At 38.1% G+C, this 230,686-nt stretch carries 209 protein-coding genes, 3 pseudogenes and 1 riboswitch (2 of these 213 only partly in view); of the genes and pseudogenes, 67 read left to right on the top strand and 145 right to left on the bottom strand.

The features are described from left to right. The 8 genes from F7731_RS10190 to F7731_RS10155 form a co-directional block, all read right to left on the bottom strand. A protein-coding gene (locus F7731_RS10190; RefSeq protein WP_151534670.1) for a hypothetical protein crosses the window boundary here: on the bottom strand, positions 1-442 show its beginning. The gene continues 956 nt to the left of window position 1, outside the view; 442 of the gene's 1,398 nt are visible here — the first part of the coding sequence; it begins with the start codon at positions 440-442; its stop codon lies off the left edge, out of view. A gap of 14 nt (positions 443-456) precedes the next feature. Beyond that, positions 457-1,602, bottom strand: a complete 1,146-nt coding sequence (locus tag F7731_RS10185) for an iron-containing alcohol dehydrogenase (RefSeq protein WP_151534669.1) — start codon at positions 1,600-1,602, stop codon at positions 457-459. Between the two features lie 191 nt (positions 1,603-1,793). Further along, positions 1,794-3,374, bottom strand: coding sequence for a sigma-54 interaction domain-containing protein (locus F7731_RS10180; RefSeq protein ID WP_151534668.1), 1,581 nt, complete (start codon positions 3,372-3,374; stop codon positions 1,794-1,796). Positions 3,375-3,628: 254 nt separating this feature from the next. Further along, the gene (locus F7731_RS10175) at positions 3,629-5,023 is read right to left on the bottom strand and encodes an amidohydrolase family protein (protein ID WP_246197177.1); all 1,395 of its coding nucleotides are present in this window, start codon (positions 5,021-5,023) and stop codon (positions 3,629-3,631) included. 1 nt (position 5,024) lies between these two features. Next, the gene (locus F7731_RS10170; protein WP_151534803.1) at positions 5,025-5,777 is read right to left on the bottom strand and encodes an amino acid ABC transporter ATP-binding protein; all 753 of its coding nucleotides are present in this window, start codon (positions 5,775-5,777) and stop codon (positions 5,025-5,027) included. Positions 5,778-5,799: 22 nt separating this feature from the next. Then, entirely contained in the window at positions 5,800-6,456 is a 657-nt protein-coding gene (locus tag F7731_RS10165) for an amino acid ABC transporter permease (RefSeq protein WP_151534667.1), read from the bottom strand. Between the two features lie 84 nt (positions 6,457-6,540). Continuing rightward, positions 6,541-7,695, bottom strand: a complete 1,155-nt coding sequence (locus F7731_RS10160) for a saccharopine dehydrogenase family protein (RefSeq protein WP_151534666.1) — start codon at positions 7,693-7,695, stop codon at positions 6,541-6,543. A 67-nt stretch (positions 7,696-7,762) separates the two neighbouring features. Next, a complete protein-coding gene (locus F7731_RS10155) occupies positions 7,763-8,557 on the bottom strand; it encodes an ABC transporter substrate-binding protein (RefSeq protein ID WP_151534665.1) in 795 nt (264 codons plus the stop codon). Between the two features lie 227 nt (positions 8,558-8,784). Here F7731_RS10155 and F7731_RS10150 point away from each other — a divergent pair, with 227 nt between their 5' ends. After that, on the top strand, positions 8,785-9,459 hold the full coding sequence (locus F7731_RS10150) for a GntR family transcriptional regulator (protein ID WP_151534664.1): 675 nt from the start codon (positions 8,785-8,787) through the stop codon (positions 9,457-9,459). Positions 9,460-9,900: 441 nt separating this feature from the next. On the opposite strand, the gene F7731_RS10145 is transcribed toward F7731_RS10150, so the two are convergent. Next, positions 9,901-11,475 carry an ABC transporter substrate-binding protein gene (locus tag F7731_RS10145; protein ID WP_151534663.1) on the bottom strand — a complete coding sequence of 525 codons (1,575 nt, stop codon included), beginning with the start codon at positions 11,473-11,475 and terminating at the stop codon, positions 9,901-9,903. Between the two features lie 441 nt (positions 11,476-11,916). On the opposite strand from F7731_RS10145, the gene F7731_RS10140 reads away from it, so the two are divergent. Beyond that, positions 11,917-12,723: an IclR family transcriptional regulator domain-containing protein gene (locus F7731_RS10140; RefSeq protein ID WP_151534662.1), complete on the top strand. Its 807-nt coding sequence runs from the start codon at positions 11,917-11,919 to the stop codon at positions 12,721-12,723. Between the two features lie 357 nt (positions 12,724-13,080). Continuing rightward, entirely contained in the window at positions 13,081-13,689 is a 609-nt protein-coding gene (locus F7731_RS10135) for a copper amine oxidase N-terminal domain-containing protein (protein ID WP_212031169.1), read from the top strand. Between the two features lie 165 nt (positions 13,690-13,854). Here F7731_RS10135 and F7731_RS10130 read toward each other — a convergent pair whose 3' ends face one another. From F7731_RS10130 to F7731_RS10110, 5 genes are all read right to left on the bottom strand, one after another. After that, entirely contained in the window at positions 13,855-14,946 is a 1,092-nt protein-coding gene (locus tag F7731_RS10130; RefSeq protein ID WP_151534661.1) for a tartrate dehydrogenase, read from the bottom strand. Positions 14,947-15,000: 54 nt separating this feature from the next. Then, entirely contained in the window at positions 15,001-15,975 is a 975-nt protein-coding gene (locus F7731_RS10125; protein ID WP_151534660.1) for an asparaginase, read from the bottom strand. A gap of 154 nt (positions 15,976-16,129) precedes the next feature. After that, the gene (locus tag F7731_RS10120; RefSeq protein ID WP_151534659.1) at positions 16,130-17,446 is read right to left on the bottom strand and encodes an MFS transporter; all 1,317 of its coding nucleotides are present in this window, start codon (positions 17,444-17,446) and stop codon (positions 16,130-16,132) included. A gap of 113 nt (positions 17,447-17,559) precedes the next feature. After that, the gene (locus F7731_RS10115; RefSeq protein ID WP_151534658.1) at positions 17,560-18,210 is read right to left on the bottom strand and encodes a GntR family transcriptional regulator; all 651 of its coding nucleotides are present in this window, start codon (positions 18,208-18,210) and stop codon (positions 17,560-17,562) included. Positions 18,211-18,559: 349 nt separating this feature from the next. Beyond that, complete coding sequence (locus F7731_RS10110) at positions 18,560-19,432, bottom strand: LysR family transcriptional regulator (RefSeq protein ID WP_151534657.1); 873 nt, start codon at positions 19,430-19,432, stop codon at positions 18,560-18,562. Between the two features lie 130 nt (positions 19,433-19,562). Between F7731_RS10110 and F7731_RS10105 the strand changes: the two genes are divergently transcribed. From F7731_RS10105 to F7731_RS10095, 3 genes are all read left to right on the top strand, one after another. Then, positions 19,563-20,246 (top strand): CoA transferase subunit A, encoded by a 684-nt coding sequence (locus F7731_RS10105; protein ID WP_151534801.1) that lies wholly within the window; start codon positions 19,563-19,565, stop codon positions 20,244-20,246. 78 nt (positions 20,247-20,324) lie between these two features. Continuing rightward, positions 20,325-20,978, top strand: coding sequence for a CoA transferase subunit B (locus tag F7731_RS10100; RefSeq protein ID WP_151534656.1), 654 nt, complete (start codon positions 20,325-20,327; stop codon positions 20,976-20,978). 28 nt (positions 20,979-21,006) lie between these two features. Continuing rightward, complete coding sequence (locus F7731_RS10095; RefSeq protein WP_151534655.1) at positions 21,007-22,422, top strand: short-chain fatty acid transporter; 1,416 nt, start codon at positions 21,007-21,009, stop codon at positions 22,420-22,422. Between the two features lie 275 nt (positions 22,423-22,697). Here the strand turns inward: F7731_RS10095 and F7731_RS10090 are convergent, their stop codons facing one another. Further along, positions 22,698-23,219 carry a hypothetical protein gene (locus F7731_RS10090; protein ID WP_246197176.1) on the bottom strand — a complete coding sequence of 174 codons (522 nt, stop codon included), beginning with the start codon at positions 23,217-23,219 and terminating at the stop codon, positions 22,698-22,700. Positions 23,220-23,255: 36 nt separating this feature from the next. After that, positions 23,256-23,531: a hypothetical protein gene (locus F7731_RS10085; RefSeq protein ID WP_151534653.1), complete on the bottom strand. Its 276-nt coding sequence runs from the start codon at positions 23,529-23,531 to the stop codon at positions 23,256-23,258. A 256-nt stretch (positions 23,532-23,787) separates the two neighbouring features. Here F7731_RS10085 and F7731_RS10080 point away from each other — a divergent pair, with 256 nt between their 5' ends. Then, the gene (locus F7731_RS10080) at positions 23,788-24,693 is read left to right on the top strand and encodes a LysR family transcriptional regulator (RefSeq protein ID WP_151534652.1); all 906 of its coding nucleotides are present in this window, start codon (positions 23,788-23,790) and stop codon (positions 24,691-24,693) included. Here the strand turns inward: F7731_RS10080 and F7731_RS10075 are convergent. The 6 genes from F7731_RS10075 to F7731_RS10050 all read right to left on the bottom strand — a co-directional run bounded on the left by F7731_RS10075 (position 24,690) and on the right by F7731_RS10050 (position 31,421). Beyond that, positions 24,690-25,703: an ABC transporter ATP-binding protein gene (locus tag F7731_RS10075; protein WP_151534651.1), complete on the bottom strand. Its 1,014-nt coding sequence runs from the start codon at positions 25,701-25,703 to the stop codon at positions 24,690-24,692. The genes F7731_RS10080 and F7731_RS10075 overlap by 4 nt on opposite strands. Before the next feature lie 23 nt (positions 25,704-25,726). Continuing rightward, complete coding sequence (locus tag F7731_RS10070; RefSeq protein WP_151534650.1) at positions 25,727-26,683, bottom strand: ABC transporter ATP-binding protein; 957 nt, start codon at positions 26,681-26,683, stop codon at positions 25,727-25,729. A 19-nt stretch (positions 26,684-26,702) separates the two neighbouring features. Next, positions 26,703-27,638 (bottom strand): ABC transporter permease, encoded by a 936-nt coding sequence (locus F7731_RS10065; RefSeq protein ID WP_151534649.1) that lies wholly within the window; start codon positions 27,636-27,638, stop codon positions 26,703-26,705. 17 nt (positions 27,639-27,655) lie between these two features. Then, positions 27,656-28,573, bottom strand: coding sequence for an ABC transporter permease (locus F7731_RS10060; RefSeq protein WP_151534648.1), 918 nt, complete (start codon positions 28,571-28,573; stop codon positions 27,656-27,658). Between the two features lie 86 nt (positions 28,574-28,659). Further along, entirely contained in the window at positions 28,660-30,195 is a 1,536-nt protein-coding gene (locus F7731_RS10055) for an ABC transporter substrate-binding protein (protein ID WP_151534647.1), read from the bottom strand. Between the two features lie 32 nt (positions 30,196-30,227). Next, the gene (locus F7731_RS10050) at positions 30,228-31,421 is read right to left on the bottom strand and encodes a M20 family metallopeptidase (protein ID WP_246197175.1); all 1,194 of its coding nucleotides are present in this window, start codon (positions 31,419-31,421) and stop codon (positions 30,228-30,230) included. Positions 31,422-32,138: 717 nt separating this feature from the next. Here F7731_RS10050 and F7731_RS26825 point away from each other — a divergent pair. Both F7731_RS26825 and F7731_RS10045 read left to right on the top strand, forming a co-directional pair. Continuing rightward, positions 32,139-32,285, top strand: coding sequence for a hypothetical protein (locus F7731_RS26825; protein WP_246197174.1), 147 nt, complete (start codon positions 32,139-32,141; stop codon positions 32,283-32,285). Positions 32,286-32,454: 169 nt separating this feature from the next. After that, positions 32,455-33,345 carry a homoserine dehydrogenase gene (locus F7731_RS10045; protein ID WP_246197173.1) on the top strand — a complete coding sequence of 297 codons (891 nt, stop codon included), beginning with the start codon at positions 32,455-32,457 and terminating at the stop codon, positions 33,343-33,345. 247 nt (positions 33,346-33,592) lie between these two features. Here the strand turns inward: F7731_RS10045 and F7731_RS10040 are convergent, their stop codons facing one another. Next, positions 33,593-35,998, bottom strand: a complete 2,406-nt coding sequence (locus F7731_RS10040; protein ID WP_151534646.1) for a penicillin acylase family protein — start codon at positions 35,996-35,998, stop codon at positions 33,593-33,595. 767 nt (positions 35,999-36,765) lie between these two features. On the opposite strand from F7731_RS10040, the gene F7731_RS10035 reads away from it, so the two are divergent. Continuing rightward, positions 36,766-37,521, top strand: a complete 756-nt coding sequence (locus F7731_RS10035; protein ID WP_151534645.1) for an IclR family transcriptional regulator — start codon at positions 36,766-36,768, stop codon at positions 37,519-37,521. A gap of 40 nt (positions 37,522-37,561) precedes the next feature. Here the strand turns inward: F7731_RS10035 and F7731_RS10030 are convergent, their stop codons facing one another. Beyond that, positions 37,562-38,548 (bottom strand): 5-oxoprolinase subunit C family protein, encoded by a 987-nt coding sequence (locus F7731_RS10030; RefSeq protein WP_151534644.1) that lies wholly within the window; start codon positions 38,546-38,548, stop codon positions 37,562-37,564. Further along, positions 38,545-39,267, bottom strand: a complete 723-nt coding sequence (gene pxpB / locus F7731_RS10025) for a 5-oxoprolinase subunit PxpB (RefSeq protein WP_151534643.1) — start codon at positions 39,265-39,267, stop codon at positions 38,545-38,547. The genes F7731_RS10030 and pxpB overlap by 4 nt, the downstream gene beginning before the upstream one ends. A gap of 267 nt (positions 39,268-39,534) precedes the next feature. On the opposite strand from pxpB, the gene F7731_RS10020 reads away from it, so the two are divergent. The 5 genes from F7731_RS10020 to F7731_RS10000 all read left to right on the top strand — a co-directional run bounded on the left by F7731_RS10020 (position 39,535) and on the right by F7731_RS10000 (position 44,920). After that, on the top strand, positions 39,535-40,305 hold the full coding sequence (locus F7731_RS10020; protein WP_151534642.1) for a LamB/YcsF family protein: 771 nt from the start codon (positions 39,535-39,537) through the stop codon (positions 40,303-40,305). A 1-nt stretch (position 40,306) separates the two neighbouring features. Beyond that, positions 40,307-41,545: an NRAMP family divalent metal transporter gene (locus F7731_RS10015; RefSeq protein ID WP_151534641.1), complete on the top strand. Its 1,239-nt coding sequence runs from the start codon at positions 40,307-40,309 to the stop codon at positions 41,543-41,545. 129 nt (positions 41,546-41,674) lie between these two features. Next, a complete protein-coding gene (locus tag F7731_RS10010; protein ID WP_425481993.1) occupies positions 41,675-42,448 on the top strand; it encodes a putative hydro-lyase in 774 nt (257 codons plus the stop codon). A gap of 263 nt (positions 42,449-42,711) precedes the next feature. Then, positions 42,712-43,626, top strand: coding sequence for a DMT family transporter (locus F7731_RS10005; RefSeq protein WP_151534798.1), 915 nt, complete (start codon positions 42,712-42,714; stop codon positions 43,624-43,626). 442 nt (positions 43,627-44,068) lie between these two features. Continuing rightward, positions 44,069-44,152, bottom strand: a riboswitch (cyclic di-GMP riboswitch). Positions 44,153-44,455: 303 nt separating this feature from the next. Next, positions 44,456-44,920 carry a hypothetical protein gene (locus F7731_RS10000; protein WP_151534640.1) on the top strand — a complete coding sequence of 155 codons (465 nt, stop codon included), beginning with the start codon at positions 44,456-44,458 and terminating at the stop codon, positions 44,918-44,920. 295 nt (positions 44,921-45,215) lie between these two features. Here F7731_RS10000 and F7731_RS09995 read toward each other — a convergent pair whose 3' ends face one another. After that, positions 45,216-46,064: a L,D-transpeptidase family protein gene (locus tag F7731_RS09995; protein ID WP_151534639.1), complete on the bottom strand. Its 849-nt coding sequence runs from the start codon at positions 46,062-46,064 to the stop codon at positions 45,216-45,218. Between the two features lie 187 nt (positions 46,065-46,251). Here F7731_RS09995 and F7731_RS09990 point away from each other — a divergent pair, with 187 nt between their 5' ends. Further along, a complete protein-coding gene (locus F7731_RS09990) occupies positions 46,252-47,883 on the top strand; it encodes a stalk domain-containing protein (protein WP_151534638.1) in 1,632 nt (543 codons plus the stop codon). A 348-nt stretch (positions 47,884-48,231) separates the two neighbouring features. Here F7731_RS09990 and F7731_RS09985 read toward each other — a convergent pair whose 3' ends face one another. After that, on the bottom strand, positions 48,232-49,596 hold the full coding sequence (locus F7731_RS09985; protein WP_151534637.1) for a TraB/GumN family protein: 1,365 nt from the start codon (positions 49,594-49,596) through the stop codon (positions 48,232-48,234). A 639-nt stretch (positions 49,597-50,235) separates the two neighbouring features. Here F7731_RS09985 and F7731_RS09980 point away from each other — a divergent pair. The 4 genes from F7731_RS09980 to F7731_RS09965 all read left to right on the top strand — a co-directional run bounded on the left by F7731_RS09980 (position 50,236) and on the right by F7731_RS09965 (position 55,400). Continuing rightward, the gene (locus F7731_RS09980; protein WP_151534636.1) at positions 50,236-50,772 is read left to right on the top strand and encodes a peroxiredoxin; all 537 of its coding nucleotides are present in this window, start codon (positions 50,236-50,238) and stop codon (positions 50,770-50,772) included. A gap of 368 nt (positions 50,773-51,140) precedes the next feature. Then, entirely contained in the window at positions 51,141-53,369 is a 2,229-nt protein-coding gene (locus F7731_RS09975; protein WP_151534635.1) for an EAL domain-containing protein, read from the top strand. Positions 53,370-53,389: 20 nt separating this feature from the next. After that, a complete protein-coding gene (locus tag F7731_RS09970; protein ID WP_151534634.1) occupies positions 53,390-55,024 on the top strand; it encodes a thiamine pyrophosphate-binding protein in 1,635 nt (544 codons plus the stop codon). A gap of 1 nt (position 55,025) precedes the next feature. Then, entirely contained in the window at positions 55,026-55,400 is a 375-nt protein-coding gene (locus F7731_RS09965; protein ID WP_151534633.1) for a carboxymuconolactone decarboxylase family protein, read from the top strand. 640 nt (positions 55,401-56,040) lie between these two features. Here the strand turns inward: F7731_RS09965 and F7731_RS09960 are convergent. The 4 genes from F7731_RS09960 to F7731_RS09945 form a co-directional block, all read right to left on the bottom strand. Continuing rightward, positions 56,041-56,565, bottom strand: a complete 525-nt coding sequence (locus F7731_RS09960) for an ECF transporter S component (protein WP_151534632.1) — start codon at positions 56,563-56,565, stop codon at positions 56,041-56,043. Positions 56,566-56,754: 189 nt separating this feature from the next. After that, entirely contained in the window at positions 56,755-57,312 is a 558-nt protein-coding gene (locus F7731_RS09955; protein WP_151534631.1) for an HXXEE domain-containing protein, read from the bottom strand. Positions 57,313-57,698: 386 nt separating this feature from the next. Continuing rightward, positions 57,699-61,100: a hypothetical protein gene (locus F7731_RS09950; RefSeq protein ID WP_151534630.1), complete on the bottom strand. Its 3,402-nt coding sequence runs from the start codon at positions 61,098-61,100 to the stop codon at positions 57,699-57,701. Positions 61,101-61,413: 313 nt separating this feature from the next. Then, positions 61,414-62,301, bottom strand: a complete 888-nt coding sequence (locus F7731_RS09945) for a copper amine oxidase N-terminal domain-containing protein (RefSeq protein WP_151534629.1) — start codon at positions 62,299-62,301, stop codon at positions 61,414-61,416. A gap of 322 nt (positions 62,302-62,623) precedes the next feature. Between F7731_RS09945 and F7731_RS09940 the strand changes: the two genes are divergently transcribed. Next, the gene (locus F7731_RS09940; RefSeq protein ID WP_151534628.1) at positions 62,624-63,463 is read left to right on the top strand and encodes a nuclease-related domain-containing protein; all 840 of its coding nucleotides are present in this window, start codon (positions 62,624-62,626) and stop codon (positions 63,461-63,463) included. A 342-nt stretch (positions 63,464-63,805) separates the two neighbouring features. On the opposite strand, the gene F7731_RS09935 is transcribed toward F7731_RS09940, so the two are convergent. Continuing rightward, a complete protein-coding gene (locus F7731_RS09935; RefSeq protein ID WP_151534627.1) occupies positions 63,806-64,225 on the bottom strand; it encodes a hypothetical protein in 420 nt (139 codons plus the stop codon). A gap of 208 nt (positions 64,226-64,433) precedes the next feature. Continuing rightward, on the bottom strand, positions 64,434-65,648 hold the full coding sequence (locus tag F7731_RS09930; RefSeq protein ID WP_151534626.1) for an amidohydrolase: 1,215 nt from the start codon (positions 65,646-65,648) through the stop codon (positions 64,434-64,436). Between the two features lie 406 nt (positions 65,649-66,054). On the opposite strand from F7731_RS09930, the gene F7731_RS09925 reads away from it, so the two are divergent. Beyond that, positions 66,055-67,437, top strand: a complete 1,383-nt coding sequence (locus tag F7731_RS09925) for a M20/M25/M40 family metallo-hydrolase (protein WP_151534625.1) — start codon at positions 66,055-66,057, stop codon at positions 67,435-67,437. Positions 67,438-67,594: 157 nt separating this feature from the next. Here the strand turns inward: F7731_RS09925 and F7731_RS09920 are convergent, their stop codons facing one another. From F7731_RS09920 to F7731_RS09890, 7 genes are all read right to left on the bottom strand, one after another. Beyond that, on the bottom strand, positions 67,595-68,236 hold the full coding sequence (locus tag F7731_RS09920; protein ID WP_151534624.1) for a malonate decarboxylase holo-ACP synthase: 642 nt from the start codon (positions 68,234-68,236) through the stop codon (positions 67,595-67,597). Beyond that, the gene (gene mdcD, locus F7731_RS09915) at positions 68,227-69,918 is read right to left on the bottom strand and encodes a biotin-independent malonate decarboxylase subunit beta (protein ID WP_151534623.1); all 1,692 of its coding nucleotides are present in this window, start codon (positions 69,916-69,918) and stop codon (positions 68,227-68,229) included. Before mdcD ends, F7731_RS09920 begins: the two co-directional genes overlap by 10 nt. Then, on the bottom strand, positions 69,896-70,207 hold the full coding sequence (locus F7731_RS09910) for a malonate decarboxylase subunit delta (RefSeq protein WP_151534622.1): 312 nt from the start codon (positions 70,205-70,207) through the stop codon (positions 69,896-69,898). Before F7731_RS09910 ends, mdcD begins: the two co-directional genes overlap by 23 nt. Positions 70,208-70,226: 19 nt before the next feature. After that, a complete protein-coding gene (locus tag F7731_RS09905) occupies positions 70,227-71,099 on the bottom strand; it encodes a triphosphoribosyl-dephospho-CoA synthase (RefSeq protein WP_151534621.1) in 873 nt (290 codons plus the stop codon). Positions 71,100-71,112: 13 nt separating this feature from the next. Then, positions 71,113-72,759, bottom strand: coding sequence for a malonate decarboxylase subunit alpha (gene mdcA / locus F7731_RS09900; protein WP_151534620.1), 1,647 nt, complete (start codon positions 72,757-72,759; stop codon positions 71,113-71,115). Positions 72,760-72,872: 113 nt separating this feature from the next. After that, positions 72,873-73,805, bottom strand: a complete 933-nt coding sequence (locus F7731_RS09895) for an ACP S-malonyltransferase (protein WP_151534619.1) — start codon at positions 73,803-73,805, stop codon at positions 72,873-72,875. A 54-nt stretch (positions 73,806-73,859) separates the two neighbouring features. Further along, on the bottom strand, positions 73,860-74,519 hold the full coding sequence (locus F7731_RS09890) for a GntR family transcriptional regulator (RefSeq protein WP_151534618.1): 660 nt from the start codon (positions 74,517-74,519) through the stop codon (positions 73,860-73,862). 280 nt (positions 74,520-74,799) lie between these two features. On the opposite strand from F7731_RS09890, the gene madL reads away from it, so the two are divergent. Further along, the gene (madL, locus tag F7731_RS09885; RefSeq protein ID WP_151534617.1) at positions 74,800-75,231 is read left to right on the top strand and encodes a malonate transporter subunit MadL; all 432 of its coding nucleotides are present in this window, start codon (positions 74,800-74,802) and stop codon (positions 75,229-75,231) included. After that, complete coding sequence (gene madM, locus F7731_RS09880) at positions 75,212-75,976, top strand: malonate transporter subunit MadM (RefSeq protein WP_151534616.1); 765 nt, start codon at positions 75,212-75,214, stop codon at positions 75,974-75,976. Before madL ends, madM begins: the two co-directional genes overlap by 20 nt. Before the next feature lie 163 nt (positions 75,977-76,139). On the opposite strand, the gene F7731_RS09875 is transcribed toward madM, so the two are convergent. From F7731_RS09875 to F7731_RS09840, 8 genes are all read right to left on the bottom strand, one after another. Beyond that, the gene (locus tag F7731_RS09875; RefSeq protein ID WP_151534615.1) at positions 76,140-76,517 is read right to left on the bottom strand and encodes a DUF3899 domain-containing protein; all 378 of its coding nucleotides are present in this window, start codon (positions 76,515-76,517) and stop codon (positions 76,140-76,142) included. Between the two features lie 58 nt (positions 76,518-76,575). Beyond that, positions 76,576-78,201 carry a peptide ABC transporter substrate-binding protein gene (locus tag F7731_RS09870; RefSeq protein ID WP_151534614.1) on the bottom strand — a complete coding sequence of 542 codons (1,626 nt, stop codon included), beginning with the start codon at positions 78,199-78,201 and terminating at the stop codon, positions 76,576-76,578. A 29-nt stretch (positions 78,202-78,230) separates the two neighbouring features. Then, a complete protein-coding gene (locus F7731_RS09865; RefSeq protein ID WP_151534613.1) occupies positions 78,231-79,181 on the bottom strand; it encodes an ABC transporter ATP-binding protein in 951 nt (316 codons plus the stop codon). Beyond that, the gene (locus tag F7731_RS09860; RefSeq protein ID WP_151534612.1) at positions 79,181-80,200 is read right to left on the bottom strand and encodes an ABC transporter ATP-binding protein; all 1,020 of its coding nucleotides are present in this window, start codon (positions 80,198-80,200) and stop codon (positions 79,181-79,183) included. Before F7731_RS09860 ends, F7731_RS09865 begins: the two co-directional genes overlap by 1 nt. Before the next feature lie 11 nt (positions 80,201-80,211). Further along, a complete protein-coding gene (locus F7731_RS09855) occupies positions 80,212-81,156 on the bottom strand; it encodes an ABC transporter permease (RefSeq protein ID WP_151534611.1) in 945 nt (314 codons plus the stop codon). Between the two features lies 1 nt (position 81,157). Continuing rightward, positions 81,158-82,084: an ABC transporter permease gene (locus tag F7731_RS09850; RefSeq protein ID WP_151534610.1), complete on the bottom strand. Its 927-nt coding sequence runs from the start codon at positions 82,082-82,084 to the stop codon at positions 81,158-81,160. A gap of 80 nt (positions 82,085-82,164) precedes the next feature. Beyond that, the gene (locus F7731_RS09845; protein ID WP_151534609.1) at positions 82,165-83,013 is read right to left on the bottom strand and encodes a M55 family metallopeptidase; all 849 of its coding nucleotides are present in this window, start codon (positions 83,011-83,013) and stop codon (positions 82,165-82,167) included. 51 nt (positions 83,014-83,064) lie between these two features. Then, entirely contained in the window at positions 83,065-83,511 is a 447-nt protein-coding gene (locus F7731_RS09840; RefSeq protein WP_151534608.1) for an Lrp/AsnC family transcriptional regulator, read from the bottom strand. Between the two features lie 181 nt (positions 83,512-83,692). Here F7731_RS09840 and F7731_RS09835 point away from each other — a divergent pair, with 181 nt between their 5' ends. Beyond that, positions 83,693-84,838: an amidohydrolase gene (locus F7731_RS09835; RefSeq protein WP_212031167.1), complete on the top strand. Its 1,146-nt coding sequence runs from the start codon at positions 83,693-83,695 to the stop codon at positions 84,836-84,838. Between the two features lie 62 nt (positions 84,839-84,900). Here F7731_RS09835 and F7731_RS09830 read toward each other — a convergent pair whose 3' ends face one another. The 6 genes from F7731_RS09830 to F7731_RS09805 all read right to left on the bottom strand — a co-directional run bounded on the left by F7731_RS09830 (position 84,901) and on the right by F7731_RS09805 (position 92,148). Beyond that, positions 84,901-86,697 carry a S9 family peptidase gene (locus F7731_RS09830; protein WP_151534606.1) on the bottom strand — a complete coding sequence of 599 codons (1,797 nt, stop codon included), beginning with the start codon at positions 86,695-86,697 and terminating at the stop codon, positions 84,901-84,903. 59 nt (positions 86,698-86,756) lie between these two features. Further along, entirely contained in the window at positions 86,757-88,073 is a 1,317-nt protein-coding gene (locus F7731_RS09825; protein ID WP_151534605.1) for a helix-turn-helix domain-containing protein, read from the bottom strand. A 56-nt stretch (positions 88,074-88,129) separates the two neighbouring features. After that, a complete protein-coding gene (locus tag F7731_RS09820) occupies positions 88,130-89,422 on the bottom strand; it encodes an amidohydrolase (protein WP_151534604.1) in 1,293 nt (430 codons plus the stop codon). Between the two features lie 382 nt (positions 89,423-89,804). Beyond that, positions 89,805-90,527: an amino acid ABC transporter ATP-binding protein gene (locus tag F7731_RS09815; RefSeq protein WP_151534603.1), complete on the bottom strand. Its 723-nt coding sequence runs from the start codon at positions 90,525-90,527 to the stop codon at positions 89,805-89,807. Then, positions 90,514-91,176, bottom strand: coding sequence for an amino acid ABC transporter permease (locus F7731_RS09810; RefSeq protein WP_246197186.1), 663 nt, complete (start codon positions 91,174-91,176; stop codon positions 90,514-90,516). The genes F7731_RS09815 and F7731_RS09810 overlap by 14 nt, the downstream gene beginning before the upstream one ends. A gap of 153 nt (positions 91,177-91,329) precedes the next feature. Beyond that, a complete protein-coding gene (locus F7731_RS09805) occupies positions 91,330-92,148 on the bottom strand; it encodes a basic amino acid ABC transporter substrate-binding protein (RefSeq protein WP_170289673.1) in 819 nt (272 codons plus the stop codon). Between the two features lie 843 nt (positions 92,149-92,991). On the opposite strand from F7731_RS09805, the gene F7731_RS09800 reads away from it, so the two are divergent. Further along, positions 92,992-93,981: an LCP family protein gene (locus F7731_RS09800; RefSeq protein ID WP_151534600.1), complete on the top strand. Its 990-nt coding sequence runs from the start codon at positions 92,992-92,994 to the stop codon at positions 93,979-93,981. A 280-nt stretch (positions 93,982-94,261) separates the two neighbouring features. On the opposite strand, the gene F7731_RS27065 is transcribed toward F7731_RS09800, so the two are convergent. Then, a complete protein-coding gene (locus tag F7731_RS27065) occupies positions 94,262-94,390 on the bottom strand; it encodes a hypothetical protein (protein WP_281352257.1) in 129 nt (42 codons plus the stop codon). 348 nt (positions 94,391-94,738) lie between these two features. Here F7731_RS27065 and fmdA point away from each other — a divergent pair, with 348 nt between their 5' ends. Together fmdA and F7731_RS09790 are read left to right on the top strand one after the other, a co-directional pair. After that, complete coding sequence (gene fmdA / locus F7731_RS09795) at positions 94,739-95,917, top strand: formamidase (protein ID WP_151534599.1); 1,179 nt, start codon at positions 94,739-94,741, stop codon at positions 95,915-95,917. 19 nt (positions 95,918-95,936) lie between these two features. After that, a complete protein-coding gene (locus F7731_RS09790) occupies positions 95,937-96,215 on the top strand; it encodes an FmdB family zinc ribbon protein (RefSeq protein ID WP_151534598.1) in 279 nt (92 codons plus the stop codon). 699 nt (positions 96,216-96,914) lie between these two features. On the opposite strand, the gene F7731_RS09785 is transcribed toward F7731_RS09790, so the two are convergent. The 7 genes from F7731_RS09785 to F7731_RS09755 form a co-directional block, all read right to left on the bottom strand. After that, positions 96,915-97,676, bottom strand: coding sequence for a dimethylarginine dimethylaminohydrolase family protein (locus F7731_RS09785; protein WP_151534597.1), 762 nt, complete (start codon positions 97,674-97,676; stop codon positions 96,915-96,917). A gap of 146 nt (positions 97,677-97,822) precedes the next feature. Continuing rightward, positions 97,823-98,788 (bottom strand): L-lactate dehydrogenase, encoded by a 966-nt coding sequence (locus tag F7731_RS09780; protein ID WP_151534596.1) that lies wholly within the window; start codon positions 98,786-98,788, stop codon positions 97,823-97,825. 309 nt (positions 98,789-99,097) lie between these two features. Next, positions 99,098-99,877, bottom strand: a complete 780-nt coding sequence (locus tag F7731_RS09775; protein WP_151534595.1) for an ABC transporter permease — start codon at positions 99,875-99,877, stop codon at positions 99,098-99,100. A 1-nt stretch (position 99,878) separates the two neighbouring features. Further along, positions 99,879-100,781: an ABC transporter permease gene (locus F7731_RS09770; RefSeq protein WP_151534594.1), complete on the bottom strand. Its 903-nt coding sequence runs from the start codon at positions 100,779-100,781 to the stop codon at positions 99,879-99,881. Between the two features lie 14 nt (positions 100,782-100,795). Next, positions 100,796-101,851 carry an ABC transporter substrate-binding protein gene (locus tag F7731_RS09765; RefSeq protein ID WP_151534593.1) on the bottom strand — a complete coding sequence of 352 codons (1,056 nt, stop codon included), beginning with the start codon at positions 101,849-101,851 and terminating at the stop codon, positions 100,796-100,798. 38 nt (positions 101,852-101,889) lie between these two features. Further along, on the bottom strand, positions 101,890-102,984 hold the full coding sequence (locus tag F7731_RS09760) for an ABC transporter ATP-binding protein (RefSeq protein ID WP_151534592.1): 1,095 nt from the start codon (positions 102,982-102,984) through the stop codon (positions 101,890-101,892). Positions 102,985-103,062: 78 nt separating this feature from the next. Next, entirely contained in the window at positions 103,063-103,947 is an 885-nt protein-coding gene (locus F7731_RS09755; RefSeq protein ID WP_246197172.1) for a dimethylarginine dimethylaminohydrolase family protein, read from the bottom strand. Positions 103,948-104,127: 180 nt separating this feature from the next. Here F7731_RS09755 and F7731_RS09750 point away from each other — a divergent pair, with 180 nt between their 5' ends. From F7731_RS09750 to F7731_RS09740, 3 genes are all read left to right on the top strand, one after another. After that, entirely contained in the window at positions 104,128-104,862 is a 735-nt protein-coding gene (locus F7731_RS09750; protein WP_151534591.1) for an IclR family transcriptional regulator, read from the top strand. A gap of 138 nt (positions 104,863-105,000) precedes the next feature. Next, positions 105,001-106,173 carry an aminotransferase A gene (locus F7731_RS09745; RefSeq protein WP_151534590.1) on the top strand — a complete coding sequence of 391 codons (1,173 nt, stop codon included), beginning with the start codon at positions 105,001-105,003 and terminating at the stop codon, positions 106,171-106,173. A 55-nt stretch (positions 106,174-106,228) separates the two neighbouring features. Further along, positions 106,229-107,590: an FAD-binding oxidoreductase gene (locus tag F7731_RS09740; RefSeq protein ID WP_151534589.1), complete on the top strand. Its 1,362-nt coding sequence runs from the start codon at positions 106,229-106,231 to the stop codon at positions 107,588-107,590. Positions 107,591-107,711: 121 nt separating this feature from the next. Here the strand turns inward: F7731_RS09740 and F7731_RS27060 are convergent, their stop codons facing one another. Together F7731_RS27060 and F7731_RS09735 are read right to left on the bottom strand one after the other, a co-directional pair. Continuing rightward, complete coding sequence (locus F7731_RS27060; RefSeq protein WP_281352255.1) at positions 107,712-107,843, bottom strand: hypothetical protein; 132 nt, start codon at positions 107,841-107,843, stop codon at positions 107,712-107,714. Between the two features lie 143 nt (positions 107,844-107,986). Beyond that, complete coding sequence (locus F7731_RS09735) at positions 107,987-109,360, bottom strand: sigma-54 interaction domain-containing protein (protein WP_151534588.1); 1,374 nt, start codon at positions 109,358-109,360, stop codon at positions 107,987-107,989. A gap of 199 nt (positions 109,361-109,559) precedes the next feature. Here F7731_RS09735 and F7731_RS09730 point away from each other — a divergent pair, with 199 nt between their 5' ends. The 3 genes from F7731_RS09730 to brnQ all read left to right on the top strand — a co-directional run bounded on the left by F7731_RS09730 (position 109,560) and on the right by brnQ (position 113,040). Continuing rightward, positions 109,560-110,543: a proline racemase family protein gene (locus F7731_RS09730; protein ID WP_151534587.1), complete on the top strand. Its 984-nt coding sequence runs from the start codon at positions 109,560-109,562 to the stop codon at positions 110,541-110,543. A 53-nt stretch (positions 110,544-110,596) separates the two neighbouring features. After that, the gene (locus F7731_RS09725) at positions 110,597-111,568 is read left to right on the top strand and encodes a proline dehydrogenase family protein (protein ID WP_151534586.1); all 972 of its coding nucleotides are present in this window, start codon (positions 110,597-110,599) and stop codon (positions 111,566-111,568) included. Between the two features lie 125 nt (positions 111,569-111,693). Next, the gene (gene brnQ / locus F7731_RS09720) at positions 111,694-113,040 is read left to right on the top strand and encodes a branched-chain amino acid transport system II carrier protein (RefSeq protein ID WP_151534585.1); all 1,347 of its coding nucleotides are present in this window, start codon (positions 111,694-111,696) and stop codon (positions 113,038-113,040) included. 482 nt (positions 113,041-113,522) lie between these two features. Here the strand turns inward: brnQ and F7731_RS09715 are convergent, their stop codons facing one another. Next, positions 113,523-115,154, bottom strand: coding sequence for a copper amine oxidase N-terminal domain-containing protein (locus F7731_RS09715; RefSeq protein ID WP_170289672.1), 1,632 nt, complete (start codon positions 115,152-115,154; stop codon positions 113,523-113,525). Between the two features lie 231 nt (positions 115,155-115,385). Here F7731_RS09715 and F7731_RS09710 point away from each other — a divergent pair, with 231 nt between their 5' ends. Both F7731_RS09710 and F7731_RS09705 read left to right on the top strand, forming a co-directional pair. After that, positions 115,386-116,294, top strand: coding sequence for a copper amine oxidase N-terminal domain-containing protein (locus F7731_RS09710; RefSeq protein ID WP_151534583.1), 909 nt, complete (start codon positions 115,386-115,388; stop codon positions 116,292-116,294). Between the two features lie 484 nt (positions 116,295-116,778). Then, complete coding sequence (locus F7731_RS09705) at positions 116,779-117,975, top strand: M20 metallopeptidase family protein (protein ID WP_151534582.1); 1,197 nt, start codon at positions 116,779-116,781, stop codon at positions 117,973-117,975. A gap of 127 nt (positions 117,976-118,102) precedes the next feature. On the opposite strand, the gene F7731_RS09700 is transcribed toward F7731_RS09705, so the two are convergent. The 9 genes from F7731_RS09700 to F7731_RS09660 all read right to left on the bottom strand — a co-directional run bounded on the left by F7731_RS09700 (position 118,103) and on the right by F7731_RS09660 (position 128,646). Then, positions 118,103-119,170 (bottom strand): DmpA family aminopeptidase, encoded by a 1,068-nt coding sequence (locus F7731_RS09700; protein WP_151534796.1) that lies wholly within the window; start codon positions 119,168-119,170, stop codon positions 118,103-118,105. Positions 119,171-119,267: 97 nt separating this feature from the next. Continuing rightward, on the bottom strand, positions 119,268-120,077 hold the full coding sequence (locus tag F7731_RS09695; protein ID WP_151534581.1) for a M55 family metallopeptidase: 810 nt from the start codon (positions 120,075-120,077) through the stop codon (positions 119,268-119,270). Positions 120,078-120,098: 21 nt separating this feature from the next. Beyond that, complete coding sequence (locus F7731_RS09690; RefSeq protein WP_151534580.1) at positions 120,099-121,835, bottom strand: sigma 54-interacting transcriptional regulator; 1,737 nt, start codon at positions 121,833-121,835, stop codon at positions 120,099-120,101. 227 nt (positions 121,836-122,062) lie between these two features. Then, entirely contained in the window at positions 122,063-123,025 is a 963-nt protein-coding gene (locus F7731_RS09685) for an ABC transporter ATP-binding protein (protein WP_151534579.1), read from the bottom strand. Between the two features lie 3 nt (positions 123,026-123,028). After that, complete coding sequence (locus F7731_RS09680) at positions 123,029-124,018, bottom strand: ABC transporter ATP-binding protein (RefSeq protein WP_151534578.1); 990 nt, start codon at positions 124,016-124,018, stop codon at positions 123,029-123,031. A gap of 23 nt (positions 124,019-124,041) precedes the next feature. After that, a complete protein-coding gene (locus F7731_RS09675) occupies positions 124,042-124,944 on the bottom strand; it encodes an ABC transporter permease subunit (protein WP_151534577.1) in 903 nt (300 codons plus the stop codon). Positions 124,945-124,967: 23 nt separating this feature from the next. After that, complete coding sequence (gene gsiC / locus F7731_RS09670; protein ID WP_151534576.1) at positions 124,968-125,888, bottom strand: glutathione ABC transporter permease GsiC; 921 nt, start codon at positions 125,886-125,888, stop codon at positions 124,968-124,970. 64 nt (positions 125,889-125,952) lie between these two features. Continuing rightward, a complete protein-coding gene (locus F7731_RS09665) occupies positions 125,953-127,548 on the bottom strand; it encodes a glutathione ABC transporter substrate-binding protein (RefSeq protein ID WP_151534575.1) in 1,596 nt (531 codons plus the stop codon). Between the two features lie 90 nt (positions 127,549-127,638). Beyond that, on the bottom strand, positions 127,639-128,646 hold the full coding sequence (locus tag F7731_RS09660; RefSeq protein WP_151534574.1) for an asparaginase: 1,008 nt from the start codon (positions 128,644-128,646) through the stop codon (positions 127,639-127,641). Positions 128,647-129,710: 1,064 nt separating this feature from the next. On the opposite strand from F7731_RS09660, the gene map reads away from it, so the two are divergent. After that, on the top strand, positions 129,711-130,463 hold the full coding sequence (gene map, locus F7731_RS09650; protein ID WP_151534573.1) for a type I methionyl aminopeptidase: 753 nt from the start codon (positions 129,711-129,713) through the stop codon (positions 130,461-130,463). 397 nt (positions 130,464-130,860) lie between these two features. Here map and F7731_RS09645 read toward each other — a convergent pair whose 3' ends face one another. Together F7731_RS09645 and F7731_RS09640 are read right to left on the bottom strand one after the other, a co-directional pair. Next, positions 130,861-131,106 (bottom strand): cold-shock protein, encoded by a 246-nt coding sequence (locus tag F7731_RS09645; protein ID WP_151534572.1) that lies wholly within the window; start codon positions 131,104-131,106, stop codon positions 130,861-130,863. 156 nt (positions 131,107-131,262) lie between these two features. Next, on the bottom strand, positions 131,263-131,613 hold the full coding sequence (locus F7731_RS09640) for a hypothetical protein (protein WP_151534571.1): 351 nt from the start codon (positions 131,611-131,613) through the stop codon (positions 131,263-131,265). A gap of 169 nt (positions 131,614-131,782) precedes the next feature. Between F7731_RS09640 and F7731_RS09635 the strand changes: the two genes are divergently transcribed. From F7731_RS09635 to F7731_RS09625, 3 genes are read left to right on the top strand one after another with little or no spacing between them, the layout of a single operon-like run. Then, positions 131,783-133,249 (top strand): sugar phosphate nucleotidyltransferase, encoded by a 1,467-nt coding sequence (locus F7731_RS09635; protein WP_151534570.1) that lies wholly within the window; start codon positions 131,783-131,785, stop codon positions 133,247-133,249. Then, complete coding sequence (locus tag F7731_RS09630; protein WP_151534569.1) at positions 133,156-133,869, top strand: glycosyltransferase family 2 protein; 714 nt, start codon at positions 133,156-133,158, stop codon at positions 133,867-133,869. Before F7731_RS09635 ends, F7731_RS09630 begins: the two co-directional genes overlap by 94 nt. Next, positions 133,866-135,023 (top strand): glycosyltransferase, encoded by a 1,158-nt coding sequence (locus tag F7731_RS09625; protein ID WP_151534568.1) that lies wholly within the window; start codon positions 133,866-133,868, stop codon positions 135,021-135,023. Before F7731_RS09630 ends, F7731_RS09625 begins: the two co-directional genes overlap by 4 nt. On the opposite strand, the gene F7731_RS09620 is transcribed toward F7731_RS09625, so the two are convergent. Both F7731_RS09620 and F7731_RS09615 read right to left on the bottom strand, forming a co-directional pair. Further along, complete coding sequence (locus F7731_RS09620; RefSeq protein WP_170289671.1) at positions 135,020-136,192, bottom strand: glycosyltransferase family 4 protein; 1,173 nt, start codon at positions 136,190-136,192, stop codon at positions 135,020-135,022. The two genes, F7731_RS09625 and F7731_RS09620, sit on opposite strands and share 4 nt — an antisense overlap. A gap of 18 nt (positions 136,193-136,210) precedes the next feature. Beyond that, positions 136,211-137,320, bottom strand: a complete 1,110-nt coding sequence (locus F7731_RS09615) for a glycosyltransferase family 4 protein (RefSeq protein WP_151534566.1) — start codon at positions 137,318-137,320, stop codon at positions 136,211-136,213. Positions 137,321-137,518: 198 nt separating this feature from the next. On the opposite strand from F7731_RS09615, the gene F7731_RS09610 reads away from it, so the two are divergent. Next, on the top strand, positions 137,519-137,812 hold the full coding sequence (locus tag F7731_RS09610) for a hypothetical protein (RefSeq protein WP_151534565.1): 294 nt from the start codon (positions 137,519-137,521) through the stop codon (positions 137,810-137,812). Between the two features lie 192 nt (positions 137,813-138,004). On the opposite strand, the gene F7731_RS09605 is transcribed toward F7731_RS09610, so the two are convergent. Continuing rightward, a complete protein-coding gene (locus F7731_RS09605; protein WP_151534564.1) occupies positions 138,005-138,631 on the bottom strand; it encodes a cysteine hydrolase family protein in 627 nt (208 codons plus the stop codon). Positions 138,632-139,035: 404 nt separating this feature from the next. Between F7731_RS09605 and F7731_RS09600 the strand changes: the two genes are divergently transcribed. Beyond that, a complete protein-coding gene (locus tag F7731_RS09600; protein ID WP_151534563.1) occupies positions 139,036-139,557 on the top strand; it encodes a DIP1984 family protein in 522 nt (173 codons plus the stop codon). Between the two features lie 415 nt (positions 139,558-139,972). Here F7731_RS09600 and F7731_RS09595 read toward each other — a convergent pair whose 3' ends face one another. Beyond that, positions 139,973-140,191 carry a hypothetical protein gene (locus F7731_RS09595; RefSeq protein ID WP_151534562.1) on the bottom strand — a complete coding sequence of 73 codons (219 nt, stop codon included), beginning with the start codon at positions 140,189-140,191 and terminating at the stop codon, positions 139,973-139,975. Positions 140,192-140,464: 273 nt separating this feature from the next. Here F7731_RS09595 and F7731_RS09590 point away from each other — a divergent pair, with 273 nt between their 5' ends. From F7731_RS09590 to F7731_RS09575, 3 genes are all read left to right on the top strand, one after another. Then, the gene (locus F7731_RS09590) at positions 140,465-140,914 is read left to right on the top strand and encodes a hypothetical protein (protein WP_151534561.1); all 450 of its coding nucleotides are present in this window, start codon (positions 140,465-140,467) and stop codon (positions 140,912-140,914) included. Positions 140,915-141,617: 703 nt separating this feature from the next. Continuing rightward, positions 141,618-141,929: an ArsR/SmtB family transcription factor gene (locus F7731_RS09580; protein ID WP_246197171.1), complete on the top strand. Its 312-nt coding sequence runs from the start codon at positions 141,618-141,620 to the stop codon at positions 141,927-141,929. 49 nt (positions 141,930-141,978) lie between these two features. Continuing rightward, positions 141,979-142,230, top strand: a complete 252-nt coding sequence (locus tag F7731_RS09575) for a hypothetical protein (protein WP_151534558.1) — start codon at positions 141,979-141,981, stop codon at positions 142,228-142,230. Positions 142,231-142,412: 182 nt separating this feature from the next. Here the strand turns inward: F7731_RS09575 and F7731_RS09570 are convergent, their stop codons facing one another. The 9 genes from F7731_RS09570 to dcd form a co-directional block, all read right to left on the bottom strand. Further along, entirely contained in the window at positions 142,413-142,853 is a 441-nt protein-coding gene (locus F7731_RS09570; RefSeq protein WP_151534557.1) for a pyridoxamine 5'-phosphate oxidase family protein, read from the bottom strand. Between the two features lie 292 nt (positions 142,854-143,145). After that, entirely contained in the window at positions 143,146-143,535 is a 390-nt protein-coding gene (locus tag F7731_RS09565) for a hypothetical protein (protein ID WP_151534556.1), read from the bottom strand. An 84-nt stretch (positions 143,536-143,619) separates the two neighbouring features. Then, positions 143,620-143,844 (bottom strand): hypothetical protein, encoded by a 225-nt coding sequence (locus F7731_RS09560; protein ID WP_151534555.1) that lies wholly within the window; start codon positions 143,842-143,844, stop codon positions 143,620-143,622. A 168-nt stretch (positions 143,845-144,012) separates the two neighbouring features. Then, the gene (locus F7731_RS09555) at positions 144,013-145,020 is read right to left on the bottom strand and encodes a DUF4179 domain-containing protein (protein ID WP_170289670.1); all 1,008 of its coding nucleotides are present in this window, start codon (positions 145,018-145,020) and stop codon (positions 144,013-144,015) included. Further along, on the bottom strand, positions 144,995-145,540 hold the full coding sequence (locus F7731_RS09550; protein ID WP_246197170.1) for a sigma-70 family RNA polymerase sigma factor: 546 nt from the start codon (positions 145,538-145,540) through the stop codon (positions 144,995-144,997). The genes F7731_RS09555 and F7731_RS09550 overlap by 26 nt, the downstream gene beginning before the upstream one ends. A 164-nt stretch (positions 145,541-145,704) precedes the next feature. After that, on the bottom strand, positions 145,705-146,145 hold the full coding sequence (locus F7731_RS09545) for an ASCH domain-containing protein (protein ID WP_151534553.1): 441 nt from the start codon (positions 146,143-146,145) through the stop codon (positions 145,705-145,707). A gap of 51 nt (positions 146,146-146,196) precedes the next feature. Beyond that, positions 146,197-147,231, bottom strand: coding sequence for a CobW family GTP-binding protein (locus tag F7731_RS09540; protein WP_151534552.1), 1,035 nt, complete (start codon positions 147,229-147,231; stop codon positions 146,197-146,199). Between the two features lie 31 nt (positions 147,232-147,262). Then, the gene (folE2, locus tag F7731_RS09535; protein WP_151534551.1) at positions 147,263-148,189 is read right to left on the bottom strand and encodes a GTP cyclohydrolase FolE2; all 927 of its coding nucleotides are present in this window, start codon (positions 148,187-148,189) and stop codon (positions 147,263-147,265) included. 71 nt (positions 148,190-148,260) lie between these two features. Continuing rightward, a complete protein-coding gene (gene dcd, locus F7731_RS09530; protein ID WP_151534793.1) occupies positions 148,261-148,836 on the bottom strand; it encodes a dCTP deaminase in 576 nt (191 codons plus the stop codon). A gap of 304 nt (positions 148,837-149,140) precedes the next feature. Here dcd and F7731_RS09525 point away from each other — a divergent pair, with 304 nt between their 5' ends. Together F7731_RS09525 and F7731_RS09520 are read left to right on the top strand one after the other, a co-directional pair. Continuing rightward, positions 149,141-149,533, top strand: a complete 393-nt coding sequence (locus F7731_RS09525; protein WP_151534550.1) for a (2Fe-2S) ferredoxin domain-containing protein — start codon at positions 149,141-149,143, stop codon at positions 149,531-149,533. Between the two features lie 12 nt (positions 149,534-149,545). Beyond that, positions 149,546-150,535: a CobW family GTP-binding protein gene (locus F7731_RS09520; protein ID WP_151534549.1), complete on the top strand. Its 990-nt coding sequence runs from the start codon at positions 149,546-149,548 to the stop codon at positions 150,533-150,535. A 298-nt stretch (positions 150,536-150,833) separates the two neighbouring features. On the opposite strand, the gene F7731_RS09515 is transcribed toward F7731_RS09520, so the two are convergent. The 13 genes and pseudogenes from F7731_RS09515 to F7731_RS09455 all read right to left on the bottom strand — a co-directional run bounded on the left by F7731_RS09515 (position 150,834) and on the right by F7731_RS09455 (position 163,739). Beyond that, on the bottom strand, positions 150,834-151,295 hold the full coding sequence (locus F7731_RS09515) for a hypothetical protein (RefSeq protein ID WP_151534548.1): 462 nt from the start codon (positions 151,293-151,295) through the stop codon (positions 150,834-150,836). 401 nt (positions 151,296-151,696) lie between these two features. Continuing rightward, complete coding sequence (locus F7731_RS09510) at positions 151,697-152,206, bottom strand: DinB family protein (RefSeq protein ID WP_009708953.1); 510 nt, start codon at positions 152,204-152,206, stop codon at positions 151,697-151,699. Positions 152,207-152,554: 348 nt separating this feature from the next. Beyond that, a complete protein-coding gene (locus F7731_RS09505) occupies positions 152,555-152,842 on the bottom strand; it encodes a hypothetical protein (RefSeq protein ID WP_151534547.1) in 288 nt (95 codons plus the stop codon). A gap of 14 nt (positions 152,843-152,856) precedes the next feature. Continuing rightward, positions 152,857-153,561 carry a hypothetical protein gene (locus F7731_RS09500; RefSeq protein ID WP_151534546.1) on the bottom strand — a complete coding sequence of 235 codons (705 nt, stop codon included), beginning with the start codon at positions 153,559-153,561 and terminating at the stop codon, positions 152,857-152,859. 254 nt (positions 153,562-153,815) lie between these two features. Beyond that, positions 153,816-154,442 carry a hypothetical protein gene (locus F7731_RS09495; protein ID WP_151534545.1) on the bottom strand — a complete coding sequence of 209 codons (627 nt, stop codon included), beginning with the start codon at positions 154,440-154,442 and terminating at the stop codon, positions 153,816-153,818. Between the two features lie 3 nt (positions 154,443-154,445). Next, on the bottom strand, positions 154,446-154,943 hold the full coding sequence (locus tag F7731_RS09490) for an NUDIX hydrolase (RefSeq protein ID WP_151534544.1): 498 nt from the start codon (positions 154,941-154,943) through the stop codon (positions 154,446-154,448). A 274-nt stretch (positions 154,944-155,217) separates the two neighbouring features. Continuing rightward, positions 155,218-155,661 carry a hypothetical protein gene (locus tag F7731_RS09485; RefSeq protein WP_151534543.1) on the bottom strand — a complete coding sequence of 148 codons (444 nt, stop codon included), beginning with the start codon at positions 155,659-155,661 and terminating at the stop codon, positions 155,218-155,220. A gap of 1,696 nt (positions 155,662-157,357) precedes the next feature. Further along, positions 157,358-158,218 carry an alpha/beta fold hydrolase gene (locus tag F7731_RS09480; RefSeq protein WP_151534542.1) on the bottom strand — a complete coding sequence of 287 codons (861 nt, stop codon included), beginning with the start codon at positions 158,216-158,218 and terminating at the stop codon, positions 157,358-157,360. A 724-nt stretch (positions 158,219-158,942) separates the two neighbouring features. Further along, positions 158,943-160,598, bottom strand: a complete 1,656-nt coding sequence (locus F7731_RS09475) for a DUF4179 domain-containing protein (protein WP_151534541.1) — start codon at positions 160,596-160,598, stop codon at positions 158,943-158,945. Further along, a complete protein-coding gene (locus F7731_RS09470; RefSeq protein ID WP_151534540.1) occupies positions 160,585-161,118 on the bottom strand; it encodes an RNA polymerase sigma factor in 534 nt (177 codons plus the stop codon). Before F7731_RS09470 ends, F7731_RS09475 begins: the two co-directional genes overlap by 14 nt. 286 nt (positions 161,119-161,404) lie before the next feature. After that, the gene (locus tag F7731_RS09465; RefSeq protein ID WP_151534539.1) at positions 161,405-161,659 is read right to left on the bottom strand and encodes a colicin immunity domain-containing protein; all 255 of its coding nucleotides are present in this window, start codon (positions 161,657-161,659) and stop codon (positions 161,405-161,407) included. Between the two features lie 218 nt (positions 161,660-161,877). Continuing rightward, entirely contained in the window at positions 161,878-162,624 is a 747-nt protein-coding gene (locus F7731_RS09460) for an alpha/beta fold hydrolase (protein ID WP_151534538.1), read from the bottom strand. Positions 162,625-163,264: 640 nt separating this feature from the next. Then, positions 163,265-163,739: pseudogene (locus F7731_RS09455) on the bottom strand (recombinase family protein). A gap of 882 nt (positions 163,740-164,621) precedes the next feature. Between F7731_RS09455 and F7731_RS09450 the strand changes: the two are divergent. The 3 genes from F7731_RS09450 (at position 164,622) to tatC (ending at position 167,378) form a co-directional block, all read left to right on the top strand. After that, on the top strand, positions 164,622-166,331 hold the full coding sequence (locus tag F7731_RS09450) for a metallophosphoesterase family protein (RefSeq protein ID WP_151534537.1): 1,710 nt from the start codon (positions 164,622-164,624) through the stop codon (positions 166,329-166,331). A 49-nt stretch (positions 166,332-166,380) separates the two neighbouring features. After that, positions 166,381-166,581: a twin-arginine translocase TatA/TatE family subunit gene (locus tag F7731_RS09445; protein ID WP_151534536.1), complete on the top strand. Its 201-nt coding sequence runs from the start codon at positions 166,381-166,383 to the stop codon at positions 166,579-166,581. Between the two features lie 71 nt (positions 166,582-166,652). Then, positions 166,653-167,378: a twin-arginine translocase subunit TatC gene (gene tatC, locus F7731_RS09440; protein WP_151534535.1), complete on the top strand. Its 726-nt coding sequence runs from the start codon at positions 166,653-166,655 to the stop codon at positions 167,376-167,378. 298 nt (positions 167,379-167,676) lie between these two features. Here the strand turns inward: tatC and F7731_RS09435 are convergent, their stop codons facing one another. Continuing rightward, complete coding sequence (locus tag F7731_RS09435) at positions 167,677-168,003, bottom strand: hypothetical protein (RefSeq protein ID WP_151534534.1); 327 nt, start codon at positions 168,001-168,003, stop codon at positions 167,677-167,679. Here F7731_RS09435 and F7731_RS09430 point away from each other — a divergent pair. Then, positions 167,997-168,281, top strand: a pseudogene (locus F7731_RS09430) (tyrosine-type recombinase/integrase); the annotation flags it as partial. The gene F7731_RS09435 and the pseudogene F7731_RS09430 sit on opposite strands and share 7 nt — an antisense overlap. A gap of 781 nt (positions 168,282-169,062) precedes the next feature. On the opposite strand, the gene F7731_RS09425 reads toward F7731_RS09430, so the two are convergent. The 7 genes from F7731_RS09425 to F7731_RS09400 all read right to left on the bottom strand — a co-directional run bounded on the left by F7731_RS09425 (position 169,063) and on the right by F7731_RS09400 (position 173,485). Further along, positions 169,063-169,551, bottom strand: coding sequence for a DinB family protein (locus F7731_RS09425; protein WP_151534533.1), 489 nt, complete (start codon positions 169,549-169,551; stop codon positions 169,063-169,065). A 221-nt stretch (positions 169,552-169,772) separates the two neighbouring features. After that, a complete protein-coding gene (locus tag F7731_RS26435) occupies positions 169,773-169,949 on the bottom strand; it encodes a hypothetical protein (protein ID WP_170289669.1) in 177 nt (58 codons plus the stop codon). 173 nt (positions 169,950-170,122) lie between these two features. Beyond that, entirely contained in the window at positions 170,123-170,887 is a 765-nt protein-coding gene (locus F7731_RS09420) for a hypothetical protein (RefSeq protein ID WP_151534532.1), read from the bottom strand. Between the two features lie 330 nt (positions 170,888-171,217). Continuing rightward, positions 171,218-171,991, bottom strand: a complete 774-nt coding sequence (locus F7731_RS09415; protein WP_151534531.1) for a TraX family protein — start codon at positions 171,989-171,991, stop codon at positions 171,218-171,220. A 73-nt stretch (positions 171,992-172,064) separates the two neighbouring features. Continuing rightward, positions 172,065-172,280 carry a hypothetical protein gene (locus F7731_RS09410; RefSeq protein ID WP_151534530.1) on the bottom strand — a complete coding sequence of 72 codons (216 nt, stop codon included), beginning with the start codon at positions 172,278-172,280 and terminating at the stop codon, positions 172,065-172,067. A gap of 166 nt (positions 172,281-172,446) precedes the next feature. Beyond that, entirely contained in the window at positions 172,447-172,758 is a 312-nt protein-coding gene (locus F7731_RS09405) for a hypothetical protein (protein WP_151534529.1), read from the bottom strand. Positions 172,759-173,242: 484 nt separating this feature from the next. Beyond that, entirely contained in the window at positions 173,243-173,485 is a 243-nt protein-coding gene (locus F7731_RS09400) for a hypothetical protein (RefSeq protein ID WP_151534528.1), read from the bottom strand. Positions 173,486-174,062: 577 nt separating this feature from the next. Here F7731_RS09400 and F7731_RS09395 point away from each other — a divergent pair. From F7731_RS09395 to F7731_RS27265, 3 genes are all read left to right on the top strand, one after another. Continuing rightward, entirely contained in the window at positions 174,063-174,941 is an 879-nt protein-coding gene (locus F7731_RS09395; protein WP_246197169.1) for a hypothetical protein, read from the top strand. 248 nt (positions 174,942-175,189) lie between these two features. Then, entirely contained in the window at positions 175,190-175,690 is a 501-nt protein-coding gene (locus tag F7731_RS09390) for a sigma-70 family RNA polymerase sigma factor (RefSeq protein WP_151534527.1), read from the top strand. Between the two features lie 587 nt (positions 175,691-176,277). Further along, positions 176,278-176,739: a competence protein ComK gene (locus F7731_RS27265; protein ID WP_425481992.1), complete on the top strand. Its 462-nt coding sequence runs from the start codon at positions 176,278-176,280 to the stop codon at positions 176,737-176,739. A gap of 300 nt (positions 176,740-177,039) precedes the next feature. On the opposite strand, the gene speB is transcribed toward F7731_RS27265, so the two are convergent. From speB to F7731_RS09370, 3 genes are all read right to left on the bottom strand, one after another. After that, positions 177,040-178,029, bottom strand: a complete 990-nt coding sequence (speB, locus tag F7731_RS09380) for an agmatinase (RefSeq protein ID WP_151534525.1) — start codon at positions 178,027-178,029, stop codon at positions 177,040-177,042. A gap of 158 nt (positions 178,030-178,187) precedes the next feature. Then, positions 178,188-179,615, bottom strand: coding sequence for an MFS transporter (locus F7731_RS09375; RefSeq protein ID WP_151534524.1), 1,428 nt, complete (start codon positions 179,613-179,615; stop codon positions 178,188-178,190). Positions 179,616-179,956: 341 nt separating this feature from the next. Continuing rightward, the gene (locus tag F7731_RS09370; protein WP_151534523.1) at positions 179,957-181,324 is read right to left on the bottom strand and encodes a sigma-54 interaction domain-containing protein; all 1,368 of its coding nucleotides are present in this window, start codon (positions 181,322-181,324) and stop codon (positions 179,957-179,959) included. A 432-nt stretch (positions 181,325-181,756) separates the two neighbouring features. Here F7731_RS09370 and F7731_RS09365 point away from each other — a divergent pair, with 432 nt between their 5' ends. The 4 genes and pseudogenes from F7731_RS09365 (at position 181,757) to F7731_RS09350 (ending at position 184,354) form a co-directional block, all read left to right on the top strand. After that, the gene (locus F7731_RS09365) at positions 181,757-182,098 is read left to right on the top strand and encodes a hypothetical protein (RefSeq protein WP_151534522.1); all 342 of its coding nucleotides are present in this window, start codon (positions 181,757-181,759) and stop codon (positions 182,096-182,098) included. Between the two features lie 204 nt (positions 182,099-182,302). Continuing rightward, complete coding sequence (locus F7731_RS09360) at positions 182,303-183,061, top strand: FRG domain-containing protein (RefSeq protein ID WP_151534521.1); 759 nt, start codon at positions 182,303-182,305, stop codon at positions 183,059-183,061. 46 nt (positions 183,062-183,107) lie between these two features. Beyond that, entirely contained in the window at positions 183,108-183,581 is a 474-nt protein-coding gene (locus F7731_RS09355) for a phage holin family protein (RefSeq protein WP_151534520.1), read from the top strand. A gap of 6 nt (positions 183,582-183,587) precedes the next feature. Beyond that, positions 183,588-184,354 (top strand): annotated as a pseudogene (locus tag F7731_RS09350) (N-acetylmuramoyl-L-alanine amidase). Here the strand turns inward: F7731_RS09350 and F7731_RS09345 are convergent. Next, entirely contained in the window at positions 184,318-184,560 is a 243-nt protein-coding gene (locus F7731_RS09345; protein ID WP_151534519.1) for a hypothetical protein, read from the bottom strand. The pseudogene F7731_RS09350 and the gene F7731_RS09345 sit on opposite strands and share 37 nt — an antisense overlap. Before the next feature lie 55 nt (positions 184,561-184,615). On the opposite strand from F7731_RS09345, the gene F7731_RS27260 reads away from it, so the two are divergent. Beyond that, positions 184,616-184,924 carry a competence protein ComK gene (locus F7731_RS27260; RefSeq protein WP_151534792.1) on the top strand — a complete coding sequence of 103 codons (309 nt, stop codon included), beginning with the start codon at positions 184,616-184,618 and terminating at the stop codon, positions 184,922-184,924. Between the two features lie 409 nt (positions 184,925-185,333). Here F7731_RS27260 and F7731_RS09335 read toward each other — a convergent pair whose 3' ends face one another. The 15 genes from F7731_RS09335 to F7731_RS09265 all read right to left on the bottom strand — a co-directional run bounded on the left by F7731_RS09335 (position 185,334) and on the right by F7731_RS09265 (position 207,427). Further along, the gene (locus F7731_RS09335) at positions 185,334-185,795 is read right to left on the bottom strand and encodes a hypothetical protein (protein WP_151534518.1); all 462 of its coding nucleotides are present in this window, start codon (positions 185,793-185,795) and stop codon (positions 185,334-185,336) included. A gap of 576 nt (positions 185,796-186,371) precedes the next feature. Next, a complete protein-coding gene (galE, locus tag F7731_RS09330; protein WP_151534517.1) occupies positions 186,372-187,397 on the bottom strand; it encodes a UDP-glucose 4-epimerase GalE in 1,026 nt (341 codons plus the stop codon). 542 nt (positions 187,398-187,939) lie between these two features. Further along, positions 187,940-189,097 carry a glycosyltransferase family 4 protein gene (locus F7731_RS09325; protein WP_151534516.1) on the bottom strand — a complete coding sequence of 386 codons (1,158 nt, stop codon included), beginning with the start codon at positions 189,095-189,097 and terminating at the stop codon, positions 187,940-187,942. Continuing rightward, entirely contained in the window at positions 189,090-190,280 is a 1,191-nt protein-coding gene (locus F7731_RS09320; protein ID WP_151534515.1) for a glycosyltransferase family 4 protein, read from the bottom strand. The genes F7731_RS09325 and F7731_RS09320 overlap by 8 nt, the downstream gene beginning before the upstream one ends. Before the next feature lie 467 nt (positions 190,281-190,747). Further along, complete coding sequence (locus F7731_RS09315) at positions 190,748-191,986, bottom strand: O-antigen ligase family protein (protein WP_151534514.1); 1,239 nt, start codon at positions 191,984-191,986, stop codon at positions 190,748-190,750. A gap of 71 nt (positions 191,987-192,057) precedes the next feature. Then, positions 192,058-193,281 carry an oligosaccharide flippase family protein gene (locus F7731_RS09310; protein ID WP_151534513.1) on the bottom strand — a complete coding sequence of 408 codons (1,224 nt, stop codon included), beginning with the start codon at positions 193,279-193,281 and terminating at the stop codon, positions 192,058-192,060. A 456-nt stretch (positions 193,282-193,737) separates the two neighbouring features. Then, a complete protein-coding gene (locus F7731_RS09305; RefSeq protein WP_151534512.1) occupies positions 193,738-195,024 on the bottom strand; it encodes a phenylacetate--CoA ligase family protein in 1,287 nt (428 codons plus the stop codon). A gap of 108 nt (positions 195,025-195,132) precedes the next feature. Further along, positions 195,133-195,768 carry an acetyltransferase gene (locus F7731_RS09300; RefSeq protein ID WP_170289668.1) on the bottom strand — a complete coding sequence of 212 codons (636 nt, stop codon included), beginning with the start codon at positions 195,766-195,768 and terminating at the stop codon, positions 195,133-195,135. Positions 195,769-195,784: 16 nt separating this feature from the next. Next, positions 195,785-196,420: a sugar transferase gene (locus F7731_RS09295; protein ID WP_151534510.1), complete on the bottom strand. Its 636-nt coding sequence runs from the start codon at positions 196,418-196,420 to the stop codon at positions 195,785-195,787. Beyond that, positions 196,420-197,550: a DegT/DnrJ/EryC1/StrS family aminotransferase gene (locus F7731_RS09290; RefSeq protein ID WP_151534509.1), complete on the bottom strand. Its 1,131-nt coding sequence runs from the start codon at positions 197,548-197,550 to the stop codon at positions 196,420-196,422. The genes F7731_RS09295 and F7731_RS09290 overlap by 1 nt, the downstream gene beginning before the upstream one ends. A 171-nt stretch (positions 197,551-197,721) precedes the next feature. After that, positions 197,722-199,542 carry a polysaccharide biosynthesis protein gene (locus F7731_RS09285; RefSeq protein WP_151534508.1) on the bottom strand — a complete coding sequence of 607 codons (1,821 nt, stop codon included), beginning with the start codon at positions 199,540-199,542 and terminating at the stop codon, positions 197,722-197,724. A 287-nt stretch (positions 199,543-199,829) separates the two neighbouring features. Beyond that, positions 199,830-200,597 (bottom strand): tyrosine-protein phosphatase, encoded by a 768-nt coding sequence (locus F7731_RS09280; protein WP_151534507.1) that lies wholly within the window; start codon positions 200,595-200,597, stop codon positions 199,830-199,832. 102 nt (positions 200,598-200,699) lie between these two features. Further along, positions 200,700-201,401: a CpsD/CapB family tyrosine-protein kinase gene (locus F7731_RS09275; RefSeq protein WP_281352242.1), complete on the bottom strand. Its 702-nt coding sequence runs from the start codon at positions 201,399-201,401 to the stop codon at positions 200,700-200,702. After that, positions 201,385-202,131: a YveK family protein gene (locus F7731_RS09270; RefSeq protein ID WP_151534506.1), complete on the bottom strand. Its 747-nt coding sequence runs from the start codon at positions 202,129-202,131 to the stop codon at positions 201,385-201,387. Before F7731_RS09270 ends, F7731_RS09275 begins: the two co-directional genes overlap by 17 nt. A 544-nt stretch (positions 202,132-202,675) precedes the next feature. After that, a complete protein-coding gene (locus tag F7731_RS09265; protein WP_151534505.1) occupies positions 202,676-207,427 on the bottom strand; it encodes a S8 family serine peptidase in 4,752 nt (1,583 codons plus the stop codon). Between the two features lie 982 nt (positions 207,428-208,409). Between F7731_RS09265 and F7731_RS09260 the strand changes: the two genes are divergently transcribed. The 4 genes from F7731_RS09260 to F7731_RS09245 all read left to right on the top strand — a co-directional run bounded on the left by F7731_RS09260 (position 208,410) and on the right by F7731_RS09245 (position 210,715). After that, positions 208,410-209,294: a helix-turn-helix domain-containing protein gene (locus tag F7731_RS09260; RefSeq protein ID WP_151534504.1), complete on the top strand. Its 885-nt coding sequence runs from the start codon at positions 208,410-208,412 to the stop codon at positions 209,292-209,294. A gap of 48 nt (positions 209,295-209,342) precedes the next feature. Next, a complete protein-coding gene (locus F7731_RS09255) occupies positions 209,343-209,879 on the top strand; it encodes a hypothetical protein (RefSeq protein WP_151534503.1) in 537 nt (178 codons plus the stop codon). Positions 209,880-210,077: 198 nt separating this feature from the next. Continuing rightward, the gene (locus tag F7731_RS09250; RefSeq protein WP_151534502.1) at positions 210,078-210,296 is read left to right on the top strand and encodes a DUF1659 domain-containing protein; all 219 of its coding nucleotides are present in this window, start codon (positions 210,078-210,080) and stop codon (positions 210,294-210,296) included. Positions 210,297-210,496: 200 nt separating this feature from the next. Then, a complete protein-coding gene (locus F7731_RS09245) occupies positions 210,497-210,715 on the top strand; it encodes a DUF2922 domain-containing protein (RefSeq protein WP_151534501.1) in 219 nt (72 codons plus the stop codon). A 203-nt stretch (positions 210,716-210,918) separates the two neighbouring features. Here F7731_RS09245 and F7731_RS09240 read toward each other — a convergent pair whose 3' ends face one another. Further along, positions 210,919-212,907, bottom strand: coding sequence for a methyl-accepting chemotaxis protein (locus F7731_RS09240; protein ID WP_246197168.1), 1,989 nt, complete (start codon positions 212,905-212,907; stop codon positions 210,919-210,921). A 337-nt stretch (positions 212,908-213,244) separates the two neighbouring features. Between F7731_RS09240 and F7731_RS09235 the strand changes: the two genes are divergently transcribed. Next, the gene (locus F7731_RS09235; RefSeq protein ID WP_151534500.1) at positions 213,245-213,799 is read left to right on the top strand and encodes a 3D domain-containing protein; all 555 of its coding nucleotides are present in this window, start codon (positions 213,245-213,247) and stop codon (positions 213,797-213,799) included. Between the two features lie 118 nt (positions 213,800-213,917). Here the strand turns inward: F7731_RS09235 and F7731_RS09230 are convergent, their stop codons facing one another. Further along, complete coding sequence (locus tag F7731_RS09230; protein WP_151534499.1) at positions 213,918-214,391, bottom strand: CarD family transcriptional regulator; 474 nt, start codon at positions 214,389-214,391, stop codon at positions 213,918-213,920. Positions 214,392-215,184: 793 nt separating this feature from the next. Here F7731_RS09230 and F7731_RS09225 point away from each other — a divergent pair. Together F7731_RS09225 and F7731_RS09220 are read left to right on the top strand one after the other, a co-directional pair. Then, a complete protein-coding gene (locus F7731_RS09225; RefSeq protein ID WP_151534498.1) occupies positions 215,185-216,801 on the top strand; it encodes an SWIM zinc finger family protein in 1,617 nt (538 codons plus the stop codon). Then, positions 216,794-219,616 (top strand): DEAD/DEAH box helicase, encoded by a 2,823-nt coding sequence (locus F7731_RS09220; RefSeq protein WP_151534497.1) that lies wholly within the window; start codon positions 216,794-216,796, stop codon positions 219,614-219,616. Before F7731_RS09225 ends, F7731_RS09220 begins: the two co-directional genes overlap by 8 nt. A gap of 591 nt (positions 219,617-220,207) precedes the next feature. Here the strand turns inward: F7731_RS09220 and F7731_RS09215 are convergent. The 3 genes from F7731_RS09215 to ssb form a co-directional block, all read right to left on the bottom strand. Further along, a complete protein-coding gene (locus F7731_RS09215) occupies positions 220,208-220,642 on the bottom strand; it encodes a hypothetical protein (RefSeq protein ID WP_246197167.1) in 435 nt (144 codons plus the stop codon). A gap of 432 nt (positions 220,643-221,074) precedes the next feature. After that, entirely contained in the window at positions 221,075-221,284 is a 210-nt protein-coding gene (locus F7731_RS09210; RefSeq protein WP_151534496.1) for a hypothetical protein, read from the bottom strand. Further along, the gene (gene ssb / locus F7731_RS09205) at positions 221,281-221,640 is read right to left on the bottom strand and encodes a single-stranded DNA-binding protein (protein WP_151534495.1); all 360 of its coding nucleotides are present in this window, start codon (positions 221,638-221,640) and stop codon (positions 221,281-221,283) included. The genes F7731_RS09210 and ssb overlap by 4 nt, the downstream gene beginning before the upstream one ends. Before the next feature lie 571 nt (positions 221,641-222,211). Here ssb and F7731_RS09200 point away from each other — a divergent pair. After that, positions 222,212-222,646 (top strand): YwpF-like family protein, encoded by a 435-nt coding sequence (locus tag F7731_RS09200; protein ID WP_151534494.1) that lies wholly within the window; start codon positions 222,212-222,214, stop codon positions 222,644-222,646. Positions 222,647-222,702: 56 nt separating this feature from the next. Here F7731_RS09200 and F7731_RS26430 read toward each other — a convergent pair whose 3' ends face one another. The 11 genes from F7731_RS26430 to spoIID all read right to left on the bottom strand — a co-directional run. Then, positions 222,703-222,849, bottom strand: coding sequence for a hypothetical protein (locus F7731_RS26430; RefSeq protein WP_170289667.1), 147 nt, complete (start codon positions 222,847-222,849; stop codon positions 222,703-222,705). A gap of 26 nt (positions 222,850-222,875) precedes the next feature. Further along, on the bottom strand, positions 222,876-223,277 hold the full coding sequence (locus F7731_RS09195; RefSeq protein WP_343032853.1) for a hypothetical protein: 402 nt from the start codon (positions 223,275-223,277) through the stop codon (positions 222,876-222,878). Positions 223,278-223,480: 203 nt separating this feature from the next. Continuing rightward, on the bottom strand, positions 223,481-223,693 hold the full coding sequence (locus F7731_RS09190; protein ID WP_151534493.1) for a YajG family lipoprotein: 213 nt from the start codon (positions 223,691-223,693) through the stop codon (positions 223,481-223,483). Positions 223,694-223,856: 163 nt separating this feature from the next. After that, positions 223,857-224,279, bottom strand: a complete 423-nt coding sequence (gene fabZ / locus F7731_RS09185; protein ID WP_151534492.1) for a 3-hydroxyacyl-ACP dehydratase FabZ — start codon at positions 224,277-224,279, stop codon at positions 223,857-223,859. Between the two features lie 101 nt (positions 224,280-224,380). Then, positions 224,381-224,653, bottom strand: a complete 273-nt coding sequence (locus tag F7731_RS09180; protein WP_151534491.1) for a DNA-directed RNA polymerase subunit beta — start codon at positions 224,651-224,653, stop codon at positions 224,381-224,383. Between the two features lie 177 nt (positions 224,654-224,830). Continuing rightward, complete coding sequence (locus tag F7731_RS09175; protein ID WP_151534490.1) at positions 224,831-225,673, bottom strand: flagellar hook-basal body protein; 843 nt, start codon at positions 225,671-225,673, stop codon at positions 224,831-224,833. A 78-nt stretch (positions 225,674-225,751) separates the two neighbouring features. Then, complete coding sequence (locus F7731_RS09170; RefSeq protein ID WP_151534489.1) at positions 225,752-226,573, bottom strand: flagellar hook-basal body protein; 822 nt, start codon at positions 226,571-226,573, stop codon at positions 225,752-225,754. Positions 226,574-226,859: 286 nt separating this feature from the next. Next, positions 226,860-227,861, bottom strand: coding sequence for a rod shape-determining protein (gene mreB / locus F7731_RS09165; protein ID WP_151534488.1), 1,002 nt, complete (start codon positions 227,859-227,861; stop codon positions 226,860-226,862). Between the two features lie 752 nt (positions 227,862-228,613). Next, positions 228,614-228,892, bottom strand: coding sequence for a sporulation transcriptional regulator SpoIIID (spoIIID, locus tag F7731_RS09160; RefSeq protein WP_151534487.1), 279 nt, complete (start codon positions 228,890-228,892; stop codon positions 228,614-228,616). Positions 228,893-229,477: 585 nt separating this feature from the next. Further along, entirely contained in the window at positions 229,478-230,353 is an 876-nt protein-coding gene (gene spoIIQ, locus F7731_RS09155) for a stage II sporulation protein SpoIIQ (protein ID WP_151534486.1), read from the bottom strand. Between the two features lie 302 nt (positions 230,354-230,655). Further along, a protein-coding gene (spoIID, locus tag F7731_RS09150) for a stage II sporulation protein D (RefSeq protein WP_151534485.1) crosses the window boundary here: on the bottom strand, positions 230,656-230,686 show its 3' portion. 1,001 nt of this gene lie beyond the right edge of the window; only the last 31 of its 1,032 coding nucleotides appear in the window; its start codon lies beyond the right edge, outside the window — the gene reads right to left on this strand; it ends in the stop codon at positions 230,656-230,658.

Genomic DNA, 230,686 nt, shown 5'->3' with positions numbered 1-230,686 from the left:
CTGACTTAATGGCATTTGGCACCATATGAACAACTTTACTAGCTAAGCCGGTAAGACCAAGAATAATAGACAAAATACCTAATGTTAACTGAAAAGCAATCAGCGCATAAACTCGATCAGGTCCCTCCTCAAATTGCTTAACAAACAAGACGATGAGTGGAATAGCCGGTGTAACCCAGCCTGGAATGACAGGATCACCTAATATATGATGCAGTAAATAGAGCAAGCCATTTAATATAACAACCGCTAAGGCAACTTCAAATGGCATCCCTAGATAGTCGGCTAATAGAGTAATAGCCCCTAAATCAACCGCACACATTAATAGACCTTGAACGTAGTCAGGCCATTCGAACCGGTAATGGACAAATGGAATACGAATTTTAAAAGGACCTGCAGGAATATAAGGTGCTTCAGAGCCATGCGGGCGATTTTTCCACTTCATATGCTTTTTCCTCCTTAATATGCGGCGTGATAAATGCTTTCAATATCTTTAAGACTTAAGCTTCGCGGGTTATTTTTCAAAAGCCTTGTTTGTTTAAAAGCTTCCTGTGCCAATTCTGGTAGGGCCGTTTCTGGAATATCAAACTCTCTAAGCGATTGCGGGATTTCTACATACCGGCAAATCCGAATCATCGCCTGAATTGCTGCCTCTGCCGCTTCATCATCGTTTAAGGAATCTGTTTTTTCACCAAGCGCTTCAGCGATATCCCGGAATCTTTCTAAGCAGGCGATTTTATTCCATTTCATTACATACGGCAGCAATAAGGAATTACTAACCCCATGAGCCATATGGAAACGGCCTCCAAGCGGATAGGCTAAGGCATGAACAGCACCAACGCCAGCATTTCCGAAAGCAAGCCCCGCCATTAAACTTCCCGTAATCATCGCTTCTCGCGCTTCGATATGTTCTGGATTAGCAAATGCTTTTGGCAAATTTTTAGCAATCAGCTTCATTGCCCCAATCGCAAGGGCATCAGTAACAGGTGAAGCAAATTTTGAAATATAAGCTTCAACCGCATGAACTAACGCGTCGACCCCGCTGGCTGCTGTCACCTTTGGAGGACAAGTCAGAGTCATCATCGGTGAAACAATCGCCACATTCGGCAATAAGTAAGGGCTTACAATTCCCTTTTTCACTTGCTCTTTTAAATCGGATAAGATTGATATATTGGTAACTTCAGAGCCTGTCCCTGCCGTAGTTGGAATGGCTATTAAAGGCAGACCCGCTTCTTGGACCAAATTCGTACCAAAATATTGATCGATTGTGCCACTGTTTGTCGCCATGACCGCAGATGCTTTCGCAATATCAATAGCACTTCCTCCACCCACAGCGATTAAACCATCATAATTTCCATTATTGATAACGGTTACACAATGCTCAACAATTTCCACTTCCGGTTCTGGATTCACATCTGAAAAAATCCCAGCCTCTATCGAAAGTAAATCTTGAACTTGTTTCACTACCCCTGCTTCTATAAGGACTTTATCCGTTACGATAAGCGGTTTTTTCATCCCTAATCGTGCAACTTCCTCTGGTAATTGGATTAATGAATCACGACCCGTAATTAATTTGTTGGCCATTGAAAAATTCGAAATGTTCATTTTGTTCTCCCCTTTCTATCATGAAATATTGTTGCAAGTATCATGCCAAAACTTAATAGAAAGAGTAAATATTGTGTGAAGGACTGACTTTTTACGAGATAATTCATTTTTTTCACTCTATTATGTAAGATTCCAATAAATGAAAATGAGTAGAAAACGAATCAAACGTCTGTATTTGATTCGTTTTCTACTCACAATTGGTATTTTTTCATTTTTTGCACGATACTGCTTTGGCTAATTCCCAATGCTTCAGCAGCCACTCTCGTCGTTCCATATTTTTGCATCGCTTTACTTATAAGAGACTTCTCAACTTGAGCAACTGTTTCTTTTAATGTGACCGGCTCTTTATTAGGAAAAACCGGTTGGATAAAAGAAGGGAGATCGGAAACGTCAATCTCATCATGGAAAGTAGTCACAACCAATCTTTCCACTAAATTAGCCAGCTCACGAATATTACCTGGCCAAGAATAATTCGTTAACCATTCATAGCATTCGGGAGTCATTTTTTTATTCTCATGATATTTGTCATTGAATTGCTTCAAATACACCTCTAATAATGAAATGATTTCTTCCTTTCGTTCCCTTAAAGGCGGTACATTTAAAGTAACAATATTTAGTCGGTAATAAAGGTCTTCACGGAATTCTCCTTTTCGCACTATTTCTGCGAGATCTCTATGTGTGGCTGAAATGATTCGAACATCGACTTGCCTCATTTCAGTTGAACCAACACGCATAAATCGATTTTCTTCTACTACCTTTAATAGTTTGACTTGCAGCTCAAGAGGCAAGTCCCCAATTTCATCGAGAAACAAAGTACCTCCATGAGATTTTTCAAGAATGCCAATTTTCCCTTGTTTTAATGCTCCAGTGAAGGACCCGGGCTCATATCCAAATAACTCTGACTCTACTAAATGATTGGGTATTGCGCTGCAATTCAATTCCATAAAAATCTCATTGCTGCGGTTACTTCTAGTGTGAATATATTTGGCAATCATACTTTTACCAACCCCGGTTTCACCTTGCAGCAATATTTTCGCATCGCTTTTCGCTACTTTATCTGCAAGCTGAAATAGCGAAGTTGTAGAAGGACCAATTACTAGATTATGAAAGCTAGAATGCTCAAGTGCAGGCATGGTTTGAGGGAGCCGTTGAAACATAAGCTTCTGCTTATCTAACTCGTGCTTTAATTTAATCAACTCCGTAATATCCCTTACACTGCTAACCACATACATGATTTCGTTCGAGGAAGACATGATAGGAGTAGCAGAAACGATCGTTTGCCGCCCATTTCGTATCGTTTGGATGACAGTGACAGGTTTTTTCTTCAGGATCGTTTCTAAAGAAGCTGATGCGGAAATAATCCCTCGTTCTACCAAATGACTCATATGCTGTCCTATTACTTCTTCATCCTTAATACCTGTTATTCTTTGATAGGCTTCATTCACAAACAGAGTGACACCTGAACCATCTGTTATATAGACACCATCGTATAAGGAATTAAACGCAATATGGCAAAGCTCACTTGTAAAAAAAGTATGAAAATCAGAATCGGGAATGGAATGGTGAGCAAAACTTTGAACGGGTGCTTGCAAAAGAACAAAATCAATAATAGGCCGTATTAATTCTCCCTGATGGATGGCTACCGAAAGGGATTCTAAAGTAAGATATCCAACAAATTCCTCTAAATGATTATAAACTTCCACTTCATTATGATCGATAGGATAATGCGAGATGGCCTCCTCAACCGTCATTGTGGAGTAAAAACGAAACATTGCTATTCCCCTTTCAAGGACAGGGAGTCTGGTCCGTTGCCCCTCTTCTTGAAATACGTTACACTTTTACTATATTTTAAACTATCAAATCACATAATATAAGGTTTGTACACCTTGTCTGGGAGTTCAAAAGGTTTGAAATCCTGTTTTGGCAGGTTATCTGCCAATTGTTCGAAGCAAAATTAAAGGACCCCTATAAAAATAGAGATCCTTCATTGCGTCATAGTAATCTTCCATTCACCATTGTTAAAATATCACTTTAAGTTTTGTAAAATATCCTTTTCAACCCTTACTGCAATTTGTTCCGCCGCTTTTTGTGCTTCGGTAATAGCAGCAGTTTCGTCAATCGTAAGGATTTTTCTATTTTCCATAATCACTTGTCCATCAATAATGGATGTCTCTACTTCATGTCCTCGTGCTGAATAGACTAGGTTGGGAACAATATTTCTAATTGGTTTCGTATAGAGAGGGAAGAAGGATGGATCTTGTAAATTAATAATGACCAGATCCGCCTTTTTTCCTTTTCGGATGGAGCCAACTTCATGATCAATTCCCATTACTTTTGCTGCTTCGATGGTTGCCATTCTTAAGGCGATCGTAGCATTAAACACTCTTGGGTCAGCTAGTTTAACTTTGTTTAAGATCGCAGCAAATTTCATTTCATTAAACATATTATTGCAATTATTGCCTGGAGCTTGATCGGAACCTAAGCAAGCCACTCCGCCTGACTGTAAAAAATGGTAAACAGGAGGTACGAGACCGTCGATGATTCCAATACTGCCGGAACAGTAAATCATGCCAGCACCGCTTTTAGCCACCTTTTCCGTTTCCTCATTTGTAGCTTCCGTTAAATGGACGGCAATCAATCTTTCATTTAAAAATCCATGCTCTTCGAGGAAATCAATTGATCTTTTGCCATACCGTTTGTTCATCTGATCAATTTCTCGATCTCCTTGGGCAACATGCATATGAAGTTTAGTATCGAATTTTTCTCCATACTCTTTGATTTCATTCAATAATTCCAAACTCATCATATCAGGACCATGCGGACCTAAAATCGCTGTAATCCTGCCATTTTCACTCTCGTGATGCTTTTCAAATAATTCGAGGTTTCTTTTCAGCTTTGTATTTCCGATAGATGGATTGAAAGGGTATAGCTCCCCAACAGGTAAATCTCCAACGTTATCCGGGATTTCATTGACGAGTTCCGCAAGTCGCGCTCTAGCGCCTATTTTTTTGTAATTATTAACAATTAAGTCCATTCTTCCATCGAAATCGCAAAAGGTTGTTGTTCCAGCCTTAATCCCTTCAATTATATTGACCATGGAACCTTTCACGCTTTCTTCAGGCTTCATATGCTTCATAAACGGCCAAAGACCCTTTTGCATCCAGTTTGACATATCCTGAGCGACGCCTCGAAATATCGCAAGACCAGTATGGATATGAGCATCAATTAAACCAGGTATCACTAGTTTATTAGTTGCATCTATGATTCTTTCAGCTTGATAGTTTCTTTTGATTTCATCGGCATGTCCAACTTCTTGAATCAAGTTCCCTTCTACTGCAATGGAACCATTTTCTATAAATCCTACACCTTTTCCTTCCATCGTGAGTATATATGCATTTTGAACAATAAGATCAACTTTCAATCTATTCCTCCCCTTTACTTACACTCCAAAGAAACCTCTTTGTTCTTTCTTCCTTAGGATGATCGAAAATTTCCTCCGACGTTCCTTGTTCGACGATGACGCCACCGTCCATAAAAATAACGCGATCCGCCACTTCTTTTGCAAAGTTCATCTCATGGGTGACGACGATCATCGTCATCCCTTCTTGCGCTAGGTCCTTCATTACTTGGAGTACTTCCCGAACGAGTTCTGGATCCAGCGCAGAGGTCGGTTCATCGTAAAGCATGACCTCCGGCTTCATAGAAAGTGCCCGGGCAATGGCTATTCTTTGCTGCTGGCCTCCCGAAAGCTGGGATGGATAATGATCACAGCGTTCTCCAAGCCCTACTTTTTCAATAAGGGTTTTAGCTATTTGACTTGCCTCTTCCTTGCTTTTTCCTTGGACAACAATTGGACCCTCCATTACATTTTCAATGGCTGTTTTATGAGGGAATAAATTAAAATTTTGAAAAACAAAGCCTGTCGTTTTCCTTAATTCTCGTATATCATTCTTTCGTTTCCGATTTAATTCTCCAGCAGTGACTTCATGATTTCCTATTTGAATGACGCCTTCGGTTGGTTCTTCTAAAAATGTTAAGCAACGCAATAATGTCGACTTTCCAGATCCGCTCGGCCCCATAATAACGACGACTTCACTTTTATTGACAGAAAGATTAATTCCCCGAAGAACGTCATTCGTTCCAAATGTCTTTTTAAGGTTTTTCAACTGAATGATGCTCATACCCATCTCCCTTTTTCTAAAGTGTTATATGTTGAGACGTGCGCTTTTCCATCTTGTCCAACAAAGCTGTTAAAAAAGTAATAAGAACCCAATAAATGGCGGCAGCTACTAAATAAATCGTTAATGGTTCGAATGTCTTAGCAATGATTAGGGAGGACATTTGCAATAATTCTGTCACCGTAATGACCGAAATAAGGGAAGTATCTTTAATTAGGATAATAAAGGAATTGGACAAAGTTGGAATAGCAATCCGAAGACTTTGTGGAAGAATAATCCTGCGCAACGCTTGCACGTAAGTCATACCAAGCGAGACAGCAGCCTCCATCTGCCCTTTATCAATGGATAGAATCGCAGCCCGAAAGGACTCTGATAAATAGGCGCCCGCATTTAAGCTTAAAGCGAGAATGCCTGAAGGGATGGGATCCAGCTCGATGTTTATTTGCGGCAATCCGTAATAAATAACAAAAACCTGTACTAAAAGTGGAGTTCCACGAATAATAGACACATACGTCCTTGCGATGATCTCCAAAGGCTTAATTTTAGATATTCTTGCTAATGCCGTGAAAAACCCTAGAAAGAGTGCGATAATAATAGAAACAATCGCTAAAAAAATAGTCATTAAAGTTGCATTTAGTAAAGTTGGCAAGGACTCAACAATAATGGATACATTCATTAAGCTTCCTCCAATCTTGCAATCATCAAATATAGCTAGTAATTAGGCTTTGTTAAATTAGTTAACAAAGCCTAAATTAGATCCTTAAACTAAAACTTCTTCTTTAAATCCTATTTCAATCCCTAGCGCTTTTAACTCTTCCATAAACGGATCAAAATGTTCATTAATAATGACCTTTTCAATTGGCACAATGCCAGCAGCGTCTATCTTTCCTAGTGCAATCCAATTGGCCAGCAGCATAGCTGGCAATGCCGTAGTTTTTGCCATGGAAGTAATATTTCTTTCATGGTCATATAAATCTACCATTTCCCATGTGTACTTTGTCGGGTTGCCATTTTTCACGCCGCTAACCTCAACTCGGACAACTGTAATATCCTCTTTGGAAGTTCCCTGTAACTTTGGTGTTAGCACTTTTTCGGCAAAAGCTCTTGGAGTGATGGAATGCCCATCAATTTCTAAAGGTTCGTCATCTAGAAATCCCAGCTCGGCTAAAACCCCCATCTTATCCCAGTGGCCTTCATACCGAACCGTTTTTTCATATAATTTTTTCACTTTATCTTTAAGTGTGTAGGCTGTGCTGTGAGCGTCCGTGATAACCGCTTCACAATGGCCAACAGGTTCGGGGAATGTTAGTTTTTCTAAGCCTGAAAGTGGAGGCAACTTTACAAGCTCGCCATTTTCTGCAGCTAACGCCGGCCGTTTATATAGACCTAATACACTTTCCAATCGGAAAACAACCTGGTACCAAAGTGGAGGGGCCGGAAACCTAGGGATTCCGCCACAAATCATGACCGCTTCATCCGCCTCATCCAATAATTCAATTCCTTGAGCCGCTAAAAAATTCGTGATTCCCGGCGCCACACCGCATCCGGGCATGATAATAATGCCGGCTTCTTTTGCCGCCTCATCCAGTTCCATCTTCTCTTCGAACTTTGATCCAACTAAATCGATAAGGTGGCATTTGACTGAAATCGCTGCCTTAATAGCTGGCAAGCTTAAGGAGTGTGGCAAACATGCTACTGCAACGTCTGCATCTTTTAACACCTTTGCAATATCGTCTTCGTTTTTTAGTGAAGCCACTTGGCCAATAACCTTTGGATTTGCGGCAATTTCTAAGCATTTCTCGATACTAGCCTCGATTCCATCGACCGCTGTTACGGATTTAATATTTGGAAATTTTGCTAACTCACTCACTACTGTCGTTCCAATCATTCCGGTTCCTAAAACGACTGCCCGCATATCGGATTCCTCCTTTTCACTTTTCCGTAGATTCTGAGACTTCATTTCAGTCTAGAAAACTCTTTTTCTATAATTTGTTATCCCCAAACCATTTTTTATAAATCTCGTCATAGGTACCATCTTCCTTCATAGCAGCCAGCGTTTCATTTATTTTTTTCACAAAATCTTCATTGTCCTTTTTGATTGCCATCCCAATTTCGTCTTTATTTAAAATTTCGCTCGTAATTTTGATGGGTAATTTATTTTCCTTAATGTTGTAGCCCATCAATAATTGATCATTGATAATCACATCTAGTCTTTTGTTCTGCAGGTCTTGGATATAATCACCTACGGATTTATATAATTTAACATTTGCTCCGTCCACACTTTTGGCCACTTCCTCAAATGTCGTTCCGCCGCCTACCCCAACATTTTTCCCTTTAATATCTTCGAGCTTAGTTATATCATTTGTACCCTCTCTCGTGACCAAAACCGATCCAGTCACAACATATGGATCAGTGAAATCTACACTCTTTTTCCTTTCATCTGTTACCGTCATTTGGGCGATGATAATATCAAATTTATCAGCCTTTACTCCGCCAATCAGGCTGTCCCACTTTGTTGCGATAAACTCAGCCTCGACTCCCAATCGTTTCGCAAGTTCATTCGAAACATCCACATCAAATCCGATATAATTTTGCTTATCATCTATGAAGTTAAATGGAGGGTAGGTCCCTTCAAAGCCCACCTTTAAAACTTTCGATTTTTCAACTCTTTCTAAAACCGTTTGTTTTTTTCCTCCCGCTCCTTGGCTGCCACTGCAACCGACCATCGTTCCGATTAATAAAATGACCATTAAAGATATAAACAATTTCTTCATCATAACAACCCCTTTAAATTCCGATGATAACGTTTTCATTTACCTTAAGTGTTAATCTCCTTCCGTTTTATTTTAAAAAGGCTATGAAGAATATTCATTGTTGTCCCAAATTGTACTACAATTTATTTTAGTGTATATTAAGGTAAATACCATTGTCAATTTATTTAGAAAATTTAAAATAAACATATAAACCATTTTTTACAATAGAAATGCGAAAAGGTGGAGAACGTATGAAAAAAAACTCAGTCGAACATCATGTTTACACCCATATTAAAACAGCCATTTTAGCGCGGAAGTTAGCACCTGGTAAACAGCTCATTGAAAATAGAATTTCTGACACATTGAAGGTCAGCCGAACCCCGATTCGCAATGCGTTGAAAAATTTAGCAGCTAAAGGATTAGTAGATATCGTACCGAATAAAGGAGCCTTCGTGACGAGTCCCACATTAGACGAAATCACCCAAGCATATGAACTCCGAGGAAAATTAGAATTTATTGCAGCTCAGCAATCAATGGAGTATTTTACGGAAAAAGACTTTTCTGCCATTAAGGAAATCATCGAGGAGGAAAAGCAGGCTCTAGCCGATAAAAATTCGGAAACCTTTGTTAAGGCAAATAAAGACTTTCATGTTGCCATAACCGAAAAATGCAACAATAAATTCTTAAACGAATTTATCGAACGACTCATCATTCAAACCAATATTTATCTCATTCTGTATGATGAATTTTTTAATAATAAGGAACAACAACCCTACAGCCCTAGCGAACACAGTTATATACTAAGCTTGCTGGAGCAAAAAAAGGAAGCGGAATTAAAAATAGCCTTAGAAAACCACTTCAAGCATTCTATTAAAAGTATAGAGAATGGCTATAACGAATATAAGGAATTGGATGAGATTTTTTAGAGAAAAGAAACATGTGGACAGTTCTCTCGCTTCACAAAACAGGAGAACCGTCCATGTGCTTTCTTTTCTTTACCAAGCGAAAGTATAATTTAATTGAAAATTTTTCCTCCCCTTCAATCATTTCCAATCCGTGCTTAAAGGCATTTTTAACAATGTTTGCAACAAAAAAGAATCACTGTGCTGGAACACGGTGATTCTTTTTTCCTTATATAGAATCCTTTACAGAACTAATAAATAACTAGATTCCTGTTTATCGCAGATTAACGGGCAGTAAGACCCCCACTTCAAGGATTCGGGTATAGACAATGAAGAATAAGTGGGGATCAACTGCCCGTAAAGGCCCGATTGAAAGAACGCAGACTAAGAGCGCCACGTCCTGTGGCAACGTCGGCACTAGTAAGTCCTGTGCGTCGGAAGACCCCCACTGAATGAAGTTTCACTTTATCTCACCAATTTAGTATTCCAAAATAAAGGACCTGCGAATATCCCTACCCCTTCCACGTTATTACTTGCCCCATACAACGTATTGTAGCTTGCTAATATTGTTACGGGAACATGCTCCTCCCATACATAACCTTGCAATTCATCCCATAATTGCGTTGCTTCCTCTTCAGAATTTGATGTCACAATGGACTTTAACATCTCTGCCGTCGTTGAATCATTAATTCCCCCTGCAAAAGTAGAACTAATATATAAAAGTTGGGGTGGCGTAGAGACGTATGCGGATCCTGCAACTAATAAGTCCCAATCCCCTGAAGTACTTTGTTTGTCCATAATGGTTGGCCAATCATAGACTTCCAACTTCACATTCATACCAAGCTGTGATAATTGTTCTTGTACAATAACAGCCGCATTATAAAAATGAGGGTAGTCGCGTGTTGTCATAATCTTGAGCTCTTCTTTATCATAATCTATTTCAGCTAATATTTTTTTTGCTTTCTCAGGATTATTCTGATTATAAAATTCACTTCCCGCATTACTGTCCCACTTCTTCATATTCATTGACATGTATCCGGAATTCAATGTGTATAAATCTCTATCCGTAAAAGTCGGAAACATGACTTCGTCGATATTCAAAGCAGTGTTAATAGCTTGTCGCATTTTGACATCAGATGCTGGGCCATTTTTTTCATTATAATAGATAAGAAGTTGGCCATAAGGATCAAAAACAGGATACAAATTCGAATCGGTTTTCAATTGATCGTAGTTATCATATTGAATGGTATAAGCAAAGTCATAGGCTCCCGTCTGCAAGCCTACCAATCGAGAAGTAGCGTCCTTGACGATTTCGAAGTGAATATCTTTTATCAATGCTTCTTTCTTCCCAGACAATCCATCCGGTTTTCCATCTAGAGATTGGTACTCATCGTATTTAGTAAAATGAATGTACTGATCCTGCTTCCATTCCGCAAATTTGTATGGACCCGTTCCGATATATTCAGATACCCCTTTATCACCCGCCGCCTCAATGACCTCTTTTGGCATGATAGCAGCAGCCATATTGGTAGAAGCCATTGTATCTAAAGTAAGCGCAGAGGGCTTGGCTAACTGCAGGACTACAGTATAATCGTCTTCCGCCTCAAATGTAGCACCATCAAAAATACCTTTCGTTGCCGAAGACTTCTCTACCCATCGGTTCATAGAAGCAACGGCATCTTCAGCAGTCATCTCTTTCCCATTATGGAACTTTACCCCTTTTCGCAAATGAAATATGTACCTTTTACTGTCTTCTTCGCTTACACTGAATGATTCAGCCAAACTAGGCACAACTTGATAAGTTGAATCTACAGTGACAAGGGTTTCAAAAATTAATCTCGATAGATCACGCGCAACAGCAACGGAAGTAGCTGGCTGATCAAGTGAGGGCGGCTGGACAGATAAAGCTATCCGTAATTCTCCCTCTTCATTGTTGTTATTCTCTTTTGTTTTTTTCGATGTTTCCGAACTACATCCTACAATCACAAGCATCAATACTAGTAGAATAAAAGAAAGTATTTTATTTTTACTCACTCTCATTTTGGATCGTCCTCCAGTTCTAATATTTATTTAAAAAATGTAAGGATAAGTCTTTGTTCATTTCACCAGTGGCCCTGCTTCGCTACTCCATCGGCATTTTGTACAACACGTAAGATTCCTTTTCCTACTCCATTCAAACTCACACCTTCACCCTCTTTTTAGTAGTATGACAGCGCTTACTCTCCTTTTAAATTGGCGCTGTTAAAAATTAATGTTGATCTTATACCACCAGATGCGTACACGTTCACGATTGTTTTCATATCGAATAAAATCGTTTACGTATACACATCAGGCTAAAAATCAACATCATAGATTAACATTTTTTTAAATTAGAAATATCTTATGTAACTAAAGTTGCATAACTCAATTTAATATTGTACGATATACGTACAAATAGTTCATTCATCGTACAATACTATTATATCCATGGAGGAAGGCTTAATGTCAATAGAATATTCCGATAATTCAATAAAGAATGAAGATTTTATACAATCATTAGCGAGGGGATTATCTGTTATCCAGGCTTTCTCGAATGAACATCCAACACTTTCCGTGAGTGAAGCTAGCAAAATTACTAACCTCAGTCGGCCGGCGATACGCCGAATCCTTCTTACGTTAGAAAAGTTAGGTTATGTAAAATCAAAAAAGGGACACTTTTCATTAACCGCCCGCGTCCTATCTCTTGGTTATGCGTATATTTCGTCAAAGAACATTTGGGAAATTGCCCATCCTCACATGAAAAGTTTAGTTGATATAACAGGCGAATCTACTTCAATATCGGTTTTAGACGGTACGGAAATTGTATATGTTGCGAGAATCCCAACGAAAAGAATAATGACGATTACTTTAGGTATTGGATCTCGATTACCCGCGTATGCTACTTCGATGGGACAAGTATTACTTGCACATCTTTCCACTCTTGAACTGGAACATTATTTTTCCGATGTAAGTTTAGAGTCTTTCACAAGGAAAACTATAGTTGATAAATCGGACCTGATAGAGAAATTTAATCAAATCCGTGAAAGTGGATGGGTTCTCGTGGAACAACAGCTAGAAGAAGGGCTTAGTTCAATCGCAGCCCCAATAAGGAATGCAGAAGGTAAAGTTATTGCAGCAATTAACATTTCAGCCCACGCTAGTCGAATTCGAGATAAAGTAAAAAAAGAACGCTTTATACCGCTACTCTTAAAAACGGCTGAGCAAATTAGTATAGATATTTCTAAATCCAACCAAATATCTTATTTGTAAAGTGATATTTTTCGCTTCAGACTTGAATTTAGAATAAGTTTCCAACTTTCCTTGACTCAAACTTTCAAATGCCTAGCTCCACATTGCATTAGGAGCAAACACCAATAATATCGGGTTATTTTGGTATACCCTTTTTTAGTAACTTTTTGTTTAATGGAAAGGTCAGTTAATTCGACAATTCTTTCAATATTTATTCCTTTTTTTAGAATTATCCGATCGCCGCTTTTATTTTCCACTGGTAGTCTCTGACACCCAATGTCCAAAAATTGTGTAATGAAATTTCCATTTATCACCGGTATAATATGAAGGTTATTAGGAGGAGTATTGAAATTATCTAGGAAAAATTGATTATGGAGAGTGCATGAATTGAAGAAGAAAATTATTATTATTTTAGCAGTTTTGATGTCGTTTTCAGCGGGAGTCTATGCTGCGCCATCTATTAAACTCATTGTAAATGGAAGCCAAGTAAAAAATGCTGAAGCGAAAATTATTAATAGCACTACATATGTACCATTAAGAGCTATCTCTGAAATGTTAGGTGCCACAGTTAATTGGGATAATAATACAAAAACAGTTACAATTGTTGATAAAAAGAACAATAATACTGCTCCAACTAATATGTCCCAAACAATTAATGGTGTTACAGTCACAATTGATAGAGTAGTTCAAGACTCCGATTCATTAAAGATTTACGTTACATATGTAAATAGAACGAATAAAGAAGTCATGACTGGCGACAGTTTAGCGAAAATTGTATCAAATGGAAAGCAATATTCTTTTGATTCTGATTTTAACTTTGAACGCTGGTATGAAAAAGATGTTCCACATGCTGACTATTTTATCGAGCCAGGCGTTAGCGAACAATCTGTTATTTTCTTTAAGCCTGTGTCTTCTGATACAATTAATATCGTATTAAGCGCTGACTTTGAAAATTATCGATTTAATAATGTAAAAGTTAATAAGTAAACAGCTTAAAGCCCTTCTCTTGTGAGTTGGGGTTTTTTTAAGCTGTTTAAAAGGGAATAGTAGAGCGGAATTGATCTTTTAAAAGTAAAAAATATACTAGTGTCTTCCCAAAATGATGTTATTCGAATTGCTCCAAGATGTGTCCACCCTCCATGGATAAATCCCTCATTTGTCCACGGATGGTGCCTGACACCAGCTATGCCCGCAATTTAATTTATTGAAAATATGATCCGTTACCTCTATTGTCGAAGCAGTACCACCTATATCTGGGGTCTTGATTCCGTCTTGCAATACTTCCTCAATAGTATCTAGTAATAGCGTACCGAGCTCTCTTTCACCTAAGTGATCAAGCATCATTTTCCCTGTCCAAATTTGTCCGATTGGATTAGCGATTCCTTGGCCGACAATATCTGGTGCTGAGCCATGTACAGGTTCGAACATGGATGGGTATTTCCCATTAATATTAATGTTGGCTGCAGGGGCAATCCCGATGCTTCCCATTATGGATGCTCCTATATCGGTTAAAATATCGCCAAACAGATTACTCGCTACAATGACATCAAAAGTATGAGGCTTTGAAACGAGGAAGGCACTTAAGGCGTCAATATGTACGGATTGGGTTTGAATATCTTCATACCTTTTCGATACATCTTGAAATACTTCATCCCAGAATGGCATCGAGTGGACGATTCCATTCGACTTGGTCGCACTCGTCACATGGCCTCTTCTTGTTTTAGCTAGTTCAAATGCATAGTCCATCGCACGAGTAATCCCTTTTCTTGTGAACACGGCGTTTTGAATCGCCATTTCATCCTCACCGGAATGAATTCTCCCTCCGACTTCACTATATTCACCTTCACTGTTTTCCCTTACCACAATGAAATCAAATTCTTTTGGATTAACAAGCGGGGAGGCAATTCCCTTCATTTGTTTTGCAGGACGAACGTTAATGACTTGTTCGAACCCCCTTCGAATATTAACAAGCAGGCCCCAAAGAGAGATATGATCCGCAACGAGCTTTGGATTTCCAACTGCCCCTAGAAAAACTGCGTCACTCTGCTCTAATTGCTTTAGCCCATCTTCTGGCATCATCACACCATGTTCAAGGTAATACTCACAGCTCCACGGATATTCCCTATACGAAAAAGCAATACCGCCATGAATCTCAGCAAGTCTATCTAACACCCTGGTGGCTTCTGGCATGACTTCAATCCCGATCCCATCCCCCGGAATAACGGATATCTCCCATTTTTTCATGTTTTAATCCTCCTAAAAATGATAGAAAACTAGTTCTCGTATCTTCTCTTTCAATTATTTTAAAAATACACGTTGAATCTCTTCTTTAGACGCACCATCTGCCAATAAGACAGCTAATTTGATTCTAGCCTTTTTGCTGTCATAATCTTTTCCTATTAATACACCCTTGTTGGTTAAATCGAAAACACTGCCAGGGAAGTCATATACATGACGTACTTCTCCTTCGCCCGCTTTAGTTGTTAATACGACGATGATGCCTTGATTGCAAGCTTCCTCAATCGCTGCAGACATTTCAGGTGCCATATGGCCTCTTCCGGAGCCTTCCAGAATCATCCCTTTTGCCCCAGTTGAAATGGATGTTCTTATAAATCGATCATCAACCCCTAAGTAGAATGGGATAATATCAACAACTGGAAAATCGTGTTTCAGAGAATAAACCTCTCGAGTAAGAGGCTTTTGGTACACTGTCACGATATCCTGATCCACCGTTCCCAAATATCCGTATCCTTCAGAAGTAAATCCAGCCACATTAGAAGCATGAACTTTCTTGACATATCTGGCTGAAAAAAGTCGTTCGTTAAACAGGACGACTGTTCCAAAGCCTTTCAGCTCATCACTTGCAGCAGCCAATATAGACTGGCGAATATTGATCATTGCATCGGTACCAAGCTCAAACGGTCCTCTTTGCGATCCCGTTATGACAATTGGTTTCTCATTAGCGATTGTCAAATCTAAGTAATAGGCAGTCTCCTCTAACGTATCGGTACCGTGGGTGACCACCACTCCATCCACTTGCGGGTCAGATAATAAAACTCCGATTCTTTCTCTCAACTGAGATAATCTTTCAGCATTCATTTGATTACTAGGAATTTGAAAAACAGATTCAACTTCCACGCCGATTTTACTTGGCAGTTTGCACATGCTTGCAAGCTCATCCCCTGTTAAGGCTCCTGAGGAAAGTAAACCTGTATCAGGATTCACCTTGCTTGCAATCGTTCCACCAGTCGTTAATAAAATAATTTTTTTCATATCCAATCCCTCTTTTCAAAAAAGCATGAGGAGAAATCTTAATTTGTCCTCCTCTAAAAATAATAGTTTTAATTTGAAAATAACCTTTATATTATCACTGATAGAATACATAATAATCCCTATTTTCAGTATTTAATATTTATAGTTCTATCTATTAAGCACTCACTCTTTTAAACTTATTTGCTTGTCTTTGACCTGGTTTAACAAAGAGCATAGCTATCATTCCAAAGGCCGCCGCAATACCTGCTGCGACAAACATAGAAGAGTAACCAAAGCTCACAACTAAGAATCCAGTTAATATTGGGGCGATAATGGTTGCTGTATTCGTGATAAAATGCGTAATGCCGCCAAATGTGCCTGCACGACTTGGTTCTGTATCTATAATCACTGACCAATAAACAGAGTTTGGAAGAGAATTAAAGGCATTCCCAATACACATTAAGACCATGACTCCGACAATAGTGTCTGCAGTAGGAATCAGCATAAAGCATGTGGCAGTCAATAATAATGAAACAACAGCTAGCCCTGATCTTGCGATACGTAGATTTCCTGTTTTCATTCGTAAATAGTCCGAAATTTTCCCGCCAAGCAATACGGTAAAACAAGCGCCAATCCAAGGAATCATTCCTAAATACCAGAGAGAAGATAATTGAAAGCCAAATTGATCTTGTAAGTATTTTGGTGTCCACGTAAGTAATAAGAAGTTGATATATTGGAAAGCAAAATAGCCTAAAGCATTAAATACAAGTGTTGGATTTTTAAAGAAATGATACCACTTAATCGAATCATCATGTTCACCAACTACTTTTTCATTTGGCAATAAATCCTTTACAGAACGAATTTTTTCAAGCTCTTCCTTCGATACCTTTGGATTTTGCTCCGGTAAATCGGTAAACATTTTTGCCCATATGAAAACCCATACGATTCCCAAACTCCCAAGAATAATAAACATCACTTTCCAGTTAGTTACGGATAAAAGTGCGACCGCCGCTGGAGCTGTTAACATGGCTCCAAGTGGCGTTCCTAATAGACCCATAGATACAGCAAAGCCGCGTTCTTTTGGTGTAGCCCAGTTTGCATTTGTTTTATTAATGGTTGAAAATGTCGGCCCCTCAGCAAAGCCAAATAAGATACGGATGACGGCAAATCCAGTAAGAGCAGAACCGCCGAATAATGCCAATCCGATATCACCTGCAAAAGCAGTGGCAATAACAAAAACAGACCAACCAATTCCAATAATGATCCAAACAAATTTCGGTCCCTCTTTATCAGCTAGCATTCCTCCAAAAAGAGAGCCAAATAAATAACCAAATCCAAAATAACCAAGGACAGCTCCCCAAGAAATAGGGTCAAAACCGTACTCGCCAATAATGTCTTTTTGTGCGTACGAAATGGCGCCTCTATCTATATAGTTGATGATTACCATCAGCACCATCATTAACATAATTTGATAACGGTAATTTTGCTTCATCTGAACACCTAACCTTTCTTTTAGAGTTGTTCAAAAAGTCCGGGAAAAATAGCGGTCGAATTTCTGCCAATCTCTCTCTTTGTCCTCCTTTTTGAACACACATTTTTACTTTTTTATAAAGCTGAAAAATACTTTTGTGCTTCAAATTTCACACGATCATAATGATGAACCAATGTTTTTTCCACATTATTTGTTTTTAATCCTTCTAACACTTTCAAATGCTCATCGATTACTTCTTTTCTTCTAATCGGGCTTTTTAAGACGGTCATCGCAATTCTTCGCATCATATCGTAAACTTGGTCACTCATCGTTATAAGTCTCCGATTGCCGCCAAACTGATTAATTGTTTTATGAAATTCTTGATCGATTAAAGTAAACTCATAATCTGATTGAATCGATGAGATCGTTTTCATTTTATCTATGATGTTTTCAAGTTTTTCTACTTTGTCGCTTGTCATATTTTCCGCTGCACTTTTAGCTGTGGCGGTTTCAATAATTAAGCGAATTTGAAAGATTTCTTCTACATCTTTCATCGTTAAAGGGCTTACATAAGTCCCCTTATACGGAATGGCAATCACCCATTCCTCAGCCTCTAATCTTTGAATTGCTTCCCTAAATGGGGTTCTACTAATGCCAAATAACTCCATCGCTTTAACCTCAGTCAGAGCTTCATTATCAGATAACACCCCCTTAATAATGGCTTCTTTAATGACTTCATAAGACTGTACTTTTAATGATTTTGGGCTTACAAAATATTTCTTCAAATTGGGTCCCCCTCGGGAATTGATTTTACAATAATGAAAATTATCTGTAAATATATTATATATAATAAAGAATATTCAGAATTTATTTTAGGTGCGGTTCCTATGTTTCCTGTTGCCTTAAAAAGACAAGGAAAACAGAAGAAGCAATAATTTATATAATAAAAGAGTCAGTTAACGCAGTTACACGCCGCATGAAGAGCGGCTGATCATTTTAAGAAAGTTTTATACAATGAGAAGAGTAACTACTCAATTAAAACGAACATCAGTTAGCTACTCTTATCCTCTGTGAATCGATTTTGTACCTGATTATTTACGTACTCATATAAAGCAAGAGAACTATCCCCTTGCTTCACCCTGTAAACATCTCCAGAAATTTTTTCAATGCAAATGAATGATACGCGTCTTTTTTCGTTACGAAGCCTAGCTTCCATTTAAGAGATGGTGTTTGCAGCGGGATGGTTTTGACGCTTGAGTTGCTTTGCTTTTCTATTAGTATTTTGGGTAATAAAGTGATTCCTAGTTTGGAAGCAACTAGCTCTAAAATTAAGTCCCATTGTGAGCTTTCATAGGAAATCGTCGGGTTAAAACCCGCTTCTTTGCATGCATTAATCATATAGTCATGCAAGGTAAAGCTTTTTGAAAAAATGATAAATTGCTCATCTCTTAATTCTGATAAATCGACAGATTCTCGGTTGGCCAGCGGGTGCTCATGATGAATATAGAGAACAAATTCGTCAGTAAAAAATGGATAAATATTAAATATGGATTCATCCCCCCTCAGCACAATTAAACCGAGGTCAATCTGGCTTTCTTCAACAAGCTGTTCAATCACTTTTGCCCCTAACTCTACAAGCTCTAGTTTCACATTTGGATACTGTTCGTGAAATTTACGAGCAAGATGGGGAAAAAATAGTGTCCCGATTAGTGGAGGGATCCCGAATTTAATTTCCCCAGTTGCCATGTTCATTAGCTCCTTAAGTAAGGCTGGGAGCTCATCCAGCGAATCAAGGGCTTGCTGACCTTGCCTGTAGACAATTTTTCCCGCGTCAGTCAAACGAAGATGCCGTGTTGAACGATCAAAAAGTTCAACATGTAGCTCTTCTTCTAATTTTTTGACCGCTTTACTTAATGAAGGCTGAGAGAGATATGACTGCTCTGCTGCTTTCGTAAAACTACTATGATTCGCTACTTCTATAAAAGACTTGATGTCACGAAGCTCCATAATAATTAAACTCCTTATTTATTCTAAACTGGAATAATCTTCATTCTATTTATGAATTTTACTAATTTTCAATCTAAATGTAAAATTTTTATGTGAGAATGTATGAGGGGGTAATGATGTGAATAAAGTAATGAACTCATTCTTGGAAGCGGTTTCAGATATAAAAGACGGTGCCTCACTGATCGTTGGCGGATTTGGATTATGTGGGATTCCAGAGAAGGCGATTGAAGCCCTTCGTGAACAAGGAACGAAGGATCTTACGGTTTACAGCAATAACTGTGGAGTCGATGATTGGGGACTCGGCCTTCTGTTAGCGAATAAACAGATTAAGAAGATGGTGTCCTCCTATGTTGGTGAAAATAAAATTTTTGAACAGCAATTTTTAAGTGGCGAGCTAGAAGTAGAGTTGACACCTCAAGGAACACTTGCTGAGCGCATGAGAGCGGGAGGAGCAGGAATTCCAGGCTTTTATACAGCAACAGGTGTTGGGACACCAATTGCTGAAGGCAAAGAAACGAAAGTATTTAATGGCAAAACATATTTATTAGAAGAAGGAATCATTGGTGATTTTGCCCTTGTAAAAGCATGGAAAGCTGATACTCTTGGCAATCTTGTTTACCGGAAAACATCTCGCAACTTTAATCCGCTTGCAGCTATGGCAGGGAAAATCACGATTGCAGAAGTAGAAGAAATTGTCGAGCCAGGCGAGCTGAATCCAGATGAAATCCATACACCTGGCATTTATGTACAGCGGCTATTGCTTGGAACAGATTATCAGAAACGAATTGAACGCCGGACAGTGGCTAAGGCATAAGGACGAGAACGAAAATTTTAAGAAATAAAAACTGAAATACGCTTATCGGCAACAACAAATGAAAAGGAGCGAATCATAATGGGAGATACACGTTTAACCATTGTAAAACGAGCTGTAAAAGAAATTGAAGATGGCATGAATGTGAATTTAGGCATTGGAATGCCTACACTTGTCGCTAATGAAATTCCGGCTGATTTTAACGTCTTATTACAATCTGAAAACGGCTTGCTCGGCATTGGGCCATACCCGGTGGAGGGTGAAGAGGATCCAGATTTAATCAATGCGGGCAAAGAAACCATTACAACCGTGCCTGGTTCCTCATTTTTTGACAGTGCTGAGTCGTTTGCGATGATTCGTGGCGGGCACATCGATCTGGCCATTCTTGGCGGCATGGAGGTTGCCGAAAATGGGGATCTCGCTAACTGGATGATTCCAGGGAAAATGGTCAAAGGAATGGGCGGCGCGATGGATCTTGTGAATGGAGCGAAACGGGTCGTTGTCGTGATGGAGCATGTGAATAAATACGGCGAATCAAAAATTAAGACAGAATGTACACTGCCTCTCACAGGGAAAGGTGTCGTCCACCGTTTAATTACTGATTTGGCTGTGTTTGATTTCACAGAAAATGGCATGGTCCTCATTGAAACGATGGATGGCGTCACTGTTGATGAAGTGAGAGAAAAGACAGAAGCGCGGTTTACAGTTTTACCCGAGCTGGAAAAGGTAAATTAATAAGTTTTTTATGAAAGGTGTAGATTAAATGAAGAAAGATAAAGTAAATACAGAGCAAGAAGGCCTCTTAGCCCGCATGGGTTTTTCGCTCGCGAATTGGAGTGAAAGATGGTTCCCTGATGCCTATATTTTCGCTGCGGTTGCAGTCGTTTTAATAGCAATTATTGCTTTATTAATGGGACGGACTCCTGTCGAAATTGGAGTTGATTTCGGGACTCACTATTGGGATTTAATCCCTTTCACCATGCAAATGGCCTTTATCATCATTACAGGTTATGTAGTCGCTTCTTCTAGACCTGTTCATAAACTCATTGCTAAGCTTTCTGAAATCCCTAAATCGCCTAAAGGAGCCGTAGCTTTCGTCGCTTTCTTCTCCATGGCTACCTCTCTCCTAAGCTGGGGTTTTAGCTTGATTTTTAGCGGAATTCTTATTAAAGAAATTAGCAAACGGGTGAAAGGTGTCGATTACCGGGCCATGGGCGCCGCGGGATTCCTAGGGCTTGGAAGTGTTTGGGCTTTAGGACTTTCCTCTTCAGCAGCTCTATTGATGGCAACGAAGGCATCGATTCCTCCCGCTTTATATGAAATTAGTGGGACGATTTCCATGTCAGAGACCATTTTCACATGGCAAAATTTGACCATGATCGTTGTTCTTATTGTTTTATCTGTTTGGATTGCGTTTGTTTCTGCCCCGGGAAAAGACAAAGCGAAAACTGCCGAAATGGCTGGAATTGATTATGGAAGAATAGGAAATCTTGATGAGACGAAGAAGAAGGCAGAGCGCCCTGGTGAGTGGCTAGAGTACAGCCCTATTTTAAATCTATTATTAGTTGCGATCGGATCCGTTTATATTATTAACGTTATTTCAAAAACAGGACCGATTGCTGCACTTAATCTTAATAACTATAACTTTATGCTTTTAATGATCGGTTTGCTTTTGCATTGGACACCCAGAAACTTCTTGAACTCAGTTGCAAATTCGGTACCTGCTATTGGCGGTGTGCTCATTCAATTCCCTCTGTATGCAGGGATTTTCGGGATCTTAATGAACTCTGGACTGAATGATAAATTAGTGGAGTTCTTCCTTTCCATTTCTACAGAAAATTCATTTCCGTTCATTGCCGGAGTTTACTCGGCTATCTTAGGACTCTTTCTCCCTTCAGGCGGCGGAAAATGGATTGTAGAAGCGCCATACTTGCTTGAAGCCGCAAAAGAATTAAATGTCAGCATGGCCTGGATTGTGCAAGTTTATAATGCGTCGGAAGCACTTCCGAACATGGTCAACCCATTCTTTATGCTGCCTTTATTAGGCGTTTTGGGAGTCAAAGCAAAAGATCTTGCTGGATATTCTATTTTACAATTAATCTTCCACGCACCCGTTGTCCTTATACTCGTTTGGCTTTTGGCAAAAACAATGCCGTATGTGGCCCCGGTGTTTGGGTAATTAGGTTTAAGAAACGGATTTCTTTGGAGTTTTTAATAACCTTGAAAAAGGTATTCTTGTCCCCCTCTGTTTTGATTTTGCAGAGGGGGTTTTTTTTCCCTATTGTAGTCAGACACAATAACCTCAATGGGTTGTTAATATTTATTTATCAGCCAATTTAATAGGTTGTTAGCCAGTTACCGGGTTTGTCAGCCAATTTCAAGTTATACTGAGCAAACTCATTCGAATTTCAAAATCGAGCGGAAATTGAAGCAAGAGAAACGTCCCCTTGCTTCTTATTGAATAACCAACACTTCCTTTTTAACAACCTTCCCTAGAATTTGATAGATATGAACATTTGGGAAGTGAACCGCATAAATTGTCTCTTCTGGGGCTTGAACGATTAGCACATTCGGGTGAATTCTTTCAATCACCTGAATGGGTGTAGGTAAAGTGGATGCATATACACCCCCTCCAATTGCCCAATAAGACAATACTGCTTGATCGTCCGGGCTTGCTTTGTTTGCCAAGTGTGCACGTTTGATTTCCATTGTATTTATATGAACCAAGTCCTCGATGATTGCGCTTGCGGTTGGAAACATGCCCGCTCCAGGGCCTTGAAGACTAATATTGCCGACAATATCCCTATCAATGGATGCCGCATTTTGCACATCTTCAATCTGGTAAAATGGATGTGACTCATTGACTAGGACAGGCTTGACAGAACATGTAATGCCGTTCTCTGTTTTATGAATGGAAGCAACATGCTTAAATCGGAAGCCTAATGCGTAAGCACAGGGACGGTTCTGCTCCTGCAAAAGTAAGAAAAACAGCCTTATGCTTCATAGGTTTATTCATTTCTTCTTCATTATATTTGTATTTTTAGATTGTAATAGCTTTTGTATCGGAGGCCACATGCCAATTAGCAGAAAGATGATCCCTGCAAGAAATGAAGTGAATATCCAAAATGTCATGCCAAAGCCAATTAATTTGTGTGCACCTTCATAATAAGTTACTTCTGAGGTATTGATGTATGAAGACATAATAGCTGCAGTAAGTTTTTTAAAAGCGTACAAAAAAGCAGATATGGCTATAAAAAAGCAACCGACAGCTGTGTATTCCTTTTTCATTAGCTCACCTCAATTAAATGATTTCTTCTACTCATTAGTGTACCCTCTTATCGAATGATAGGAAAATAAAAAAAATTAGGAAACCTTTGTAAACTAGAAAATTGACCGCGTCTTTAGTGTTATTTTCATCATAGAGAGTTTTATACTTGGTAGTAGGCCCTCTCCATTAAATCGACTTACCACGAAGGGTGTCTAACACCCCTAATATGGTATATTCATAAGTAGAATTAATCTTCAGTAAAGGGGATTCTGAAGTATGCAAAAGCAAGATTATATTATTTTAGTGACGGTGCATGAGGAGAAGAATATAACGAAGGCTGCTCAAAAGCTTTTTAGTTCACAGCCTGCTGTGACTTATAGACTGCAAAAGATTGAAGAAGAATACAATATTAAGATTTTCCACCGAGAGGGGAATAAGCTATTTTTCACCTCGGAAGGCGAATACCTGGTTGAGTTCTCGAAGAAGATGCTGTTTGATTTGAGTAAAATGGAGGATTATATTAAAACGTTAAAAAAAGATTCGAAAGGGACGATCCACCTTGGCGTCTCCAGTAATTTTGCCCTATACAAATTGCCGCCGCTCATTAAAAGATTTCTTGAAATCCATTCGCAAACACAAGTGAACGTTTATACAGGCTGGAGTTCAGAAATCATTCAATTAATCAAAAAAAATGAGATTCAAATTGGCATTGTAACAGGGAATTACAATTGGTATGACGAGAAGATATTGTTGACTGAGGATCCGATTACAATTATTTCCAAAAAGCCCCTTGATATAAAGGAGCTTCCTTATTTACCTATGATTTATTATCAGCCGAACAGAGTTATTGGTCAGACTCCAGAACCTACCAATCCTCTAGCTCGAACAATAGAGAACTGGTGGCAAGAGAATTATAAAATTGCTCCACTCATTAGAATGAGATTGGATAAGGTTGAAACTTGTAAAGCTATGGTTGAAAATGGCTTGGGTTTTTCCATTATTCCAAAATCCTGTCTAACAGAAGATGATTTCTTTTATACTTACGATTTAAAAAATGATAAAAATAAATTAATTAACAGAAAGACATGGCTAATATTCCGTAAATCTACTTTGGAATTATCATCAGTTAACAACTTTGTAACCTTTATGAAAATGAAGGCGAGTGAAGAAAATCATTTCTAACCCATTAAAGGAAAATGGCAAGCAACGAAATGAGAGTCTGCTTTTTCCTCAAATTCAGGAACGGCGGTTTTACACTTTTCTTGCGCATATGGACAACGTGTGTGAAACTTACAGCCACTAGGCGGATTAACGGGACTAGGCATATCCCCTTCCAAAATGATTTCATTTTCCGGATTTCGTCTTAAGCGGGGATTGGAAATCGGCAGGGAAGCTAGCAGCCCATTCGTGTATGGATGCATCGGGCGTCTGAATAGTTCTTCTTTATCTGCTAATTCAACCACATTTCCTAAGTACATCACGCCGATTCGATTGCTAATATGTTTCACAGCGGGCAGTCCATGTGCAATAAAAATATAGGTTAGATTGTACTTTTCTTGTAGCTCGCTTAGTAAATTTAATATTTGTGCCTGAATGGAAACATCTAGCGCTGAAACAGGTTCATCACAAATAATGAGTTTTGGCTTTAGCGCTAATGCTCTTGCAATTCCAATTCTTTGCCTTTGCCCACCGCTAAATTCATGCGGGAAGCGTTGAGAATAGGAAGGATCTAAGCCTACATCTTGCATTAATTCATAAACTTTATCTTCCAATTCCTGTTTTGACAGTTTTTCGTGCGTAATGATTGGTTCAGCAATTAAATCGAATAGTCGCATTCTCGGATTTAATGAAGAAAAAGGATCTTGGAAAATCATTTGGTAATTAGGCCGGATTTTTTTCAGATGCTTTTCTTTCATATTTGAAATTTCCGTTCCATCAAAAAAAACTTCACCTTCTGTAGGCTGTAATAATCCGATGATTAAGTTGCCAAGCGTTGATTTCCCACAGCCTGACTCCCCCACAATGCCTAATGTTTCTCCTCTTTTAACCGTTAAATTGATCCCATCTACTGCTTTTAAATAATCTTTTTTCTTCTTAAATAATTGACTATTAACTTCAAAATGCTTCTTTAAATTTTTTATTACTAAAAGATCATCGTTTGTTATTTCTGTAGTTGAAGCAAGTTTAATCATTTGGCATTAGACCTCCTTTCACACTAATACAACCAGCATCTTACTTGGCCATCTTCAAACCCTTTTAATTCCGGCATGGAAGATTTACAAATATCCTTTGCCTTTGGGCATCTAGGGTGAAAATAGCATCCCGAAGGACGATTATTTGGAGCTGGAACATTCCCTTTAATAGACATTAACTCATCTTCCTGACTCTCAATTTTTGGAGTACTACTAATAAGTCCTTGGGTATACGGGTGCTTCGGATCATCAAAAAGAGAAAAAACATCGCGTTCCTCTATAACTTGTCCTGCATACATAACAATCACTCGGTCAGCCAACTCTGCTACAACGCCAAGATCGTGTGTAATTAATAGTATTGAGGTATCGAATTCACTTTTTAAGTTTCGCATTAGCTTTAGGATTTGAGCTTGAATTGTTACATCGAGTGCGGTCGTTGGCTCATCTGCGATTAATAGACTAGGGCTACACGAAAGCGCCATCGCTATCATCACTCGCTGCCTCATTCCACCGCTCAATTCGTGTGGAAATGAATCATAAATTTTCTCAGGTCTAGGAATACCCACCTTACCTAACATTTTAATACTTTCCGCTTTAGCTTCCTTTTTAGAAAGCTTTTGATGGAGCAATAACACTTCATCAAGTTGATCGCCTATTCTTAATACGGGATTTAGGGACGTCAGCGGCTCCTGGAAGATCATCGATATTTCATTCCCGCGTAATTTTTCCATTTTTTTCTCACTATATTGTGCAATGTTTTGCCCTTTAAAGTGGATTTCTCCGGCCACAATTTTGCCCGGAGCACCGACAAGTTGCATGATGGAAAACGATGTCACACTTTTCCCGCATCCAGATTCCCCAACGAGGGCAGTAGTTTGACCTTTTTCCATTGAAAAAGAAACACCATCAACTGATGGCACAATTCCATTTTGTGTGTAAAAATATGTCTTTAAGTCCTTGACTTCAAGTAATTTTGCCATCTCTTTAATTCTCCAATCATCAAGAATTTGTCCCTTGCGAGCGTGGGTCTAGTAAATCCCGTAACCACTCACCTAAGAATATAATTCCCAGTACTGTAATCGTAATGGCAATCCCAGGGAAAGTCGCGAGCCACCAGCTAGTAGCGACATACTCTTTCCCCTCACTAAGCATAATGCCCCATGATGTTGTAGGCGGTTGAATTCCTAAGCCTAAAAAGCTTAATGAGGATTCTGTAATGATTGTTCCAGCAACACTTAAAGTTGAAATGACAATCACTGATGACATAACATTTGGCAGAATATGGCGTGAGATGATTTTCATATTCGAAACACCCATCGTTCTTGCCGCTTTCACATATTCTCGTTCTCTTAAGCTAAGAGTCTCACTTCTAATCATTCTTGCATATAGAACCCAGCTTGTTACGCCAATAACCAAAATTAGTGTCGGCAACCCTGGTTCCAAAACCGTTAAAAACACAATACAAAACAAAATAGTTGGCACTGATAAAAATGCATCCACCAATCGCATGATAATATTATCAACCATTCCGCCATAATAGCCCGCAATTAAGCCAAAGAATACACCAATCGCTCCAGCAACGATTACGGACAATACACCAACAACTAATGAAATTCTTGAGCCGTAGATCAATCGGCTTAAAATATCCCTACCTAAGTTATCGGTCCCTAATATGTGGCTAATCTCTCCTCCTTCTAACCAAAAGGGAGGGAGCAGAATTTTAGATGTATCGATTTTTATCGGATCATAAGGGGCAATGAATGGTGAAAAAACAGCGACAATGATTAAAGATAAAACGGTGATCAGACCGACCAATCCTGTTTTGCTCCTAGAGATTTTCGTAAGCAAAATGATCAATTTATTATTACTTTTAATACTTCTATCATATTTATCTGCTTTATAGATAGCAGGCTCCGTTTGAGCATTGGATTCCATATTACACAAATCCTTTCTTAGTTAAATTTAATTCTAGGGTCTAAGAAACGATATAGAATATCCGAAAATAAATTCATAAACAAAATAATAACGGCAGTTACGAATACAGCAGCTTGAATGATTGGTAGATCTTTATCATAAACAGCTTGAATAATGAGCTGGCCAACCCCAGGCCAAGCAAAGATCATTTCTGTAATTAAAGCGCCCCCAACCAATGATGCCAATTGAAGTAATGTAATCGTGATTACAGGAACTAATGAATTCCTAAATGCATGTTTAAAAATAATTACTGATTTTTTCTGTCCCTTACTTTTAGCCGTTCGGATATAATCCTGCTGAAGAATTTCCAACATATTGGAACGTACTAATCGCGTAATTTGTGCGGATACCGCAGTTCCCAATGTAATGGCTGGAAGGATAATGTGTTTCCAACTTCCTGTACCAGAAACCGGCATAATTTTTAAATTCACCGCAAAGACAAGTATTAACATAATACCAAGCCAAAAGTTTGGAATGGCCTTTCCTAGCACAGATAAACTTGTTGCGAACAAATCGATAATACTATTTGGCTTAATCGCTGAAATAATCCCAAGAGGGACCGCAATAACAACTGCAATAATCATAGAAGCGGTAGCTAATTCAAAAGTAGCAGGCATTCTCTCCAATACTAAAGATAAAGCTCCCACACCGTATTTATAAGATTCGCCAAAATCACCCTTAATCAGATCAATCATGTAATTCCAAAACTGAATATAAAAAGGCTGATCAAATCCCAATGCAGCTCTAAGCTGCTGAACTTCTTGCTGGGTAGCCTCCGCTGGCAGCATTAACGCAACAGGGTCCCCCGCAATATACACTAAAACGAAGATCATTAGGGAAATGATGAGCAAAACTAATGGAATCTGTAATAACCTGTATGAAAAATATCTCCACAATGGTATCCTCTCCGTTTAAATAAAATGAAATTTGGGTAAGAGTTAGAGGAGATCTCGTCTCCTCTAATTCTAAAAATACTATTTGACTACTTCTTTTTAATATCTGGAACGTAGATTAACTCATCTAGTCTTGGCTGATACTCAATTTTCTTACTCGCTCCAAAGAACTGATCGATTTGGAACAATGGAATAATTGGCAGTTCTTGACTTGCAATTTTTTGTACTTCCTGGTATTTTTGTGTTCTTTCATTTTCATCAAGAGATACTTTAGCTTCTTTCAGTAGTTGATCAACTGTTTCATTGCTATAGCCATTAATTGTGGAGGCTCTCTCCGATCCATAATAATCTAGAGATTGACCAGAATCGAAAAACGACGAACCTAGTGCAATTAAATAGCCGTCTTTAAACTTCTGTTGATCAATCGCCTCAGAGAAAGTGCTCCATTTTTGAATGTTCATTTCAGTTTTAATTCCAACTGCCTCAAGCATGCCTGCAACCATTTGTAAAATTTCTCTATCCTTAATATATCTGCCAGTCGGACCTGATAACTCAATAGTTAAACCATCTTTAAACCCTGATTCTGCCAATAGTTCTTTAGAACGCTCGACATCATAGTTATATTTATTATATAAACTTTCTTCAAACCCTAAATTTCCAGGGTTGATTCTCGTTAAAGTTGGCGTTCCCTTCCCGTCTAATAAACTATCAATTAATGCCTGATCATCAATTGCGTAATCAATAGCTTGTCGTACTTTTAAATCTGATGTTGGCCAATCTTTTTGTGTTCTAATGAACAACATATACGTTCTATTAGAAGGACCAGTAACGATGGTATTATTTTCTGAGTCATTCACTCGCTTCCAATCACTTGGAGGTACATTGGCGATTAGATCAATATTATCCGTTAGGAGTTCCGCAACTCTTGTTGAGTCTTCGGGAATTGCTCTAAATACGACTTCATCCCAATCGCTAGATTTCCCAAAATAATCTTCATTTTTCTCTAAAACAATTTGATTGTCTTTCTTCCATTCTTTGAATTTATAAGGTCCTGATCCAATTGGCGACTTTAAAAATTCATCCCATCCTTTTTCTTCTATGTACTTTTTCGGTAAAATACCTGATGCCTGTCTTGAAATTCTGCTTAAAAACATTGGATCTGGCTCGTTTGTTACAATTTGAAAATTATAGTCATCAATTATTTTTACTTCCTTAATGCTTTTAAAATCTCCATAGCTTCTAAGTGTCTCATCTTTTGCCACTCTTTCAAGCGTGAATTTAACATCTTCAGACGTGAGTTCATCCCCATTATGAAACTTTACACCGTTATTTAATTCAAATTGATAAGTGGTGTCGTCAACTTTTTCCCAGCTCTTGGCTAGATGTGGTTTAATTTCACCTTCAGTATCTCTCATGAGTAAATAATCGAAGACGTTCACGTGAATGACTTCTGTTGACGTATTCGTATGGTTATGAATGTCCCAAGTCAACATGTCTGGACCAACAGAAATATTTAAAATATTTTTTTCCTCTTTTGAACCTTCACTTTTACTTGTTGTTGTTGTACATCCTGTAATGATCAACATGATTGATAGCATAATAGCGTAAAAAAAATTCCTTTTCACCCTTCGTCCCCCATTTTCTATTTAATATTTTTTTAGTTCACAACAAGATTTTTTTGGTTTTCTTTTTCCACTAAATAATCTTGCTTAATTTTTTCTAACAATTCTTTTGAATAGATAATGTCTAAACAAGTTGATCCAATAATTTTAGCGGCTGTCATGATAGCCTTATTGCCTTCAGGACTATTGGATGCTTGAACCCATTCCTTTGTATGATTCGACGTGCCTATTGGAACAAAAGCAGTTCTTATACAAGCTCCAGGTACGCGATGCGTGACAATACTAAAGTCTGTTGAACCTGTTCTTTCCCTTGGCGGTGTAATATTATCTGCCCCAATTAGCTTAGCGTTTTCTAATAAAGTATCATTTAAAGTTTGGACATTTAACTTGTTTTCCAATGATTTATGTCTAATAATCTCGACCTTTGTACCTGTAGCTAACGCAGCACCTCTTGCTACATTTAATACTCTTTCTGATACGTGGTTCAAATAAGGTCTGTCCGAAGCACGAACTGCGAATTTCGCTGCTGATCTTCCAGGTACAATATTGGGAGCAATTCCGCCGTCTGTAATGATTCCGTGAATGCGGACATCAGAACGGACATGTTCTCTTAAATATTCAATCCCATTAAAGGTCATGAGCACTCCATCCAACGCGCTAATTCCATTTTCTGGCGCAACAGCAGCATGAGACTCTTTTCCCTCAAAAACAAATTCAAAGCTATCAAGAGCTAACGATCTTCCATCAACAGTTGTCCGATCTCCTGCATGCATCATTAGAGCAATATCCAAATGGTCAAAATAACCCCGTTCCGTTAAAGGAATCTTCCCACTAGTTGTCTCTTCAGCAGGTGTACCAAAGACTTCAATAGTAAAAGGGGGAGTCTCCTCGAGCTTCGATAGGGAAATGGCTGCCCCTAAAGCGACAGAAGGCTGAAGATTATGCCCACATCCATGACCTAAGTTTTTCAGGGCATCATATTCACAGAGGATCCCGATCGTAGGACCGCCTGTTCCTTTTGTAAACCTGGCTTTAAAAGCTGTTTCCAGACCAGCTATACCTGATTCTACTTCAAAGCCATTCGAACTTAATATTGCTGTAATTGCTTCAACCGCTTTATATTCTTGGTTTCCCAACTCAGGGTTGGAATGAATGTAAGAGCTTAGACTAAACAACTCCTCCTTCATATCTTCGATTAAATGAAATAACAATTCTTTTTTTATACTCACTTCTGCACTCCCTTTCCGCTAAATGTAACCGGTTTCCAAATTCATAATTAACAATTAACGAGAATACTCTGTGAATTCATAATAAGGGAATGTGGATCTAATGAGAAATTAAAAATATTTTATGGTGACTAAAAAAAATTTTATGACTTTCGCAAAAAGCAAAGTTTTTTGCTATGGAATGTTTAATTAGTATTGCTTAATTTCCTAATTTTTAAATAAATATATATAGAGCAAGATTATACTAGAATACTATTTTTGTAAACAAAGCGGTGTAGGACACCATCCGTGGACAAATTGATTATGTTTCTGCCCTGGCGGACAATGATTGATTTAAGGAAGGTCTATGGGGTACGGAGGAAGCCTCTTAACCTCCACCAAAATCTCCAATATATGACACTAATATGGGATATTTCATGAATCATTGTATTAATTTAGGATAATGGAAAATAGAAAAATCCTTACTATTGATGAAACCAGCTGTTATTACTTAAGCACAAAAGACAGCCGAACAAATCGTTATTCGGGTTGAAAGGGATATTTTGTAAGCGGAAAGTGATATTTTGACAATGGTAAATGAGAAGCTGGAACGGATAATGTTATGTTATTCTTGCTCCCCTTCTGTCTTTGTATGCAGAAGGGGTTTTTTATTTTTTCACCTTTGACCATATCCTTGTTCAAAGCAAATTGACCAACAAAAATAAGTGGAGGAGTAAATACATGTCAGCCATTCACATTGCATTATTGGGATACGGAACCGTTGGGAAGGGTGTATATAAGACCATTCAATCACATCAGAAGAAGCTTCAGGCTCTTCTTGGAAAAGAAGATAAAAATCGTTGGAATTCTTGTGAGAAATATAAATAAGCACACCAAGCCGGATGAAGATATTCTTTTAACAAATGACTTCGAAAAAATAATTACTCTTGACCAATTGGATGTTGTGATTGATGCCATCGTTGGAAAAGACCCATGCTTTACCTATTTGTAGCAGGCGATTAAACTCGGCTGTCATGTTATAACGGCTAACAAGGAAATGTTTGCCCATCATGGGGGGAAATTAAAACAGTTGGCAAGTGAAAATGGTGTTTCGCTTGGCTTTGAGGCAACGGTTGCTGGCGGAATTCCCGTGATCCAAACACTAAAACAATTGTTAAATGTAAACAATGTAGACAAATTCCAAGGCATTCTTAACGGAACCTCAAATTTTATTTTGACAAAAATGAGAGAAGAAAACTTGCCATTTGCATCAGCATTGAAGCTCGCTCAGGAAAAAGGCTATGCCGAAGCCGATCCGACGAATGATGTAGACGGCTATGATGCCTTCTACAAGGCAGTGATCTTAAGCGAGCTTGCATTTTGGGAGGCCCCGAACTGGGATGAGCCGATTAGAGAGGGCATTCGTGGAATCACCCCCGAACAAGTCGAAATCTTTTCATCATTAGGGTTTCGATTTAAGCACGTCGCTTTGATTGAACGAAATATTTGTGGAATTCAATGCACCGTAAAGCCTGTGCTTGTGAATGAACAGCATCTTTTCTACCATGTAGAAGGTGTCCAAAATGCTGTTTCCATTAACGGGGATATTGTTGGAAATATTAGCCTTCAAGGTCCAGGTGCAGGCATGCTTCTGACAGCAACCGCGATAATAGAGGACTTGGCAAATATTAATAAAAATAATTTAGCTCGTGGATATTCCGAACAAAAGCCAGAAGAAAATGATGCTCCTACTCTTTCCTTTTGGGCAATTAGCGGTGATGTGAATGTCTCGATTCTCCCTTCCCCTATTGAAGTGATTGAAAGAATTGATCCGAATGTGTTAATTGTTCGAGCACCAGAAGAGACCATATTTGCGATCCTCTTGCCAAATGTTCATGTCTATCAAATTCTTGGGGATGTGGCGTTTAGGGGAGTGGTTTTAATTTAAGAAAAGCACATGGACGGTTCTTCTACTTTAGAAGTAGAGGGACCGTCCATGCGCTTCTATTTCATTTCTTTTTTCGGATAAACATTTTATTCGTTCTCGTTAGATTGATGACAGCATTTAACCATCCTTGGGTAATCAGATAATTATTAAGAACAAAAAACGAAGAGCAGTTTCGCTACTCTCCGTTCAATCAATCTTATTATTAAAATCTTTTACGCTTGCAGCTTTATAAATCCATCTTTTCACCTTATTTGCCCGGCAGCAAAATAATACGCTCTTTCGTTGCACCTTCAATTTTTTTACGGCTGTATAATAACGGAATGGCTTCATCGTTAGCCCATTTGTTGAATAGATCGGCATAATGTTCGCTTCTCGGATCGCCAGACTGTCCTGGACTGTTCACAGCAATTGAATTATCCCAATTACCTACATCTAAGACCATTCTGTAGGTAGCTCCGCTCGTTTGCCGGAAGTTAGTTGTATTATACGTCGCAGCTCCGACAGTGTCTCCGCTCCCACCGCGAGGAACTGGACCAACATTAAGTTTTTTCCTTAGCTTGTCATCGACTAAATTGGATAGCTGATGCTCCAAATAAACATGGTGCAAATCTCCCCATTTCCAGCGATTCATATTCGGACCAAGAAGCTCTTCCACATGCTTGATAGCATCCTTTAGGCTGTTTAACAGGATTTCATCTCGCGTTTTTTTCGGTTCATTTCCAAAACGCTGATCGGGATTTTCCAAAAGATTCAGCAGGACAACAGGGTCCCCGGAGCCAACCTTTTTTGCTGCCTCTTTAGATAATATTTGACCGACAACAGCTTGACGCAAATGGTGCTGATACCATACTTCGAACAAGGCACCCGCAGAAGAATCCACGTCTAAATTCCCATCCCATTTTCTCAGCATTTTCAAGGCCTCTTTTAACTTTTTATCATTCGATTCAAGATTACTCACTAGGCTTGTAACACGGCGGCCCGGAATGGATAAATAGTCAGTTTGCAGGCGAAGCGAATCATCTATCCCAACTTTTTTCTTGCTGCTTAAAACTTCAGCAATTCGCTGTGAGCGGAATGGAAAACTCCATTCAAACCCCAGCTTGTATTTTTCATAAGCATAATCTTCCGGTAAGTTCATTTCGTTTGCAGATGCCACCCAACCTCGTTCAGGATTAAATTCGAATGGCAGGTTTTCTTGATTTAAAAAACCATCCCATTCATAGCTTCCATCGCCCGGCACAGGCAGTAGTCCATCCCAATTATCACGGACTGGTGTCAACCCTCCTGGTTTCCATCCTATGTTTCCGTTCGTATCGGCATAAACCTGATTTTCAGAAGGAGATCCCCAGTTATTCATCGCCTTGCTGAAATCTTCCCAGTTCTCGGCTCCCATGTATGACAAACTTCCTAAGTAAGGGGCCATTCCCGGCTCCAGCCATGCTGCTCTTACAGCAAATGCACGATTTTTTTCCTCATCTTTATAAATAATTGGTCCATGACGAGTGAACTGCAGTTCCGTTAACTGGTCATGTTTACCTTTTACTGCAATTTTCTCTGATATAGTCTTCATAGACTCCCATTGTCCTTTGTATAAGTATTGGGAAGGATTCTCGGGATTGGTTTCATAAACATAAAGATCTTCTTGGTCGATTGCAAATATAGTTAGGCCAAAAGCGGCTGTTCCATTATGTCCAATCGAAATTCCCGGTAAAACAGGCTCACCGCCCCCAATCACATTTAATCCAGGTGCAGACAAATGGGCAATATAACGGAGCGAAGGCACCGCTAAAGTCCGGTGCGGATCATTAGCCAAAATGGGCCGTCCCGTTTTCGACTTTTCAGGAGCGATTACCCAATTGTTACTTCCTAGTCCCGATTCAAATTCAATTTGCTCATTCAAGGATTCAGACTTTACCGTTAATTCAGCTTTATCAAAATAGACCTCTTTCGTCGCTAGATTGTAAGTATCGAGTACATCCTCAGGAATATCGAATAAATCGAGTCCTTTCGGTATGTTTATTTTCCAATCTGGTTCAAGCCTCTGGCGGATGCTTTCGGCTTCTTCCCCAAATTGGCGCAATGTAATAGCACGTGCAACTTCACTTTTTATGTTTCGGGTTAAGCCATGGCTGCGAATTCGAACAATATCCTCAGGCTCCCATTTGGTAGGCTTGTATCCCAGTAGCTTAAATTCTTCTGGAAGAATATCTGGATTTTCTTCTGTCATTTCAACATAGGCATTAATTCCATTCACAAACGAAGCAACAACCCTTTCTGTATCTGGCCCATATGCTTTCCATTCCTTTTCCATATCCCCGCGATATAAAAATAGCCTTGTCGCTCGATCTTGTTCCTCATAGGATGGACCAAGCACTTCCGACAGCTGTCCCAGTCCACGCTTTCGCCATAAATCTATCTGCCACAAGCGGTCACGAGCGGCATTAAACCCTTGCACGAAAAATGCATCGTCTTTTGAAGATGCATAAATATGCGGGATTCCCCAGCGGTCAATCAGTATTTCAGCTGATTTTTCAAGACCAGATACCTTAATCTCCTGTGAAGGCTCCGGTTTTCCAGCGGCATTGCCCGTGTAGACTAAGGGCGTTGTAAGCAATAGCAAACAGGCAATCACCAGCACTAAACTCTTTTTCATCATTTGTCACTCCTTATGAAAAATTATTTGATTGGGTTGGATCTAAACTGTTTGACTAATTGTTAAATAGACACCATCTCCTCTTTAATTTGTCTTAATTCTGCAACTACAATAATACGGAAGATTCGAAATTTTCACATCGCACCTTTGTACTTTCTTTGATACTACTTATATCCCAACCAAAGCATAAAGACGCTACAAGCGAAGAATGAAGCATGAGGACCCTCCCTTTGCTTCTATTCTTCAAAAAAACACGCCTTATTTCAGCTTGTTCAAGAATTCTTATCTTTATCTCTAAACTACAGAACGGCGATTATCAATATCCCAAAGCTAATCAGTGAGGGGGGAAATGGACACTAGAAATTTTGCTTCATATAAAGGAAATGTCTCCACTCTCACTTTTGAAGCATTATTCATTTTCCATAATTATTGAGAACTTCAATAATCAATCCGTTTGGAGCTGTGTCACGTCCAAGAAGTAAAATCACGTCTTTACGAAACCGTTCCCTTTGTCGATAATTTTTCATTCAAATGAGTGAAATTATTAAAATACTCTTGAAAGATAACAAATGAAAAAAGGTTTAAGTTTTTTTATGATTTGATAGTGAGTTTGATAGGTTTAACAGCTGGGTTGGCAGGTTGTCAGCCAATTAGAAATCCACCTCCTCCACTTCCACAATATACAAAACGCTCAAAGTAAATTATGATAGAGTTAAGAACTTAGCAATAGGATTGTGAAGTGGTAACACAAAGGAGGCTACAATAATATGAATAACAAGAACAAAACAGTTGTGCGTTCGATGGATATATTGAATCTATTTATTGAGCATCCCGAATTATCATTTCAGGAGATTATTGATTTGTCAGGGATTCCGAAGACTTCGGTTTATCGAATGCTCCAGTCGTTAGAGGAAATGGAGTTTTTGGAAAAAGGGAGAGATTTGAAGTACCGATTGGGACTTTTGTTTCTTAAATTTGGCCATCTTGTTTCATCTCGGCTGGATATACGTCAGATTGCGTATCCGTTGATGAATGATTTACACAATGATGTAAAAGAAGCAATTAACTTAATTGTTCGAGATGGCAATGAGGCCATCTATATTGAGAAAATTGATACGAAACAAAAGGTTCGTTTGTATACAGCTATTGGAAGGAAAAGTCCGCTTTATGCCGGGGCCTGTTCACGAGCGATTTTGTCATTTTTGCCTGATGCAGAAATACAAGATTATCTTGAGTCAACGGAACTCAAGTCGTTTGCGCTCGGTACAATAACGAATAAAGAAAAACTTTATGAATCTATTAAACAGGCGCGAATAGACGGATTCACCATTAGCCACTCCGAACTAGAAAACCATACTTCTGCCGTTGCAATCCCTATTTTTAATCATAAGAGTGAAGTCGTTGCAGGCATTAGTATCGCGGGGATTGAAGCAAATTATCAGGGCGAAAATATTGGAATCTTTGCGGAAAAGGCAAAAAAAGTGGCTGAGGAAATTTCCATGAGATTAGGCTATACAAAATAAAACGGGGAGTTCTCTTCAAAGAGACCTTCCCGTTCTTTTATTACACTTTCAAACGAATACTCGCTGCCAATTTACGAAGCATCTCCTCTTGTCTTATCAATTCCGACTCTGCTTGCTCAAGAGAAGTCTCTTCGAACTGGATGCTAGCGTTCGGCTGCAGCTGTGCCAAACGAGGTAAATCTACGGAAATGACTTGACCGATCTTCGGATATCCGCCTGTCGTTTGCCGGTCCACCATCAAAATGATGGGCTGCCCATTTGAAGGAACTTGAATCGTGCCATACGTAACCCCTTCTGACAGCAGCTCAAACTTTTCCGCTAAGCTGAGCGCTTCCCCTTCCAATCGATAGCCCATCCGATCTGCTTGCGTTGTTAATTTATAGGGCTTTGAAAAAAATGTCTGTTGACTAGCCGAATCGAATCGCTTAAATTCAGCCCCCTGCAATACTCGAATCGTTTGTTTTTTACCAAATGTAAGAAACTCCGTATAGTTAACGGACCATGTAAAATGTGTAGTCATTTTTTCCAACCGCTGGACGATTGCCTGACTGAAGGAATTTAAGCTCCTACACTCAAACACATCCCCTTTTTGCAGCGCTCGTCCGTGAAACCCGCCAATCGCCGCACGAAGATATGTACTCTTACTTCCCATGACTTCGGGCACCTCAATTCCGCCCGCGAAAGCGACATATGCCCGGCACCCATTAATAGCGGATTTAAATTTTAAAATCGATCCTTTCCGCATAAGGACTGGCCGCCACATCGGGGCTTCTTCCCCATCAATCGTTGGCTGTAAATCACCACCTGTTATGGCAATTAACTGATCACTGTCAAATCGGAGAGTGGTCCCGAGAAGGGTAATTTCAAGCGTCCCCTCCCCTTCATCATTGCCGACGAGTAAATTGGCAATCCGAAGGGAAAGAGGATCCATCGCCCCACTTACGAGTACTCCAAATTTCTGTGATCCGAATCTCCCTAAATCTTGAATCGTCGTCATTAATCCAGGGTGAAGCACGTGAACACTCATCGTTTCATCTCCTTATACGTCTCATACTCTTCAAGAGAAATCGGCTCAAAGCGGATTCGATCTCCAGACTGTAACAATGTTGGCGGTGAAACCTCGGGTAAAAATAAATCAAGCGGGGTGCGTCCGATAATTTGCCAGCCTCCTGGCGTTTCCAGTGGGTATATGCCCGTCTGTTTCCCAGCAATCCCAACAGATCCAGGCGTAATAGCGAGGCGTGGAGACTCCTTTCTTGGAGTGGCAATTCTTTCGTCCATTCCCCCCATGAAAGGAAACCCCGGCGCAAAGCCTATCATATACACTAAATAATCGTTTGCCGAATGTATTTCAATAACATCTTCAACAGAAAGTCCGTTATATTCTGCTACATTCTCCAGATCTGGGCCGAACTCTCCCCCATATACAACTGGGATCGTGACGAGCCGCGGTTCTGATTGTTCATCAACTGCTAATTCCGCCATTAATTCTAAAATGAAAGCGCTCACTTTTTTAAAAGGACTTTGATTCCCTTCCATATAAATAGCAACAGGGTTGTAGTAAACGGTCAAACTATTATAAGACGGCACGGATTCTATTAACCCTGTAAACGGATTTTTTTCTAACACGTTAGATAGACTTTTCACTTTTTCATGAATGGCCGGACAGATTCCTTCGCCTAATTGGACCACTAGCGCAGAATCCCCTAGAGGTCTAATCTGTACACTTTTTTTAACATGTGGCATCGTAAACAGCTCCTCAAAGTTTCGAATTTCGGTAATCCTGTTCTATTAAGCGGATAATATACACATTATAATTTGTTTAAGCCGAAAAATAAATGGGAATATAGAGAAAACGACAATATATTACACTCTTCATACAATTTCGTAAAATATCTTTTCAAGAAAAAATAATTATGCTAGAATTGGTTTACGTTTCAAAACTGAAGTTCCGTTTATCGAAACAACGACAGTGTAAACGCTTACTAAGAATATAATATTGGAGGGGAGAACATGTTTCAAGTCGATATAAATTGTGATTTAGGAGAAAGCTTTGGCCGGTACAAGCTCGGCGAACAGGAAGAAATATTGAAATACGTGACATCAGCCAATATTGCTTGCGGTTTTCATAGCGGGGATCCAACTGTGATGAGAGAAACCGTGAAGATGGCCATTGCCAATGGGGTCAAAATTGGCGCCCATCCCGGATTGCCAGATTTAAACGGATTCGGGCGCAGAGAAATGGCGATTACCCCGCAGCAAGGCTATGACATGGTCGTGTACCAAATCGGAGCATTGCAAGGATTTTTATCAACATTTAATGAAAAAATGCAGCACGTAAAACCCCACGGCGCCCTGTACAATATGGCTGCCAAAGACCCGAAGCTTGCTGAAGCGATTGCGCAAGCCGTTTATGATGTCTCACCTTCATTAATTTTATTTGGACTTTCCGGCAGTGAATTGACGAAAGCAGGAGAAAAGCTCGGTCTTCAAACAGCACATGAAGTATTTGCTGATCGTACGTATCAAGCGGACGGCTCTTTGACTTCTCGCTCACAGTCTGATGCATTGATTACTGATCAAGAACAATCGGTTGCACAAGTAGTGAAAATGGTAGCAGAAGGAAAAGTAGTGTCCCAGCAAAATACAGAAGTTTCGTTACGTGCAGATACGATTTGTATTCACGGAGACGGTGAACACGCACTAGACTTTGCTAAGTATATTAATGAAAGATTAGCAAAAAACAATATTAAAGTATCAGCAATCTGCAACTGGGAGGCGTAATATGGGAGTACCTAAATTGGAAGCAACACAAGAAAACAACAAAACTTCTGGGAAAAAGAAAGCAACTAGAAGTGTCCTGCTCGGCGCCGCCTTTTTAATGGCGACCTCATCGATTGGCCCTGGATTTTTAACACAAACGACTGTCTTTACACAGCAGTTGGCAGCAAGCTTCGCTTTTGTTATTTTAATTTCATTATTATTAGACGTTGTTGCGCAAATAAACATTTGGCGAATCATTGCGGTTTCAGGATTGCGCGGACAAGAAATTGCCAACAAAGTGTTGCCTGGCCTCGGTGTAGTTCTAGCCATCCTGATCGTCATGGGTGGATTAGCTTTTAATATCGGAAACGTAGCGGGTGCAGGATTGGGTCTGAACGCGATGCTTGGCTTGGACCCCATCGTAGGTGCTATTATCAGTGCTGTGGTTGCGATTTTTATTTTTGTCGTAAAAGAAGCGGGTAAAGCGATGGATAAATTCGCCCAAATTGCAGGAGGAGTCATGATCCTTCTCATGCTGTACGTGGCCTTCACGACATCCCCGCCTGTTGGAGAAGCGATTAAGAATACGATTATGCCAGAAAAGATTAGCATCTTCGCTATTGTTACTCTCGTTGGAGGAACAGTAGGCGGTTATATTACATTTGCCGGGGGACACCGACTATTAGATGCAGGAATCAAAGGCGTTGAGTCATTGCCAGAAGTGACGAAAAGCTCTGTTACAGGGATTGCTGTTACAGGCATTATGCGTGTCGCTCTTTTCTTAGCTGCTCTTGGAGTTGTAGCAAAAGGTTTAGCGATTGATCCAGCGAATCCGCCAGCTTCCGTTTTCAAACTAGCAGCAGGTGATATTGGATTTCGTATGTTTGGTGTGATCATGTGGGCGGCAGCCATTACATCTGTTGTCGGAGCAGCGTATACGTCTGTTTCATTTATCCGCTCGTTTCACCCAGCGATCGAGAAACACAAAAACTGGATCATTATTGGATTTATCGTTGTTTCAACAGTGACATTCGCCCTTGTCGGAAGACCAGTTACAATCTTGCTTCTAGTTGGTGCGTTAAATGCACTTATTTTGCCGTTAGCTTTAGGGACACTTTTAGTTGCCGTCTACAAGAAAAATATTGTTGGCGAGTATAAGCATCCTCTATGGTTGACGATTACAGGTGGAATTGTTGTTGTGATCATGGGGTATTTGAGTATCCAAACTTTGATCGAACAACTACCTCAGCTTTTTAAATAATCGATTTCGGGGGATTTGTCGGGGTATTCGTGCGAATTGACATGGACTTGGCAACTCCCCCAGCTTTTTTAGTCATTTCTTTAAAAATTGGACAAGTTGGAGTGATGAATGTTGGGAAACTATGAAAATATGGGGCCTAGTAAAATAAGAGAGTTAATTCGCCATCAAGAGATTACAGGACCGACAGCAGGCATGTCCAAAGGCTATACACAAGCGAATTTAGTCATCTTAAAAAAAGAGCACGCCTTTGACTTTTTGCTATTTTGCCAACGGAATCCGAAGCCATGTCCATTATTGGACGTGACGGAGCCTGGCTCTCCTGTTCCTGCTATGATTGCAAGTGATGCGGATATCCGTAAAGACATTCCGAAATATCGGATTTACAGAGACGGAGTTTTCACAGAAGAAGTCACAGATATTACGGATTATTGGGAAGATGATATGGTTGGCTTCCTGCTTGGCTGTAGCTTTACCTTTGAAACGCCACTCCTTGAAAGTGGTATCCCAATTCGCCATATCGAAGAAAACTGTAACGTTCCAATGTACAAAACAAATATCCAATGTAACAAAGCTGGGATTTTTGAGGGACCGACAGTCGTCAGCATGCGACCAATGTCACCAGAGGACGCCATCCGCGCCGTTCAGATTACGTCGCGCTTCCCTGCCGTCCACGGTGCGCCTATCCATATCGGAGACCCAAGCCAAATCGGCATTGCCGATATTTCTAAACCCGACTTCGGAGACGCGGTCACATTAAAAGACGGAGAAGTTCCCGTATTTTGGGCTTGCGGTGTCACCCCTCAAGCCGTCGCCATGGAAAGCAAACCCGCCATCATGATTACACATGCACCAGGGTGTATGTTTATCAGTGACATAAAGGATGAAAAATTAAGCGTGTTATAAGGTAGGCATACAATATGGTGTCTGCTATATGGTGTCAGACACCTCTCGTAGACAAATCATTACTTTTTCCGCGGAGGGTGGACACTTCTGTCACACTGGAGATAGTTCAAAGGGACAGCCCTTGTGCTGTTACTCAAATTTTAAAAAAATCTATAAGCAGAGTGTGGAAATTATTTTACTTTCATGAGACGATGGATCCGTACATCGTCTTTTTGAAATTTTCGGAATTAATTTTGACACGCCTGTTAGTCGTTAAAAAGGGGATGGAGAACGTGTTTACAAAATCAACTGCTATGCTTCTCGTGCTCATTTTGATTTGGGGAGCAAGCTGGCCCATCAATAAAATAGCAGTACCGCATTCACCGCCACTGCTTTATGCAGGACTGCGTGCACTTTTAGGCGGAATTTTGTTGACTCTAATTATTTGGAAAACACGGAAGGCGATCAATTGGCGGAACAACTGGAAAAAATACTTCATAGCGACTTTCTTCAATTCTATCCTTTTTTTCGGGCTTCAAACGGCAGGATTGCTCTATTTACCGGGTGGATTGTTTTCAGTTCTTGTCTATTTTCAACCAATTTTACTTGGCCTTTTCGCTTGGCTCCTACTTGGTGAATCTTTATCACCCATCCGAATAATTGGGTTGCTGCTTGGATTTGCAGGAATCGTGGTCGTCAGTGTGGATGGATTGACCGTCCATATTTCAGCAATCGGAGTGACGCTCGGGTTACTTACTGCGATTAGCTGGGCGTTCGGTGTCATCTACGTAAAGAAAATAAGCAAAGAAGTGGATGCGTTTTGGATGGTGGCGATGCAATGCATCATCGGAGGGATTTCCCTCTTAGGGCTCGGATCCATGTTCGAAGATTGGTCTGCGATCGAATGGGGTCGACCACAATATCAACTTGGACTTGTGTTCGGTGCCACCATTGGCATCCCGCTCGCCTACATCCTATATTACAAACTGGTCAGTGCTGGTGAAGCAAGCAAAGTCGGATCCTCTACATTTCTCATCCCAATAGTGGCAGTTCTCCTCGGAGTTATTTTCCTACGAGAAACTGTGACTTATAGACTCATTGTTGGGCTTGTACTCGTAGGTTTAAGTATTCGATTCGTAAACTTGCAGAAAAAACCGCAGAAAAAGCAAAAACAGGGAGACGGCCCCGTTGCCTCCTAAAAGTTGCCTCCAATAGGTGTCAGACACCATCCGTGGGCAAGTTGGTTGTTTTTCCACAAGAGGTGGACACTTCTTCCAATTGGAGTTTTTTCATAAAAAATTAAAAGGCCCAACCAGCAATACTCTGCTAGTTGTGCCTTTTTCTTCGTGTAAATCTATTTTTCCCTCTAAAAGCCGTCCCATTCGTCCCTTGCTCAGTTGCTAGAACACGCTTCCTGTCTTCTTATCTCACACTTTAGTTTCATATTTTCAAAATAAAGAGCTTTATACTCATGGTAGTAAGCCTTCTCCAATAGTTGGACTTTCAATTTCTCACAAAGGCAGTCCTCAATCAATAATTCGTTATATCGTTGTTGAAATACATGCCATTTATGAACTGCATAATAAAAAAACTTAAACACGCTGGCTCCTCCTCTTTCACCGATAAATCGTAGGAGTTGTATTCGGAATCTGGCTGGCATGGTTTTACACTTTAGCCCCTGTAGCTTTGCGTCATCACCTTTCGATGATTTTGCCCTTTTCGTACGATTTACGTGCTATTATCAGAATATTTATACCACAAAAACATTATTCGGTAAATAATTCCTATATAAAATCAAACTTAAGGCCTATTATCAGTATCTCACTTCCCAATAAAACAGGTTATCCGATTCACTAAGTAGTGTTTTTCCCTAGGAGTGTCCACCCTCAACGGATAAATTATCCGTTTGTCTACGGACGGTGTCTGACACCTTGTTTTGTACAATCCACCGTCCCAAAATCCATACTAAACAACTCCCCTACAGAATACACTCTTAAAAAGCAGCCTTATTCCAAGGGGTGGTTATTGTTGAGAAGGCGGCATGTACATAAAAAGTCGGTTTTTATTCTTTTATTTATAATTTCTGCTGTTTTTATACTGCTTTCGAGAGGCCTTTTCTCTTCGTCTGGCGATCATGCATTGAAAGCGGTAGATGCGTTTTATAAGTATGAGCAAGAGGGGAATTTCTCCGGTTCGTGGGAGATGTTCCATCCATATATGAAACTGAAGTTTACAAAAGGGCATTATTTGCAGGATCGTGCGCATGTGTTTATGAATCATTTCGGGGTGGATACTTTCACGTATTCACTTGGAAAGCCCAAGAAGCTGAAAAATTGGCAGCCACCTAGTGAAGAATTTGATCTAGGTATCGTATATAAGGTGCCAGTCACTCAAGTTTTCAAAGGAAAGTATGGGAATTTTTCATTGCATCAGGAGGTCTTTGTGGTGCGGGTAAAAAAAGACTGGATGATATTATGGGATTATAACAAATGAACCCAGATTCTAATTAGAAATGGAATGATATTCCTCGGAATTTCATGGCCTTTTTAACTGACGAAATTTCGGGGACTAGCCTATAGTTTTGGTGAGCTACCTCCCTCTTGCTACATAAGCAATATCATTGCTGGTCATGTTCATTAATCAGTATCAATTGATTCTTCTTCTTTCCGATTTTTCATAGAATCTCTAGTAAAGTTGGACCCTTCCCCACTTTTCCCCCTACCTTTATACAAAATAAACACAAATCCAAATACCCCCTACAGAGTTCACTCCACAGGGGGCCAGCATTTCATTTACCCAAGTATACGATTCTCTTATTACTATCCCACTTCACTTCAACTCCGAGTGCTTCACTGACAAAGCGCACCGGGACAAAGGTTGTGTTTTGGCGAATGGTTGGAGCAGTGTCTAGAGTGATGAATTGTCCGTTTTTAGTTGCCTGGGTTGAATGAATCTTGAGTTTGATGGATTGATTATTCTTTGTGGCAACAATAGTCTTACTTGTGTGTTCCCATTGAACAGCAGCACCCAATTCATCAAAAATGGTACGCATCGGGATTAAAACACGGTTATTTTCAATAACAGGATTAACGTCTAATTTAAGTTCTTTCCCGCTAACTAGGACCTTAACAGGCGGCTTTAATTGATAGCCGTTAGCCTTGGCAATTTCGTCAAATGATTTTTTGGAGTTTACGATGGAAACCTTTGTATACAATTCCACCCGATCAAATAGCCAACGAATATCCTCGTTATGCATCCTCACACAACCCGCACTCACATATTTTCCAATTGAATCAGGGTTATTGTTCCCATGAATGGCGTAGGTGGTCCCATATGTACCTAAAACCTCAAGCCCCAGCCAGCGATTGCCTAATGGATTTTTAGGATCTCCCCCGGGAATCCCTCCCGTGTAATATGGACGATTTTTAATCTTGTTTACAATGGGAAAAGTCCCCTCTGGTGTTAGCCCCTCAGTTCTCCCTGTCCCCACAGGAAAAGTTTTTACAAGTTCTCCCTTTTCATAAAACGCCAATTCATTACTCGCTTTGTTAATAATAATTAATTGATTCCCACTGGCATGAGCAAATTGTGGGCCAAACATAAGTAAAAAAAATAATAGCATGAAGATTTTTTTCATCCCAAACCTCTCCCCGTTTCATGGTCTTCTATACTTAGATAAATTGGATCATTTTTCCTGCAAGACTCTCTTATTATCGAATTAAAGTTTTCAAATCTAGATTTCTATAACTAAATACCCGTTATATTGCTCCTAATTTATGGTATGATGGGGGCAGTTTGGTATTTTAATAGAGGAGTTAAAACATATGCGAAAAATAAAATTCATCCTCGCCTTCATGGTGGCAGCTGCTTTTCTTTTTCCATCTGCAACCGTAAAGGCAATGAATGAGCCAAAGACGATTCAAGCTTTTGAAGAGCCCTATTTTATTTCTTATAACGGGAACGAATCACTGGCAGAGGGAAAGCTTATAACTTACGATGGAAAAACTTATATTCCTTTGTTAGACGTTTCGAATCTATTAGGTTTGACCTTTGGATCAAGCTCCGAAAATATATATTTATCAGGCAGTCCAGCGATTTCGCTAAATAAAAATGCACATGCCTTACCGAAGGAGCCAATTGAATCAACAAACGCTTTGAAGGTAAACCCGGCAATTAGCACATATGCAGGGATCGTCCTTGAGAACGGGAATAACAGTGTACCGGTATTTTCTAAAAACGCGCAAAAAAAATTATACCCAGCCAGCACTACAAAAATTATGACGATGCTGCTTGCCCTTGAAAATGGGGATTTAAAAGAGACGGTAACGATTGGATCAGGTGTCGCAACGGTCCCTTTCGATAGCTCGAAGGCAGGCGTGAAACCTGGCGACCGAATGACACTTGAACAGCTTCTCTATGCTCTCATGCTTCCATCGGGCAATGATGCTGCAGTTGCAGTCGCTGAGCATATTGGAGGTTCAGTGGATCAATTTGTGAAGATGATGAATAATCGGGCTAAAGAGCTTGGGGCAATGAATACTTCTTTTACAAATCCGCACGGCTATCATCATCCGAATTTATATACAACAGCATCGGATCTTGCACTTATCGTAAGGGAAGCAGCTAAAAATCCAGCTTTCTTAAAGATCACCGGTACCCCGACCTACACGGCTACCTATAAAAGTAAGGAAGGTAAAACGATAACGAAGACGTGGAAAAACACAAATAAGCTCGTGCAAACTTCGACTCCCTTCTATTTATCTTCTATTAAAGCAGGAAAAACCGGCTACACAGGTGAGGCTCGCTATAATCTTGTGAGTATTGCCACAATCGGTAAGCGCCAATATATTATTGTCCTGCTTCGTGGGGAAAAGGACCAAGGCTATAAAGACACTAAAAATCTAGTAAATGCAATTCAAGCAAAACAAAGTAAGATGATTGATAAGAGAACTACAATGAATATTTTTCCATTTACCAATAAATTATATGTAAATGATTTGGAAATGAGCACAAATTCGAATCTCTTTATCAAAGACGGACAACCGTACATAGCAACGGATTCAATAAAAGAATTATCACCGATTTTTTCTAGTGTTAAAGTAAGTCAATCTCCAACCTTGAAAGCGAGCTTTAATCAAGACCTTATACCTTTAGGCCAGGGTGAAGCCGTTATTCAAAATGGCCGAATGCTCGTGCCGATTAGATCCTTTTCAGAAAAAGCAAACCTAACACTTCACTGGGATCAGAAAAACAAAACCGTTACAGCCAATTCAGCAGACATACTTATTGAGATGAAAATTAATTCAAAGACTGCCACGGTTAATGGGAAAAAAGTTGAACTCGATGTGCCGCCAACAATCTTAAATGGTCGCACACTCCTCCCGCTTCGCTTTATCTCGGAGTCCATTGGCGCTACGGTCGACTGGGGTCGGGCGCGTACATTGTATCTTTATTAGGTAATAAGACTAATATTTTGTGAGTATTACAGTCCAAATAGCGGATAACAAACCTTTATATTGCAAAATGAAAAATAACACAGTTCTGGACTGTGTTATTTTTTGTTTATATTTTATAAGATAAATCCTTGTCTCCAAGTGCTAAGCAATCCCATATACACTAATTTAATAGCAGCATAAATTCTTTCCTATTTTCCCCAAAACAAATCCCTCCTGTGTTTCAGTATGTCTTTTACATACCGCCTACACAGAAGGGATCATCACTGTCTATATTCACAAACTATGCTTTTAATTCATTAACATCCCACTAGAAAACGCTTTTTCGCAGCGGGCCTCTAGCCTCCAAGTCTAACCCTCTGTCCCCCAAAATTCTTCCACCTTATACCCTTTTTCCTTTAAGTGGAAAAGGATGCTTTTAGGAGTTACAAAGTGACCAGCTCCAACGACAAGGAAATATGTGCCTTTTTCTTCTGATTCTAGAAGCTGAGCGATTTTCTCAGTCATGTTTTTATCTCTTTCACCGAATAACATGTCATTGAATTCACTTGATTCACCTTCTACTGCATTAAAGCTTTCTGTAAAGCCTTTAATATTACCTTTGTTCCAATGATCGAACCATTCTTTTACTAGCTTGCTTTCATCAACCTTTTTTGCATCTGGGTCTAGAATGCTATCAAGTGCTTCTACTAAATATTGTTCCTGAGCTTTAGGAGAAAGTCCCTCGAACATATCCGTTTGTGCCTTCATTCCCTCTAACTCAATAACAGGTTTTTGAGAAAGATAGGCATTCAAAAGGAAGTACATATCTATTCCTGAATTTGCCATTTGTTCAGGCGGCAAACCGATAGATTCACTTAATAATAGGCTGGAAACAAAGCTTGCCAGGCTCCATGGCTTGAAATGAATAAAAGCTTCTTCAGGCTGTTCATATTTTGCGAGAACTTTAAGCAGCTTCTCATAGGTTTCCTTACTAACAACATCCTTTATTGTTGAACCATCTTGAAACATTGAAGCTTCAGTGAAATATTGAAGGCCTTCCGCATCAAAAAGGTCGGCTTCAACTAATAAAGCATCTGCTTCATTAAAAGAAGTTACTAATTTTTCATGAATAGGATACAGTTCCGGAGTACCTACATGGATAGAACCTAGTAAATAAATTTTATTACCGTTATTTTCAACCTTCCAGGCCATGCCTTTAGAACCAGCTTGAGCTTGGTAGTATGTATCCTTAACAAGTCGTGTTGCAAAAATAACAGCTTCCTCAGTAGTAACATTGCTATCTAATTGTAATCCTTTTTGAGAACCTTTTAAAATTTTCCGATCCTGCATATAAGCAACTGCAGAATCACCTACTGGTAACTCATATTGAGCTACGATTTTATAAAGCTCATTAATCACATTTCCTCGTGAAATATTGAGGTTAACGGCTGTAGAAGTGTAGTCGTCATTCTTTTTAAGTCCTAGTGCCGCAATTTTTTTCTTCGTTTGCGCTAATAGGACATTCAGACGCTCCTTGGTAATCTTAGCTTTAAAGCTATCGTAGTACCATTCCATCGGGAAAATGCCATACTTCTCACCTTCGGATAATTCCCCTACCGCCCATTGGCTAATTTCGGGTGTTTTCGGTTCAGCAGCTAGGGCGGGTACGATCGATGTTAACATCAGAACGAAGGTAAAAAATCCTGCAAACGCCCCTCTTATCATTCTCTTCATTCCTTCAAAGCTCCTCTCCATCTCAATGTTTTATAGCTAGAGTAGCAATGATGAATAATCTAGAAGTCTACTAACTAATAAGGTTTTTAGGAAAATATCCCCTTCTGGTAACGAGAAACATCTACCTAATTTACTATTATTTAACACAAAATCTCATTTGTCAAATCTTTACCAACAAGTATTTTTTATTAAAAGTTGGAGGGAGCTATTTGAGATGCATCAATCAATCGTTTGATTAAAGAAAATTTGACTCCTCAAACAAAGGCGATCAAATACCAACATACCTATCAATCAAACGTTTGATTAAATCCCCTCTAAACCATGCGGGATAACGAGTCCAGACACTTCAACCAAACGTTTGATTAAAGAAAATTAGACCCCTCAAACAAAGGCGATCAAATACGAACATGCCTATCAATCAAACGTTTGATTAAATCCCCTCTAAACCATGCGGGACAACAAGTTCAGACACTTCAATCAAACGTTTGATTAAAGAAAATCCGATTCTCTCCCCCAATGCAAAACATTTCATTCATTCGTTCACTCATTAGGTAATAAGACTTATATTTTGTAAGTATCATAGCCCTTCAGTATAATCTTGATAGTACGAATATAACAGACAGAAGGGATTACATAAATATGTTAAATATCGGAACGAAGGCGCCAGATTTTAAAATGGATACGGTTTCTGCGTTTTCAAGCTTGCCTATCCCAACGACACTTGAGCAGTATAAAGGTAAATGGCTCATTCTTTTCTTTTATCCTTTTGATTTCTCTATTGTGTGTCCGACTGAAGTTAAGGTGATGAATGGTTATCTTCCTACATTTACTGAATTAAATACGGAGGTGCTGGCCATCAGCACGGATAGTATTTTTACGCATCGTGCATGGCTGAAGGCCGACCATCCAATTGCGATCGGGGACATTGAGCTGACGCTCGCTTCGGATTATCAGAAAGAAGTCTCAAAAGCTTACGATGTTCTGGATCCTCAGTCAGGTGCAGCCTATCGTGCCCTGTATATTATTGACCCGAATGGATACATACAGTACGCAACCATGACCAACCATAATGTCGGAAGAAGTGCAGCCGAAACGGTACGCGTCCTCCAAGCATTGCAAACAGGCGGCATGTGTCCGATGGATTGGACATTAGGAGAAAAAACGATCGAAGTATAATATAGAAGAAACTAGTGGAAATAAACCTTTATAGTGCAAAAGGAAAAATAACACGGTGCTGTTGACTGTGTTATTTTTTCATTTAAGTATGTACTGAATAAGATGCGACACACCTCGACACGATCCACCAAAACAAATTGAATTCCAAAAGTACAAACTTTATAATTAATCTATTAAATAAGAATAGTGCGAAGACCTCGGTCACTCTCAGGCATAGCATAAGATAGGCTGACCGAGCAGATTAGAATAATAAGTAACTAATCAATCCATTGGTCATGCAGGACGGTTAGTTTTTTCTTTAAGGATTTTTGCAAACAACCGATATAAATAGTTGAACATCATTAGATGCACAGATTTTGGAGGAAAATATGAAGAGAAATGACGCTTCTTATATTATAGAGTCGAATAGATTTTGCAAAGAGGCCGGAATGAACCCGAATGAGGTATCCAGACCGAAACACTTTCTAAGTAAACTGGGGCTTGCGGAAAAAAGAAAATCGTATAGTGAAATATTATCAGTTGTAAGGTTTTTCTCTAATAAGCTATTAGACTCCTTAAGAGGCACGCCGATATTAGTTGTCGTTTCGGATGCTAACGGTTATCTGCTTGAAATTGAAGGAGATGAAACAATAAAAGAGACGATCAAGCAATTTGGGATTAGACCGGGTAGCCTGTTCACCCTGGAAGATACAGGGACGAATGTGATTAGTCTTGCCCTGCAGCAAAAGCACCCGATCAGTATTATCGGCGACCAGCATTATCATACATTTCTTCATGAGATTGCCTGTTATGGAACGGGATTTCATTATACAGATGAAAATAACCTGCTTGGCAGTGTGTCCATTATGATGCCTATTCAATGTCAGAATCCACTTTTCCTGACGATGCTAACGCAGGCGGTTGATTCGATTGAAAGGGAGCTCTTATTAAGGAAACAGAATAAGCAGCTTAATATTATGAATCAGATTATGTTAAGCAGAACTAGAAATGGCATTGTCATTACAGATGAGAACGGAATCACTACCGAGTTTAACGATTTTGCGCAACAAATTTCGAATAACAGCAGGAAGTCTGTGATTGGAAGAAATATTTGCGAATCCAACATAACAGGAACATATTTTAAAGAAGTACTGGAAAAAAGAAAAATATTTACGGATGAAGAATTACAGTTTATCGACGTCAAGGGCAAACTTGTCGTCTGCCTGTTCGACGCGCAGCCAATCTATGAAGATGGGAAAATGATCGGTGCCTTTGGCCAGTTCAGGGACATTTCAGACCGTCACTTTCTTCAGGAAAAATATAACTATTTAGCCTATCATGATGACCTGACCAATCTTCCAAATCGACGATATATCCAAAAGGAAATTGAAGCGATCATTGAGGAAATAAAAGCTGGCAATAAGAGGACATTGGCCCTTCTATACATTGATCTCGACCGTTTTAAAATTATTAATGATAACTTTAGCCATTCTTACGGTGATATCCTCCTTAAAAAGGTAAGCCAGCGTTTATGTAGTTGCCTTGGGGAAAACGATGTACTCGCCCGAATGGGTGGCGATGAATTTATTTTCCTGCTTAAAGATTTTGATGATCCTGAATATGTAAAGAAAAAAGCGGAAGAAGTCCAAAATCTATTTCATGAATCTTTTTATGTCGGCAGTGACGAATTGCATACGACCGCGAGTATCGGAATGGCGATTTATCCCGAATACCCCATTTCGATGGAGAAGCTCATGATTTATGCGGATAATGCAATGTATCAGGCAAAAGCTCAAGGTAAAAACCGCTATAGTATTTATACTTCCGAATTATTAGAGGAAATGACATATGAATACAGGCTCGAAGCAGATTTAAGAAGAGCATTAGAGAATGATGAATTTGTCCTTCACTATCAGCCGCAGATTCACCATCAAACGGGTGAAGTCGTTGGATTGGAAGCGTTAATTCGCTGGCAGCATCCTACGCTAGGTCTGCTGCCTCCGGGGAAATTTATAAAATTGGCTGAAGAAAACGGATTGATCACCCAAATTGGCAAGTGGGTCATTAATGAGGCATGCTCCCAAAATAAAAAATGGCAGGATGCTGGCATGGAACCGATTAAAGTGTCCGTTAATCTTTCCACACAGCAATTTCTATCGAAAGACCTCGTTACTTTTATGAAGGATTCGTTAGAGCGTACTGCACTTGATCCACAATATCTCGTCGTGGAAATCACTGAGTATATGGCGATGGAGTATGACTACTCACTAAAGGTTTTGAAACAGTTAAAAGCAATCGGGATTGGCATCAGCATTGATGATTTCGGGACTGGTTATAGCTCGCTGAATTATCTCAAAAATTTTCCAATTGATTACATCAAAATTGATAAAACATTCGTCGATGAAATCATGATTGATCATAATAATACCTTTATTATCAAAGCAATCATCACACTCGCACACAATCTTCAAATGCAAGTCATTGCAGAAGGCGTTGAAACAAAGGAACAGCTTGATTTTCTTATAAAACAAAAGTGCGATTTCATACAGGGCTATTTGTTCAGCAAACCACTGCCAGCTATCGAAATTGAAGAAAAGTATTTATTACAACGAAAATAATAGAGAGAGAGTTTTTAAAAATGAATACTACCGCTTCTGTATTAGCAGCAAATTTTAAACATTGGGGACTTCAGCATATATTTGGCATTCCTGGAAAGGCGATATCCCCTATTCTTTTTGAACTTTTAAACCAGGATATTAATTTTGTTTTAAGTAAACATGAAGCAGCTGCCGGGTTTGAAGCTGCCGGCTATGCCTTAATGAATGAGAAAGTTGGAGTCGCAATTGGTACGTCTGGTCCTGGTGGGACGAACTTACTAACAGCTGCTGGCCAGGCGTTCGCCTCCCATCTGCCGCTATTAATTATCACCGGACACCCTTCGATGAGAGATACGGGAAAGGCAATGGGCCAGGACTCCAGCACATTTGGCACCGATCTCGTGAATATGTTCAAACACGTCACGAAGTTCAGTGCACGGGTTGAGCGCGGGGATATGCTGCAGGGGTACTTGCAGCACGCACTTGAGAAAGCTTTATCAGGTGTAAAAGGGCCTGTGCATCTGGCCATCCCGTTTGATATTTTATTAGAAGAGATCGAACCATTCAAACTGGATCTCCCAGCGACCTATGAGATGATTTCCCCCAAAACGGCGGAAGTCATCGAAAAATTAAATTCGGCCGTTCGCCCCCTTTTATTTTTAGGAAAAGGCGTTCATTCCAGCAAAGCCTACGAGGAAGTACAGCATCTCGCTGAGTATTGGAACATTCCGGTCATCACCACACCGGGAGGAAAAGGAACATTTCCATCTAACCACAAGCTCTCATTAGGAGCATTTGGATTAGGCGGTACCCCGGAAGCGACTGAATTTTTCCATAAAAAAGTAGATTTATTAATCGTTATCGGGTCTAAATTAAGTGATATGTCAACAGCTGGCTTATCCGAAGCGATGTATCCAGAGCACGTCATCCACTTTGATTATGACTCTACGTTTATCGGGAAATCCATCGAAGTACCAACGACACCAGTGCTTGGCGATATCAAATCGAATTTGAAAACAATACTGAAGGATATACCGGAAACGAGCAGTGAAGCATTTTTGTCAACGCCGGAAATGTTGCCGCTTGAGGGAAATAGTCCGGGTGAGAGAATGTCGGCAGTCCAAGCATTACGGGCGATGCGTAACGCACTTCCAGATGACGCCATTGTTTTTGGCGATGATGGAAGCCACTCCTTCTACGGGATTAAGCACTTTGATATTTACAAGCCAGGAACCTTCTTTTTCGACGATATTTTCGGTGCCATGGGGAACGGAATCGGCTATGCCATAGGCGCGAAACTAGGAGCTCCCGAAAAAACGATCGTCTGCTTAGTTGGGGATGGCTGCATGTTCATGCATGGAACGGAGATTTCGACCGCATACAATTATGACTCCCCTGTCCTATTTATTGTTTTAAATAATGGACGTTTAGACATGGTGGAAAAAGGAATGCGGAAAATGATCGGCACATCCATCGGCGGCATTTATGAGACTCCGCTTGATGTAGCCCTGTTTGCAGAGTCGATGGGACTGCAAGCATTTACATGTCATGACCCTTACGATTTATCCGATCGAATAAAAGAAGCCTTACATATGTTGAAAGAAACGAACAAACCGATCGTGATTGAAGTATTAGTTGATGAAAATGAAATTCCACCAACAATGGGGAGGCAATAATATGGAAAATGACAAGCGACACGAAGCCGGCCTGCGCGTAATGGAAGAATTATTTCCTGAAGAAGTGCGTAGTGGCATGAAAGGACTAAAAAATGTTTCTCCTGACCTCTGGGATATGGCTGTTTCCTTTGGCTTCGGCGATCTCTACTCAAGAGAAACTCTTTCCCTCACACAACGGGAACTAATCACACTGACGACGCTCATCACCCAAGGAGCTTTCGATCAGCTGAAAGTTCACCTTCAGGCAGCTCTGAAGGTCGGACTATCTAAAGAACAAATTATCGAACTCATCATCCACTGTACCGGTTATGTCGGTTTTCCAAAAGCCATTCAGGCAATGGGGATTGCTGGGGAGATTTTTAAGGAGAATGAGTAGAGCGGCATGTCGCGGGAATCGTGGCTAGCCTAATTTATAGAGGCCCATCCAGTGTTTTTGACTGGATGGGCCTCTTAGTATTAAATGCATCAACGTTTCATAGGACGCGTTTTACAGTCTCACCTTCAGAAACGAGCTCCATGAATGCTTCATAGCTACCGTTTTCCTGGATCTCCGCCAGAAACGAGCTCCATGAACGATTCATAGTTACCGTTTTCCTTGATCACCTTCAGAAACGAGCTCCATGAACGATTCATAGTTACCGTTTTCCTTGATCACCTTCAGAAACGAGCTCCATGAACGCTTCATAGCTACCGTTTTCCTTAATCACCTTCAGAAACAAGCTCCATGAACGCTTCATAGTTACCGTTTTCCTTGATCACCTTCAGAAACGAGCTCCATGAACAATACATACACCAGTTTTCTATAATTTAGATGGTTGGAACAAAGCCTTTACTGTATTCGGCACTATTGAAATTATCACAATAAGTTTATTGAATACAAAAAGCCGAAAATATACAAGCAGTGAATAAAAGCTTGCATATTTTCGGCTCATCGATATATTTGTTTTGGGACGTAGGACTTAGACACCATATCTAGGCGCATAGTTTCAAGGAGTGTTGTAAACCTAACCTACTATTTATCCTATAATTTTCTTTAAACGCCCCGCTAGTGGAATAACAATGAAACCAGCTATCGCAACCTGCAAAATGTTACCCGTAATGGAGCCGAAAGGCAGAATCCAGTTACCATAAATGATAACCTCAGCAAAATAGTAGCCTACGACTTTTATAATCAGTGCAACAGCAACTGCCATTGTGTTTACAAGCATTCTTTTACCAGGTAGCTTTTCGGACAGGAGTCCAGCAAAATAGCCCATGGCACCTACAATAACAAATGTGAATGGTGCCCAGGCTGCCCAACCAGAGATAAGGTCGAACATACCCATTCCGAAAGCGCCTGCAATGGCTCCAACTTTTCTGCCGTAAACTAAGGCCGCTATAAAAAGTGGCACGTTGCCAAGATGGATGAGGCCGCCGTTACCCATGACCGGGAGCTTAATGTTGATGAACATTGTAGCTACAAGGGTAAGTGCGATGAATAGTGCATTGATGACTAAAGCTTTTGTTCTAGCTGTTTGTGTCGATGACAATGTTGAATTCATATGACTCCCTCTTTCTTTTTTAATATTATCATACTCCGAATCTACTAATTATTAAATACATTTTACTAATTTTGCGCAAATACAAAATCTAGTAAAACGAACAAGCACTCATATATGTTATCGGACCCTAGCCTTGATGGACCTTTCATGGAACGCGTTTTATATAATCATCTTCCGAAACGTGCTCCATCAATCAATTAGAGGATGAACTATTCTCCGCCCCAAATACCCCCCGATAAGAAAAATCGGCACCATAGTAATGCTAATAGGAATACTTTTAATTAATAAGTGTCCATTTATGAAACCCATTTCAAACAAATAAGCATATGTAAAAAGAGAATAAGGAATGACAGCGAATACCGCTGTTATGACACCGGGCGTATAACTCCGGAAAATAATAGTTTGGCTAATATGGGAAAACGCCTGTAAAAAAAACACATTTAATGCGGCAACAAATAGAAGAAAGTTCCCCTCGATTGGCAGAAGATAGGCAGACCTAAAAGAAATCAGTGATAAAATAAACAAAATCCAAGTAGTGGTAACAGAAAAATGATTTGATTTTGCACCTAATATTCTTCTAACATCCAACACAAGCTTTGCGAGGAAAGACTTTGAAACTTTGTTTTTGTATTTTTCCATAAAGCTCTCAATTGTTATGATCTCCTCTAAATTATGAAACATAAAAATGACAGGTAACAGCCAAATCACCGTTTCAATGGAGAAGTATTCTTGGACTGCCTTTAGCATCTTTCGCCTCCTGTTCAGTAGGAACTATATTTTTTACGGCCTTCTGATAAATCATATTTGTCCAAGAAAAAAACTATGTCCCAAATTATTTGGCCCCGTCTATTATTTGGAAAATGTGAAGTGCTGCCAACGTCCTGATCAGACAATCTCAATTTCTATCAAATAATTTATTATTCTTGTTAGCTACATGATTCGAATCATCCAGTCAAAAGAAGTTTCCCTTTCACTTTCTTATACCAAAAAAGCAAAAGGACGCTTAATGCCCCCACATGCTTGCGGCATAAAGCGTCCCCTTGCGAAATATTAACCCTACATAACTGTCCGCCCTGGGTAGAAAAAAATCCGAATTGTCCACGGACGGTGTCTGACACCTTATTCCAGACACCTTATTCCCAGTCGTTTAGTTTGGTGAGGATGTTTTGTTTTATTTTTGAAAGGAAGGTTTTCTCCCCTTTTGTTGTTTTTTGCTTGTTCCATTCGTGATAGCTGGCAACCGTAATGAGGATGGAGCCGGCAATTAACAAGTAGGCCCACCATGGCATGTTGCCCCAGAAGGGCCGCGTTTGCAGCAGGACATTTAGCAATAATACGCCAGAGCCGACAAAGAAATACGATTTGACCCGCAAGAACATGCCAGAGATCATGGAGATCAATGCAAGCGTCCCGATAATCAAAGCGTCATACACTGTTGAACTGGCATGAGCATCCACTATAAGCACGAGGGAAACCGCCACTAATACTCCCCATTGGATGTACCCAGTGATGCTTCTATAGCGATCTTTTAAGCACAAACGAGCAAAAATAATGACAGCCACAAATGGGAGAACATATACTTCTTTTTCGATTAAATCTGGAATGGCGATACTCCCAAGAATTGTATAATACGGCTGCAATAAATATACTCCCGAAAGGAATAGAGGAATCCAAGCATAAGCTGAATGGATTCGTTTTCTCTGCATGAAAAGTAAACAGCTAATGAACAGTCCTGGCATCACTTGAATCCAAACACGATCAGTTTGAAAAACATACATCGATAGAAAGAAGAGGAGAGCTGCTAATGAATAGCTATCAATTTTTTTCATATTTCCTTCTATTAAATAACGATAAAAAAACTGTCCGCATAAAGTAAGGCCTACTCCAAATCCACCAACAATCAACAACTTATCAGATGTACCCATTCCACTCATGAAAAGGAATGACAATGTTCCGGCAAATAACAGCAGTAATGGTAAACCAATGAAAATGTCCTTTTTAATCATATGAAGAAAAGCAATGAGCCCGATCGCATAAATAGTCATGGCCACAAATGAAAGCCATCCAAAAAGACCGGAAGCAATAAACACTGCTATGCCAATGAGCGAGAATGGCACAAGAAAGTATACCGTTCTTTTTCGATCAGCCTTATTCGCAAGCAGCCAATAAATGAAAACAAAGCTGCTTGTGATGATAAAGGAATATTTCTCATATTCTCCGCCAAATAGATCAAAAATCCGATTCACGATGACAATGAATAATGTAAAGAAGGAACTATATAAAAATAGCATTACTTTCCATTCCCGAGCAGTTAGCCTTGAGCTAATCCAATAAACAATCACGGACGCACCCAAGCTCCAAAATGCCTGTTCTTGATACACTATGCTCGACATCAGTAATAACAATGGCAAGAATACATGCCCTACCCAAGCAAAACCTTTAGCCAATACCAGGTCCTTTTTAATAAGAAAATAAGCGACAGCTAACAATAGAAACGCCCCGAATGGGAACTGAATCCAGCTGAAAAACTCAGGAACCGATCCTTTTAAGCGAATTGCAGATAATACGGAAAAATAAGCAACCATGGCCACTAGTGCCGTCAAGTATGGGACCCATTTGAACTTTGTAAATTTATAGAACGCCACATACATTCCAACACCAGCCAATAGAACAGCCGGGCGCATCCATACTCCATTTATTTGGAAAATAGACACTTCTAATATAGCAATCGTATAAAAAACTTGTGCCAAGTAGAAGGAGTTTCTCGCTAAAACCACTTTCTCTTTGATTTTCCATAAGTAATGCATAAAAATGAGCACAGCACTTGATAACACCGCATTCATTGGAAGCCCTAAATTATTTCTGTAAAAACTCAAACTCGTTCGCATTTCCTCGCCAAAGCTAAGCAAAGCGAATCCGATCGTCAATGGGATGGCCCAAGGAATAACAACTATATATTCTTGCCTTGTTTCCAACCGATCGGCCACGGCCAATCCAACACTCAATAGCAGCAGCATGAAGCCAACATTGAACCAAGCATAATGGACGAGACCCATAAATATGGCCAATATCATGATGATCATCCCAACATCCCGCGAACTGTTCACTACTGTTTTGATCATTGGATGCTTTAGCCAATACCCGATACATAGACAAATCAAAAATCCAATGATGAAAATAGGGATCGTCATCGTTTCCAAGCGGAAAAATGGTTCCACAGCTAAAGCAATCTCATAAAGAGCAGATGCCAAAAAGACGGGGCTCAAATATGAGAATAGTCCATTTTCCATGACCTTTGCCAAGTAAGTGAATTGGATGGCAATAATCATGTAAGCAAGAAAAAGTGCAAACGACGGTTCACTCATATGGAGTAAAATGCCTACAACACTCACATATAGAAAAGCAAGACATGAGACGGCAGCACTCGTGAACCTGAAGATCTTTTCCCAATATCCTTCGCCCGACATCACTTTCGGAACAGCTAAAAAGCCGATTCCAACAAGTGCATATATAACAGGCCCAAACGAATCAAGAATCGAATGTTCGACCAACTGATAAACGCCGTAAACGATCATCACACTGAAGGCATAATGGTACTCCTTCCGACCGGATACATACACTATTGATAAATAAACCGCAGCTGTAAGCAAAATATTAACACTGTAAAAAACATGGTTATTAAAGAAAACAAGCATCAGGAAAGTTGATAGAATCAGATTGAATTGAGAAAAATAAACAAGTTCCTTCGAAAAGAACTCGAATTTTTCCAGCTTTTTCAACCAATGATAACTTGCTACAATCCCGATGTTAAATAATGTCATGCATAAGTAAAACCCATCTCTTTCAAGCTGAAAGGCCGCGAAAAAATAGTCCGCTCCGGCAGTGAGGGCGATAAATGAAAACCAGACAAATAGGCGCGACCGTAATTTTCGGGCGAAAAGCCCGTAAATCGGTACAAGAAGAAAGCTCCCTAACATCCCAAGTATGTATCTTCCTTCCCCATAAAATGACAAGTATGGCCCTAATAGCTCGAACCAACCAATCGATAATATGAAAATAGGCAAAAATAAACTCCCTAGTACGATAAAAGCAAAGGACGTTCGTTCGATCCTCAACATTCTTTTTGACACATAAGCCATTCCATAAAACAACAAGGAAACAAAAGCGATCGTTCCACTCTTCATCCAGTTCTCCATCGTTTCCCAATTGCTTGTCGCAACAAATAACCCGCCAATGAGCAATAAAATAACTCCTATATTTAAGGACCACGAGATGTTGCGTTCTCTCATTTCTTCTGCTGATAATTTCTTCTTCTCCACTTTTTTCACTGGAGAAACAGGCTTTTGTAAAACTGGATTTTCCTTACTAGACACCAGCATGTTCTTTTCTTGTTCCGCTTCTATATCAGCGTAAAATTGGACGTGCGCATTCAATGTCTCTTCATATTGCTGCACTGAAATATACTCTTTTTCTTTCAATAAATGTAACTCTCTCCTGAAAAGCTGCTTTTGCTGTTCCCTTGATTGAGATACCATACAGTCACCCCATTTGAATCAATTAACTTTTTGTACAAATTAGTGTAATTCTACACTTTTTATACATTATATTCAACCTCTTTTTTAAAATTCGCTGGGAGGCCGTTTCTTTTTCTAATAAACATGGCTTCCGGTTTGTGAAGCATGGGGACGGCTCTTCGAGTTAAAGACAATATCCCTCAACTCCCAAACACTGTCCTCTCCAAACGGAAAACTATCCAATTTCTCCACGGAAGGTGTCTGACACCCGATGTTAAAAACAAAAAAACGCTGCTGCATGAATGGCAACAACGTTAATTTTTAGAAACTCATTCTATTTTAAAAGGTTCTCTTCTTCCTCAACCCTAACAATGCGATCATCGCGAGTAATATCAGGTTCTCTTAGCGTATCAATTATTTTCATTTCCCCATTTTGAATTGTTCCATAAGTTAAACCGAATCCTACACCAAAAATATAGTTGTGGAAAAAAACAGCTTGATCTTGAATATTAAAGACTTTACCCCATTGTTCTGTGATTGTTTTATCTTTAAAACGTTGCTGGCCAATAATCGTTCCATTTTGTACAAAGGTAGCAACATCTTGACTTACATACGCATACATGGAATACTTACCCATTGGAAAAACATATCTAGTAAATAAAACGTCATAATATTTCGGTTCAAACAGCTTTTGCCCTTGCGGTGCTTTCAAATCCATGGCTATTGCTTTTTCTCGTTCTGCAACTAATTTTTCTATTTCAGCTATTTCTGATTTTGGTGTAATAGATGTATCTACAACAACAGCCTTTTTGGTTGAATCCCATTTAATCGATTGACCTAATGCTTCAGAAACAAAACGCATTGGAATTAGGGTTCTGCCATTTTTTATCTGAGGGGAAACGTCTAAAGCAACAACTTCGTTTACTTTGATTGCTTGCTTTTCACCTATTACTAGACTAATTGATTGTGAGTTGTTTTTTATGGTAATTTTTTTCGTCTTAGCTTCCCAGTGTACAGAAGCTCCTAGCTGCTCACTTATTACTCGTATAGGAACTAATGCACGTCCATTAACAATCTGCGGGGACACGTCTGTATATAATACCCAACCGTCTACTTCTAGTTTGATCGGACTTGCCGCGTTGGTCGTATTATTCGTTTGACTAATCGATACGATAAATGCACCCAATAATATAATTGTGATTTTTCCTAAAAACTTTTTCATGTTTGAACTACTCCTTTTATATCAAAAACTTACTTTCCTCAACTTACTAGGAAATCCCGACCTATTCTACCCAGTGCGTCAAGGTATTTCAAATCTCCGGTCTGGGTTTTGATCTTTTGCAGAAACACGAGCCTACCCTTGTTTCAATTCTAGAAAAACTTTCAAAAATTATTAATCTATGTCAAAAAGTATATCAGTTAGGTGAAATATATCAAAGTAGAAAAGAACAGAAAGTGGATAAGCAAGGGTATCGCACTTGATATTGGCAGCCCTACTATCAAAAGATACAATAATAGTATAATTTACCGACAAGGAGAAGATCATGTTATTATTCCTAAACTTTTTAAAGAAGAAAAAAGATAAAAACAAATCTGAACAACCCAAAATAGCCTCTGCAGAATCAAAGAAGGCAACCGAACAGGTTGCTGCTAGAAAAGGCGAAATAGGCGAATACAAGATTAATATCCAACTTGAACAACTACCAAAAAGTTGTAGATTTTTAAGCGACCTACTTGTGCCAAATCCAAAAGCAAAATCTGGATTTTCGCAAATCGATCATGTTGTTATAACTCCATATGGGATTTTTACCATTGAAACTAAAAACTATCAGGGCACTATTTATGGAGGAAAAGGCCAAAAAACATGGTTGATTAATGGGCGGTTTAAAATGATGAACCCTTTTGTACAAAATTACGGGCATACCAAAGCATTAACAGCATTAATAGATAAGAGATTTTCTGATTTATTTATCTCTATAGTATCTTTTACGAAACGCTGTACTTTTAAAGTGGATTTAGATTATCGGAAAATAGCCTCCAATGAACTTATTGTATATGACATTGAATTATCAGAATTTATTCATCGGAAAATTTCCGTTTTGAAAATTCAACACAAAGAGCCTCTACTAAATGAACAAGACATCTCAACAATATATAGTGCCTTTTCAAAAGCAAATATTACTGATCCCAAAACTAGGGAAGATCATAGCCGTACGTTAAAAATGAATGGCTCCGTCGAAGGAACAAGTCAACTATATACTTGTGCATTATGTAATACCCCTGTTTCAGAGAAAGTTAAGTCGTATTGTTTAGCAAATAAAAAATTCAGTGGAAAAATCTATTGTTTTGATCATCAGAAGACTATTTCTCCTAAAAGTCAATAAGGGAAACGGATTAAAACACCATTTCCCCCTCAAACTTACTTTACCTCTTCTAAAATACAACTACTTCCCTTCCTAAAGCTTTTGTCAAAGCAAAGCTTATTCTAGCAGGGGCTGGCGCTAGAACACATACTGTAAACGCAAAAGACCTTGAAGAGTTAGTTTTCCAAGGTCTTTTGCATATGGACTACACACTTTGAACTTTCGGTATGAAATCAAATACTTTTAGGACGTAAATGAAAACGTCTCTCTACTTTTTAAACAGTGTCCTTCCCCAATGGAAAAATTCCTAATTTGTCCACGAAGGGTGTCTGACACCCTATTTTGCGGAAGGTGTCTGACACCTTATTTATACAACTCTTTATAAGCAATTACCTTTAATGCCAAAATTTCTTCCTCTGTCAATTTCCCTTGGATTTCTTGCAGGATCTCTTCCTTAGAAACGGATCCATTCTGCACTTGCACCCTAATATCATTTAATTCAGAAATACCTACTTTTCGAATTAATACTTTTGTTGCCTCTTCTTTTGTAGTAAATGGCAATTTGCTGCTGTCAGCGGTCTGAGCCTCTTCAATAAATGATTTTAGCTCTGGGTCGCTTTCAATCATTTTCTTAATTTCTTCTGAATCTCCGCTGTTCTCTAGCTCAGCGGAAATCGTCTCAACTAACTTATCGGAAGCAACCTTCGTACCAAAGTGATAAACACCATAACCAATGACACCTAATAAAATGACAGTGATGATAAAAAATTTCATGATTTTCATTTCTCACACTCCCTTTTAATAGGTTAAATGATTTTTCGTATTGAATCAAAAGAAATGTGGAACACAGTGGAACACGAAATCTGATCCCTTGCCCCACAGACTTTGAAGATTAAAGTGTAAGCCATCGTCAAGACACCGTTTAAGTCTTAACATTGGTTTTCCCACTTAAAGATCATTGAAGTTCCTTTCTCCCTTCAATAAGCTACAATCAAGATGTAGCCTCAGCTTTTAACTCTCCTTTAGGAGCTTCGGAAACAAGGTAATGATGAACAAGACTAATCAAACCCTTTCCGGCCATCACCATCGCTCGTTCATCAAAGTCGAATTTCGGATGATGGTGCGGGAAGTCTGCTCCGATTTCTTCATTCCTTGCCCCAGTCATGAAAAACATTCCAGGCTTTTCTTTGACATAGTAAGAAAAATCTTCTCCCCCCATCATCGGGTCAATTTCAACAAGCGTTTCTTCTCCTATATGTTGCTTAATCGTTTTGACAAACTGTTTCGTCTCTTCTTCATGGTTGTAAACAGCAGGGTACCCTCTCACACAATTGACCTCGCAAGTGGCATGGAAGGCAGCGCAAATTCCGTTGACGATGACATTAATTTCTTTTTCAATCTGATCGAGCACTTCTTCCGAAAACGTTCGGATCGTACCGGTAAGTTCAGCTGTATCGGCTATGACATTGGATGCCATTCCTGCATGGAAAGAACCAACGGACACAACAGCAGGTATTAATGGATTCATTTGACGGCTAACAATATGCTGTAACTGATTGACAATTTGGCTACCAATCGCAATGGCATCAACCGTATGATGCGGGGCAGAACCATGACCGCCTTTCCCTTGAATCTTAATGGTAAAATCGGTATCGGTGGCCATAAAATAACCTTCCCTATATGTATACACACCAGTTGGTTGTTCTGTTGATAGATGTGTGCCAAATACAACATCAACTCCCTCTAAACAACCATCCTCAACCATCGCAATGGCCCCGCCTGGAAGTAACTCTTCCGCATGCTGGTGGATCAAGACAACATTTCCTGAAAGGTGATTCCGATTTTCTTGTAAAACTTTTGCTACAGCCAATAATGTTGCTGTGTGGCCATCGTGCCCGCACGCATGCATGACACCGTCTATTTTCGATTTATACGGAACATCCTTTTCATCATGAATAGGCAGCGCATCAAAATCGGCGCGCAACGCAATTGTTTTTCCTGGCTTGGCTCCAAATATGGTACCGACTACTCCTCTTCCGCCTACATTTCTACGCACTTCAATTCCAAAGCTTTCAAGGATCGACGCGATCATTTTAGGCGTCTCTACTTCCTGGAAGGATAGTTCTGGATGTTGATGCATATGTCTTCGCCACTCTACCATTTGGCCATACATGTCTTCAATTTGTTTAAACCAATCTTTTACCATTTCATTCTCTCCTCTAAAATGATTTTTTGATGCTACTAATATTGATACGACTCATTTTGCATAAACAATAGATATTCATTGCAAGTAATGTACCAAAAAATGAAGTCTATCTTTTTTAGATCTCATAAAACTAAAAACCTTCTAATCTTACTTGCTTTTAACTAATAGAAATATGAAGCCAAATAAATAATTAATAATTAAAAATATTAATTTTATTCAATTATCTTAACACAAACCGAACAAATATTGTGTTATGATACTTTATAAATTGTCATATTTTTGTTTATTAATGAAAAAACATAGGGTTGAACTGTTAAGTAATAACTTAGTCGACAGTATTCTATATCGAATATATTGAAACACCGTTCGCACCAATTCATTCATTTAAAGAAAGTAGGGAATGTGTATGCCACTGGGGAAAGTCCAAGAAATAATCGCAAACAATAAAGAAAAATACCTAGAACAGTTGTTTATTCTCTTACGTCAGAAGAGTATTAGCACACAAAATGAAGGGATCGCTGAATGTGCAGAATTGCTCAAGAAAATGATGGAGGAATTTGGGATATCGACACAAATCATGCAAACAAATGGCCATCCAGTTGTTTATGGTGAAATAATCAAGGATCCAAATTTCTTCACATTGCTTATTTACGGCCATTATGATGTCCAGCCCCCAGAGCCAATTGATGATTGGATATCTCCTCCTTTTGAACCCACTATTCGAAATGGAAGAATTTATTGTCGAGGAGCAGGAGATAACAAGGGGCAGTTAATGGCCCAACTTCTTGGGGTTAAAACATATTTAAATATTTTCGGCGATTTACCTATTAACATTAAGTTTTTATTTGAAGGAGAAGAAGAAAATGGGAGTCCCAATTTATCCTCCTTTGTAAAAGAAAATAAAGAACTTTTAAATGCAGACCTTGTTTATACAGCTGATGGATCCTCACATAATAGTGGCTCTCCCCTTATTTTATTAGGTGTAAGAGGTTCGCTCTGCCTTGAACTAAAAGCAAAATTAGCTGATTGGGATAATCATTCAGGCAACACAGGAAATATTCTTCCAAATCCAGCTTGGAAGCTAATAAATTTATTGCAAACCATGTGTAATCAAGATGGACAGGTGTTAATTGAAGGATTTTATGATCATATTCGTCCACCCTCTAAGCACGAAAAAGAATTACTTCAAACATTGCCGTTCGATGCTGAAGATATTGGAAATAAAATTGGCTATCCTCATTTACATATGGATAGTGAAACGTATTATCACAAGTTAACAATGGAACCAACATTTAATATAAATGGGATACAAAGTGGCTACACAGGGGAAGGAATAAAGACGATTATTCCGGCTACAGCTACAGTAAAAATAGATGCTCGTCTAGTAGTTGATCAGGATCCTATGGATATTTACAACAAAATCTGTCAGCACGTCCAACAACATGATCCTGACATTGAAGTAACGTACCTTTCATCTATGGAACCATCAAGAACTTCTGCAGATCTTGAAATCGTAAAGGTTGTAACAAATGCTATTCATCATGCCTATCAGCAGGAACCCCTTATTCAGCCAAGCCTTGGCGGCTCGCTTCCTGATTATGTCTGGACAAAAATTTTAGAAGTACCATCTATTATCATGCCTTATGCAAATTTTGATCAAAAAAATCATTCCCCTAATGAAAATATAGAAATTGATTATTTTTTAAATGGGATTAAATGTACTTGTCATGTGATTCATGAACTCGGCAAGCATGCCAAAAAACTTTCAAATGAGGTATATATTAAGTGAAAACAGAAATATGAAGGTATATCAAAAGAAGTAATTACCCTACTCTTTGGTCGGAGCGGTGGGCGATTACTTCTTTCTTCTATTGATAACAAGTACGATAATTGCAACAGCTGCCGTCAACACTGTTGCTAGGAAAATGCCAAATTAGTACTTTGTTCTAGCGGGGGCCAAATACCGAATTAGAAACATTAGATTCATCCCAAGGATTGTGGCTCAGCTTTGGACCGAACATTGTTTTTAATAAAACCGGACCAGTACCTCTTGCATACTCTATTAGAGAAAAAGCGCCGGCAGGGGTTTCTACTTGAACATCTACTCTTACCGGACTTCTTTTTACTTCTTCCACAATCTCTTTCGCAATAAAAACCGGCAATAATTCTTGTGCACGGACGATAAGATCTAAGTCACTTTTCGATGTCACTGTCTCCACTCCGCTAGCAAGTTCAAAACCGACACTTCCTCCAGGCCCCCATGTAAACCCGTGACCATTCAATATGTCTTCAACGAACTCCATAGCTGCGAACGCCTGTGATTGTTTATCTTTCCACTTATCTTTGTCGGTAAGATGTTCAGGCTTTATTTGTTTTATAACACAATGTTCTGGTAAAAATGCCCCAAATCTCTCGTTTCGTTCCTTGCCCCGAATACCGATGGATACCTGCCCTTTTGGTGCATGTACCCTGCGGACCACAACAAAGGGTGCTTTTTCCAAAGAATGTACCACCCAGGCTGGGATGAGAGAGTGGCTGATAATATCTTTGGGATTGATCTTTAGTAAGTCATGTGGTTCTAGCGCCATTGTTCAGCAAGCTTTTCCCGTACAAGTATTGATGCTGCCCTGCCACCTTCTCGGGCAAAAGAAGTGTTGAGTCTGCTGCTAAGATCCCTTGGACTGTTTTTTGTGTCTTCAATAGCTTCAGCTAATTTGCTGATTACTACCTCACGGTCTGAAATCTCTGGGGAATCTGCATTTATACCACTCATAAGGGCAAATAGTGCACCTAGTTTTTCAAAAGAACGAATATCATAGGCCATGGCAGGCACTTTTTTTGTTGCTTCTTCCAATTCTTCGAGAGAACGCTGTGTAATCCTTGCTGCTGATTGTTTGGACATAACATGAACATTTACGCCTTCATCCTCTATGGCGATTAGACGGCTGGCTTGCATTCCGTGGGAAAGAAAAGCACCCGAAATGGCCTTTCCCGGTATAAAGGCGATGACTGGATGTCCTGCTAATCTAGCGGAAGCGTAAGCATCAACGGCTGCCGCACATGCCTGATGAATTCCCAGCAGTTCTTCACGATAACCGTAAGCTTGACTTGGCACATCAACAATTACGATAATTGCCCGCTTCTGCTGATATCGATCCTCTTCGATCACATCACGTATATGCTTCGCGATCACCCATCCCTCTTCAAGTCCGAATTCACCGTTTCTTGCTCTTGGAAAGCGATTAAATCTATCCGGTACAACTGCAAGAAAACGCGCCGGTACGCTCCCGATAAAGGAATCTGCACAAAGAACAGATGGGATAGAACTGATCGTTGGGGACCCATTCGTTAAGAGAGTAAACCATTTATGCCCTCGGCCGGCTTGCCCACTTTCTTCAATAGATCTCTCAACGCTATATTCAGGTAGAATATTTTGCTCGGACTGTTCCCATAACTGACGTACTTTTTCCGAGTTAATTGATTCTGAAGTATTGACCGATCGTAAAAACGTAAGATACCTTTCAAAATGGGTGCTTCGTGAGGGATTACTAACTGCTTTTTTGACAGATGAAAGAATGGCCAGCTGAAAAGCTTCAATATCATCATCCACAACTAGGTCGGCGAATCCCATTGCTTCCCTTTGAATTCCTCCAATTGTATTCCAAATTAACTGACGATCCATAGAATCGAATTCCAAAATCCCGGCTTCTTGTTCAATCACCTCAGGCCCATTTAGACCAAGCCGTCCTTCACGGCTCATAATTATGGTGCTGCATAATCCAGCGGTAATGGACATCCCGCCAAATGCCCCAATCTTGCCGGGAATAATACCGATAACTGGTACATATTCCTTAAGCGCGACGATGGCAGCCCCGATTTCTGCAATTGACAATAGGCCATAGTTTGCTTCCTGTAGCCTTACTCCCCCCGTATCAAATACAATGACTGGGTACACTGTTCCACCCGCTTTATTTTCCTCTAAGGCAAGTTCGAGTGCGCCCGCAATTTTAGCACCTGAGACCTCACCAATTCCTCCCCCCTGGAAATTCCCCTCTATAGAAATGACCAATAAAGAAAGACCACGCAGTTCTCCCCTCGCAATCACAACACCATCATCACTTTGTGGTACAACTCCCTGAGGTTCTAAATGTGGTGATTCTATTCCTGAGAATGCGTCAAGTAATTCTCTATAACTGGATTTATCCAACAATGCCCGTGCCCGTTCGCGCCCGCTGCATTCCACAAAGCTATTTTTTTGCGTAACCCACATCGTTAGCTACCTCCAATGCTTGTGATAATCGTAATGTTACAACTCCTGGTGTTGCACCGAAATCATTAATCTTAATCATTGCTGAAACATCGTGCTGGGAAAAAAACCTTTCCAGAACAGCGCTCCATGTTTCTTTAAACCCCGTTGTACCAGTACGTACGATAACTTCTGCATAGTCCCCTTCCGAAGGTTCCATCAAAATTTCCAAATCTCCAGATCCAACTACTCCTACATGTGATTTCGACAGTAATTCTTTTGTTGTAGGAAAACGAAACATTAATTTTTCCAAATTGGTCCCCTCCTTACTTTCAAATGAGCGAGTATTTTTTTAACCCCCATAAAGGACTTTTGTTAGTTTCATAGAGATAATCAAGGAATATTGTAGCCGCCAGCAAATCAGCACTCCCACCCGGTGAAGCATTGCACATATTTAAGAAATGGCTGAGTTCCTCCAAAACCTTCCATCCTGCCTCTGTACAAACTCCGCCTAATAGGAGGATTTCAGAAGAAAGTTCCTTAGTAGCGGTCAATGCTGCAAACCCTGCCCGATGTAAAATACAAGTGTCGTCAAGACTAGCGATAAGTGAAAATAAGGTATTCAACCTACACAGTTCTTCTTTTATGCCCCTGCTCCTCGACTCATAAAGAACAGGCAAAGCTATTTCTCTTATATGCGGAAATCCTTTCTGAGCTTCTTCTAGTGCTCCATTCACCCCATATTTTTCTTTTACTCTTTGACCATTTGTTATTTGCTGCGGCAAGTTCCGATCCGGGAAGAGAGCAAGCTTTCCTGCCGTTAAAGCAATCTGGTCCAAAGATGTCTCTTTCGGGTTCATGGCGGCGCTTGAAATAAGCAGCCCCAATGCCCAGATAGCTCCCTTGTGCGTATTGACACCACCTGTAGCTTGGAACATATCCTTTTCCCCTTGGCGTCCAATAGCAGCTATCTCTTCCCTTAATTCCTGAGACGGGACCCTTCCATAGCTTACCTTGGCAATTTCTGAGAACGCCGGCTCTAATGATTTAGCCGATTTAATCATTAATTCAATCGACATATCGTGATGGGAACCTGCGCTTTCTTTGTCAACTAGCCCCGGCTTCGGCGTTAGTTCCGCTTCCTCGATCAGCGCTCGCACTGCTAACATTGCAAGATTTTCTGTATAGGTAAGTGATTTTTCCATTTACCACACCCCGTTACCAGCTTCGAAATTTAGCAGGTGGCTCATATAAACCATCAGACCACTCCACAAGCTCTTCTACATTTTTAGCAGCAAGCAGGGAACGCTTTGCATCGGTTCTTCTAATCCCAAGATCCTCTGGGAGGGCAATCAGTCCTTCTCTTCGCAATTTATCCGTCTTTCTTGCGTCGTGTTCAAGCCCAATCGGAGTCACACCTGCGATTGCCGCAATCGCCTGCCTGCGTTCTTCCATGCTGTTTGCCTTATATAAATAGGCAATCCCTTCTTCTGTAACAATATGTGTAACGTCTTCACCATAAATCATGATTGGTGCAGTTGCGAGACCTGCATCATTTTTTACGTCCAATGCGTCTAACGATTCAACAAACACCGGTTTATTTCCGTTTTGGAATGTTTCCACTACTTGAACTACCAGCTTTTTCCCACGTGCGAGCGGATCGTTTGTTGTATTCATATCGAGCCATGCTTCGGAAGAATGTCTCCTGCCCCCTGGGTCATGTCCCATATTTGGTGCACCACCGAACCCCGCAAGCCTTCCGCGGGTGACGGTCGAGGAGTTTCCGTAAGCGTCAATTTGCAGACTTGATCCTACGAACAAATCAACTGCATATTGACCTGCCAACTGACATAATGTCCGGTTCGAGCGCAAACTACCATCACGCCCTGTAAAAAACACATCCCGCCTTGAGGACACATAATTTTCCATTCCAACTTCTCCCCCAAAGCAATGGACACTCTCTACCCAGCCACTTTCGATCGCGGGAATCAGTGTAGGATGCGGGTTTAGAGCCCAGTGCTTGCAGATCTTCCCTTTTAAACCAAGCTTTTCTCCATATGTGGGAAGTAATAATTCCACAGCAGCTGTATTATAGCCAATCCCATGATTTAACGACTTCACCTGATGCTTTTCATATATACCGCGAATAATCATCATGGCTTGAAGCACTTGAATATCTGTAATATGGCGCGGATCCCGGGTAAAGAGAGGTTCTAATTGATAAGGCTTGTCAGCAACTACGACGTAATCAATCCAGGAACCAGGTATGTCCACTCGCGGAAGTTCATCCACTAATTCATTCACCTGCGCAATGACAATCCCGTCACGAAAAGCTGCTGCTTCAACCAAGGTCGGAGTTTCTTCGGTGTTCGGCCCTGTATATAAATTACCGGCAGCGTCAGCCTTGTCAGCAGCAACTAGCGCAACCGACGGAATTAAGTCAATAAACAGCCTTCCATATAGCTCCACATATGTATGGATTTCTCCCATGGTAAGCTTTCCGTCTTCTAGCATTTGGGCCATGCGAAGGCTTTGTGTCCCTGCGTATGAAAAATCTACTTTATTGGCGATGCCATACTCAAACAGATCCAAATGCTCCGGTCGGGAAATACTCGACATAATCATATGCAAATGATAGATTTTTTCCGGGTCGACCTTTGCAAGGGCTGCCGATAGGAAGGATGCCTGCTTCTGATTATTTCCCTCTAGAACGACGCGGTCTCCAGACTGGATTAAGGTTTCAAGCGCCTGAACAATTTTGTTTGTAGGGATAATTCGGCTGCTCGTTATGTCTTTCATTTTTTCAATTCTCTTTTCTTTTGCCTCTAATCGTTTTTTCCAAGACTGATTTTTAATTGCCTGCATTTCCTGCTATCCCCTTTCCCTATCAATCTTTAATACCTATGTTCTGTTATCGTTGTTGTTGATTTCATTACAAGCAACAAGTGTAAAAAACTCAGTTTTAACACAGCCAATACTTAAGATGTCACACAAAAACGCCTAGCCAGTACTAAACAATTTTCAAACCCGTTTTCATCTACAGAAAGAGAACGGGCACCAGGCAGTGCTTTTTTGGATAAGCTGGCAAGAACATTTCCTGGAGGCATCTCAATAAAAAGCCTTGTCCCATGCTCGCAAAGTATGGAAGAAATATCATGCCATCTAACTGGGTAAGATACGTTGTAGGCAAGATCCTCCCTAATTTGTTCCGGCAATCTTAATAGCCTTGCCGTCCGGTTACAAGCATATGGAATAACTGGCTGTCTAAATTTAATTTTTGACAATTCCTCATGTAAAGATCTAGAAACTGGGTTTAACAACGAGCAATGGGACGGTATGCTAACATTCAGCAGTTCAGCTGTTCTTGCCCCTCTATGTTTGGCACGGTCAAGCACCTTGTTGATAGCAGCAACAGAACCTGCGATCGTCATTTGATCAGGCGCATTCACATTTGCCGTGTATACAGGTTCTTTTTCTGTAAAACAAGAATTTGCTAGTTCTTTTACCGTCTTTTCATCTATTCCTGTGATGACGCCCATTCCATAACCACTGGGAAAGACCTGCTCCATTAGCTGCCCTCTAAGCTTTATTATTCTTAAAGCATCGGCAAATCCAATGGATTGGCATGCAACGGCTGCACCAAAAGCACCTGCCGAATGGCCTGCCACAATATCTGGAATTATCCCTTCAGCTTCAAATACTCTTAAGATAGCAACCGAGGAAACAAGCAGGCTAATTTGAACAGAGACCGTCGATACCAATGCTTCCTTGGAGTCAAAGTTGTAAACACTTTCCTCAAGTGTATCCGTTGCTTCTTGCATAACTGCCTCAACTGCAGGATGTTCCGGAAGTTCTTGGAGCATATTTGGCTTTTGAGAACCTTGACCAGGGAATAAAAATGCGAGCTTCACAACTTTCACCACCTTGTTTGAAAACTCAACTACTCTTATAATCTTGTTAAAAACTTATTTATTTTTAGAACCTAGCTTGTTTTTCATACTTAAAATGACATCATCGTTATGACATTTCAATAGATTGGCTGCCTCCTTGATGTTTCCTTCTCTCAGAAGGTCGATTAACATTTGATGCTCTCTCACAGACTTTTCGATATTTCCATTATTCGCAAACGAAAGGCTTTGGATCCTTAAGAGCGGCCATCCAAGCCTTAAATACATAGTTTTAATGGTCTCACTTTTACTCATTTCCACAAGCGTCATATGAAAAGTGTGATTTAATTGGGTATATTGATGAATTACTGTCTCATCCTTCATTTCGTTCAAAACATCAGCCATTTTTTGCAAGGAAGCTTGATCTACTCCGTTGCGGCCAATGCGTTCAATGGCCATAGCTTCAAGCATGTTACGTATTTCAAGAAGATCATATATTTCATTCTCCGTATAATCTTTTACCACTGCCCCTTTTCTTGGAATTCTTTCTACAAGGCCTTCAATGGAAAGTAGATATATAGCTTCCCTTACAGGGGCTCGGCTCGTTCCGTACTCTTCCGCATAAATATGTTCGATTAGTTTATCCCCGGGGATTAATTCCCCCTTAATAATTTGCTCTGTAATATGTTCAGCGATATGATTTGATAATGCATTTTGCGTAAATTTATTCGTTTTCATGACAAAGTCTCCTCCAATAAAATTAAAATAGTCGACTGTCGATTCTAATTATAACGGCTGATTTTTATAATTTCAATATTTTTAGAATATTAAAAAGATATTGACTTTATGTTTTCCCGCGCTTTATTATGGACTTTAAGAATACAGTCGACTGTTGATTCTCTAAACATTTGTCAATTGATTAAAATTTCTTCCTAGTGCAGACATACATACAATCGTTCTGTTTGCTTTCAGTTTTAATGCTTTTTTTAAAGAAAAAATTGAAAAGGAGAGAAATGGCATGGTTATTTTTGGGGTGGCAATATTAGCTATTTGCTTTTTATCCGGGGTGTTTTTTGGTGATCTCTTAGGACAAATATTGGGAATTAACGCAAATGTCGGCGGTGTTGGCTTTGCTATGCTCTTTCTGATTTTACTTGTAGAGTACTTGAAAAAGAAAGATAAGCTAAACAAACAGACGCAAGAAGGACTCGCTTTTTGGAGTGCTATGTATATTCCAATTGTTATCGCTATGTCAGCACAGCAAAATGTGGTTGCAGCACTGGATGGAGGGATCTTGGCTATTATTGCTGGAGTAGCGGTAGTTTTGATCAGTTGGGCAGTTGTTCCTCTATTAAGCGGGGGCAAAAAGGGCAATAAGAACAATACGGTAAATAATGTTATTGAAATGGATATGAATGGGGGCAAGCAGCGTGTTAGAAATACTAGGTAATGTTCTGAAAAATAACGGTTTAATTCTTGCTTTTGCCATTGTCGGCGTGACTATGTATCTTTCATATTTTATTTCTGATAAGTTAACAAAAGGGCGTCTCCATGGTTCTGCGATTGCGATTATTCTTGGGCTTGTCCTTGCTTACATTGGCGGAGTGGTTACAGGAGGAGAAAAAGGACTCGCAGACGTAAGTCTTTTTACTGGAATCGGCCTGATGGGCGGCGGAATGCTTAGAGACTTTGCTATTGTCTCCACTGCCTTTGGAGCAAATTTTAGTGAAATAAAGAAAGCTGGTCTGACTGGGGTATTATCCTTGTTTATAGGCGTTTTCCTCTCTTTTGTTGTCGGTGTAATGATTGCACTCGCATTTGGATATCGAGATGCTATTAGCTTAACAACAATTGGGGCCGGGACAGCAACATATATCGTAGGCCCAGTAACAGGTTCTGCAATTGGAGCTAGTTCTGAAGTAATAACACTTAGTATTGCTGCAGGGCTTGTAAAATCCATACTTACGATGGTTGGCACCCCCTTTGTTGCCAAATATATCGGATTAAATAACCCACGAACTGCAATGGTATACGGCGGAATCATGGGTACGACTAGCGGTGTAGCAGGTGGACTAGCCGCGACAGATCCAAAACTTGTTCCTTATGGAGCAGTTACTGCCACTTTCTATACTGGCCTAGGTTGCTTACTTGCCCCTTCTGTTCTATTCTTGCTGACAAAAGCCGTTTTTTCCTAGTATTAGAACATTTATCCTTCAATAGATTTGTACTTCTAGAGCAGTTTTTCCCCCGAAAGTTATTTAAAAATGACCGAGCGCTGCGAACGCTCGGTCAAAAGACCAAAACAATTTTATAGTTTTTAACTCTTTCATGAAGCAAAAGAACCGCCCCCTTGCTTCCTTATTGATAGAATATGATTAATCCGATTAGGGAGAGCAGCATAGTGGTGATGGATAGTTTGAATGTGATGTTGTTTAGGAAGTTGAGGTAGTTTTTTTTGAATTGCTGTAAATTTGGGTCGTTGTTTAATTGGTCGTCTATTCGTTGGTGTGATCTGGATTTTGGGATTAGTGTGATATTGATTTTTTTGAAACCGCTTGTGAAGAGTTGGAAAAAGCCAGTTTCTGTGATTTTTACAAGGGTAAAAGCAAGAAGTGACAGGAGCCCTACCAAAAAGGTAATATTAATCCATTCTATAAGCGACCATTGAAAAGCAACAATTAACCCTAACCAAGTGATTAAAATTAGCAATGGAAAAATAAACTTTGTTTTCATCATGAAGTACCTCCAAATATGAATGCAGCAGAGAAGGACGATGCCCTCTCTGCCTAATGCATTATTGCGAAACCTTCTTCGCCCACTTTAATGCAGGGTAACGGTTCACATAGTAAGCAATATCTTCGAAGTTTTGTGATACAAGGTAGTTATTCGTATAGTGATATACTGGCATGAACGGCAGGTCAGTCATCAAGATTTCTTCTGCGTCATGAAGCAATTGGAAACGTTTCTCCGGATCTTGCTCTACTTTCGACTCTGCCATAATTCTATCAAATTCTTCATTTACCCAACCAGTACGGTTATTTGGACTATCTCCTAAGTAATAATCTAGGTTAACAACTGGGTCAACGAACACACCGATCCAGCCCATTCGCGCCATTTGATAGTTATGCTGTTTTGTTGTATCTAAGTATGTTGCCCATTCTTGGTTATTTAGCTTAATATTTACGCCAAGGTTCACTTTAATCATTTCTTGTACAGCTTCGGCAATTTTTTTATGGTTTTCATCAGTGTTATACATTAATGTAACCTCAGGCAATGTCGCCCAACCTTCTTCTTTCATTCCTTCTTCAAGGAGCTTTTTAGCCTCATCATAATTCTCTTCAATGTAGTCTCCGCCAACTTTACGGAAATCACCTTCAGGAGTTTCTGCGCCTAGTGGCACCATGCTATATGCTGGTGTTTCACCTGCTTTTGAAACATTTTTTGCTAATGTTTCACGATCAATAGCCATAGCAAATGCCTTACGAACTTTTTGATTGTTAAACGGCTCTTTTTCAGTATTGAACATATACATATATGTTCCATAATAAGGAACTTCTAAGTATTCATCATTTTTTCTTTCTGCATCAATGACATCAGTCGGTAAAGTTATAACTAAATCAAATTCTTTTGTTTTGAACATTTGATAGTATGTTGTCGCTTCCCCTACCATCTTGAATGTTACTTTATCTAGATTCACTTCGTCTTTCGCATAGTACTCTGTATTCTTTTCAATAATCACTTGATTATCATGTTCCCATTTAGTCATTTTGAAAGGTCCATTACTTACATAATTATTAGCATCTGCAGACCAGTTCTTGTTGCCTTCCACAAGGTCTTTCTTCACTGGATCGAAAGTCCATAATGTTAATAAACTATCAAAATATCCTAGTGGTGAATTTAATTCTACAACAAATGTATGGTCATCTTCTGCTTTAATCGCTACGTCTCCCTCAGAACCTTTGCCTTTATTATAGTCTTCGGCTCCCTTAATGTAATATAGATAGAATGCAAATGCACTACCTGTTTCAGGGTTAAGGACGCGCTTCCAAGCATATTCAAAGTCACTAGCAGTAACAGGGCTGCCATCAGACCATTTTGCGTCTTCTCTTAATGTAAACGTATATGTTTTCCCATCTTCTGAAATTTTAACATCCTTGGCTGCGCCTAATACAGGATTACCTTCTTTGTCACGGGTGTATAATCCTTCAAAAATGTGATCAAGAATCCATCCAGATGTAGTATCTGTTGCTTTTGCTGGATCAATCGCAGGTGGTTCTGTCTTCGCATTAACCACCATTTCTTGCTTAACATCTTTTGCGTCTTTAGCGTCCCCGCTGCTCGTCTTCTCTCCGCCGGAACAACCAGCAAGGATAGTTGAAAGCGTTAGAACAGCAATCAAAAAAACTAGAAGCTTCTTCATTTCTTTCTCTCCTTTTTTAAATAAAAAATTTAATATAAATGGCAAGCTGTCCAATGTTCTTTTTGAACCTCTTTCCATGTTGGAACCTCTTTTGCACAAATTTCCATTGCGTGTGGGCAACGTGTTCGAAAACGGCATCCACTCGGCGGATTTACAGGGCTTGGCGGATCACCGGCAAGAACGATCCGCTCTCGCTTTTCGGCACGAGGGTTCAAATTAGGGATTGCAGACAATAAAGCTTGTGTATAAGGATGAAGTGGATTTGCGAACAGCTCATCACTGCCGGACATCTCCATCATTTTCCCAAGATACATGACTCCAATCCGATCACTAATATGTTTAACCATGCCGAGATCATGGGCGATAAACAAATACGTCAGCCCTTCCTCTTTCTTCAAATCATCTAATAGATTAATAACTTGAGCCTGAATGGAGACATCTAAAGCGGAGATAGGCTCGTCCGCCACAATAAACTTTGGTTGTACAGCTAAAGCTCTAGCTATACCGATACGCTGCCTTTGCCCACCACTAAATTCATGCGGGTACCGCTTAGCATGTTCTGGACGCAATCCAACCTTTTCAAGTAATTCATAAATTCGATCTTGGCGTTCTTTCCCTTTTGCCAGCTTATAGGCGTCAATTCCTTCTGCAATAATATCTCCAACCTGCATTCTTGGATTTAGAGATGCATGAGGATCTTGAAAGATAATCTGCAATTCACGATTGACGGTCTTTTTCATCTTTCTATCAAGCTTTTCGACATCTGTGCCGTTATAAAAAATACTTCCTGAAGTAGCTGGTTGCAGGCCAACAATCGTTTTACCTAGTGTAGACTTACCACTTCCACTTTCCCCTACTAATCCAAAAGTCTCCCCTTTTTTAATGGATAGGGATATATCATCTACAGACTTGACCGTTTTCTCTTTATTGATGTGAAAGTACTTTGTTAATTGCTGAACTTCAAGTATGTACTCCTCCATTAAACATCCTCCCTTCCCGCTGCAATAAGATCTTCTGCTTTCGGTGCGCGTGGATCATTTAGCCAGCATCTTGCTACATGTCCATCGTTAAATTCAAATCCTGGAGGAACCTCTTCTAAGCAAATCTCCATGGCATATTTACACCGCGGGGCAAAAGGACATCCCTTTGGCGGGGAAAAGAGATCTGGCGGCGAGCCTTCAATTGGGATCAAAGGTTGTTTTTCACCATCTTCCACTTTTGGGACTGATTCAAGGAGACCCCAAGTATAAGGATGTTTTGGATTTTCAAACAACTCCGTAACAGTGCCGCTTTCAACCATCATTCCTGCATACATAACGATGACACGTTCAGCCGTTTCTGCAACAACACCCAAATCATGGGTAATTAAAATAATTGAAGTCTCTAACTGATTCTGAAGATCTTTCATCAACTCAAGCACCTGCGCCTGAATCGTCACATCGAGCGCAGTCGTAGGTTCATCTGCTATCAATAATTCCGGACTGCATGCCAAGGCAATCGCAATCATGGCCCTTTGCCTCATTCCACCACTAAATTCATGCGGAAATTGATTATATCGTTCAGCTGGATTTGGGATTCCAACAAGCTTTATCATTTCAATCGCCTTTTCCTTGGCAGCCTGTTTTGATAGCCCTTGATGAAGAATGAGCCCCTCTTCAATTTGTGCTCCGATTCGCATCGTAGGATTAAGAGAAGTCATCGGGTCTTGAAAGATCATACTAATCTTCGAACCTTTAATTTTTCTCATTTCTCTTTTTGACAGCTTTAGCAGGTCTTGTCCTTTAAAGTGAATACTTCCTCCTTTAATGATTCCAGGAGGTGTTGGGATCAGCCCCATAATTGATTGAACAGTCACACTTTTTCCGCTGCCGCTTTCCCCAACAATCGCTAAGATTTCACCTTTATCCACATGGAAAGAAACATCGCGTACCGCTTTTACTTCCCCACCATATGTTTTAAAATTAACCTCTAAATTTTTCACTTCTAACAAATGGCTCAACTTTATCCCTCCTAATCTCGGGCTCGTGGATCAAGAGCATCTTGTAATCCATCACCAAAGGCATTAAAGGCAAACATCGTCAATGATATTAAGAATCCTGGGAAGAATAATCTCCACCACTGCCCGCTTAAGATGACTCCTAATGCATCGTTTGCCATCGTTCCCCAGCTTGCAAATGGAGCCTGAACCCCTAATCCAAGGAAGCTTAAAAAGGCCTCGGCAAATATCGCGCTAGGAATGGTAAAGGTTAAGTTTACAATGATAATTCCCATCGTATTCGGTAATAAATGGCGAGTAATGATTTTTGCATGAGACGTTCCGAGCTTTTCTGCTGCCATTACATATTCTTGTGACTTTAATTGCAGAACCTGTCCACGAATTATTCGTGCCATTCCGACCCATCCAGTTACACAGAGGGCAATAATAATCGTTGTGACACCTGGGTCCATAATAACCATTAGAAGAATAACTACTAAAAGGTATGGAATTCCATATAGTATTTCGACAATTCTCATTAGGAAACCATCGACATTATCTCCGAGCTTCCCCCGGCCAGCCATGTAACCAGACAAACCGCCTACTACTAATCCAAGGATGAGGTCGATTAATGCAGCAACCAATCCGATTGTTAGGGAGATTCTTGCTCCCATCCATGTTCTTGCCCACATATCACGCCCAAGATCATCCGTCCCGAACCAATGCTCATTAGAAGGCGGCATATTAGCTTTCGTTAACGCCTGCTCGGAAGCAGTGAACTGAACCATCATTGGTCCAAAGATCGAAAAGAATACAATAACCATCAACAGAAATAGACCAAATAAAGCTAGCTTATTTTTCATAATACTTATTACGGTTTCTTTCCAAACACTTAAGCTTGGTCTTTGTATCGGGTCAACTTCTTTCCTTTTGGGGTCTACAGGTCGAAATAAGGATTGATCCACACTTTTTTCTATCATATTAATCCCCCTTACTCGATAGCTTAATTCTTGGATCAATAAAGCGATATGAGATATCAATCAAAAAGAGAGTAACGACAAGGAGCGCACTAAAGAATACAGTCGTTCCCATAATCACTGGATAATCACGGTTAAAAATGCTATCCACAAAGTAGCGGCCTATTCCTGGTATCGCAAATATTTTCTCAATAACAAATGTACCTGTTATAAGTGAGACAAATAATGGGCCAATGAACGTTACGACTGGTAAAATCGCATTGCGAATCCCATGTTTCATAACGAGGCTTGTCGTGGATAAACCTTTCGCATTTGCCGTCTTTATGTAGTTCTGATTCATAACCTCCAGCATACTCGACCGCATAAACCGCGCAATAACGGCTAATGGTGTTGTAGCAAGTGCTAAGGATGGGAGAACTGAATGCTGCCATGTCCCCCATGATGCGACTGGGAAGAGGCCCCAATCAACAGCGAAAAACTTCATTAAAAATGGTGCTAAGATAAAGCTTGGAATCGATATCCCGATAATGGCTATAACCATGGAGGCATAATCCAAAAATCGATTATGATTAAGGGCCGCTATAATCCCAAGCATGATTCCAAAAATGAGCGCGATTATAATAGACTGAATTCCTAATAAGGCTGAAGCAGGAAATCCTTCAGAGATAATTTGGTTAACCGTACGTGTCTCTGATTGTATGGATGTCCCCAAATCTAGCATCGCTAGATTCTTAATATAGAGAACATATTGGACTGGTATCGGCTTGTCCAAATTATATTTGGCGCGCATATTTTCTAATATTTCTGGTGGCAACACATCAGAATCGGATGCGAATGGGTCACCAGGTATAAATTTCATAATAACGAATGTTAATGAAGCAATAACCCAAATGGTTAGGATCATCGTCAAAAACCGCTTCACTATATACATATAAACAACACCTCCATTTAGGAAAAGCGCAAGCGCCTTATCTTAAAAAAATTCTGGAAACTTTCCATAATACTACCGAATTACGCATTGACACTTCCAAGGACACCGTTAGTTGCTGTCATAGCAATGATTACACAACCCCACATATGCTTATAAGCTGTGATCATATCGTCGCATGTAAAACGTATTCTTGTCGGACTAACCAGTTCTACTGTTGGCAAGGTTGTTGTCATTTTTGCTTGTTGAGGCCCTTTGAAGTTGATTTCAAATGTGATTGGCCCCGTGAAGGTTACAGGCTGATACTTGTTTAACTGCTTTACAGCTTTTTCTGCTTTTTCACGAATAAGCTCTTGCGCAACTTTAGGATGAAGCAACTCAGCGGAAAAGCGATCAACAGCCCGCTTGACTACTGCTGTTTCAACTTCAGGTAAAGTTTCTAACACTTCACTCACGTAAGCATCATCGCCGCTAATAAAGATTGGCGGTACTCCGAAGGCACCAGCTACGAAAGAATTCATCTCTGTTTCGCCAACGACTTTGCCATTAATCTTCATTTCATTCACACATATACCTGCTAAGGTGTGGCTGATGACGGCTCGATCTGATCCTGCCTCACGACCATGGTGGCCAACAAACATAATCCCGTCAAACGTTTCATCCAATCCCTCAAGTTGACACATGACCCTGTTGTTTCCAGAGATAAGTCTTGCTCTCTCGTCAAGATCTTCAATGATGATATTGGACATATTTCCATGCCCATCTGCTACTACAACTTCAGTTGCCCCTCCATTGAAAGCCCCCTCGATTGCTGCATTCACATCAGCTGTCATTAATTTTCGAAAGCGCTGATATTCACTTGTTGTTTTTAATTGTTGATTGGTAGCAACTCCCGAAATCCCTTCCATATCAGCAGAAATAAATAGTTTCATTGTCTAGTCCCCCATTTTGTACATTTTTTTCTAACATTTCATAACCACTAGCTAAATATATTCGAAGCTATTTTTGTAAACATCTAGCTGGACAATTGTATTGAGCGAAGTGATATTTTTAATCCTATTTAACTGATAAATCGTTTCAGTAATTTCCTCTTGACTTTCAACCGTAATTTGGACTAGCAGAGGATACTCTCCAGACGTTACGGTCACATAACGAATGGCTGGAATGGAACTGACCTGTTCGATTACTTCTTTTATCGAGTCAGGCTGTACCTTCAACAGAATGATAGCACCAGCCTTTAGTCCCAGTGCGATTGGATTAACTACACCTACTACATTTAAAATTTCCTTATCTACTAGATTTTTATAGCGAAGCCTAATGGTCTTTTCTGTCACATTAAGTAATGTCGCTAATTCTGCAAAAGACATTCTCCCATTTTTCGATAAATGCTTTATAATGCCACGATCCAATTCATCAATTTCATATTTCATCTCATACCTCGTTCCTATACTAATTTGTATAATTACTAACGGAATACAAACATTTTTCAAAAAAAACTACCCGTTTACAATATTCAAATTATAAATTATTATCTAAATAAGGAATTAAAAGGTATTATAAATAAAAATATTTCAGAAATCAATGATTATTTTGCGAATTGGAGTGATAATGATGTTAGCTATTACTAACGCAAAGATTTATGACGGTACTGACAAGGTGATTGAATCAGGCACTTTACTTATTAAAGACGGGAAATTTGATCGTATTCTAGAATCAGCTCATAACATCCCAAATGATTACCGTGTAATTGATGCTCACGGAAAAGTGGTTACACCTGGTTTAATTGACGTACATACCCATCTTGGTGTCCACGAAGAAGGCATTGGCAAAGAAGGACACGATTTTAACGAGACAAGCAGTCCCATTACTCCTGAGGTTAGGGCTATAGATGGGATAAACCCACAGGAGGCCGGATTTGCAGATGCCCGCAAAGCTGGTGTGACAACCGTGCAAATTATGCCCGGGAGTGCTAACGTCATTGGTGGTGAAATGGTCACTCTTAAGACTGTCGGAAACGTTGTTGATGAAATGATTATAAGAGAACCATCTGGTATGAAAGCAGCTACAGGCGAAAACCCTAAACGTTTTCACGGTGAAAAGGGCAGAATGCCAATTACTAGAATGGGTGTTGCCGCTAAACTCCGCGAAGAGCTGATTAAAGCGCAAAATTACCTTCAAGGTGAATCTAAAGAACGTAAGCTTGGACTAGAAAATTTAGTTAAAGTATTAAAGAAGGAAATCCCACTTCGCGTGCATGCACATAGAGCCGATGATATCGCCACTGTGCTTCGCATTAAGCGGGAATTCGATATCAACCTTACGATTGAGCATTGCACGGAGGGGCACCAGATTGCCGATTTTATCGCTAAACACGATGTCCGTGTTTCCGTTGGTCCAACGATGTCTACTAAATCGAAAATCGAATTAGCTGATAAAGGTTGGCATACCATTCTTGCTTTAGTCAATGCAGGTGTTCCGGTCTCCATTACAACGGATCATCCAGTTGTCGGCATCGAATATTTAATAACAAGTGCTATTCATGCTGTAAAAAATGGCCTTAGCGAACAGCAAGCACTACAGGCAATTACATTAAATGCCGCTAAACATCTAGGTGTTGAGGATCGTGTTGGTTCGATTGAAAGCGGCAAAGATGCTGACTTTGTTATTTGGGATGGAGACCCATTTGATCAACGAAGCTCCGTTCTTCAGACCTTTATTGACGGAAATGTCGTCTATGATAACAAAATGAACGAATAGATTTGAGCTAGGTGAGCCGCAATTTTCGCGGTTCCCTTTGCTTTTTTCATTAAAGTTTCACTTTATCCCTTAAGATGTTGGTTCATGAAGGCAACAATCATCGAATTCATTTTGATATGGTTTTCTATTCTTTCTGTTTGATGTCCCTCATCATCGAAGATAACAAGTTCTACTTCTTTATCTTGGCTGCGAAGATCTGCTGCTAGTTGTTCAGCCTCTGTAACTGGAACTCTCGTATCATTACGGCCGTGGAAAATTAGTAAAGGAACAGAAATCTTGTTTGTGTGGTTTAACGGCGCTATTTCTTCAAAGAATTCACTATCATTCTCTAAAGAACCGTATTCACATTCGCGTAATCTCCTGCGCCAAGGACCCGTATTTTCAAGGAAAGTTCGGAAATGAGAAATACCGACAATATCGACTCCAGCAGCCCAAAGATGAGGATAATGAGTTAAGGCTGCTAATACCATAAATCCTCCATAGCTGCGGCCCATGATTCCAATTCTATTTTTATCGACTGCTCTATTATTAATTAAATCTTGAACGAGCCACGAAAGGTCAGCTACCGCATCCATCCGTTTGCGCGCATCGTCTAATTGAACGTAATTTCTGCCGTATCCCATACTGCCGCGGACATTTGGAGCAACAACAGCATAGCCTTCTCCCGCTAAGTACTGAATAACTGGATTAAATTCAGCCTTTATTTGCGACTCTGGTCCGCCGTGAACATAGACAACTACTGGTTGAGATTGTTCCTTTTTCCCATAGATGAAGTACGGAACCTCTAACCCATCAAATGAAGAAAATGTACATAATTCAGGCTCCATCCACAAATGCTCAATGTCCTCACTTTTACTAAGAAAAGTAAGTCTCTCTATCACGCTATCATTTATAGAGGCAGACCAAATATCACCAGGCACGGTTGGGGTTTTCAGGCAGAAAATCATGTTTTCTTCATCAAGCCATGAAATTGATTCAATTACTCCACTCGGAATTCCGTATATTTCAGTATGCTCGCCTGTTCCTAAATCATAGACGCGGAGTGAATAAATCCCTCCTTCATTAACCGTGTATGCAAGCTTCATTTCATTAGGTGATAAGGAAATCTCCACTACATCCCATCGGTCAACAGAGAATACCTTTTGCAGATCTGCAGGCACATCAAAGCTCAAACGATAAACATCCAATGTGTCGTGGTGAATATCTGATAACACATAGCCGCCTTTCTTGTCATTCGTTACAACAAGGGATTGGTAGCGCGCATAAACAGTCGAATCGCCAATACGAGTGAGCTCTTTTTTCTCAACGTCTAAAATATATAAAGAGCTGTCAATATTCGTTTCTTGAACACGAAGGACGATCTGTTTCCCATCTTTAAGCCACAACAACGGGGTGCAATTCCCATCAAATTCATACACAGCCTCTTCCTGCATTGTTTCAACATCCATGACGAATACATCAAAATATCCTGGATGTCTTCTATTGCTTGAGTAGGCAATTTTCTTTTCATCTGGTGACCAACCGCCAAAATTATGGAAATGCTCATTAGAGACAACTAATTTTTCAAAAACGGTGCCCTCGGCTCTTTTTATATAAAATTGTTGCTTTTCATTTCCGTGATGGTCCATCCCTATGATCGCCTTTTTTCCACTTGGAGAATGATAGACAGAGAGGACACGATCATTTAAATTGGTAAATTGTTCAATTTCAGCTGACTGCATGTCCAATGTCCAAACTTGTGGAATACCAGTTTTTTTCGTTATAAATGTAATCGTATGGCTATTAGGTATTATTTTTGGCTGAGTGGCAGTGTGCACATTTAAATAGTGGTTTAGTTTATGATCTATTGTTATTTCCATATAGCTTCACTCCCAATTCTAATTTTTAATATTCAGACTTAGAAATTAATAGTCTATAACTAGTCAAGTCTATGAAATTGGAGCTCATACACCTTCCGCGGCCTTCCTCTTCCAGTCGATTCCTCACCTATTACGTTTGCTAATCCGATTTGCTCCATTTCAGATAGTATTCTTCTTGCATTCCGCTCTGTACTTTTTAACCATCTAGCTAATTCCTGTGCTGTAATGTCTGTTTGGCGGTGATGATGAGCAAACGATTTAATTTTCATTACATGGGCTGAACTAATATTTGCATCCTTGAATAGCTCCTCCCACCTTGTTCCGAGATTGCGGGTTTGAAAGGTTAGTTGTTTATTTTGTCCAATCACTTCGGTTATTTCTTTGTTCTCGTTGACCGCAATAATAACTGGCTCGTTGTAAGTTCTTACCTGTTCGAAAGCGATCCTGACATGTTGCTCTGCTTCGAGCACAGTATATCCATAGCCGATTCCTATTCTTACTGGTAGTTCACTGTTTATTCGGATTTCATCTATTAAAGCCTGTAATTCCCTTTGCTTTTGCAAATAATCTAAATCTCCACGTGTCGTGTATATAAAGAATAAACCGTTGCCCATTTTTGCAAGTGAGCCATTAATTTCTTCAACAAAATGCAATAAAATTCGCATCAAATCTAATTCTTGATGTTTTAATTTAAATGGCATGTTATAGCCTTCCTGAACAGCTGATGGATAGATGACCTCAACGCCCAAAATAACAAGTTGAGACTGCCTGTACCAGCTGGCACGACCCCTTGCTATAAGAAAATCTAGTCCCCGTTGGATCGCTAGTTCAGAATGGGCAACACGGAATGCAGGAATGCCAAGCTCTTTCAGCTTCGTATATACAGCATTCAAACATGTTATTGCTACGTCTGTTTGCCCCTTTTCGTATAATTCTTTATGAAACTCGATCATTTTTTCCGCAGGCATATATCCATGATATGGATTCGTATAGATTGTAAAATCCTGATGATTGAAAAACCCGCAAGCTTTCTCCATTTCATCCTGCTGAATGCTATCTAAGCTAAATCGATAGATAATCTTTCCCTCTTTAACAAAGGACTCTAATAAAGTGCTCAATAAACTCGAGCCATTTAAAGGAATATAGCTTCCCGCCTCTTTCGTCATATACCCTTTTGCTAGTGCATAGTAATAAGGGGCCTGACCTGAGAAAAACCATTGATCAATGCGATCTTGATTGTTTAAGATAATCCCTTGCGTTTCCTCAATATTTTCATAGAAAAAGGGAATTAGCTCTAATTCCTCCATCTGGGCTCCTGTTTTCATGATTTGATTAACCGAGTCCTTAGGCCCAATAACGCCAATCCGTATTTTCATCTGATCACCTGCTTGTTTCCGTAAAAAATTGGTGCTGTAGTTATTCGCAATAGCTCTTACCTTGATTGGAGTAACTCGATCATGCGTGAAATCATTTCAACAGCAGTTGGCAGCACCTGTTCATCAAAGTCAAAGCTTGGATGATGATGGCCAGCAGCTAACGGAGAACAAAAAATGAGATAGGATGCTGAGCCTCCTTGAGCTTGAACATGGTTGATCATATAAGCTACGTCCTCTGAGGCACCTAGTGGCAAGCTAGGAATAATATTTGTGACAGTTGTTGTTTTTTCGGATGCTTCTTTAGCGATAGACACCCACTCTTCATTACACAGTGCAATCGGAGCTGTTCCAACGATTTCAGTATCTACTTTGACATCATAAATACCCGCACTAGCTTGGATGATTCGCAGAGCTTCTCCTGTCATATATTCATTTAACTCATCCGTTTCACCGCGAGTCTCGATTTCCATTCTTGCATACTCAGCGATAATATTTCGGCCGCTTCCTGCTTCAAGCTTGCCGGTATTAATTCTTGTTGCCCCGTCCATATGACGAGTAATTCCATTAAGATGGAGTGCAGCCGCAGCAGATGCCAGCAACGCATTTTTCCCTTTATTTGGTTCAAGCCCCGAATGCGCCGACTTTCCCTTGTACTCAACATTAATTTTTGTACTTGATAAAAACTTATCAGTCGTCGCAGCAATTTCCCCTACAGGAAGAGAATGAATACCGATATGACCGCTAATGAAATAATCTGTTCCATCAAGCCAACCATTTTCAACGAACGACTTCGCACCTTTTCCTCCTTCTTCAGCAGGCTGAAAGATAAGGGTAAAACGACCAGAAAGATCATTTTTTACTTGCGAGAGATAATGCGCAACCCCTAGGCCGATTGTTATGTGACCGTCATGTCCACACGCATGCATAACCCCCTCTCTTACAGAAGCAAATCCTTCTTTAGAAGGAAGATGCTGTGCATCCTTTGATTCCTTAATTGGCAAGGCATCGATATCAAACCTCAGCGTCATATGCTTTCCGACTTTGCCGGTGTCTAGACTTGCAGCTAAACCCGTATAACCGCCTTTAAGTTTAGCAAGAAACTCCCCCGGTACACCAAACTGCCTTGCCCTCTCCTCAGCCTCTTCCAATTCACTATCGGCCGGAACACCTAAACGCTCACCGCTTCTAATGGCTTCCTTCCCTATCGCCAATGAAAATCCAAGCGCCGAAAGTTCTGTCGCAATCTTATAAGTAGTCACATACTCCGTCCAGCCAACTTCCGGATACTGATGAAACTCTCTTCTCTTTTTAACAAGATACGGCGTCAACTCTTCCACAAAAGTATTCATATGAACAATATCTCCCCCTCATAACCATTTAAGGAAAAGTTCCCTATCAATTCCGTTAATACATAATTTATTCGATGCCCGAATCAATTTTCCTTCTATTCTCTCAAAAAATTTTAAATTTTTGAAATGTAAGCGACAGATGATGTCTTCACTTTATTCGCAAAATGAAATCACAGGCTAGCTAAGCCTATCCTTACTACCCCCAACCTCGCCTTTTCGATCCCTTGCAAGTGCTAGGGATAAAAGTAAAATGGGGAATTCTTACTCAATTCATTCGAGGAGTGAAAGGCACGGAATCAGGCTGCAATTTTCCCACAAAAAAAAGCACCTCCAATTGTTATTGTGATTAACAGTTAGGGTGCAAGTTCAAAGGTTTTGACCTCTATAAGACTTTAGCTAGGAAACTTTGGGTTCGTTTCTCTTTTGGGTTACCGAAAATATCTGCAGGAGTCCCCTCTTCAACAAGGTAACCTCCATCCATAAATAGTACCCGATTACCAACTTCGCGTGCAAAGCCCATTTCATGAGTAACAACAACCATTGTCATTCCTTCATTAGCTAGATCACGCATAACATTAAGAACCTCGCCGACCATTTCTGGATCAAGTGCAGATGTGGGTTCATCGAACAGCATTACTTTCGGTTTCATTGCTAATGCACGAGCAATGGCTACTCGTTGCTGCTGGCCACCTGAAAGCTGGTCTGGATAATTGTTTTCTTTACCGTGTAATCCGACCTTTTTCAGCAAATCACGTGCCAGTTCTTCACTTTCTGATTTACTTTTCTTTAATACCTTAATAGGGCCAATTGTGATATTTTCCATAATTGTTAAGTGTTTAAATAAATTAAATTGTTGAAAACACATGCCAACATTTTGTCTTAATTGGTTAATATTCGTTTTCGGATCTGTTAATTCCATACCAGCAATTTCAATCTTTCCACTTGTAGTTTCCTCAAGCCCATTAAGACAACGCAAGAATGTACTTTTGCCACTTCCAGAAGGTCCAATGATAACGACGACCTCCTGACTAGCAATTTGAGCGCTTATTCCTTTTAAAATCTCGAGCTCACCAAATGACTTGTGAAGGTTCTCAACGTTTATCAAGTTGCATCCTCCTTTCAAGATAGCTTGCAAATTGTGAGACAGAGAAGATTATAATAAAATATAAAATACCGATAACAACCCAAATGGTAAATGGTTCAAATGTGGAAGAAATAACGATCTGGCCTCTATATACCAATTCAATGATCCCAATAGGGGCGAGCAACGATGTATCCTTAATCGTCTGTGCAGATTGATTGACAAGTGGCGGAATCATCCGTTTAAAAGCTTGAGGCAATACGATATAACGCATTCTTTGAAATTCAGTCATCCCGATACTTGCCGCTGCTTCCTTCTGTCCTCGATCTACCCCAAGAATTCCAGCGCGAATGATTTCTGAAACATACGCACCTTCATGTAAGGCGAGAGTTATTGTTGCAGCCATAATCGGGTAGAACTTTTGACCAAACCATTCATTTAATGGCAATACACCAGTTAGACCAAAAACAATAAAGAATAACTGAACTAGTAATGGAGTAGAACGGAATACTTCAATATAAACAGTAGCGAGTCCGCGTAAAGTCGCGGATTTCGACAATTTCATCAAGGCGGCTATCAAACCGAAAATAACAGCTAGTATAATAGCTACAATCGAATAATAGACTGTTAATCTAAGACCTTCCATAATCTGCGGAAAGTTATCCCAAATCACTTGCAATTTCATCGCTCTCCTTTTTAAAAATCATATTTTCATCTTTGCAATTAAATAACCCCTACAGGTTAGGAAGAGCGAATAAAAGAAACTGGCGATTTAGCCAATTTCTTTTCATTCAAAACTTCGTTACATTTCATATTTTTTTATATGTTATTTGACAGATATGACAACATCCTCAGGTTTTTTAACACCTTTTACTAAACCGTTCTTCTCGCCATTTAAATACTCATCAAATAACTTCTCGTATTCGCCATTTTCTTGAAGTTTGGCTAGCCCGTCATTTATTTTTTTAAGCAGGTCCTCTTTCTTCTTGTTTACGGCAATTCCATAATGTTCACCTGCTAATATGTCACCGACAATGATTGCATCTGTTTTTTGTACATTAAGATAATTAATGTTTGATGGATTGTCATATAAAATTGCATCAATCCCGCCATTCTCTAGCGTGCTATAAGCAGTGCTAATATCAGCGTATTGTTTGATGTTTTGATCTTCAATCCCGTTTGCTACCATATAATTGTAAGAAGAAGTACCTTTCTGTACACCAATCAGTCTGCCTTTTAAATCTTCAAAACTATTAATTTCAGCATTTGGCTTTGTCAGAATAGATAGCCCCGACTCATAATAAGCATTTGAAAAGTTGACACTTTCCATCCGTTTATCCGTAATAGTCACCGCACCCACTACAACATCTATTTGCCCCGCTTTCAACGCTGGAACAAGGCCATCAAATTGCATAGTAGACATATCAACTTCAAAACCTTCTTGTTCCGCTATCTTCTTGATCAAGGCAATGTCAAAACCGACAAGCTCCCCATTTTCCTCTGATTCAAATGGAGGATAGGTTGGGCTTGTCCCAACGTGAACGACCAATTTCCCTGAATCAGATTTGCTTGAAGAACTGCAACCCGCTATTATAAAAACGCATCCAAAAACCAACAAAAACATAAAAAGCATTCTCTTTTTCATATGATCCCCTCTATTCCTAATATACTGATAATTAATGCTATTTGACATATTATGATACTTTATTCCGTTTGTCAATATAATATTTTGAGGCTACGGCTAAAGGGTTTAATACAGTACTTGATTGGCGTAAACAAAGATATCATTAAATATGGCAAAGCATAAAAATGTTAATAGTATAATATAGGAAAGTAATAGGAGCTCCCTTAGACCAAACCTCTCCGCTTTTTTATTTCATCCAAATAAATGGATAGCTAGTAAACAAAAAAACGATTCCATCAATTACTATACAAAGTATTGAAATTGATGAATTAAATAGGGAAGCTACAGCCCATTTAAATAAAATGCTTAGAGAAAGAAAGTAACCATCCTATCCTTTGGTCGGGTCTAGGCGGTTCCCTTTTACCGTCACCAGCTTTTTCTGAGTGGAACGGGTAATGAAGCTTGTTTCCTTTTACCGTCCCAGGCTTTTTCCGAGCCAATCGGGAAATGAAACCGACTTCCTTTTACCGTCCCAGGCCTTTTCTGAGCCAATCGGGAAATGAAACCGACTTCCTTTTACCGTTATTGGCCTTTTCTGAGTGACACAGGAAATGGAAACATCTTGCTTTCCCCATTACTGGCTTTTATTAAGCGAATCGGTAAATGAAAACTCTAATCTCAACAAATCTGTCCATCCCACACGAAAAAATAATCAAAATGTCCACGTGAGGTGTCTGACACCTTACAAACAGTGAATCTCCTACTTCCCCTAAAAGAGAAAAAATAGTAAAATAGAACGGGTTTCCATCTGGTATAATATGACTAAAATGATAGAATTATACATTCGAAAAGGGGAGCTATCAAATGCTTAAAAGAAGACACAGAAGGTCAATAGACAAAAAAAAAAGAAAAAAGCAAATCGCTTTGTTGATTTTATTGCCCATCCTAGTGCTTGGGCTCGCCACTGCTGCATGGGGCACACACTATTACAATCAATTTAAGAAGTCTATGGTAAATTCATATGAAGAAATTGAAGGACGAGATCTATCATCGAAAAGAGAAGAAGTTGTTGAAATCGAAAATGATCATTTCTCCATGCTTGTGATTGGGGTAGATGACAGTGAAGAAAGGGGCTTTGGGGAGCAGTCCCGCTCGGATGTCTTAATCATGGCAACAGTAAATCAAAACGACCATTCCGCAAAAATGCTAAGCATTCCTAGAGACTCATATGTTTATATCCCTGAGGCCGGGCATAAAACGCGAATCAATCACGCACATGCTTATGGCGGTCCAAAGGCGACCATTGATGTGGTGGAAAGTCTTTTAAACATTCCGGTCGATTATTATGTCCGGGTGAACTTTACAGCATTCTTAGAAGTCATTGATGCATTAGGCGGCATTGAAGTAGATGTTCCCTTTGCATTCTCTGAACAAAATTCTCAGGATCGCGCTGGGGCGATACGTCTTCAGCCAGGACTTCAGACATTGAATGGAGAAGAGGCACTCGCTTTTGCACGAACAAGGCCTGATAATGATATCGAGCGCGGCAAACGTCAACAGGAAGTCATTAAAGCCATTATTCAAAAAACAATGTCCTTGAAATCCATATCGAAATTGGATGATGTGTTCAAAGCAGTAGGTTCGAATATGAAAACCGATTTAGCCTTTGATGAAATCAAATATCTAGGCGAATTCGGGATTAAAAAACGAATTTCAATCGACTCTTTAACATTGGCTGGAAGTGATTATTATGTAAATCGGGCCTATTATTATCAACTAGATGAGAAGGCCCTCGATGATATTAAAATAGAATTGCAAAATCATTTAGAAATGAATCAGCAACAAACAAACTAATGACAGAGGCAGGGACGATCCCCCTGCCTCTCTTTTGAAACTACTAGAATTTCCCCTTTCATTCACATCATAGTGCTCGTTTCGACTGATGCACGTAAGGTGTCTGACACCCTACAAAATTCGTTTTGATGCTGGATTTTGATGTTATACCGTGATTTTCTGTTCCAAATTGGCTTTTGGGTGATTCGCTAGAAATGTGGTGTTCCCTTATGGTGATGGTACCGGGAATACATGGTAAAGCGCGCTTTCCGATTTGCTGGTTAACTCATAAAAAAATCAATCAAACGTTTGATTGAATCCCCGCTAACCCAAGCGGGACAACCTTTTCTGACAGTTCAATCAAACGTTTGATTAAGAAAAAGTTGCTACTCAAATCGCGGCGATCATGGATGTCATTCAATTCAATCAATCGTTTGATTAAATCCCTCCTAAGCCAAGCAGGGCAACCTTTTATGACAGTTCAATCAAACGTTTGAATAAGAAAAAGTTGCTACTCAAATCGCGGCGATCATGGATGTCATTCAATTCAATCAATCGTTTGATTAAATCCCCTCTAAACCAAGCGGGACAACCTTTTCAGACACTTCAATCAATCGTTTGTTTAAAATATCCTTATAACTCCACCCCACACAGAAGCAAAAGAAGCATCCCTCTGATTAATAGTCAATATTTTGTAATAATTCGAACTGCTTGTCTATATAATGGTACCGCATACATATTTTTACACCAGGACTAAAATCATTGGGGAGGAATTTGAATGCCAAAAACAATGTTTAGGCTCGACTTAAGTAAACCGATGGAGGAGCAGGCACATCCGGGTCATAATCGATGGCATCCGGATATTCCAGCGGCTTTTTCCGTGGAGCCTGGCGCTGCATTTCGAATGGAATGCAAAGAGTGGACAGATGGTCAAATAAAAAATGATGACAGCGCGGAAGATATCCGTAAGGTTGACCTTGAGCGCGTACACGTTCTAAGTGGGCCAGTATATGTAAATGGAGCTGAGCCAGGTGATTTGCTTGTTGTTGATATATTAGATATCGGAACATTCCAGGAATCAGAATGGGGTTTTAACGGGATTTTTGCTAAGGAAAATGGCGGTAGCTTTTTAACGGATCATTTTCCGGAAGCAGCTAAATCTATTTGGGATTTTGAAGGCATTTTCGCGACTTCAAGACATGTTCCTGGCGTTAAATTTGCTGGAATTCTCCACCCTGGACTAATCGGGGTTGCGCCATCTATGGAGCTTTTACAGGAATGGAACAGAAGAGAGGGAGAACTGAAGGCTCAGGATCTAGAACGTGTCCCACCTCTCGCAAACTTGCCAACACCTGAATCAGCTGTATTAGGTACAGTAAAAGGTGCCGAGTTTGACCGGATTGCAAGTGAAGGTGCCAGAACGGTTCCCCCGAGAGAAAATGGCGGAAACTGCGATATTAAGAATCTATCAAAAGGCTCCAAGATTTACTTCCCTGTCTTTGTAGATGGAGCTAAATTATCCGTAGGTGATCTCCACTTCTCCCAAGGTGACGGCGAAATTACATTCTGCGGCGGCATCGAAATGTCTGGGTGGATTGAGTTAAAGGTCGATGTAATTAAAGGCGGAATGGAAAAATATAAGATTAAAACAAACCCTGCCTTCAAGCCAGGTCCAGTCGATCCTTTATATACAGATTTCATTGTATTTGAAGGGGTATCCGTCAATGACTTAAACGGCAAACAGCACTATTTAGATGCCAATATGGCGTATAAAAATGCGTGCTTGAATGCAATTGAATTCCTGAAAACACTTGGTTATACAGGTGAGCAGGCCTATATGCTATTAAGTTCTGCACCTGTGGAAGGCCGGGTTGCCGGAATTGTAGATATTCCAAATGCATGCTGTACGGTCGCTATCCCTACACAAATCTTTGATAAAGATATATTGCCTAAATAATCGTTGAGGAGGCTTTTCCTTGCCTAGTTACACATTTCAATGTCAGGATTGCGGAGAATTTACATTATTCTTCAAAACAATGTCCGGCAATAAAGAAAAGGCAGATTGCCCACAATGTCAAAATGAATCAGCACGTGTTTTTTTCGCACCGAACCTTTCCTCTATGTCAAAGCCGCTGAAATCACAAATTGAAAAAGGAATGGAACCACGGCGAATGACGCGAGATGAATTAGGAAAAAATAGTACGCCAATCAGAAAAAAGCCATCGATTAGCCGGCCATGGCAGATGGGAAGTTAGGCGAAAATTAGAAGAAAGTCACAAAAAGAAGGCACATAAATAACTAAGTAGTTCAGATAATGTGGAGAAAAAGCCAATTAGCAGGTTAGTTAAACAACAATATAATTTGCAAAAAAACCACTTGGATTCTATTCCAAGTGGTTTTACTTTGATGTGTACGCTTGTTTATCTTAGTCCCCGATAGTTTAACAAGGATTATTTCTTTTTAGATCCATTACGCCCAATAATTATAATAACTGTAGCAATAATTACTGCGAACCATATATACCAATCCATATGATTTCCTCCTTAACTGACGAAACATCAATATGAAAATTCGTTAAACAGCAGCAACATTGCAGAAAACAGCCATATACTAAGAGTTATGCTCTCTACACCGGAATATTCCTTATTCTTGTAATTTATCATAAAATGATAATTTTCTTTGTTTCTTTTTAAAATGAAACTTAAAAATAAAATAGCAATTAACACCATACTCCACAGAATGACAATAGTTATTGTCACATTGTTAATTCCTATGCTAATTTACATATACTTTAACTAAAAGTGTTGTTATATCAATGAAATAGCATATCAATTGATTTGTTTATGGGTATGCTTTTTATCATGTTTCTCCACAAAAACTGAAATACTTAATAAATAACGAGCCTTCTTTTTTTATTTCATCCGGTATTAGGGATTCTTAGTTCATATTCCATCTTAAAATCGTAATGACAAGCAGCTTAGTCCCCCATCTATTTTACGGTATTCAGAAGTGTCCACTTCAATCGTTTGATAGCCAGCATTTTCAATATTTTTCTTTGTTTCTGGATAACCCGAAGGAATGATGACATAATCATTGACACGAATACAGTTTGCCGCGTATTCTTCCTCAGCTGATACGATTATTTTGTAATATGAATTAAATGCATCATGATCTGTAAATTCTCCTGCCACAAGTACTGTGCCATTCCCTATATAGGTAACACCCGTTTTTAGGTGAAAAAATTTCTCTAGCTTTACAATAGTAGCTTTATAGTTTTCAGATTCAAGAATTTGCTTTAATTGTTCTGCTCCTTCTAAGTTAGTCCTAGTCGAAATTCCAATATAAAAATGATCCTCAATTTGTAAAATATCGCCTCCCTCAAGTGTTCCCGGGGCCTCAATATAATAAATTTTTTTATAAAAACGCTTCAATACTGGTTCCATTTCATCAATTTCCCTATTACGACTTTCTGCTCCAGGATTTGTCACTACCGCAAATTCCTCTGTTAGAACAGCAGTGTCCTCAACAAAAGTTGAATCAGGAAACTCACTATTTTCCGGAAGAACGGTAATCTCAACCCCACATTTTTTCAGGGCCTCAATATAAGCATCATGTTGAATAAGCGCCTTTTCAAATATTGGTTTTCCTAAATCTGAAGTAGTTAATCCATTCACTAACGTTTCCGCTGGTCTCTTAACAATAATATTTTTGAACATAAAAAAACCTCCAAAATATTTTTTTGTATATCAAAAAAATTTCCACTATGCAAAAAAATCAAACTGCTATTTGACACGATTCATACGAGAACTCACTTTCATTTTCCCTATATAAATACTGGTACTCCAAGCTATTATCACTAAACCTACTTTAAAGTTATTAAACTATCGATTACTGGTTCCATCGTATTTTTCAAAATCGTAACGGAAGTAGTTAGTTTTTCTTTTTCATCCATATTTAAATTCATTTCAACAATGTTTCTTAACCCTTGTCTGTTAATAACCGCCGGTACACCGACATACACATCGTTAAATCCATATTCGCCATCTAAGTAAGCAGATACAGGCAAAATTACATTTTCATTTTTGAAAATTGCTTTTGTGAGTCTTGCTAAGCACATCCCAATGCCATAGTATGTTGCGCCTTTACGTATAGCAACATGATTGGCTGCATCACGTACATTCACAGCAATCTCTTCTAGATCTTCAATTGAATATTTACGATTAGAATTTACAATGTCGATGATTGATTTCCCACCAATGGTTGCAGTACTTAAAGCAGCTATCTGTGAGTCGCCATGCTCGCCAATAATATATCCATTTATATTTCGGGAATCGACGTTAAAATACTCTCCCAACATAAAAAGGTATCTGGCTGTATCCAGCATGGTTCCAGAGCCAATCACTCTTTCCTTCGGCAGACCTGAAAATTTCCATGTGGCATATGTGATGATATCAACTGGATTTGACGCAATTAGAAAAATCCCATTAAAACCGGAATTCATCACTTGTTCTACAATTGCTTTTACAATCTTTGTATTTTTTTCAACTACCGTTAATCTTGTAACCTCTTCACTTTGGCTTACTCCGGCTGTTATGCATACAATATCCGCATCTTTACAATCGCTATACTCTCCTTGCCAAACCTGTGTTGGAGAATGAGAATACAATTTCCCATGGTTTAAGTCCATGGCTTCTCCTTCGGCTTTCTCGCGATTCATATCAATTAATACGACTTCCTCTACAATTGCTTGATTAACTAATGCATAAGCATAACTTGAACCAACAAAACCAGTACCTATGATTGCAACTCTATTAACATTTCTTTTCATGAAGACCATTCCCCTCATTAAAAGTGCAAATTCTTTCTTACACATAGGCTTAAGAGATTCTTGAACTTTATAACGGACACCTCAATTCAGAATACCAGCCAACTGTCCGATATCGCTCTCCTAACGGGCACTTCTACTCCGAATACCCATCCAAATGTCCGATATCGCTCTCCTAACGGGCACTTCTACTCCGAATACCCATCCAAATGTCCGTTATCGCCCTTATTGTCTTGTAGAAAAATGCTAATTTTCGAGATTCGCCTAGTTTTGGTTCTATTTCACCTAAACTAGGCAAATTTTATATTCTTATTAATTTTTACTAACTTTCCGGCCTTTACGTGCTGTAAAAAATTCGCCTGTAATAAACAACGCAATCGTTATGACAATAAGAATAGAAGAGACAGCTGCCATTGTTGGATCCACTTGGATACGCAGATTTTCCCACATAGCGATAGGTAATGTTTTTGTATTTGCTCCTCCTAAGAAGATGGTTACGACAACTTCATCGAAAGAAATAATAAAAGCAAATAACGCACCTGATAAGACACCTGGTCGAATCAATGGAAGTGTCACTTTAAAAAAAGCTCCAAATGGGGTTGACCCTAGCCCCATTGCGGCCATTTCAAGGTTACGGTCCATCCCCTTCAAACTAGCTGTCACCGTTACAAAAACAATAGGTATAGCTAAAATTGTGTGGGCTAAAACTAAGCCGACAAAGTTATTCGTCAGTTTAAGTGGAGCAAAGGAATGATAGAGGGCAACACCTGTAATAATGACAGGAATGATCATCGGTGCGACCATTAATGACATAAACAACTTCTTACCCCAAAAGTTTATTCTTGAGACTGCAAGTGAAGCCATAATTCCTAATATAGTAGATAATATCGCAGTAAAAAATGCGATGAATAGACTTCTTATTAACCCTATTACCCATTCTTCGTTATTAAAAAAGTTAAGATACCATTTCAAAGAGTAACCCGGAATTGGAAACTCAAAGTAACTAGCTGAAGAAAAAGACATCGGAACCACGACTAAAATAGGCGAGATTAAAGCAAAGATAATCATACCTACCAATATTCTAAGCCACATCTTATTCCAACTCCTTCAATACAGGATTCTTTCCTGTTATAAGAAGAGCAATTAATAACAAAAGTATAGTTGCAACAAATAATACTAGAGCTAGAACTGACGCTAAATGCCAATTCAATGTTGTGTTAATATTACTTTCGATTAACATCGAAATCATAATTGTGTCTGGTCCGCCCAATAAGGCAGGCGTAATAAAGTACCCAATTCCCATGACAAAGACTAATAGAGAACCAGAAAGCAGTCCTGGAACGGATAATGGGAAAAAGACCTGTAAAAAAGCCTTCCAAGGTCGTGCTCCCATACCTTGTGCTGCCTGAAGCAGCCTTTGATCAATCCCTGCCATAACAGAATATAGACTTAAGACCATATATGGCAGAAGAATATGAGTCATCGCGATGACAACTCCAGTCGTATTATAGATCAGCTCAAGCGGTTGGTCGATGATCCCTAGTTTCATTAGAATGATATTAATGACACCATTTTTTCGAAGTAAAATTGTCCAAGCAAATGTACGAACAAGTAGACTTATCCAAAATGGAATTAACACAGCAGAAAAAATAATTTTTTTCCATAGTTCTGATTTTGTTATCACTAATGAGTATGCAAGCGGATAGGCAATCACTAATGAAAATACCGTGACGAGCAGAGCGATTTTTAATGTCAACCACAGCACTTTCAAATAAACAGGAGTAGAAAAAAAGGATTTGATATATTTTAATGTAAATCCATCAGCATTAAAAAAACTAAGTTTAAAAAAGTCGATCATCGAAAAGAACATTAAAATTAAGATATATGCCAATGGGATAATCAACAGAAGCCATTGTAATCCTGATATTCTTGCTAAACGGTGGGAGAAGGATACCTGTTTATCAGGTACCCATGTCTCAGTTTTAACTTCGATCATTTTTCCACCTCCATTTATTCTAGAAGCCATGTTCTAAAGCGTTCATTAACCTCTTCATAGTTATCAACCCACCATTTGGTATTAATATATATTTGTTTTTGCAATTGATCTGAAGAGTCATCTAAACCTAATCGGACTTTTGACTCGTCAGTTAACAACTCAATTGCCTTGGCATTAGCAGGTGCGTTGTCGTATTTATTTGAAAGAGCTGCTTGTTGTTCAGGTTCTAAAGAAAATGCAATAAATTTCATTGCTAAGTCTTTATTAGGCGCTCCTTTAGGTACTGCCCAAGAGTTTGATAAAATAAGTCCTTGATTGAAATCTACATCAACCGCTGCCCCATCACCTTTGGCTGCTATCACACGACCAGCCCACGAACTCGTTAATGGAACTTGATTTGTAGCTAAAATTTCTGGTGGTTGTGCACCTGCTGACCACCAAACTTTCACATGATCTTTTATTTCATCAAGCTTTTTAAATGCACGGTCAACATCTAAAGGGTATAAATTTTCCGGATCTACTCCATCAGCTAATAGAGCAGCTTCTAAAGTCCACATTGGATCATTATATAATCCACGATCTCCTGGGAACTTTGTTGTATCAAAAAATTCAGCCCATGTTGTTGGATGCTTCCCTACAGGAAATGTATCCGTATTAAAGGAAATCGTTGTTGAAAATGTATTTTCAGGAACAGCATAATCGTGAACAAGTTCTTCAGGAAGCCCATCTGTTTTAATCACATTAAAGTCTAATTTCTCTAATAGACCTTCTCTCCCACCTCGAATGGCAAAATCATCACCAACACTAACAACGTCCCATTCAACATTTCCGCTTTCTACCATTGATTTTAATTTTCCTACATCAGGCGGTGTGACAACCTTCACTTTGACATCATATTTTTCTTCAAATGGTTTAAAGACAACCTCTTTATGAATTTCCGTATAAGGGCCACCCCAATCAACAACTACTAGTTCTTTGTTTTCTTTACCATTTGTGGCCCCGTTTCCACAACCCGCTACAATAACAGCCACAAATATTGTAAATAAGAAGACTACTATTTTCTTTGGCATAAATCTTGCCTCCTCTTTCATCCTTTAACATTTTTGATTTATGCAGGTGTTTCATCATGAATTAAACAAGCATCCTTACAATTCCATCCTAGAAAAATATCTTTATCTTTTAATGGTAATTCAGATACATTTGCAGGAATTTTCGCTGTAATTTCCTCTCCTGTTTCCGTTCTTGTTTTAATATTAAAGGCCTCACCAACATAAATGGATTCAATTACTTTGGCTTTAATCGTGTTATGAAATTCGGACTCTTCTTTAGCAATCTGAATATTTTCTGGACGTAGAGCAATCAACATCGATTGATTCTTGATGTCTAATTCAGAATCTACTCCGATATCAACTACAAATCCCTCATTTACTTTTACTTTTGCTTTTTCTTCGTCTACACTCACAACATTGCCCTTAATTAAGTTGATTTCACCTATAAACTCAGCTACAAATCGATTCTTCGGCCGCTTGTACAAGTTTTCAGGGCTATCTACCTGTTCAATCCTTCCGTTGTTCATGACACAAATTTTATCTGACATGGTTAATGCCTCTTCCTGATCATGTGTCACACTAACGGTCGTGATTCCGATTTGTTCTTGAATATGCTTTATTTCCAACTGCATTTTCTTTCGTAATTGTTTATCAAGTGCTCCAAGGGGCTCATCTAAAAGAAGGAGTGGTGGATTAAAGACAATTGCTCTTGCCAAAGCTACCCTTTGTTGTTGACCTCCACTTAATTGTTCTGGATATCTTGATCCAAATTGTTCTAGATGAACAAGTTTCAAAATGGCTTCTACCCTTTCCTGAACTTCCTTCTTTGGTATTTTGCGAAGCCGAAGGGGATATGCGATATTGTCAAAAATCGTCATATGAGGGAAAAGGGCATAATTTTGAAATAACATCCCGATATCTCTCTCGTACGGTTTTCTCTTCGAAATATCTTGATCATTCAAAACAATTGCCCCTTGATTTAATTGTTCAAATCCAGCAATTAATTTAAGTAATGACGTCTTCCCAGAACCACTCGGCCCTAATATCGTGAGAAACTCCCCTTGATTTACTTCCAAATTTACATCGTCAACTGCTTTAAATTTCTTATAATACTTTGTAGCATTGACAATGGATAAACTGTTGCCTAAAACCATGCAATAACCCCCTCCCAATCCGATACGTTCTAAAAACTACATACAACTAAACAAGTAATCTATTTTTTGCCCATTCACCTATACTCTTACAACAGGGGCAGTGAGACATGTAGGTCCACCTGTTCCTTTATAAGAGATTTCATTTCCTTTGTATTCATAGACAGTTGCTCCAGCTTTCTCAAGTTCTCTTTTGGTGTAATCGTTTCCAAATGGTATAACACAAACTCTTGGTGCAAGTGCCAAAACGTTACAACCGAGATTGTGATATTCCTCTTCAGGTACTTCAATCAATTGAAAACCTTTATTTACTAATAACTGTCTGAGGAATACAGGCATTAAACGGGAATAAACAACTGCTAAATCTTGATCAACTATGCTAATGAACGACATAAGATGCAAGCACTCCGCTTCTCCTTGATCATGCGGAAGCTGTACAACGATAAAATCATCAACTAAAGATTTTGTTATTTCTCTTAATTGACGGATTGCTTCATCATTTGTCCTGTAACCTCGCCCCACCGCCAAAGTACGATCATCAAGCCAAACAATATCTCCTCCATCTGCTATTGCATCACCGGTAAGTTCACCAATAATCGGTATATTTTTTTCTTTTAAAAACTCTTTATAAACTTCTGCTTCAGGCTGTCTTAGTTTTTTCCCTGAATTTAAAATGATTGCCCCATGTTTTGTAAACTTGACTGGATCATGTGCGTATAAAGAGTCAATCCCTGTTTTATTAGATGACGGTAAATAATCGATTTTATTCACATATTTTTCCAGGATCGCAATAAATTCTTCATATTCCCTTACAGCATCTTCATAATTTGGTTCCTCAATATAATTGAACGTTTTCCATTGTTGATGCAGATGCTCTTGGCTAATAAATGCATCCTTTGGATGTTTTACAATAACATGCTCCAATTTCTTAAACATTGAACTGCAGTATTGCAAAGTTTCTATCATTTTTAGTCAACCTTTCCGGTAAGTGGAATTTCATTCTTGCTATCGGTAATTGATTTTAATATAATGAAAAATGAGATTATTGTCAATTGCAAATTTTCTAATAAAATATTTTTAAAATGAATAAACATTTGGCCTATCACGCTGTCTTGTCTACTTCTGAATGGAAAGGTAGGGATTTTATTGCAATCAATTGATCGCGCAATGCATATAGTAAAAGTCCTAATTCAACATTATCCGAATCAATTCTCTATCACTGAACTGGCTAAAGAATGTAAACTTCCTGCCAGTTCCCTGCATCGTAACCTTAATGCCATGATCAAACATGAAATGATACAACAGGATCCCAAAAGCAAACTTTATGGGCTTGGTAATATGTGGCTTGAATACGGTTTAATTGTTTACGACACGCTTGATTATGTTAGTGTGCTTCGACCTGAATTAGAAAACTTAATGAGGACTGTTGAAGCAACCGTATATTTGAGCAAGCCAATAGGTACGGAATCTATCATTATTGAAAGAATCGACTGTATAAATCAAACAATTCGAGTACATGACAAGTTAGGACTCAGGACACCGTTATACGAGGGTGCAGCTAATTTAACGATGCTAGCACATATGCCGCCTGAATTTGTAGAAAAAGTAGTGATTGAATCCGTTCCAGAAGGTGAAAGAACTGCTTTCTTTCAACGATTAAATAGAATAAAAATAGACGGATATGAATTGCTTCAAGACGAACAAAATGACGGTATCTCTTTTATCGCTTCTCCTATCCTAAATCATTACGGCGGGGTGATTGGTGCTGTCAGTATTAAATTGAATATCTCGAATTTGGAGGATGAAACATTAAAGGGAATTATTGATGAAGTGATAAATACAGGAAACAAAATTTCGTGGAAAATGGGCATTAAAAACTGAAATTCTTACGAAGCAAAACAAATCAAGGGTGGTGGTTACCTCTTATAAAATACTTTTTCCTTTTAGCTATTAATCTAAAAGAATTCGTCCCTAGGTCTCGAACGAAAAAGAGCTAATTAATGAAAGGAATGATTTAAAATGATTAATCTACTAAATAAAAATGTAGTAGGTATCGAAATGTCAGGTATTCGTAAAATCGCTAATAAAGTCGATCGTTCACCAGACATCATAAATTTGACATTTGGCCAACCAAATTTCCCTACTCCTGAATATGTAAAAGAAGCCGGCGTAAAAGCAATTATTGATAATCAAAATGCCTATACAGAAACGGCTGGACTATATGAATTACGAGTAGCAGCATGTAATTATGTTCGTGATAATTATAATTTATCGTATCGTCCGGAAGATGAAATTATCGTCACAACTGGGGCAAGTGAGGCTCTTGATCTTGCATTTCGCACGATTCTTGAGGAAGGATCTGAAGTTATCTTACCTGTTCCTATTTATCCTGGGTATGAACCATTAATCAAGTTATGTAATGCAGTACCTGTCTATGTTGATACAACAAATAGTGATTTTAAATTAACTGCTTCGTTAATAGAAGAGCATATTACCGAAAAAACTCGTTGTGTACTTCTCCCTTATCCTAGCAACCCACTTGGCACGATCTTGTCTGAAAAAGAAGTGCTTGAGATTGCTAAAGTGCTTGAAGATAAAAAGATATTTATTGTGGCAGATGAAGTTTATAGTGAGTTGATTTATGATGAAAAACACTTTTCAATCGGAGCTATTCCAACTTTAAAGGATAAAACGATTATCATAAACGGTCTTTCAAAATCACATTCTATGACAGGATGGCGCATAGGTTTTGCTTTTGCTCCTTCTTACTTAATTGACCAATTTTATAAAATACATTCTTTTAATTCGATTTGTCCTAGTACTATTAGCCAATATGCTGCCGTTGAGGCATTAAGGCAAGGTGCGTATACGGAAGAAGTATTAGCAATGAAAAAAGAATATGAACGTCGAAAAGATTTCGCCTATAGAAGAATAAAAGAAATGGGTTTAGAAGTCGTCGAACCAAAAGGGGCATTTTATATTTTCCCATCGATTAAAAGTACTGGGCTATCATCAATGGATTTTGCAATGAATCTCCTTGAACAAGAAAAAGTCGCTGTTATACCTGGAAGTTCATTCTCTGATTATGGTGAAGGATATATTCGGATATCGTATGCCCAATCGATGGAGGATTTAGTAAAAGGTTTAGATGGAATTGAACGTTTTTTACACTCTATTAAAGCGGTTAAATAATATCGATCCCAGTTGGAATTTAGTATTGAAGCATCAAAATATGAGGAGATAAAACATGACGCTTGCTGATAAATTAAAACAAATTGTTCCCAATGATCGTATCAGTACGAATGAAACCGTTCGTTTAAATCATAGTAAAGATGAATCATTTCATGCAGCAAGCCTTCCTGATGTTGTCGTCTTTCCACGAAATAAAGAAGAGATTGTTGCCATTATACGATTTGCAAATGAACATAAAATTCCTGTGACCCCTTTTGGAGTCGGATCAGGTCTTGAGGGGGCTGCGATTCCTTTAAAAGGAGGAATCTCTCTTGATTTTCAAGAAATGAATAAAATAATAGAGATAAATCCAGATGATTTTCTAGTTCGTGTTCAACCCGGTGTGACAAGACTGCAATTAAATAAGGAACTTGGAAAGTATGGGTTGTTTTTTCCAGTTGATCCCGGTGCTGATGCTACACTAGGAGGAATGGCTTCTACAAATGCAAGCGGAACAACAACCGTTAGATATGGTGCAATGAAAGATAATGTAAGAGATTTGGAGATCGTTCTATCTGATGGTCGGGTTATTCGAACTGGCGGAAAAGCAAAAAAATCATCTTCAGGATATAACTTAACTGAACTTTTTGTTGGTTCAGAAGGAACATTGGGTATTTTTACTGAAATAACGCTTCAGGTTCATGGCATTTCAGAAGTTATTATCGCAGCACGTGCCGTATTCCCATCTGTAAACCAAGCAATTCAAGCTGCTATCGCTCTATTAAACGTTGGTGTCCCGATAGCCAGAGTTGAGTTGGTTGAAGGGGAAACAATCCAATATATGAATAAAGTATATGGTACAACTTATTCAGAGGGTGCTTCTCTCTTTCTAGAATACCACGGTTCGAAAGGTAGTGTGGAATCAGACGTTCAACTAACGAAAGAGATATTCAATGAATTTGACTGTTATGAGTTTGAATTCGAAACGGATTCATTAGGAAGAGCAAAGTTATGGGAAGTAAGACATAATTCTTTATATGCGCTTATTCACGAGAACCCTGGGAAACAAGTCATGAATACGGATGTTTGTGTTCCATTGTCCAATCTAGCAGATGCGGTAGAATATACCCGAAAATGTATAGATGAATCAGGATTACAAGGTGACATCATCGGTCATATCGGTGATGGAAACTTTCACGCTGGAGTTTTAATTGACACTGATGATCCTCTAGATATGGAACGAGCAAATCAATTTAATGAAAAGATCGTCCATTACGCTTTGGCATGTGGAGGTACGTGTACAGGAGAACATGGGGTTGGATTAGGGAAAAAGAAATACCAGCTCCTTCAACACGGAGAAGCATTGGATGTTATGAAAGATATAAAAAAGGTATTGGATCCAAAGTGTATATTGAATCCAGGGAAAATTTTCGAATAAAAACCCTTGCAATCGCAAGGGTTTTCTTTATGGCCCTTTTCCCTACTTGAATGAAGTAATGGCGAGGCAGAAGAACCGCCCTGTGCTTGACACCATTTATGGCCTCCGGTCAGGATTAGCTTTAACTAAAACCCGCTCCAGGAACCGTCCATGACTCCCGTTTTGCTTCAGCTTTAACTAAAACGCGTCTCATGAACCATTCATGGCCTCCGTATTTCATCAGCTTTAACAACCCGTTCCATGAACCATTCATAGCTCCTGTTTTGCATCTATTTTAACTAAAACCCGTTCCATGAACCATCCATAGCTCTCGTTTTGCATCAACTTTAACTAAAACCCGTTCCATGAACCATGAAGCATCCACCATCCGCTAATGTGGGAGTGACAATCATGGACTCAAAGCTTAATATCATATTGTTTTATTTTATTGTAGAGGCTTACTCTGGAAATCCCCAATTTTTTGGCTGCGGCGCTTTTATTGCCATATGTTTCGATAAGGACTTCCTTTATTCGATCCTTTTCTAATGAAGCTTTCTCTTGGGCTAAACCTTCTTTGTTCATATTTTCGTGTTGAATAGTAGGAAATATATTGATTACGTCTTCTGCAGTAATCGTAGATTTATCGATAAAGATGATCATTCTTTCTACAACATTTCTAAGTTCTCTTATATTTCCAGGCCATTGATAGGTCGTAAACACTTCCATTGCGCTATTCATAAGTGTTGGGATTTCCTTTAAGTATTTAGCAGCAAACTCCCCCGCGAAAGTATTAACCAACTCCGGAATGTCATCATTTCTTTCTCGAAGCGGCGGAACTTTCAATGTAACCACATTTAAACGGTAATATAAATCTTCTCGGAATGTCCCCTGTTTAACCATATCTTCAAGATCGCTATTGGTCGCTGCTACGATTCTAATATTTACTTTTATCGAAGCATTTCCGCCAATGCGATAAACTTCCCTTTCCTGAAGAACCCTTAATAATTTCACTTGCATATCAAGTGGAAGCATACCTACTTCATCCAAAAATAACGTACCGCCGTCAGCCATCTCTACTTTTCCCGCTTTCCCATCCTTATAAGCACCTGTAAAAGCACCTTTCTCATAGCCAAAAAACTCACTTTCAAAAAGTGCATCTGGAATAGCGCCGCAGTTAATCGGAATAAAAGGCTGCTTCTTTTTCAAACTAGCTTCATGAATGCCCTGAGCAAAAAGTTCTTTCCCTACTCCACTTTCACCTTGAATTAATACGGTGGCATCCGTTTTTGCAACTTTGAGAGCTAAGCCCTTTGCATTTTGTAAAGCATCACTATGCCCTTTAATTTCCGATAAGGGACCTATTTGTTCCTGCAAATGATACTGCTGCTTGATTTTTTGTAATTGGGTAGTCGTTAACGTGAGTTTCTCATTTAATTTCACAATATTTGTGATGTCTTGATCGATGGAGATGGCTCCGATTAAATTTCCCTTATTATCAAAAATAGGAGATGAGCTAATCAATACATGCATCCCCGGCCTTGGCTGATGATACACGTTCAAAACCGCTTTCTTCGTTTCCAAAATCTCTAGTAATTTCAAATTCTCTTGTTTAAAAAACTGGTTTATTTTCTTCTGTTTAATATCTTTAAGCGGGATTCCATAAATTTGCTCAGCCTGTGCACTCCAATATTGCACTTCCCCTAATGTATTAATAATCGTTATAGCATCTGAACTTGTTTCAATTAATGCATTTAAATAATAGAAGGAATGTTCAAGTGACCAATCATCCATTCCTTGCACCCCCTGCTGGCCATACTGTAAGTGTAAAGATTGTATTTACAATAGTGTAAACTTAATGAACACCCCCAATTGTACAATGGCTCAAAAACGTTTACAACATTAGAATTACCCTCAATTTTATAAATTGGCACAATATTTGCATCTAAGCTAATAAGTCAAAATTTATATCATCAGGAGGTATGCAAACTTTATGTTAAGTTTGGGAAATTATATTGAAACGATTGATGCCCATACGATGGGAGAGGCCGCTAGAATTATTATTGAGGGTATTCCAGAGATTCAAGGAAATACAATGATGCAAAAGAAACAATATGTAGAATCTAACTTGGACCATATACGAAAACTTCTTATGCATGAACCAAGAGGTCATTTAAATATGTTCGGTGCCATCTTAACACCACCTTGCAATCCTGAATGTGACCTTGGTGTCTTATTTATGGATAGCGGTGGATATCTGAACATGTGCGGTCATGGGACAATTGCCTCTGTCACAATTGCAATAGATAATGGCCTCATCGCTAAAAAGGACAAGGTATTCCTTGATACCCCTTCTGGAATTGTGGAATGCCATGTAGCTTACGAAAACGATAAGGTGAAAGAAATTTCCTTTATTAATGTTCCAGCTTTTTTATATAAAGAAGATGTAAGCGTTTTAGTAGAAAACATCGGATTAATTAAGATGGACATTGCGTTTGGCGGAAGTTTTTTTGCCATAGTGGATGCAGAACAATTTAATTTGAAACTAAACATTGATGAACAAGATCAGATCACAGCAATTGGCATGGCCATCAGAAAAGCAGCGAATGAGCAATTGGTTACCCAGCATCCGGAAATTCCGGAAATAACGACCATCGACCTGGTAGAACTTAGTCTTCAGCTAGATGAAAATCATTATAAAAATACCGTTGTTTTTGGAGATGGCCAAATTGACAGATCTCCTTGCGGAACAGGAACATGCGCAAAACTAGCAACCTTGAACCTTAAACGTAATGAGCAAATTATTCAAGAAAGTATTATTGGATCTCAGTTTAAAGGTGAAGTCGTTGATTTTGCGAGTGTAAAAGGATATGAAGCAATCATTCCAAAAATCACCGGATCTGCATGGGTAACAGGTGTTCATAAATTCTTATTAGATAAGACTGATCCTTACACGGAAGGATTTCTATTAAAATAATTTAACATCGGAAAAGAGACTATATCAAAAACAAAAAAATGGAGGTCATTATTATGAGTTTAACTAGAGACTTTTTTATGATGCTATCACAAAATAAGGTTCTTAATAGCGGGGCAAAAAGATGGGGATTAAAACTAGGCGCACAGTCTGTTGTTGCTGGAACGAATATTAAGGAAATGGTAGAAAGCGTCAAGGAATTAAATAAAGTTGGTATTTCTGTAACAATCGACAATCTTGGTGAATTTGTATTTGAAAAAGCGGAAGCAACGGAGGCCACGAATCAAATTTTAGGCGTGATTAATGCCATTCATGAAAATAAATTGGATGCCCATATTTCCTTGAAGCCTACCCAGCTTGGTTTAGATATTGAATACGGCTTCTGCTTGGAGAACTTAAGGGAAATCGTTGCAAAAGCATACGAGTATAACATCTTTATTAACTTTGACATGGAGGATTACGGTCATCTGCAGCCATCCTTTGACATAATTGATGAGCTTTCGAAAGAATATGATAATATCGGCACTGTCATTCAAGCATACTTCTATCAATCTGAAGAATTATTGCAGAAATATGAAAACTATCGCTTAAGAATTGTAAAAGGTGCATATAAGGAGCCTGAAAACTTAGCCTATCAAGACAAAAACGATATTGACCGAAACTTCATCAAGTTAATTGAATATCACTTGATGAATGGGAAATTTACATCGATTGCAACCCATGACCACCATATCATTGATCATGTGAAAAAATTTGCGAAAAAGAATAATATTCCGCAAGAAAAGTTCGAATTTCAAATGCTGTATGGATTCAGAAAGGATTTACAGCTTAAGCTTGCAAAAGAAGGCTACAATTTTTGCACATATGTCCCATTCGGAAATGATTGGTATGGCTATTTCATGCGCCGATTAGCTGAACGTCCACAAAATCTCAATCTCGTTGCAAAACAGATGTTTACGAAAAAAACAAATATGCTCATTGGACTAGGGGCCGGTGCCTTTTTATTAGGAAGATTAAGCAAAAAATGAATGGTGAAAAAATGAAGATGACTTTGCTGTAATACTACTATAATATTTTTAATAAAGGGGATGGCCCATATCCATCCCTCCTTATTAAAAGTCATCCTCAATTTATAGAATAAGGGGGAAATTCAATGGAAAAGAAGTTATCATTTTCACAAGTGCTCGCAATTGGTTTCATGCTCTTTGCTATGTTCTTAGGTGCCGGAAACGTTATATTCGCTCCAATGGTTGGCCAACAGGCTGGAACAAATATCTGGATTGCTATGGGTGGATTTTTAATTACGGGTGTAGGTTTAGTTTTACTAGCGATCATAGCTTTAACACGCGGTGGAGGAACAGTTGAAAAACTTACAGAAAGGGTTCACCCCGTGTTCGCTACGATATTCTCAATTTTACTATTCTTATGTCTTGGGCCGATTTATGTAATCCCGAGGACAACTTCAGTCGTATATGAAATTGCTATACATCCGTTAATCGAAACGAAATCAAATGGCAGTCTTTATTTGTTTATTTTCTCTGTTATATTTATCGTTCTAACGATCCTGCTTTCATGGAATACAACAAAATTTGTCGATCGTCTCGGAAAAATAATCACTCCTATTTTTGCAATATTATTATTATTGCTAATTGGAAAGTCGATTTTTACACCGATGGGGAAGATTGGACAACCTCAAGGAGAGTATATTCAAAGCGTTGACGCATTTTTGAAAGGGTTTGTACAAGGATACTACACAATGGACGTTCTCGCTGCATTTGTATTTGGAGGAATATTCATTAAATCAATTAGTTCCTTAGGGATCAAGTCTGAAAAGGAAGTATCAAAGCTATTTATTAAGGCAGGAATAGTGACCATTATCGGCTTGGTAGGACTACAAGTCTCAATGGCATGGATTGGTGCTTCAAGTGTTGATGCCATTGGATTTAGGGAAAATGGCGGAGAAGTGTTAGCACAAGGCTCTAAAGTTCTATTCGGGCAGATCGGCATTTATATCATCGGGACCATTATATTCTTAACAGGGATCACAACCAATGTAGCCTGTTTAGCAGCTGTATCCGAATATTTCGAAAGAATCATTCCTTCTATTTCATATAAAATATGGTTAATTCTCTTTTCCATTTTGAGCTTAATCATTACAAACTTTGGTCTCAACAAAATTCTAACATTAGCATCTCCTATTTTGCTATTACTCTATCCTTTAGCCATTGCTTTAATCGTTTTAATATTTACAAATAATTTGTTTAAAGGTCATCAATCCGTTTATATTGGAACAATGATCGGCGTTGGGTTTGTCGCCATTCTCGATGCTCTAAAAGATGGCATTATTGCACCAGAAGCCATTTATAGCATCTTTGGATTCATCCCATTAATTGAAAATGGCGCCGGATGGATTATCACAGGCCTAATCGGATTTCTAATCGGTTTGATTGTAGCTAAATCAAGGAAAGAACCTAGCACAATGATTAATATTGCTGGTTAGGATGTTTATTATTATCGAAAGATTACCCCCTTCCGCTCATTTAAGGGGGTTTTCCTAGTTTCATAGGAAGCACGAGAACCGTCCCTGTCCTTTGTTGCTCCTGTATTTTTCATCTAAGTTTGCAAAAACGAGAAACAAAGAACTGCTTGTTTCCAAATGTAACTAACCCTATGAAAAACTTGTATATAAGGGTGATGACAAACAGGTCAGCTTTTGATCATTTTGGCAAGTGGAGAACTAGTCGTGTTCTTCATCTGCTTAATCATAGTGACGATCGGGCAGCCTATCTTGATTATCCCGCTAGTAACAAATCAAACGATTAGTTACTAAAAGCTAGCTTCTGAAATCATTTCAATCAAATACGAACATACCTATCAATCAAACGTTTGATTAAAACCCCGCTTAACCAAGCGGGGCAACATTTTCAACTGATTCAATTTTCGGGCTGTGACCAAGAATTCCGCCCTGGGTGGATAAAATGATCATTTGTCCACGAAGGGTGTCACAATAGAGGATCTATTCCCTGCTCCATCCCAACACTCTAGATAAAATGAATTATCAGGGTTTGATTCTAACCATAGGTTATCGATTTTCACTTCTGAACTAGCTCCATCAATTTGATACTCATATACTTTTCCATCTATTCTAACGTTTATGTTCCTAAGCGGTTCAGTGAATCTTAATGTCATCGAGGTGATATGACCATCCGTAACCTCAAACGATTTTGCTGGTACTTGAATGGATGGTGCGAATTCTGGTCGTTTCGTATCATTCACATAAAAGAAAGTTTGATAGCTGTTAAATTTATTTTGATTACTGTCCTCTAAACCATTTACATAAAAATATAGCTTATTTTCTCCTATTAAAGGCTGTTCTAAAGTGAATGTAGCAACCTCATCATATTGGGCCTTTTCATAGGTAATATCCTTAATTCTGAGTTCTTCTCCTTGTTGATTCATGATCATATAATGGTCTTTGTTCAGAACGGTTTCAGCAGTTGCTTTGCCACTTAAAACCATTTCAATTTGATAGGCATTTTTTTCTCGAACGGACTGAACATAGAGTGGCTCCGTATTTCTTTTTGCTTTTCTGACCCCGAAAGCAGTCTTGCCATTTAAGTATAACGTGAAATAAGCCATTAACTCTTGTTCATTATTCGAACGGAACTCCCAGTTTGTTTCTCTTGGATCTTGAAAAACGTATCCTGTAGGCATGGCAATCCCAACGCCTTTATGTTTCTCATCCATCATTCGATATAAATTGAAACCTTGGACTTTTTTAGGAAAAGTAAAAACAACAGTACTTAAATTTTGTATATTCATTTGCGTAAGTGCAGCAAGTTGAAATGCTTCTGTTTTTAATATGGTAGACTCTGGTACTCCAGCATAATACGTGTCTTGATAAGTCGTAAATTGTTTTCGCTTTGGTCCATACTCTTCTAATCTCTCTCCTAAAGCGTATGGTAAAATAACTTCTCGATAACGAGGATCTTTTAAATAAGGATATAAGGGATCTATTTCTAAAGAATCCGCCCCTAATTTGAAAAGGTTCCGTAGCCCTTCTACATTACCAGTTTCTAGTGCTGTATTTAATGCACTATTAGGATCCGTCCCTCCCTTTACCCATTTTTCCATCAAAGGGAAATTCCCAGCTACAAGTGCTTTGTTGAGTTCAACAGGATTATTGGAATAGGTCTTAATTTGGATTGTCTTGTTTGCACTATTCCAATCCACATCAGCCCCTAAAGATTCAGAAACAAATCGAAGTGGTACCAACGTTCGATTATTTAATATCCTTGGTTCTACATCAAGTGTGATTAACTTGCCATTAACATTAACTGTTTTATTTCCGAGTGGCATTTTTATCTGCATGCCATAATTGTCAGCATAAATCGTTTTTGTACTAGCATTATAATATACTTGGGTCCCCAAAGCTTCAAATATGCCCCTCATCGGCACCATTGTCCTACCATTTAATAAAACCGGGGGCTGATCATAGGTTTGTTTCTTTCCATCAATAAAAACAGTGATGGGTGCTTGATTATTCGCATGAACGATCATTTGAGAAGAAAAAACAAAAAAAGTAAATGCAAGCATAAAGATAATACGTTTCACAAATATTTCCTCCATTTATTATGTCTTTCATCATTATACTTTGGTGTTCATTCGATTGCATTGTGGTAAATGGTTCCATTGGATTCCTTGGTTATAAATTGACACAAAAGAATACATATTTTAAACGCATAAGACCTTGAAGCGTTGATTCTTGGTTTTATATCTATGTAGGAATATCTCCCCACAATAAGCATACTCATTTAATATATCTAATTTTTATGAGGTGATGTATTGAAAAAGAGGATGATGTTGGGGTTCATAGTTCTCTTTGCATTGGCCCTTTTTACCCTTGATCCTGGGAGAGCCAATGCTTTCAGTAAGCATGGGCCAATTTATGTATTTGTTGACGGAAAAGAGCCAGTCCTTAGAAACGACCCCATTATAAAGAATGGAACTACAATGATAGAGTTACGTCCAGTATTTGAAATGCTTGGTATGGAGGTTCATTGGGATCAGAAAACGAATGTGATCTCAGGTACAAAAGATAAGCTAACAATCAAGCTTAAGATTAATGACAAAACTGCCTATGTGAATGGTAAAAAGGTGATTCTGTCACAAGTGCCTACTGTTTTAAACGGTCGAACGTTGGTGCCACTTCGCTTTGTTGCGGAGGCAAGTGGAAAGAAAGTGTTTTGGGATGGGAAGACTAGGATAATTATCATTAATGAAGGAAAATTTACGGATGTGGATTTTACTTTTAGCAAAAAGAACTTGAATAAGGACCTATTGGAAGATCTTTGCAATGGAAAACTAGGACCATTTCACGCATCCCAAACGGGAAAAAGCCTTGCAGAAATTGCCAACATGTATGGGTTTCCTGATGCAAGGCATGATGGAACTCCCGAATCGGATGATATTCCTTTTATGACGTACGGCGATTATTTACTGTATTACTCGGGGGGACCCGGACATGATTATTTACATTTCCCAGTAGTGAGAAGCATACACATCATGCTGCCGAAGTCGACAACAAATCAAGATATCATTAATGTATTCGGTAATAATTACGAATTTGAAGACGGTATGTATCTACAGATGGTATATAAATTTAATAAATATAATGTATATGTTCAAACCAACGGGGAAAAAGAATCTGACCATCCATATTTCCTTACTGTTGGAGAACCATATTGGAATTAAGGTTGATGGCTCGAATTTTAAATTAATGAGAAGAGAAGCTGGAGCTACATCTCCATGCTTCTTTTTCGCCCTGCATTCTTTACGTCAGCGACTTTCCGGATATAGACTCATAAAATGGAACAGAAAAAGAGAATCCCACAGAAATAGCGGACCCGCCTGCTTTTCTGTGGGATTTATTATTGGTAAATAAAGAATCCAAGTTAAATTATACGACTCTACTAAGAAAATGCTCTAAAAACCGGTCTCCTTCTACTTCCGTGCAGACGTGAATCTTTGGCTCACCTTCAAGATGACCGTCGTTTCTCCCTTCCTCTTCTCCTTCTAAAAACAACTTTCACATTCATCATTTCCATCTTTACAAAGCTTGAATCGGTGCGGGGAATTGGCCCCGAGATTAGTGCCCCAGGAGTGACAGGCACGATAACCAAGAAGTATAATTCATATATGATTGTTTATTCGCAAAATTCATTTTTAAGGAGTGTAGATGAGATTGAAAACGAGTGAAAGGCTAATTAATGACATATTCGAAACGTTAACTGCAGGTTACCATGATGTGGTTAACTGGAGAAGGCATATGCATCAATACCCAGAGTTATCTTTTAAAGAAGTGAAAACCGCTCAGTACATTAAAGAGAAGCTGCTTAGTTTTGGTTTAGAAGTAAAAACAAATATTGGGGGAAATGGTTTAATTGGTATATTGATAGGAGATCAACCAGGAAAAACAATTGCTTTAAGAGCAGATTTCGATGCCTTGCCACTCAATGATGAAAAAGATGTGCCTTATAAATCACAAAACCCTGGAGTGATGCATGCTTGTGGCCATGATGGACATACAGCTGCATTGCTTGGGACTGCAAAAGCATTAAGTCAATTTCGCCACCATATTAAAGGAAAAGTGATTTTTATTTTCCAACCAGCCGAGGAAGCTCTACCTGGAGGAGCAAAATTTATGATTGAAGACGGTGTCTTAAATGGTGTGGATTATATTTTCGGTATCCATTTAAATTCCCAAATGGCCTTAGGAAAAGTTGCTGTAGGTGAAGGATATAAAACGGCGGCAGTTGATAAATTTTCGATTCACATTCAAGGGAAGGGCGGCCACGGAGCAAGACCTCATCAATCAATCGATTCTATTGTAATAGGTAGTGATATTGTTAATTCCTTACAAAAGATTGTCAGTCGTAACGTTGATCCTTTAAAAACAGCTGTTGTATCCGTCGGCATTTTCCAGGCAGGTAGTACATTTAATGCCATCGCTGATAAAGCCACTTTAGAAGGAACGGTTCGAACATATGATGAGGACACACGAAAACTAGTTGAAAAACAAATTCACAACATTGTAGACGGAGTGACAACTGCATTCGGCGCTACTTATACGATCGATTATGAAAATGGATACCCCGCTGTATATAATCACCCAGAAGAGACAAAGACAGTAAAATCCTTACTATCTGAGCAATTTTCTGAAGAGAATATTATTGAAATGGAGCCCTCAACAGGAGCCGAAGACTTTTCATATTTCCTTCTTGAAAAGCCAGGCACTTTTATAAGGGTTGGATCACAAAATGATGATGAATCAACCAGCTATTCTCATCATCATCCCAAATTTGATTTTGATGAGCGTGCTTTATTAATTAGTGAAAAAACCTTTGTCAGCATTGTATCTCATTACTTATTTTAATATTAATTACATAGTTAATCTCAAATACTCTCAAATGAATCGTTTTACTTATACGACCAGCCTTAAAAATACCAATCTGATAGGCACAAAAAAGTCCCCAAAAGCTCAATACTTCGGGGACTTTTCTCTATTCAAATGGATAGGCATGAACGACATGCCCGTTTCGACCTGTAGTCGATACTGCTTGTGATAATGAGTTTATTATCGCTTCTTCAGCAGCCTCTGCAGCCCCGGTAAAAAGTTGATTCATGATCGGATGGTCTTCCCTCAGTTGCATTCGTGTTTCTATCATTTCATTCGTAAAATGTGGAATTTTATGAGCAGTTGAAAAGCCAATGACGATATCACCGCTACCATGGCCAAAGTGGCTTCCCGTTCTGCCAAGACCAATCCCGCATCTTTTGCTAATTCTAAGCAGCTGTCTGCTGCTAACGGGGGCGTCTGTTGCTAGTACAATGATAATGGATCCATCAGTTGTATTAGATAGATGTGGAACATCCCCATCTTCTTTGAGTTTATATTTCCACTTTTGAAATTCTTCTTCTTTACCAAAATTACTTAGTACTAAACACCCAATAGTGTATGAAAGACCACTTTCTTCATCCTTTACTAATCGTGAAGAGGAACCGATTCCTCCTTTATAACCAAAGCAAACCATACCTTTCCCGGCACCTATTGCTCCTTCCTGTACAGCATTACTAGATGCCTTTGTAATTGCTTCAATCGCATGCTCTGGTTGAACTGGCAAACGGCGGATCGAGTTTAAATGGCCATCATTACACTCACCAACAACTAGATTAATCGTTCCTGTTGTATCCCCAATCTCGGGACTTTCCTCAAGCATGTACTTTAATGTCCCTTGAGTTACTGCTGGAACCCCGAATGTATTCGTTAACATGATTGGAGATTCAATTACACCTAATTCATTTACCTGTACAAGCCCAGTTGTTTTTCCAAAGCCATTTAATACATAACTTGCCGCTGTTACTTTTTCTTTAAATACATTCCCACCATGCGGTAATATGGCTGTCACACCAGTACATGCATAATCCCTTACGTTTCCGTCAATATCCTCAAGAGGATGATCAAGTGTCACATGACCAACCTGAACTCCCTCAACATCTGTAATACAGTTTTTCGTACCAACAGGGAGGCGACCGATGACAATTCCTCTTTCCCTAACTTTCTTAGGCATATTATTTTGCAAAGTGATTCCTCCTTTGAAGCATGACGGTTCTTCCGCAAATCAGAAAAAAAAGAAGCACGAGACCGTCCCCTTGCTTCCCTTATTTCTACCCCACCATCATAATAAGACTTCTAATATATCGATAAGCTTCTATAATATTGCTACATTTGAACTGAATAGTATTTGGATTGATTCTTGATACAATTGGTAAAATTTCTGCTGCATCTGCTAGTCCTGTATTTAGAAATGAAACCTCTACAATAAAGGGGGACTCTATTGTAAAAGGTTTGATCGCACTTTTATTTTTTAAAGCTAACATTGTTTTACTCTTAATCAAATCTTGAGATTTTTGCGTACTAAGATTTAAGGCAGTTACACGATTAATCGTTTGTTTAACAATGGCTGTTTGTATGTCAGGAATCAATTGTGTTGCCTCTTCTGCTAAAAGATTACAGCCACTGACCATTGCAACTGGGACGTTATAAAAGCCTGCAACGGCTGCGTTTAAGCCAAATTCACCATAAGATTTTTCATTTATGCGAATATCCCCTATTACCCCGCCATGGAAGGTATGGTTTAAAACACCATTAGTCCCCATCATTGTATGATATCCTAGGAAAATAGCAGCATCAAAGCCTTGATCAATGCCTTCGACCATTGCTAGCTTTTTAGGGGCCCCGCTAATCAACTGTGCTTCCGGATGAAGTCGTTCAAGTAATAGATTCCTCATTGTACCGTGAGAATCATTAACAACGATTTCACTCACACCTGATTCAATTGCCCCCGTTATACAAGCATTAATTTCGTCTGTCATATAGATACGTGCTCGATCATGTTCACGCCCGTCTCTTCTTGTATGTTCTGGATCAACCACTCCTGATATCCCTTCAATATCAGCAGAAATATACAGCTTCAAACCTTTTCACCTCCGCCTTGTTTACGATATAACCTCGTTAGCGTTCTCTAAGGAAATGTACCGCAAAAAGTCTTCGCCTTTACTTGAAATAGTTGAACCTGCTCTCCCTTGTCTTACAATTAATAGGCCTAATTCTCGTAAGACTTCGATCCTCATTCGAAGCTGCTGCTCAGATAAATAAATCTCTTGTTTCTCTAAAGTTTGTTTAATTTTTAACCGGCCATATGCTTCTCTATTTTTCTTTCCTTCCTCGAATGCCAATAAAATCTCAATACTTTCCTCTAGAAAACCGTGCGCTTCTATTTTCTTAATTATTTCTTCCGCATTCATTTTTGATTGAATAAAGGTGTCAAATCCTTCACTTTTTTCACTCGAACGCATAGATAAAGGAAGTGACTGCAGAGAAATGATTGGTTCAGCTAAGGCAGATAGATAAGAAATGACGTTATATAGGTCCTTAATATTTCCTGACCATTCATAATTAATAAATATCCCCATTACTTCATCTGAAAATGTTAAGTCCGGTCGTTTTAATCTTGCCTTTATGTCTTCTATCAGAGGGATAAAATCCTCTTTTCTTTCACACAATGGCGGCATATAGATAAGAAAACTCGTTAATAAATAGCATAACTCATTATGAAATTTCCCCTTTAATGCAAGTTCCTTCATGTCTTTTGTACTTGTTGTAATCAAGCGAGCTTTAAATGGAATAGGCCTGCTCCCACCTAAGCGATAAAAGGATTTCTTTTGAATGGCACTTAGGAGTCTTACTTGTAGAGGAAGAGGAAAATCATCGACTCCTTCAATACAAATAGTTCCATCCTTGGCGAGTTCTAAAAATCCGATTGAAATGGAACCGCCATCCTCAAACCCAAAAAGTTCTTTTTCAATAATATCAACATCTCTTGATAAACAATTAATTGAAATAAATGGCCGATCAGCATGGTTAGACTCATTATGAAGGGCTTGAGCGAGCATGTTTTTCCCAGTTCCGTCTTCCCCTTGAATAAAAATAGGATGATCTATATTTGCTAATCCTCTAGCTTGTTCAAGGGTTTCTTTCATTAACTTACTTACAGCTACGATATCTTCAAAAGTATATTGTGCAATATTTCGTATATCTTTTGATATGCTTACTTTTTCGGTTTGTTCAGCTTTTTGATTCGGTGTCGATTGAGATATTAATGATTTCACATATCTTCTCAACATGCTTGAATTGTACTCTTCCATTTCTAAATAGGAAAGGAGCGTAACAAATGTTTCAAGGTTTAACAACCGTGATCCAATATCAATCACATTTGGCAGACTTGATGGTAACAAATCTCTTTCGCCTGGCGTGACAATATAATCAACCGAATCTGGAATGGGTTCGTCTGGAGAATAAGGAATATATTGATGCTCAAAAATCGTCTCACGTAACGATTCAACAGTCTCGTTTGTATTTAACTTTGTATCATTCACGACTAAAATCTTTTGCCCAGAAGGCAAATTCAATAATTCTTTCGTGTTCGCAAAGTTAATATCACGTTTGGCCACAAAACAAGAACAATCTTTCGGTATCAATTGTGAGACGATGCCTTTAATCTTATCATGGGAAAGAAGGACGATTTCTCCTGGTTTTACAGTATTACTCTGCAAATCCTTTAGGGTCGTTGATTGAATGGTAATTTTATCTCCAAGGACTTCTTTTACTTGTTTTGAAATCGATTCTAAATAAGTTTCTTGAATGGAAATAATATGAACCTTTTTTTTCGTCATTCTTAACACCTCCTTTTAAGAAATGCGCAAGCGCCTTGATCACCTCCGACAAGCATAAGACGGTCCGTACGGAAAGGTGTTCTTTACCTTTCTGGGCGGAACGGCTTATGACCTCGAGGTCAACAAAAACGCGACGTCCTGTCGCATTGTCGACACTAGTACATCCTGTACGTCGGAGGTAGGCGCTGGAGCTAGACAAATTAGAGAATTGTGAAAATATTATGTTTCTAGTATAGATGACAAGAGACATAATGTCCTTCTTTCATTTCAGTTAACTTCGGAGCTTCACTCTTACATTTATCAATGGCAAATGGACATCTTGTATGAAAAGTACATCCTGTTGGGGGATTAGATGGACTTGGGATATCCCCTTTTAAAATAATTCGTTCTCTTTTCAAACGCGGATTTGGGACTGGGACTGCAGATAATAGGGCTTTTGTATATGGATGTAACGGTTCACTATACAAAGATTTTTTATCAGCTAATTCAACGATTCTCCCAAGATACATAACCCCTACCCGATCACTAATATGCTCCACAACACTTAAGTCATGAGCAATAAATAGATAGGTTAAGCCAAACTCTTCTTGGAGATCCTTTAACAAGTTTAAAATTTGTGATTGGATGGAAACATCTAATGCTGAAACAGGTTCATCTGCAATAATTAGTTTGGGATTTACAGCAAGTGCACGAGCAATTCCAATCCGTTGTCGCTGTCCTCCACTAAATTCATGTGGATAACGATCCGCATGATAGGCATTTAAACCTACAACATCCAATAATTCCGCAATCCTTTGCGCTCTTTTTGACTTATCGTAATTATGAATGATGAGAGGCTCTTCAATAATTTCTCTAACCGTCAAACGAGGATTTAAAGATGCAAACGGATCCTGAAACACCATTTGAAAATCTTTTCTTGTGTCACGAATTTGATCATCGTTTAAATTCGTTATCTCTTTTCCTTCGAACAGGATTTGACCTTCAGTCGAATCGATTAACTTCATTAACATTCGTCCTGTTGTTGATTTCCCACAGCCACTCTCTCCTACAAGGCCAAGTGTCTCTCCTTTATTAATAGTAAAAGAGACGCCATCTACCGCTTTCACATACGACTTTTTTCTCCCTAATAATCCTTTACTTATCGGAAAATATTTCTTTAAATCCTTTACTTCTAGTAATGGCGAACTCATTATCTATACCTCCATTGCCTCTGATTTCTCATATAGAAAACATCTACAACTATGTTTTTCTTCAATTTTAGATAATTCTGGTTCCCGCTCCCAGCATACCTTCATAGCAGCAGAACATCTAGGGGCAAATTTACAACCCTTTGGCATATTCTTTGGTGTCGGAACATTTCCTGGTATAGAAGCTAACCGATCGGCATTTGCTCCTAATACTGGGACAGAGCCGATAAGACCTTTTGTATACGGATGTTTTGGATTTTCAAATAAAGAGTATACATCTGTTTCTTCGACTACTCTTCCCGCATACATGACAACCACACGATCACACATTTCAGCAACAACACCAAGGTCATGGGTAATCATCATAATGGATGTTCCGCGTTCTTCACGGAGGTTCCTCATAATATCTAGGATTTGAGCTTGTATGGTTACGTCTAATGCAGTGGTCGGTTCATCAGCGATTAATAATTTAGGGTTACAGGACATGGCCATGGCAATCATCACCCGTTGCCTCATTCCCCCAGATAACTGATGTGGAAATTCATTAACAATTTCTTCTGCTCGAGGGATACCAACAAGCTTTAACATTTCAATCGCATGCTCTTTTGCTTGCTGTTTATCATATTTTAAATGCAATTCAATCGCTTCTCCAAGTTGCTTGCCAATTTTATAAACTGGGTTAAGAGATGTCATGGGTTCTTGGAAAATCATTGCGATTTGATTTCCTCTGATTTCGCGCATTTCTTTTTCCGATAAATCCACTAAATTTTTTCCTTCGAATTCAATAGAACCGCCGACTATTTTTCCCGGTGTGTTTTTTAATAAACGCATGACCGATAGAGAAGTTACACTTTTTCCACACCCAGACTCACCTACGATACCAACAGTCTCTCCTTTATGAATGGAAATGTCTACACCATCTACAGCTTTAACAACACCGTCATCTCCATAGAAATACGTTCTTAAATCTTGTATGTTTAATATCTTTTCAGCCATCATGACACTCCTCTCATAGAAAATTAATCCTTGATTTTTGGATCTAGCGCATCACGTAATCCATCACCTAAAAAGTTGAAGGCTAGAACGGTAAGGAAAATGGCCAAACCTGGGAAAAACGTAATATGCGGAGCTGTACTTAAATAATCACGACCAGAACTCAACATAGCTCCCCATTCAGGTGTTGGTGGTTGCGCACCAAGCCCTAAGAAGCTTAAGCTTGCGGCAGTTAAAATGGATGAACCAATCTTCATAGTAAAATTGACAATGATACTTGACATCGTACCAGGGAAAATATGTTTCCAAATAATCCGTTTATGCTTCGCACCAATCGATCTTGTCGCCTCGACATAAGTGGTTGATTTCAATGCAAGTGTACTGCTTCGAACAATTCTAGCAAAAGTAGGGATACCAAAGATCGCAATGGCTATCACTACGTTTCCAAGACCCGGACCAAGTATGGCAATAATTCCAATTGCCAAGAGAATACCAGGAAATGCGAACAACACATCGCAAATTCGCATGATCAAACTATCGATCCATCCCCCATAATATCCACTAATCAGTCCAAGAAAAGTTCCCAAAACTGCGCCAATCAGCACAGAGGACAAGCCAACAAATAACGAAATCTTTGTTCCATCTAAAATACGACTAAAAATATCACGACCGTAGGCATCTGTACCTGCTAGGTGGTCAAGTGATGGTCCTGCCAAAACATTCTCATAGTCTGGCTCTTCAGAGGAATAAGGAGCAATAAAAGGTCCAGCTATTCCCACGAAGAAGAGAAAAAGGATAAAAACAGCTGAAACTAATGCCATTTTTTGTTTTTTAAATTTCCGCCAAAACTCTATTAAAGGTGACTTTTTTGCATCTCCTTTTACTTGTGCCTGTGATGATATTTCTTCATTCACTTGTAACTCAGCCATTTTCAAACCTCCTTTACTACACATTAGCTATAACGAATTTGTGGATTAAGAACGCCATATAGAACATCTACAATTAAATTAATTAAGATAAATTCTAAAGCAAATAAAAGCATTTCAGCTTGAATAACTGGGTAATCTCGAAACGCAACGGAATCAATTAATAATCGACCTAATCCAGGCCAACTAAACACCGTTTCAACAACAACCGATCCCCCTAGTAAAAAGCCAAATTGTAAGCCTGTCATCGTCACAACTGGAATTAAAGCATTTCTTAAAGCATGTCCCCAGACGAGTTTATTTTCTCTTAATCCTTTTGCCCGCCCAGTACGGATATAATCGTCTTTTAAAACATCCATCAGGGCCGACCGAGAAAATCTTGCAATAACAGCTGCAACACCGGCTCCTAATGTTAAGGAAGGAAGAATATAACTTTGCCAAGAACTATTCCCACCCGTTGGGAACCAGCCTAATTGAACGGCAAAAAGCTGAATGAGCATCAGCCCTAACCAAAAGGATGGAAAAGAGACTCCTGAAATCGCTCCAAACATCCCTACATAATCCTGCCATTTATTTCGATTAGTTGCTGAAATCACACCAACCAACAAGCCAATCACAATAGCCCACGCCATGCTCCAAACGGTTAACCAAAATGTCGGCATAAATCTCATCGAAATTTCTTCCAACACAGGTCTTCCTGTTTTTAAAGAATTTCCTAAATCACCTTGAAAAATATTTGTAACAAAATCAAAATACTGAACATATATCGGTCTATCTAACCCTAATTCCTTACGAACCATCTCTACATCTTCAAGAGCGGCATCTGGTCCAGCTACTAATCTTGCAGGATCACCTGGAATCATATGAACAAATAAGAAAATAAAAATAGAGACTAATAATAGAATCGGAATGATTCCTATGAGTCTTTTTAACAAGTACTTTAGCAATGATGTCACCCCTTGCCATAATAAGCCTGAGCGCTATACGAACTATAGCGCTCAGACCTTATAATTATTGTTTAATTTCTATGTTTTCTAAACTTAATGAACCATCTGGAAGCAGGTAAATACCTTCTAAATAATTTTTCATTCCATATAGCGTGTCATCAGATGCTAAAAATGCCCACGGAGCATCTTTCCAAACGATTTCTTGAAGTTCTTTGTAAGCAACATTACGCTTTTCTGGATCTGCCGTTGCAAGACCTTCTTTAATTAAACGGTTCACATCTTCATTATTGTAGTATGCCGTATTGTAAGAGGATGGAGGGAATGCCTCTGTTCCGCCTACTAATGGACGAATCCCCCAGTCAGCATCTCCAGTAGAAGGTGACCAACCGCCATAATAAAGTTCAATGTCTGCATCTTCCGGATTGGTTACAGACCAGATACTATCAGTCATGGTACCTGTTTCCATTGGAACGACTTCTACTTTGATACCGATTTGAGCAAGCTGTTGTTGGATAAACTCCATCCCTTTAACGGCTTGAGAGTTGTTTTGGCCCCAAACTTTTGTGTTAAAGCCATTTTCATAGCCAGCTTCTTTTAACAATTCTTTTGCTTTTTCAACATTGAAACCGTAAGACTCTTGTTCAGAATAAAATTGTGTATTCGGTGCAATGACTGACTTTAATTCTGATGCATAGCCATTCATGACAACACCTAAGAATGCTTCTTTATTAATGGCATAGTTGATCGCTTGACGAACGCGAACATCATTAAACGGTTCTTTCATCGTGTTCATAGATAAATAACGAGTGATAATGGAAGGTCCATTTTCTACAACAATTCCATCTTTTCCATCGATCGCTTTCACTTGTTCAGAAGGAACTGGATAAATAAAATCTGCTTCTCCTGCTTGTAGCATCGCAACACGTGATCCATTTTCAAGTGATGGCTTAAATGTGATAGAATCAACCTTCGCGGATCCATTCCAATAATTTTCATTCTTTGTCACTGTCAAATGGTCACCAGGCTGCCAATCTTTAAAAATATATTGACCGGTACCAACTGGATTACGAGATACTTCTTTCCCATAAGTTTCCATCGCCTTCGGGCTAAGCATCATAGCAGCCGGATGGGCAAAGTTGTTAATCATTGGTCCAAAAGGCTCGGATAGAACTACTTTTACCGTATATTCATCCACTACTTGTGTTTCTTTCACCACTGAAAATAAGCTGTGGCGTTTTAAGTTATTATCTGGATTTGCCAAGCGATCAATATTTGCTTTTACCGCTTCAGCATTGAATGGTTCTCCATCATGGAATGTAACACCTTGGCGAAGTTTAAATGTGAATTCAGTTGCTGCTTCATTTACTGAGTATTCTTCTGCAAGAACAGGAATAACCTTCATATCCTTGTCAAAGCCAACTAATCCTTCTAGCATTGTTTTTTGAGCAGAATAAGACAATGTGTCATTTGTGTCATGAGGGTCCATACTGATAAAATCACTAGCAACTGCAATCGTAATGTCTTTCCCCTCTTTTTTTGCTATTGGCTGTTCTTTATTTGAGGACTCAGTTTTCTCATTATTAGAACCTGAACAACCCATCAGGACAATACTAACAGCGAAAAATATAGTTAGCATTGCACTTAGTCTTTTTCTAGACATCTTTTTTCCTCCTTCAGCTTGATTAAAATTATTTAAAGTGCATGGTTAGCACTTTTAAATCTAACACTGATTATTTCGTTAATTGTGAACCTAACTTAACAGTTTAAAATTAGGAATTAATTGACCGATTACTTCTTTTCTGCAATTGAATAATTTAGGTTTATAATAGTTCATTAACTCTTCTACTTGAGAAGCATCGAGTAATCCTAGCTGATTTAAAACCTCAACCGCAACAGGATTGATTCCTCTCCCATTTCCGTCTTCAACTTTAATCGCAATTCCTAAGCCAGTTTCTTTATCACCAATACAGTAAACCCCTTCAGCTCCAGCTTTTCCAATGAATCGTCCTTTTCCGACTTTCATAAAATCTGAGCAAAAACGGTCTGTACCCCCGACCATTTCAGGTGCAGCTGTCATAGCGTTTGTAATTCGATTAACGGCATCCTGCCTTGTTTTACTTAATTTCTCTGGATTAACCATATTGGCATAACCAAGAGCAATTTTATGAAGCGGCAACCCGTGAACAGGAACACCACATCCGTCAATACCAATTTCGATCTCTTCTTTTGGATATTCACACATTTCACTAACCACAGAAAGAATTCTTTGTTGCACTGGATGTTCTAGTAAATAATAGGTTTCAATTGGTTCATTCATATGCTTTGCAGTTGCAAGCATCCCAGTATGTTTTCCAGAACAATTATTATAGAGCGGTGTAACCTCTTTACCTTCTAGAATTAAATTCTTGTATGTTTCTTCCCAACGAGGGGGATGACATCCACATTGTAGAGCTGAATCTGCTAAGCTAGCTTTTTTAAGCATGGCGAGTGCTCGATCTGTATGCATACTTTCGCCATTATGTGATGCCGTGCATAATGATAAATCTGCATCAGAAAAAGCATAATGATCTGCAGCACCTGTCTCAACAACCGAAATGGTTTGAATAGGTTTCATCGAAGATCTTGCATAAACCTTTTTATATGGATTTCCCGCATAATAAAGCAACTCTCCGTTTGCATTCACGACTGCCACATGTCCCTGATGCGTACTTTCAATCTGTTTTCCGCGATGGACGTCAATTAGTTTAATAGATTCCATGATTTCATCTCCTTATTATCTGATTGTTCCTACAATAAAATCTGTTTTTAATAATATAAACTTTATTTCAACCTATTTCAACCTATTTTTACAAAAAAGAAATATTCTTCGCCATTTTTAGACACTTTCATCTATTCTTTTAATTACACCATTTCAACCTATTATTTTGTGTTCTTATATGGTAAAGAAGGACAGGCATTTCTAGCGGACAATCGGAAGTTGCGCCTTTTTTTCTGTGGGATTTTGTGTTGGTAAATAAGAATCCAAGTTAAATTAAATATTCAATTATAATGTCACACATTTTATTAGGTAAAAGGAAAAGGATAGATGAACAGGAATTATACCTGCTTGCATCTATCCTTTTTGTACAAAATATGACTCCATTTACTACTACAACATCAAATTATTACCACAAAAACACAATAAATTGCATTTGTTTCTTCAACAAACGCGCCCGATTGTTGAATATCGTTATTAAAGGAAGCTATCCGTTAGTTGATGAAGAAATAGTTTTAATTAATATATCCTAATATTTCGAATGATGAATAGCTTCGTTAGCCTTATTTATGGTGTCTTTGTGAACATATATATGATATATGGAGTATCCTCTTCCTCCATCGGAGCCTCCTCCCAAGCTAATTGTTTTTATTTTATATTTAATCCCATTATTATTAAGTCTTCCAAGTATTGTAAAATACTTATTAGCGTCTTGTGTCGAGTAAACCAATTCCCATTTAACAAATAATCTTTTAAAAAATTCTTTGAGTTTGTATATACCCTTCCCTCCCTAATTACTGAATTTTGACTGCATTAACATAATATTTCTATGCCTTCGTAACTAATTCCTTTCAACTATCCCTTTTCATGAAGAAAGACGCTTTCCTTATTTCAGAAAAGCGCCCGATTACGGAATATTGAAAATGCGAAATAGACACAAGAATAACTTCCCAGAAATTTTACTAAAGCGCTATGCATGGTATTTCTCAAGAGGAACAAGAGCGCTTTTTCGAAATACTATGTAAAATTAGGGATAATGTAAATGCTACTAAGGAAGGAAGATAAACATGATTACCTTAAAATCGCAGCGCGAGATCGATATGATGACAAAAACAGGCCAATTGCTTGCTGACACACATAAACAAGTGGCTAAAATGATAAAGCCGGGTGTCACAACTTGGGAAATTGAAGAGTTTGTAGATGGTTATTTACGCAAACATGGAGCCATTTCAGAACAAATAGGTTACAGAGGCTACAAATACGCAATTTGTGCGAGTATCAATGATGAAGTTTGCCACGGTTTCCCAAGAAAAACTTCGCTAAAAGAAGGCGATATTGTCACCATTGATACTGTTGTCAATTTAAATGGGTACTTAGCTGATTCAGCCTGGAGCTATCCTGTCGGAAAAGTCAGTGACTTAACGCAAAAACTTTTAGATGTCACTAAAGAAGCTTTATATAAAGGTATCGACCAAGTCAAAGTAGGAAATCGAATCGGTGATATTGGTTTTGCTATCCAAACGTATGTGGAAGCTCAAGGCTTTTCTGTGGTTCGTGATTTTATAGGTCATGGAATCGGACCAACGATCCATGAAGATCCTAAAGTCCCTAATTACGGTCTGCCCGGAAAAGGACCTCGTATAAGAGAAGGAATGGTTTTCACGATTGAACCAATGGTAAATATCGGAGGTTACGAAACCAAAATGGATAATAACGGCTGGACTGCCCGCACGAGGGATGGTTCTCTCTCTGCTCAATATGAACATACAATTGCTGTTACAAAAGATGGGATTTTTATTACTACTTCCCAAGAAGATTAAATATCCAGTATTAACTACTCTCCATTGAATTGCCTTTGCTTCCTTGAGCAAGGGCTACTTTTTTATCTATTGTGTTAATTTTTCTTGATGTAGCTTTGGAATATCTTCAGTCATCAACACAGGATTTTTAATCAAACTTTATTATAAATAATCGAATTTTTAAAACTTATCAAGACCTAAATTAAAAAAGTATAGATAAATTAAAGGACATAACATATTTTATATGACTAATATGTTATGTCCTTTCTCATACAACTAATTGGCAGTTAATTGAATAAGAAAGAGACACCTATTCAACAATTGCGCCCTTTAATGGAATAACTATAATAAGTTCTCAAACCTAAAATCACTTAATTCTTCTTTAACTAACGCCCCTGTTAGCTGAAAAAGTAATTCTTTAGTCAGAGGTAATGATTACATTTTCTGCAACTAGCTTCTGGTCAATAGATTTTGGCTTCTCAACTAAATCAAAAGATACTTTTTGTCCTTGTTTAAGGTATCGGAATTCATCCGGAAACCTTACTTTATCGGGTAAAATTGAACTGAAATGCACAAAGACATGATTTCCATCTTCCCCATCAAGCATTATACGGCCATAACCTTTCTCTTCTTTAAACCATTTTACAATTCCTTCACGTTTCAAATTAATTCGCCCTCCTTCTACACTTTTCTTAATTATTCTGCACCGTTAGATTAAGTACAATCTTTCATAAACACCATAGTATTATTACCATAAGTATTCAATTTTTCTTGAGATTCTTCCTCCATTAAATGGCCCGTTTGTTGAAGAAGAACAACCTTATTCTCCAACTTGAAGCAAATACCTTTTTCCTTTCCCATCATACTCAACAATCAAAATGTCTTTTCTTTCTTTTGGTGCAAAGATTTTAGCCCCAACAGGTAATTTATTAGCCATATCTTCAGTTATTTCTCCTACTTGTTCCTCCTTTGTTAATTCCTCCTTCTCAATCCAATCTATATCCGTTTTATAAACTTTCCCATCAAGTTCAAAGATGTCTGCGTCCGGACTTAGCTTTAATACTTGTGTCTTATTTAAATATCCCCCCTTATTTTGTCCAGGACTTGTTGTGCAACCTGCCAAAATAGAAGGGGTTAAGAGCAATATAAGAATCATTGATAATAATCGCATAAGTACCTCCATTATTTGGCCCGATTGTTCGAGAAAGGGCGCATTCCAAAAAAGCTCTGCCGAACCTTAAAAAGTAAGCTAATTTGATTCGTATGACCATAACACTATTGTATTAGACCCATAGAATACTAGTACCAGCTTTATATTTACTTAAAAATGGGGTTGAGATATGAAAATTATATTGCTATCAGGAGGTTCGGGACGAAGACTTTGGCCTTTATCTAATTCAGTTAGGGCCAAGCAGTTTTTAAAGCTGCTGCCTACACAGCATGGGAAGCCTGAATCCATGATTCAGCGGGTCTCCGGACAGCTGGATGATGCTGGGCTTCTATCATCAACATATATTATTACCTGTGAGAATCAATTGGAGATTATAAAAAACCAAATAGACACTCAGATTCCCGTCATCTGCGAACCGAGTCAAAGAGGTACATTTCCTTCTATTGCTTTAGCTTGTGCGTACCTTCATTCCAATAACTATGCCGGTCCTGAGGAAACCATTTGTGTGGTGCCGGTGGATTCCTATGTGGAACCCCTGTTTTATAAGCTACTGCAAAGCATTCCGGATATTCTGCATATATCGCAGGCTGAGCTTGCTCTGCTAGGTGCTGTGCCGCAGTTTCCGTCAGACCAGTTTGGATATATCCTCCCTAAGCCGGGTCAAAAAGAGGAAATAGGCTGCCTTCCAATAGATCAATTCATAGAAAAACCAGATACAGAAACAGCCCAGCGGCTGATAGAAAAGAATGCTTTTTGGAATTGCGGTGTATTTGGATTTTCTTTGAATTTTATGATTGAGTATTTAAATAAAATAGGGCTTTCCACTTCTTATAGCCAGCTGCTGAAAAACTATGATCTTCTGCCTGAAATCAGCTTTGATTATGAGATCGCTGAGAAAAACAGCAGGTCGATTGTAATTCCCTATTCTGGTTTATGGAAGGATCTCGGAAGCTGGGAGACATTAAGCGACCAGCTTGAGAGTTCAGTTTCCGGCAAAGGATCTCTATCAGAGGACTCTAAAAATACACAGATTGTCAATGAACTGTCCATTCCGATTCATGCCATTTCAATCTCTAATAGCATCATAGCTGCCAGCCCGGACGGGATTCTGGTTGCCGATAAGCAGAAGAGCGATGCTATAAAGCATATGGCTGAAACAGCCCGGCTTATGTATGAAGAAAAAAGATGGGGCATCTATAAAGTTTTGGATTTTTCTTATACTAGCGAAGGAATGGAGTCCCTTTCCAAGCTGCTTAAAATATTGCCTGGCAGAAATATCAGCTACCAGACTCATCAGTTCAGACAGGAGACTTGGACAATCATCTCTGGAGAAGGGGAGTTTATTTTGGATGGCCGCCTTGTCTATATTAAAGCAGGAGATGTCCTTCAAATTCCGGTCGGTGCAAAACATGCTGTAAAGGCCATTACCCCTCTGGAAATTATAGAAGTCCAATGGGGCGAAAAAGTGCAGGAAGAGGATATTATTCGTATTTCTGCTTCCTGGGAAGAGACGGTTAAGAATATCATAAAGGAGCGGCAAAGATGGTCTCTATCATCTGCTGTACAATGCGTCAGGACTATATGGAGAACGTGTTTGAAAACTATGAAAATCAGGTTTGGGAGGAAAAAGAATTAATCATTATCTTAAATAATGATGAGATGGATGAAGCCGCATGGCAGAAGAGGGCAAAAGAGTCTCATAATGTAACTGTTTTTCAATTGCGCGAAGAAGTCACACTTGGGGAATGCCTGAATATTGCCATTCTAAATTCACGTTATAACATAATTGCAAAATTCGATGATGACGATTTTTATGCTCCAAACTATCTGGCTCAGTCTATCAGAACTCTGGAGAAAACAAAGGCAGATATAGTAGGGAAAAGAACTGTTTACATGTATTTTCAAAAAGAGGAGCTGCTGGCTATCCAAAAGCCTGGCAAAGAAAACCGGTTTGCCAAACATGGAATAAAGGGAGCTACCCTGGTTTTCAGGAAGGAAATCATGGATCATGTCCGGTTTCCGAAAATGAACTTGGGCGAAGATACCTACTTCTTAAAGCGATGCAACAAAAATAAGCTTAAAATATACTCTGGTGACAAAAATAATTATGCCTGCTTGAGAATCTCGCAGCAAGGACATCATACATGGACTGCTGACAACGACAGGTTGATAAGAAAATCTGCTCCCGTAAGCAGAACCAGTGACTTTAATATGGTAAAACAGATTGTCAGCGGTGGAGGGGAGGCGTACAAATGACATATTATCAAGTAATTTGGAGAGGGCCGGTTCTTGATGCAAGCGGATATGGAATTGCAAGCAGAGAATACGCTCTTGCATTAGACCGTCTTGGTGTTGATCTTATAATCCAGCCGTATACTTGGAATTTTCCCTATGATTTTAGCAATAAAAACAAGAAAAAGAGATTATTGCAGTTAATTGAAAAGCCATTCCAAAAAAACAAACAAAAAATATTAATTTATCATTGTCCGCCTGGAAATATTGATGATATCAAAAAAGAAAGAAAAAATTTTGACCGGATCCTATTTAATACTGTTTGGGAAACAGAAAAGATTCCGAGTCCATGGCTTCCAGTTATTAATGCATGTGATGGGGTATGCGTACCATGCTCTCAAAACATGGATGCCATGATTGAAGGCGGTGTGAATGTTCCTATGTTTCTGGCTCCTCATGGGGCTGATACACAAGCATTTTACCCTGGAAACAAAAAGCTTTCATTAAAGGAAGCAAAAGGGAAGTTTGTTTTTGTTTCGGTTTTTGATTTTCAGCATAGGAAAAATCCTGAAACTTTACTGAAAGCCTATTGGAGCGAGTTCACTTCTAAAGACAATGTGCTGCTGGTCATAAAAACATATGGCAGCAAGCGTAAAAAAATATTAGAGTCTATTTCGCAATATAAAAGAAGTCTTGGGTTTACAAATGAAACTGCCCCTCTGCATGTAATAACGGGCACTATACCGGAAAAGCAGCTTAAAGGTTTATATACGCTGGGCACTGCATTCATTCTTCCCACCAGGGGAGAAGGGGTAGGTCTCCCATATATTGAGGCATTATCAAGCGGTATCCCAGTCATAGCTACAGGCTGGGGCGGACAAATGGACTTTTTGAATGGACAAAATTCCTTTTTAATAGATTACAAGCTGGAGAATCCAAGAGACAGCATGGGCAGCAAAAGTGCCATATCGAAGCTTTACCCCCGCTTATTTATACATGAGGACCATCTTTGGGCTGAAGCCGATCTGGAGGATACAAAAAGACAGATGAGATTGGCCTATGAAAATCCGCAGCTGTGTAAACAGAAAGGCCAACAAGGAAGATTGGATATGCTGAATCTTACCTGGGATAAGGCCGGAATTTTATTGAAAAAGGCTATAGAAGAGATTATTTCTTAAACAGAAAAAATCTCTTCTATATCATTATGGATCTTTTTAGCTATACTTTTCCATGAAAAACGGCTGTTAATATGTTTTTGCCCGCATGCGGCTATCTCCTCAATAAATTTATGTCTGCAGCTGAACTGGTTAAGCTTATCCGCGAAATCCTCTGCCTCAGCATGGATATAGTGCTTGCGGTCAATGAGTTCTAATCCCCGGACACCGCATAAAGTGGAAAACAGGGGAATCCCTGCTGATAAAAATTCTAGCGTTTTCAAATTGACTCCTGCACCGCTAAACATCGGATTGATAGCGATATCAGCTTCAGCAAATAGCTTTAATTTTTTTTTGTGCTGAACCCTGCCCAGTAATTTTACGTTATTTTTCTTAAGCTCTTGAAAAGGTCTGCAGCATCCGCCTGCAATAATAAAGTCGATATCCCGACATTTATCGGCAAGTTGCATAATGATAAACTTCACTGCCTGAATGTTAGGTGGGTAATCTGCTCCAATAAACAGAGCTTTTGGCCTTCCGGCAGGCTTCTTTCTGCGCGGAAGCCATTCATCTGGATTGATTCCATTTGGGGCAAGCATAATTTTTTGAGGATCCAGCCTATAATCTTTAATAAATTCCTCCCTCTCCGCTGCGGATGTGGCATAAATCAAGTCCGCATGTGAAGTTAATCGCTGTTCTGCTTCATAAAGCCGGGGAAGGTATTCTCGCGCCTTTCCATCCTTCCAAATTTGCTTTGCCAGTGAGTAATCATGGTTATGGCTGTTATAAATTCTTGGCTTTTGATCTTTGTTGAAATGGAAGTCATAATCCAGTAAATAAGGGGTTTCATGAATAATGATATCGCTTGTTTGGTAGAGCTTCTCAAAATACTTTTTGTATAAGGCAGGATAATTGGCAAGCTCCAAATACGTAATTAAAGGAAGTTCATAGCCTGAAGCAGCATTATGAAGCTTCTGTCTTATTTGCGAGTAGAGAGGATCCTTTTCAACTTTGAATTCTCTAAAGCTTGAAGAGTATTTTATGACCTTCCCCTTTTTACTGTTTGTTTGGGATAGAAGAGTAATTTCATAATAATGGCTTAATTCGTTATAAATATGAAAATACCTCAATGTGCCTCCGGTTGCCGGCGGGAAAACCGTTGGGAAAATATTAAGGACAAGTATTTTTCTCATCATTTCCCCTCCTCTTCATTAGTTCCGGGTCACACCCCGAAAAACTTTCATCGTTTCTGCGGCAGTCTTTTTCCAGGAAAAATGCCGTGACCGAAGACTGCTCTTTTCGCTAAGCTGTTTTCTTATTAAAGGATTTAACAGCTCCATCATTTTTAAAGCAATCTCTTCAGGATTTTCAGGATTAAAATAAAGACCCGCGTTGTCTGTGATTTCAGGGATGCTTCCCTTGTTTGAGCAAACGATCGGTGTTTTTGTTTTAAACGCCTCCACCAGGGGAATGCCAAATCCTTCATATAGGGAAGGAAAGACCAAAAAGCTGGAGTTCCAATAAAGAGAAGGCATTTCTTCAGGGGGAACGTATCCCAGAACCCACACCTGTTTTTCTAAAGAACGTTCTCTTATAAATTGCAAAACAGATTGATAAACTCTATTGCTTTTATCTGCATAGCCTGTCAGGACAAGCGGTATGGTGGTATTGTATTTTTCCCTCAGGATTAGAATGGCCTTTAGAAGATTCAGATGGTTTTTGTGTGGATTATAGCTTGAAGGATATATGGCGTATGTTTCGGGCAATTGATATTTTTGTATCACTCCTTTCATTGTGTTCTTCGCTGGTGCTTGATCAAATATGGCTGGTGCATTTAGGTGAATGACATGAATTTTTCTCTCTGGAATGGAGAGCTGACGGGCTATGGCACCCTTGGAAAAATCCGAGACTGTAATGACAGCATCGAACGAAGCCGTATATTGTTCATAATAGCGATTATTCTCTTCTAATCCGCCGGGGACAAAGTCCGGATATTCCGTATGAAGTACATCATGAATCGTTGCCACAGTCGGAACAGGGACACTTGGGAGATACGATCTATGCAATGGGCAAAACCAAAGGTCCAGCTTGCAATTTTTGATGGCATCATAAACATCAGCAGAATCCATTAACTTCCGGAACTGAATTGTTTTTATTTTTTCATGTTGGGGAAAAATGTTTTTCAGCTTCCGCTTAAGAAAAAGGAACAGGGTAAGGTTTTCCCGGCTGTCAGCCATATGGCCAATTAAATGCGTTATATATTGTTCAACCCCTCCAAACCGGTCTTGAGATAGATTGAGGAGATTAATTCCGATTCTCATCCTGCAGACCTCCTTAGTCTTCAATTGGTGATTTAGAAGATATTTATTAAATAAACTATTATATTCGCCTGCTCAGATTATCATCACAATGAATTTAATATTAAAGGCTGATTTTATTCTCAAATGGTCCATTAAACCAACCAAGCCCTTACTAAAATCATCGGGTTCAATTTTCCCTTTAGGTAAGGAAGAATACCCGTGCCCCCTAAAATTACTAAGGGTCAGGTTTATGTTAACGGTAAAAAATTAAATACTTTTTACGGAACAGCACATAGGGTTGGTTTAGACAGAGAAAGTTATTTTGAACAGATGGATAACGAGAAAAGTGAATACGATAAAAGAGATATGATGGAAGTTTTCGAAACCAGTAGGAAAGAAATTAAACTTTCTGATGATGAATACTATTTAATCGGTGACGATTGGTTGCGAGGCAGAATGATGGTATTAAAAGAAGATAAATTTATTGGTAAAGTAGTTGGATATACCAAGTAAAAATGTTTAAAAGGCATCGAATTAAACCGGTGCCTTTTTTGTGCCTTAAGTAAAAATTTCATGTAACAAAATGGATAAAAAGTTCAAAACGCATATCTAGAACGTAGAAGAAATACAAAAAATAAAAAGCCAAATTTCTCAATTTTAACGCTGAGAAATTTAGCTTTTTCGTTACTCCATTAAAGCGCCCTTTTACATATTTGAAATGGCTTCTCGTGTTGTCCATGTAGCGCTACTAAAAGCTCGGTAGTTCGTAACAGCAGCATGAAAATCGTTTTCACTAATCGTGGCCGTTGCATCGTAAACAACAGCTGTCTTGAAGCCATTTTCGATTAAATCTCTCATATGCGATTCAACACATACGTTTGATAATACTCCAGCCAAAATTACTTGTTCTTTTCTCCGTTGCCTTAGTTGATAGACCAGATCATTCGTCTGAGGACTAGCCACTTTGTGCGGTGTTGCAATGACGCTTGTTTTGTCCCAGATATACGGAGCTAAAGTTGGAACATAATCGGCTTCCGGAGTTGGAGGACTATATTGATTTAATTTCTGATAAACACGCAAACTAATCAACATCTCTTGTTCGTTCCCTGTAAATTGCCAATCATAGTCATGTGGATATAAAAAGTGCGGGGAAACAAAGAGCTGATAACCTTTACTACGGGCAGTGCTTAATAGTAGTTCCAAGTTGGCTAAAGTATTATTTTGTTTAATGTTAGCCTTTGTCAAATGATATCCTCTTCCGCCTGGAGACAAAAAGTCATTTTGAGGGTCAGTAATAACAATTGCAGTATTCACTGGGTTTGGTTTAAACATAGAAGTGTTCCCACCTTTTTTATGTTTTCACTTATCGATTATACGAACTACATTGATTATTAATTCCTTAGAAAAATGAAATTTTGAATTTAATGAGTGACAATAAAGTACGGATAAACAAATACAACTATTGCTGTTCCAATAGCTATTGTAAACGTTTAATGCTGACAACAGTATGACGGTGGAGACGAATATTTTTTCAAAAGTGCTTTGAACATTTATTCCTTTGATTAGCTTCGATTTTCTTACGAATAATTCCTTCTCTTATTCAAGAAAATGGCCCTTTTCATGAAGAAAGACGCTTTCCTTATTACAGAAAAGCGCCCTATATTATATGCAACTATCAAGTAATTTCAAATTTATGTTAAGATAGTTCATATGGTTTTGAAGAAAGGATCGATTGAATGAAAATAACATTAGCACAAGCCATTAATCTTCTTTCTAACCTTCATAAAAAAGTTAGGGAATTACAGGGTGAATTTTTTAATGTTCATGTGATTGAGGTTCCAAAAGGAGAAACTTACACTCCATATGAAGTCACAGTTGAAACTGTGTTGCAAGAGTTATCCGAAGTTCAGCGTGACATATTGGAGCTAAAAGAAATCATCCAACAAGCTAATTTAAACAATATGGTTGAATGGGATGGCATCTCAATCTCGATGATTCGCGCGATTGAAACAGCGAAGCAGCAACGTGAACGACTTAATCTTCTCAAAACACTTGCCACTACAAAGAAGCGAGAATACAATGTTCATCACCACTCAGGCGCAATAATGGAACAAATTGCTTTATTTGACCCTGCTGAATTCAAAAAACAGGCTGACAAAATAACTCGTCAAGTTGAATTGTTATCTAGCCGTATTGATAAAGTAAATTATACCGTTGAAATTGAAGTTCCACTTGCTAATAAGTATTTAGAGGCATAAGTAGCTTTGAGGGTATTGCTCAGATACCTTCATGGGTGCTTATGTACCAAATGAGTTGGGAAGTGTTAGCGACCCTTTGCTTTGTGGGTAACAAAGTTTTTAATCTTTTTTAATTAGTGTAGCGAACGGATTCGTTTCACGCTTTATGATCTAACGCCTAACGTATAACGAACGGAATGGACGATAGCTCAAAATAACTGCTACGTTCCCAAACTCATTTTTAGTGCGTTTTATAACCCCAATAGTTGCAAAAGAAAAGGCTACCTTAGCAAAATCTTATTCCTGAATAGCGCCCTATAATGGAATAACTAAAACATGGTCTCAGTCTTTAAATTTAATAAATTCTTCTTTCACTAAAGCACCCATTGTTCAATAAAAACTTAAAAAACTCGTAAATAGTCACTAAATATATTAATTAATCCAAATCATTAGCTTGCTCAATTGAATATTTACCGTTTCCAATAAGGTTATTTAATAATTTTTGGTATATTGACATATCTAACTCAGATATCACCAAAGAATTACACTTGTTTTCTGTATATGTGATAATTGAATTCTCTTTACTCTCATGGTCAAAGCTAATGTTCTGGATATACATACCTTCTGCCCTTTTAATTCTGAATTGCTGAATCATGGCTATTCCCCCATTTAATAATTTATTAATTTTATCTAATTTCTTATTAATATCAATGATTGCCCTCATTTACAATTGTTTCGATTAATAGAAAGACATAAAAAGTGCGTTATTCCTTCTTAAAGTATCCTGCCCCGTTAGTACAACTAAAAAGCTGCCAAATCGACAGCCTCGATATTTAAGGAAAGCACCCGTTACTTGAATAAGAAATCATTGTAGTAAAAGTTAGGTTTTATGGAAAACTAAAGGAAAACAATCGAGGTGAATAGAGATATGAAAAAAGTAATCTTTTTAATAATGGTAGTAATATTTTCTTTTACAGTTTACTTACCAAATGCAAATGCAAAATTAACTGAAGAATATATAATAAAAACCGTTACTAATGACTTTGTTGATACACATAAAGTAAACTTAGACGGTTTTGAATTTTTACATAACAAGGAAATAGCTTGGAATAGGACAGGTTTAACTATTCAACAAAAGTCTTTATCAAAAATTTTCAGGAATATCCATTACGAACAAATTATAGGTGATTTTGCTCCGTTGTTTTATCTGAACGAAGAAAAGAAAAAAGGTTATGTTTTAGAAAAGAAACTTAGTGGAAGCAACAATATATATATTTTGAACTTTGATGATACAACACAAAACTGGAAAATAACTAACAAAATTGAAGGAATGGGTAAAGATTTAGTTGAATTAGGACTATTAAAAGGAGCAGAATAATACAAAGGGAAGTCATATTAGGCTTCCCTTTTATTAAAGTAACCTGCTTCATTAGCACAAGAAGCGACGGCTCTTATTGAACAATCGCACCCGTTAGTGTGAATAAGATGAAAGTTTATATACTTACTCGTATTGAATAAATAAATAATATTGCCAAAACAATACCTACAACATATTTAGAAAAATGCTTAAGTCTATCATTTTCAAATGTCTTAATTAACAAGTAAAAAAAGCCGATTACCCAAATACTATCTTGAAAAAAAGTAGCAATTATATTTCTATACATATTGAAGTAAAAAAATGAGTCCAATAATATCCCCCCCTTAATGATATTTTACCACAATTAACCAAAAATCCTTGTTAAACTAAACTGCCACTTTAGTTTAAGTACATTTCTTCACAATCTCACATAAATATTCAGTTTTGTTTAAAGTCTTATTCCATTAAATGGCCCTATTACTGAAAAAGGCACAATTCCTCTTCAAGAATTGCGCCCGATTGTTGAAGATCATTAAATACCTGTCTTGTTAAACTAACGCCTCCGTTAGTTTAAGTGTAATTATTCACATACTAAAGATTATCCGTCTATATATCTTCTTTTTATTAAATAGTAAATGCATTTTGCGTATGTTGATTGTAAAAAGATAAAATCTATTGTTTTGTTTTTACACCTGTAATATAATTATTACATATGAAACAAATATTGAGTGGTAACGATTTAATAAAATTATTAGATGCATTGTCAAACCCTTTTCGTTTTAAGATTATTGCAATACTGCACCAAGAAAAGAAATACGTTAGTCAATTAGCAAGAGAGTTAGGTATAAGCAGACCCTTACTTTACTTACACTTACAAAAATTAGAGGAGGTGGAACTAATTAAAGGGCATCACGAAATTTCAGAAACTGGTAAGGCGATGAAATATTATGAACTTAATTCATTTAACATTGTATTAAATGAACAAATAATTGCTGATTTAGCAGAGAATTTAAGTATTAAAAAGCGAAAGGATTAAATATGAATCCTTTCCCTTCGCAAAAAAATGAAAGGTTGGTACCACTAAAATGATGACTAACATAGACACTGGAGGCATTTTATTTCTTTTATCATTTGGCATAAATATCCTACCTATTTTGCTTTTTATTATTTTGTTCATTTACATAATCCGATTTATTCGTCGTACTGAACGCCGAGCAGAAGCAAGATTAAAATTAGATACTGAAAATATAGCCTTCCAGCAACAACAGATAAAATCAATTCAGGAACTTAATAAAAGATTAACAACAATTGAAAACATTCTTAAAGAGGTTGATTGACTTTAACCATATATTAAAAAGACCTTTAATCAAAAAGGTCTTTTTTGAATTAACCTGCCAGTTAGCTTAAGTACATTTCTTCACAATCTCCATTTCTCTTACTGATCATTACTAAACAATCTGGCCCTTTCATGAAGAAAGACGCTTTCCTTATTTTTAGAAAAGCGCCCGATTATTGAATATTATCTATTGACGTTATATGATTGATCCCTAACAACTACGGTTTCAGGTACAAAACGAATGAAGACATTATTAGGATCTTGATTTTTGAATCTAGAATCCCAGTCCTTTTCGTTTGAACCCAAATATTTAGTAAATAACCGTTTAGCTAAGTCAAAGTTAAATGGTTCTACGGTTGCTTTTCCTCTGAAACCTGCATGCAATACCTTCCCTGTAGCCGGATCAAAATCAACAATACCGATGGCGCAATTTGGATTTTTATCTATTCTTAAAGGAAAAGTATCTCCAGGAGTTCCTATAATCCAAAGACATTTATCTTCCCAAAAAACCCACACTGGGGAATCCCTTGGTCCTTGGGATGAAGCCGTCGATAGATGAGCAAATAATGGTTTCTTTAAGAATTCATCCAAATCAAAGCTTCGTTTAGCTCTTATAATCTCCATTTATTCCACCTCTCTTTTAGGGATTCAGTCTTTACCCTTAAAAACCTCATTAAACCCTAATAACTCTTCGGTACCAATCGCTTGATGTTTCAATGACACTAACTTTTAAGCATATTCTTTCAATCATTTTTTTATGAAACTCCCTTTTATTGTTTAAGAATTGTATTCTACAATTTGGTCGTAATCACCTTTGTTTTTATTACTACTTATTCCACAATAGGTCCTTTAAATAAAAAAGGCGCATCCCTAAATAAACGCGCCCGATTCTTGAATAAGGTTTTAATTTCAATTTTTACTGGCGTGCGCTTTTTACAATCTTTAATGTCCTCACATATCCGAGGAACAATAAAAGAACTACTGTATATACAAGTACACCGCAAATAGAATATAAAGCTTTTAAATTTGTGCTTATTGGAGGATAACCACTATGAGAATTATAATGTTCTTCTATACCAGAATACCCCAACCAAATGCTTAATAACGTAAATCCTAATAAGATTAAAGCTAAAATAGCTTTTTTATGAAAAACCAAGTTAAATAAATTACCTTTAAAAATTTCTTTAAAGAACCCTTGATTCTGTTGGTAATCTTTTGAGTTTACTCGATTTTGAAAAGGGACTAAAAAAAATGTCATAAGTCCACTATAAACTAGTAGCATTGCTGCAATTTCAGAATATCCCATACTAACTCCTTCCTACTCTTCATTTTCAACCATTACCTAAATTATACCATCTGAGTTGATAATCGTATTCTGCAATCTGGCCCGTTAACGGAATACCCAAGTCCCTGCAATTTGAAAAATTGTTATCACAACAATTATTGCAGGGCCTACAATTAAAACCCCTATTAACAGGGATTTTAATACATCCCATATACCAAAAGGGCGTTCACTTTCACTGTCTATATTATCCACTCTTTTGTTTATATCCTGTAATGATTTATTTATATTTTTAAGTTCATTTAAGATTTGATTTTCTGTATCTTTTTCCATATCCCACCCCAATCTGTCCCTACAAGGCCCTTATACGTAATAGGGGCGCGGTTTCTTGCTCCACTATTGCGCCCGATTATTGAGTATCATTAAGCTATGCTTATTGAAGAAGATCACCCAATTGTTGAACATTATCCTTCAAACACTATCCAAGATTTCTCGTGTCCCCTATTTTAAATTTACTGTAATAGGGTCAAAATCAACTCTGCTGTTTGATACGTGGGCAAACGGGTAAAAAGTAATTGACGTAGCTTCTTTGTCTAGCCCGTGGATTGTTGCATTCCACAGAATATCCTCGCGGGAGGCGCTGCCAACAATACCTTTTCCCCCATTATAAGGAACCTCGTATTCATTACCAATATTGTCGACTGCAAATAACTCTGCTTCGACGTATTCAGAACTATCTATGAGCTTAGTGTCTATTAATTGAGAATAATTAATAGAGAAATTAATATCCGTTTTGATTGCATCAATTAATCGAACTGTTATACCGTTATTGCTTACCTCTTGATTAATGGGAATATTGATTTTTGGGATTTCCTTAAGGGAGAATTTAAATGTCCAGTTTCCTTTTACTGTTTTATTATCGGATGATATTGACTTCGGTTCCCATAAAATATTGACTGTTTCTCTATTTTCTTCAAACATTGCCAATCTCATAATCCCTACATAACCAACGCCTTTTTCATACTCTACATCGTAGCCAGTATTACTAAAAACCTGTCCTTGCACAATTGGTATACTTCCGAAATTTGGTAGAGATCCAAAATCCCCCTCTGACCGAATGATAAAAGAGAGAGTCACTATATTTCCATCGTAAATCGCTTGATCAATGATCATTTCTATCCCATTACTTTCCTCTACTATTCCTATATCTGTACTAAGATCGTTATATGCATCGTAGTAAGCTTTTTCAAAAACAAAATAATTAAATACGCTGCCAATCACAGGGATTTGTGTAACAAATTTAGCAAAGGTTGGGGATGCCAAGGTCGATGAGAATGTAAGTATGCTAACCAACACAATAGCTGCTGTATATTTTGCGACAGGAATTATCCATTTCTTTTTCCGAACCTTTTCCCCTTGAAAGGCATCATCGATAATTGCATCCAATGTTGAGTGTGGGACAGAAATTTGATTCAATGTCGTTTTAATTTGATTCTCTTGTTTTTTCATCTTCATACACCCCTTTTAAAAATGGCCTTAGTTTTTCTAACCCTCTCCTAATGTTCGTTTTGACCGTTCCTAAAGGCTTATTTATATTTTCTGCAATTTGTTCCATTGTTAAATCATGATAATACCTAAGGATGAGAACGGTCTTGTATTTTTCATCAAGTTTGTAGATTGCATCTAGTAAGTCAATTTTTTCTTCGACAGACACGTTTCCTCCAACAGCATTTTCAGCACTTGTATTTTCAATTGAAATTATTTTTTGATTATCACGTAATACTTTTATAGATAGATTGATACAAATCCGCGTCAACCAAGTTGAAAAGTACTTAGGCTCTTTTAGCTGATGAATCGACTCTAATGCGAGTAAGACGGTTTGTTGAAAAACATCAACTGCGTCTTCTTCATTTCTTACATAGGAAAAAGCAACTCGATATAATTTATCTTTTTCGGTTTTAAGTAAGTGCTGAAGTACACTTCTATCGCCCATTATTGCCTTTTTCACCTGTTTCTCATATTCTGGCACTTAATCTTCCCTCCTCACTAATTAGAGAATGTAATTAGCAAAAAAGATTCAATTTTATTTAATACCAATACAGATTTTTTAACGATAAGGGCTATTCCACAGTCTAGCCCTTAAATGAAAAATGAACGCTTATCCTTGAAGGATAGCGCCCGATTGTTTTCTATTTATTTTGGATATACTTTTTCAAAACGCTCACATACAACTAACATTTCGGGCGAGAATTCTTTATCATATTCTTTTAATGCTTCGGTAAAGAATCTTTCATGATCTTCCCACCAAAACTGATAATCCCCTTCTCCTTCTGCTAAGGCGAAATCTTCTGTTACCTCATTCATCGGAACAACTTCGACAGATTGAATTTGAATGACTGCAACAGGCTCATCTTGACCATTTAGAACAATATAATATTCGCCTGCTTGGGGTATAGCTTCTTTTTCTAACTCATAAAACATAAAACCCGAAGTTGTCGCTGTCTTCTTTCCCTCAACAACTAAATCTGCTAACCAATCAGCCGAGGCTCCAAATGGAAATGCACCTTTATATTCCGTCCCTTCCTTATGATTTGCTACACAAAAATCGTTCCCAAATTGGTGTACCTTATCCATGAATAATCTCCCTTTAATATAAATTTATTTCTTGTTCCGCAAAATGGCCTATTACTGAAAAAAGCACAATTCCTCTTCAAGAATTGCGCCCGATTGTTTAATATTATTTTGAAGTAAAGTACCCGTTAGATTCTGAATAGATTCCTGAACCTGAATTCTATCAAAATGCTCACCGATGAATACAGCTACTGGTACTACTGGATGCTGCGGATTAATTTTTACCATTTCCATTTCTCTAAAGGCATATTGAAACAAATAAAACTTATCGTCCCCTGTAAATTTAACAATCCCCTTAGCGCGATACACTTCATTAGGTATTCGGCGAAATAGTTCCTCGAATCCCTGACGATCAACGCCTCCGTCGAATCGATGGGTATAGGTCATGACATGCTGATGCGTATGATGATGTACATGCTGGTTCATATTTTCAATTAAGGACTCTTGCTGTTTTTCCATGTCGTCGAAAGGTTCTAAATCACCTGGGACAGGTTGAAACATGAGGTCCATATCTATCTCACAACGTACTGTTTCAATCATCTTTGCATGCTGATTTAACGTCACAAGCTTATCCTTTACTTCTTCTATATAATCACCTACGAGTTGGTCCGTTTGATTTAACAGAAGCAAGTCGGCGCAACGAATTTGTTCTTCCATGAGGCGCCTCGTTTTCCCTCTTGCACGATGTGTTACTAAAAGAAAATGGGGTGCTGCAACAACTGTTGTGACAAGTCTCAGCTCAATATTTACATCTAAAGAAGCACTGGCGATGCCTTCAATAAGCTCAAGTGGATTGGCGACCCCAGTTGCTTCAATAATAATGAGATCCGGTTGAACTTCGTGGTAGATATTAGACAAGGTCAAACATAAATCCTTCCGAATAGTACAACAGATACACCCATTAAGCATTTCCACCACCGGTACGTCATTTTCTAGGAGAAGACCATCCATATTGACATCCCCTATCTCGTTCATAATAACAGCGGCTTTCTTATCCTTTTGTTTAAAATATTGCAGCATCCGCGACAGCAATGTGGTTTTACCACTGCCTAAAAATCCTGAAAGGATATATACAGGAATCATACTCATTGTTTATCCACCTTCATTCCATGAAGTAATACTAGTCTCGCTCGTCCTCCCAATCAGTATTCGTTTTATCAAATGTTACAGAGGCATAGGCATCATGAAGATGAATAGATTCTTCATTCCGACATTCGACTTTAAAAGATTTAATAAAGGAAACTTCATATAGATCTGAAGCAACAAGACGGATCATATCCTCAACAAAGCGAGGATTTTCATACGCTGTTTCCGTCACTATTTTTTCATCAGAGCGTTTTAAAATAGGGTGAATGATAGCACTGGCGTTTGATTGCGCTACATGTAAAAGGACAGCTTTCCAATCATAAGATTCATCATAAAGATCATTTAGCCATGCCTTCATTTTTATATAACCCCGTTGATTATGAGCACTATACTCACTAATTTCCTTGGAACAAGGGCATAAGGTGGTTACAGTACAGGTTAATTCGACCGTTTTTTCTACTATTTGTCCATGCTGATACGATATTACAATGCTTGCATCAGCATAGTTCAATCCTGTCAAAAAAGACTTAGGGGCTTGCTGCTCATAAAACCAAGGAAAGCTTACTTCCAGTCTTGCATCTTTTTGACCCAAACGTTCTGATAATTCTTTCACAAAATCAGATAGCTGTGAAAAAGTTAAAGTAAATCCTTTTCTGCGATACAGCTCTAATTGCTCAGTAAAGCGACTCATGTTTGTTCCCTTTACATCATGAGGAATAGAAGACGTTAATGTAAAAGTAGCAATGGAAGTTTGTGTTTTCGGCTCTATCGTTGAGATAACCGTTACAGGCGCTTTGACGTTTGTAATCCCGACGGAATTTAGCCTAAACAAAAAGTTGCTTTTCACATTTTGTAAATCTGGCATAGTATCTTTATCGCTCGGCTTCGTTTTTATTCCAGGTTTTATGGAACCAAATAGCTTTAATCGTTCATTCTTTGGGGGAAGATTCAAATTCTTCATATTAACTCCTTCAAAATTTAGTAAAGAAAAAATAATTTCTACAAAAACTAATCCCTCTATTATGTAATAAGTTAATCAAATTCTTTAAACTTCTGTTTCTGCATCATATATACTTCCTCTACCTCATTATCTAAATAGACTCTGCTTTCAGTGGCTTTGTTTTGGCAACGGTATTTTCCAATATAGGGAGTTGTTTCTTGATCCAAAGTTACAAGAACGAGCTGACAGATTCTTCTCCCTTCCTTTAGCTCAATTGGAACACGGTTGGCATTATAAAGTTCTAAAGTGATATGCCCTTCAAATCCTGGATCCACCCAGCCTGCATTTTGAATAAACAGGCCTAACCTTCCAATGGAACTTCGCCCTTCTACAAAAGCTGTCATATTATTAGGCAGGCTGATACACTCAAGGGTGGTTCCTAATATAAAGGATTGAGGAGGTATAATGATGCGATCCTTATAAAATTCTTTATAATCTGCGGGTTGATCAATTGTAATAAGCGGAACAGTATTTTCATCAACTGTTAAAAAATGATTGGCCAGCCTTAAATCAACAGAGGCAGGCTGCACCTGTGACTTGGATAATGGCTGAATCACTAACTCTTGTTCTTCTAACTTCTTCAAGATGGTCTTATCCGAAAGAATCACCATCTAATACCTCCCACTTTTATTCAATTATATACATCTGGAAATAAATCGTAATCATTCCGATTTATATTTTAATATTTGCTAATTTATCACTATTTCATCCAATGAGCAAGTTCATTTTGCGAAAATATTTAAAACACCCCCTATTTCTTTATTTTTCCATTTATTTGTTCCTATCACACTAATAATTTAACCATGTTTAACCAATTAATGTTGCATCCCGGTGAAACATAGGTTAGAATAACACCACGCAAATCGTAATCATTACGTTTTATAAAACAAAAATAGGAAAGGATGATTCAGTATGGCTACATGGGATTTAAGTCGGACGGCCCATCATGTTCTCATTTGTAATGGTAGCAGCTGCAGCCAGGTTGGAGCAGAAGAATTAACACAAGCCATTCGGAAAGAAATTTCTAGTAGAGAGGCAGACGATGTCATCCATACAACGCGTACTCGTTGTAACGGAAGATGTCAGGATAAGTGCGTTATCATCTCCTATCCGACCGGTACTTGGTATAAAGATTTAAAACCGGAGGATGCCCCTGTCTTCATTGATTCCCTTCTTAACGGTGAGGATTTTGAAGAAAAAGTAAGCCATTCATACAATGGTGCCGGATTTGTACGTGTGGACGGAGTTGTCACCGGTGTACAGAAAGACAAAGTAAAAGTAAGCAAAGTTTCAAAAATACTTTAAAAGGAGAAAAAAATGACTGTATTACAATCCCCAAAAATCCCTGTCACCATTCTGACAGGCTATTTAGGCGCAGGGAAAACAACACTTTTAAACCGTATTCTAACGGAAGAGCATAACCAAAAAGTAGCCATTATTGTCAACGAATACGGAGAAGTTGGTATAGACAATCAGCTAGTAGTGGGGGCAGATGAAGAAATTTTAGAAATGAACAATGGCTGTATTTGCTGTACTGTACGCGGGGACTTAATTCGGATCTTGCGAACACTTGTTTTTTCTATGGAACAAGGCAAAAAGACGTTCAACCGAGTGTTTATTGAAACAACTGGTTTAGCAGATCCAGCTCCAGTTGCCCAAACCTTTTTTATGGATGAGTTACTGTCCGAAAAATTTGAAGTGGACAGTATTGTAACCGTTGTCGATAGTAAGCATATTGCATTGCATTTGAATCATCATGATGAAGCACAAGAGCAAATTGCCTTTGCCGATGTCATCATTTTAAATAAAACGGATTTGGTATCAAAAGAAACCCTGAGTGAGCTGGATCGAAGAATTAGGCAAATGAATCCAACAGCAAAAAGATTTTATGCCGAAAACTGCAATATCGAGATGGAACATATTTTAGGGATACACACGTTTGATGTAAACCACAAGCTTGAAGTAGATCCTCACTTCTTAGACGACCATCACCATCATGATCATGATGATAAGGTTTCATCTATTGCTTTTCTAGAGGAAAGGCCCCTGGATCTAGAAAAGGTCAATCAATGGATGAGTGAACTAGTTCAAGTAAAGGGAGCAGACTTATTACGCTATAAAGGGATTCTGAATATCCAAGGGATACATGAAAGGCTCGTTTTCCAGGGACTTCATATGCTTTTTGCAGGACGAGTAGACCGTAAATGGAAAGAAAATGAAACAAGAAAAAGTGAATTAGTCTTTATTGGTAAAGATTTAAACAAAGAAGAATTAGAGCAGCAATTTAAAAATTGTATCGCTAATTAAAAAAGCTCACTATAACACAGGAGGGTTCCTTGGATTCTGTTATAAAAATAAAGGAATCTCAAGAGTCCTTAAAGGAAAAAAGGCACTAGGAAATACCTTAGTGTAACCATGGAACAAAGTTTGATTAATTTAATTTAATTTAATAAACCTTGATATAAAGCAAATAGAAAAAGCATGTTTTGAAAAGATCAAAACACGCTTTTTCTAAATTCAATTGAATCATCCTTTAATAAAAAAGTTTGATAACTTTTATGATCCTTACTCAACTAAAGCGCCCGATTGCTGAAGATTGTTAGTGTTATTTAACCTCAACTTCTAATGAATCTAACGAAATATTATATTCTTTATTATCTACTGAAAAATCTGCTAAAGCATATATTTTATGTTCTCCTGAATCTAACTTAAATGTTCTAACAGTTTCAGATGAACTCTTCTTTTCTTGGCTAAGTGTTAGTGTATTTCGGGGTTCATTAAAACTATGCGAATCGCTATTTGATAAAGAAATAAGTGGATCTCCATAAACAATTTCTACATTACCTTGTTCCCCTGTATATTCAATGTATGCAATAACTTTTATCTCTTCATCCTTCTCATAAACACTTTTGTTTGACTTCACTACTAACTTAAAGTCTCCTTCTTGTATTTCCGCCATGTTTGTTTGTTCATACAAAGAAGGTGGTGATGCTTGTTGAGAATTGTTGTGAGTATTACAGCCAACGACTAACAGTAAAAGCGTGATAATAAAGAGCAGACGTTTCATATAGCCCTCTTATTTGGTATTTGGTGATATTTACATTATAAGGTTCCACATTATCTAAAATACCCCTTCAACAATATGGCCCTTTTCATGAAGAAAGACGCTTTCCTTATTTCAGAAAAGCGCCCTTTTGCGGAATAACCAGCATTCCTTGTTTGTCATTCGTATGATGTATTGAGCTCTCGTTCTTCGTTAGCTTAACGAAGAGGCATTTTTTCTTGTTTGAGATTATTATTTGCTTTTCATTTTTAGACAAAATCCAGTCTGCAACCAATCGCTGCTGCTTTTTTCAACCCGTCTTGTCCTCTCTTCATATCAGTCTATGAACGGGGAGGGAAGGCTGCCATAAAGAAAGAACGGAAGCCACGTTTTCCGCGCAGCTTCCGTCCCGATCTTCCGGACAACTAACTCAAATACCGATTTCGGATGACCCCCATGTGATGAATCTCGTGTCCTGCGATGCCGTACGCGAGGGCGCGCGCCGTAATGCTTGCGTTGTTGGCTGTGCCTTTGCGGGACCACGCCTCCACCGGTAACCCGCGCAGCAGTGTGATCGTCGATTGCCGTACGGCCCGGTAGTCTTCGGCCAATTGCGCGGTTGTCCAGCTTCCGAAAGGAGGCATGAACAATTCCTGGTCGAAACCGGACAGAGGCGTCTGGTCCCCTCTTGCGAACCGGAGCAGGCGGTAGGTCATGACGCGTTCTCCGTCTGCGATGTGGCCCACGACTTCTTTCAGCGTCCATTTTCCTTCCGCATACCGATACGCGCCATGGCTTTCGGTCAACGATGCCAGCAGCTCGGTCATTTGCTTTTCCTGGGCGAGCAGAATGTCGATGATGTTGCCTTCCGGCACCAACCGGATATACTCTCCGAAGTCCCCGGCATATTCTTCTTCTGACGGTCTTTGATTCATGCGTAATCACCTCTCTATGGAGTTATAGAAAATTAAAATGCTCTTTCCAATGCTCTACCGCGATTTTTTTGCGAATTTCGTAATTTCGGCATGTATAATGAATTCGCGAAAGGATAAAACTTCCCTTCCAATAATTGAGAGTAAGCACCCACTTAGTTGGTCGGTGGCCACGCTAAACTGCCCTTTAACTTAATAATAATCATATCGAATTTCCATAATTTCCACAATAAGTTATTCAATATAATGGCCCTTTTCATGAAGAAAGACGCTTTCCTTATTTCAGAAAAGCGCCCGATTGTTGAAATACATTCCCTAAACTTAAATTATAATCCAATGTCCTCTTTCCCCTTAAAAAACAGTAGTAATTTTAATCTTATTTTGTTTAATAAGGTCCGCTAAAGTAACCCCATCTATTTTTGTGGTATTTACTATATCCTGATGGAACTCACCAAAACACTCACCTACCTTTGTTTGTCCATCCCATACAGACCTTCCTTCTAAAGAACGAGAAATAAAATACTCTTTCCCTTTATAAACAAATTCAATTTCCCTACCTTGTTCCAAATAAAATAAAAAGTGCTCATAACTAATGCCTTCACCCATTGGAACATCATCAAATTTCCTTTGATTATCCATAAAAACACCCCTCTTTAATGTCCGCTCCTCACGCCATTGGTCCAAGTATGTCTGTGTGGAAATTTAAAATTTCCAGCATGTCGATAATCTATATCTACATCTGCTTTCCCATTCTTGTCATAATATCTTCTTTGCTTTACCCCTTTACTATCCTTCAAATCCTTTGAAGACAAGGCTTTGCCTGTTGTAGGTAAAGATGATTTTGTAGAGGTTGATTGAGTTGAATGATTCGCTGTTTTCGCCCCATCTTTCTTAGCTTTTTCATATGCCTTCTCAGCAAAATATGCAGCAACTTTATTATAAAGCCAAGACCCAGCTACAATAGTAGCCCCCCCAATAATAAGGACACCAGTAGCTGTTATTGCAATCTGACCAATACCCGGGATGAAATAAACACCTGCAGCAGCGGGAATTGCAAAAGCAAAAGTTTGAAATTCACCATTTCCTGTATTTCCATACATAAACGTTGTATCAATCGCATCAGGATGATATGGATTTAAGTATTCTTCAGGTATATACATAATTTCATCTTCTGCATAATAATCAGGATCCAACAGTTCTTGTGGAATATCTTCAAAACTACCGAAATCCTCTAAACTCATTTTTTCAAAATCCTGTATAGGATTCTCGTTCGAAATAGCAAGTGACGATGTTGAATATGAAAATACTAAAACAAACACCAAAAACATTGAAATTTTTGTTCTGATATGTTTATTCATTACCATTCCCTCCTACATTTATCATTTTTCAATAAACTCCTTTCTAGAAAGCATATACAAATACCTTTAAACTTTTTGAAAATAGTAAATAGGATCCAAAGAATTAATAGCAGTTTTCGATACTCTTCTTAAACAATATGGCCCTTTTCATGAAGAAAGACGCTTTCCTTATTTCAGAAAAGCGCCCGATTGTTGAAGATCATACATACAAGTCTTGTTCAACTAACGCACCCGTTAGTTTAAGTTCATTCCACTCATTTTGTTGGTTTCTCCGCTACAACCTTAAAATTCGTTGTTGATGTTGACTCATCATATGAGAAGGTAATTTTATAGTCTATTACTTCATTTGTTTCTATTTTACGAATTGATGTTGTTACGGCACCATCCCCGACATAAGTTAATTGACTATTATCCGCAATTTCGTAAGTTTTTACACCATCTACTTCATTCGTTGCAAAACCTACTCGTAGAATCGTATCACCGTAAACAAAAGCAAGATTGGAATCTGTGTTCGCTTCATGGTCATGAAAGGAAATGACCGCCTTTAACAGTGGTAGTTTATCATCTTCCACCAATACATAATCGGATATTTCATAGTTGCTATAATCCTTGTCCTTCTTGAATGCCGCGATTGCGTCATCCTTGGTGTATGGCATATCTGGTTCTTGTTGATCTAGACTTGTTGAAGTGGCTGGAGGTTCCGATGCAATCTTGGTAGTGTTGGAACATCCTATTAGCGTCAGAGTCAACACTATCCCTAAAATTACTCTTGTTTTCATACATTTTTCCTCCCTCTTCTTTTCACCTTTAATAACCATTAACCTTGTTGAACTATTCTGCCCGTTAGCACAAAAAGAAATTGAGCTGTCACGGGACCTCATTCTTTAACACTTGCACCTAAAAGTCATATCTACAAATGAGCTATCTAATTCCCAAAATCTATCTCCCAAGCTTTCTAATATTTCTTTTGCTCTTTTTTCAATATTTTCTGGAAGGTTATCTTTACTAAAATACTTTAGATCTATACTCTCCCCATCATTCATTTCTAATTTCCCGCTTACATTTATGGCACGATAAAGGTTAATTACACTGTATGTTTCATCCCCATTTGGATAACGGAAATAAAAACGTGGACCTGAGAAAACACCTAATAACTCAAACTGATTCGATATTAGCCCAGTTTCCTCTTTCAGTTCACGAAAAGCAACTTCTTCTAATGTTTCACCAAGTTCCATTGAGCCGCCTGGTAAACCCCAGTCTAATGTATCTGAACGATGTTGAAAAAGAATTTCCTTTTTCTCATTAACCACAAGTATGGTTGCTCCGACACTAATAATTGGTCTAGTACCAATTAGCTTTCTTATCTCAGATATATATCCCATTTTCCCCCTCCTAATGCTCCAAGTTTATATATTTCTCTTTTAATAATTCAAATACCTTCTTCACCTTATCTGCCATATAGTTTAAGTGCATTTCTTCACATATTCAGTTTTGTTTAAAGTCTTATTCCATTAAATGGCCCTTTTCATGAAGAAAGACGCTTTCCTTATTTCAGAAAAGCGCCCGATTGTGGAATAACAAGCATGGGTTTAACTTGTGTAAAATCCGAGTCGGTTTTAAGTCCACTATTAAATCATACTTCTATTTAAGAATAAATTATTGCATCTCATTGTTTGAGTGAGTATTAAAAAAACTTAGAATCAATGTTAACCCTGCGACAATTCCCAATACACCCAATGAGGAAATGTTCAATAGCCAAAAATTGATGGAAATTGCTAATTCTTCTGGAAACACTTTAAGGACTGAAAATGAAACCGATAATGGCAAGCCAAAGGAAAATATTATACAAGGAATAGATACACACCATAATAAAGATGGATTGATATTAAAGGTCCATTTTTTCACGAAAAGCAGAGAAATATAGAGACCGAATATAAACGGGATCAATGATTCAACCCACACAAAAGGAATCATATCAAATGTTTCCCTCGAAGTTTGTTCAACTTGATTTCTAAAATTCAAACATACATTTCCTAATACGATTAATCCTAATAACCAAAGTATTTTCCAAAAATAGAATGCCAAGTTCGAATTCTTCACGACACATTCCTCCTTTCTTAATTAATTTACGTTTGAATAGTAATTTTTGTTTCAAAATATTTCCAAAATACATGTTGATTTATGTTCTTATTACAGAAGCTAATGGAACACAGTTACATTGTGTCTCATTCAAAATATTTAAATAAAAAATACCATCTCGTTTGAGATGGATACCTCTTAATCTTATTCAATTAAAGCGCCCTTTTCTGGCACAACATTTTCAATTCACAATGTACTAAATGTAAATGCTAACGCAAACCAGAATAGGGCAAATCCGAATTCGGTAAGATATATTTTGCTGAAATCCTTATGGAGATATTTAGAAATACCGGAAAATACGGAACTGATCCCAGCCAGTATGAAGGCCCATTTTATTAAGGCGAAATCAAAACCGTTGATAATACCAAAAATAAATATTATTGCCGTCAATATTGCGATTACAACTCTAACTATTATCATCGACTTTGTAATTTTCCCTTTTTCATCTTGAAAAAAGATACCTATATCAAACACCCCCTTAGTTGGAAGTTTCTTTCACTTATGCAATATGCCTTGTTAAACAAAATTGCCCGATTCCTGAAAACCTTTGTACCGCAATCGCGCCCGATTGTGGAATATTGTTATTGAAGTAAAGCCCCCGTTAGCTTAAGTACATTAGTTCACAAAGATTCTTTATAAGTGACAAGAAAAGGTGCCAATAAAGAACCAATTATTAAAATAAAAATAGCTATGCCAAGTGTCACAAGACCATTGTTAAAAGGAGACAGAAAATAACCGAAGGTGAGCATTGGAAGAATAGTAAAAGAGACAAAAATTAACCTGCTTGGTATTGTTATCTTATGTGTTGTATCGGTTACATTTAATAGGTTTATAACCTAGCCAGAATGATTCATAGATTTTACTCCAACTAAAATGTGCATTGCATTTCTCGCATTTTTGCAAAGCTAATAACCTCCATTATAATTTTCGAATTTTCTAAGGCGTTGATTTATTAATCTGCCATTTAGTTTAAGTACATTTCTTCACAATCTCACATAAATATTCTGTTTTGTTTAAAGTCTTATTCCATTAAATGGCCCTATAATGAAAATAAGCGCTATTCCTTGTTTCAAAGACTTTATTAAAGTAAAGCCCCTTTAGTTGAATAAGAATGATGATAATTAAGATGTTTTGACTCAACGGCGCCAACCTTTTTCCTTACTTGCTAATGTAAGAATAAACTATGAATTAATTTTTCTTTTTATTTTTAGAAAAATCAAATCTGCAATGTACGTACATATAAAAATAATTAAAATTACCATTAGTAGGTTTAGATTAAAAGATTTGGTAATAAATAAAATGGCTCCAGCGATTAACCCAAAAATTAGGGATCTTGTCAAACTTTCCATGTAAAACATCTCCTGAATTTAGAAAATATATTTCAAATATTATATATATATGTTACTCTACCAATTCTTCATTCATTTTAACATAAGTATCCAATTTTGCCGTTAAGTGTTATTCTGCGGCTCTGGCTCTTTTCATAAAGAAAGAGGCTTTCCTTATTTCATAAAAGCGCCCGATTGTGGAAGATCTAAATTTATAATAATTAGTATCATTACGGGTACATATTAAATTCACCATTTTCTAATCAAGGGTTATCGGTAGTTAAAAAAGTGATTTTAATATGTTGAATTTTCTAAATATTATATAGATCTTAACTAAGAAAATATTGCTTTATGTGTCTTGCAACTTCAATTGGATTATGTTCATTACAAGGAGAAAGATGATGTAATTTTGGAAGTATTAATGTTTGTGTTTTCGGAATTGTTCGACTTAATATTCGAATCATATGGTGCACTGTTTCTGGACTTTTTTCTCCAGAAACTAATAATAAATTTGCATTAATGATTTGATAATTGGTGTAAGTGCCTTCTAAGCGTTTTACTTCCCTATGCTCACATAAGTTTGATGGTAATAATTCTTTTATTTTAATCCAATGATCTCCACGTATTACCATACGTAAGATAAGTTTTGCGTACCAGTTTGGCATTCTTGTTAAAGGACTATGGCCTGCACCCCTTACAAAACTAGTAAATGCTTCTCTAAAATCTTTTTGGTTCATGGCCTTTTCATATTGTAATATCCAGTCCCAATCTGTTGATAACGAACTTTTAGAAACTCCAGGTTCATAGAGAGCTATTTTGGTAAATGATTGAAACGTACGTGCAGTTTCTAAAGCTACGAGTCCACCATAGCTGTGTCCAAATACATAAATTGCACCTGTTACTTTTTGTAGCGCTTGAATATCTTCGCATTCTTTGTTAATAGAATACTCACTTCCCTGAGGTCCACTCATCCCTCGTCCTCTTCGATCAATGATGTGGACTGTAAATGAATCCGATAATTCTTGGGCAAGCTTGCTAAGGTCCCTCGAATCATTTAATGCACCATGGATTAGAATAAGACTGGGTCCTTGACCGATACTTTGATAACTAATGACTGTACCATCTTGTGATGTGAGTGTTGATTGAGTGAATGTGTCTATTTGGTATGTACTTTTTGAAATATTTGACATATATAGTTTCACTCCTCTGTATACAAGGTTAGATTGAATTTATTATTACTTACCTTACAATAGATTCGCATCAGTTAAAGAGTATTCCTCTTTATATATTCCATACAAAGCTAGTTGACAATAATTGCACATTTTAGGATGTACGAAAAACGCGAATCCCTTGGCACACAAGATATTAGCATTTTTTTGTATTAATCGTATTCAGGATATTATAGAACTTCGTTAAATCAACGATTCCGCACTCTCAAGTGCATCTGAAGGCTGTATAAAAAATGGGAGATATTATGACCTCTTGTTCCATTATTTGGCCCTTTAATGGAATAATTAATTAGCTTCTATTAGCTGGTTTTGCTGTATAAGAAAAAATCCTGCATATAACAGGATTTTTGATCGGACTTTAACAATTATCATTCTAGACCTAAAAAAACAGTTCATCTTTTTTATTTAAAAACATTTAAATATTTTTCAAAACGGTGCAACTTTATTACAATAGTCTAATTTTGTTTTAAAGATTCAGAATGTGTTAGTCTGAAATAAAGCTTGATTAAAAAGCATGCTATAAATTTTAAATTAATAAATAGAATAATCCCATCTACTTTAAATAAACTTTGATCAAAATAGATGGGTTTAAAATTTATATGGTCGTGTTTTTATAAAAAGCTGATTATTGATAACTTTAAGTTCTTGCTGAGATTTACAGCTATACTGATGTCCCTAAAGCATGTTATTTTCCAGGCAAAAGTTGAACGCGAAGTTCATCATTTCGATTATGGGTAGTATAATTATAAATGTAAATGTCGAGCTCATTCTTATCGAAATTCTTATACACGTCCATATGTTTATTATTTCCACCGCCAAGTAGTCCCATCATAGCGGGCTTTCCATAGCTTCGATCTTTACCGTCTAGGTAATAGGTTTGATTGACTCCACCAAACGTTGGATCATAGCTTAAAGATTCCACATAGAGGTTATTGTCCTTCATATAGTAAGTCCATGAGATTGGATACCCCGCGATGTGAGTAGTTAAGCCTTGATGTTTAGTCGATATGCCAGACAAGCGAATCGGATTGTCGTCGCCTGCAATTTCATCGACGCGGTGTTTGGCGATTAGGGTTACGGGTTGATTTGCCAAGGAAGCTGAATCCAGTCCGGCCATTTCAAAGCGCAGCTCCGTTTTGTTGGGTTGCCCGGGAACATACAGGTGCGATATGCCTCCCTTTAACAAAGTCCCACCTACGTCTAGTTGATATTCCATATAAGGAAAACGGGTGTAGTTCTGTTCATGAGTAAGAATCAGACGGACTTGGGTTGGTGTAACCGTCCATTCATAGATTTTTGTTCCGTTAAGCACCTGATTCAGAGGAATATTTAGCATTTCCTTAAATGACCCATTTTTTAATTGTTTTTTGGATAGAGCTAATTTTAAGCTCCAAGTACCTTCAGCGGTTCCTAGTGTGTGATCGTAAGCAAGCTGGAACTGGGTGCCTTCAACATGTAAGGACTCAGACTTGAATATTTGCTGGCCTAAATATTCTCCAGAGGCTCCCGGGGTTCCGAAGACAGGAACTTCAGCTTCTTGAATAAGCTTATTCCTATCATTGATGGCTTGGATACGCACCCAACTTCTGCTCTTTATTTCAGGATCCGTAAACGTAATGGACGATTGAAGTAGCATTCGATCTTCAGATTGTTCGAAAGACTGCAGGGTCACACTGTCAATCCCATCCTTCTGGATTTGAAACACTTGAGTTTTAGAGTCGTGAGGGTCGTAGTTGATGGACTGTTTCCCATCGCCTATGTAGCTGATATTCTTCATCGTAAACTCGACATCGACTTTTTGCCCATTAGCAACCCAGTCTGTTTCAAAATAACCTTGGAATACACCGAGCTCCTCATTCCACTTGTGTTCATAATTACCTTCGATGAAGTTGCCTTTATGATCTTTAAGTCCGATAAGATCAAAGCTCACTTGCTTTCCAGCCCATGATGAGCCAGGTTTCAGACTGTACAGTAAGAAGGTCCTGTTGTCGTCAATAAACGCTGTATGTACGGTTAACGTAACATCATTCTTCGTAATGGATTGCTCAATGGTCTGGCCAAGTCCCTGTTCTAATACGGACTGAATACCAGCTTTATAGGAAAGGATGCTGGACCAATCATAAATCAAAGCTGCATAGACCGGTGTAGCCATCAGAGCTAAGGATAGCCCTGCCACCACAGCAAATCGCTTTCGTTTTCGAGGACGAGGCGCAACTGATTCACCGCTGGCAACCTTCAGTTCGTCCTGCTGGATACTGCTCCACATCCGGTCAAAATCAGGATAAGACACATTATTTGATTCCTTCATTTTGTTTTTCAAATTGTTCTCAATGCGTTCCAAATTGGTTCTCTCCCTTCAACAAAAAGTTGTGATTGTGTTCAAGTTTTTTGCGCAAGATTTTCAATGCTTTATGAAGTCTCGACTTCACGGTGCCCACAGGAATTTTCAAAGTTTCGGAGATTTCCGCCATCGACAACTCACCGATATAGCGGAGGGTCACAACCGCCATCAACTTGACCGGAAGCTGATTCAGCAGTTTCTCCCATTCCACGGAAGCTGCTTTTTCCAATACGATGGTGTCTATGGATTTAACCGATGCTGTGGTCTGCTCATGGAGCCATTGGACCTGGCTCTGTTTTTCCCGTTGGGTCTGATTCCTTTTAAGCAGGTTTAAACAATGATTCATCGTGATACGCATGATCCAGGCACGTGTATGCTCAACGCTTCTCCATTCCTGGCGAAAAATGGTGACAAATACGTCATGGCAAAGATCTTCCGCATCTTGTGCGTTCCTCAGCATGTAATAGCATGTACGATACACATCTTTGTTATAAGAATTGAATAACTCTCGTTCTGTCAATCCAAGGCACTCCTTTCTTTACGTTATACTTTATAAACAAATGACTCTTGGAAAAGGTTCATCTTTTTTATAAACGGTTAAACTTTTTTTATAAACGGTACGACTTTTTTATAAACAGTACAACTTTCTTTCAAATCAACATCTATACAAATCTAGTTAACATAAAGTCCTTATAGGCACTGAAAAAGGATCTTCAGTTGGAAGATCCTTTTAGCTTCTTGTTCAATTAAAGCGCCCGATTGCTGAATATCGTTATTAAATTAAAGCATCCGATAGTGAAGAAAACTTAAAAGTTTTTCAATAAATTATTTAATCTTACCAACGCTTCACTTACTTCTTTTCTTAGTTGCTTTTCTGATATTTCAAAGGCTGTTTCTTTTCCAGGTGGGCATTCGTGCCAATAACAATCCACTGCTTCAAAAGCTCCGTTTAAGATTTCAAATAGCGTGTTATCCATTCTTTCTGTTTCGTTTTTAAATGTTCTTAAATAGTCACGTTCAAAATCCCCAACTGTAATTACTTCATTTATAAAATCCTCCATTAACCTTAAGAAAAAGCACAATTCTTGCTGGCAGAATTGCGCCCTATAATTGAACTATTAATATTATTTTGTCGCCCGTTTTATAAATTAATTAAGTTACAAAACTGACGAATGATTTGAGCTTTTATTTCTTGAATAGGAAACTGCATTTCGAATGTTTTCTTTGGCTGCCACGAATCCGTTCTCTCTCTCCCTGAGTCCTTTGCATAGTAAACTTTTCATTCCTTCATAAAACTAGTTATTTGATGATACAGCTTCTCGGGATGGGTGAGATTGACCATATGGTCTGCACCTGGAATTTCTATGATTCGAGCGTCTGAGTGCTTTCGAAAGTAATTGGCAACACCAAGGTTATCGAGTGAATCCTCCTTACCGATTATCAATAATGTTCTTGCCGTCAATTCTCCTAATCTTTCGATGGCCGGTGGTTCCGGCCAAATCAATTTAACTGCCGGCCATTCAAACATTCGATTCATATGGTGCCGGAGCATTTGAACCATCAAATTCCTGTGAGGACTCACTGTTACAACACGATACGATGGATTACTGAGCAAAAGCCCAACCATCTTATCGATATCGGGGGCAGCTTCATGAATCTTCTTCATATTCTCTTCAAATACCTTTGAATACCTAAACCCAGATAATCCAGGTGCAAGCAAAACAAGTTTAGAAACCCTTTCAGGATAATTCAGAGTGAATTCGGTGGCAATTTGGCCACCCATTGAGTGACCGATAAGTGTCGCCTGATTTATTTCTAGATGATCAAGCAGCGACAGCAAATCTTCAACATGGTTGACATCTTCTAATGGGGACGGTGATTTCCCTGTCCCACGTAAGTCAAAAGCAACGACCTTGTAGTGTTTCGCTAAAAGAGATGCGAAAAATGTCCAGTTCCGTACATCAGCACCACCAGTGAGGAGAACCACAGGATGACCATTACCATTAACTTCATAATACAAATCCATTGAAAATCCCTCCACCCATTACAATTTAATATTTTCATGAAACCCCGATAAAGATTAACAAAAAAATAATTGTTAAGTTTTCACCCAACCACTCCCCTAGTTCAACGTATTACATATTTTACCATAGGAAAATAAAAACGAACTGAATTTTTAGATAAATATCTTTTTGTTCCACTATCTAACTTCTTTAATTCAAAATAGCTTACTCCATTAAATGGCCCTTTTCATGAAGAAAGACGCTTTCCTTATTACAGAAAAGCGCCCGATTGTTGAATACCGATTAATTTATTTTAACTTGTGTTTATTGTAGAACTTTTTAGAATTAGATGTTTAAAAAACTTCTAATTTTTCACTCAACATAATCAGAGGTTATCGGCACATGAAAAAGAATCTTAGATTGAAGATCCCTTTTTTCGAATCAATTACCATACCCCTCTTACAGAAACAGTTCCCCGTGTAGATGACGACCAACTTGTATTTAGACCCAAGGATGTAGCCACATTCTACCTGTGTCTGTACTTTAGTTCGCTATTCTTTGCCTCAATCTTATAAACGGTCTTTCGACTTCTCCTTAAAGTGGCCTAGTGACAGGGTAGCTGCTCTAATTTTAATGTTGAGAAATTGGACTTTTTATATTTATTTATAGTGCAAAATAGCACTTAAAATTGGTGCAAAATAACTCCAAAAGTGACACTTCGACTTGCGTATATGAGTTGCTTTCTAGGAGCTGCAGAGCGTGTTCAATCTGTTTCTTGTTGTATTTATTCGGTCTGCCTTCTCGGAAGTCATCACGCTGGTTTGCAATAACCTTGCCTTCCTGAGGGTGTATCTTCAACCAATCCCATATTCAAACATGGACTTTAATACCTTTTTCAAATAGAGCTTTTACAGTTTGGATCCCATCCACCGTTGAACGCGCGAAACGATCTAGCTGGTAACTACTAATGTATCACCTTCTCTTAAGATAGAAAGCAATTTTTGAAATTCTACACGTTCCTTTTTGTTTCAGTAAATTTTTCGGAATAAATTTTGTCGCAGCCTTCATTTTTTAATGTTTGAAGTTGCCCTTCTAAATCTTGTCCAACTGTCGACACTCTCGCATATCCATATTTCATGTTACCCCCCCATTTTTAATTATCAGAAGGTTTACAGTGGTAAATAGTCTATCAATGTTTGGTATACTTTTTGTCAATTAATGAATAAGTGCTATGTCGTAGGTAGTATATTGGTATATTTCAATGGCTGTAATCAAAGACCAACTAAAAACAGAGATGGTAAGTAGATTAGCCATTGCGGATTTGAATACAACTAGAAGTAGCAATAAGAATAAACATGGAGTAGATCATTAGGCTATTATTATCAATGATAATAAATGCATCACCTTCTATCGTAAACAACAGAAAAACGCTTCTCAAAAGTTTAATCAACTTATGAGAAGCCTCTTTTATATACCTGATGTTAGCATTTTGTTAGCAAATCGCTTTAAAACCCTTATTTATCAAGGGTTTTTGCGGTCATCACATCATGCCGCCCATTCATGTAGGTGTAAAATGGGGAAAAATGGCATTAAAACAGATGTTGTTTTATCGGCTTTTCTACAATGATTCTATAATAATCTTAAACTGAAAATAAAAAACTGTATAAGCAAAATTATAAGCATCAAATACACTTTTTTATATAAAATTCTGTTAAACACAATATTGATGTTTTAATAGATTATCAAAGCATGGTAATAACACATTTTTCGCAGCCACATCCCATGAAACTGTTTCCTTAATGTAAAAATACATTCTTTTACACAGCATTAACATGCTTTTAACAATGATATTGTAATGTTTTAGGTGAAAGGATGGTTTTTGAAATAAAGGGGTTAAATACCTAATTTAACAAAAAAACAATAGTATGAAAGGCACTCTCTATTGCTTACAGGAAATTATATTTGCCATTTAGGAATCAATTATTACCTATATTCATTGAGGAAGGAAGGCAGAAAGTCAATGACAGACCAATCAAAAAAGGAAACAGGAAAATCGTTGTCTACTAATGTTTTTAATGACCAAATGGATCGCCGTGATTTTTTTAGAAAGACTTCGCAGGTTGCCGGGGCTGCTTTTGGATTAACATTGGTAGGCTCGCTGAGTAGCATACCTGTCAGTGCCGTATCCAGTTCATCGGTTACAAATGGAAATAAACCAGATTTGGTTTTTCCAGTTATCAGTGATATACATATTCACCATCAAAACGTTGCAAATTTAGAAAAATTTATAACCACATTAGATCAGTTAAATCAATTAATTCCTGAGCAAGATGCTTTTGTGGCTGTAGGCGATTTAACAGATAATGGATTTGAACCAGAATACGATAAGTTTATGTCCACTTATAATAAACGAAAACAACCAAAAGCAGTTTCCATGTTTGCAATTGGTAATCATGACTACTGGAATGGATTATCTGTAATTAATGCGCAAAAGCGATTCCTTGAGAAAACCGGGATGGAAACACTTTACTTTCATAAAGTAGTAAAAGGCTATCATTTTATCATTCTGGGATCGGAAGATGGCAGAACTGAAGGAACCTTTTCTGTAAGGCAAATTGAATGGCTGGGTGAACAGCTACAGATGGCAAACGCTGACGACCCGAAAAAACCGATTTTCGTCTTCCATCATCAGCCTATCAAAGGAACCGTATATGGAAGCGAATGGGGCTTCTCTCAAAATAGGGACCTATTTTACGATACATTAAAAAAATATCCGCAAGTTGTCTCATTTTCCGGCCACACACATTATCCGCTGGATGATCCAAAAATCATTCACCAAAAAGATTTCACCTCTATTGGAACCTCTACAGGTGCATACTTGTGGCTTGATAGTGGAAGGATTCAAGGTGAAGTACCTGCGGGAGCTGATTTTCTAAATCAAGCTTTGATTGTAGAAGTGTATAACAATAAATTAATCATTAAACGCCGTGATATTCATAACAATGATTGGACAGGAGAGCCATTCGAAATTAGTTATCCCGCTGAAAAGAACAAATTTAAATATACAGAAGACCGGGACAAGAAGGCTCCTTTCTTTGCCAAGGATGCAATGATCTCCATCGATCATGAAAAGACGGCAGTTACAAGCTTAACTATTATGTTGAGTCAAGCAAAAGATGATCTTCTTGTACATGACTATCGAGTGGTGGCGAGAAATACCGAAACTGGGGAAGTAGCCAATGAGTTTCTTGCATTCTCGGAATTCTACAAAGATCCTGTGCCTAACCCTTTAACATTGACAATCGGGGAATTAAAGCCTAACACTACGTATGATATTGAGGTACATGCTCTGGATGCATTCGAAAATATAAGTGCTAATTCTTTAAAAGTATTAGGGAAAACACTTGACGGTGAAGTAAAAGATCCAACAATAAAGTTATCTAAAGATGTTTTAAAAGGAGTAGAAGACTCGTTAGAAGTTACGGTTGAAAATGTAAGAGCCCCGAAAAGTGACTGGATCGGATTATATGAAGTAAATGAAAAACCCGGGGATATTGCTTCAATTTGGTGGATGTACACGAATCCGACAAATGGGACACTGACATTCCCTTATAAAGGAAGCAGTTCTTCAAGATACAAGGAAGGTTCCACTTATAAATTTGTTTATTTCTACGGCAGCGGATATGACGCTGTAGCACAAGCTACATTCACTATTGGAAGCAAGGAATAGTCCATTAATCATTTAATTTAATAAGCTATTAACACAGGAGGTACACTTTATGCTCCAAAATATTGGGATTCCAGGCTTAATATTGGTTCTAGTTATTGCATTGATCATTTTTGGACCGTCAAAATTGCCTGAACTGGGTAGGGCAGTTGGTTCGACATTAAAGGAATTTAAAAAATCAACGCGGGAACTGGTTTCTGATGATGAACAGGAAAAAGAGCAATTGGATAAGAAGCAAGAAAAAAGCCTGTAGATAACATTAACTTGTAAGATGTGAGTAGCTCCTTTAACTTGCATCTTATTTTTTAAATGGAGGTGTTAACAATGAGGAAAAAAGAAATGAATCTTATCGGCCATTTAGACGAATTGCGCAGCCGTTTAATTGTTACCTTGGGTGCCTTTATCGTTTTTTTCATTTTGGCGTTTATTTATGTGAAAGACATTTATCATTGGATTGTTCAAGACATTCCGATACAACTAGCCGTTTTGGGTCCCAGTGATATATTATGGGTCTATTTAATGTTGTCCTGTGTTGTTGCACTTGCTGGAACGATACCAGTCGCTGCTCACCAAATTTGGCTATTTGTCAGGCCGGCCTTATTCGAAAACGAGAGGAAAGTAACCCTGGCTTACATTCCCGCCTTATTTATATTGTTTATTTTAGGAATATGCTTCGGATACTTTCTCATCTTTCCGATTGTTTTCAACTTCCTTCTCTCATTATCGGATGAAATGTTTATGAATTTCTTTACGGTAGAGAAATATTTTCGGTTTTTAATAAATATGACGATTCCTTTCGGTTTATTATTTGAACTGCCAGTGGTCATTATGTTCTTGACAAGCATTGGAATACTAAACCCTTACCGCTTACAAAAAGTTAGAAAATATGCGTATTTTGTCTTAGTATTAACGTCAGTGCTTATTACTCCTCCTGATTTTTTATCAGATATTCTTGTCGCCATCCCATTGCTCTTTCTGTATGAATGTAGCATTTTTCTATCAAAAATAGTTTATCACCGAAAAGAAAATAATGCTGCTCTTGAAGTTTAAATTAAGATTGAACATGCTCCTTTCTAATAAGACAGAATTGGGGCTGTCCATAAAGTGGAAAAACATGACCTTCTGGACAGCCCCATTCAATTGAATTACAAGTCCCTGTTTTTTCTCATCGAACGGATTCATTCATTAAATAGCGTTGAGCCATCTACATGAATAAACTTATTTATATAAGTAGAATATAAATATTTGGTCAAAAAATATTCTTGATTTTCCTTTCCCCGAATGTCCCAAAGTTCCTCAACTTCAATCGTTCAGAGTCCTCCCGATGTGATTTTTTAAACTGGATTTTCTACATGGTTTCTGGATTAAAAACACAAAAATATTCATTTTTCCCTTGATGAAGCGGAAACTGAATATCATCAAGGTTAATTTCTCTGCCATGGCATACTTCTGCAAACTCTCTATAAAATGGTTTATAGTTATCCCTTTCAATACTAAGTGTGGCATCTAATCGATAGGAAACAGAATTACTATTCTTCATTTGTTCATCTAGTAGCGTTATTAATTCAGGAGGAGTTTTAGCATCTCTTCTTACGGTTAACATTGGACTATAATAATTAAATCTATCATCAAAGAAAATTCCTTGATGATTAGCTTGATTAGCCGAGCTTTGCACGTAACGATGGATATCCACTACAATTAAGAAAGGTTGTAGAAACCAGACTAAAACGTTTGTTAAAAAATGCTGGTATTGAAAGAAATATTACTCCTCACTCACTCAGACATACTCACACATCCCTTTTGATTGAGGCGGGTGTAGGAGTAAAGGAGATTCAGCAACGTTTGGGGCATACGAACATTAACACAACCATGAACATTTACGCTCATATGACAGCCAATATGGAAGAAAAGGCCTCCCACCAGTTCAGTAAACTGATGAAAGACCTTCTCTGATAGTTAGCTTTTGTGAAAAAGAATGAGCATTTTTGCTAACTATGAGCAAATATATGAGCGTTTAAACTTCTTTTACCTAAAAACCCCCATATATCAATGAATTATGATGTTTATTACATCATGCCGCCCATAAGCTCGCCACGTAAATCCTCGAAAATAGCTACAAAAAAACCATTAAAATCAACGTTTCAAAGAAAATCAGAAAATACCGCCAAATGATTTCATAATCTCTCATGACCAAATAAATGACCATGTGTGTGACTACAGATTTTAGAAAACATTAGATGAATTGTAAAAATTTATAAATAAACCTGTTAAGGATGATTTCAACAGTGAAGCTAATTAAAATGGCTTTTGTTGCGTTTAGTATATCACTATTTATATCAGGTTGTAACCACGATTACGGGGCTAAAACAGTTTCAATAAATGTTATCCAACAACTTATTGATGACCAAAAAAGTGGGTTCGTCATAATTTCAGAAAAGCGCCCTTTAATGGAATAACAAAAATAGAGGAACAGATACTCATATGAGCTTAATGATTTAAAATTATACTTCCTATTAAGACCGATCCCATACCTATTTTAGCCCCTCACCTCATCTTGAACAAAGTACCGTTTTTTAAGTAACCTCTTCACAATACCATCTATATATTAACATAAATATCCAGTTTCCTTTAAAGGTCTTATTCCATTAAATGGCCCTTTTCATGAAGAAAGACGCTTTCCTTATTTCAGAAAAGCGCCCGATAATGGAATAACTATAAAGCTAATGAAGCTTTTTTAAAAGCTGCGTTTACCTGCCCAAGCTCCTTGCATTTTACTGAGGAATACAATTTGCCCAATATGATATGCGTTGTGCATTGCTAAACTCTTCAGTTCAAGCACTAATGGATTGTCATCAGGAATCGGTCTATACAAATCTTCTAGATCTGATTTTGCTAGTATTTTTTCAAGTTCACGATGAACAGAAAAGTATTCTTGTTTTGTTTCCTTCCAATTTTGAAAGGTCTCAGTTGGTAATCGATATGTAGCGTCATTATTTTCTGCCTTTGGTTCATTTGCTGTTTCACCAAGAAAGCGTAACAGAATTCTCTTTTCAAAGAAAAGTAAATGACAAACTAATTCCCAAATGGAATGTGCCCCCTCAACTGGTTTCCAAATTGCCTGTTCCAAAGTAATATTCTCTAGTACTTTTTCAAGTGGTGGAAACCAGTCTTCTTTATCTAAGCAGCTTGCCCATTGTTGTAACAAAAGTGTCCTTACATCCATTTTCTATTCCCTCCAATCTTATCCCTTTTAATAGATAATCCCTTTGGTCAATATTCATTTGCGGCGTGTTGTTTTGGCATAACTTACAATTTCGAGATGAACCATCTGATTACCTCCCTTACTCCACAATCTGGCCCTATAATGAAAATAGGCGCTGTTCCTTGTTACAGAAAAGCGCCCGACTATTAAATTAGCTACTTCAATATCCACCGAACAATATTTTATGACCTTTTTGAATTATCTTCTAATTCTTTCTCAATTTCATCATCGCTTACCCTTTGTATTCCAACATCTTTGATATTTAGATGTTTTGAAATCTGTTTTAATTGATATTTAATTGTCGAAAGGCTAAATACGACATATAAGATAAATAATACAGCTACAATGCTCCAAAACATTGATTTCCCCCTCATAAACCTACTAATGGATAGATTTCTTTTCCTTCATCATGTTCCTTAAATGGCCCTTAAATCGAAATTTGCTTTATCCTTCTTCTTCAAGGATAGCGCCCGATTGCGGAAGAGCGTTATTAATAATTCGCATTAGTGCTATGTTGATAAGTCATATTTTTTCATCCTACTTTTTGTACTTCCCAAGGATGTCCAACAAAATTTTTACTATCTTCTATATCTAATTTTGCTTTTAAATAATGTGTATTTCCAAATTGGTCCTCACATTGAAAACTCCATATTATTGTTAAATTTTTCAAGGTATCAGGTATGTTGCTTCCAGATTCAACTTTAGAAGTTTTTGATCTCAGCTGATCATTATGAAATTCTATTATTGCGCTATCACCTGGTGAAAGTGAAGTTTCCTTACTTTGGGCTTTATGTGAAGTTGTTACAATAGCATTAGTTTCATCAAATACTTCAAATGAAATTGACTTTATCCCAGAGACAATAAAATCAGAAACATTTTTTAATTCTGCTCTCAAATTCATATAATTTCCGTTGCTGCTACTATTTTTCAATTCAAATTTTGGAGTGTTTTTCTTAATTTCATCTAGCTTTTCCTTCTCATATCTCTGTTCTGCCATTGCCATACTCTTTTTTTGTAATTCTAGCGTTAATTTATTTATTTCATCTGTTTTTTGATGCGACACATAATTTTGATATACTGTTATAATGCCTAAACTCACTGTACCTAAAAATGTCAATACAGCGCCATAATACCCTAGTATATTTGATATATCATACCCTACTTTAAAAAAGTCCCATGGCGTATTCAAATAATATATCCAATTAAGAAATAATGGCATTATTATGATAAAAAACAAAAATAAAAGTACTATAACTAATATGGTCAATTTCTTATGATTTCCCATCCACTCAAACACTTACTATCACCTTTGATATAATAATATTTAGCTATAACTGCTTAGGCCACAAAGTTTTTGTTGCATTCAATAAATTATACCATTTTCATGAAATAGATTAACTACTCTGTGTCAAAAATCTCATGTATTCCACAATCTGGCCCGATTACTGAAAAAGGCACAATTCCTCTTCAAGAATTGCGCCCTTTAATGGAATAGCTATAAGTTCTCAAACTTAAGATCACTTAATTCTTAATTAACTAACGTACCCGTTTGTTTAAGTACATTTATTCACAAACCTGTTTAAGCGAAAAGGTTTTGTCATTAACCCTATACTCTATATTTTTTTTACTATATTAAACTTATCCCAATTAAATAGAGGACAATGATATGTATAGGATAGAACAAATAAAAAAAGTATTTCATTCCAACTCCCTTTTTACCGTTATAAAGTAACATAATTGGTAATGCGAAAATCATTATCCATTGATATTTAGCGAAAGGGAAAAGGTAAAATGCAATTGCCCCAGGATTTCCACCCCATCTTTCAGTAGCAATATACAGGAATAAACAATAAGCAGAGTAACTTACACTAAGTTGTATCTTAGTTTTCGATAAATAAAAAAGCACTCCTAAAAGGATAATAGTTATTCCGCCCTCAACGAAAAATAAATTTCCAAATATGGAGCCATAAAAATAATGAGAAGCCCTTGTGTAAATAACTAATATTTCCGAAAAAAGTACACAGAAAATGGTACTAACGATTTGCCATAATAGAAAATAAACATAGTATTTTATTTTTTTATGTTCAATTAAAAAAAGAAGCCAAGCTAACAGGAAAAGTGTTGTAAAGAAGTTATTGGTAATTTCAACCCCTGTATGAGCATTGATACTATTAAAATATAAATTGATAAAGGACATTAAAAATCCCGCGACATACAAACGGAATAAGTATTTCTTATGATTCGATGTATGTTTAAATCCGATAGCAACTCCAAAAATGAAAATCGGTGCAGCGATTCGTCCTAACCACCTTAGTAACTCGGGGGTATTTGGAATAAATAAACCAATGTGGTCAAGTACCATTAAAATTAAGGCGATAATTTTTAGCATAGTAGTAGTCAATTTAGGAACTTCCTCTCTTTAAAATGAGGACATAAGAAAAAGGCGATTCTATTTTTTTGACTACTTAAAGTAATCATCGACTAACATCCTCGTGTTTCTCTTTAAGAGTTTTTATCAGTTCTTCAAAATTATCATTAAATCTGTTTAATTCGTAATCATTATTATTTTTTGCGGTGTTATCACCTAAATATCTTATAGCACTTGAAATATTTGAAGCAGCAATTAATATGCATATACTTAAAATTACTATTGCACCAGTTAAAGATAATCTTATTTTTTTATCGTTCAATTCTATTCCCCCCTTAATACAGACTACCACATATTTCCTAATGATTGTTGAACTATTCTGCACCGTTAGCACAACAAGAAAAAAGATGCTGCCGCTGCAACACCTTGTTTAACTCTTGCACCTGTTACTTGAATAACAGCAATTCTTTATATCATTAAGTCCGTTATTAATCACTAATATTTTTGTCTTTATTTTTAGCATAAATAATCCAATTAAGTATGACTAACCCCAAAATTATTAGAAACATATATGAAGAAATAATATCTCCGCCTAAACCTAATTCATCAGCTATGTATCCTAGGATAATAAGATTAATACCAGAAGCAATTATAGAAGTTACCGCAAGAATAGCCAGTGTAAATCCATTAACAATGTTTCGTTTTCTTTGTACCAATAAAATAATGGCCACAACAATTAAACTAATTATAAAAGTGATAAAAACTAACCTTGACCAATCGTATATATCTAACCCTTCCATATTCATCCTCCAAAGCTTTCGACTCTATCTTATATTACCATAAAAACCCATAATGTTTATTTAACTATTCTGCTCGTTAGTTTAAGTATAAACCTTCACAATCTCTACTAAGCTCTAACATACATATCCAAATTTCTTTTAAGTGTTATTCAATTAAATGGCCCGTTTGTTGAAGAAACAAATGCTATTTATTGTGTTTTTGTGGTGAAAACTTTGATGTTGTAGTAGTAAATGAGGTCATATAAGAGGGCTAATAAATAAAAAGTACACCACTAATAAAGTGATGTACTAATTTTATATTATGTGTGACATTAAAGATAAGTAAGTATTTTCATAATAAAAACATACATTCACTTATCTTTAATACTACAAAGTAAGAAGGGCTATTCTTTTATTAGAAAAGATGATGTCTACTGCTCATTCATTCGTGATATTCAATTAGATATGAAGTAATTTATTTATTCATTTTACTGTTACAAGGGTTCTAAACCCGCTCAATATAACTCCACCCTTCATTCACCAGTAATCTCTCGTGAGCTCCAACAGATAAACTTGCTATAAGCTCATCCTTATCGTTTAAAACACTTAATTTAATCAGCATTGATTCAATATCTTTGAATTGTATTTTCTTGGCATTTGTTAACCTGACGCGGTTTACAAAGAGTTCAGAATCCGATAATGAAACCTCAACCATATTTGTCAAATTCTCAAAAGTAATCTCTTTCATCTTTGCCTACCTTTCTTATCGTGCGGAAATCTTATATGTATTTTATTAATTATAATTTGTTACTCACTTTCGTAAATTATCCATTTTAGAAGAAGAATCTCCCTTAACAAAAGTGGCATTTGACCCTTCCGATTATAACACTTTTCTAATAGTACTCAATTAAGTACAATCTAACAGTAATATCCTTGTAAATACCCTAATTAGACGTTTGCCAAACACCAAAAATAAAACAGTCCTGGTATGGAGGGCTGTCATAGATAACGCAAATTTAGAAATTGTGCTTTCTAAGAGCTTCTTCGTATAATTAGTGACTTTGAAAATATAGGAGACGCAAAAACTAGTTTATGGTAAACACCACTACATCCATATTTAACTGCCTTCACCATCCAAACCAATGCGAACATACATATTAATCAAACGTTTGATTAAAGCCCTTAAGACCATGTGGCTCAACCATTTCAGCCTTTTCAATCAAACGTTTGATTAACTATTTTCCCCGCCTCGAGACAAATCTTCCACCCCCCTGTCCTTTCCCACCCTAACCACCTATATAGCAAGTAAAGGGTGGTGCATTTAAATGAATTTAAAATCAGGCAATATCAAAGAGTTTGCGTCTTTTTCGCGGTTTAAGAGTCTTCCGGAGTTTAATACGCATATTGAAATGTGGATGGCGGTTCATAAGGACAAGTTCACGAAAAGCGAATTGGTTGGACTTAAGCGACTGATCCGCTTTGCCGCAAAATTCCCAGGTGTGTGCAATGCAAAAATCGGCACGATGTTAAAAGCTATTCATGAGGAATACAACGGAAACGGCATTTCCCGCTCCACATTTAAAAGAATGCTTGCCAAGGTAGCAGAGCTTGGCATGATGACGGTCTATGAAACGGAAAGGAAAAATGGTTCTCAATCGAGCAATCTGTACGTATTTAATCGTTTCCCTAAGAGTGAACTACCTAAAGAGGAAAAAATGGACCACCATAATAAAACTAGCAATCTTTCTAAAACTAATATTAAAAATAAAAATAAACGTATCGTAAACGAATCGCTAGACGATACGTATACAAGTGATCGTATTCCTAGTGAATTCATTCAAGTCGTGAAGTGCTTTTTTCCTCATGCTAAAAAGATAGAAGAATTTTGGAGAATGGCAACAATTGCTGCCTATCGCCATAATTGTGAGAATGATTTAGGCCAGCTAACGACACTTGCTATCCATTCATTTAAGCAGCTGATTCGCAAAATGAAGACAAGTGTTAGAGTTGCTAAACCAACCGCTTATTTCTATGGAATCTTACATAAAAAGTTACAGGAGCTCTATTTTGAAGAGCTATTTGACATGGGCTTTTCTACAGAAGGAAAAAGCTCAAGGCATTCGTCCCATGCATCGACTTTTCTTAAGCTGTTCGAAACAACGAACCTGTCCCAAAACAGTGTCCTTACACAATGGAAAAATTAACGGTTTGTCCACGGCGGGTGTCTGACACCTTGTTGACAGACACCATGTTGACACCTTTTGATTGATAATTGTCTTAACTTGCTGTTTTTGGGGTCGATGTTCCTTTTTGATGCGTATTTTTAATGTTTGAGGGTGTTTTTTCGCTCCAAATTGGATTTTTGGCTGTTCGATGGAACATTTGCTTTCCTCTATGGTGAAGGTACCCGGGAATACATGGTAAAGCGCGCTTTCCGAAGGGGAACCCTAGGATGGAAAGCTTTGAGCAAGTATCGAGTCAATACACGCCAATGATTCACAAGATTATTTCGTCGTTGAACATTTATACGAACAAGGATGAGTTCTTCCAGATCGGTCTAATTGGTTTATGGGAGGCTCATCAACGGTTTGATCCGGAAAAAGGGAATTTCATGAATTACGCTTATACGTTTATCAAAGGAAGACTGCTTACAGAGATGAACCAATCGAATCGGCATACAGACAGGGCCGTCATCGTCAAAGAGGAATTTTGGGAATATATTGAGGATGAGCTCAGCTTCTGCCCATTGGAGGAGGATATTTTGCTTGCCTATTGCCAGGCGGGCGGCTTGACAGAGCAGCAGACAAAGTGGGTTCTCTATACCTTTCTCAAGAGCTTCACTGTTAAAGAAATCGCTGCTATGGAACAAGTATCTTTATCGGCTGTGAAAAACTGGCGGGCCGCCGCAAAGAAAAAGTTTAAAAAAGCTAGGGAAGAAAATCAGATTTTTTAAGTTTTAATGGGAATCAAGAGAAGTTTTCTCTTGATTCCTACGAAAAAATAAAAGATTCATAAATTTTTCACAATTTGATTTCACAATTACCCTTTACTATCTAATTATTCTGAAAACCTTATAGAATAAGGATTTTTTGATCATTTACCTTGATCAATACGACTGGATTCTACAAAATATCATGACCCTTTTGAATATTCCTTTACAAAAAGAAATATTCAAGGACCTTTTAACCACTAAAAATGGTATCCTAATATTATATATAGTTCGAAAGGAGGATATTAGAGAAAAGTGCAATCCAGTACAAATCAGATTAAAGATAAGATACCGAATAATTAAAGCTGCGTACATAGAAAAACCTAGTTTTCGAATGTCAGCTCAATTCAAAACTAACAGTGTGTTAGAAAGCAACACCCAAACCCACGATTAATCACCCTCAGCGTTCTTAAAACAGCGTTTGACATGACATTTTATTGAGTGAAAGAAATTGAGAATGATGTGCACCGAGCACGGATGGGTAAAAAGAAATCCGAGTAAGCCAATTGTTCATTAGAATAATTTACATAAAGGAGCCGATTTACTTGTTTATGCGAAGTCAATATACCATTAACAAAGATTTCAAGTACATGAAAGGATATCGTGATCGACACGGGAAGTTATGCACCCTCGTTAAGGAAACGGAAAAGACATTTATGGTCGACAAATCACCTCTTGAAATAATCGACGATAGTATAGTGAGAATTGGGTATAATTTAAAAGGCGCCATGGAAACTTCGAAAAGGCTACTGGGCAATATCTATCATCACCCTGTTTTGGTCTGTCCAATTCAGAGAATTGTCTTGTTTCCTACTCAATCAGCTAAACATGAAGAATGCATCTGGTTTAACCCCAACCACATCAAGAGAACCACAAGCCACAAACGCCAAACATTTATCACGTTCAGTAACGGTAAAACCAAAATCATCCGAGCGAAGCTTTGCTCCTTCAACAGCAAATTGCAGATAGCGGAACAGCTAGAAAATATGACAAGAGAAAATAGGGTTTCATAATCTAAACGATGCGAATCACCAGCGTGAGTAATTACGCGTTTACATAGCTAGTTTTTATTATTTTTGGGAGTGCACTGTCACTCCCAAAGTAAACTTTTGTGCTTAGTACGGGGGCCAGACACCAATTAACTTAAGGGTTTATTCATATTCAATCAAACGTTTGATTAATAAAAACACTTGAGAAGGCCAAATGTCAGCTACCAGTAGGTAAGGGTATGAGAATAGCTGATACATAAAAAAGCCCCCTGCAAAGGCTATTAAGCTACTGCAGAGAGCTAGTGAGTTAATCGTTCTATCTACTTATACATGAGAAGAAAGAGTCTTTTCCTTTTCTCTTTTTTTCTCTTTTTCTTTTAAAACATAGCTTAGTAAATCCAATGAGATACGGGCAGCTACTTGTCCAGTCATACCAGTAGGATCATAAGGTGGTGCAACTTCAACTAAATCAAACCCGATTACTTCGCCTCTTTTCGCAATTCCTTGCAACAACTCATTCACTTCATCATAAAGTAGGCCACCAGGAGATGGTGTTCCCGTTCCAGGCGCGATGGAAGGATCGATACCATCAATGTCAATGGTTACATAATATTTTTCACCTGCTGGAATTTGCTCCAGCACTTGCTCCAAGCCCATTTTTCTCATTTGGCGTGGAGATAAAATGACACTTCCATATTCTCTTGCAGCATCAACATCTTCTTTTTTACTGCTGCTAATACCACGAATCCCAAACTGGAATATTCTCTGTACATGATCCAACTCAGACAAACGGCGAATACAGTTTCCGTGGCCATAACGCATACCTGAACGGTGATCAGCCCAGTCTAAATGGGCATCTATTTGAATGACATGGAATGGTCCTAATTCCTCCAATCCTTTTCCAACTGCAGCTGTGATGGAATGATCCCCTCCTAATACGACTGGCATGGCACCTTTAGAAACAATCTTTCGAATCGCCTCTTCGGTGTTTTCATGACATTGCATAAGATCCCCATGAACCATATCGACATCGCCACAATCCACAACTTTCCAATCTGGGCCAAGATACATGATATCGTTTTCAATATCATAGGCACCATCAAGACCGAAGCTGTACAATGTAGAACCTTCACGAATTCCTCTTGGACCCATTCTTGCTCCAGACTTCCATTGTGTACCCATATCATTAGGTACTCCGATTACTGCTACATCCGCATCCAATTGATCAAGATCAGGGCATACTGGATATTTTCCAAAAGTAGAGATTCCTGTAAAAGGCAAGTTCAAAATTTGTTTTTCATCATGTTTTACCATCATTTTTTCCTCCTTATAATCTCAAATTCTACAAAATTATTAATGCAAGTTTTGTACCAACTAATTAGTTATTTTTAAAAAAGTTTAAGAAAAGATTAAATATTCGCTTCTACATGGCACCGCCCTGCCGAATTCTGAAATATCAAACTATTAAAGAGTTAATCTTGCTGGACAACAAGTTTTTTATTTACTTGGATCGCTTGTACGGACTTTTCCTTCCCTTCATCCGGTTGAATGGTTTTCGATACGAAAATCATTGCTGGAATGGCAAAAACTAAATGGAATAAAATCCCGATTGATGCGGCAACGTGGATACTGCCTACAGCTTCCAGTACACCGTACACTGCTGTCGTAATGGCGATTCCAAAAGAGAATCCAAGCGAACTTGCCATCTTATAAATTCCGGAAGCTGCACCCACTCTGGCCTCAGGAATATTCATGACCGCTATATCTATCGAAGGCGTTGCGTACATTCCAAGGCCAATCCCAGAAATTAAAAAGCCTGCAAATACAACAATGATATAAATTAAATCCGGTAAAAATGTCATAGCTGTCATACTCATGCCTAACGAGGCAAGGAAAGTTGCTATAAGCATTGGCCTTCTTGCACCCATTTTTTGAAGCATTTTCTCTCCAACTCGAATCATCACAACTACTGCTATGACGTTTCCGATCGTAAGTAATCCTGTTTGAAAAGAGGTAAATCCCCGTGCCAATTGAATATACGTATTGGCGACAACGACAGTGGCTGCAATTCCATTTTGCAAGAAGTTTGATACAACAGCTCCCGTGTATGCTTTTGTTTTAAAGAGGGAAAATTCAATAAATTGATGCTTCTTTTTTCGTTCAACTGCAAAGAAAATGCCGATTGTTGCTAATGCACCACCAATGAGGCCGAGTGTTAACGGACTTGTCCATCCAAAGTCTTGACCGCGTGTCACAATCATATTGAACATCAACATCATGATGATAAAGAGAAAAAAACCGGTGAAATCAAATTTCTCTTTACTTTGCTCATCTGCTTTGCTCTCTTGAATATTCTTTAGTAAAAACATCGACAATAGAGCAATGCCAATGGAAACGACAAAAATCCATCTCCATCCCATATATGTAGCAATGGCACCACCGACTAATGCGGTTGATCCACCACCACCCCATGATCCGAAGGACCAATAACTAAGAGCCCGCTGTCTGTCTTTACCTTCAAAGGCTGACTTAACAAGTGCAATGGTTGCTGGCATAATACAAGCAGCTGAAATCCCTTGAATCGCACGGCCGATAATTAATAATGTGGCGCTTTGTGAAAAAATAATCAACAAACAGCCGACAATACTCAAAGTCAACCCAATATAAGTTAACTTCTTACGTCCTGCCCGATCAGAAAGTCCGCCAGCCGCAACAATAAAGAGGCCAGAAAATAATGAAGATAAACTTGTGGAAATATTTAACATCCCCAACGAAACCCCTAAATCTTTTTGAATTGCTGGGATAATATTAATCATGGATTGTGCAAACAGCCAAAATGTAAGGACAGCAAGAACGATGCCGACAATAAATATATTAGTGCTTTGATTTTTTCCCTCCATCATATCCCTCCATTATAGAAATCTAGTTTGTAGAGTTTATAGAAAATCAAAACGAAGTGCACAGCAACCTATTAAAACGCTTTCATTTTTTGATTAGATTTCCATTTTCCCTTCATTAACCAAGTACCTTTCTTGCGAAAACATCTTCTAACTTGTTTGTTTTATTCGTCCATCATTATGTCCAATGCCTTCATTATGACTTCCGCTGTTTTTGATTTATTTCAATTTCATTTACATTCGTTCATCCCACCTTTTTGTTCTTCGAAATTTCACTTTATTTACTTGCAAGGATCATGCCAGCTAAAAATCTAAGAAAAATAGGTTTTGTTAGTCAAAATTGACTATATCCTATCAACATATTTTTGTATTTTTCGGTTTGCGGTTGATTGACTAATGCCCAATTTTTTACTCAATTTAGTGCTGCTGGGATATTTCTTGAACATCTTTACAATAAACTCTTTTTCTACGCTATCTAAGTATTCATTCAAAGTCATATCTTGCTTATTCTTCTTGGATGACTCTCCGTATGTTATATCCTCAACGATCTCAAGGTCAATTTCTTTTGTTCCTGTCGTTACAATTAATTTCTCAATAAAGTTTCGTAATTCCCTGACGTTTCCCGGCCACTCCTGCTGGCTGAGCCAGGCAATCATCCCCGGAGTAAAATGCTTATCCATTCCGTACTTTGTATTGAATTCTTCCGTCATTTCATAAATTAATGGTATCAGTTCCTCCTTGCGCTCTCTTAGAGGCGGAATCGTCAATTTAATTACGTTAATGCGATAATACAGATCCTCTCTAAATTTTTGTTTATGGATCATTTCTTCCAAGTTTTTATTGGTTGCACAAATAATTCTGCATTTCATCTCAATTCTTTTACTTCCACCGACTCTCATGAATAAATGGTTTTGTAAAACGGATAATAATTTCACTTGAAGATTCATTGGCAGTTCACCGATTTCATCCAGAAAGAGAGTTCCTCCCCCGGCACTTTCAAAATATCCTTTCTTTCCGCCCTTTCTTGCCCCCGTAAAAGCTCCATCCTCATAACCAAACAATTCAGATTCAATCAGGGATTCAGGTATGGCGCCGCAGTTTATTTCAATGAATGGTTCACTTTTTCTTGGTGAAATTTGGTGAATCATATGTGCCAGATGATTTTTTCCAACTCCTGACTCTCCATCCAAAAGTATAGTAATCCCTAAACTTGCAACTTTTGACACCATGTCAAGCAGCTTTTCTGTTGTTTTACTTTTTAGGAAAAAGGGTTGGGTTGCTTGTTTTTTCAACTCTGCTATTTCTTCCTGGTATGCTTGTATGGCTATTGCCACCTGTTCATTTTCCTTTTTAAGATATTCAAATTCTGTAATATCTCTGGAAAAACTGACTGCTCCGATCATTTTATTTGTCTCGTCAACTATTGGATATCCCGATATAATCAGCTTTCTTTTATTCTTTGTTTCTTGAATAAGGGTTTCATTCTTTTTATTTTTTAACACATTTACAATAACAGACGGGGAAAAAACACCTTCTTTTTCTAACTTAAAGACATTCTGACGAATCATTTTCTCGTGTGGAATTCCAAATAATTTTTCAGTAGATTGTCTAGCATATACAACGTTTCCCATGTCGTCGGTAATAAAGATTTCATCGAAAGAATGTTCTAATATTTGATTTAAAATTTTGTAAGCGTGTTCATTCAAATTCATGCCCAAACCCCCTAATCATATTTGATTATATATTAATCAAATATGATTAATCTTTCAAATATTTAGTTAAATCATCGTGATTATGCATTGAATAGATTATTGCTCTTTTTGAATGAAGTAAAAGGCAAGGAAAAGAAATCTGTATTAACAATACTGTCGTATATATTTATAGAAAAACCTTCAATTAATATAGGAAGAAATATTGCAACTATAATGTATAGTAGTATCGATAAAGGAAACCTAAAGCATAAAACTATTAATTGAAGTATAGTAGGACGATAATGTGCAACAAAGATAACACCTAATGAGGTGTATTTTCTATGTCTAAGTTCTCTATAAAATAGGTTACGACATAAGATACGTTATTTTTTGTGTCGAATAATACTAAAACATTCCTTTTTATTACCGAAATACTATAAGAGGAGATGTATTATGAAAAAGTATATTTTGAAGTACATTGTTTCTTTTTTGTTAGCTATTCTTATCGTGGGCTTTGCAATAATTGCTTATCTTATTACTAAAAATCTAATAGCTGCTATTGGAACTGCTACCTTTTTCTACACAATAAGCAAGCCAATACAAGAAGATTTAGAAAAATTGACACAACCAAAAATGAAATTAAGAGTTGTAGCGATTTATGAAGACAAGGAAGCTCTGTTTGCTGAAAAAATTAATGAAAAAATAGATGAACTGATAAAAGAAGGTAAATCCATTGAAGTAATCAATGTTTTATCAACAAAACGAGCTGTTATTCAATATAAAGAGAAAAAATAAAAATTGGAAGATTAGTAGTAGTATTTACTAATTAATTGTAAAGTAAGGCATCCTTACAGGGTGTCTTTTGTGCGTTTTGGGACGTTACTGTGCAGTAAGTAGTCTTATATTTGGATGATATTTTCATGTGGAAATTTAGCATTTTAAAAAATTATAATTATTTTAGAATGATAGTAATTTTAAAATATTAGGAGTAAGCTACTGATGACAATTATTAGCCAACATTTTAAAACATTACTTAGTCGGATAAATCAATTTATGATATACAGCCAAGGAAATATTTGGTTTAGAGGTCATAGCAATATTGGAGTAGATGGTGATCATGTAGACTATAAATTAGAATCTACTCTTTTTAGACTTTATAACGACTTAGAGTATATTAATAGGTTAGAAAATAATTATATATATGAATTTATGACAAAGGGATATAGTATTCATAAATCTAAAAATGAGTGGGATTTGTTATATACAATGCAACATCATGGTGTGCCTACGAGATTGTTGGATTGGACAACTTCACTTTCAACTGCATTGTATTTCGCATCTCGCGAATGGAATCCAGACAAGAATACTCCCTGTATTTGGTTGCTGAATCCAGCAAAATTAAATAAGGCCTTAATTGGAGATAATCATCTAGTCTTACCGACTGGTGATTATTTTAAATATATAAATAAAAATGGATTGTCTTCTAGAGCTATTGCTCCAATTTACAATTCAAAACGGTTAATAGCTCAACAGGGGCAGTTTACTCTTCAAGGAAACATTTTGGAAGGCTTAAAAGAGGAGCTCTCTAAAACGGTAGAATATCATGACGATATCCTTACTAAATTAGATTTAAGTGCTGATATTTTTAATGACGTTATATCGTACTTACACATGAATGGTGTTAATGACTTTACAATTTTTCCCGATTTAGATGGATTGGCTAGAGTTATAAAAAAGAGAAAAAGCATTTTCGATTAAGGGCTACTTCCAGGGCTCTTTTTTTGTTTGAAAGAAGGTGATTAAATTGTACCCAAAGGTATTGGACATAAATAATCAATTAGTGGCTGTACTTGATACAGCATATAAAATCGGCTACACCAAAATAAAGAACAACTTGTGGACTTGTCAATTTACGATGGTGCTAAAGGATAAAAAGAATGTATACATCAAACCAAAGTATTTTATTGAACTATACGATCATGACAGGTACATTGGGAAGTTTATTGTTAATCCAAAAAGAACCATTAAAAACGAATCAACAAATGAGATCACTTTCCAATGTGAGCACGTCTTGAGCCTTTTACACTCAGATGTGTTTTTTCGTTATCATCAGTTTTCTAATTTTATAACAAAAGATTTTAGAAGGATTAATGCCATTGCACTATGTGTACTTGAGCTAATTAGTATTGCAGAAAACGGAGTAAAAATAGGAGCGGCAATTCCTAGGTTTATCGTCAACATATTATCAAGTGCTAAGGATAAAACAAAGGAAGGATGATAAGAAATGATTAAAATTTTTATCGATCCAGGGCACGGTGGAACGGTTCCAGGAGCGGTCGGTAATGGCTTGCTTGAAAAAATGTTAACCTTAACAATCTCGCAACGCATTCGTGATATGCTGAACCAATATGAAAATGTACTTGTCAAATTAAGCCGAGAAGACGATCGAACATTATCCTCAAACAACGTACCGATATGGCTAATGCATGGGGAGCTGACTTTTTATTATCTGTCCACATTAATGCTACACCGGGCGGTTATGGTTATGAAGATTTTATTTATCCCGGCTTAGGTGGAGCAACTGCGGCATTCCAAAATGCCATTCATGAAGAGATTATGAAACAAGTAGATTTTTCCGATCGTGGAAAGAAGCAGGCAAACTTTCACATGCTTCGTGAATCAAATATGCCAGCATTACTCACAGAGAATGGGTTTATAGATCATGCTGGGGATGCAGCTAAACTAAAGCAAGCCACATTTATTGACAGAATTGCACAGGGGCATGTAAACGGTCTTGTTAATGTATTTGGATTAAAAAAGAAGGAAGAGGTAAAAGTGGCAACAGCCTCAAAAGATCAAACAGTAAGTGAATGGGCAAAAGATGCTCATAAATTTATTATCGATAATAAATTATCGGATGGAACTAGACCAAAGGATGCTGTTACACGTGAAGAACTGTGGGTAATGATGCAACGGCTATATAATTTGTTGAAAAAACAAATTATAAAAAGCCCCTACTCATTGAGTAGGGGCTTAAAAGTAACATATTGATGTAGCTTTTCAAGTTTGCATATACCTCTAATATTTGACTTATCATAGGTGTAATGCGCATAACCATCTATAATAGATAAAGTATCAACGGATATCCCATGAAAGATTCCAGTTAGTTTTGTCTTCTTTGTTTTAATCAAGAGAAAATGTAACTGTTCCTCGTTTTTAACATTTTTTAAATGTTCGTTTAGTGTTCTATAATCCATCTGCAATCCCTCCTACCTATTCATTAGTTGTTTGGGTAAAAAGTCCTTGTGACAGATTTATGACTTAAATCTTTTTTATAATAAATCAGCAAAGCACGAAGATTGCGTCTGTTTTAACCCATTCCACATCAAGAGAACGTCAAGCCTCAACCGTAAAACATCCATCATGTACAGTAACGGGAAAAACAAAATCATCCCAGCAAAGCTATCCTCCTTCAACGACAAATTGAAGCAAGCCGAACAGTTAGAAGAAATGACAGGAGATACGTGCTTCATGATCTTGAACAATCCAAACGACACGATATTCAGCAGCAAGCATCAATACACGTTTATAGAAAATTTTGAGATGGCCTTATGTATCTAACCAAAAGGCATCTGAAAGTCTAAAAAAATTAATCAAACAATTGATTAGTTCCTGACCACCAAGCACAAAAAACACCGCAAAAGGCGAACGTTTATATTAATCAATCGTTTGATTAAATCCCCTTTAAGCCAAGCAGGGCAAGCATTTCAGCCTTTTCAATCAAACGTTTGTTTAAAATAGAAGCACTTTATCACGACTACTCATCCAATGTGAACAAACAGATCAATCAATCGTTTGATTAATGCCACCCAGAGTCACATAGGACAACGATTTGATATCATTATCGAGCATGATAATGCTGTATCTAAATCCTTTAAACAATTAAAACTGTGACACCTTATCCTAGTGAGGTCTTGCATCAGTTTTCAAATGCATTAACCTCTACTGAATCATTTACATAGACAACGTGCTATTGGCGAATTATTTTAACGCCTAATTTCTTACGAAGACGACATTGCTTTTTATACTCTTTACTCGCTCCATTATTCCCCATAATGGTCAAAGATGTCGCAAATTCATTCTTATTGATGGATTGGTATAAATTGTTAATTTTCCACTTAACATAATTTGCAAAGTAAAAAGTAAGAACTAATCTATCACACTGAAAGTTTCTATTTGCTACAAACCAATCAACCAAACGTTCAACATGAATTGCATCTGCCATAATGAACGCTCCATTAAGATATTGGGCTGAATCAATAATTGTATCAACTGTTTTGGTTGCTGACATAACACAACTTGCGCCTAAATGGTCATAGTGCTCTTTCCCTTTATACTGAATAGCAAATTTTTTTATCATCGCAATGGCTTCATCTGTATAGGTTTGAATCTTTAGTAAATCTTCTGGTGTAAGCTTAGTTACTTCATCCATTTCTGATCACCACCCTTTCCTTTTTTTATCAAAAATAAATTGGATTGAGTATATTAGGGGTTCTAATATTCAGAAAATAAATTCCGTTGTTATTCTATCAATTTAATTAAAACGGGGAGTTTATTCCTATTGTCGCGAACTTATCACTCTATCAATTCAAATCTGAAGCAATAGGTCTTCATTGTTTATTACCTCTCCCCTAAATTACGCAGGTCAAGCATTTGATTTATTAATGAAGGATTTATTAAGTTGAATCTAAATCCTTTAGTCAATTAAATCTGTAAAAGTTCAGCCTAATGGGGGACAGTCACCTGACTTCAGCACATACTAATTTATCCACCACCAACAATGAAAATATGTTTTTTCTTTTAATCTCCCAAAAGTTTTTGCTTTAGTACGTTAAAACTTTATCGATTGTGGGGACGGGCCCTAGGGTTTCTGGGCGTGACTAGGCACCGATCCATAAAAAGAATAGCTCGTAGACACTCCACATAACCTTTCTCATAAAGTATTGATATGTTTTTATTTTTCTGGATGGTGACCAGCGCTCAGTTATTGAATCCTTATATATAATTCTCAAATCATCACTTTACTCTCATATCCCATCGGATTCTTCTCCTGCCATCTCCAAGAATCCTGGCACATTACTTCAATCCCTCTTTCAGCAACCCATCCTAGTTTATCTTTTGCTTTTGATGGGTCCGCATAACAGATAGCTATGTCTCCTGTTCTTCTATCAACAATTCGATAGGGCACTTTCTTACCCGTAACTTTCTCAAAGGCTGCAACTATTTCTAATACACTATAACCTGTACCGGTTCCCAAATTATAAGCCATTATACCATTAGAAAACATTACTTTCTCTAAAGCTTTTAAATGGCCTAATGCTAAATCTACTACATGAATATAATCTCTTACGCCTGTCCCATCTATTGTAGGATAGTCATTTCCAAACACTTGTAATTCATTTAATTTCCCTACCGCTACTTGAGTGATATAAGGCATTAAATTGTTAGGAATACCGTTTGGATCCTCACCAATCCTTCCACTCTCGTGTGCGCCTATTGGATTGAAATATCTTAATAAAGCGATACTCCAATCATTATCCGCTACATATAAATTTCTTAAAATTTCTTCGATCATTAGTTTCGTATGACCATATGGATTTGTTGCACTAAGCGGGAAATTTTCTTTAATAGGAACCTGATCTGGTACCCCATATACAGTTGCTGATGAACTAAACACCAGGTTTTTCACCCCATATTTCTTCATCACATCACATAAAATCAATGTCCCTGTGAGATTATTATGATAGTAATGTAGTGGAATTGATACAGATTCTCCAACTGCTTTTAATCCCGCAAAATGAATAACAGCCTCAATATGATTATTCAAAAACACCTGTTCTACATTATTTCTATTAAGTAAATCTACTTCGTAAAACTTAAAATCTTTACTTGATATCTCTTTTATCCTTTGTAATGACTCGGGTTTACTATTTGAAAAATTGTCAAGTAAAATAACTTCATAACCAGCGTTCAGCAATTCTACGCTTGTATGACTACCAATATAACCAGCACCGCCTGTTATTAATATTGCCATTTAAGTGAAGCACACCTTTCATTTACTATTTATCTTTCTCTCTTGCAATAACCCAGAGGAAAAGGTATAAAAATAATAAAAAGGTTTAGCTATTTATAAATAGCTAAACCTTTTTATTAACCCGAACTTTAATATTTAATCTGTGAAATTTTGTTCCGACTATTAATATTATTTTAATTCACAGTGTATATTTAGAAATATCCCATCTATCTCTTATACTTCCATTAAATTGGATGGTATACCAAGCACCCACATTTTTGTGAGGGACCAGTACTTTAACACAGTAAAGCTGGACACTTTGGCTGAGCAGGCGCCCCTAACCCCAGATTTCCCACTATATCCTCCTAATAATTATTTCTATTCGTTAACCCAATAATAAAAAATAGAAGACCTCCAAATTGAATAAGAGATAAATATATCCACAATCATGTACTTGTACTACCAATCTACAGATACCGAAAAAACTCAAGTAGTAACAGGCACTTTAACCGAGTTAGTTGAAATTCCTTCTTGAATTACAAATTTGTATCAGTTATACCATACTAATCAATTAATATTTCATTGTAAATTTCTATATACTCATTTAAAACATTTTTTATTAAATATGGCTGAACTCTCTTAAATGCAGAGTTCCCCATTTTTTTTCGTAAAGATTGGTCTTTTAGTAAATCTACAAATGCATTAATCAGACCATTATCATCTTCAAGTTCAATGACGTATCCGTTACTGTTATGTGTTATTAGATCTCTAAGGCCTCTGGTATCTGTTACAACACAAGGGAGTTTATTCTCCATTGCTTCCATAATGCTTTTTGGTAGTCCCTCTCGACGTGATAATAGGCTGACTATATCGGAAATCCTCAAAATTTTATTTACATCTTTACGATACCCTAATAAATATATATCCCTTAGATCGTCTCTTATAATCATATTTTCAATTTCAGAACGCAAATTGCCATCACCTATTAATAACAGTACTGCTTCTGGAATTTGTTCTTTTATCTTTGTCCAATTCCTTATTAAAAACCTATGATTCTTATTATTATTGATTTCTGCTATATATGATATGACGACTGAATCATTGTTAAGGCCTAAAGTGTGTTTAAAGTTTTTTTTATCATCCTCGTTTAGAATTAGGTTATCTTCTTCTACACCGACTCCATGGACATATTTAACCGATCCTTCATTATATCCCATTTTTAATGCCCTATAATAATCTTCGTAGTTAATCGTTATTACTCTGTCCGTCCAATATTTAGCTATATATTCTAAGGGAAAATAAATTAACCAATTTATTAATGGAGCACCTTTGTAAAAATGAAATCCATGAGCAGTATATATTAAAGGAATCTTTTCCGAGAAAAAATTAGCTAATCTCGTAATAAATGCAGCATTAGGAGTATGCACATGTATCATTGAGAAATCATGGCTTTTTAACAATTTGATTATTTGACTAAGTCCTTCTATTGTTTTAATAGTAAATGGAGAACGAGGTAAATCTATATCTATACATTTGGCCCCTTCTTCTTCTAATTCAGTTTTTGCAGTATTTACTCTTTTACTATGGTTACTCGCAATCCAAACCTCATATCCTATACTTTGAAGAAATTTAATATAGGGAACATGGAATGCTGTAAAATGGCTGTATACTGAAGCAACTAATAATACTTTTTTTTTGCTCTCTATTATTATCTTATTCATAATTGTTCCCCTTTTCTAATACTAAAGAATAAAAATGTGCCCTCTTTTCATTGAGTACTTTTTCTGAATAATTTAGAGCTGTTGAATAATTTTCACGCGAATAATTATTCATTTTATTATTGTCAGTAATCAATTCAATAATCTTATCTGCCAACGAATTAGGATTCCTTGGTTCAACTAAACAGTTTGTGTTTAATACCTCTGGTATACCTCCAACATTTGTTGCTATACAAGGTAAAGAAACAGCCATCGCTTCAATTAAAACACGTGGCATACCCTCTACATAGGACGGCAAAATAAATAGGTCGTAATTGTTTAATTCTTTTTGCAGTTTTTCACTACCCGGTATCATCCCTAAAAATATTACATCCTTTTCTAGCGATAACTCTTTAACTTTAGATTCAAATACTTGCCTATATTGCCCATCTCCAGCAAAATATAATTTCACATTATATCCTTTTTCTTTTAAGATATTAATTGACTCAATTTGAGTTAAATGTCCCTTATAAAAAGTGTCCATTGATCCAGCATTAATAATTTTTACAGGCTTATATTTATTAAATTGATATTTCGTTTCTTTATAGTCATTTAAAAGGGAAGTATTTAATACTACATCAGAAATTGAAAAACTTAGTTTATTTGGATTTGGCGGGTACCTTTTTTGTAAGGTATAATTCGTTACATATGAAGTAGCTTCTGCATTATAGCATTGACGCTTTAGTCTAATAAAAGAGAGAACTCTAGCAAAGGGCCTAACAATACTTTTCACATTACCTTTTCTTAGGGATTCCCATGGATCCCCACATACCTCTAAGAAATAAGGTATATTTTTGCGAACTAATTCACTCCAGCATATAGAAGCTATACGCCCAGGAACTCTTAAAATAAACGTATCAGCTTTTAATACATTATTTGCAATTACCTTCTTTATATCATTAGCTTTTTGAATATATTCAAAAGGTCCCTTATAATATGGGATTTCTATGAAAGTAACATTTTTCCCTGAAGACTCTATCCATTTTTCACTTTTATTAGTTACTTCTTTTACTCTTGCAACTACCAATACCTCTTTAAAATATATTAAGTATCTTTTCCAAAAGAAATAATCGTTCTGACCAGTAGTCCATATTTTTCCATCACTAGTTTTGAAGAACACAGTCTCCACCGCTATCATAGTTTTCATATTTAGTAATCCCCTCTTTTCTATAAGATTATTATATTAACTCTTGGCTAATAGATTTATAAAAGCCCCAAAAACATAAAAAAAAGCTATCTATAAGTAGATAACTTAAATATAATTTAGATACTTCCAAGTTAATAAGGAATGAGTAGATAATTTATATTTTATAGTGGGATTTCTTAACGAATAGACATTTAGCTTTTCCTGTACTACAATTCTTTAATATAAGTTACCGCAAAACCACTATATTTCTATAATAACTCCACTCTGAAATGTCTATAACATCATAATTAAAATGACAGGTTTTGCATTTAATAACTCTAATAAAGAGTCATTAACATTGAATGCGAACTGAAGTGCTCAACATTTAAACTTATATGACTTAATTCTCACGTATACATATCTTTACAAAAAGCACTTCCAAATGTTATTATAAAAATTTTACTAATGTAGAAAAGCCATATTAGAACTTATTGTTTACTCCTTAAAGATGTATTTCTAATTGAAGCAAGAATCCCAAGGAAGAACCAAAACATTCTAGCATTATTAATAGAAATTGAAAATGACCCTAATAAAAGAATTAATATTATACTCGCAACTATGAATTTTAATGAATTTGAATTCCTTGTAGTTAAGGGACTAAATATTACACAAAAAATATAGATAAAAAATATAGTTGCAAATATTATTCCCCATTCTGAAAATAGTTGGAGATAAGTATTATGTGCTAATACTCCTATACCACTAATATCTTCTGCCACCTTAGTATAGGTTCCTACACCTATACCAGTTAAAGGGACCATAGAAATAATCTTAAGGGCAATTTCCCACGTACCTCCCCTAGAAGATCCCCCATCATTTAGTGCATTATTTACATTCGAGGATAGCAAATCTTGAATAAATAAATTCAGGCGTTCTGCAACCGGTATAATTGCGGCTATGTTATTCATTATAGATAATATCGTTTGACTATATAAATAAAGGAATAGCGGTAAGAATATAAAAATGAAAACCTTTTTCCACCAAACAACCTTTTCATTTAATAGAAGGAATACCATCAAATAAAGGAGCAACACTACAAATCCAGTCTTCGAACCTGATAATAAGATTGAATATATAATTATTAAGATTGGAACAATCTTATATTTAATAGATGAATTGCTGAAAAAGTATGGTAATGCAGCCACCTGAATTACCGAGAAATAATTTGGATCATTAATCAATCCTTTAAATCTTGATTCCATGTAAAATAGACCCGTGTTTATATTTAACATATTTGTGATAATTCCTATTAGGCCTATAAAAACAGCAGTATATGAGAAATATTTTAACGCTATATAAATATATTCATTCTTATTTACATTGAAACCCAGAGTAAAATAAAGAAATACTATAATTATTTTCGTGTAATCTTTAATAATAGAGTAATGATTAATATTAACCGAAAATTTGTACCCTGTATAAAATGTTGCAATCACTAAGATAGATGTTGAAAGTAACAGAAAGTAGATAAGATGAGGCTTTGGAATCTGAATATTATTCGATGCCAAGTGATACAACAATCCAAAAATTAAAAAAGTATCTGCAATTGAACTATTTATGCCAAAAACAATATATGTTTGATTTAAAAATGATGAGAGTAGTATTAATAATAAAATATAAATAGAAAAGGTCTGGTTACTTTTATTATTTGTATAATTTAAAATCACTATACACACCTTAATATAAATTTTTTATTTTCTTTCAGGCAAAAAAATCATAAACTTAATTAAATATAGCCCTACTTCTTTTTTACTAAGACTAACAACAATATTAGACTTAAAAGAGTTTGAAAACCCATCGATATTAGTGTTGAATATGATGCACCTAGTATGCCTAATGACTTAATAAAATAAACACTTGAAAGTACAGTTATCAAGGTAACCAAAGTGTTTACCAAAGGCTGCATTTTTAAATATCTAGTAACCACAATTGATAGATTATAAAATGTAGTCAGAAAGCTAAATAGTAATGCAATACAAATAATCACAAAAGAAGTATGATATTTAGCATAGGTATCTCCATATAAAATACCTAGAATAATATCACCTTGAAATATAATTATTGCTAAAAGTATTAAAAAAATCATTATTGATAGTACAGATAACTGAATATTAATCTTAAAAAAGTATTTTTTACTCGTTTGAGCATACGCATTTGCTAATCTCGGTGCAGCTTGTAAGGAAATCGGTAAAATCAACATATTTCCTGCAATTAATATATATGATAAAGCAGAAAAGACACCGACGTCATATGTTCCAGAAAAATGGTCCAGAACATATTTAGGTATATTCGCATTAAGTGAATTTATTAATGCAACGAACCCAAGTGGATATGCCAATTTAATTAATTTAATTGCACTTATATCAAAAGTAGGATTAATTTCTCCGAAATTGCTGGTACGTTTTAAATCATAAAACAGAAATCTAATAATCATAACAATTAATAAACCTGCTACGGAGAATACAATGTTACCCGTGAAATAGTATATTGCTCCAACAAATATCATACTTAATATACCGCGGTAAAATTGCGATTTTCCAATTATGTCAATTCTATTATTTTTCTGTAAATATCCCAAACAAATATCACTTAAAGATTCAAAAAACTTAACTAACCCCATTAATACAATAACTGCAAACGTACTAACATTATCACTATAAATAAACGCAACGGGAATAATTATTATAAAAGCTAAAGTTAAATGAATAATTCTCCCGCCAAAATATTGAGTGAATGCAAACCCATTTTTACTATCGGTTGCAAGAATAGTTCTCAATTGAAAATTAAAAAAGAGCACAATCGGAGCAGTAATAGCTAAGCCTAAAGTATATATTCCCAAGTCATCTGGAGGACCAATTTTTGCAATCATAGTAACGATTATCCATTGCGAAAATGCATAAATAAGATTCCCAAATAAAGACCAGCTAAATTGTTTTCCTAATTCACTAAATTTCTTCCACATATAATTACACCTTTTGAACTTCCCATTTTTGTGGTTGCTAATAATTTTATTATGCCTTATCCAAGGATCAAAGGAGTCATCATCCCACTAAAATGAACACAACTTCATACTCAAGTATGTTTTTTTATTCGGGATAGTATAGTAAAAATACCATTTTAATAAAAGTATAGGAAATAAACTCTATTATTTTTTCGTATACTATCATTCTACATTTTAATAAACTTCACTTTTTTATTTCCAGTATTAGCGAAAAAATACTGGAATCCTATCTACTTTTCGAATTTTTTCCACAAACTAGTAATGCTAACTTACATACCTATTGTATAATGGATAAATATCCATATTTTCTTCTTCACGTTAAACCCCTCAGTTATATCTTAATTTTATTATATATATTACATACTGGGTTCTGACCACTCAGGCTAAACTATGAAATATTAAATACTCTTACAAGTATCAAATGGCTTTTGTACATCTATTAATTATAGTTTTATACTCCCCGTTTTTTTCCACAGGGATATTTTCAACATGCTTAACATTAATTATTGCCTTTCCTCCTAGAAACTGTTTACAAGCACGTTTATATTCTTCTACATTATATAAATCAGTATTACAGACAACTTTAAGTTCATATTCCATTTCACCGTGTTGAATCAGTTGGTATTTCCCTATATCGTGGAAATCCGCTAAATAATTATTTACTATCGGTGCTGTAATTATGTTACCGCTCACATCTTGAATTACATCAGCCATCCTACCTTGAAAACTAGTGAGATGAGTTATATGATTTCTATCTTGATCATGACTGATTGCTAAATCCCCAGTATCATATCTTATAAATGGCATTGATCGATTATATAAATCGGTAATAACTAACCTACCGATCTCCCCTGGTTCTGCAGGCTCATCACTATTCAGTTTAAGTAATTCGAAGTAATAACTAGCTGTGTTCAATGTAAAGGTATTACAATAGGCAGGTGTATAAGCCAACACTCCTAGTTCCTCATTAGAATAACGATTTATAACCGGGCACCCAAACATTCTTTCAAGTTTTTCTTTAGAAGAATCTGATAAATTATCTGAAACTGTAAATATTACATTTATATTAAACATACTTTCGTCATCACCTTTTTCTTCAAGATAATGAACAAAGTTTTCCATTGCTGATGCATATCCAAGAACAACCTTAATCTTCTTATCATTTTTTAATAGCTTCCTAAATGATTCCTTCTGTTCATCATTAAAATTAACAATATCCACAGCAATATAATTTTGAAGAAACACCCTTAGTTTTGATACTGTGTACTTAGATACCCATGCCCTTAAATACACATACTTATCACCTAAGTGCCAACCATTTTTATTATGAACATATATTAAGTCTGCAATTGTCCGGTTTCTTTTCTTGGCATTTTGATTTGCCTTAAACGGAACACCAGTTGAACCACTTGTTGATACCCAATGTAAATCAGCATTGGGATTTTCCTTAGACTGAAATGCGTCAAAATTCTCCATGATATCATTCTTTTTTACTACGGGAAAATTATATAAATTAGTTTCATCTATATCCTGATAATACGGAACATTTTCATTCACATACTTTAACAAGTTTGGTAATTCATTAAGACTATCTCTTTTACCATTCATTTTTTCATCAATATCTATCAAATTTTTTCTTATTTTACTTCCTTTTAAATAATCCAGAGCAAAATAACTTAATGATCTAAACCCTTTTCCCGACATTTTTCATCCCTCGAATCACATAATTCTTACCTTAGTTTTATTAGTTTGCATAGCCTAATTGCTTCGAGTTTACTAAAAAAGATATAGTTTATAATTAAAGTAAACTAGCTAAAGCTTTTTCTTTGCGGGAACTCCAACATATAAACAATTGGGTTCAGTATTTTTTGTCACTACAGCCCCGGCACTTAATACTACATTTTCCTCAATAGTTAATCCTTGTATGATCGTCGATCCTGTTCCAACCATGGAGTTTGACTTTAATGTGACATTCCCTGATATCCTGCTTCCAGGCATAACAGTTACATAATCTAACATTGACACATCGTGGCCTAAAGTCGATCCTATATTAATATGAGAATGATTACCCATCTGAAAATCTGGATTAATTACAACACCTGCACATATGATGTTTCCCTCTCCAATTTTCGTATAATTACTAACTATTGCACTTGGATGTATTAAATTTACCCACTGAACATCATTCAGTTTTCTTGAAATCCGTTTTCTTACTTCTCCATCTGCAATTGCTATAACACCAAGTATTTCATTCTGTTTGGAGTACTGGTTAATAAAGTCCGTGTTTCCGATTACTTCATAACCTAGAACTTCAGTGCCAATTAAGCTATTATTATCATCTATGATTCCTATTAGTTTATACTCTTGATTAATTAAATTTAACTGTTCGATAATTTCTATTACTTGTTTACTAAAACCGCCGCTTCCAAAAACTACCATATTCTTCATTTTCAGCCTCATTTGACTATGACGTTTTCTTTGAACCTTTAAATTTTGTATCTTTTATATCACTATTAAAATTAATTCCTTCACGTACAAATACTTTCTTAACAGTTAAAAGAATGATTTTGATGTCATTGGTGAAACTAACATTTTCTACATATTCCACATCGAAATCAAATTTTTCCTCCCAAGACAAAGAATTCCTACCTTTTGCCTGAGCTAGCCCGGACAAACCCGGTCTAACTTCATGTCTTCGCTTTTGATGAAAGTTATAAAGTGGTAAATATTCAACCAATAGAGGACGAGGCCCTATTATTGACATATCTCCTATAACAATATTAAATAATTCTGGTAATTCATCTAAGCTTGTACTTCTTAAAAACTTACCAAACTTAGTATGTCTTATTTCGTTTGGCAGAAACTCCCCATTCTCATCCCGCTCATCCGTCATCGTCCGGAACTTGTACATCGGGAAAATCTTCTCATTCAGTCCCGGCCTCTCTTGCTTAAAAAGCACTGGACTCCCCAGTTTCGTTTTTACAAGAATAGCAACCACTAAAAATAAAGGACTAAGTACTATAATGGCAACAAGAGATAGAATAAAATCCATCGGTCTTTTTATAAACCTTCTATAAATACCACCCTTAGAGTTTTTCATTACTTTAACCACAACCCTTTAATAATCTTACAAACTCTTTCCAAATCCCCATCCGGCATCTTCGTATCCGACGGCAAACAAACCCCATTCTCAAACAACTTCTCTGCTATATCTGCCCCAACAAAATCATACTTCTCAAAAAACGGCTGCATATGCATCGGCTTCCAAACCGGTCTTGACTCAATATTTTCTCTTTCAAGAGCTTCCATTACACCAATCGGTCTAATCTTACCTTTTAAAGCCATCGAACTTAACCAATAATTCGGCTCATCCCATTCATTAACAGGCATGAACTCAACCCCTTCAAGTCCCCCCAACTCTTTCTTATAAAACTCAAAAATATATCTCTTCTTTACTACTCTCTGATCCAGCACCTTAAGCTGCCCTCTACCAATCCCTGCAAGCACATTACTCATGCGATAATTAAACCCTAATTCACTATGCTGATAATGCCTTGCCTGATCCCTAGATTGAGTAGCCCAAAATCTCACCTTATCAATTCTCTCTTCATTATCAGAAACAAGCATCCCACCACCAGAAGTAGTAATAATTTTGTTTCCATTAAAAGAGAAAATGCCATAATCACCAAAAGTGCCAGTATGTTTGCCTTTATAGTAAGTGCCTAAAGATTCTGCTGCATCTTCAATAACCGCAACATTATGTTCCTTGCAAATGTCCATAATCTTATCCATATCTGCAGACAAACCGTATAAGTGAACAACGATAACTGCCTTTACCTCTGGATATTTCTCAAATGCTTCTTCCAATGCTTTCGGACACATATTCCAGCTTTCATAGTTACTATCTATAAAAACAGGAATTGCATTTTGATAAATAATTGGATTAGCAGTTGCAGAGAAAGTCAGTGTTGGGCAAAAAACAATATCTCCTTCTCCTACTCCCGCTGCCTTCAGAGCCATATGAATGGCAGCTGTTCCAGAAGAAAGTGCCGCAGCAGATTTAGAACCAACCTTTTCTGCTAGTTCTCTTTCAAATCCGTTAACATTTTCCCCAAGTGGGGCAATCCAGTTTGTATCAAACGCTTCCTTAATGTAATCCATTTCATAACCTTCATCACTCATATGTGGTGAAGTGAGAAATATTCTTTCTCTTGCTTTTGTCAATTCCATCTTCTTGACTTCCTTCCTTTGCTAGGTGATTTTTTAGTAGATTAGTACTTAATAGGAATTTGGACCGTCCGATTAACTACTAACCCACCAAATTAAATCAGTAGTTTCGCATCAAACAAAACCCTTGCCCAATAATTACAAATTATTGGGCAAGGGTTTAATAACTATCGGTTAGTTCGCCATCGAATAAATACCATTCTTCCTCCGATTTGCTAAATTAATCACAAACTCTTTTATATCTAATGAGCTCATCTGATCAAACCGATCAATCAAATACTGAACCTCTTCCTCTTGCTCCAAAACAGCCTTCCCAATAAAAATCTTCGGAAACACAGCTTCCTTATGAACTTCCTTTTCACCTAATAATTCCTCAAACATCTTCTCCCCAGGACGAATGCCTGAGAATTGAATGCCGATCTCTTCTATTGAATAACCCGACAGTTTAATTAAATTTTTCGCTAAGTCGACAATCTTCACCGGCTCACCCATATCAAGCACAAAAATCTCCCCTCCACGAGCGAGTGATCCGGCCTGCAATACAAGCCTTGATGCTTCTGGAATCGTCATGAAATAGCGTGTCATATCTGGGTGTGTGACGGTTACAGGCCCGCCAGATTGAATTTGCTTTTTGAATAAAGGGATGACACTTCCTCTGCTCCCAAGCACATTGCCAAACCTTACTGCTACAAATTTCGTAGAGCTATGCTTGTTCAGCTGCTGAATAACCATCTCTGCAATCCGCTTCGTCGATCCCATTACATTAGTTGGATTGACCGCTTTATCAGAGGAAACGAGCACAAATGTCCCAACGCCAAATGTATCTGCTGCTTCCGCTACATTCTTTGTGCCAAGCACATTATTTTTCACCGCTTCTTTCGGATTGTATTCCATTAACGGGACATGCTTGTGGGCTGCCGCATGATAGACAACATCTGGTTTATATTGTTCTATGACATCAAATATTCTGTGACGATCTTGTATGTCTGCAATGATAGGGATAATTTCAATTTCTTCTTTATATGTATTCTTAAGCTCCATATCAATTAGATAAATAGAGTTCTCACCGTGCCCAAGGAGAATGATTTTTCCCGGCTGGAATTTACATACTTGGCGGCAAATTTCCGAACCAATAGAACCACCTGCCCCTGTGACAAGAATGGTTTTCCCATTTACCTGCTTCGAAATACTTTCAATGTCGAGTTCAACTGGCTCGCGGCCTAGTAAATCCTCTACTTGCACATCTCTGAATTGGCTGACGGATACTTTTCCAAGCATGACGTCTTCGATCATTGGCATGATTAACGTCTTTGCTTTCGTTCTAGAACATTCCCCGAAAATCCGCTTCATTTCTTCCTTTTTCAGAGAAGGGATCGCGATAATGATTTTATCGATTTTCAATGTTTCAACTGTTTTTGCGATTCTTGTTGAATCACCTATGACCGGCAGTCCTAGAATCTGAAGTTTCTGCTTTCTTGCATCATCATCAATGAATCCGACCGGCTTAATACCGGCATCGGCATTCTTCAGGAGCTGTCTTGCCAGCATCGTTCCGGCTGCTCCAGCACCGATTATTAATGCTCGCTTCTGAGCAATCTCGGTTTTAATATACCGGTCACGATACACACGCCATGAGAAACGTGAGCCGCCGATCAGTAATACATGCAGCATCCAAGCGATTAACAGTGCCCGAAAGTAAACATGATTAAGGACAAGCTGCTGCACAATCGCTGTTGTCATGATTGAAAGACTAACAGCCTTCACAATCGCAATCAGTTCGCCGACACTCGCATATTCCCAAGCTTTGTTATAAAGACGGTAAATAGAAGCAAAAAAATGATGGCTAATAAGCAAGGTAATCGAAGTAAGCAAAGCTGTTTCTGATTGGAATATTTGCGTCGTTGGATGAAGCGTCATCAAGCTAATATAAATAGCCGATAACACAATTAATGAATCCAAAATTGACAATAATGTCAGCCGTTTTTGATACGTCAATCTTACAACCCCCTTCTATGACATTTTTAATAGTCTAATCTACCTATGTAATTGGCAAAAAAATAAATACCTAATGCTAGAACAAAAGGAAGCTCCTGTTCTAGCATTAGATATCTAAATTAAAAATAACGGGCATTTAACCCACCCTCACGCCACACTATTGATGACTTGCACCTAAGGTTAAAGCTTATGACTTCCCCACAGCATGACCGAGTGCCTCCATTGCTAACGGTTAGGAGGCATCACCGGTCAGGAAAGCACTGACATTCCGTTGTAGTCGCTGGATATTAGAAGATCCCTAAGATTTTCTTATTTCTGACTCTTGATGGAATTTCTTTATAGATGGCCTTTCCTTCTAGAAGGAGCTCGGCATTCTCTGTAAATAGATAAATCATATCGATGCCATATTTCTTCTCGATCTCATCGAAGGCTTCAGCCATTTTAAATGATCGATTTGAAATATTATGGGCATCAGATGAAACAAAATGAGTAAGATTAGCGTCTATTAATTGTAGAGAAAACTTCTTGATCTTTTTCCCGAAATAGCCTGCAATACTAGAAGCGGTTACTTGGGTTAACGAACCCCGCTTGACTAATTGATAAAGGATGTCAGGGTTTTCGATCATTTCTGAATTCCGTTCAGGGTGAACAATAATCGGGATTAATCCAGCCATTTGGATTTCGTAAAGAAGCTGCTCCGTGTATCGTGGAACATGCCCAGAGGGAAGCTCAATAAATAAATACTGGCCTCCATTAGCTAAAGTGAGGATGTCTCCTTTTTGATAATCCTCTAATATTTCACCATATATTCGTGGTTCTTGCCCTGGGAGTACGGTGAGAGGGATATTTTCCTTCTTCAGGACTGTGTTGAATTCTTCAACCTTATGTAAAATTTGCTTTTTCGTATTTTCATAGGCGCCATTCTTATGGTGAGGAGTTGCAATGATCGTATGGATCCCTTCGTTTACAGCGGCTTTTGCCATTGCAAGACTATCATTCAGGTCCTTGGAACCATCATCAACCTCCGCTAAAATATGACAATGTATATCAATCAACGCAAATCTCTCCCCTCATTCTTTACTATATTTAGACAATATTAGCCTTATAGTACCATAGACCTATAAATATAGAAACGGGGTTTTCTTGTCGAAATTTGTCTAGTTTCTACCGTAGTAATAGTAGTAATGGCTGTCCTTTACCTTTTTCTGGTTTAGAACCGCTCCTAGCAGCTTAGCATTGGCTGCTGACAGCTGCTCTTTCGCTTTCGTGGCCGCTTCCATTTCTGTCTTTCCGCTGCTAACGACGAGAATGGTGCCATCACATTTATTCGCAAGAATTTGTGCATCAGTTACAGCTAGCACAGGCGGCGTATCAAATAGAATGATATCGAACTCTTTATATGCTTGTGACAAGAAATCATCCATTGCCTTCGAGCCAAGAAGCTCAGCTGGATTTGGTGGAATCGGGCCGGACGGCAGAACGTAAAGATGTTCTTGGTCTGTCTCGTTAATCGCATCTGCCAATGTTGCTTGCTTCGTTAAGACATTCGTAAGCCCGCGATTGTTATGAACCCGGAATGTATAATGAACGGTTGGCTTCCGCATATCTGCATCAATTAAAAGGACCTTCTTTTCCTGTTGGGCAAAAACGACGGCAAGGTTCGCTACTGTTGTTGATTTCCCTTCTGCTGGACCCGCTGAAGTAACCATTAGTGATTTAATCGTCGAATCGACAGATGAGAATTGAATATTCGTGCGGATTGTCCGATATTGCTCTGACACAGGAGAACGGGAATCCGTCATTGTGATTAGGTTTCGTTGATTGGAGACTTGTTTTTTATTTTTAGCCTTGAGAACCAATGGATTCACCTCTTACTTCTGCCTTCTCTCTACGCTTTCTCGGGCTATGCTTTTCTGCTTCCATCGTCGTAATGGCCCCGAGCACAGGCAATTCTAATATTCTTTCAATATCTTGTTCATGCTTAATTGTGTTATCTAAGTATTCTAGTAAAAATGCAAGACCTACCCCAGCCATTAAGCCGACAACGATCGCAATCGCAATATTAAGTAGAGGCTGCGGTTTAACAGGGGTTGGATTCTCTTTAACAACTGCTTTCGCTAGAATGCTCACGTTGTTTACACTCATAATGTCCGTGATTTCCCTTTTGAACACACTTGCTGTCGTATTCGCAATATCTGCAGCCATATACGGATCCGGATCCTGCACCGTGATGGCCACGACTTGAGAATCCTTTTGACTGCCGACAGAAATTTTTGAATTTAGAGCTTCTACGCTAGAATCTAAGTCTAGTTCCTGTTGAACTAACTCAAGGATGGCCGGACTTTTGATGATGACGTTATATGTATTGATTAACTGTAAATTGGTTTGAATTTCCGAAGGGTTATACATCGGCTGTTCCCCTCTTGCCTGATTCACTAGCAATTGGGTTGAGGCGGAGTAAACCGGGGTTAAAACGAAAAAGCTAATAATCCCACTTGCTAAGGCTGCGATTACTGTTAGCGACAGGATCAGCCACATCCTCTTGCGCAACGTTTGAAACAGTTCTTTAAGGCTAATTGTCTCTTCCATTACTTCCTCCTAAATACCTATTATTCTACAAATTTTTCTATATATTTGCATATATTTTGGTATTATTACAAATTTCGCTAAGCCCATTATAACGGGTTTTAATACCTATCTCTACCTTTTCAAGGAAAATTATCATAATTATGGTGTCATTATGGTGTCAGACACCGCTCGTGGACAATATCAATATTATTACGCTCCATATGGACATAGGAAAGACCAGCTTCGAGGCTGGTCACTTTTTTCTTAGAATATGGGGATTAGATTTACCTATAGATGAAATATGTAAAGATTTGCGGAAATTTACATGAACTCTTTTTCGGTGTAGGCTTTTTCTAATCTGGTCCTTACGACATAGTTATATTATCATAGTTTGAGTGGAAGGGAAATGGTATTTTGGGAACTCGTTCCAAGTTTTTTTGTTAAGAGAAGGCGATGACTTTTTAGAATGGAGTAGAAATGTATTGTTGGAGAAGGATTTTAAGTAGTTGACTATAAAAAGCGGCAGGACTCTTGCCCCGCCGCTTCTCTGTTTCATTGACATATTTTAGAACTCACCTAATTTGTCTAGAGCTTGATATAAAAGTACTGCTGCCTCTGCTCGTGTCGCACTTGCTTTTGGATCAAATTTATTACCAGGTTTTCCTATAATAATTCCTAATCCAACCGCTTGTTTAACCGCGTCTTTTGCAAACGACCCAATTGAATGATCGTCAGCAAATGTTGTAGACGTATCTACATTCTTGCCAAGGGAAGCGTTTTGGTAGTTTACAGCGCGCATAACCATCGTGGCAATCTCTTCGCGAGTGATGATTGCGTCTGGATCAAACATGTCTTTAGCTTTACCAGTTACAATTCCAGCACGGTAGGCAGCTTCAATACCCGGATACGCCCATGCTTTGCTTTCTTTAACATCCTTAAATGTTCCCTTGTAGCTTTCTGTTGGGAGAATTAAGGCACGTGCCATTAATACTGCAAATTCTGCACGTGTGACTTTCCCCTCCGGATTAAATGTTGTATCAGTATTACCGCTCGTAATCGTGCGGGAAGCTAATACTTCAATTGGATCCTTAGCCCAGTGTTTTTGAATGTCCGCAAATGTTTTGGCGTTTTCAACAACAACAAATTTTGAGAAATGATTTGTTTTGAACACAAGTTTGTTTTTCTCATACTTACCACCAACATATTCAAGACCTTTTGTTGACTCGTTTATATAGTAAGCGGAAACTTTACGTGGATCTTTCACTGTATTTGTTACTGGTACAGATAATTGAACAGGTTCTGAGAATCGAGAAACCACCAGTGTTTGGCCATTCTTTACAGCTGTAATTGTAAACTCATAGATAGCGGATACTGCACCATTTATATCTGTTGACTTAGTCACCCCTATAGTTATGGTTGCGCTATCTGGAGTATTTCCGGCAAGATTTTTCAACAATTTATTCGGGACAGTTACTTCTACATTTCCAGATTGGAAAACAAGCGGCTTAGATGATTTCGCTAACACTTCCAGCGTATCTGATTGAACTTGTGCACTTACTTTCGGCTGTGAATTAGTCAGACCTGGAATCTCTACTTTTACTTCATTCTTATCAGGATCGTTTACCTGATCTGTAATATTCCCTTTATCAATACTCACAGGAGTAGGAGTTGATGGTGTCACTGGTCCAGGTATACTAGAATCAGGCGGACTAACAACTGGCCGATCTGATACAGTTACATTTACGGTTTCCCCATTTCCACCATACTCAATAGTAATTTTCGTTTTACCTGCCTTTTTAGCAGTGATTAAACCCGTATCCGAAACCGTTACAATACTATCGTCCTCGACTGTGTATGAAGCCTCATTTGTAACATCTTTGCCAGCATCTTCTTCATCCGTGGCAAGGTAACGAACCGGGCCCTCTTTAGATACGCTAGGCACGTTGGACATTTTATTATCAATTTTTGAAATTAATTTTAATTCAGATAGAGCTTCAGCTTCTGTAGATGCCATTTTTACTTTATTTTCACCTGCTTGTGGTTCGGCTGCTTCCTCAGAGGCATCTCCTTCTATATCTATTTCCCCATTTTCATCTTCATTTATTGGTGGATTTGGATTAGCGGTTCCTTGTACTTGAATTGTTGCTTCGGCCTTATTGCCTGCTGCATCGACTACCACCACTTTAACGGTGTCATTTTCAGTAAGTGCACCTAATTCAAGCTCAAATGATCCATCTTGTTCAAGTTGGAAAGGTCTCTCTTCTCCTGTATCATCATCTGTCGTTAGAACATAAGACGCATGAAGCTTTTCATTGATATTATAGTCAAGGCCGTATTGCGCTAATTCATCATTATAATCTAAGTATTTATCTGTAATATTTCCTGTCAAATTCTCTTTTTCAAATGTTGCTGCAATCTCCGGTTTTGTCTTTTTGACTACGATTGGTCCAACCCAAGCTTCAACCATTCGCGGATTCCCGGATTTTGTTAAGGCACTCATATCAATTGTATAGAGCCCATCAGGAATTTCTTGTGGTGGATCCTGTTTTTCCCATGATCTATATAATCCTGTTATTGGCAGTTTATATGAGCCAGCTGCTAGTGATGATCCAGCATGAAGATAACCGATATAGCCATCCTCATATGCTCCGCCTTCCGGATTCATAATATCCCAAATTTCAATATAGTTAGTATCTAAATCTCCAGTAACAGTGAATGTGAGCAACGCACTATCCTTTATTCCGTCACCATTAAAAGAAAGATCTGTTTCCGTAATTTGGAAATTTCGGATTTCCACTGGCGCTTCTCCGCCTAATTCAGCAGCAAATGGAAGCGAAATATCTAAATAATCCCCTTCGATTACTGTTTCCTCTTCTGTTACCTTTAATTGCTTCGTGTCATCAGTCGTAAGTGCGATATCCGTCTCGTTCACTGAAAGTGAAGTAACGGTGTTATCATTTTCCCCAGTTGAAATGTGGATATATCCAAGAGCCTCAGCGCTTGGTTTTGCGTTTGCATTTTTGGATGCAGTCAATGTAACATTGATTAATTGTTCTCCGTCTAATGTAAATGTAGGCTTATCAATCACAATTTTTGCATCACCAAAGGATTTGGTCATGTCGACGGTTACATTGAACTCTCCACCTTTGCCTTTCAAATCTTTCACAAGGATTTGTTTCGTTACAGAAATGTCCTTATCAAGCTTTTGATGGCCGAATGTAACAGTTCCTTTTAGATTCTCTACTACTTCTCTATCGTTATTAGCCGTGTCTAAAGCATAAGCAAGTACTCTAGGATGCGCAGCTGCATAAGCATCTACTCGTCCAGCGCCTTGCGAGAACACATCATATTTTTTCGTATTAAGCAGTTTTGCGGTATTTGATAGAGCTACCTTTACATCGAAAGGAGTCCAATCTGGATTGGCTTGTTTCACAAGTGCAGCAATCCCAGCAATATGTGGAGTGGCCATAGATGTTCCAGTAAAACGGTCATAGGATTGACTGTAATCTGCGTCTGGGAAGTCAGCTCCGTAAGCAGGTACAGAAGACATAATGTCCGTTCCAGGTGCTGTCACATCAGGCTTGATATCGAAGTTCGGAGTGGACGGACCACGTGAACTTGAGTCACTTACTTCATCACCTAGCGTACGGGATGAATCAAAATCACTAAAACTTATTGTGCCTGAACCATTCTGAAGTGCTTCACGAATGGCCGCTCCATCTGTTACTGACATATCAAATGTCGGGATGAAGGTAAAGCCATCACCTAGGAAAATTCCTGATTCATTTGGTGCATTCGTACCGCCATCAAAGTTATGGATAATCGCTGCGATGGCACCGTTTGACTTTGCGAATGCAATTTTGTCAACGAAGGCAATTTCGCCACGAGAAATGAGCGCTACTTTACCCTTTACATCAATTCCATTGTAATCTGTTGCTTCCCCAACTTTAGGAACAGCTACTAATTCAAACTCACCATTAAGTTGAGCAGCAAGATCTTGACCAAAGGTCGTTCCCATTAAATTTAATTGTTTCGAATATTCATAGTCGCCAGCCTTCACATGAACTTTGCCATTGTAGCTTGTTTCTGGATTTGTTGTGTTACCAACCCCAATTCCAAGCCGGGCAGTTGCAGGAATCCCCATTGTTCCACGATTTGGACCTGAATTTCCAGTTGCAATAACAGAGATTGTCCCCGCCATCATGGCGTTGTTAATCGCAAAGGAACCAGCATCTGTTTCCGTATTTGAACCCCCACCTAGTGAAAGGTTGATAACATCCATCTTTTCTTTAACAGCTGTGTCAATAGCTGCAATAATACCTGAATTTTCCCCACTGCCATATGCACCTAGAACACGGTATGCGTAAAGGTCAACCTTTGGCGCGATTCCTTTAATTCCATACTCATTTGCACCAATTGCAGCAATTGTTCCTGCCACATGCGTTCCGTGATCTGTGTAGAATGATCTTCCACTTGCATCAAACTTGGGTCTATGCGCCGGGCGGTCCAGCGGTGACGTCTCAGATGGATCATCATCAGCACGCGGACGAGCATAATCATTCCCATGAGGAACAAAGTTCTTACCGCCTTTAAGGTTCGTAGCAAATTCCGGGTGTTTCGTATCGATTCCCGTATCTAGAACTGCTACTTTAATGCCCTGACCTTCATATCCCTCTTTCCATAGCTTTTCAATGCCCAAGAAGGAAATACTCGTATTCATTGATGCTTCCACTTTATCTATCTTTTCAAGTTCTAATGTATTGTTAGGAGTTTTCGAGTCTTGCAAAGCATAGACTGTAACATCTGGTTCTACTAAAGTAACCCCTTTAACCTTAAGTAGTTTATCAAGATCATCGGCTTTTACCTTTGCTGCAAAGCCGTTTAAAACAGTATTGAAGGAATAGCCCTTTTTAAACGATATTCCTTTCGAAACCATTTCTTTATTAACAGTTACTTGTTGCTGATTTACTTTATCCGTAATTGCTTTTTCTTGTGAACTCGTCAATTTTTTGCCTTTTAATTGGCTAATTCCTTTTTCAAGGGCAACAGGATCTTCTGATAGATGAACGATAACAGCCACTTCTTCATCGCCAGATAAATCCTGTAATTCTTTATGAAGCTTCGGTAATCCGTCTGACAGATTTAATTGTTCGAGGACCGCCGCTTTTAACTTCATATTACTTTCACTTTGGCCATTAGGTTTGAATGAATTCGTACCTTGCTCATTCGCTGATGCCTGGAATGGAGACAGCAAGGATAGAACCATCACAAAAGCTAGTAAACTACTAAAGAATTTAATAATCTTCTTACCCTTCAATCAACTTTTCCCCCTTTTTTCATACCTACAAAAATTTTGAAAACATTTAAACATATTATTTCTCTTTTAGGTGTATCGTTTGAAAATTTTAATATTCTTGTAGACTCCCCGACACTACTTTTTCCCTCAATTTCCCCATAACAGAGTCACTACCGAAACCATTGACAGCAGTTTTGAAGGGGTTCAAAAAGTTAATTCCTTTTGATTATCTCTTTGGACTTTATCTTGTTTTGACTGAAACTGACTTATGAAGGTTATATTATATTTTTGTGGCAGCTCTTGATAAAGAAGGTGTTTTTCTTAGTGGCGTATTCTATTGGGCGCTCCCCTTCTACCTCTACAATAATACGAACCTTATCATTTTCATGATAAACAGGATCCAATTTTAAATCCTTTTCCCTAGCGAATTTTTTGTAAATTTCCTCCGTGTTAATGACTTTAAATACATTTGTACTGTTTTTGACATTTAGGTTGTTAGCTTGTCCTTCAGTAGCAAATGCTGTTTGAGCCGACGCACTCAGCAAATAATGCCGATAGCACAAATGACACACTCTTTCTCTACTTCAATCCAAATCTCTCCATTTAATCAAGATTATCTTCTTTTATCCAGTGAGCCAATAGGTCTAATCACCCCTTACTTATGTTTTAAAAATGTAGAAATCACATTGCTGTTTTATCACAATATAATGCTACACCCCTACTTTTCTACATTTATTCCCACAAGGAACTTTCGACATTTCGCGTGTTGAATATCCGTTTTTTTACTTATTTCTAGTTCTTTTTATAGGTTTTTGTGTAATTTTTTCGCACACTAAACGATAAAAACATGCTATTTTTACCGTTATATTATATATTGAAAGAAGACGGTTCCTTTTATCGGGATAACTATTTGAATTTTCTCAATATAGGACCCCTTTCTCTGTATTTAAGCATGAAATATATGTTACTATCGAATTAGCGATTGTTGAAAAGAGGGATATAGATGAAACTAGAGAAGTATTTATTTGGAGAAATCCTCCAATCCGTTCGTCAATATAAAAATTTATCAGTAGAGGAATTAGCAGAAGGCATCTGCACAGTCGATGAATTAATCTCTTTCGAAAAAGAACGATCCTACCCTACCCTTGATGTTCTTTACCAATTCGCCCAAAAGCTTGATATGGAATTAACCTACTTCTTCGACATTGCATCCAAAACAACGGTCCACTTCCCAAATGCCGTTATCCAACTCATTGAAAAATACAAAAGAGAGCGGAATTACGAAGCCATCCACAATATTATCCAACAGGAAAAGGAAAACCCGCTGTTTAGCCAGAAATCATTGAAGCAGTATTTGCTGTGGCATGAGGGGATTTGTTCCTACTATTTAAATGGGAATGCGGATCAGGCTTTGGATTTGTTGAGTAAGGCGATATCTGTTACTAATCCAAAACGCGTGTCACTATCAGAACGAGAAATCGAAATATTAACTAGTATTGGAAGCATCTTTAATGAAATTGGCAATTTTAAAAGCGCAGTTACTATTTTCATGGAAGCATTAAGTAACATTGAAAAACTCCCACATATTTTAAATATAAAAGGAAAACTAAGAATACTTTTCGGACTTTCTCAAGCATTAACCGAACTAGGAGAATTAGAAAAGTCACTTTCTTACAGCCAAAAAGGTTTGAATCTGTGTATAAATGAGGAATTGCTTTTTCTATTAAATGAATTTCACTATCAGATAGGTGAAAACTATGTAAAAATGGGCCAATTAGATAAAGGAAAGTACTACTTAGATGAGTGCCTTCACTTATTAGAGCTGGAAGGGAAAACCAATCTATTAAGAATAATGAAAAGTGAGATTGATAAAATACTAAAGTCCTGATACAATTTACTTATCATTATTGAAAAAATTGTGAAAGTTGGTGAGAATATGAAAAAGTTATTAAAGATTTCTATCCTATCTCTTTCTATTCTAGGTGTAGGTGCTGCTGGTACCAACCTTTCAGAAACAGCTTGGTATCCTTCTCAACATAGTGTAGGTGGAGAGAAAGAACTTGCTTGGTATCCTTCCCAACATAGCGTGGGTGGAGGGGAGAAGCTTGCTTGGTATCCTTCCCAACATAGCGTAGGTGGAGTAAAGGATCTTGCTTGGTATCCTTCCCAACATAGCGTGGGTGGAGGAGAGAAGCTTGCTTGGTATCCTTCCCAACATAGCGTGGGTGGAGTAAAAGATCTTGCTTGGTATCCTTCCCAACATAGCGTAGGTGGAGGAGAGAAGCTTGCTTGGTATCCTTCCCAACATAGCGTAGGTGGAGCAAAGGATCTTGCTTGGTATCCTTCCCAACATAGTGTAGGTGGAGCAAAGGATCTTGCTTGGTATCCTTCCCAGCATAGTGTAGGTGGAGATAAGAAGCTTGCTTGGTATCCTTCCCAACATAGCGTGGGTGGAAATAAGGATCTTGTATAGTACCATACTAAACATCGTATCGGTTCCGATCTAGCCTAATAACATAATATCTTCTATGAATATACATAAGCAAAGCGAGTGATGACACCTAAATCACTCGCTTTTTTCATGCCCATTATTCTTCTTCAAAAAATATTCCTTCCCCCTGTCCTTCTCTCGCTCCCACTTATATATAAAGGGTGAGAGGGGGTGAGAAACATGGCACAAGCGTTAATGATCGATACGAAGCTTCGTCTAAGGTTTGAAACTGGTTTGAACGATAAAGGTGAGCCAATTTTCAAAACGAAAACTCTTGGAAATGTGAAGAATACAGCGACTGCTGATCAGCTTCATCAAGCGGCTCAAGCGATTGCTTCTTTAAGCAACGACCTTTTAGCATCCGTTGTAAGGAACGACAGCTTTGATATTGTTGGTTAATCCCAAAACTGGGGCTAGGCCCAGCCTTCCCCAGTGAGCTTTTCGAATAAAGAAAACTCGCCGATTGGCAAGCCTTGGAAAGGCGAAGACAGAGGCGTAGTTGCACTTCTACTTAATTCCTAAAATTGGCGACTACGTCGAATTAACTTCTTCGCTGACAATTTATACTTTCTTAACGTGAAAAAAGGAGGATGATTCTCATGGCTAAATCATTAGAATTGACGTTTGTCACTGATATCGGGAAGCTTTCACGGCTTTCCGTGGATAACCCGAAGGAGCCGATTGATCCAATTGCCGTTAAGCAGGCGATGGAGCAAATTATTGCAGCCGATGTATTCGAAACGATGAACGGCTCTCTTGTGGAGGTTAGGGAAGCAAGGGTCATTGAGCGGAATGTGACTTCGTATGAATTAGAATAATTGGGAAAAGACCGGTCTGCTAAAATGCAAAGCCGGTCTTTTTGAGATTTGTTTCGGACACTTCAATTCTTGCTTTCTATCAAAATGTCCGTTATTCCCGCTTATAACGGACATTTCCACTCTCGACTTCTTTCAATGTGTCCGTTATTCCACTTATAACGGACACTCCCACAGTCGATTTCCTCCAAAATGTCCGTTACGACCTACATCTTAAACTTCCCAATTACCCCCTTCAACTCCTCTGCCATGTAAGCAAGGGATGAGGCCGAAGCGGTGATTTCCTCCATGGAAGCTAGTTGTTCTTCAGTGGCGCCGGATACATTTTGGCTGTCGGAGGTTGTTTTTAGAGCAATATTTTCGATGCCCTTGACAATCCCGACCACTTGCTCGGTTCCAGCTGAAGCCTCATTTATTGACGCAGACATCACTTGAATTTCGGCGTTTACCTCGTCGATGAATTGCTTGATTTCACGGAAGGCGCCCCCTGCACTTTGCACAAGCTCCATTCCTTTTTCAATTTCCACGGAGCCTTTGTTCATGGATTCGACCGCGTCGCTTGTATCGATTTGAATGGACGAGATTAATTCTCTAATTGTTTCTGTTGATTTAGAGGACTGTTCCGCCAATTTCCGCACCTCATCTGCAACGACCGCGAATCCCCTGCCATGCTCCCCCGCTCTTGCCGCCTCGATCGCCGCATTTAATGCTAAAAGATTCGTTTGGTCAGCAATTCCAGAGATCACATCAATGATTTGATTAATATCAATCGAGCGTTTTCTAAGATCTTCAACAACTGTGCCAAGTTTAGCAATCGTCTGATGGATGCTGGACATTTGCTGGGTTGTTAATTGAATGGCGTCATTTCCATTCGATATGCTCGCAGCCGCTTCAAGCGAAGTATGACGAACGGTTTGCGAATGGCCGATCATCACTTCCATTTCTTTTGCCATATTTTTAACGATTCCATTGCTTTCCTCGACCATCGAAGATTGTTTTTCCGTTCCAGATGCCACTTCTTGAATGGCTTCTACAATTTGCTCAGTCGCCATATTATTTTGTTCTGCACTTGCCATGAGCTGCTCAGAAGAAGCGGCAAGGAGCTCAGCTTTTTCCTCGACACTTTGAATGAGCTCATGGAGAGATGCGACCATTTGATTAAAGCTCATGCCTAAACGACTAATTTCATCATTATTTTTCCACTTAAAGGTTTGCGTCAGGTCGCCCTCACTGACCTTTTCCGTTGCAGTAACAAGCTCGTCTAAAGGTTTTGTAATCGACTGAATGACGAAATAAGTAAGAATCACACCAACTAGGATAAAAAGACCGACTATCCATACAGTCGTCATTAATATCGGTTTAGCATCTTGATTCACTTCGTCCAATGCCATGACGCCGGCAATTTTCAATCCTGTTTTCCCATTCGTTGCAAAATCGAACTGGTTTTCCTGATCGCTTACACGTCCTTCAATCATTTCCAAAACAGGCTGAACCCAACTGCCCTCTGCCTTTGTTCCAGGTTCGAATTCCGGATGTACTAAATAATTTCCATCCGCGCTCAAGATCACCGGGTAGCCTTTATTTCCAATTTTAATTCCTTCTGTCAAACTTCTTAATGCCTCTAAACTAAGATCGATGCCAAATACCCCTGTCCCATCTTCAAGTGCATGGGCAACTGTCACAAGGATATCGCCTGTAAAAGCATCCTTATATGGCTCCGTAACAATGGTTCTTCCACTTGCCGCTTTTGCCAGCGTATACCAATCTCTTTTTCTAGCATCATAGCCATCCGGCATTTTGTGGTTAGGGTAAAGAATAAATTCGCCCTCCTCGGAACCAACAAAAGCAGTAACACTTTCAGGATGCAGCGATTGATATTCTATTAAATCCTCGATTGTCATCTGACGGTTCGTACTAGAAAAAGAGTTTTGATTAAAATGATTGGCATAATAGGCCGCATCATTTAATTTCGGATCAATAAAGCTCGTAATGAATTTATCAATGACTTGAATATTTTCACTTGAGCTAAGCTGGATTTTTTCCTTTATATTATTGTAGGCGTTTATATAAGAAGAGAGCCCAATTGTAATAGATGGAATGAGCAAAATGAATAGAAACGATAAGATTAGCTTTTTTCTAATTGTAAAAGTAAAAAATTTTTTCTTCTTTGTTTTTTTCTTGTTGTTCATATTCATGATAACCTTCTTTCTTTTGTAATAATTCTCGCTAAACGTAAAAAAGGCTACTCTATGAAAAAAGTAGCAATACGGATTTTACATCCTGAATGTCCCTTTATAGAAACTTAGTACTTTTACATGCAATAATTGCTGAATACTGGAAATATGTATTTCAAAAGTATACCCCCTAAATCGTCAAGTTTCAACAAAATTTTCCAATTTGGAACAGTAATAATTCTCGAATTATTACAAAGGTCGTTTATTTTGTAATGAAAATAGTAATATTTTGCAACGTTCCTGTTATCTTCCTCTGTTATTATTCTTTTTACAGAGAAAAGAAAAGGAGAATCTCGTTATGAAGAAACTACTATTCTGTCTATCTACTTCCGTTTTACTACTATTTGGTTTTTCAAATTCATCCCTAGCCGCAGGGAATACATATGAAGTCAAAAAAGGAGATACCCTTTGGGGAATTTCAAAAAAACATTATGTTTCTGTGCAGAAATTAAAGTCATGGAATAATCTTAAATCAGAAACACTCAAGCCTAAACAAGTATTAATAATTTCGCCCAACGCAGCACAAGCGAAGCCAGCTGCACCTGCTGTGAAGTCTGCAAGCTACAAAGAGATCACAGTAACCGCTACTGCCTATACAGCAAGCTGCACAAACTGCAGCGGCATCACTGCCACTGGAATCAACTTGAAAAAGAACCCAAACGCAAAAGTCATCTCAGTTGATCCAAAAGTGATCCCGCTCGGCTCAAAGGTTTACATACCTGGCTACGGCGAAGCCATCGCTGCAGATAAAGGCTCCTCCGTCAAAGGCAACAAAATCGATGTTTTTATCCCATCCAAGCAGCAAGCGATCCAATGGGGTAAGAAAACGGTGAAGATTAAGGTTTATCAATAAAAAAATCAGACCCTACATATTTGCGGGGTCTGATTTTTTTATATTTCGTGTTAGTACAATTTTCCGAAAGAAAAGGGTGCTACGTTCACGTTAGCTCCCTAGAAGTTCACGATGCCTGCTAGCTAGTCTGCTTCAATAAATCAGCTGCTTCGTCCGCGGTAATATCTTTAATTAAAACAAGCTCACTTATGATATTTCTTTGTGCTTGATTGAGCATTTGCCTCTCGCTTGTATTCAGTGATTTTTCCTTATTGCGATGCAGGAGATCTCGAACAATTTCAGCCGATTCCTCCATCCTTCCCGTCTTCAATTTCTCTGTATTCGATTTGAATCTTTCCTTCCAGGGGAGAGAACAATCGGACTCCACATTGTGAAAATCAAACAATATTTCATTCATTGTTTTCCGATCTACAATGGACCGGACGCCAGATATTGAAATAGTGTCCCATGGTATCATAACATCCATCTTATTTAATGGGATATTTATGATACAATACTCCCTTTTCTTACCTAAAACTTCACGTTCTTCTATGGCCTTAATGATGCCTGCCCCATGCATTGGATAAAAAACCTTGTCGCCAATTTGAAACATATCATCGCCTCCATATACTTACATTTATATTGTAACACATGCAGCGATTTTTACCAAATTTATTAATATACCACGAATTAATACTGTTGGTCAATATATTTATTTAAAATTTAAAAGGAAATAAATGGTTGATCCGAAGCTAATAATGCACCGAGATAATGAGTCTTAATCACATTCTCTTTTCCCTGATTTTTAATAAAGCTGCCCGATTAATTCCTCTAAAAATCTAAAGCTCTACCGGAGGGAACTTTATCACATGGTTTATTTCGTGTGCAATAAGAATATAATAAAAAAGAGAAGTGCTAGTAACACTTCTCAATGCAACTGTTACAGTAAGAGTGGTAGTTGTCTATTTGTTTTTATTTTTTCAGCGGCCACCCTGCTTTCGACGGCGTCGGGTGGTTTTCTTGCGTTCTAGTACATTTTTCCGAAAGAAATAGGCGAATATTTCACGCACCATTCCCTTCAGAATTTCTCGTATAAATTCAAGAAATGTTTTCATAATCACGCCAAGCCCTCTCCCCTTTAACGCCATCCTCCATAATGGTATAATATAGGAATGGATTTTTTTAATATACCGATACCTATGATACGGACATATTTCAACCGATAAATGTCCACCCCAAAAACACAAACAACCCACATTGTCCTTTTAAGGTGTCTGACACCTCAAAAGGACAAACCATATAAACTGTCCATTGAGTGTCCGCACCAGGGAGAAAAAAGTTAGGATTGTCCACGAATGGTGTCTGACACCAAAAACCGCTTTAACACCGTAAAGGAGGTATTTTCTATGTCGAGCATTCCGGAGCATTTGTTGGAGCCGTTGGATTTTGCGGCGAGTGAATTGAAGGATATGTTAAGTCCTAGAATTGAGGAGGATGAACGGTTGGTGCAGAAGGGGCTGCTGCTTTTTCGGCAGAGGCTTGTTTCGCAAATTCGCTTTGATGGGACTAACATATCGGGTGTTGTTCAAGATGTGATGCCGGCAAGGGTGTTGCTGGATCTTGATTATATCAATTTAAGCGAATGCTCTTGTCCGGCGGATGGGTTTTGCCGTCATCAACTTGCTGTGTTTTTCCAGCTGCTTTCACAGGCAACGAGTGTGATGGACTGGGCCGCTGATTGGAGAAAGCCACTAAAAGAGAGTAAGGCAGTTCAACTGCTTGGACTGCAAACGGCAAGGGATTTATTAACAAGCTCGAGCAGACAAAAACCCGATTACGATAGATGGGTAGCGGCCTTCCATGAAAGCTTCACCGCGATTATGACAAGAAATGGCGAGCCGAAACCTTACACTATTTCCGAGCTTTTTCACATTTATACGAGGCAGTGGAAGGCAAACGCCCCGTTCGAGCAGGAATGGAAGCTCCTTTATCACCTAATTGGCTACTTTTTTTCTTTCAAATATTTAATGAAGCTAAGCACCGAACTCGGCCATTCGCGTGAGATCATTAACCGCTACTACCTTCATCTTTTCGAAGATTTAATTCAGGATATTGTGGATGCGACGGAGAAACTTTCCGTTCACTCCCTTCCGTTTGCCTTTGATGAATTCATTGAAAAATTCAAGGCGGATTCTGCTGACATTCTAATGGGTGAATTCACGCTTGATTTTGAACAAATTCAAATATACCGGTTATTATGGGCGAAGTTTTTCAAAAAGAAGGCTTGGTGTCAAGAGGAGGTCGCAAAACTTCGAGCGATTGAAAACAAAAATTTTCCGATTTCCGTTGGGATCACTCATCAGCACATCCTATTAGGTGACGATGAAATCGCACTTGATCAGCTGTCCGGTACTGATAAATGGCTAACCCCGTATTTTCTTTACTGGCTCGGGCTTTTTACAAGTCATAAGGAATGGAAACGCATGGGCCCCTATGTGGAGGAATTCATCAAAAAGCTGCGGGAATATATTCATATTGAAGATAACCACTACGCGAATCGCAGTTTTACGAATATGGCGATTCGGGCAATTCAGCCGTATTGTACGGAGGCTGGCAGACAGGATCTCTATGAAAAAGCGCTCTTTGAATTGCTGCCATACAGCTTTAGTGAATATGAGGATATTCTTTTTGAAAATGAGGATTTTGCCCGCTGGACGGATTTGCAGGCGATGCTGAATTATGATATCGACATGCTTCCGAAAAGCCGGATCAAAGTGATTGAAAAAGCCGAACCGTCTTTACTTCTACCGCTCTACCACCAGTCGGTCCAAAGCCATATCGCTCATAAAGGCCGGGACCATTACCGCCAAGCTGTGCGCAAATTGAAAAAACTAAGGACTTTATATAAAAAATTGAAACGACAAGATGATTGGGCATTTTTCCTAGAGGCATTGCTGGAAAAAACAAAACGTCTCCGTGCCTTTCAGGAAGAGTGTAAAAGGGGAAAGCTGATCGATGCTTGATATTAGAAAAATAAACATTCATGTTCGACATATTACTACGGATCTCTATGCACTTTCGGCTCTGGACGATGATGGCCATTATTTCGATCCCGATTTCTGGGTGAAACTGCTTTTCCATCGACATGAGGAAAGCTTCTATGGAACGATTTTTCAAACGGACAAGACTGCCGAGGAGACAGATATTCTCCTAAACGGCTGGCAGCTTGTCACATTATTTGCCAAGGAACAGTTCAACTCCTTTATCGAGTGGGATTGGGATGAGACAGCGCAAATTTGCTTAGCCGCTTCCCTTCCTATATATGAGGCAATTTCGGAAAAGGAATGGATACCTGATTTCTCCGCCTGGGAAAATGGCGAGTTCCGCTGGGCATTGCCAGACCGCGTTGTACAGGAATTTGGTTCTTCCTTCTGGGAGCAAGTGATTGAAGAGCAATCTGTTCAAACATTTACCGGCGATTTATTTCACCATGCATTGGACGCGTATTTCGGGCGGAATAGCAAGCTGCGTGAGGATTTAAGCGGAAAAATCAATACGCTAAGAACGAGCGATCTTTCCCCTCGCGATCTCGCCGCTTATTTCGATGAAGAAAGCTGGCAGGAATGGATAGGCATTAAGGAAAACGACGTTCCTTTTACGATTGGATTGAAGCTGGAAGAGCCTGCGGATTTAGATGAAAATTGGGATTTAAGCATTTTTCTCCGCGGGAAAAAAAATCCCGAATTGCTTGTGGATGCCCATGATTACGCGAACTATCCACGCGGCTGGAAAAAGTACGAGGATGCAATCGAAAAGGAACAGGAAAGATGGCTGAATGTTTTTCCTTGGTTAAAAGGCGATAAAGGCATTTCGACACGCTTAACGGAGGATGAAGCCTGGACATTTTTGACCGAAGCAAGTGAAACCCTTCTCTCCCTTGGGATTGCAATTCTGTTGCCTTCTTGGTGGCAAGCGATGAAAAATGCGAGCTTACGTGTGAAAGCGCGGTTAAAGGGGCAATCCACTAGCCATCGCCCTTCCTTCGTTGGACTACAGGCCATGCTCGATTATGACTGGCGCATATCGATGAACGGAGTGGATTTGTCAGAGGATGAATTCCGCAGCATGGTCGAGGAAAAGCGTCGTCTCGTTTATATTCGCGGTCGCTGGATTAAGCTCGACCCTGCCTTCGTTCGGCAAATCCAGGATTTAATGAAAAAGGCGGAAAAAGAAGGACTCCATGTCCGTGATTTAATTGAGCAGGAGCTAATGGCCGATGAATCTCAGGCGGAGGACGATTTGGAAAATCCGAAAGCATTTGCCCGCATCCAAATTGAGCTGAACCGCCAGTGGAAGCAAATGGTGAAGCAGCTTCGGGACGTGAAGGACATTCCGCTTGAGGAAGTGCCAGCTTCTTTTCAAGGAGAGCTTCGTCCATATCAAAAACTCGGCATGAGCTGGATGCTATTTTTGCGAAGATATGGGTTTGGCGCTTGCTTAGCCGATGATATGGGACTCGGGAAAACGATTCAGCTCATTTCTTATCTTTTAAAAGTAAAAGAAACGGAAAAAGACAGCGGACCTGCGTTGATTATCTGTCCGACCTCTGTGTTAGGAAACTGGCAGAAGGAAATTGAGCGGTTTGCACCTAAGCTGAATGTGTATCTTCATTATGGAGGAAATCGCGCGAAAGGCGATGAGTTTACAGAAAAAGTAACGGCAGCCGATGTTGTGCTCACCTCCTACGGCCTCACCCATATGGATGAGGAGGATTTTGTTGGGATCGAATGGAGCTCGATCAGCATTGATGAGGCGCAAAATATTAAAAACGCGCAAACGAAGCAGTCAAAAGCCGTTCGGAAGCTAAAGGGCAAGCATCATATTGCCTTGACCGGCACCCCCATGGAAAACCGCTTAGCCGAGCTTTGGTCGATTTTTGATTTTACGAATCACGGGTATTTAGGCAGCACGGGGCAATTTCAAAAGCGGTTTGTCCTCCCAATTGAAAAAGATGACAATAAGGAAAAAGTGCAGCAGCTCCAAGCTTTCATTCGCCCTTTCCTGCTGCGGCGTACGAAAAAGGATGATGAAGTAGCGCTCAATCTTCCAGACAAACTCGAGCAAAAGGAATATTGCCCGTTAACAGCTGAGCAGGCCTCCTTATATGAACAACTGATTAAAGACACGTTTGAGCAGATCGAAAAGTTGTCTGCCTTTGAGCGCAAAGGTTTGATTTTGCAAATGTTGAGTCGTCTGAAGCAGCTTTGCAATCACCCTGCACTTTATTTAAAAGAAGAAAAGCCAGCGAAGATGATTGAGCGCTCCGCTAAGCTCGAGAAGCTGAGCGAGCTCGTTGATTCTGTATTGGACCAAGGAGAAAGCTGCCTGATTTTCACTCAGTATATTGAGATGGGCAACATGATCCGGTCCATGATTAAGAAAAAATTCGGTGTGGACGTTCCGTTTTTGAATGGCAGTGTTCCGAAAAACGAACGCGATCGGATGATTGAGAAGTTCCAAAATCATGAGTTCCCTGTTTTTCTATTATCACTGAAGGCAGGCGGCACTGGCTTGAACTTAACCGCAGCGAACCATGTCATCCACTATGACCGCTGGTGGAACCCCGCTGTCGAAAACCAAGCAACCGACCGCGCCTACCGGATTGGACAAAAACGCTTTGTCCACGTCCACAAGCTCATCTGCACCGGCACACTCGAGGAAAAAATCGACGCCATGTTGGAGAAGAAGCAATCTTTAAATGACCAGATCATCCAAAGCGAAAGCTGGATTACGGAGCTCTCGACGGAAGATCTGCGGAATTTGGTGTATTTGAGTTAGGGGTAGTGTTAGATTTGTAAATTCGCGTATCATGAGGTGCTCATGATACGCGTTTTCTTTTATTTTCGGAAAAACGCGGTCCATGACTGGTTCATGGAGTGGGTTTTCTCTTTATTTTCAGGAAAACGCGGTCCATGACTGGTTCATGGAATGGATTTTCTCTTTACTTTCGGAAAAACGCGGTCCATGACTGGTTCATGGAGGGGGTTTTCTCTTTATTTTCGGGAAAACGCGGTCCATGACTGGTTCATGGAATGGATTTTCTCTTTACTTTCGGAAAAACGCGGTCCATGACTGGTTCATGGGGTGGATTTTCTCTTTATTTTCGGAAAAACGCGTATCATGACTAGTTCATGGAGTGGATTTTCTCTTTATTTTCAAAAAACGCGGTCCATGACTAGTTCATGGAGTGGATTTTCTCTTATTTTCGGAAAAATGCGTTCCATGACTGGTTCATGGCGAAGGTTTTCTATTTTATTTTGTAAAACACGGTCCATGACGAGCTCACGTCACGCGTATTCCAATTTTCCCCTTAAAAAACCCGTACCATAATGAGCTCACGGTACGGGTTCTCTTCCCCAATCATTCCACCTACTTTCCAATCCCCACTTCAACCTTCTTCGTCTTGCCGCCTTCAAGAATCGTGGGCTGTTTTTTAATCGGCACTTTTTCTTTCTCATTCGGCCAGTTGACCATATATGAGACTTTGCTGCCTTCTTTTATTAAAAAACAAGATAAATAGCGATGATCTCCGGCTTTTGCGGATTTATTGATTGCGATGAATCCCTTTTTCAAATTGAATTGATAGTGGATTGGCTTTTTGATGTTATTTTCTAGGTAGTAAAAACGAAGCCTTGTCTTTTTCCTTAGAGGAATTTTACGATAGGATTTAGGCTTGCGGGGATTCAATAATTCGAGGGCATCGAAGAAACCCGGCTGATGGTTGATGTTAAGATGTTTTCCATCCACCTTTTCACCGCGAAAATAAAATGAAGTCTTTAAGTTACTTTTCTCTTTAAACAACACATCTAATCGCTCCATTTCCGTTAAAAGTATATTAGGACTATTATCCTATATATTACTTCGACAGCATTCCACTATTTCCTGCCCTAAAACCAGTAAATTCGCTCTTTTTCGTCATTATGTGATTATTTTTCACATATTCAGTGGGACACTGATTGGGTTAAAGGGCACTACAGCACGTCCTAATAGCAAAAAAATCCGGCGCATTTCGCGCCGGCTCGTAAAATTGGGGATGAATGGGGATACGGTTGATTCTTTGTATGAGGGAAAAGGGATTGGAAAATATGGAGGAAAGCTTTATGAAGGATATTTTGTGTAATCAACTTTATCGCAGATTAACGGGCAGTAAGACTCCACCTCAAAACTTTAGATGAATCGGAGATGTTTAGCTGGGAGATCAACTGCCCGTAAAGGCCCGATAAGTTCAACTAGCATTCAGTGGGGGATAAAGCGCCCCCCCACTGAATGAAGTTTCACTTTATCATCCGCTTCTTGAATCGGATGATACATAGGCATCAATGATTCACGAAGGATGACCTCAAGCTGGTTGACGCGGTTTGTTAAGTCACTTACCTTTTCATTTGATTTGCCAAGCATTCGTATAAGTGTTTCAATTAAATTCTCCAATTCCTTCTCTTTTTTCACTTGATTCCCCCTACTTTAGAGAAAACTTCTTCGGCCCGCTTCTGCTCGAGAAACCGTACTGAATCTGCTAAAACTTCAGTTACATACACCCTTTTGCCTTCTTGATTGTCATAGCTGCGCGTTCGAATCTTGCCAGTAATTCCGATTAATGAACCCTTTTGACAATAGCGCGCTGTGTTTTCGGCGGTTTTATTCCAAAGAGTACATTGGACAAAATCAGCATCAATTTCTCCTTGTTGATTTCGGTAGTGCCGATTTACTGCCAACGTCACACCTGTCACTGGCGTTCCCTCCATCGTTCTTCTTAGCTCAGGGTCCTTCGTCAACCTTCCCACCAACGTTACTTGATTTATCATATTTGATCACCCCTCCTCTTCATTGGCTTTATCATAATCGCTTTGTGGGGAAAAAGTAAAAAGTCGAAAATTGAATTTCTAAAGGGATTTTAGAACTATATTGACAGTTCCGACAGGAAAAAGGTCGTATTTTTGCTGAAAACCAATTCAAAATATCAATTTTAGACATTTCGGTAAAGATTTTTCGACAAAAGGCGTTTTCGCTTGACTCATACTAAATGAACATTTTTCAATCAATAGTGGTCCCAGCTAAATTCGATTCCCTAAAGTGACTGTGCTATAATTTTATTAAGATTGAATGAAATTCGCCTTGGTGTATTTTTCGCCCAGATTGACTTAAGCTTGATAATTCCTCAAAAAGTGTGTGTTCAAAAAGAAGAACAAAAAGAACCGAGAAGTTCAAGGAAGCGTAGCCTTCGAGCACGAGAACGCTAGCTGGTCGCTTCGAAGCATTCTCCTCGCACGAAGAAAAAGTGCACTTCTTTTTCGAGGAATTTTTCCCGGACTTTTTGAACAACCTCTAAAATCTGTGGCATTCGCCAAATGAATATTGGACGACGGGAGGAAAAGGATGAAGACATTTAAGCTCATCTCGTTACAAGTAGTCGAGGATGATTCATTGGTAGAGATTGACCTGAATGATGGCTTAATTATTAATCAAGAAAATGAGCGAAACACATGGTTGCTGGAATTTTATATTAACAAATCCTATGATGATTATTTCCAAAAGCTTTTCAAGGAAGGCAAGGAGCTTATTGTTCAAGTGGTCATTACGAAAAAGGAAAATAGCCCGGCTGCTTTGCAATCAAGGATTATAACAATTAAACATCTGAAAGATCATATGAGTATTCTTATGGAAGGTAAGCTGATGAAAAACAATGATGATTATGCGGAAGTTGTTTTGAAGAAGCTGATTGATAAAGGTTTGGCAGGCGAGGAGCTTATGAAGGAATTTAAGACGATCCTTCGCGGAAAACCTCATTTAACCGCCGCTAAAAAAGAATAGAAAAACACGAAAAGAGTCAGGACTCGATAGTCTGACTCTTTTTTTATCTATGTGAATTAATGGACAAGCTGGCCCGAAAAAGGATCGAGCCCTTCTTCCTCCACGCTCAATAGTTGCTGAATAATATATTCGATATCCTGCTTTCGGTAATCCCGCAACGGGAGATCATGTCCGTAAGCATGGAAATATAAAATAGAAGCCAATTTAATTTCTTTCTCAGAAGCAGGCCTTAATTGCTCTGCTTTTTTTTTAGCTGTTCTTTCATTTTATCGATTACATATTTTGCTTCCATTTTACAGGAATAGCTAACCTCAGCTTTAAGCTCTTTTTGTAGGCTGTTAATTTCCTCGATTTGAGCTTCAGTCGGTTCCTCAGTAAAAATCTTTTCTATAGCAACATTAATTTTATCCGCCAGCTCTTCGTGAAACTGAGGATTTTCCTTCATTTCATCACTAATTTGATTGAACCAAGATGAGTGATTATTGATATAATCTCGCCACTCATTTACAAAGTTTTGCATACTAAATCGCTTTTCATCCCACTCAATACTGATCATATATTGTTCAAACGAAGTCGTAATCGAACGAGCAATACTTATTTTTATTCCTTGTGAAAGGTCTTTAAACATCATTCTAGTATGAGTACCCCCCAGTTAATAACAAATATCAAGCCAAACTTAATATTAATACATTATCATAGTTTTAAAAAAAAATACAATAATCGAGTAAATAAATGGGAAGTTTATCCATGATATTAGTTGTTATTAGCAAGAATGAAGCCGATTATCCAAAAAAAATAAAAGAACAGAGTTCCCCCTGCTCTTTTTTCAAAATGTTATCTTTTCTTGTTCATATTGTCTTGATTGTTGACACCGTTATGGTCTTTCGTACCCGGGGTGATATTATCGTTTCTATCATTGACTCCAGGTTGATTGACGTTATCATTGGTGGTTGGAGGAGGCGGCTCTTGTTTAGTAGTTGCACAGCCGGATAGTAGCAACGCCGCAAGAACAGAGCCTCCAATCATGTTTAAAAGCTTTTTATTCATTAGAAAAAGCTCCTTTCCTTTTTGTTTTTGAGTGACCGTTTTTACGGGTCTTTTGTTATATTTCCCAAAAACAGCTATAACTTTCACTAGGAAAATTTGGAATTTACAATTCAACAAAAAAAGCCAGCATTTCATTCATTTGCTGGCTTTCGTTCAAAAAATATTATTGTAAGGCAAACATAATTTCTGCTTCGCAGACTAACTCCCCGTCAACGGTAGCAATGGCTTTTCCTTTGCCGACTGGCCCTTTCAGACGAGTGATTTCCACCTCTAAACGTAATTGATCCCCTGGCTTTACTTGTTTTTTAAAGCGGCATTTATCAATTCCGGCAAAAAACGCTAAACGTCCACGGTTTTCTTCCTTTTTAAGAATCGCAACCGCTCCCACTTGCGCAAGCGCCTCAACAATAAGGACTCCTGGCATTACCGGGTAATCAGGAAAATGTCCGTTAAAAAACTCTTCATTTGCTGTGACATTTTTAATTCCAACCGCCTTATGCCCTTCCTCAACCTCCAAAATACGGTCAACAAGTAAAAATGGATAGCGATGAGGAATAATTTCTTTAATTTGTGTAGTATCTAACATAATTAGTACCTCCTCCTAACATTAGGTTATAACCTATTTTATTAGAAAAATTCAACGTTTGCAAAGTTAAATAAAATAAAAAAGGGAACTAGGGTCCCTTTTTAGTCCTTATCCACAAGATCAATAATATGCGTCCAGGTGGATTTATTAAAAATTTCCTTCACATTGCCACCGCCCATAGCGCCGTATCCGAAGGCAGCGCCAGCAATCCCGCTTATACAAATTAAAAAGGCAACAATGATAATCCGCAGCCAAATCGGAATTAAACGCACCCGTATGCGGCGATTACGTATTTTTTCCGTTTTGATTTTGCGTTCTTTCTTTAGTTGTTCACGCGTATTCGCTGCTTCTTGATTATTGTTGTTCAATGACATGTTTATTCCCCTTTAGTATGTGTTCAAAAAGGAGGACAAAAAGAGCCGAGAAGTTCAAGGAAGCGCAGCCTCCGAGCACCGGAACGCTAGCTGGTCGCTTCGAGCATTTTCCTCGCACGAAGAAAAAGTGTTCTTCTTTTTCGAGGAGTTTTTCCCGGACTTTTTGAACAACCCCTTTTAACGAATTCCGTTGATAAGTCCCATCATCTGGTCAGCAATTGAAATGGATCTCGATTGAAACTGATAGGCTCGCTGAAGAGTAATCAATTCTGGCATTTCCTTAGACATATCAACATTTGATTGCTCAAGTGCGCCTTGCTGAATGGCAATTTGATTTCTTAAAGGGCCATTTAACTCTGTTAAAATTTCATCCATCGACGTATTTAATTCCGCAAAATTTTCCGGAAGTCCAAGGAGGTTTTCACCCTTTTGCTCAAAGAATTGAGATTTCTTGACCTGGACAACTCCTAGATTGAACTCAACCGTACTACCGTTATTCATTGAAACCAATACACGGCCATTGTCCTGTAAAGAAAATTCCTTTATCGGGCCGTTAATGGTAATCGGATTATTATTCTCATCCAAAACCGGATGGCCACTTCCTGTAACAAGCATCGTTTCATTTGGCGATAAGGGTGTTAAGTAAAATGCCCCATCCCTCGTATAGCGAATGGAAGACCCGTTCTCCCCTTGCTCTAGCACTTTAAAGTATTGTCCCTCAGTTGTAAAAGCAAAATCAAGAGATCGTTCGGTCGTTTTCACGCTTCCCTGGCTCCCTACCATTTGTGATTGGGCCAGCTTAGCCCCTACCCCTTGCCGAATGCCATTTGGCGTTAAGCGATTCGTCTCTAATTGAGGAAGTGTCTGGTTATTAAATTGCTGGAAAAGCAAATCTGTGAAGCTTGCTTCTCTCCGCTTATAGCCTGTTGTATCGATGTTTGCCATATTATGACTAACAATATCCATTTGCTTTTGGAGCTGAGTTAATGTATTTTGCGCCGTAATCATTGTCCTATTCATCGTTATCTCCCTTTATCGGTTAATTTTCTTGAACTCCAAATGTAATAGGGTCCCGATTCCTAGATAAATCATTAAGAATTAACCGACTCGTCCAACCTCATTCGCCACTTTTTCCATACTGCGATCATAAGCCTGTAATACTTTCTGATTTGCCTCAAAAGCACGGTAGGCGGACAGCATTTCTGTCATTGTTTTGCCAACATCGACGTTGGATCGCTCGATAAACCCTTGCTGAAGCTTAAATTGAGCACCTGCCACGTTATAAGCAGTCGGAAGGGTATTTCCATTCTCCGTTCGGTAGAACCCATCTCCTTGCTTGATAAGGCGGTTTGAATCCTCTGCAAACGCAACACCCAATCTTGCTCTTTTGCCATTTTCTCCTGTTAGCACACCGTCTTCACTAAGAGTAAACCGATCGCTCGCTAGCTGAATGCGATTTCCCGTTTCATCTAATACAAAGTGACCGCTTGCTGTTGTAAGAAAACCATCTCCATCAACGGTAAAGTTCCCATTTCTCGTATACTGCTGATCTCCATTTGCGCCGGCAACTGTGAAATAAACACTGCCGTTAGCTGGCATGGAGACGTTCAATAAAGCCAAATCTGTCTGCAGGCCTGTCTCCTTTAAATCCCCTTGAATAAAGTTAGGGATGGCTTCCTGCAAATAAACTCCCGTATTGAGAGTGCCAATTTTTTTATTAAAAGGCAGTTTAAGCCCATTTTCCGTTGGGATGTTTTGCTGGTCAAACCGCTGCAATAACATTTCTGGAAAAGCCCTTAATGTGGATTGATCGGCTTTAAAGCCTGGAGTATTCGCATTAGCCATATTATTTGTTAACATCTCGGTTCGTCTCTGCTGAGCAGCCATCCCGGACGCAACTGTATAAAACCCTCTGAACATAAGTCCACCTCATTAAAATACTTTTGAAAATAGCTATGTATCATCCGTCATTTTTCACTTACCCCTATTATAGAAAAAATCTGCAAAATATACATTAGATTTTGAAAGAAATAGCAGATATTTGTAGAAACTTTGTTTTTTTAAAACTTTATGGAGGGGAGGCTTGTTATTTATTCGAATATTTGTTATCATCTATACAGGAACATACATTCGTATTTATTTGAAGTATAAAAAAACCGAGCGAAAACCCTTTTCGGCTTTACACTCGATCTCCACTGTTCTAAAATTATCCTAGCTTGCGTCTTGGAAGCTTATCAATATTATCAAGCATGACGCCGGTACCGATCGCCACGCAATCCATTGGATTTTCAGCAATAAGGACAGGCACTTTAAGTTCTTCAGCAAGAAGAGTATCAATGCCATGCAGTAACGCTCCTCCGCCTGTAAGAATGACACCGCGGTCAATGATATCTGCTGATAATTCAGGTGGTGTACGTTCTAGAACGCTTTTTGCTGCCTGTACGATAACGGAAACAGATTCCCTTAATGCACGTTCGATCTCGTCTGAACGAACAGTAATCGTTCTTGGAAGGCCGGAAACCATATCACGTCCGCGAATTTCCATTTCTTCGCTCTTTAAGCCTGGGAATACCGTTCCAATGCTTGTTTTAATATTTTCGGCTGTTCTTTCTCCGATTAATAATTTGTATTCACGTTTAATATATTGAAGGATCTCGCTGTCAAAAGCATCCCCTGCCATTTTAATTGAAGAAGCTGTAACGATGTCACCCATTGAAAGAACTGCAACATCTGTAGTTCCTCCACCAATGTCAACGACCATATTTCCGCTCGGTTGGAAAATGTCCATGCCAGCGCCGATTGCAGCAACTTTTGGCTCTTCCTCTAAGTAGATTTTCTTACCGCCGCTTTTTTCTGCTGCTTCCTTAATCGCCTTTTGCTCTACACTTGTGATATTTGTTGGGCAGCAAATCAATATCCGCGGCTTCGATAAAAAGCCTTTCACATTTAACTTGTTGATAAAATGCTTCAGCATTGCTTCTGTTACATCAAAATCTGCAATCACTCCGTCTCGAAGCGGACGTATTGCAGCAATATTCCCCGGTGTCCGTCCAACCATTCGGCGTGCTTCTTCACCAACAGCTAGTACTTTATTCGTATTCTTATCAATCGCTACGACTGCTGGTTCATTTAAAACAATCCCGCGGCCCTTCACATGAATCAGTACGTTCGCCGTCCCTAAGTCAATCCCAATATCCCTTGCAAACATTCTCTCTTCTTTCCTCCTGACTACTGGCCCTGTCCGCCATTCCCTCTTGGGCATAAATTAAGCACCGGGCAGGAAAAAGCCCAATACATTTTCTTATGCTATTAGCGATATAAAGCGAACCTCGCTATAAATAATTTTTAATTAATTGCTCCGTAAACGAAGCACTCTACTTACCTTATCTCAGCTAGTTGTAAACATTTTTGATTTACGAATCAAGTTCTATCCTAATTCATTATTCTACCACACTCTATATAAATTAAATAATTTTTTGTCAGAAATTGTGAGGGTTTTTGAAGAATTTTGTCGGAAGATAGAACATTCTGATGGGAGAACCGCTCTCCTATTGGGATAGGCTCAATATCCTATCATGTAAAAAGCAACCAGCGACATTTTGCTGATTGCTTTACGTAGATTTATGTCCATTTTCTCACTTTATCCCAGATCCACGGGCAGTAAGTCTTCCACCTTAAAACTTAGATGATTCGAAAAAGTTTAGGCGGGAGATCAACTGCCCGTAAAGGCCGACGACGGACATGATGTCCTAGTCAGGAGAAAGCCACAGGACAAGGAACACTGCGGCAGCCATACATCGCACGACCAAAAGCAGAGCTTTTGGGAGGACATGGCGCTTTGAGCATGATAAGTTCAACTAACATTCAATGGGGGATGAACTCCGACTAAGAACGCCACCGCCTAATGTCTTTGGCGGCACTATCACGTCCTGTGCGTTGGAACCCCTACTGAATGAAGGTTCATTTTAATTTTATCACCTCTTCCTCCATTTCCTCCTTTTTATATTTCATTTTTGTCGCTTCTCCCCCGCGTAAGTGTCGGATTGATTTATGATAATCTAGAATTTCCTTTACTTCATTCGCCAGTTCAGGGTTAATCTCAGGTAGTCTTTCTGTCAAGTCTTTATGGACTGTACTTTTGGATACGCCAAACTCCTTCGCTATAACGCGAACTGTTTTTCTCGTCTCCACGATATACTTTCCAATCTTGATAGTTCTCTCTTTGATGTAATCGTGCACACCACTCGCCCTCCCTAAATTGGATGTGAGGAGTGTGAAATGAGACTCGCTTTTCGCTTTGATCTATACTCTATTCCGCATGATCAGTACCCTTTGGGGCCTTGAATTTGATCCATTGCGGCAGAAAGATGATACTTTCTGAGCTTACGGTGAATAAACATGTCCTAAGGCACATTCGCTACTGTCTGCAAAACGACTCCTCACCTCAACCACTCTCTTTGTAGGTTTGTAACAGTCTATTAGCTTGGTTGCTGATATATGCACAAAAAAGACAATAGGGACAAGGTATTGCGAAAGTTTTTTGAAAATTTGTTTTTTTATTATTTTTGGTTCTTTTTTAAATTTGCAGCTATAAGATTTTTTGGGGAAAAATAAGGAGGTAATATGGTGGAAATTAGAATTTTATTAGATATTTCCCGAGAAATTGTCGATTGATGGAGTTCCCTACATTTTTTGATCAAATTAGTGGTCGTATTTAATTTTTGATTGTTTACGGGGATTATTTGAGATTAAATTTATTCGTTTATAGATTAATAATACGCTAACCCCCGAAAAATAAAACCCGCCAAATCGGCGGGCCTTCTATTATGCGTTTGAGGATTCCTTTGAGGATTCTTTTGAGTTTTCTTCTGTGTCGTTATTAGATTTGTCTTCGGAATCCTTTTCTTCATCATTTGAAGAGTCTTTGTCTGATTTATCTTCAGAAGTCTTATCTTCTTCAACCTTTTTTTCCTTTGTTGCTTTCGTATCATCAGCTTGCTTAAACTCTTGTAGCGAGCTTAACGGTTTTTGGAAGAAGTCATTCGGGTTAACAGCTTGGCCATCTTTGCGAATTTCAAAATGAACGTGTACACCTGTTTCTTCGTCGAATATGCTTTCTCCGGCTTTTGCAATCACGTTGCCCTGCTTAACTTCATCGCCAACCTCGACACTAATATCTTTTACTGATTGATATAGTGTTTCAATTCCATTGTCATGTTCAATAACAATAACATTTCCCAGTAGCACATCTTCATCGACCTTTGTAACAGTTCCACTTAATGATGCAACCACATCAAAGGTTTCGCCATCCTTCATTCCATAATCAATACCTGTATTTGGATGATACTGATTATTGTAGAATACAAGAGCCGCTTCCTGTTCCTCAGACTTTCCATTCATGTTATAGAAATCTCTTTTAACTTCGGCTGCTTCTGCGTTTTTAACAGGAGACAAAATGTTTTCCATAGAACGGTTTACTTCGACTGCTGGCTCATTGTACTTTTTCCCCGGAATATCAGTAGCATTGTAATCCACATTGTCTGTATCCGCCGCATTATTAAATGCGTTTTGATACCAAAGAACTCCGGTTAGAATGATTGCTGCTGCTGCAATGTAGATAGCTGGGAATGCCCAACGCTTCTTTAAAAAGCGCTTAAAGCTGGAATTTTGAGAAGATCGTTTCTTTTCTTCCTCTCTCATTTATCATCACCTCAGCAATCATTCTGAACAGATTAGAACAATTATATACATTTCTTTAAAAATATTTTTTTAGATTATCTTTCGACAAAAAAGAAAAGATTATGCATGGATTTGAAAAATATTTTTTAAGGGGTGTTTAAAGCAAATAAACAGAGAGCCACCCTTAATTCTCGGTAACTCTCTGTTTTTTTATGCAATTACCAAACAAAGACGGTGTTTGACGCCTTTTTTACTGTCCACCTCAAAAAGACAAACTCCCCCTAATGTCCACAAGAGGTGTCTGACACCCTATTTTTGACACCCTATTTTTTCGCAGTGTATTTAGTTAGATAG

Source organism: Cytobacillus depressus, from assembly GCF_008923245.1.
Lineage (GTDB): Bacteria > Bacillota > Bacilli > Bacillales > Cytobacillaceae > Cytobacillus > Cytobacillus depressus.
Note: the sequence above shows the minus strand (reverse complement) of the source record. Positions and strands in the feature narration are given on the sequence as shown.

What these genes read in the sequence shown, in the direction of transcription:
- F7731_RS09500 (WP_151534546.1), bottom strand. Translation starts at nt 153,561, where the DNA reads ATGAATAAACATATCAGAACAAAAATTTCAATGTTTTTGGTGTTTGTT.
- F7731_RS09995 (WP_151534639.1), bottom strand. Translation starts at nt 46,064, where the DNA reads ATGAAAAAAATCTTCATGCTATTATTTTTTTTACTTATGTTTGGCCCA.
- F7731_RS09590 (WP_151534561.1), top strand. Translation starts at nt 140,465, where the DNA reads ATGAAAAAAGTAATCTTTTTAATAATGGTAGTAATATTTTCTTTTACA.
- F7731_RS10070 (WP_151534650.1), bottom strand. Translation starts at nt 26,683, where the DNA reads ATGGCAAAATTACTTGAAGTCAAGGACTTAAAGACATATTTTTACACA.
- F7731_RS10120 (WP_151534659.1), bottom strand. Translation starts at nt 17,446, where the DNA reads ATGAAGCAAAATTACCGTTATCAAATTATGTTAATGATGGTGCTGATG.
- F7731_RS10125 (WP_151534660.1), bottom strand. Translation starts at nt 15,975, where the DNA reads ATGAAAAAAATTATTTTATTAACGACTGGTGGAACGATTGCAAGCAAG.
- F7731_RS09230 (WP_151534499.1), bottom strand. Translation starts at nt 214,391, where the DNA reads ATGTTTCAAATTGGCGACAAGGTTTTTTATCCAATGCATGGGGCAGGC.
- F7731_RS09515 (WP_151534548.1), bottom strand. Translation starts at nt 151,295, where the DNA reads ATGAAACGTCTGCTCTTTATTATCACGCTTTTACTGTTAGTCGTTGGC.
- F7731_RS09375 (WP_151534524.1), bottom strand. Translation starts at nt 179,615, where the DNA reads ATGGAGGGAAAAAATCAAAGCACTAATATATTTATTGTCGGCATCGTT.
- F7731_RS09565 (WP_151534556.1), bottom strand. Translation starts at nt 143,535, where the DNA reads ATGGGATATTCTGAAATTGCAGCAATGCTACTAGTTTATAGTGGACTT.
- F7731_RS09460 (WP_151534538.1), bottom strand. Translation starts at nt 162,624, where the DNA reads ATGGATTTGTATTATGAAGTTAATGGTAATGGTCATCCTGTGGTTCTC.
- F7731_RS09525 (WP_151534550.1), top strand. Translation starts at nt 149,141, where the DNA reads ATGGCTACATGGGATTTAAGTCGGACGGCCCATCATGTTCTCATTTGT.
- F7731_RS10045 (WP_246197173.1), top strand. Translation starts at nt 32,455, where the DNA reads ATGTTTGCCCATCATGGGGGGAAATTAAAACAGTTGGCAAGTGAAAAT.
- F7731_RS10035 (WP_151534645.1), top strand. Translation starts at nt 36,766, where the DNA reads ATGAATAACAAGAACAAAACAGTTGTGCGTTCGATGGATATATTGAAT.
- F7731_RS09595 (WP_151534562.1), bottom strand. Translation starts at nt 140,191, where the DNA reads ATGATTCAGCAATTCAGAATTAAAAGGGCAGAAGGTATGTATATCCAG.
- F7731_RS09295 (WP_151534510.1), bottom strand. Translation starts at nt 196,420, where the DNA reads ATGAAAAACTCTAAGGGTGGTATTTATAGAAGGTTTATAAAAAGACCG.
- F7731_RS09850 (WP_151534610.1), bottom strand. Translation starts at nt 82,084, where the DNA reads ATGTATATAGTGAAGCGGTTTTTGACGATGATCCTAACCATTTGGGTT.
- F7731_RS09625 (WP_151534568.1), top strand. Translation starts at nt 133,866, where the DNA reads ATGACATATTATCAAGTAATTTGGAGAGGGCCGGTTCTTGATGCAAGC.
- F7731_RS10180 (WP_151534668.1), bottom strand. Translation starts at nt 3,374, where the DNA reads ATGTTTCGTTTTTACTCCACAATGACGGTTGAGGAGGCCATCTCGCAT.
- F7731_RS09520 (WP_151534549.1), top strand. Translation starts at nt 149,546, where the DNA reads ATGACTGTATTACAATCCCCAAAAATCCCTGTCACCATTCTGACAGGC.
- F7731_RS09905 (WP_151534621.1), bottom strand. Translation starts at nt 71,099, where the DNA reads ATGGAAAAATCACTTACCTATACAGAAAATCTTGCAATGTTAGCAGTG.
- F7731_RS09925 (WP_151534625.1), top strand. Translation starts at nt 66,055, where the DNA reads ATGCCACTGGGGAAAGTCCAAGAAATAATCGCAAACAATAAAGAAAAA.
- F7731_RS09930 (WP_151534626.1), bottom strand. Translation starts at nt 65,648, where the DNA reads ATGGTAAAAGATTGGTTTAAACAAATTGAAGACATGTATGGCCAAATG.
- F7731_RS09495 (WP_151534545.1), bottom strand. Translation starts at nt 154,442, where the DNA reads ATGAGGTCCCGTGACAGCTCAATTTCTTTTTGTGCTAACGGGCAGAAT.
- F7731_RS09250 (WP_151534502.1), top strand. Translation starts at nt 210,078, where the DNA reads ATGGCACAAGCGTTAATGATCGATACGAAGCTTCGTCTAAGGTTTGAA.
- F7731_RS09405 (WP_151534529.1), bottom strand. Translation starts at nt 172,758, where the DNA reads ATGGAAGGGTTAGATATATACGATTGGTCAAGGTTAGTTTTTATCACT.
- galE (WP_151534517.1), bottom strand. Translation starts at nt 187,397, where the DNA reads ATGGCAATATTAATAACAGGCGGTGCTGGTTATATTGGTAGTCATACA.
- map (WP_151534573.1), top strand. Translation starts at nt 129,711, where the DNA reads ATGATTACCTTAAAATCGCAGCGCGAGATCGATATGATGACAAAAACA.
- F7731_RS09830 (WP_151534606.1), bottom strand. Translation starts at nt 86,697, where the DNA reads ATGGAAATAACAATAGATCATAAACTAAACCACTATTTAAATGTGCAC.
- F7731_RS09990 (WP_151534638.1), top strand. Translation starts at nt 46,252, where the DNA reads ATGCGAAAAATAAAATTCATCCTCGCCTTCATGGTGGCAGCTGCTTTT.
- F7731_RS09865 (WP_151534613.1), bottom strand. Translation starts at nt 79,181, where the DNA reads ATGGAGGAGTACATACTTGAAGTTCAGCAATTAACAAAGTACTTTCAC.
- F7731_RS27265 (WP_425481992.1), top strand. Translation starts at nt 176,278, where the DNA reads ATGCGAAGTCAATATACCATTAACAAAGATTTCAAGTACATGAAAGGA.
- F7731_RS09735 (WP_151534588.1), bottom strand. Translation starts at nt 109,360, where the DNA reads ATGGATGATTGGTCACTTGAACATTCCTTCTATTATTTAAATGCATTA.
- F7731_RS09615 (WP_151534566.1), bottom strand. Translation starts at nt 137,320, where the DNA reads ATGAGAATCGGAATTAATCTCCTCAATCTATCTCAAGACCGGTTTGGA.
- F7731_RS09400 (WP_151534528.1), bottom strand. Translation starts at nt 173,485, where the DNA reads ATGAAAGAGATTACTTTTGAGAATTTGACAAATATGGTTGAGGTTTCA.
- ssb (WP_151534495.1), bottom strand. Translation starts at nt 221,640, where the DNA reads ATGATAAATCAAGTAACGTTGGTGGGAAGGTTGACGAAGGACCCTGAG.
- mreB (WP_151534488.1), bottom strand. Translation starts at nt 227,861, where the DNA reads ATGTTTGCAAGGGATATTGGGATTGACTTAGGGACGGCGAACGTACTG.
- spoIIQ (WP_151534486.1), bottom strand. Translation starts at nt 230,353, where the DNA reads ATGAGAGAGGAAGAAAAGAAACGATCTTCTCAAAATTCCAGCTTTAAG.
- F7731_RS10085 (WP_151534653.1), bottom strand. Translation starts at nt 23,531, where the DNA reads ATGAAAAAGGAATACACAGCTGTCGGTTGCTTTTTTATAGCCATATCT.
- F7731_RS09820 (WP_151534604.1), bottom strand. Translation starts at nt 89,422, where the DNA reads ATGAATACTTTTGTGGAAGAGTTGACGCCGTATCTTGTTAAAAAGAGA.
- F7731_RS09510 (WP_009708953.1), bottom strand. Translation starts at nt 152,206, where the DNA reads ATGAATCAAAGACCGTCAGAAGAAGAATATGCCGGGGACTTCGGAGAG.
- F7731_RS09325 (WP_151534516.1), bottom strand. Translation starts at nt 189,097, where the DNA reads ATGAATAAGATAATAATAGAGAGCAAAAAAAAAGTATTATTAGTTGCT.
- F7731_RS26435 (WP_170289669.1), bottom strand. Translation starts at nt 169,949, where the DNA reads ATGTTTTGGAGCATTGTAGCTGTATTATTTATCTTATATGTCGTATTT.
- F7731_RS10100 (WP_151534656.1), top strand. Translation starts at nt 20,325, where the DNA reads ATGGGAGATACACGTTTAACCATTGTAAAACGAGCTGTAAAAGAAATT.
- F7731_RS09630 (WP_151534569.1), top strand. Translation starts at nt 133,156, where the DNA reads ATGGTCTCTATCATCTGCTGTACAATGCGTCAGGACTATATGGAGAAC.
- F7731_RS10165 (WP_151534667.1), bottom strand. Translation starts at nt 6,456, where the DNA reads ATGAATGTATCCATTATTGTTGAGTCCTTGCCAACTTTACTAAATGCA.
- F7731_RS09890 (WP_151534618.1), bottom strand. Translation starts at nt 74,519, where the DNA reads ATGAAAACGAATAAATTTACGCAAAATGCATTATCAAATCATATCGCT.
- F7731_RS10160 (WP_151534666.1), bottom strand. Translation starts at nt 7,695, where the DNA reads ATGCGGGCAGTCGTTTTAGGAACCGGAATGATTGGAACGACAGTAGTG.
- F7731_RS09345 (WP_151534519.1), bottom strand. Translation starts at nt 184,560, where the DNA reads ATGGATTATAGAACACTAAACGAACATTTAAAAAATGTTAAAAACGAG.
- F7731_RS09980 (WP_151534636.1), top strand. Translation starts at nt 50,236, where the DNA reads ATGTTAAATATCGGAACGAAGGCGCCAGATTTTAAAATGGATACGGTT.
- F7731_RS09775 (WP_151534595.1), bottom strand. Translation starts at nt 99,877, where the DNA reads ATGTGGCTTAGAATATTGGTAGGTATGATTATCTTTGCTTTAATCTCG.
- F7731_RS27060 (WP_281352255.1), bottom strand. Translation starts at nt 107,843, where the DNA reads ATGAATGGTTCATGGAACGGGTTGTTAAAGCTGATGAAATACGGAGGC.
- F7731_RS09935 (WP_151534627.1), bottom strand. Translation starts at nt 64,225, where the DNA reads ATGAAAATCATGAAATTTTTTATCATCACTGTCATTTTATTAGGTGTC.
- F7731_RS09730 (WP_151534587.1), top strand. Translation starts at nt 109,560, where the DNA reads ATGTTAAGTTTGGGAAATTATATTGAAACGATTGATGCCCATACGATG.
- F7731_RS09180 (WP_151534491.1), bottom strand. Translation starts at nt 224,653, where the DNA reads ATGTCATTGAACAACAATAATCAAGAAGCAGCGAATACGCGTGAACAA.
- F7731_RS09680 (WP_151534578.1), bottom strand. Translation starts at nt 124,018, where the DNA reads ATGGCTGAAAAGATATTAAACATACAAGATTTAAGAACGTATTTCTAT.
- F7731_RS09975 (WP_151534635.1), top strand. Translation starts at nt 51,141, where the DNA reads ATGAAGAGAAATGACGCTTCTTATATTATAGAGTCGAATAGATTTTGC.
- F7731_RS09960 (WP_151534632.1), bottom strand. Translation starts at nt 56,565, where the DNA reads ATGAATTCAACATTGTCATCGACACAAACAGCTAGAACAAAAGCTTTA.
- F7731_RS10110 (WP_151534657.1), bottom strand. Translation starts at nt 19,432, where the DNA reads ATGGAGCTTCGTGACATCAAGTCTTTTATAGAAGTAGCGAATCATAGT.
- F7731_RS09505 (WP_151534547.1), bottom strand. Translation starts at nt 152,842, where the DNA reads ATGGATAATCAAAGGAAATTTGATGATGTTCCAATGGGTGAAGGCATT.
- F7731_RS09685 (WP_151534579.1), bottom strand. Translation starts at nt 123,025, where the DNA reads ATGAGTTCGCCATTACTAGAAGTAAAGGATTTAAAGAAATATTTTCCG.
- F7731_RS09940 (WP_151534628.1), top strand. Translation starts at nt 62,624, where the DNA reads ATGTTATTATTCCTAAACTTTTTAAAGAAGAAAAAAGATAAAAACAAA.
- F7731_RS09785 (WP_151534597.1), bottom strand. Translation starts at nt 97,676, where the DNA reads ATGTTCAAAAATATTATTGTTAAGAGACCAGCGGAAACGTTAGTGAAT.
- F7731_RS10080 (WP_151534652.1), top strand. Translation starts at nt 23,788, where the DNA reads ATGCAAAAGCAAGATTATATTATTTTAGTGACGGTGCATGAGGAGAAG.
- mdcA (WP_151534620.1), bottom strand. Translation starts at nt 72,759, where the DNA reads ATGCAGGCAATTAAAAATCAGTCTTGGAAAAAACGATTAGAGGCAAAA.
- F7731_RS09195 (WP_343032853.1), bottom strand. Translation starts at nt 223,277, where the DNA reads ATGATGTTTAAAGACCTTTCACAAGGAATAAAAATAAGTATTGCTCGT.
- F7731_RS09870 (WP_151534614.1), bottom strand. Translation starts at nt 78,201, where the DNA reads ATGAAGAAGCTTCTAGTTTTTTTGATTGCTGTTCTAACGCTTTCAACT.
- F7731_RS09425 (WP_151534533.1), bottom strand. Translation starts at nt 169,551, where the DNA reads ATGGATGTAAGGACACTTTTGTTACAACAATGGGCAAGCTGCTTAGAT.
- F7731_RS09465 (WP_151534539.1), bottom strand. Translation starts at nt 161,659, where the DNA reads ATGGAGGATTTTATAAATGAAGTAATTACAGTTGGGGATTTTGAACGT.
- F7731_RS09235 (WP_151534500.1), top strand. Translation starts at nt 213,245, where the DNA reads ATGAAGAAACTACTATTCTGTCTATCTACTTCCGTTTTACTACTATTT.
- F7731_RS09390 (WP_151534527.1), top strand. Translation starts at nt 175,190, where the DNA reads ATGGAAAGCTTTGAGCAAGTATCGAGTCAATACACGCCAATGATTCAC.
- F7731_RS09255 (WP_151534503.1), top strand. Translation starts at nt 209,343, where the DNA reads ATGAAAAAGTTATTAAAGATTTCTATCCTATCTCTTTCTATTCTAGGT.
- F7731_RS10095 (WP_151534655.1), top strand. Translation starts at nt 21,007, where the DNA reads ATGAAGAAAGATAAAGTAAATACAGAGCAAGAAGGCCTCTTAGCCCGC.
- folE2 (WP_151534551.1), bottom strand. Translation starts at nt 148,189, where the DNA reads ATGAAGAATTTGAATCTTCCCCCAAAGAATGAACGATTAAAGCTATTT.
- F7731_RS09800 (WP_151534600.1), top strand. Translation starts at nt 92,992, where the DNA reads ATGCTTAAAAGAAGACACAGAAGGTCAATAGACAAAAAAAAAAGAAAA.
- F7731_RS09395 (WP_246197169.1), top strand. Translation starts at nt 174,063, where the DNA reads ATGAATTTAAAATCAGGCAATATCAAAGAGTTTGCGTCTTTTTCGCGG.
- F7731_RS09170 (WP_151534489.1), bottom strand. Translation starts at nt 226,573, where the DNA reads ATGTTCAGAGGGTTTTATACAGTTGCGTCCGGGATGGCTGCTCAGCAG.
- F7731_RS09825 (WP_151534605.1), bottom strand. Translation starts at nt 88,073, where the DNA reads ATGAAAATACGGATTGGCGTTATTGGGCCTAAGGACTCGGTTAATCAA.
- F7731_RS09675 (WP_151534577.1), bottom strand. Translation starts at nt 124,944, where the DNA reads ATGGCTGAGTTACAAGTGAATGAAGAAATATCATCACAGGCACAAGTA.
- F7731_RS09175 (WP_151534490.1), bottom strand. Translation starts at nt 225,673, where the DNA reads ATGAATAGGACAATGATTACGGCGCAAAATACATTAACTCAGCTCCAA.
- brnQ (WP_151534585.1), top strand. Translation starts at nt 111,694, where the DNA reads ATGGAAAAGAAGTTATCATTTTCACAAGTGCTCGCAATTGGTTTCATG.
- F7731_RS09665 (WP_151534575.1), bottom strand. Translation starts at nt 127,548, where the DNA reads ATGTCTAGAAAAAGACTAAGTGCAATGCTAACTATATTTTTCGCTGTT.
- F7731_RS10040 (WP_151534646.1), bottom strand. Translation starts at nt 35,998, where the DNA reads ATGAAAAAGAGTTTAGTGCTGGTGATTGCCTGTTTGCTATTGCTTACA.
- F7731_RS09805 (WP_170289673.1), bottom strand. Translation starts at nt 92,148, where the DNA reads ATGAAAAAGAGAATGCTTTTTATGTTTTTGTTGGTTTTTGGATGCGTT.
- F7731_RS09270 (WP_151534506.1), bottom strand. Translation starts at nt 202,131, where the DNA reads ATGGAAGAGACAATTAGCCTTAAAGAACTGTTTCAAACGTTGCGCAAG.
- F7731_RS09840 (WP_151534608.1), bottom strand. Translation starts at nt 83,511, where the DNA reads ATGAAATATGAAATTGATGAATTGGATCGTGGCATTATAAAGCATTTA.
- F7731_RS09445 (WP_151534536.1), top strand. Translation starts at nt 166,381, where the DNA reads ATGCTCCAAAATATTGGGATTCCAGGCTTAATATTGGTTCTAGTTATT.
- F7731_RS09725 (WP_151534586.1), top strand. Translation starts at nt 110,597, where the DNA reads ATGAGTTTAACTAGAGACTTTTTTATGATGCTATCACAAAATAAGGTT.
- F7731_RS09540 (WP_151534552.1), bottom strand. Translation starts at nt 147,231, where the DNA reads ATGAGTATGATTCCTGTATATATCCTTTCAGGATTTTTAGGCAGTGGT.
- F7731_RS09310 (WP_151534513.1), bottom strand. Translation starts at nt 193,281, where the DNA reads ATGTGGAAGAAATTTAGTGAATTAGGAAAACAATTTAGCTGGTCTTTA.
- F7731_RS09335 (WP_151534518.1), bottom strand. Translation starts at nt 185,795, where the DNA reads ATGGATGAAGTAACTAAGCTTACACCAGAAGATTTACTAAAGATTCAA.
- F7731_RS10020 (WP_151534642.1), top strand. Translation starts at nt 39,535, where the DNA reads ATGTTTCAAGTCGATATAAATTGTGATTTAGGAGAAAGCTTTGGCCGG.
- fabZ (WP_151534492.1), bottom strand. Translation starts at nt 224,279, where the DNA reads ATGTTAGATACTACACAAATTAAAGAAATTATTCCTCATCGCTATCCA.
- F7731_RS09570 (WP_151534557.1), bottom strand. Translation starts at nt 142,853, where the DNA reads ATGGAGATTATAAGAGCTAAACGAAGCTTTGATTTGGATGAATTCTTA.
- F7731_RS10075 (WP_151534651.1), bottom strand. Translation starts at nt 25,703, where the DNA reads ATGATTAAACTTGCTTCAACTACAGAAATAACAAACGATGATCTTTTA.
- mdcD (WP_151534623.1), bottom strand. Translation starts at nt 69,918, where the DNA reads ATGTGGGTTACGCAAAAAAATAGCTTTGTGGAATGCAGCGGGCGCGAA.
- F7731_RS09365 (WP_151534522.1), top strand. Translation starts at nt 181,757, where the DNA reads ATGAAAAAGTATATTTTGAAGTACATTGTTTCTTTTTTGTTAGCTATT.
- F7731_RS09555 (WP_170289670.1), bottom strand. Translation starts at nt 145,020, where the DNA reads ATGAAAAAACAAGAGAATCAAATTAAAACGACATTGAATCAAATTTCT.
- F7731_RS09745 (WP_151534590.1), top strand. Translation starts at nt 105,001, where the DNA reads ATGATTAATCTACTAAATAAAAATGTAGTAGGTATCGAAATGTCAGGT.
- F7731_RS09300 (WP_170289668.1), bottom strand. Translation starts at nt 195,768, where the DNA reads ATGAAGAATATGGTAGTTTTTGGAAGCGGCGGTTTTAGTAAACAAGTA.
- F7731_RS09640 (WP_151534571.1), bottom strand. Translation starts at nt 131,613, where the DNA reads ATGCGATTATTATCAATGATTCTTATATTGCTCTTAACCCCTTCTATT.
- F7731_RS10140 (WP_151534662.1), top strand. Translation starts at nt 11,917, where the DNA reads ATGTCAATAGAATATTCCGATAATTCAATAAAGAATGAAGATTTTATA.
- F7731_RS09835 (WP_212031167.1), top strand. Translation starts at nt 83,693, where the DNA reads ATGTTAGCTATTACTAACGCAAAGATTTATGACGGTACTGACAAGGTG.
- pxpB (WP_151534643.1), bottom strand. Translation starts at nt 39,267, where the DNA reads ATGCCACATGTTAAAAAAAGTGTACAGATTAGACCTCTAGGGGATTCT.
- F7731_RS10105 (WP_151534801.1), top strand. Translation starts at nt 19,563, where the DNA reads ATGAACTCATTCTTGGAAGCGGTTTCAGATATAAAAGACGGTGCCTCA.
- F7731_RS09220 (WP_151534497.1), top strand. Translation starts at nt 216,794, where the DNA reads ATGCTTGATATTAGAAAAATAAACATTCATGTTCGACATATTACTACG.
- speB (WP_151534525.1), bottom strand. Translation starts at nt 178,029, where the DNA reads ATGGTAAAACATGATGAAAAACAAATTTTGAACTTGCCTTTTACAGGA.
- F7731_RS09660 (WP_151534574.1), bottom strand. Translation starts at nt 128,646, where the DNA reads ATGGAATCTATTAAACTAATTGACGTCCATCGCGGAAAACAGATTGAA.
- F7731_RS09875 (WP_151534615.1), bottom strand. Translation starts at nt 76,517, where the DNA reads ATGATGAAAACAAAGTTTATTTTTCCATTGCTAATTTTAATCACTTGG.
- F7731_RS10185 (WP_151534669.1), bottom strand. Translation starts at nt 1,602, where the DNA reads ATGAACATTTCGAATTTTTCAATGGCCAACAAATTAATTACGGGTCGT.
- F7731_RS10010 (WP_425481993.1), top strand. Translation starts at nt 41,675, where the DNA reads ATGGGGCCTAGTAAAATAAGAGAGTTAATTCGCCATCAAGAGATTACA.
- F7731_RS09955 (WP_151534631.1), bottom strand. Translation starts at nt 57,312, where the DNA reads ATGCTAAAGGCAGTCCAAGAATACTTCTCCATTGAAACGGTGATTTGG.
- F7731_RS09845 (WP_151534609.1), bottom strand. Translation starts at nt 83,013, where the DNA reads ATGAAACTATTTATTTCTGCTGATATGGAAGGGATTTCGGGAGTTGCT.
- F7731_RS09780 (WP_151534596.1), bottom strand. Translation starts at nt 98,788, where the DNA reads ATGAAAAGAAATGTTAATAGAGTTGCAATCATAGGTACTGGTTTTGTT.
- F7731_RS09620 (WP_170289671.1), bottom strand. Translation starts at nt 136,192, where the DNA reads ATGAGAAAAATACTTGTCCTTAATATTTTCCCAACGGTTTTCCCGCCG.
- F7731_RS09245 (WP_151534501.1), top strand. Translation starts at nt 210,497, where the DNA reads ATGGCTAAATCATTAGAATTGACGTTTGTCACTGATATCGGGAAGCTT.
- F7731_RS09450 (WP_151534537.1), top strand. Translation starts at nt 164,622, where the DNA reads ATGACAGACCAATCAAAAAAGGAAACAGGAAAATCGTTGTCTACTAAT.
- F7731_RS09600 (WP_151534563.1), top strand. Translation starts at nt 139,036, where the DNA reads ATGAAAATAACATTAGCACAAGCCATTAATCTTCTTTCTAACCTTCAT.
- F7731_RS10030 (WP_151534644.1), bottom strand. Translation starts at nt 38,548, where the DNA reads ATGAGTGTTCACGTGCTTCACCCTGGATTAATGACGACGATTCAAGAT.
- F7731_RS09240 (WP_246197168.1), bottom strand. Translation starts at nt 212,907, where the DNA reads ATGAATATGAACAACAAGAAAAAAACAAAGAAGAAAAAATTTTTTACT.
- F7731_RS09765 (WP_151534593.1), bottom strand. Translation starts at nt 101,851, where the DNA reads ATGCCAAAGAAAATAGTAGTCTTCTTATTTACAATATTTGTGGCTGTT.
- F7731_RS10005 (WP_151534798.1), top strand. Translation starts at nt 42,712, where the DNA reads ATGGAGAACGTGTTTACAAAATCAACTGCTATGCTTCTCGTGCTCATT.
- F7731_RS09560 (WP_151534555.1), bottom strand. Translation starts at nt 143,844, where the DNA reads ATGGAAAAAGATACAGAAAATCAAATCTTAAATGAACTTAAAAATATA.
- F7731_RS26825 (WP_246197174.1), top strand. Translation starts at nt 32,139, where the DNA reads ATGTCAGCCATTCACATTGCATTATTGGGATACGGAACCGTTGGGAAG.
- F7731_RS09855 (WP_151534611.1), bottom strand. Translation starts at nt 81,156, where the DNA reads ATGATAGAAAAAAGTGTGGATCAATCCTTATTTCGACCTGTAGACCCC.
- F7731_RS10130 (WP_151534661.1), bottom strand. Translation starts at nt 14,946, where the DNA reads ATGAAAAAATGGGAGATATCCGTTATTCCGGGGGATGGGATCGGGATT.
- F7731_RS10145 (WP_151534663.1), bottom strand. Translation starts at nt 11,475, where the DNA reads ATGAGAGTGAGTAAAAATAAAATACTTTCTTTTATTCTACTAGTATTG.
- F7731_RS09225 (WP_151534498.1), top strand. Translation starts at nt 215,185, where the DNA reads ATGTCGAGCATTCCGGAGCATTTGTTGGAGCCGTTGGATTTTGCGGCG.
- F7731_RS09740 (WP_151534589.1), top strand. Translation starts at nt 106,229, where the DNA reads ATGACGCTTGCTGATAAATTAAAACAAATTGTTCCCAATGATCGTATC.
- F7731_RS09320 (WP_151534515.1), bottom strand. Translation starts at nt 190,280, where the DNA reads ATGAAAACTATGATAGCGGTGGAGACTGTGTTCTTCAAAACTAGTGAT.
- F7731_RS09755 (WP_246197172.1), bottom strand. Translation starts at nt 103,947, where the DNA reads ATGATAGAAACTTTGCAATACTGCAGTTCAATGTTTAAGAAATTGGAG.
- F7731_RS09605 (WP_151534564.1), bottom strand. Translation starts at nt 138,631, where the DNA reads ATGTTTAAACCAAACCCAGTGAATACTGCAATTGTTATTACTGACCCT.
- F7731_RS09545 (WP_151534553.1), bottom strand. Translation starts at nt 146,145, where the DNA reads ATGGATAAGGTACACCAATTTGGGAACGATTTTTGTGTAGCAAATCAT.
- fmdA (WP_151534599.1), top strand. Translation starts at nt 94,739, where the DNA reads ATGCCAAAAACAATGTTTAGGCTCGACTTAAGTAAACCGATGGAGGAG.
- tatC (WP_151534535.1), top strand. Translation starts at nt 166,653, where the DNA reads ATGAGGAAAAAAGAAATGAATCTTATCGGCCATTTAGACGAATTGCGC.
- F7731_RS09945 (WP_151534629.1), bottom strand. Translation starts at nt 62,301, where the DNA reads ATGAAAAAGTTTTTAGGAAAAATCACAATTATATTATTGGGTGCATTT.
- F7731_RS09360 (WP_151534521.1), top strand. Translation starts at nt 182,303, where the DNA reads ATGACAATTATTAGCCAACATTTTAAAACATTACTTAGTCGGATAAAT.
- F7731_RS09305 (WP_151534512.1), bottom strand. Translation starts at nt 195,024, where the DNA reads ATGTCGGGAAAAGGGTTTAGATCATTAAGTTATTTTGCTCTGGATTAT.
- F7731_RS09260 (WP_151534504.1), top strand. Translation starts at nt 208,410, where the DNA reads ATGAAACTAGAGAAGTATTTATTTGGAGAAATCCTCCAATCCGTTCGT.
- F7731_RS09970 (WP_151534634.1), top strand. Translation starts at nt 53,390, where the DNA reads ATGAATACTACCGCTTCTGTATTAGCAGCAAATTTTAAACATTGGGGA.
- F7731_RS09635 (WP_151534570.1), top strand. Translation starts at nt 131,783, where the DNA reads ATGAAAATTATATTGCTATCAGGAGGTTCGGGACGAAGACTTTGGCCT.
- F7731_RS09920 (WP_151534624.1), bottom strand. Translation starts at nt 68,236, where the DNA reads ATGGCGCTAGAACCACATGACTTACTAAAGATCAATCCCAAAGATATT.
- F7731_RS09575 (WP_151534558.1), top strand. Translation starts at nt 141,979, where the DNA reads ATGATGACTAACATAGACACTGGAGGCATTTTATTTCTTTTATCATTT.
- F7731_RS09690 (WP_151534580.1), bottom strand. Translation starts at nt 121,835, where the DNA reads ATGACGAAAAAAAAGGTTCATATTATTTCCATTCAAGAAACTTATTTA.
- F7731_RS10150 (WP_151534664.1), top strand. Translation starts at nt 8,785, where the DNA reads ATGAAAAAAAACTCAGTCGAACATCATGTTTACACCCATATTAAAACA.
- F7731_RS09490 (WP_151534544.1), bottom strand. Translation starts at nt 154,943, where the DNA reads ATGGGATATATATCTGAGATAAGAAAGCTAATTGGTACTAGACCAATT.
- F7731_RS09290 (WP_151534509.1), bottom strand. Translation starts at nt 197,550, where the DNA reads ATGGAATTGACAAAAGCAAGAGAAAGAATATTTCTCACTTCACCACAT.
- F7731_RS09200 (WP_151534494.1), top strand. Translation starts at nt 222,212, where the DNA reads ATGAAGACATTTAAGCTCATCTCGTTACAAGTAGTCGAGGATGATTCA.
- F7731_RS09760 (WP_151534592.1), bottom strand. Translation starts at nt 102,984, where the DNA reads ATGGTTTTAGGCAACAGTTTATCCATTGTCAATGCTACAAAGTATTAT.
- F7731_RS09700 (WP_151534796.1), bottom strand. Translation starts at nt 119,170, where the DNA reads ATGCCTAAGAAAGTTAGGGAAAGAGGAATTGTCATCGGTCGCCTCCCT.
- madL (WP_151534617.1), top strand. Translation starts at nt 74,800, where the DNA reads ATGGTTATTTTTGGGGTGGCAATATTAGCTATTTGCTTTTTATCCGGG.
- F7731_RS09950 (WP_151534630.1), bottom strand. Translation starts at nt 61,100, where the DNA reads ATGGTATCTCAATCAAGGGAACAGCAAAAGCAGCTTTTCAGGAGAGAG.
- F7731_RS10155 (WP_151534665.1), bottom strand. Translation starts at nt 8,557, where the DNA reads ATGATGAAGAAATTGTTTATATCTTTAATGGTCATTTTATTAATCGGA.
- F7731_RS09985 (WP_151534637.1), bottom strand. Translation starts at nt 49,596, where the DNA reads ATGAAGAGAATGATAAGAGGGGCGTTTGCAGGATTTTTTACCTTCGTT.
- F7731_RS09705 (WP_151534582.1), top strand. Translation starts at nt 116,779, where the DNA reads ATGAGATTGAAAACGAGTGAAAGGCTAATTAATGACATATTCGAAACG.
- F7731_RS09190 (WP_151534493.1), bottom strand. Translation starts at nt 223,693, where the DNA reads ATGAATAAAAAGCTTTTAAACATGATTGGAGGCTCTGTTCTTGCGGCG.
- F7731_RS09770 (WP_151534594.1), bottom strand. Translation starts at nt 100,781, where the DNA reads ATGATCGAAGTTAAAACTGAGACATGGGTACCTGATAAACAGGTATCC.
- F7731_RS09480 (WP_151534542.1), bottom strand. Translation starts at nt 158,218, where the DNA reads ATGTCAAATATTTCAAAAAGTACATACCAAATAGACACATTCACTCAA.
- F7731_RS09370 (WP_151534523.1), bottom strand. Translation starts at nt 181,324, where the DNA reads ATGAATTTGAATGAACACGCTTACAAAATTTTAAATCAAATATTAGAA.
- F7731_RS10065 (WP_151534649.1), bottom strand. Translation starts at nt 27,638, where the DNA reads ATGGAATCCAATGCTCAAACGGAGCCTGCTATCTATAAAGCAGATAAA.
- F7731_RS10015 (WP_151534641.1), top strand. Translation starts at nt 40,307, where the DNA reads ATGGGAGTACCTAAATTGGAAGCAACACAAGAAAACAACAAAACTTCT.
- F7731_RS09965 (WP_151534633.1), top strand. Translation starts at nt 55,026, where the DNA reads ATGGAAAATGACAAGCGACACGAAGCCGGCCTGCGCGTAATGGAAGAA.